We start from the raw sequence: 229576 nt of genomic DNA on the forward strand, positions 1-229576 counted from the left end.
CCGCTACTGCGCGCCCAGGGTGTCGGCCGGGTGTACACGAACCCGCGGGAATCCCTCTTCCAGCGCCCGAGCCGCACGGTCGCGCTCCACCCGAGCGACCTCGTCGTCGCCCCCGGGGAGGCGGTCGGGATCATCGGGGAGTCCGGGTCGGGGAAGTCGACGCTCGTGCGACTCCTCCTCGCGCTCGACACCCCGAGCTCCGGCTCGGTCGAGTTCGACGGCCGCCCGGTGAGCGCCACGGCGAGCGCCCGCAGCCTGCACTGGTTCCGTCGGCAGACCGGTGTGGTGTTCCAGGACCCCTACGCCTCCCTCGATCCGCGGATGCGGGTGGGACGGATCGTCGCCGAACCCCTCGAGGCGCTCGGGATCGAGGGCGACCACCGTTCCCGGGTCGGCGAGGTGCTGCGCCTGGTCGGGCTCGACGCGGACGCCGCGGACCGCTTCCCGCACGAGTTCTCGGGTGGGCAACGGCAACGCATCGCCCTCTCCCGCGCCATCGTGCACCGCCCGCGGCTGCTCGTCGGCGACGAACCGCTGAGTGCGCTCGACGTCACCGTCCGCGCGCAGATCCTCGATCTGCTCGGCGGGCTCCGCCAGGAGCTCGGCCTGGCGATCGTGCTCGTCTCGCACGACATCGGCGTGGTGCAGCATCTCTGCGACCGGGTGGTCGTCATGCGCGACGGGGCGATCGTCGAGGAGGGTCCCGTGTCGCGAGTCCTCAGTCGACCCTCGCACCCCTACACGACACAGCTGCTCGCCTCGGTCCCCCGTCTCTGACGCCGTCCCGGCCCTGGACCCCGTCCCGGTCCCCGAGCCGCCGTCCCGGTCCCTGAGCCTGTCGAAGGGCGTCAGGCGGACGGGTCGGCCAGTCGACGGTGGCGGCGCAGGGCCGCGCGCTGGCTGGGTGATTCACCGTGGAGCACGAGGCCGACGACCCAGAGGACGACTCTCGTCGCGGTCACGACCGGCAGCGGGATCGGGCCGAGGTGCGCCTTCCGGAGCCCGAGGATCCGGCGGTACTCGGGCGGGAGCGTCGCCACCGCTCCGGCGAAGAGGATCGAGTACGCGGGGAGCAGCGAGCGGTCGAGCGGCGGCCGACGGAGGAACGCCAGGGTCTCATCCACCCGCGGTCCGCCGGTGAGTTCACCCCGGTCGAGATATCCGCGCAACTGTCTGGCCAGCTCGGCCTCGGAGCGCGGCGGGTCGACGACCCCCATCAGCTCGCCCGCGAGTGCCCAGTCGGCCACGTAGGCGTCCGCGCCACCCGGGATCGGGCCGCCCCAGGTCTGCCGCACGCTCAGGAACGCGTCGGTGAACGCCAGGTGCACCCACCGCAGGAGTTCCGGGTCGTTGGCCGCGTACGGGCGCGTCGCCCCGTGGGCGTCCAGGTACTCGCCGACGACGCGTTCGTGGAGCTTCAGGACGTAGTCGCTCGTCCGCCTGGCCGTGCCGCGGTCGCCGTAGGTGACGGTGAAGATCCAACGGATGGTCCCGTCGAGCCGCCCGAGCGGATCCTCCCGGTAGCGGGACCAGTCGTGCACGCCGGCCAGGGCTCCCGGATGGGCCGCCTGCAGGAGCAGGGCCCGGAGGCCGGCGACCATGGTCTCGACGCCACCGTGGACGACCCAGGCGGCGGAGCCCGGCGTGAAGTGCCCGGTGTCGGTGCCGTCCTCGAGGTCGAGCGTCCACTGCGGTGGGCGATCCTGCTCCACCGCGAAGACCGCGAGGATCCGCGAGCGGAGCCCGGCGAGCAGTCGGGTGCGTATCCGCGAGACCGGTCGTCGCCCCGTGCCGGTATCCACCACCCGATCGTCCTCCACTCGCTGTCACCACGAGCCTATGTCGGGATGCCGCCGCCCCCACCCGTAGGAGGCTCGATCACCGGACGGGCTTGCGCGCTTCGATCAGGGTCCGTGAGGAGTGTGCGACGAACGGACCGTCCTGCAGGGACCGGTGCAGTTCCTGCAGCCGGTCGAGGTACCGAGCGGAGGCGAACCCCGGCACCATCCAGATCACCTTGCGCAGGAACCAGACGATCGCCCCGATGTCGTGGAACTCGATGCGCAGGCGTTCCGTCCGCAGCTCGACGATCTCGAGACCCGCCGCTCGGGCTCCTGCGGCCTCGTCGTCAGGGTGCCGACCGCGACGCACGGCCTCGGGCTGCGGGCCGAGGAAGGCCTCGACGAGCTCGAACACGCTCGCCGGTCCGACGTGCTGAGCGAGGTAGCTTCCACCCGGCGCGATCACCCGCGCCACGTCGGTCCAGTCCACGGCGACGGGGTGCCGGCTCGACACGAGCGCGAACGAGTCGTCGGCGAACGGCAGTGGAGCGCCCTCCTCCGTGCGCACGACGACGACGCCGCGCGGGTGCAGGCGGGCGGCGGCGCGGGCGAGGTTCGGTGGCCAGGACTCGGTGGCGGCGGCGAGCGGCGGCAGCACCGGCGCCGTGTCGAGCACCTCTCCCCCGCCGGTCTCGAGGTCGAGCGAGGACGGGACACCCGCCAAGCGGCGGCCGAGCAGCTCGGCGAACCGCCACGACGGACGCTCCTCCGTGGCTCGACCGTCGAGCCAGGCGAAGTCCCACCCGTCGACCGAGGCGGCATCAGCCTCGGCGACGAGCTCGTCGAACGAACGCGACATGGTCTGCTCCACACTCCGCGTGGTGGTCGAGGCACTCACCCGACGGCTTCGAACCGGCTCGGATCGAGCCGCTCGACGTCGAACCGCGGGACCGCGTCGAGCAGCTCCCGAGTGTACGCGTGCTGCGGTCGATCGAGCACGGCGGAGGCCGGCCCCGACTCGACGACGCGTCCCTCCGAGAGCACCGTCACCTCGTCGGCGATCTGCCGGATGAGGCCGAGATCGTGCGAGATGAACAGGTAGCTGAGCGCGTGCTCGTCGCGGAGGTCGAGGAGCAGGTCGACGATCTGTGCCTGCACCGAGACGTCGAGGGCGGAGGTCGGTTCGTCCAGGACGAGCACCGAGGGCGCGAGGATGAGCGTTCGCGCGAGCGCGACCCGCTGGCGCTGACCGCCCGAGACCTCCCGGGCACGACGGCCCAGGACGCTCGCCGGCAGGCCGACCTGATCGAGGATCGACGCGACGCGACGCCGTCGTTCCACCGCACTCCGCACCCCGTGGATGCGCAGCGGCTCCTCGATGATCTGCCCCACGGTGTACCGCGGGTCGACCGCGGAGAGCGGGTTCTGGGCGACCAACTGGAGGTCCCGGGCGAAGGGGTTCGCGACGGCGTGCTCCCTCGGCAGCTCCCGGCCGGCCACCCGCACCGAGCCGTCGTCGAAGGACGTGAGCCCGGCGACGATGCGGGCGAGGGTCGACTTGCCCGACCCCGACTCACCGACGAGGGCATGGATCGATCGCGGTCGGAGGACGAGCGAGGCACCGTCGAGCGCGGGCGGCGTCCGCGGATCGCGTCCGAACCGCTTCGACACGTGCGACACCTCGACCACCGCGGCTGTCGTGCCCGTGTCGCCGCGCTGCTCCGCCTGCACCTGGTCGGCCGCAGCGCGGATGCGTTCCCGGTAGCGCAGCGGCGAGGACGCAGGCGAGTCCGAGAGCAGCCGGATCGTGTACGGGTCCCGCGGCGTGAGCAACACCTCTTCGGCAGGGCCCGACTCCCGGACGTTCCCGTCCTGCAGGACGACGATCGCATCGCTGCGCTCCTGGGCGAGGGCCAGGTCGTGGGTGATGAAGAGGATGCCGAGCCCGAGCTCCTCGCGGAGGCCGTCGAGGAGGTCGAGGATGCGCCGCTGGACGGTCACGTCGAGCGCGGACGTCGGTTCGTCGGCGATGAGCAGCCTCGGCCTCGCGGCGATGGCGATCGCGATGAGCACCCGCTGCAGCTGCCCGCCGGAGAGCTCGTGCGGGTACGAGCGCACCCGGCTCGCGGCTTGGCGGATGCCCACGTGCTCCAGGAGCTCGATCACGCGCGCCGGGACCTCCGAGCGCGGGGTGTCGCCCGTCACCTGGACCGCCTGGGCGATCTGCACGCCGATGCGCTGCAGCGGATCGAGCGACGACAGCGGGTCCTGCGGGATGAACCCGAGCGTCGAGCCCCGCAACGGCCGCCACTGCTTCCGCGAGAAGTCGGCGACCTCGTGCCCGGCGACCGCGATCCGACCGGCGGTGACCGAGCCGTTGCCTGGGAGGAGCCCCGCGACCGCCCGGGCGATCGTGCTCTTCCCCGATCCGGACTGCCCCACGAGCGACACCGTCTCACCGCGCCCGACCTGGAAGGACACCTCGCGGACGGTGTCGGCCGGAGCCCTCGAGCCACGGGTCCGGTACCCGACGGCGAGCCCGTCGACGAGCAACGGGACCGAGGCCGCGCCGACGAGGTGGAAGGTGCTGAGCTGCTGGGCTGCCTGGTTCATGCGGTGGTCCTCTCGCGGGTGAGCTGGCTGAGACGGCTGATGGCGAGCACGGTGACGGCGATCACGAGGCCCGGGACGACGACGAGCCACGGCGACGACACGACGTACTGTCGACCCTCGGAGACGAGCAGTCCCCACTCCGGGTCGGGCGGCGGCGCCCCGTACCCGAGGAAGCTGAGCGAGGAGATCCAGATGATCGCGAGGCCGAACTGGAGGGCCGTGAGCGAGAGGACGGCCGAGTAGGAGTTGGGGAAGACGTGCTTCACGAGGACGTAGGCCCGCGACCCGCCGAGGTGGTGACTCGCCTCGACGAACGGCAGGTCCTTCACCGTCAGCACCTCGGAGCGCATGATGCGGGTGAAGGCCGCGATCGAGGAGATCCCCACGGCGACGGCGGCGTTGAGGGTGCCGAACCCGAGCGCGACGACGACCACCATCGCGAGGAGCAGCCCGGGGATCGAGAGCAGCACGTCGACGATGCGGCTGATGACGGCGTCCACGACACCGCCGAACGAGGCGGCGACGAGGCCGAGGACCGTGCCGGCGCCGAGACCGATGAGGACGGCGACCGCCGAGCCGAGCAGGGTCCGTCCGGTGCCGTGGATCACCCGGGACAGCAGGTCGCGACCGAGCGAGTCGGTCCCGAACCAGTGCGCGAACGATGGAGCGGCGAGCGCGTTCGCGTCGTCGGGCTCGAGCGGGTCGTACGGCGCGAGGAGGCCGGGTGCGACGACGGATACGAGGACGAGACCGACGACGACGATCGCCAGGACATCGGCGACGCCGAGGCGGGCGCGGAGTCGCCGGAACGCGTTCGGTTCGCGGTCGGCCGCGGTGACGTCGCGGTCCGGGTGGAGTCGGAGGCTCATGCGTCCACGCTCGCTTTCGTCGGGGTACCACCGGGGGCTGCCGTCCCCGAGGCCACCGCTGTGGTGACATCCGGCCTGGCGAGGCGGGAGCGTCGGGACCGCGCGTGCCCTGGCCGGACGATGCGCGGGTCGAGGATCGGGTAGACGAGGTCGGTCACGAGGTTGATCCCGACGTAGATGGAGGAGATGAGGATGACGACGGCCAGGATCACCGGGGTGTCCTGATCGCGCACGCTCTCGAAGGTGATGAAACCGAGCCCGGTCCGGGTGAAGACGGCTTCCACGACGACGGCTCCGGCCAGCAGTTCACCGACGACGAGGGCGAGCATCGTGATCGACGGGATCGCCCCGTTCTTCAGCACGTGTCCGAGCGCGATCCGGACCTCGCTCGTCCCCTTCGCGCGGAGCACGGTGACGAAGGGTTCGTCGGCGGCGTTCCGGAGCCCCTGGATGAGCACCTGCGTCAACGGACCGTTGACGGCGAGCGCCAGGGTCAGCGCGGGCAGCAGGTAGGAGACGAAGCCTTGGTCGCGCACCGACGACACCCAGCCGAGCTGGAAGGAGAAGATCGCGAGGAGCACGAAGCCGATGAGGAAGCTCGGTGCGGAGATCGAGGCGATGGGCGCTGAGGCGGCGATGCTCCTGATCGTCCTGACGGGGGCGTAGACGGCGGTGAGCGCGGTCGCGAGCGACAGCAGGATCGTCAACACGAATGCGACGCCCGCGAGCACGATCGTGTCCGAGAAGCCCTGCGCGACGAGGTCTGACACGGCACGACCGCTCACGAGCGAGTAGCCGAGGTCCCCGTGGAGGAGTCGACCGACCGTCAGCGTGAACTGTTCGATCGGCGACAGGTCGAAGTGGTAGTACGCCCGCAGCGCTTCGCCGGCGGCCGGGGGCAGTGGATTGAGCGGGCTCGTCAGCTTGTTCTCGATCGGGTCGCCGGGCAGGACGAACAGGGTGAAGAAGACGAGCGTGTAGACGAGGGCGATGACGAGCAGCGCTTGGGCGACGCGCCTGACCACGTACTCGCGGTACTGCCGGCGTCGCGTGTCCGCCGCGCTGGCGTTCGGATGCTGAGTGGACATGTGGGCCTCCTCTCGGAAGGGACGGGATCTGAACCGGGAGGGCCATCCGGTCGACGGCCCTCCCGAACGCTCAGTCCTCGATCGAGGTGTTGTAGAACTCCGGCAGGGCGCCGTCGGTGAGGGAGAAGCCCCGCACCCGCTGCTGGGTGACGAACACCTGGCTGTCGTTCAGGATCGGGACGACGTAGGCCTGGTCGATCAGGTGGTCCTGGATCTGTCCGAGGATCGCCGCACGGGTGTCGTCGTCGGTCGCGGCGTTCTGCGCGTCGAGCAGCGACTGCAGGGTCGTGTCGGAGCCGGCGAGACCGAGGAGGTCGGAGCCGTCCTTGCCGTAGTACTCGCTGAGACCCTTCGACGGGTCGGGGTGCGGCCAACCGACACGGAGCGCCCCGACCTCCGGGTCCGCGAACGCGGTCGCCCAGTAGGTGGAGTAGTCGAGCTCGTTGAGCGACAGCTCGATCCCGACGTCCTTGAACTGGTTCTGGATCTGCTGGAAGAGGCTCTTCGCGGTGTTGTCGTACACGTCGATGTAGGTCTTCACCGTGAGCCGCTCGCCGCCCTTCGTGCGATAGCCGTCCGCGTCGCGCTCGGTCCAGCCGGCCCCGTCGAGGAGGCTGTTCGCCGCATCCGGGTCGTAGGCGAACTTCGCCGACTCGTCGACGTAGCCGAAGGTGCCTGGCGACAGGACCGAGGTCGCAGGCGTCCAGCTGTCGGTGTACTGCGTCTCGATGATCTGGTCACGGTCGATCGCGTGCAGGAGCGCTTTCCGGACGTCGACGTCGTCGAGGAACGGCGCCTGGCTGCGGAGGAACCACTGGTTGCTGAGCCCGACACCCGTCTTGGACACGATGTCGTAGCCGGCGTCGACGAGCCCCTGCTCCTCGCTCGGCTGGACGTAGCGGATGACGTCCGCCTCGCCGGACTTCAGGGTGCCGAGCCGGACGCTGTCCTCCTGCACGGGGATGACCGTGACCGAGGCGAGGTGTGCCTCGCCCTGGTTCGGCGAGGACGGCGGGGCCCAGGCGTAGCCGTCCCGACGGTCGAGCACGATCTCCTTGCCGTAGGTCTCGGACGCGACGACGAAGGGGCCGGAGCCGATGAGGTTCACGAACTTCGACTGCTCCTCCTTGCTCGCGTCGATCGTGGCGTCGGCGACGAGCCCGGATCCCCACCCGGTGAGCACGTTGAGGAAGGGCGCGTACGGTGCGGCGAGGACGACGGTGACGGTGCTGCTCGCGTCATCGGGCGTCGCGACGAGGCCGGACGGGAACTGCGCGTTCGGCGTCGTCCCCTTCGCCTCGTCGCCCGCCGACTGCCAGTTGAGGTTCTTCGCGACGCTCGTGGCGTCGACGTCGGTACCGTCGCTGTAGGTGACGCCGTCACGGATCACGAAGGTGTACGTGAGACCGTCGGGGCTGACGGTCCAGGAGTCCGCGATCCACGGTTCGAGCTCACCGGTCTCGGCGTTCCGGTAGAGCAGGCGGTCGGTCACGTTCTGCTGCAGCGCACGGGTCTGCCACGTGCCCGCCTCCTGCACCTGCGCCGAGGTGGGGATCTCCGCGTCGAGGTAGGTGAGGCTGCCACCGTCCGCGTCGGACGAGGCCGATGCCGCCGAGCAGCCGGTCAGCGCGATGCTCACGGCGACGAGGGCTGCGGCGGCGAGTCGTGCTCGCCGTCTGGTGGTTGGGGTCATGACGGGTGCTCCTGGAGGTCGGGGTGGTCCGGTGCTGTGCCGGTGTGGTTGCCCATCCTGGTCGGCACACCGGGCCACCCCGCCGCTCTGTTACGACAGGTTTCCCGCAGGTTCCCTCGATGACGCCGTGTGACCCTCGGAGGTTGTGGCACCGTGCCCGCCGAGGTTCCGTCCACCGCGGTAGCGGGCCGCCGGGTGGTCGTCCGGCAGCCGGGCGGCTCCCCCCGTCAGGCGCTCTCTGAGCGTCTCCCCCGGCAGATAGCTGTCGCGCAGCCGTCCCCGGCGACGGAGCTCCGGCACGACGAGCTCGACGAAATCGGTGAGCGTGTCGAGGCTGTGGTACTGGCGCAGGTTGATGCCGTCGATGCCGACCTCGTCGAGCCATCGCTCGATCTCGTCCGCGACGACCTCCGGGGTGCCGACGGCGAAGAAGTCCCGTTCGAGATCGCTGCCGGCTCGCGCGATGAACTCGCCGACGGTGCCGGCCGTCACCTGCGGCGGCAGGGCGTCGGCCGGGACCCCCTCCGCGGCGAGCGCCTCGGCGACCGTCCGGTCCTCCGGGTGCGCCAGCGGGTCGAAGGGCAGGCTCGCGTGCACGAACCGGCCGACGAGGCTCGCGTGTTCCCGGTACTGTGCCGCCTTCGCCTCGGCCTCCTCCTGCGTGGCCGCGACGATCACGGCCGCCTGGACCACGATCTTCAGGGCGGCACCGTCGCGGCCGTTGTCGGCCGCCGCCGCACGGAACCGCTCGAGGAGCGGCCCCGCACCGCCCGGTCCGCGCACGCCGGTGAACACCGCTTCGGCATGCCGCCCGGCGAACGCGATCCCGGCCGGCGAGGCGGTCGCGGTGTACAGCAGCGGTGTCCGTTGCGCGCTCGGCTCGGACAGGTGTGGTCCGGCGACCTGGAAGTAGCGCCCGACGTGGTCGATGTACCGGACCTTGTCGGGGTCGGAGTAGACCCCGGCCTCGCGGTCGCGGACGACGGCGTCGTCGTCCCACGAGCCCTCCCACAGCTTGTAGAGGACGTCCAGGTACTCCTCGGCGATCGCGAACCGCTCGTCGTGCGGGATCTCCTCGGCCAGGCCGAAGTTCCGTGCGGCGTTCGGCAGGTACGAGGTGACGATGTTCCAGGCGACGCGGCCGTTCGTCAGGTGGTCGAGGGTGCTCATGCGACGGGCGAAGGCGAACGGTGGTTCGTAACTCGTCGAGAAGGTGATCCCGAACCCGAGGTGCTCGGTCACGGCGGCCATCGCCGGCACGATGAGCAGCGGGTCGTTGTTCGGGATCTGCAGGCCCTCACGCAGGGCGTCCGCCGGTCCGCCGCGGAAGACGTCGTACGTCCCGACCACGTCGGCGATGAACACGGCGTCGAAGCCGCCGGCCTCCGCCGTGCGGGCGAGCTCGGTCCAGTAGCGGATGTCGGTGTACTGCTCGCGCCGATTGCCCGGCAGCCGCCAGAGGCCGTGGGTGATGTGGCTCACGCAGTTCATCTCGAACAGGTTGAGGATGAGGCGTTTGGGACTGGACTGGACGGCGATGACGGGCTCCTCTGCTGGAGCGGTCCGATCGATCCGTTCCGAACGGGCCGCCTCAGCACCCTAGGCGCGAGGGGCCGTGTCGGGCGGGGCGACCGCGTCACATCCCGTCATACCTCGCCCGGCCGGTTCACCTCGCGACGGGCGGGACCCGGTCCTGCCAGCGCAGCCGGCGCTCCAGCTGGGCGCCGAGGGCGAGGAGGGTGGTCTCGCCGCCGGGACGGCCGATCAGTTGGACGCCCATCGGCAGCCCATCGGCCGTCTGGTGCACCGGGAGGGTGATGGCCGGGAGGCCGGTCGCGTTCACGAACGAGGTGTGCGGGGCGTAGCGCACCTGCTGCTCGAAGTTCAGCTCGGGCGACGCCGCGTCGTACCAGCCGATCGGTCGCGGTGTCTGCGCGAGCGCGGGGGTGATGATCGCGTCGAACGGGGCGAACTGGGCGAGGACGCTGCGCTCGAACCGGTGGAGGCTGGCGAGCGTCTCCATGAGCCGTGTGGCCGGCAGCGCCCGACCCCGTTCGACGAGCGACCTCGTGATGGGCTCGAGGAGCGCCAGCTCCGCTTCGGAGGAGGCCGGGACACCGGCGGCGGAGGCCTGCCAGATCGTCGTGAAGTCGGCCGGGTAGCGTTCGGCGTCGCGGAGGGCGAGCTCGTCGATGCCGTGGCCCATCGCGGTGAAGGCATCGACCGCGACACCGACCGCTGCCCGGGCCTCCGGATCGTAGGCCAGCTCGTAGGCGCTGTCCCACGGGGACCCGTCGAGGACCGCCAGTTGGAACCGTCCCTCACCGCGGACGGCGTGGCCGAGCAGCGGACCGTCGTCGGCGTCGGGCGCACGGAGGGTGAAGTGGTGGTCGATCCGGCCATGGACGCGTTCGATCATCGCGTCGAGCAGGAGCGCGGCATCGGCGACGGTCCTCGCGATCGGGCCGGGGACCACGAGTCCGGCGAGCCGGTCGACGCCGGACCCGGCCGGGACGAGTCCCCTGGTCGGTTTCAGGCCGACGAGCCCGCAGGCGGCAGCCGGGATGCGGACGGACCCGCCTCCATCCGAGCCCGGCGCGAACGGCAGCAGTCGGGCGGCGACGGCAGCGGCGGCTCCACCGCTCGAACCGGCGGCCCCGCGGTCGAGGGCCCACGGGTTGCGCGTCGGCTCGGCGCCGATCGGCTCCGTGTAGCCGTAGAGTCCGAACTCCGGCGTCGCGGTCTTGCCGAGACTCACCGCACCGGCGCGATCGAGCACGGAGACCAGCTCGTCGTCACTCGTCGCGACGAACTCAGCGGTGAGCCGGGACCCGAAGCGGACGGGCTGCCCCGCGCGGGACACGAGGTCCTTGTCGCCGATCGGCAGTCCCCAGAGCGGTGCGGTCCTCGACAGCTGTTCGACGGCCTCCACCCGCCCGGCGAGCGATCCGGCGGCGACCGAGGTGAACGCCCCGATCGCGTCGTCGAGTCGCTCGATGCGATCGAGGTAGTGCCGTGCCAACTCCGTCGGTGACACCTCGTCGCGTTGCAACGCCTGCCACTGCTCGAGCGCCGTCAGCTCGTGGAGTTCCGCCATGGGATCAGCCTAGGCCGCGACCCCGGTCTCGGAGCCGCCCTCTGCTCAGCGCTTGAGTGACTTCTGCAGGAGGACCGTGCCGATCCACCGGTCGAACTTGAACCCGACGCGGCCCATGCGCCCCACCTCGGTGAAGCCGAACTTCTCGTGGAGCTTGATCGACGCCTCGGCACCCTTGTCGGCGATCACCGCGAGCATCTCCTTGAGGCCCGCGGCCTTCGCCCGCTCGATGAGTTCGCCGAGGAGGTCGGTGCCGAGCCCCTTGCCCGTCGCCGCCGCTCCGAGGTAGATCGAACTCTCCACCGTGAACCGGTACGCGCGCTTCTGTTTCCACGGCGCGCACAGGGCGTACCCGAGGATCTGTCCGGTCGGGTTGACCGCGACGATGAACGGCAGCTGGAGCCGCTGCAGGTAGGCGAACTTGGAACGCCACTCCGCGAGCGTCATCGCGTCCTCGTCGAAGGTCACCATGCTGTTGGCGACGTAGTGGTTGTAGATCGCACGGATGTCGGGCAGGTCGGCCGCGGTCGCGTCCCGCATGGTGAAGGCGAACGGCGTCTCCGGCGTCGGCGGCTTCCGCAGGTGCGGTGGCAGTCGGCGCTTCGGCTCGTACTCCTCTTCCAGCATCCCCCCAGCCTAGCCAGGGGGCGCGGCCACGGACAGGCCTTGCGGCCCGCGCGGTGGCGGGCTGCTCAGTCGAGGGACCAGTCGATGGGGTCCGCCCCGCGCGAGGCGAGGAAGTCGTTCGTGCGGCTGAACGGTCTCGATCCGAAGAACCCGCGCGAGGCGGAGAGCGGACTCGGGTGGGCGGAGACGATCACGTGGCGGTCCGGGTCGTCCGGGGACGCGAGGAGCGGGGCCAACCGTTCGGCGTCCTTCCCCCAGAGGATGGACGCGAGCGGCACAGGACGCTCGGCGAGCGCGCGGATGGCCCGCTCGGTGACCGCCTCCCAGCCTCGCCGGCGGTGGGAACCGGCGGCGCCGGCCTCGACCGTGAGGACGCGGTTGAGGAGCATGACGCCCTGTCCGGTCCACTGGCTGAGGTCGCCGTGCTCCGGAGTCGGGACGCCGAGGTCGTCGCGGAGTTCGCGATGGATGTTCACGAGACTGCGCGGCAGCGGGCGCACCCCGCGGTCCGCGGCGAACGACAGCCCGATCGGGTGACCGGGCGTCGGGTACGGGTCCTGGCCGACGATGAGGACGCGGACCGCGGTGAACGGGGTCCGGAAGGCCCGCAGGACGAGCTCCGGTGCCGGGAGCCAGGGGGTTCCTGCAGCCGTCTCCGAAGCGAGCCAGGCATCGATCCCGGCCAGGCGGTCGGTGACCGGTTCGAGCGCTGCCGCCCAACCGTCGTCGATCAGTCCGGCCGCGGCGAGTTCCGCCGGGCTCCCACCCAGCACACCGTCCGTCATCGCCTACTGCTGCTGCTCGGCGCCGATCGTGCGCACGACCACACCGTGCTCGGCGGTGAAGACCTGCCACACGCTGCCGCCGCCCAGCACGGTCAACGCACCCTGCCCGACCACGAGGGCCGTGTTCTCGTCGATCGCGACACCGCCGTCGACGACCCCGGCCTCGGTCGCGGCCACGAGGCGCCCGAGGGTGCCCCACTGCGCGGCGTGCGCCTCGACCGCGATGTCCACGAGCCCCAGGCCATCGCCGATGGTGACCTCGTCGAGTTCCTCGGACGCGGCCTCCGGACTCACCGGGACCTCGCCGACACGCCAACCACCGATGATCGCGTGCTCGGCGGCGATCATCGCGCCGGCCGAGATGCCGAGGTAGGGCAGGCCGGCGGCGACCAGGCGACGGATGTCCGTCGCGACGGGAGCCACGGCCTCCGCGTAGGCGGACGGCAGACCGCCGCCGACGATGACGCCGTCGATCTCGGCGAGCTGTGCCTGCGCGACGACGCCGCCCTCGCGGACCACGACGCGCACGGCCTCGATCTCACCAGCGCGCGCCACGGCGCGCTCCAGCGCAGCGGACTGCTCGAGCCCGTCCCCGTCGTGGACGACGACGATCGCGATCCGCGGGGCGAGCCGGCCGGCGACGACCGCGAGGGCGGCCGCCTCGGCGATGAACGCTGCGTAGACGGTCGACTCGGTCTCTGGGGCGGCCGGACCGCCGAGGAGGAAAACACTCACCCTGCGACCCTACCCGGCGCCCGGGCCGCGAGGGGTCCGGTCAGGCCGTGATCGTCGGCAGGGTCGACCAGGGGAAGGAGATCCACCGGTCGACGCGCTTCCACACGTAGTCCGGGCGCAGCACCGTCTGCGGCTTCTCGTACAGGGTGACCGTCCGCACCTCCGCCCCGCTGGCCTGCATGAGTTCCAGCACCATCGCGAGGGTGCGTCCGGAGTCCGAGACGTCGTCCACGAGGAGCACCCGGCTGCCAGGCAGTCCGGCCATGTCCAGCAGCGGGGGCAGGACGACGGGCTCGGGGAGCCGCGCGTCGACGCCGGTGTAGAACTCCACGTTCAACGCGCCGCACGCCTTGACGTCGAGGGCGTAGGCGATGGCACCGGCCAGGAGGAGGCCACCGCGGGCGATGGCGACGACCGAGTCGGGCCGGAACCCGCTCGCGACGATCTGGCTGGACAACTCACGGGACGCGTCACCGAACGTGGGCCAGTCGAGGACCTCTCGCTCCGGGGACGCTGCGCTGGGGTTCTCGGTCGACATCCTCCAACGCTATCCTGCCGGACCGGGCGCCTGTACCATCCCCCTCATGACGCAAGATCGGCAGGCCAACGGGGCGGCGGCCGGCGGGTGGCGGACGTCCCTCCGCGGTTCGACGGCGGGCATCACAGCGGGACTCATCGGCTGGTTGTTCCTCGTCGAGATCACGAGCGGGGTGCTGCAGGGGTACTACGTGCCGCTCATCCCCGACCTCGTCCGGCACCTCGGGGTCGTCGACGCGGACTTCAACTGGTTCGAGGCCGCCCAGCTGCTGCTGTCGGCGCTCGTGGTCCCGATCCTCGCCAAGCTCGGCGACCTGTACGGGCACAAGCGGATCCTGCTCGTCTCGACGGTCCTGACGGCCGGCGCGAGCTGGTGGCTCGTCGTCGCCGGCGACTTCTGGTCCTTCCTCGCGGCGTGGGCGCTCCAGGGGTTCTACGTCGTGTGGCTGCCCCTCGAGATCGCGCTGATCTTCGAACGCGGCCGGCGTTCCGGCACCGGGGCCTCGCAGACCCGTCGGGCCGCGGGCCTCCTCGTCGTCGCGCTCGAAGCGGGTGCCATCATCGGTGCGTTGTCCGGTGGGCGCATCCTCACGGCCCTCGGCGGCGACATCGCCGTCACGCTCATGCTCCCGGCCGTCGCCGTCACCCTCGTCTTCTTCGCCATCCTCTTCGGCGTCCCGGAGTCGGAACCGCTGCCCGGCAGGACGCTGGACCTCGCCGGCTTCGTGCTGCTCAGCCTCGCGCTCCTCCTCATCACCTCCGGCCTCACCTTCCTGCGGCTCAACGGTCCGGAGACCTGGTGGGTCTGGGCGCTCATCGGCATCGGTGTGCTGGCGTTCCTCCCCTTCGGCCGCCACGAGCTCCGGCAAGCCGACCCGGCGATCGACCTCCGCGTCCTCCGGCAGCCCACCATGTGGCCGGTGCAGCTGACCGCCGGTCTGATCGGGATCAGCCTGCTCGGCGCCCAGGCTCCGCTCAGCACCTACGCCGGCACGCCGCGCGAGAACGGCTACGGCCTCGGACTCGACGCGGGCGACATCTCCACTCTGATCGGCGCGTACCTGATCTCGATGATCGTCGGCGCCCTGCTGTTCCCACTCGTGTCACGCTGGGCCTCGCCGCGGATCGCGCTCATCGTCGCAGCGACGCTCGTCGCCGTCGGATACCTGCTGTTCCTGCCGTTCCACCTCGAGACCTGGCAGGTCTTCCTCAACATGGGGATCGCCGGACTCGGCTCGGGCGCGCTCGTGGGAGCCATGCCTGCCGCGGCAGCAGCCGCAGCGCCACGCGGCCAGACGGGTGTCGCCGCCGCGTTGACGAACACGACGAAGACGATCGGCGGGTCGTTCGCGTCGGCCGTCTTCGGTGTCGTCCTCGTGGCCGGCGCCGCCCAGGCGGTGACGGCGGGGGCGTCGAGCCTGTCCGGCTACCTGACGGTCTGGGCGATCTGCGGTGTCGGCGCGCTGGTCGCCGCCGTCCTGCTCTGCTTCGTGCCGAAGCTGGCCTTCGCCGACGCGGCTCCCGTCGACGCGGCCCTCATGCCGAGCGCCGATCCGGCCGTCGAGCGCCCGACAGGACCCTGAGCGCCGGACCGGTACCTGAGCGCCCCCTCGGTCCCTGAGCGCCCCATCGGTCCCTGAGCCTGTCGAAGGGCCTACTCCGCGACGCGCAACGGCCCCTTCGCCAGACGGTACGGGGCCGCCTGCGCGACCGGCTTGATCGTGATGTGGTCGAGGTTCACGTGGGGTGGCAGCGAGGTCGCGTGGACGATCGCCTCGGCGACGTCGTCGGCCGACAGCGGGTCGGGCACGTCCTCGTAGACGGCGTCGGCGCGCTCCTGGTCGCCGCCGAACCGGACGAGCGAGAACTCCTCCGTGTGCACCATGCCCGGGGCCACCTCGATCACGCGGATGGGTTCACCGTTGAGCTCCAGGCGGAGCACCTCGAAGAGGGCGCGCTCGGCGAACTTCGCGGCGTTGTACCCGCCGCCGCCGACGTACGCGACGTGTCCGGCGATCGACGTCACGCCGACGATGGTCGCCGCGCCGCCGTCGGGGATGCTCCGGCGGAGGATCGGCAGGAGCGCCTGCACGACCCGCTTCGTCCCGAGCACGTTGATGTCGTACATGCGCGCCCAGTCGTCGACGTCGCCGTCCTCGACGGAGGCCAGTCCGAAGGCACCGCCCGCGTTGTTGACGAGGGCGTGCGCCCCACCGAGCCCCTCGACCCGGGCCGCGAGGGCGTCGACGTCGGCCTGGACCGTCAGGTCAGCGACGACGGCCGTGCCGCCGATGTCGGCGACGAGCGTCTCGAGGCGGTCGACCCGGCGGGCCACCGCGACCACGTCCCAGCCCTCGGCCGCGAAGCGTCTCGCCGTCGCCTCGCCGATCCCTGAACTCGCACCGGTCACCACCACACGTCTCGTCGTCATGCTTCCAGGGTAGCCACGCCCCGAGGGCGTTACGTCGTGTTTCCGCGCGGTTGGACCGTCCAGGCGGGGCCGGTAGCCTCGGGGTCACGACGGACCACCGTCCTGGGACGCCCCGACGACATCGATGTCGGACCGAGCGGCCGACCGGCGGCATTCGACACCCGAGCAGCACCGACCACCCGAGCAGAGGGGACCATCCATCATGAGCGATGCCACGAACGACTGGAAGTTCGAGACGAAGCAGATCCACTCGGGAGCCGCGCCCGATCCCGTCACGAAGGCCAGGGCGACGCCGATCTACCAGACCACGAGCTACGTGTTCGACAACGCCGACCACGCGAAGAACCTCTTCGCGCTCGCCGAGTTCGGCAACATCTACACGCGTATCCAGAACCCGACGCAGGCCGTCGTCGAGGAGCGCCTCACTGCGCTCGAGGGCGGATCGGGTGCGCTCCTCCTCGCGTCCGGTCAGGCCGCCGAGGCGTCCGCCGTGCTGAACATCGCGCAGGCGGGCGACCACATCGTGTCGTCCTCCTCGATCTACGGCGGTACGTACAACCTCTTCAAGTACACGCTCGCGAAGCTCGGCATCGAGACCACCTTCGTCGAGAACCAGGACGACGCCGAGGAGTGGCGTCGCGCCGTGCGTCCGAACACGAAGCTGTTCTTCGCGGAGACCATCGGCAACCCGAAGATCAACATCCTGGACATCCGTCTCGTCGCCGACGTCGCGCACGCGGCCGGTGTGCCGCTCATCGTCGACAACACGATCGCGACGCCCTACCTCATCCGCCCCTTCGAGCACGGGGCGGACATCATCGTCCACTCGGCCACGAAGTTCCTCGGCGGCCACGGCACGGTCATCGGCGGGGTCATCGTCGACGGCGGCACCTTCTCGTGGACCGGCCACGCGGAGCGGTTCCCGGGCCTCACGACGCCGGACCCCTCGTACCACGGGGCCGTCTACACGGACGCCGTCGGAGACGCCCTCGCCTACATCATCAAGGCCCGCGTACAGTTGCTGCGCGACCTCGGTGCGGCCATCGCCCCGGCGAGCGCCTGGCAGCTCATCCAGGGCATCGAGACGCTCAGCCTGCGGATCGAGCGTCACGTGCAGAACGCCCAGCACGTCGCCGAGTGGCTCGACGCGCACCCCGACATCGCGAGCGTCAACTACTCGGGGCTGCCGTCGAGCCCCTGGTACGCCACCGCCAACCGGTACGCCCCGAAGGGGGTCGGCGCCGTGTTGTCCTTCGAGCTGAAGGGCGGCGTCGACGCCGGTCGCGCGTTCGTGAACTCGCTGAAGTTGTTCTCGCACCTCGCGAACATCGGCGACGTCCGTTCGCTCGTCATCCACCCGGCGTCGACGACGCACTCGCAGCTGTCGCCCGAGCAGCAGCTCACGGCCGGGGTCACGCCGGGTCTCGTGCGCCTCTCCGTGGGGCTCGAGAACATCGACGACATCACGGCGGACCTCCAGGCCGGTCTGACCGCCGCGAAGCAGGTCGTCGAGGCCGCCCGGGTCTGATCCCGTCCGGGGTGTGCCAGCGCGATGCGCTGACGCGAGCGCACCCCACCACCGCGAGCGCGGGTCTCCAGAGACCCGCGCTCGCGTCGTTCGCGTGTCGCACGCGCCGGTTCCGGGTCGCTCGGGCCGAGACAGAAGCGCCGAGGCCGACGGGCGTGCGCTCGCGTCAGCGCACCGCGCCGACCACCACCGAACCGGTGACGTAACACGGCCGGTCGGCGCGCCAGGGCACGCCACAATGGAGACCTATGGACTGGCAGATCCCGGAAGACAGTGTGCCCTCCCGCTTCGTGACCGAAGCCGAGGTCGGCGCCCTGCTCGCGAACCCGCCCTCGAGCGGCGCGTGGCGGGACGGCGACCGCCCGGGCGACCGGTTGTTCGCGCCGCTCGGCCGCCTCGACTTCGAGCACGGCGGCAGCATCCCGCACGCCAGGCTGGCCTACGAGACCTGGGGCACCCTCGACGACGACGGCGGGAACGCGGTCCTCGTGCTCCACGCCCTCACCGGCGACAGCCACGTGCTCGGCTCCGCAGGCAACGGGCACGCGACGGCCGGTTGGTGGGCCGGCGTCGTCGGCCCCGGCCTCGCCGTCGACACGGACCGCTGGTTCGTCGTCGCACCGAACATGATCGGCGGTTGCCAGGGCAGCACCGGCCCCTCGTCCTTCGCCCCCGACGGCGTCGAGTGGGGTTCCCGGTTCCCGTACACCTCCGTCCGCGACCAGGTGGAGGCGCAGCACCGGCTCCTCGGACACCTCGGCCTCGACCGGTGGGCCGCCGTCATCGGTGGGTCGATGGGCGGCATGCACGCCCTCGAGTGGGCCGTCACCCACCCGGACCTCGTCGAGCGCCTCGCCGTGATCGCGGCTCCCCCGGTGACGACGGCCGACCAGATCTCCTTGAACTTCGTCCAGCTCGAGGCGGTGCGGACCGACCCGAACTTCCAGGGCGGCGACTACTACGACGCGCCCGACGGCGACGGTCCGCACCGCGGGCTCGCCCTCGCCCGTCGCATGGCGCTGCTCAACTACCGCAGTCCGGGTGAGTTGAACGCGCGGTTCGAGCGCAGCTGGCAGTCGAGCGTCAGCCCGCTCGGCCGGGGCGGACGCTTCGCCGTGGAGTCCTACCTCGACTTCCACGGCAACAAGTTCACGCGTCGGTTCGACGCCGGAAGCTATGTGACGCTCGTCGAGGCGATGAACTCGCACGATGTCGGGCGCGACCGCGGTGGGGTCGGGGCCGCGTTGCGCGGCTATCCGGGGCCGTCGCTCGTCCTCGGGATCGACAGCGACCGGCTCTTTCCGGTCAGCGGGCAGGAGGAGATCGCCCTGCACCTCTCGGGCAACCTCGACGGCACCCGACCGGCGGTCTTGCGGTCCGATTTCGGACACGACGGATTCCTGATCGAGAACGCCTTGGTCGGCCCGCACCTGAGCCGACTCCTCGACGTCTGACGACCGACACCGGGCCACCCGACACTCGTTCCGTTGCGCGTGCGTCACCCGATAAGGTGACTCCTCAGAGGAGCGTGAGCATGGAACGCGAGGCGAGGACCAAGCGACGTCTACTGCGGCGCACGACCCGCTTGTTCGGGCTCTCCGGATGTGTCACCGCCGCCATGATCCTCAGTGTCCCCGGGGTCGTCTCCGGCGGGCGATACGCCGCTGTGCTCCTCCTCGTCGCCATGCTGGCGATCGCACACATCGCCGCCGAGCAGTACGACGATCCGCGCTGGCTCGCCCTGGTCTTCGTCGCCGGCGTCGTCTCGGTCGTGTTCGTCGGCCTCTCCGACGGCGGTACCGGCAGTGTCGGTCAGGCGGGCGCCATCGCCGCCATCGCCTCCCTCGGGATGGGGGCGATCGCCGCGAGACTCGTGCCGTTCCGCCGCGCCTGGCCGTTGCTGCTCGGGGCGTTCCTCCTGACCGCCGTCGCGATCGTCGTCGTCACCGGGGCGACCAACCTCACGATCCCCACGATCGGCCTTACCGCGGCCGTCTGGGTGACGATCGGAGCGTTCGGCGGGTGGCTCGACTCGAGCGTGCCCCGACTCATCCGACGCGTCGACAACATCGGCAGCGCGTACAACGCGGAACGGCTCGCGAGCCAGGCCGAGTCGCAACGGCGGCAGGACGCACGGCTCCTCCACGACACCGCGCTCGCGACCCTCACGCTCCTCGCGCACTCGGGGCGAGGGGTCGACGCCACCGCCCTCCGTTCGCAGGCACGGAACGACGCGCACCTGCTCCGGAGCCTCCGGCTCGGTGAAGAGCTCAGTCCCGTCTCCTCCGGCACCTACATCCTGCAACGGAGTGCCGACTTCACCCTCGACGAAGGCATCGAAGCCGTGACGGACCGCTTCGCCGGGCTGGGCCTCACCGTCAACGTCTACGGCGGTGGCCAGGCGAACCTCGACCCCCGGGTGCGCGAAGCCTTCCTCCTCGCCCTCGGCGAATGCCTCGAGAACGTACGGCGTCATTCCGGCGTGGATTCGGCCGACGTCACCGTCTCCATCGATGAGCAGACCGCCAGGCTCCTCATCACCGACACCGGGAGCGGGTTCGATCCGACAGCGGTACCGGACGGTCACCTCGGCGTCGCTGAATCGGTCGTCGCGCGCATCCAGGAGGTCGGCGGCCAGGCACGCGTGTTCTCCGCCCCGGGTGCCGGCACGACCGTGATCCTGGAGGTCCCGCAGGCATGAGCATCGACAGTCTCGCCGCCGCCTCCGGGCCCACCCGCCGGTACCGGCACCGGCGCGCATTGGACCGTCAGCGGTCGTCGCTCGGGACGAGACAGCTGGGGATCGGGCTGTCGGTGTCCGGTCTCATCCTCGTCGCCTACGCGGCGATCCGGTTCGTCGAGTCGTTCTGGCACTACCCACGGCCGCTCCTCACCGTGGTGGCCTGGCTCCTCCTCGCCGGCGCGGTCGCGTCCACCTTCCTCCTGCTCCGCCGTTCCGCGTTCCACCTCTCGGACCGGTTGTTCGTCGCGCTGCTGATCGAGCTGGTGGTGGTCGCCACCCTCGACCTGGCGAGCGTGTGGAGCCGCGACGCCGTCGGGGTGTATCCGACGGCCGCCGCGGCCGTCGGTGGCGTGCTGCTCGCCGTCGTGACCCTCCGGCCCGCGCGCGACGTCGCCGCGGCGACCGTGGTGCTCGGGCTCCTGCTCGTCGGGTCCATCCTCACCATCACGCGGACGCAGAGCCCGACGCTCGGGGCTGAGTTGATCTTCGCCGCGATCGCCGTCGTGCCGCCGCTCATCGCCTGCGCGATCGTCTCCCAGTACCGCCGGATCGTCCGCCTCGAACTCGACCGGGTCATGGTCGCCTCGACCGTCGCGAGCGTCCGCGACGCCCTCGGGTTCTTCGACTCCGAGGAGCTCGTCGCGCTGGACCTCGAGGCCGAGGAGTTGTTCGACGGGGTCGCCGACGGCTCCGTCGACCTCCCGCTCAGTCCCGAGCTCGCCGCCCGCGCCTCCCGCCTCGCCACGGAGCTCCGCCGCCACCTCATGTCGGAGGGCAAGGAGACCTGGCTCGAGCACGCGTTCCAGGAGTCGTCCGTGCTGTCCGAGCGCGCGACCCTGCGCGATCCCGAACGGCTGGCGACCTATCTCGCAACGGATCAGCGGGATGGCCTGCTCTCTGCAGTATGGTTGCTCCTCGGGGAAGCAGACGCGCAGACTGCCACAGCTGTGCTGACGCTCGGGCCGGTCGACCGCTCCGAACGACAGGGCCGTCCGGGAGCACTCACCCTCCCGATCGTCCTCGAAGCGAGCGGGGTGCAGCGCGCCAAGGTGGATCCCGCGGTTTGGGAAGCACTCGGACGAGTGGGCTCCTCTTCGGACACGTACCAGAAATCCCGCATCAGGATCGACATCGACAGCACCGTCGACAATCCCGCTGCGGGCCAGCGGAAAGGGGAACGTCAATGACGTCACAGGAGTCACGGATCAGGGTCGGCATCGTCGATGACCACCGGATGCTGCTCGGCGCGCTCACCGAATGGATCAGGAGCGTCGCCGACGACATCGAACTCGTCGTCGTCACCCCCTCGTGGCCGGAACTCCTGACGCACCCGGCCTTCCCCGTCGACGTCCTCCTGCTCGACGTCGACCTCAAGGACAACGTCCCGGTGGCCGTGAAGCTCGCGACGCTGAAGACCACCGGGGTCACCACCGTCCTCATGAGCACGTACAGCGACCCGGCCGTGGTGCGCGAGGCCCTGGCGGCCGGCGCGCTCGGCTACCTCGCGAAGAGCGAGGACGCGGAGACCATCGTGCACGCACTCCGCGCGGCATCCCGTGGCGAGTCGTACATCTCCCCGGAGCTCGACCTCGCGCTCGCGAGCGGCGCGTCCGGGACGGGACCCCGCCTCAGCGCGCAGGAGCGTCGGGTCATGGCCCTGTACGCCGCCGGTGAGCCGGTGAAGATGGTGGCCGAGAGCCTCGGGATCTCCGACGAGACGGCGAAGAGCTACCTCAAGCGCATCCGGGAGAAGTACCGCAACGCGGGTATCGACGTCGGCACGAAGGTCGCGCTGCGGAAGCGCGCGATCCTCGACGGCATCATCGTCGACTAGCCGCTCCGATCACGGCCCAGGCGCCCCTTCCCCGATGGCGGGAGGGGCGCCTGTTCCGTCTTCAGACGGGGATCGGCGCCGTCGGCGGATTGCGGTCCGCGACGCGTCGGTCCTCGGTCTCGTTCGCCCTGGCGAGCTCGCGTGCGAGCTGACGTCGCTCCACCCGGAAGCTCGTGATCACGATCACCAAGCCGACGCCCGTCAGCACGACACCCGTCCACACCGGGGCGAGGTAGCCGAGGCCGCCGGCGATGACGAGCCCGCCGAGGAAGGCCCCGAGGGCGTTCCCGATGTTGAGGGCGGAGTGGTTGAGCGCCGCGGCGAGCGACTGGCTGTCGCCGGCGACGTCCATGAGTCTCGTCTGGATGGCCGGCCCGAGCCCCTGCGAGGCGAAGCCGACGGCGAAGACGAACAGGAACATGGTCGGCGTCCATGACGCGGTGAGCGCGAGCGCGGTCAGCACGACGATCATCAGGCTGAAGAACACGATGAGCGCCCGCTTCACGCCGCGATCGGCGAGGTGTCCGCCCACGAGGTTGCCGATCGTCATGCCGACACCCATCGTCGCCAGGGCCCACGGCACGAGTGATGCGGACTCACCAGCCACCTCCGTCACGAGCGGGGCGAGGTAGCTGTAGACGGCGAAGAGTCCACCGAACCCGATGGATCCGAAGCCGAGCACGAACCACACCTGGCTCCGCCGGAACACCCGGAGCTCCCGTCGCATCGTCTGCTGCGGGTTCCCTGCCTGGACGGGCACGGCGAACCAGATGGTGACCGTCGCGAGCGCGAAGATCGCGGTGACGATGAGATAGGCGGATCGCCAGCCGAACTCCTGGCCGACCCAGGTGGCGAACGGCACACCGATCACGTTGGCGATCGTCAGCCCGGTCATGACGAGCGCGACGCCCTTGCCCCGCTTGCCCGGTCCCATGAGACTCGCGGCCACGAGCGCCGCCATCCCGAAGTAGGCGCCGTGCGGGAGCGCCGCGACGAAGCGGGCCAGCAGGACGAGGCCGAAGCTCGGCAGCAGCGCGGACGCGAGTGTGCCGACGGTGAACGCGACGCCGAGCCAGAGGAGCACGGTCTTGCGGCGGTAGCGGGCGACGAGTGCGGCGATCGTCGGGGCTCCGACGACCACACCGAGCGCGTAGGCGGTGATCAGCCAGGCGGCCTGGGCGTTCGCCTGCTCCTGGCTGCGCGCGGCGAGCTCCGGGAGGAGGTCGGTGGCGATGTTCGGCAGCAGCCCCATCGCGACGAACTCGGTGGTACCGATGCCGAAGGCACCCACGGCGAGCGCGAGGATGGCAAGACGAATGCGGGTCGGCGACAGCTGCGTCGACCCGTCCATGATGGTGGGCATGGATCGAGTGTACGCGAATCCTCGAATCGATTCGAGTCCCATCCGCGGACGAGCGGTGGAGGCACCCCGCAGGGATCAGCCGTCGTTGTCGAGCGCGGCGTCGAGCCGATCGAGCTTGGCCGTCAGCTCGCCCGTGTAGCCGGGCCGGATGTCGGCCTTCAGGACGAGGGAGACGCGGCTCCCGTAGGCGCCGACCGCTTCGGTGGCCTCCTTGATGACGGCGAACACCTCGTCCCACTCCCCCTCGATCGTCGTGAACATCGAGTCGGTCCGGTTCGGCAGTCCCGACTCACGGACGATCCGGACGGCCGCTGCGACGGCGTCGTGGACGGATCCGTCCGACTTGCCGGTGCCGCTGGGTGCGACGGAGAAGGCGACGAGCATGGGTCACTCCTTGAGGGTTCGAGCATGGACACGGACGGCATCCGAAGACGACACCGCGTCGTCCTCGGGGTGGGCGGGGGCGAAGAGCGCGTGGACGGCCCACCCGGCGAGGACCAGGTAGGCGAGGTTGCGGACGGTCAGCACCGTCACGAGCACCGGATCGACGTTCAACAGCCACAGGTACAGGTACGGGTACACCAGCTGTGTGAGCGCCGCGATCACCAGGGTGATCACCGCCGGTGCGATGAAGCGCCGACGCTGGAGCACGAGCCCGAGGATCACCGGTGCCGCCAACCACATCGCGAACTGCGGTGACCCCACCTTGTTGAACACGATGAGCGTGAGGACGAACAGGAGCGCGAGCGGCGCCAGCACGGTCACGAGGGGGCGCCCGGTCCGGACGGCGAGGACACCCAGCAGCACCACACCCGCGACGGCGATCGCGAGCAACGGCGTCATGACGGCGATCGCGGTGTCGACGCCGGGACCGGTCACCTGGAAGGTCAGGATGTCGCGGTCGTAGTAGACGAAGCTCTGCGGCACGCGGAGGACGGCCAGCCAGAGGTACGCGTTCCCGATGAGGGACTCGATCTGCAGGCCACGACCGGTCTGCTCCGTCACGAAGCTCACCGCGTTCGCGCCGCCGAGGAGCAGCCCCACCCCGAGCACGACCGCCGAGGTCGCCGCGGCGGCGGCCACCACCCGTCCGCGGTGCCGGTGGGCCAGGACGATCGCGCCGACGAGCGCCGCCGGCCAGATCTTCATCCAGGCGGCGATCGTAAGGAGGACCGCGGCGACGCGCGGGCGTCCGGCGACCCAGAGGAGTCCGACGATCGCGATCGGCACGGTCACCGAGTCGATCCGTGCGAGGGCGATCGGTCCGAGCAGCAGCAGGAACGCGAGCCACCACCCCGCCGCGATCAGCCGTGGCCGCGAGTGACCGTTGCCGAGCAGCACCGCGAAGGCGCCGGCGTTCAACACGCTCACCATGAGCAGCCATCCGACGCCGTACCCGGCGCTGCCGAGCAGGAGCGGGATCAGCATGGGCACGATCGCGAGGATCGGATAGACCCAGGGTTCGTCGACGGCGGGGATGGGGCCGCCCGCCGTCGCCTGCTCCACCCACGGGCGGTACACGAGGACGACGTCGCCGAGCGGGAGCCCCTCGGCCACGAGGCAGAGCCAGCCGACGAGGAGATGCACGAAGCCGAACCCGCACCAGAGGACCCAACGCCGCATCACGTGGACCATCCTAGGCTCGCGCACGGCGTCGGGGCCGATCCGCCACTCGCGCGGCGGTCGACCCCGACGGGTGCGGCCTGGTGCCGATCAATACCCGCTGAAGGCGTCGGTGTGGACCCGGCCCACGCCGATGCCGCGCAATGCGGGCTTCAGGGCGTCGACCATGGCCGGGGGTCCGGAGATGAAGACGTCGCGGGAGGCCAGGTCCGGGACGGCCTCCGCGAGGCGCTCGTGGTCGAGTCGGCCTGGGCCGAGGGTGCGCCAACCCGCGGGCAGCGCGGCGTCCGCCGGCGGCCCGACCACGAGCACCGGTGTCCCCCAGGTCTCGAGCTCTGCGGCGTAGGCGAGCTCCTGCGGATCGGACACGACGTAGACGAGGACGATGTCGCGCTTCTCGGCTCGCAGATGCAGCCGGGACAACTGGCTGGCGAACGGCGTGATCCCGATCCCGGCGGCGATCAGCAGGACGGGCTTGGCCGGATCCTTCGGCAGGACGAAGTCGCCCCACACCCCGGTGGCCGAGAGGCTCGCGCCGACGGGCAGTGCGCTCAGCGCCCGCTTGAAGCTGCTGGCCCGCTCCGGGACCCGCATCGCCACGCGGATCGTCCGATCGTCGTCGGGCGGGGACGAGATGCTGAACATGCGCCGCGAACCCCTGACGTCCGCGCCGCGGTGCGGCAGTGACAGTTCGAGGTACTGGCCGGCCGCGAAGGGCACCGGCCGCTTCGAGCTGAACCGGTACTCGACTGCCGTCGGGGTGAGCGTGCGCGTCCCCTCGAGCGTCAGCCGCATCCCACGGCGGCGGGCGACGGCGAACGCGAGCACGTTGCCCACGATGAGCGCGAGTTCCGGGGTCGACGCCACCTGACCGAGCATGAACGGGATGGAGAACAGCACCGCGACGATCGCGGCCTCGCCGAGCTGCTGCCAGCGCCGGGGCGGCAGGGTCAGCGGCTCGGTCAGCATGAACGCGGCGAGGAAGAGGATCGGGTAGGACGTGAGCGGGGCGAGCAGCGCAGGTACGACCTCCTGACCGCCGACGACGAGTCGGACGGTCACGAGCGCCCAGGAGAGCACGATGAAGACGAGCGCCATCGTGAGTCGCTTGGTGCGGACGAGGACGAGGCCGCCGAGGACGACCACCGCGGGCAGCAGCCACGGGTTGGCGACCCACCAGACCGACGGCGACACCCCGGGGAGGACGACGTAGCTCGCGATGACGCTCGACACGAGGGCGGCGAGGGCGGCCGGGTTGAAAATGTGCCGGCCGCGGATCGCGAGCAGGTACTTCGACGCGGACCCGACCGTCGCCGCCAGGGCGATCCAGGCCAGCGCGGCCGGATCGCTCGTCGGCCACAGGATGAAGAACAGCAGGAGCGAGGTGATGATCGACGACTCGCTGTGCGGGCGCACCTGGAACAGGGCGCCGAACAGACGGTTCGTCAGGTACCCGACGACGAGCAGCGTGGCCAGCGTCGCGAGCAGTTCGAGCGGTTTGTAGAACACCTGGCCGAACAGTGACAGCACGAACGCGTAGATCGCGAGGGTGCCGAGCGAGAGCGTCACGAGGCGGTACATGGTGACCCGTCCGAGGACGGTGTCGAAGAAGTAGCCGATGCGGCCGTTCATGTGCGGTCTGCTTTCTGGATGATGGTGGCACCGGGGTGGGACCCGACGGTGCGTGACTCAGGTGAAGAGCTCGCCGGGGAAGCCGGCGGACCGATCCGTGAGGCCGCTGGTGAACATGCGGACGCTCTCGCAGGCGAAGGCTCCGCTGAGCGACTCGTGATCGGTGAAGAACAGGGCGGTGGCGAGGCCGTCGGCGACCATCGCCTGCCCGGCGGTGACCCACGTCGCCGCAACCGTCGCCGTCGGTTCGCCCGTCCGGCCGTCGATGACGTGGTGGAGGCCCTCGCCCCAGGCGCGACGGTTGACGGCTGACGCGCAGAGGGCGCCGGACTCGATCGTCGCGACCCCGATGGCCTTCCGCGGGTCGTAGGGGTGCTCGAGCGCGATCCGGAGCGGTTCCGGGGCGCCGCTCCCGTGCTCGTGTCGCAGGTCGCCCGAGGCGTCGATGGTGAAGGCCTCGTGCCCGTGCTCGACGAGGACGTCGGCGACGAGGTCGACGAGTCGGCCCTTGCCCGCCGCACCGATGTCGATCACCAGCGGGCGGTCCGTCTCGAGCACCTCGCCGTCCCACCGGGCCACGTCGTCCCAGGCCGGCGCGGCGAGCGCCGGCCCCTGCGGGACGAGCGTGTACGCGGCGTCGTACCCGAGCCGTTCGAGGGACGCTCCGATGAACGGGGTCATGGCGCCACCGGTGACATCGTGCAGGCGGCGGTAGGTGTCGAACAGGGCGATCGCGTCGTCCCTGGCGTCGTCCGGGAAGGCCGTCGAGACGGGGCCCTGGGCGAACCGGGCGACGAACGCGTCGCTCCGGAACCGCGACCAGGTGCGGTCGAAGCGGTCGATGCGCGCGGCGACGGCCTCGGCGGTCTCCGGCTCGAGTGGCAGCACGGTGTCGAGTTCCCAGCCGGTGCCGATCGCGTCGAAGCGCAGCGTCGTCTCGCTCATCGTGCGGCCGACCTGGCGGCTCAGCCCTTCGCTTCGGTCTTGATCGTGTCGATGGCGGCGTTGAACCCGCCGCTCGTGAGCGAGGAGCCGGCGACCTTGGAGACCTTGAGGCCGTCGATGTCCTTGCCGACGACCTCGCCGGCGATGCCGGAGATGAACTCGGCCTGGTACCGCTTGCTGTTCGCGCTCTCGGCGTGCGAGACGACGTCGACGGCGGTGACCTTGTCCTCGGCGAGCGTCACCGTCACCGTGATCGACTCGGTGCCGTTCGGCGACTGGTAGCTGCCGTCGGCGGTGTAGGAGCCGTCCTTGTAGTCGGTGGAGCCGGTCCCCGTCGCCGCGCCGGCGTCGCTGGTGGCCTCCGGGGTGGACGAGCTCTTGGCGTCCGGCGTGGTGGTCGTGGTCGTGCTCCCGGCGTCGGCTGCCGAGCAACCGGCCAGGCTGCCGATGAGGGTGAGACCGGTGAGCGCCGCGAACGTCGTCTTCTTCGCGGCCACGGAGAGCCGTGGCGTCCGTGCGGGGAGCTGGGTGGTGGTGGGGTTGCGCATCGTTCAATCTCCTCGGGCGATGTGGAGGCCGGGTGCCGGCCGCCGCGGCGAGGTCCCTGCCGCGGTGGCTTCAGTGTCCTGAGCTTCCCTATGGGCGAGCTATGAGCGTTCTGGGAGTTGTCCGCCGTCTGTCGGGTGACACGCGCTCAGGAGAGGAGACCGTGCACGACGCCGCGGACGGCCTGGGACACGTCCAGCGCGGCGAGCGGGCCGTCGACGGCGGCTGCATCCCCGGCGGCGGCGTGGATCAGCACCCCGCTCGCGGCGATGCTCGCGAGCGAGGCCGGGTCGGCGAGGACGCGCTCCGCGTTGGTGGCCACGAGTGCCCCGATGATCCCGGCCAGCGCATCCCCGGTGCCGGCGGTCGCGAGCCAGGGCGATCCTCCGGCGACGGTGATCGCCTCGCCGTCGGGCGACACGACATGGGTGGTCCCGCCTTTCAGCACCACGACGATGCCGAGTCGAGCCGCGACGTCCGCGGCGTACGGCACCGGTTCAGCGCGGATCGCCTCGACATCGGCCGGACTCCCGAGGCCGCTCAGCATGGTCGCCAGCTCCCCGACGTGCGGCGTCGCGACGATGCGCCACGACTCGTCGACCCCGAACGCACGTTGGTGGGCCCCGGCCGTGACGCGACGGAGGGATCCAGCGTCGGCGACGACCGGTTCACCGCCGTGCAGGGCGGCGTCGAGGAGCGCGCTCTCCACCCGGGTGAGCTTGCCGGGGTCCATGCCGGAGCCGATGAGCCAGGCCTGGACCCGGCCCTCCGCCGTCACGACCTCCGGCCGTCGCTGCAGCACGAGCTCGGTCGGGCGGTCCGCGCCGAGGTAGCGGACCATGCCGACGCCGGTGCGGATCGCCGCCTCGACACCGATGACGGCTGCGCCCGGGTAGTGGTCGGATCCGGTCACGATCCCGAGCACGCCTCGGGAGTACTTGTCCGATTCGGCGTCGGGCACGGCGATCCAGTGACGTGCGTCGGCAGGGGTCCAGTGTCGGGGTTCGGCCATGCCTTCACCCTAGCCAGTCACCGCCGACCGGGACGGGAATCGCAGCGGCCCCCGCGACGTTGCGCCAGAGGCGACACCCCGTCGCCCGTCCCAGAGGAGTTCCGTGCCCGCACTGTTCGATCCGATCACCATCCGCGACCGCAGCATCCCCAACCGCCTGTGGGTCGCCCCGATGTGCCAGTACAGCGTGACCGCCGAGGACGGCGTCCCGACCGACTGGCACCTCATGCACCTCGGCCAGTTCGCGGCGGGCGGCTTCGGGCTCGTCATCTCCGAGGCGGCGGCCGTCAGCCCGGAGGGACGGATCACCCCGCAGGACGCCGGGATCTGGAACGACGAGCAGCGCGACGCCTGGCGCCGCATCACCGCGTTCATCGTCGAACAGGGCGCCGTCCCCGGCATCCAGCTCGCGCACGCCGGCCGGAAGGCCTCCACCTTCGCCCCGTGGGGCACCGACGGCACGGGCAGCGTCCCGCTCGACCAGGGTGGGTGGCCGACGGTGGCCCCGTCAGCCGAGGCCTTCCCCGGATACGACGTCCCCGCCGCGCTCGATGAGGCAGGCATCGATCGCGTCGTCGACGACTTCCGCGCTGCAGCGGTCCGATCCGTCGACGCCGGCTTCCAGGTCGTGGAACTGCACGCCGCACACGGGTACCTCCTCCACCAGTTCCTCTCCCCGCTCGTCAACCACCGCGAGGACGCCTACGGCGGGTCGCTCGAGGATCGCGCCAGGCTCCTGCTCCGCGTCGTCGAGGCCGTCCGTGCCGTGCTGCCCGACGGCATGCCGCTGTTCATCCGGTTCTCCGCGACGGACTGGGTGGACGACGGCTGGGACGAGCATCAGACCGCGACCGTCGCCGCCTGGTGCGCCGAGCGGGGTGCGGACTTCTTCGACATCTCCACCGGCGGTGCCGTCGGTGGCGTCCGGATCCCGCTCTCCCCCGGGTACCAGGTGCCGTTCGCGGCGCACATCGGTTCCACCGGTGTCGACACCAGCGCGGTCGGACTCATCACCGACGCCCAGCAGGCGGCGGCCATCGTCGCCGACGGCCAGGCGGAGGCGGTCATGGTCGCGCGCGAAGCCCTGCGCGACCCGCACTTCGCGCTGCGCGCCGCCTCGGAGCTCGGTGTGGACGTCGCCTGGCCCGGCCAGTACGAACGGGCGAAGCCGCGCGGCTGACCACGCGGTCCACGCCAGGACGGCCCGCACGCGATCGCGTGCGGGCCGTCCTGTCTGTTGCGTGGGCGATGCCGGTCAGCGGCGCCTCGTGGCGTCCTGCACCTCGCCGACCAGTTCCTCGATGATGTCCTCGAGGAAGAGCACGCCGGTCGTGGCGCCGGCCTCGTCGAACACCCGCGCCACGTGGGCGCCGGACCGACGCATGGTCGTGAGGGCGTCCTCGACGTCCGATCCCTCGAACACCGACACGAGCTGACGGATGTGCTTCGCCGGTACCGGGCGCTCTTCGTCGCCGGTGCCGTCGAGGTCGTCGTACCGCAGCACGTCCTTGAGGTGGAGGTAGCCGATCGGGACCGACTCCTCGTCCACGATGACGTACCGCGAGTACCCGTACTTCGCGACGGCGCGCTCGACGTCCGAGGGGGTGGCCTCCTCCGTCAGGGTGATGAGGCTCGTGAGTGGAAGGGCCACGTCGTGGACCTTCTTCTCGGTGAACTCGAACGCGGCGACGAGCGCACCGGTGGCGTCCGTGAGCACGCCCTCGCGCGTCGACTGGTCGACGATCGTCGCGACCTCGTCGAGTGTGAAGGCGCTGGCCGCCTCGTTCTTCGGCTCGACCCGGAACAACCGGAGGACGGCGTTCGCGATCGCGTTCAGCGAGACGATGATCGGTCGGAAGACCCGCGCGACGAACACGAGCGGCGGTGCGAGCAGCAGCACCGCGCGATCGGGGATCGAGAAGGAGAGGTTCTTCGGGACCATCTCGCCGAAGACGACGTGCAGGTACGACACGAGCAGCAGCGCGATGACGAACGCCACCGTGCCGATGGTCTCCTCCGGCCAACCGGTGAGTGCGAGCGGCACCTCGAGGAGGTGGTGGATCGCGGGCTCCGAGACGTTCAGGATGAGGAGCGAACAGACGGTGATGCCCAGCTGGCTCGTCGCCAGCATGAGCGTCGCGTGCTCCATGGCCCAGAGGGCGGTCTTGGCACTCCGGCTGCCCTGCTCCGCGAGCGGTTCGATCTGCGAACGTCGTGCGGAGATGACCGCGAACTCGGCGCCGACGAAGAAGGCGTTCGCGAGCAGCAGCACGACGAGCCAGGCGATTCCTGCCCAGTCGCTCATGCGTCACCACCTTCCTCCGTGGGGACGGGTCTCGGGGTGAATCGGATCCGGTCGATGCGGCGGCCGTCGAGTCGTTCGACGCGGAGGGTGCCGTCCTCGAGCTCGATGACGTCGCCGGAGACGGCGAGGCGTCCGAGCTCACTCATGACGAAGCCGGCCACGGTCTCGTACGGACCGTCCTCCGGTACGCGCACACCGGCGCGCTCGAGGAGTTCGTCGGGACGGAGGCTGCCGGGGAAGGTGGTGGAGTCCCGTCCGCGGACGACGCCGGCGCGCGACCGGTCGTGTTCGTCGGCGACCTCACCGACGAGCTCCTCGACGAGGTCCTCGAGCGTGGTGACGCCGGCCGTGCCGCCGTACTCGTCGACGACGACGGCCATCTGGTAGCCGCGCCCGCGCAGTTGCGAGAGCAGGACGTCGAGCTTCATCGTCTCGGGGACGCGGAGCGCCGGCGACTGCAGCGCCGAGACCGGCACCTGACCACGCCGGTCGCGGGGCACCGCGATGGCCTGTTTGACGTGCACGACACCGGTGATGTCGTCGGCGTCGGCATCGGTCACCGGGAAGCGGGAGTGCCCGGTCGCCCGTGCAAGCGCGAGCACCGCCTGAGCGGGCTCCCCCCGCTGGATCGAGGCGACGCGGGGGCGCGGCGTCATGACGTCGGAGGCGTCGAGGTTGGAGAAGCGGAGCGTGCGGTTCAGGAGGGTCGCGGTGTCGGCCTCGAGGGTGCCCTCGAGCGCGGAACGGCGCACGAGCGAGGAGAGCTCTTCGGCCGTCCGAGCTCCGGACAGCTCCTCCTTGGGCTCGATGCCCACCGACCGCAGGAGCCCGTTGGCGCTGCCGTTCAGCACGACGATGGCCGGCTTGAACACCCAGGTGAACGCGGTCTGGAACGGCACGACGAACTTGGCCGTCTGCCGTGGCAGTGCGAGCGCGAAGTTCTTCGGGACGAGCTCCCCGACGATCATGCTGAGCAGCGTGGCCACGGTGATGGCGACGATCGTCGCGACGACGGCCACGACGGCCTCGGGGATGCCGAGCGCTCCGAGCGGACCGGCGAGCATCGAGGAGAGCGCCGGCTCCATCGTGTACCCGGTGAGGAGCGTGGTGAGGGTGATGCCGAGCTGCGCGCTCGACAGGTGCGTCGACGTGATCTTGAGCGCCGCGATCGTCATCGTCAGGCGGCTCTCACCGCGATCGCGGCGGGCCTCGAGGTCCGCGCGGTCGAGGTTCACGAGGGCGAACTCGGAGGCGACGAAGAAGCCGGTGCCGATCGTCAGGACGAGGCCGACACCGAGCATGATCCACTCAGACATGCCGGTCCTGTCCGAGCTGACCGGTCGACGCCGGACGGAGGGAACGGCCGCCGGATCGAGCCGACGGCGCAGTGGGTCGGATCAGGTCGAAGCGGGGATGGTGGCCGGGGGATCTGTCTGAAGGAGGGTCGTCCATTGTGCGGACGAGTCTATCGGACTTCCGTCGCCGTGGACCCCGGATTCCCGGGGTTCTTCTCAGCTTCGTCGGTGCCGACGCGACGCCGCGCGGCGCGTGTCTGGCGGCGGCGCAGGAGGAGGAACCGGAGACCGATGAGCCCCGCCGCGAGCGCCGGCACCCCACCGGAGACGATCATGCCGACGTGCGCTCCGGCGACCTCCACGATCCACCCCATGAGCGGACCGCCGATCGACTGCCCGCCGAGCAGCACGAGGATGTAGAGCGACATGACCCGTCCGCGGATCGCCACGTTCGACGACAGCTGGACGAGTGAGTTCGCGGCGGTGATGAAGAGGAGGTTCGCGACGCCGCCGGCGACGAGCAGGAGCGCGAACGGGATGAGCACGGGCATGGCCCCTGCGGCTGCCTGCAGGACGCCGACCGACGCCGCCGCCACGATCACCATGCGGAGGTTCACCCCGCCGCGCCGTGTCGAGGCGAGGGCGCCGGTGAGCGCGCCGACCGCCACGAGGGAGTTGAGGAATCCGTAGCCGCTCGCACCGATGTCGAAGACGTCCGAGGCGTAGGCCGCCAGGAGGACGGGCAGGTTGAAGGCGAACACCGACATGAAGGCGACCATGATGACGGTCCACCGGATCGCCGGCTTCCGCATCGCGTAGCCGAGCCCCTCCTTGAGCTGCCCCTTCGCCTTGGCGAGCACGGGTGTCGGGACCAACTCGGAGACTCGCATGAGGGCGAGGGTGAGGACGACGCCCGAGCAGGCGAGCGCGTTGATCGCGAACGACCATCCGGACCCGACGGCGGTGATGAGGATGCCGCCGACCGCCGGTCCGACGAGCTGCCCCAGTTGGAACACGGCGGAGTTGAGGCTGATCGCGTTGCGCAGCCTGGCGGGTCCCACGAGCTCGTTGACGAACACCTGACGAGCCGGGTTGTCGACGACGGTGACGAGCCCCAGCATGAAGGCGATGACGTAGATGTGCCACACCTCGACGGCGCCGCTCAGCGTCAGGATCGACAGCGCCACCGCGAGTGCGGCGGCGAGCGACTGCGTGATCATGAGCAGCACGCGCTTGGAGTAGCGGTCGGCGATGACACCGCCGAGCAGGCCGAAGAGGAGCATCGGCGCGAACTGCATGGCGACGGTGATCCCGACGGCCGCGACGCTGCCGGAGAGTTCGAGGACGAGCCAGTCCTGTGCGATGCGCTGCATGCCGATCGCGGTCGTCGCCACGATGTGCCCGATCGTGAAGAGCCGGAAGTTCGGGACGCGGAGCGAGGAGAAGGTGTCCCGCCAGGCGGGACGCTCCCCCACGATCGGCATGGGTGCGGTGGGTGGTGGCGGAGCGACGGCGGTGTCGGAGGGAGGGGTCACGGAGAGAGCCAGCGTTTCGTATGTCGAGTGCGTGTCGTATGGGTGGAGCCCGGCCGGGGCCTGAGGCTCCCCTCCACGCTATTGCCGAGCCCACCATTTCCGAGCAGGATGGTCCCTATCAGTCCTATTCGATTCCCGAATGATCGGTGACCCATGTTCGACCCGGCGCTCCTCCGCACCTTCCTGGCCGTCGCCGAGACGCGGAACTTCACCAGGGCGGCCGCGCAGCTCGGGTTGAGCCAGCCGACGGTCAGCCAGCAGATCCGCCGCCTCGAGGAGGCCGCGGGGCGCTGGCTCGTGGTCCGCGACACGAGGGCCGTCCGTCTGACCGACAACGGCGATGCGATGGCCGGGTTCGCGCGGACCATCCTGGCCGCCCACGCCGCGGCCGAGAGCTACTTCACCGGTTCCGCGATGAGCGGTCGCCTCCGCTTCGGGGCGGCCGACGATCTGGCGATGACCCAGCTCCCCCGGATCCTGCGTCACTTCCGGCAGGGCCACCCGCAGCTCAACCTCGAACTGACCGTCAACCAGAGCGGGCCGCTCTACCGCCGGTTGAAGGCGGGCGCGCTCGACCTCATCTTCATCAAGATGCACCCCGGTCAGAACGAGGGGAAGCTCGTCCGGACCGACTCGATGGTCTGGGTCGGCCTCGAGAAGACGGCCATCGAGCCCGGCCAGCCGATCCCCCTCATCGCCTACCAGGACCCGAGCCTGTCGCGGCAGCTCGCGATCGACGCGCTCGAAGCGGCCGGGCGCACCTGGCGCATCACCTGCAGCACCCGCGAGGTCAACGGGGTGCTCGCCGCCGTCCGCGCCGGCCTCGGCGTCGCGGTCTTCCCCCGCAGCCTCATCCCGAGCGACCTCGTGATGCTGAGCAACCGACTCGAGCTGCCGCCCCTCGGGGGCGTCGACTTCACGCTGCTCGCCAACCCCCTGGCCGCCTCGGGCCCGGTCGAAGCGCTCTCCTCGGCGATCATGGACCGCTCGCTCGCCTGACGAGGATCGCCGTCACACGGTGACGGATGCGGACTCCTCGGTGAACGGCGCCGGGATCAGGTACGTCTCGCGGACCTCGGCCGACTCGTGCGGGCCGCTGCCGTCCGGGGCGACGAAGGGCTCGTCGAACTCGACGATCCACGTCGTCAACCGGTCGGTCCACACCGAGATGAAGGCCGCCGCGCGCTGTCGGCCCGGCGCGACGATGACGCCGGACACGCGTGCCCCGGTCGACGGGTCCGTCTCCGGGTCGACGAGCACCAACACCTGCATGCCGACGCCGAACCCGTGCTCGTGCTTGTCCACCACCATGCGTCCATCATCCCATCGCGTCCGTGGCCGTCGCACCTGGTCGTGCGCCCGCCACGTTGCTCACCAGGAGACCGGCAGCGCCTTGCCCTCCTCGTACCCGGCCGCCGACTGCACGCCGACGATCGCGCGCTCGTGGAAGCCGGGGACCGTGTCGGCACCCGCGTACGTGAACGAGGAGCGGACGCCCGCGGTGATCATGTCGAGGAGGTCCTCCACGGACGGCCGCAGCGGGTCGATCGTGATGCGCGAGGAGGAGATGCCCTCGGCGAAGAGGGTCTTGCGGGCCAGCTCGAACGGGTCGAGCCGGCCGAAGCGCTCGTGCACGGCCTTCGTCGACGCCATCCCCCAGCTCTCCTTGTAGATCGATCCGTCGGCGGCGCGCTGGAGTTCGCCCGGGGCCTCGATCGTGCCGGCGAACCAGGACCCGATCATCACGGAACTCGCACCGGCGGCGAGCGCGAGCGCGACGTCGCGCGGGTAGCGGACACCGCCGTCGGCCCAGACCGTGGCGCCGAGCGCGCGTGCTGCGGCGGCCGTCTCGAGGACGGCGGAGAACTGCGGACGCCCGACGGCGGTCATCATGCGCGTCGTACACATCGCGCCGGGGCCGACGCCGACCTTGAGGATGTCGGCACCGGCGTCGACGAGGTCCTGCACGGCGAGGGACGAGACGACGTTGCCCGCGACGATCGGGAGGCCGAGGTCGAGCGCCCGGACGGCGGCGATGGCCCGGAGCATGCCCTCCTGGTGGCCGTGCGCGGTGTCGATCACGAGGACGTCGACGCCGGCTGCGGCGAGCGCCTTCGCCTTCGCCGCGACGTCGCCGTTGATGCCGACGGCCGCGGCGACCCGGAGACGGCCGGACGCGTCGAGCGCCGGGGTGTAGATGGTCGACCGGAGCGCGCTGGTGCGGCTCAACGTGCCGACGACCGCGCCGTGGTGCAGCACCGGCGCGAACTCGACGTCCGCCGCCACCATGAGGTCGAAGGCGGCTCGGCCGCCGGTGACGTCGTCGGCGTCGATCGAGGCCAGCGGACCCCGTGCCAGGTCGCCGAGCCGCGCGTCGGGCAGCGCCGTGGCGAGTCGGGCGGCCGGGATGCAGCCGGCGAACGCGTCGTGCTCGTCGTGGAGCACGATGCCGTGGCCGGCGACCGCGGGGATGAGCCGCAGGGCCTCGGCGGCCGTCTGGTCGTCGCGCATGATCAGTGGGGTGTCGAACGCGACGGGCTGTGCCTTGACCCAGCGGATCGCCGCATCGAGGTCTTGGAGCGGCATGTCCTGGGGCAGGACGCCGAGCCCGCCGCGGCGGGCGAGTGCCGCCGCCAGACGCGGGCCGGTGACGGAGTTCATGTTGGCCGAGACGATGGGGATCGTGGCGCCGGTGCCGTCGTCCGGAGCCAGGTCGACGTCGAGCCGGCTCGTGATCCCCGAGCGGCTGGGGACGAGGAAGACGTCCGAGTAGGTCAGGTCGTGGCTGGGAATCTCACCGATGAACCGCATGAGAACACCGTATCCCGAGCGGCGTCCGAGCCGCGCCGACGGCGGAATGGGTTTAGGCTTGATGACTGGATCGTGCGGGCATGTTCCCTGCCCGCAAACAGCAAGAATTCAACGGAGAGAGTGGGCGATCGACGGTGTCGAGCCAGATGACCGGAGTGGGCGCCGATGACGGCGCAACGAACGAATTCGGAGCCAATGAGTGGCTCGTCGACGAGATGTACGAGCAGTACCTCGTCGACAAGGATTCCGTGGACCGCTCCTGGTGGCCGATCCTCGAGCACTACCGACCGGTGAACGGTGCCGCCCAGGGAACGACGGGTGAGCAGGCCGGTGCCGGTGCGGCTGCCGGCGGTGCGAGCGCCACCGCTCCGACGGCCTCCGCCGAGGACGCCGCCAACCGCGTCAACCCGCCGACGGCTCCGATCCAGGCCATTGGCGCACAGCCGGTGGCCCGCACCACCTCGGTGCAGGCGAAGCCGGCCCCGATCCCGGCCGACGCCCCCATGACGAGCCCGAACCAGGTCCAGCAGCCGAAGAGCGACCAGACCGAGCCCGCTCCCGAGGACGTCGACAAGGTCACGGTCCTGAAGGGCATGGCCAAGTCGCTCGCCACGAACATGGACGCGAGCCTCACGGTCCCGACCGCGACGAGCGTGCGCACCATCCCCGCGAAGCTGATGATCGACAACCGCATCGTCATCAACAACCACCTGAAGCGCGCCAGAGGCGGCAAGGTCAGCTTCACCCACCTCATCGGGTGGGCGCTCATCCAGGCGTTGAAGGACTTCCCGAGCCAGAACGTCTACTACGAGGAGGCCGACGGCAAGCCGACGGTCGTCGCGCCCGCGCACATCAACCTCGGCATCGCCATCGACCTGCCGAAGCCCGACGGCTCGCGCGCCCTCATGGTGCCGGGCATCAAGCGTGCCGACACCCTCACGTTCAACGAGTACCTGTCCGCCTACGAGGACCTCGTCACCCGCGCCCGCAAGGGCAAGCTGACCGGGGCCGACTTCCAGGGCGTCACGATCTCGCTCACGAACCCGGGCGGCATCGGGACGGTCCACTCGGTCCCCCGCCTCATGAAGGGCCAGGGCTGCATCATCGGCGCCGGCGCGCTCGAGTACCCGGCCGAGTTCCAGGGCGCCTCCGAGCGCACGCTCAACGAGCTCGCGATCGGCAAGACGATCACCCTCACGAGCACCTACGACCACCGCGTCATCCAGGGTGCCGGCTCGGGCGAGTTCCTGAAGGTCGTGCACGAGCTGCTCATCGGCAGCCGCAGCTTCTACCAGGACATCTTCGCGGCCCTCCGCATCCCGTACGACCCGATCCACTGGTCGCCCGACATCAGCGTCGACCTCGCCGACGCCGTCGACAAGACCGCCCGCGTCCAGGAGCTCATCAACGCGTTCCGCGTCCGCGGCCACCTCATGGCCGACATCGACCCGCTCGAGTACGTGCAGCGCTCCCACCCCGACCTCGAGATCGAGACCCACGGACTCACGTTCTGGGACCTCGACCGCGAGTTCGTGACGGGCGCCTTCGGCTCGGCCCGCACGGCCAAGCTGCGCGACATCCTCGGTGTCCTGCGCGACTCCTACTGCCGCACCACGGGCATCGAGTACATGCACATCCAGGACCCCGCGCAGCGCAAGTGGATCCAGAGCAAGGTCGAGCGCAAGTACGAGAAGCCCACGCACGACGAGCAGATGCGCATCCTCGGGAAGCTCAACGAGGCCGAGGCCTTCGAGACCTTCCTGCAGACGAAGTACGTCGGCCAGAAGCGCTTCAGCCTCGAGGGCGGCGAGTCGACCATCGCCCTCCTCGACACCATCCTCCAGGGTGCCTCCCAGGCCCAGCTCGACGAGGTCGCCATCGGCATGGCCCACCGCGGCCGCCTCAACGTCCTCACGAACATCGCCGGCAAGACGTACGGTCAGATCTTCCGCGAGTTCGAGGGCACGCAGGACCCGGCGAGCCACGGTTCCGGCGACGTGAAGTACCACCTCGGCACCGAGGGCACGTTCAAGGCCGAGGACGGCCGCGAGATCCCGGTCTACCTGGCCGCGAACCCCTCGCACCTCGAGGCCGTGAACGGCGTGCTCGAGGGCATCGTCCGCGCGAAGCAGGACCGCGGGCCGATCGGCGCGTTCGGCACCCTCCCGATCCTCATCCACGGCGACGCGGCGATGGCCGGTCAGGGCGTCGTCCTCGAGACGATGCAGCTGTCCCAGCTCCGCGGCTACCGCACGGGTGGAACGGTCCACGTCGTCATCAACAACCAGGTCGGCTTCACGACGCCTCCCGGCGAGGGCCGTTCCTCCATCTACAACACCGACGTCGCGAAGACCATCCAGGCACCGATCTTCCACGTGAACGGCGACGACCCCGAGGCCGTCGTCCGGGTCGCGGAGCTCGCCTTCGAGTACCGCCAGGAGTTCAAGCGCGACGTCGTCATCGACCTCGTGTGCTACCGCCGACGCGGCCACAACGAGGGCGACGACCCGTCGATGACGCAGCCGCTCATGTACAGCCTCATCGAGGCGAAGCGCTCGGTCCGGAAGCTGTACACCGAGGCGCTCGTCGGTCGTGGCGACATCACCGAGGAGGAGTACGAGGCCGCTCACCGCGACTTCCAGGACCGCCTCGAGCGCGCCTTCATGGAGACGCACGCCGAGCAGACCTCGCCGACGCCGGTCCCGACGGAGGTCCTCGACGAGGACGGCTACTCCGGCGAGCTCGAGACGACCGGGGTCTCGGAGGGCGTCGTCCAGCTGATCGGCGACGCGTTCAACAACAAGCCGGCCGGCTTCACGGTGCACCCGAAGGTGCAGCAGCTGCTCGAGAAGCGCCTCGACATGAGCCGCAACGGCAACATCGACTGGGGCTTCGGCGAGCTGCTGGCCCTCGGGTCCGTCCTCATCGAGGGCACCCCGGTGCGCATGTCCGGTCAGGACTCCCGACGCGGCACCTTCGTGCAGCGTCACGCGGTCCTCCACGACCGGGTCAACGGCCAGGAGTGGCTGCCGCTCGCGAACCTCAGCGACAACCAGGCACGGTTCTGGATCTACGACTCGCTCCTCAGCGAGTACGCGGTCATGGGCTTCGAGTACGGCTACTCGGTCGAGCGGGCCGACGCCCTCGTGCTGTGGGAGGCGCAGTTCGGTGACTTCACCAACGGCGCGCAGACCATCATCGACGAGTTCATCTCCTCCGCGGAGCAGAAGTGGTCGCAGCGGTCGAGTGTCACGCTCCTCCTCCCCCACGGCTACGAGGGACAGGGGCCCGACCACTCGTCCGCACGGATCGAGCGGTTCCTCCAGCTCTGCGCCGAGGACAACATGACCGTCGCTCGCCCGTCGACCCCGGCGTCGTACTTCCACCTGCTCCGCCGTCAGGCGTACGCACGCCCGCGCCGCCCGCTCGTCGTCTTCACCCCGAAGGCGATGCTGCGACTGCGCGGTGCGACCAGTCCGGTGGCGGACTTCACCTCGGGTCGCTTCGAGCCGGTGATCGACGACGCCAGGATCACCGACAAGGCGGCGGTCAAGCGGGTGCTGCTGCACTCCGGCAAGATCCACTACGACCTGCTGAGCGAACTGCAGAAGCAGCCGAACGAGGAGATCGCCCTCGTCCGCGTCGAGCAGTTCTACCCGGTCCCCGCGGCGGAGCTGAACGCGGTCGTCGCCCAGTACCCGGACGCCGAGCTCGTCTGGGTGCAGGACGAACCCGAGAACCAGGGTGCGTGGCCGTTCATCTGTCTCGAGGCCGCCAAGCACCTCGAAGGCCGGACGGTCCGCAACGTGTCGCGGACCGCGTCCGCGTCGCCCGCGACCGGTTCCGCGAAGCGTCACGCCGCTGAGCAGGCCGAGCTGCTGCGCACCGCGCTCGCGCTCTGACGCGACAGCTGACGACGAAGGCCGCCCGTTTCGACGGGCGGCCTTCGTCGTCAGCGGGACGACAGCGATCCGTGGGCGGTCGGTGAGCGTGCGCCAATAGGCTGACGCCATGGACTTCGCATTCCTCGCCGTCGTCGCGGTGGTGACCATCGTCGCGGTGGCCCGCTTCGCGACCAAACTGCGCGTGGCAGCCCCACTCATCCTCGTCCTCGTCGGATTGGCGCTCAGCTACCTGCCGTTCGTGCCGGACGTCGAGGTCAAGCCGGAGTGGATCCTCGCCGGCGTGCTGCCCCCGCTGCTCTATTCGGCGGCGGTCAACGTCCCGCTCGTGGACTTCCGTCGCAACCTGAAGGCGATCTCGGGGCTGTCGGTCGTCCTCGTCGTCGTCTCGTCCGTGCTGATCGGCCTCATCCTGTCGACGATCCTGCCCGACCTCAGCCTGGCCGCCGGCATCGCCCTCGGCGCGGTCGTCAGTCCGACGGACGCCGTCGCCGCGACCTCGATCGGCAAGCGGCTCGGCATGCCGCCGCGCCTCGTCAGCGTGCTCGAGGGCGAGAGCCTCGTGAACGACGCGTCCGCGCTCGTGCTGCTCCGCTCGGCGATCGCGGCGACGGCGGGATCCGTCTCGCTCTGGGGCGTGATCGGCGACTTCGCCTACGCCGTCGCATTGGCCATCGCCATCGGGATCGTCGTGGGGTTCGTGACCGTCCGCATCCGCTCGCGGCTCGGGGATCCCGTGCTGACGACGGTCGTCTCGTTCGCCGTGCCGTTCATCGCCTACCTCCCGGCCGAGCACTTCCACGCCTCCGGGGTCCTCTCCGTCGTGGTCGCAGGGCTCTACACCGGTCACCAGAGCGCGAAGTACTTCACCGCGCAGGACCGCATCAGCGAGCGGATCAACTGGCGGACCACCCAGTTCCTCCTCGAGAACGGCGTGTTCCTGCTCATGGGACTCGAACTCGAGGCCATCGTCTCGCAGGTCGAACAGGACGATCTCGGCATCTGGCCCTCGATCGGCCTCGGACTCCTGACCGCCTGCACACTCATCGTCGTGCGGATCGTCTTCGTCGGCGGCCTCGTCTGGTCGTTGCGCCGGGACGAACGCGAAGCCCTGTCGCGGCGGCCGAAGCTCGACGAGTTCTCGGCGCGGCTCGAGGACCACCCCTCGGAGAACCCCCGGTCGGCCAGACGGAAGGCCGCCTTCACGCGGTCGATCGCCCGCCGGACCGCCGACCTCGACTTCCTCCAGCGCGAAGGCCTCGGCTGGCGGGGTGGAGCGGTCCTCGCCTGGGCAGGGATGCGCGGCGTCGTCACGATCGCGGCCGCGCAGTCTCTGCCGCTCGAGACCCCGTACCGCGCCGAGTTGGTGCTCATCGCCTTCACCGTCGCGATCGTCACCCTGCTCCTGCAGGGCGGCTCGCTGCCGCTCGTCATCCGACTGAGCCGCGTGGGCGGCACGGACCAGGAAGCGGCGACGGCGGAGCTGGCCGGCCTCGTCGAGGAGATCTCGACGGTCGGCGTCGCCGCCCTCGACGACCCGCAGCTCCGGACCGACGATGGCGAGCCGTTCGACCCCGCCGTCGTCGACCGGGTGCGCACGACCAGTCTCATCCGTGTGGAGTCGGCCGCGGAGCGGACGGACGCCGGCGTCGGGCCGCACGAGCAGTACCGCCAGCTCAGGCGACGGGTGCTCGACGCCGAACGCGACGCCCTCCTGGACGCGCGCGCGACCGGGAGTTACCCCTCAGAGGTGCTCGCGAGAGCACAACGCATGCTCGATGTCGAGGAGTCCCGCCTCGACGGCGCGGGGTGAACCGCAGCGACCGTGGTCAGGCGCTCTCGTGCGCGGCCTGGGTGGCCCGCAGGGAGGCCAGCACCTGGTTCTTGAGGTCCTCGGGGGCCGTCTCCTTGCAGGCGCGCTGCACGGCCTCCGTCAGCGTCTGGGCGACCAGCGCCTCGTTCTGACACTCGGGACAGCTCGCGAGATGCTCACGGATGTCCGCGGCCTCGGTCTTGCACACCTCGTGACGGAGGTACTCCTCGAGGTCCTTCTTGGCTTTGTCGCAGCCGCAGTCGCTCATTTCTTGCTCCCCTGCTTCGTCACGCTGAAGCCGCGTGATTCGGCGTAGTCGGCCAACAGGTCGCGAAGGAGTCGTCGGCCACGGTGCAGACGACTCATCACGGTCCCGATGGGGGTCTTCATGATGTCGGCGATCTCCTGGTAGGCGAACCCCTCCACGTCGGCGAGGTACACCGCGAGTCGGAAGTCCTCCGGGATGGCCTGCAGCGCGTCCTTGACGTCGCTGTCGGGCAGGTGATCGATCGCTTCGGCCTCGGCGGATCGGCTCGAGGTGGCGCTGATCGACTCGGCACCACCCAACTGCCAGTCCTCGAGGTCGTCGATGGTGCCCTGATACGGCTCGCGCTGCTTCTTCCGATACGTGTTGATGTACGTGTTCGTGAGGATGCGGTAGAGCCACGCCTTCAGGTTGGTGCCCTGTTCGAACTGCGCGAACGCGGCGAAGGCCTTGACGAACGTCTCCTGGACGAGGTCCTGAGCATCCGACGGGTTCTTCGTCATGCGCATGGCAGCGCCGTACAGCTGATCGATGAACGGCAGTGCCTGTGCTTCGAACAGTGATCGGGGGTCCGGCTCGGCCGGAAGGGCTTCTGGGTCGACGGAGGTCATCACCGGCCAGTCTACGGCCAGCGCCAGACGGCCGTGATCGGCCTCGACCACCGGTCGTTCCAATACCGCTGTGGACATCCGTTCCTCCTTCTACTCGTGACCCCGACTACTGTTGGAACCAATGTTGACCAATCCGTATTCCGCACCAGATTTCGACGTGTACGGCGATGCCGAACCCGAGCACGACGACGCAGCCTGGCCGGCACCCGTCGCGGGTGGCCCGGTCGACGCGTCCGTGTCGCTCCCGGGGTCCAAATCGCTCACGAACCGGGAGCTCGTCCTGGCCGCGCTGGCCGACGGCCCCTCGCTGCTGCGTGCTCCGCTCCACTCGATGGACAGCTCCAACATGGTCGAGGCGCTCCGAGCCCTCGGCACGACGATCGTCGAGCGCCCGGCGACGGGTGCGTTCGGCGCCGACTGGCTCGTCACCCCCGGTGAGCTGTTCGGGAGCACGACCGTCGAGTGCGGTCTCGCCGGCACCGTGATGCGGTTCGTCCCGCCCATCGCCGCACTCGCGCTGGGACCGACCGTGTTCGACGCCGACCCCTCGGCCAGGAACCGGCCGATGTCCACCATGATCACCTCCCTGCAGGCGCTCGGCGTCGACATCAGCGACGACGGACGGAAGGCGCTCCCCTTCACCGTGCACGGCACCGGATCGATCGCCGGCGGGAAGCTCACGATCGACGCCTCGTCGTCGAGCCAGTTCGTGTCGGGCCTGCTCCTCGCCGCTCCGCGCTTCGAACAGGGGCTCCACCTCGTCCACGAGGGTGAACGCCTGCCGAGCCTCCCCCACATCGAGATGACCATCGCCGCCCTCGCGGCACGCGGGGTCACCGTCGAGCAGCCCGCCGTCGGCGAATGGGTGGTGGCGCCGGGGACGATCGCCGGACGCGACGTCGACCTCGAGCCCGACCTCTCCAACGCCGCTCCGTTCCTCGCCGCGGCGCTCGTCACGGGCGGCAGCGTGACCCTGCGCGGCTGGCCGGCGTCCACCACGCAGGTCGGCGCCGACCTGGCCGAGTTGCTCCCCCGCTTCGGAGCGACCGTCACCCTCGTGGGCGACCGCCTGACCGTGACCGGTGGCGAGCGCATCACCGCGGTCGACCTCGACCTCACCACCGGCGGCGAGCTCGCACCGGCGCTGACCGCTCTCGCGGCACTGGCCGACGGTCCCTCCACCATCACGGGCATCGGGCACATCCGTCATCACGAGACCGACCGCCTCGCGGCCCTCGCGACCGAGATCAACAAGCTCGGTGGAGCCGTCACGGAACTGCCCGACGGCCTCCGCATCGATCCTCGCCCGCTTCACGGCGGCGAGTGGTCGAGTTACCACGACCACCGCATGGCGACCACCGGTGCGATCCTCGGCCTCGTCGTGCCCGGCATCACGGTCGAGAACGTCGCCACCACCGCCAAGACGCTCCCGCAGTTCACCGAGCTGTGGCACGCGATGCTCGGAGCCTGAGCCGATGAGCTGGTGGAGCGACGACGCCGACGATGACGACGACCGACTCGAGATCGACGAGTCGAGCATCCGGATGCGACCGAACCCGAAGGCGAACCGCCCCAGGACGAAGACCCGGCCGGAACATCTCGACGCCCTGACCGCGCGCGTCCTCGCCGTCGACCGCGGGCGGTACACCGTCCTCCTCGACGAGGGGACACCGGACGAGCGCGTGCTGACGTCCACCCGTGCCCGCGAACTCCGGAAACAGGCCATCGTGACCGGCGACCGCGTGGACGTCGTCGGCGACACCTCGGGCGCCGAGGGCACGCTGTCCCGCATCGTCCGGATCGTGCCGCGGACCACGCTCCTCCGCCGGAGCGGTGACGACACCGACGCCATGGAGCGCGTCGTCGTCGCGAACGCCGACCAGATGCTCATCGTCGTCGCTGCGGCGAACCCCGAGCCGCGGGCACGCCTCGTCGACCGCTACCTCGTCGCAGCCTACGACGCCGGGATCACCCCCATCCTCTGCATCACGAAGACCGACCTGCAGGATCCCGACGAGTTCCTCGCGAACTTCGCCGGGCTCGGGCTCCGCGTGTTCCGCAGCCGCGAGGACGACGTCCCGCTCGCGGAGATCACCGAGGCCCTCGTCGGCCACGACACGGTGTTCGTCGGCCACTCGGGTGTCGGCAAGTCGACCCTCGTCAACGCGCTCGTCCCGACGGCCGAACGCGCCACGGGTCATGTGAACGTCGTGACCGGTCGAGGGCGCCACACCTCCTCATCGACGGTGTCGTTGCGGATCGAGAGCCCCACCGGTTCCGGATGGGTCATCGACACCCCCGGCGTCCGTTCGTTCGGCCTCGGGCACGTCGACACGGCGAACATCCTGAAGTCCTTCACCGATCTCGCCGAGATCGCGCTCGAATGCCCGCGCGGCTGCACCCACCTGCCGGACGCGCCGGACTGCGCGATCATCGAGGCCGTCGCCGAGGGGCGGCTCGGGGAGAACGGTCCGGCGCGCCTCGACTCCCTCCAGCGGCTGCTCGGCACCTTCGCGACGATCAAGGCCGACCAGTACTCCTGAGTAGGCTGGTGGACATGCCAGAACCCATCCGTCTGTCCGCCGGCGACCCGGCCCCCACGTTCACCCTCACCGACCAGGACGGCTCGGCGGTGTCGCTCGCCGACTTCGCCGGCCGACGGGTCATCCTCTACTTCTACCCCGCCGCCATGACGCCCGGCTGCACGACGCAGGCCTGCGACTTCCGCGACAACCTCGCGTCGCTCGCCGGTGCCGGGTACGTGGTCCTGGGTGTCTCGAAGGACTCCGTCGAGAAGCTCAAGGCCTTCCAGGAGGAGGACGGGCTCACGTTCCCGCTCCTCAGCGACCCCGAGCTGACCGTGCACCGGGCCTACGGCGCCTACGGCGAGAAGAACTCCTACGGACGCATCGTCACCGGCGTCCTCCGCTCGACGTTCGTGATCGACGAGGCCGGCGAGATCTCCCTGGCCCGGTACAACGTGAAGGCCACCGGACACGTGAAGAGCCTCCGGAAGGCACTCGGCCTCGACGCCTGACGGGCGACCGGTGGCCCGCCGCGCTCAGAGCTCGCGGCGGGTCACTGCGGCGACCGCGGGCGTGAACAGGAGCCCGAGGACGACGAGCGACGGCACCAGCAGGCACCATCCGATGGCGGGTTGCGCGAAGACCCCCTGGAACGCGCCGACCGCCACGGCGATCTGCACGAGCTGCCACGTGACCGCGCCACCGCGGATCCAGCTCCGACCGCGCACGGCCCCGAGCGCGAGTGCGGTGACGAACGCCGTCGCGATGAGCAGGATGACGAAGATCGCGAGCGCGCTCGTGAACGATGCCGGTGTCGCCGCGACCAGCTCGAACAGGAACCACGCCGAGAGCCCGATCATGAACAGCGCCTCGACCACGAGGAGGGCCACGAAGGCCAGCACGGCGGGGTGACGGCGTTCCTGAGGGTTCGGAGCGGAAGCGGTGTTGCGGTCGGTACTCACAGGGTTCACCCAAACTTGACTATTGATTTGCTCTTACCGATATGAAACCATGTTTGAGGCCGACATGAGGTCCACGAGGGTGTGGACAGATCCCGATTCCCGGACGATCATCCCCCTCGCATTTCGGCTTTCCCTTCCCGAGACCCCTCACTCGGTTGAAGACATCTCACCATGCAATAAAAGGAGCTCCCCTATGGATTGGCGCGATAAAGCTGCCTGCCTGACCGTCGACCCGGAATTGTTCTTCCCGGTCGGGAACACCGGTCCGGCGGTCGATCAGATCGACAAGGCGAAGGCCGTGTGCGCCACCTGCAGTGTCACCGAGCTCTGCCTCCAGTACGCGCTCGAGACCGGCCAGGACTCGGGTGTCTGGGGCGGCCTCAGCGAAGACGAGCGTCGCGCGCTCAAGCGCCGCGCAGCTCGCGCCCGCCGCGCCTCCTAGTCCTGCACGAGAACCCCGGTGCCGATCACGGCACCGGGGTTCTCGCATGTCTGGGCGGCGGCGGCCCCGTTCGGTCGCCTCCGGTTCGATCTCAGCTCTTGGCGACCCAGCGCATCGGGATCGCGATCGTGACCTCGGTCCCGCTGCCCATCAGCGTGTGCCAGTCGATGGTCCCGCCGAGCTCCCCCTGGATGAGCGTGCGGACGATCTGCGTTCCGAGCCCGGAGCCGACCTTGCCCTCGGGCAGGCCGACGCCGTTGTCGCGCACCTGGACGCTCAGCAACTCGTCGGTGCGGTCCGCGGTGATCTCCACGTCGCCGTCCCGCCCGTTGAGGCCGTGCTCGACCGCGTTGGTGACGAGCTCCGTGAGGGCCAGCGCGAGCGGGGTCGCGTACTCGCTCGGGAGCACCCCGAACGAGCCGGAGGACTTGGGCCGGACGGTGGTGTTGTGCGAGCTCGCGACCTCGGCGACGAGCAGCAGCACCCGTTCGAAGACCTCGTCGAAGTCGACGTTCTGGTTGAGCCCCTCGGAGAGCGTGTCGTGGACGACCGCGATGGCCGCCACACGCCGCATGGCCTGGGTGAGGGCGTCGTGCGCGTCCTCGGAGTGCGTCCGTCGCGCCTGGATACGCAGGAGTGAGGCGACGGTCTGCAGGTTGTTCTTGACCCGGTGGTGGATCTCGCGGATGGTCGCGTCCTTGGTGATGAGCTCCTGCTCCTGGTGGCGCAGTTCGCTGACGTCGCGGCAGAGGACGATCGCGCCGACGCGCTCACCCCGGCTCCGCAACGGGATCGCCCGGAGGGACACCGTCACGCCCTTGTCCTCGATGTCGGTGCGCCACGGAGCGCGTCCGGTCACGACGAGCGGGAGGGACTCGTCGACGGTGACCGTCCCCGTGCCCGAGAGCAGGTGCGTGGTGACGTCCGCGAGCGACTCGCCCTCGAGTTCCTCGGCGAAGCCGATGCGGTTGAACGCGGAGAGTGCGTTCGGGCTGGCGAAGGTGACCGTCCCGTCGACGTCGAGTCGGATCAGTCCGTCGCTGGCGCGTGGAGCGCCCCGGCGGGGTCCGGTCGGCGCCCCGAGGTCGGGGAAGTCCCCGACCGCGATCATCTCGAACAGGTCGCTCGCGCAGTCGTTGAAGGTGAGTTCCTGACGGCTCGGGGTGCGCGCTTCGCCGAGGTTCGTGTGCCGGGTGATGACCGCGATCGGTCCGTCGGCGTTCGTCTTCTCGGTCGGTGAGATCCGACGTGCCACCGGGACCGCGCGCACGCGGGTCGGGGTCTCCTCATACCAATCGGGTGCGGACGACTCGATGATCCGCCCGCTCTCGAAACAATCGGTGACCTGCTTGCGCCATTCCTGCTTGATCGACTGACCCACGAAGTCGCGATAGAAGAGGGTGGCGGCACTGGACGGCCGGGAATGCGCGACGGCGATGAAACTCCCCGAATCCGTCGGCACCCAGATGACGATATCCGCGAATGCGAGGTCTGCGAGGAGTTGGCTGTCTGCGAGCAGCATATGCAGCCACTCGACGTCGGCCGCACTGGAGCGGCCCTGGGCGAGAACGAGATCACTGAGCGTCGACACGGTCCCAGTCTAGGCTCGGGCGGCGCGCGTCGAATGCGGACCGACTCCCGGGACGGAGCCCGCGCCGGGCTGCTCGGCAGACGACGACGGCGCCCGGGACCACGGGGGTGGACCGAGCGCCGTGTCAGGTGCGGGACGTCAGTTGGCGGCGCGGTAGGCGTCCTGGACGGCCTGCGGGATGCGTCCACGCGAGGAGACGGCGTGCCCGTTCTTCGCGGCCCACTCGCGGATCGCCGCGAGGTTCTCCGCACTGTTCCGCGTGCTCGTGCCCGAGGTGCGACGGCCACGCTTGACCGGACGTCCGGCGCCGATGAACGGCTTCAGCGATTCGCGGAGGTTCTTCGCATTGTCGGAACCGAGGTCGATCTCGTATTCGGTTCCGTCGATGGCGAACCGCACGGTCTCGCCCGCACCGGCGGCGAGTTCACTGCCGTCGAGATCATCGATGTAGGTGGTGGTGACTTTCTGAGCCATGGGGGTCCTCCTGAAACAATCCGTGGTGAATCCGACGGTTATCCAATCATAACGAACCGTTGCAGACGATTACGAATTGCCGCGCGATACCCATTGAATACATCACCCAACGGATAACCGAATCGACTCCCGAAACAATGCAGATGAATATATCGGGGTGCGCTGCATATTCGGGTGTTCACCTGGATATGTATTCGGCGACACTCCCGCTATTCACGGCGCCGTGTCCGCTCGATCGCACGGCGGCGACCGCGGGTGCGTCGGAGCGACCGCCGACCCCGGCCACGGTCGCGGCCTCGCGGCGTCGCCGGATGGTCCTCCAGCTCCGCTGAGACGAAGCGGCGCAGCGCTGTGGGGAGCGCGCCACGCGGCGCCTGGTCGCGGAGGCACTGCCCGGCGATGACAGCGGCGTCCACCACCCGCTGATCCTCGGGGAGGAGTGCCGCCGCCTCGATCCCGCCGAAGCGGGAGAGCGTCGAGGCCAGCTGACCGGCCGGCCCGGTGCCGAGCGCGACGCTGCGCAGCCGGTTCACCACGACGGAGATCCTGGTCGGATCGACGAGTTCGACGAGTTCCGCGTGCCCGCGGAGGAGTCGCGTGATCCCGACGGGGTCCGCGGCCCCGACCTCGACCACGCGGTCGGCGGACCCGAGCACCGCGAACGCCGCACCGTTCCGACGCGGAGCGAAGAGGTCGCTCGAGATCTCCTCGTCCGCCTCCAGACAGAACGCCGTGTCGACGACGACGTCGTCCATCCACTCGCGGCACCGCTCCAGGGTCGTCGCGACGCGCTCGGTCGAGAGTTCGGGCCAGCGCGCTGCACGCGAGATGCCGGTGAGCACGCGGAACGCACCGGACGGCGACGGATGCACCACCGCGATGCGCTCGAGCTGTTCGATGTCGAGCGCACCACTGCCGGCCAGGCGACAGGCGGCAGCGAACCCTGGTGCCTCGTCGAGGAGCCCCAACATGGTCGCGACGGACGAGCCGTAGGTGTCGGCATCGACGAGCAGGACGCGTCGACCGCGCGCCGCGAGCTCGCTCGCGATGCCGGCGGCCACCGTCGTCGTGCCCGGCGAACCCGCCGAGCCCCACACGGCGATCACCCGACCCGCTGCCGGTTCCGGCACACGACGGTCGGCGTCACCGAGCTCGATCGGAGCGATGCTCCGCTCGAGCTCCTCCGCATCCACCGGCAGGAGCACGACGTCCACGAGCCCGAGCCCGGTGGCGTGGCGACGCTCCGCTTCACCCGAGGCGAGCGCCACGACTCGGGTTCCGACCCGGTCGGCGGTGTCGATGAGTTCCGCCCGGAGGCCAGCGGCGGCGGGTGAGACCAGGAGCACGTCGACGGGCGACCCCGTCGCCAGACGGTCCTCGAGTTCGGCCGCGTCGTGGCAGCGCCACGCGACCCGGTGTCCGAGATCGAGCATCGTCGCGAGGATCTCGCCCTCGACGCGCGGGTCGAGGGCGAGGCCGACCCGCAGCATCAGTGGCCGCCGGGTTCGGTCGGGACCACCGAGAGCAGGTGCGCCGCCGCGGTGGCGGCGAGGACCGTCGCCACCGCGGATCTGGGGACCGCGAGTTCGAGGGCGACCGAGCCACCCCTGGCCAGGAACCCCTCGTCCTCGCTCGCGCGGACGACGGTCGCCGCCGATACCAGCACTTCGGGGACCCCGTACCCGTCGCCCTCGGGTGCCGCAGCCCAGAGGTCGACCACCGTCCCCCGGACGATGTCGGCGCTGAGCCTGCCCGCCGGTTCGACCACCAGGGTGGTCACGCCCACGGCGTCCGCCTCACCCAGGGCCGCGAGCGGTACGAGCTCCCCGGCCGCGATGGTCCGGGTGACGACGGCGTCGTCCGGCGGAGCCCCCTGCGCGCCCAGGTAGCCCTCCTCGACCGCGCCGAGCCGGGTGTCGATGACGCGCAGGGACGAGCGGTCGAGCGGGGTCCCCGGGGTCAACGTCTCGGACGCCGCGTAGACCGGCACCGTGCGACTGGAGGTCGTCACGAGCCACCACACACCGACGATCGACGCCACGACGAGCATCACGCCGACGAGGAACCGCGGGTCCACCCAGACCCGCGAGCGCGACCAGCTCCGACTGCGCATCGGATCCGTACTGCCGGGACCCCCACCGGGACGCGGTCTCCCGTCGGCCCTCGTGCCCACCGGCTCCCCGCCCGGGCCTCGTTCGATTCCCCGCACCGTCTCCTCCTTCGTCGGCACACCGTGCGCCGTCTCCGCCCCATGCTGCCGAGTGCGCGCTGGGTGCCGTCGAAGTTATCCACAGACCTTCGGGTGCCGATCGCACGAGAGGATAATCGAGGAATGGAACTGCAGCGCGACCCGGCCCCGCTCGGCCGCTTCCTCACCGTCAGCGACGCGGCGGAGGTGCTGAACGTGTCGGCGGCGGAGATCGCCGGGCTCATCGAGACCGGCGAACTGCCCGCGATCCGGGTCGGCCGCAGCGGTCCATGGCGGATCGAGTTCTCGGCACTCGAGGCCTTCATCTCGGGTCGGTACGAGGAGGCCCGTCGTGCAGGGCTCTGGCACGAGGCCCAGTTCACCGAGCTGTCGGAGTTCTCCGGCGCCCCGACGCTCCGGCCGGTCCTTCCCTTCAGCTGACGCCGGCCCTGGCGGACGACCGGCTGCGATCGCGTCAGTCCGCCCGCTCGACGACGACGAGTTCCGAGAACGCGATGAGACGGATCTGCTCGACGTCACGCGTGCGCCTGACGGAGCCGGGCTCGTGCACGGCGAGGTCGAGATGGTCGCGTCCGACGCGGTCGATCGTCCCGGCCCATCGACCGGAGCGCGTGCGCACGAAGACGCCGGAGCGTCGGCGAGCCAGGTCGCGCAGGAGGAAGGCGATCGTGAGGCGGTCGAGCAGCCGCGGCTCGTGGGAGGCGACCTCGTCGAGACTCCAGTCGACCTGCGTCTGGGTCAACGCGACCGCCGCGACGGCCGAGAGCGGCACGATGACCTCCTGCCGATCCCGCGTTCCGACACTGGCCTGTAACCAGTCCTTGCCCACGCTCCGCACGCGGAGCCGCCACGTACTCCCGTCGACGAGCTCGACGACCAGCGCTTCGTCGGTGCCGAGATCGGTCTGCAGGGCGAGGACGCGGTCTCGGACCGTGAGCCGACCGCGTCGGAGCCGCTCCGCCTCCAGCCGCACACCGGCGTCGTCGGCCTCGAGCTCGTCGTCGAGCTGGCCGGCGAGATCGTCGAACAGGCTGTCCCAACGCATACGCCGACGCTAGTGCGCCGACCGCCCAGGCGTCGCGAGTTCTCCACAGCGAGGAACCACTCGGGGAAGTGCTGGACATCGGATCTCTGGCATGGTTAGTTTAACATTCCACATACGGTCGCCCCACTCCGGTCGGCCGTTCGACCCCTCGGAGGCCCCATGACCATCGCTGCACGGCATGACGACGACGAGTCCGCGGCGCGCCCGGCGCGCCTCCGGCCGACCGGTCCGCTCCCGGAGCGTCGCACCAGGGAGCCTCGCTCCGTCATCCGCCCGGGGAGCGACGAGTTCTTCGGACACCAGCCCGCACCCCGGGCCGAGCTCCCCGACCCACGGCCGCTCCTCGAGAACCTCACCCGCAGCGTCATCGAGGTCATCGCCGGAGCGCGCGATCTCACGCAGCTCGCTCGCTGGATCACGGCCGACGTCCACACCGTCCTGCTGAAGCGGGTCATCCTCGCCGAACGAGCCCGACGCGTCCGCGGCGTCCCGGGGAGCGTCCCCCTCATCTCGATCGGCACCGTCACCGTCACGGAACCGCGGGACGGCGTCGTCGAATCCGTCGTCATGGTGCACGGGCGCGCCAGATCCCGCGCCGTCGCCATCCGACTCGAGGGCCTCGACGGCCGGTGGCGAGCCACCTCCGTCAGCGTCCTCTGAGCCCAGGCGACCGCTCCGCTCACGACGAAGCCCTCCGGACCGATGACTCCTGGTCCGGAGGGCTTCGTCGTGAGCGGAGCGACTACTTCTTCTTGCCCTGCTTGCGTCGGTCGGAACGGTTGCTTGGGGCCGCGGGCGCCGCGTCGGACTGCTGCCCGAACGCCCCGCGCGTCGCCTTCGCCGACGGCGTGGACTTCGCCGACGGCGTGGACTTCGCCGACGGCGTGGACTTCGTCGCCGGAGCGCCCTCACCGGCGGTGCCACCGGCCTGCTGCAGGCGTTGAGCGCGCTCGGTGGCCGCCTTCTCGATCTGCCCGCGCTGGTTGCGCACCTCGACGCCGCCCTGCTCGCTCGGCGCGGAGTAGCTCAGCTTCTCGGTGTCGGGCGTCTCCTGCGTCAGGCCCTTGGCCGTGATCGCCGGTGCTGCGGCACCCGAATCGACCTCGCCGTTCACCTCGACCTCGAGGTTGAACAGGAATCCGACGCTCTCCTCGCGGATCTGCCCCATCATCTGCTGGAACATCGCGTATCCCTCGCGCTGGTACTCGACGAGCGGGTCACGCTGCGCCATGGCACGGAGGCCGATGCCGTCCTTCAGGTAGTCCATCTCGTAGAGGTGGTCGCGCCAACGGCGGTCGATCACCTGGAGCACGACCCGACGCTCGAGTTCGCGCATCGCGGGGGCCCCGAGGGACTCCTCACGGTTGGTGTACGCCAGCTTCGCGTCGGACAGGATCTCGCGGCGCATGAAGTCGCGGTTGATCCGCCCCTTCGCCCCGGCCTCCTGGACCACCTCGTCGATCGTCAGACCGACCGGGTACAGGGTCTTGAGCTCGGCCCACAGGGCATCGAAGTCCCAGTCGTCGCCGTTCCCCTCGCCGGTGTGCTCGTCGAGCACGTCGTCCACGACGCTCTCCAGGAACTGCTGTGCGCGGTCGTGGAGGTCGTCGCCCTCCAGGATGTGGCGGCGGTCGGAGTAGATCGCCTCGCGCTGGCGGTTGAGGACGTCATCGTACTTGAGCACGTTCTTCCGGATCTCGGCGTTGCGCGCCTCGACCTGGGACTGAGCGCTGCGAATCGCGCGACTCACGATCTTCGATTCGATCGCCAGGTCGTCCGGGACGTTCTGACGGCCCATGAGGCTCTCGGCAGCGCCGGCATTGAACAGGCGCATGAGGTCGTCGGTGAGCGACAGGTAGAAGCGGCTCTCGCCGGGGTCTCCCTGACGTCCGGAACGACCACGGAGCTGGTTGTCGATGCGGCGGGACTCGTGGCGCTCGGTGCCGAGGACGTAGAGGCCACCGGCTTCGATCACCTTGTCGGCCTCGACCTTGACCGCGGCCTTGACCTCCGTGAAGACCTCGTCCCACGCCGCCTCGTACTCCTCGGGCGTCTCGATCGGGCTGAGACCCTTCGCGTTCATCTCGGCGACGGCGAGGAACTCCGCGTTGCCGCCGAGCATGATGTCGGTTCCACGTCCGGCCATGTTGGTGGCGACGGTGACCGAGCCGAGTCGACCGGCCTGGGCGATGATCGCGGCCTCACGCGCGTGGTTCTTCGCGTTGAGGACCTCGTGCTTCACACCCTTCTTGGCGAGGAGCCGAGACAGGTACTCGCTCTTCTCGACGCTCGTCGTGCCGACCAGCACCGGCTGGCCCTGCTCGTGCCGCTCGACGATGTCCTCGACGACCTGCGCGAACTTCGCCTCCTCGTTCTTGTAGACGAGGTCGGACTGGTCGATGCGCTGCATCGGACGGTTCGTCGGGATGGGTACGACGCCGAGCTTGTAGGTCGACATGAACTCCGCCGCCTCGGTCTCGGCCGTACCGGTCATGCCGGAGAGCTTCTCGTAGAGCCGGAAGTAGTTCTGGAGCGTCACCGTGGCGAGCGTCTGGTTCTCCGCCTGGACGGCGACGCCCTCCTTGGCCTCGATCGCCTGGTGGATGCCCTCGTTGTAGCGTCGGCCGACGAGGATACGACCCGTGTGTTCGTCGACGATCAGCACCTCGCCGTTCATCACGACGTAGTCCTTGTCCTTCTTGAAGAGCGCGCGGGCCTTGATCGCGTTGTTCAGGAACGAGATGAGCGGGGTGTTGGCGGACTCGTAGAGGTTGTCGATGCCGAGGTAGTCCTCGACCTTCTCGATACCGGGCTCGAGCACGCCGACGGTGCGCTTCTTCTCGTCGACCTCGAAGTCCTCGCCGGGCTCGAGTCGGACCGCGAGCCGTGCGAACTCCTGGAACCAGCGGTTGGCCTCGCCCGAGGCCTTGCCGGAGATGATGAGCGGGGTGCGTGCCTCGTCGATGAGGATGGAGTCGACCTCGTCGACCACGGCGAAGAAGTGGCCGCGCTGCACCATGTCCTTGGCCTGCCACGCCATGTTGTCGCGCAGGTAGTCGAAGCCGAACTGGTTGTTCGTGCCGTAGGTGATGTCGGCGGCGTACTGCTCGCGCCGCTGCTCCGGCGTCTGGCCCTCGACGATCACGCCGGTCGTCATGCCGAGCGCACGGAAGACGCGGCCCATGATCTCCGACTGGTACGACGCCAGGTAGTCGTTCACCGTGACGATGTGGACGCCCTTGCCGGCGATCGCGTTGAGGTACGCCGGGAGGGTCGCGACGAGCGTCTTGCCCTCACCGGTCTTCATCTCGGCGATGTTGCCGAGGTGCAGGGCGGCACCACCCATGATCTGGACGTCGAAGTGACGCATGCCGATCGTGCGACGTGCCGCCTCGCGCACCGCCGCGAACGCCTCGGGGAGGAGGTCGTCGAGGGTCTCGCCGTTCTCGAAGCGCTCACGCAACTCGACGGTCTCGCTCTTCAGCTCCTCGTCGCTCAACTCCGTGAAGTCGTCCTCGAGGGCATTGACCGCCTTCGTGAGGCTGGTCAGCTTCCGGAGGATGCGACCTTCGCCGACGCGAAGGATCTTCTCAAGTGGTGAGGCCACGAATTGCTCTCCATTACGTGTTCCTGATCTCCACCCGGGTCGACTGACCTGGACGGACGGGGTGCACCAGAACGGGGCAGTCCTCTCAACATGTTAGCGGTGAGTCGCTTGAGTGGACCCTGTGTATCGGCCGTCCGCCGATGTCCTCGGAGCGCCGCCGTCCCGCGCGACGGTCCGGTCAGTAGGCTGGTCGCACCATACGGCGTAGGTATATGTGGGAGGTTCGATGTCCGTCAAACACGGTCTCCTCGCGATCCTCGCCTCAGGCGACGACTACGGGTACCGGCTGCGTGCGGAGTTCGACCGCCGGACGACACCGACGACGGCGCTCAACGTCGGCCAGGCCTACGCGACCCTCGATCGACTGGAGCGCGACGGGCTCGTCGAACGCGCGGCGGTGAACGGGCAGGGTCACGTCTTCTACCGGATCACGACCGCGGGTCTGGCCGTCCTCGACGCCTGGTGGTCGACACCGGTCACCACGGGCGCCTCACGGGACGAGCTCCCGAACAAGGTCGCGCTCGCGGCGTCGTTGCGCGGGGTCGACGCCCACGGCGTCATCGCGGTGCAGCAGGCCTGGACCCTCGACCTCGCCCAGGACCTCGACAGCGCACTCGCCGCCCTCCCGCCGACTCCGCAGGGCGACATCGCGTGGATCGGCCTGGACGCGCGGCGCCGCCGCGCCGCCGCGGAACTCGAGTGGCTCGCGGCGACGTCGGCACGACTGCGCGCGCGCGACCCCGCCTTCGACGTCGGGACCGACACCCCACGACGCGGCCGCCCGGCGAACCGGGCGACCGCGTCGGCGGATGGAGCTGGCGTTACTTCGAGCCGTCCTCGAGGCTGATCACGCCGTAGTCCCAGCCCTTCCGGCGGTACACGACGCTCGCGCGCTCCGAGGCGGCGTCGATGAACAGGAAGAAGTCGTGACCGACGAGTTCCATGCGGTCCACCGCCTCCTCGAGGCTCATCCACTCGGCGGGGAACTCCTTCGTGCGGATCACGACGGGCGAGTAGGCCTCGGGTTCCTCGTCCTCACGGGTCAGCGTCGCGACGCTCCCGGTCGCGACCTGCTCGATGAGTTCGGGTGCCGCAGGGGTGATGTCGACCCCGCTGAAGCCCTCGCTGCTCGCCGCGTGCAGGGACGTCCGGTGCTTGCCGCGGTGTTCCTGCTTGCGGTCCTTGGACCGGCGGACGCGCTCGAGCATGCGGGCGATCGCCAGGTCGAAGGCGACGTACTTGTCGGAGCCGGTCGACTCCGCCCGGACCAGCGGCCCGGGTCCCACGAGCGTGAGTTCCACGCGATCCTCACCCTTGCGACCGTTGGCGTCGTTGTGGCGGGACACCTTGATGTCGAGCGACTGCGCCTGCTCGACCAGGTGGGCGACCTTCTCCGCCTTCTCGGTCGCGTACTCGCGGAACCGATCGGTGATGCCGAGTCCAAGTCCGACGATGTTGATATCCACGTTCGACCTCCTCATCCGGCTGACCACCCGGTCTCGGGCGGTCTTTCGCGCCGTTCTGCCACCGTAGTGCCCGATGCTGCGGAAGTCATCAGCAGAGTTCGGCGTGTGTTCACCCGACGGCCGTCCGGGACCTCGATCGTTCACCCGTCGACCCGGGCGAGCGCGACGACACCGGCGACGACCCCGCCCGCAGCGTGGACCGCGCGGACCGCCTCCGCGACGGTGGCACCGGTGGTGACGACGTCCTCGACGAGGAGGAACCGACGATCGGCGAGCGTCTCACGAGCGACCAGCGCGCCCTCCAGGTTCGCGAACCGCTCCGCGCGGCCGAAGTCGCGTTGATCGGCCGGCTCCCGGGCCCACCGGAGCGGTCGGCGCGGGCGGGCGCCGAGACGACGGACGATCCGCTCCACCGGATGGAAGCCCCGCTCCCGCGCAGCGCGTCGTCTGGCCGGGATGGTCGCGATCTCCGGGGCGACGCCGTCCGAAGCCCGCGCCGCCTCGACCATGGCGAGCCGGAACGCGGGTTCCAACGCTGCGGCCAGGGGCCGGACGAGCCCGACCCGTGCGTCCTCCTTGTACGCGAGTAGGACCGCGCCGACCAGCGCGTCGTATCGACGCGCGGCGAGCCCCGGGATGCCGCCCGGGCAGGACCAGCGCACCCCGGCGTCGGACCCGGGTCCACCCGGTGCACACAGACGGGCACGACACGGGTCGCAGAGGCCTCGGTCGGGAGACCCGCAACCGGCGCACACCACGGGCACGAGCAGCGACCAGGCGTCGAGACAGGCCGCTCGGGTCGCGACGACAGCCGCCTGTCGGTCGAAGGTGAAGGTCATCCTCCGATGATCCTGCGCCACTGCGCCGTCGCGGAGCAGGATCGATCGAGGAGGCACGCCGGAGGGTGTGGCGGCAGGGTGTGGAGCGCGGTCGCTCAGTCGGGCGAACCCAGCTGCGTCGCGATGAACCGGACGTCGCCGCCCGCTTCCTGCCAGCTCGATCCCCGTGGGAGCAGGAGCCGACCGTCGCTCGTGAGGGCCCGCAGCTGGGTGAGCCCGTTCCCGCCGACGAGCGTCGTCACGTTCGCCAACGGCGGCACCGGCGCCGAGCGCCCACCGATCTGCTGCGTGAGGATCGTCGTCTGACCGTCGCCGTCGAGCAGCACGGCGACGGTGATGTCGTCGACCCAGGTGACGGTCTTCGCCTCCGAGGACATCACGCGGAGCTCGACCGGGTCGCCGAGTCGCAGCGGCGCGTTCCGGTCGCCCCGGATGATCGCTGCGGCCACGAGCCGGGACTGGGTCCCGTCCCTGAGGAGGGCGACCAGACGGGTCCCCTCCCTGGAGATCTGGATCGAGTCGATCGTGGACGCTCCCGTCCAGCTCGTGGTGACCTGGACCGTGCCGCCGGCGGCATCGTGCGCGAGCAGAGCCGTGGGCGCGGAGGCCGGGACGGTCCAGGTGAAGCCGAACGGGTCCATCGTCGGCGGCAGCAGCCCCGGCCGGTCGTCGACGAGCCGGACGTCGCCGTCCGCCTGGACGACCGTGACGCCCGCCGCGGACCGCACCGCCGCCTGGTCGTGGTCGGCCGAGAGCACCGCAGCGTCCGCTCCGGCCGCGACGACCGCCGCCGAGATCCCGGGCACCGTCTCGATCCCGTCACCTGAGGCGAAGCCGAACTCGTCGCCGCGCTGCACGAGCGCCCTGGGATCGACGCGCGGGGCGGTGAGGGTCAGCGGCGACACCGTCTGGGTGGAGTTGCCGACCACGGTGATCGCGACGTTCGAGACCGCCGCGACACCGCCCACACTGCCGGACAGCTGCACGAGACTGCTCGTCAGCTGGAGCTGCATCCGCTGGAGGGTGACGGCGTCGGCCTGCAGGGCCGGTTTGGTCAGGTCCACGCGGGCGGTACCCGCCTCGACCGGGACCGCGTCGCTCGTGAGTGACGTCCCCTCGGGGAACGCCGTCGCGACCGCGCCCTTCAACCACTCCGCGGGCCCGTCGAGCAACGCCCCGACGATCCTCGTGGCTGTGGAGGCTCTGGACGGGAACCACCGCTGGTCCGGCACGAGTCGGCTGTAGCTCGGGTCGAAGTAGCTCAGCGAGTACGCCGCGAAGACGTCGGCGAAGGTCGAAGCCTCGAGCACGATGCCGGGTGGAGCGGACGCGATACGCCACTCCCCGCGCACCTGGATGAACCCGTACGTCCAGCTGAGCGGCGAGGAGTTCGCCGATTCGCGGTACTCGCCGCGGTCGTCCACCGCGGCCACGGGGCTGACCGTCAACTGCACCGCATCCGCGACGGGCGCGAAGGTCCGCCCACCCTGGTCGATCGTCACGCCCGCGTCGGGATCCCAGTCGGACCTGAGCTCCGGCGCGAGGAACTCGCGAGCGATCTCGTAGTTGTTCTGGGGGCTCGCGGCCGCGTCGACGAAACCGCGCAGGATCTGCTCCTGGGTCGCGCCCTCCGTCGGGCCTGGCGCGATGAAGTTGACGTCCACATCGCCATCGCTCCCCCCGACGGTGCCGCCGTCCTGCACCGAGCCGCCGCGCGGGATGCCGACGCAGGCGGAGAGGACGACGACGAGCAGTACCGGGAGGGCGGCGGCGGCGAAGCGGCGCGCGACGGATCGTCGGCGCCCAGGTCGTGCGGAGCGGTCAGGCACGTGGATCCTCCTCATCGTCGTCGGGCGAGGTCACCGTCTGGAGCGAGCGCGTCGTCGGGGCGGTCAGCTCGTCGACGATGGACTCGATCGCGTCGTCCGGGGGCAGGCTGATCGGCGATCGGACGATGTCCGTCCCCGGTTCGCGCGGGATCGTGAGGCGGAAGGACGAACCGCCCGCCGGTTCCGACCAGACCTCCAGCCAGCCCTCGTGGAGGATCGCGTCCTCGAGCGAGATGGCGAGCCCGAGGCCCGTTCCACCGATGGTCCGTTTGCGCGACGGGTCCGCGCGCCAGAAGCGGTCGAAGACCCGCTCCGTCGCCTCAGGGGTCATCCCCTGGCCGTAGTCCCGGACGGCGATGGCGACCGAGGACTCGTTGCTGTCGACCGACACCACGATCGGTTTCCCTTCACCGTGCTCGATGGCGTTGCCGATGAGGTTGCGCACGATCCGACGGATGCGGCGCGGGTCCATCGGGACCGCCGAGTATCCGCCGGGCGCGACGATGCGGAGATCCGACCCGGTCGGCTCCGCGAGGGGTCGCAGCTCGTCCACGACCTCCTCGGCGAGATGGACGAGGCTCGTCGGTTCCAGGTCGAGCTCGATGCTCCCCGCGTCGTACCGGCTGATCTCGAGCAGGTCGGCGAGCAGGATCTCGAACCGGCCCACCTGATCGTGCAGGAGCTCCGCCGTCCGCTCCGTCGCCGGGGGGAACGAGTCCCGCTGGTCGTAGAGCACGTCACCGGCGAGCCGGATCGTCGTGAGCGGCGTGCGCAGCTCATGCGAGACGTCCGAGACGAAGCGCTGCTGCACGAGCGAGAGCTCGGCCAGTTCCTTGATCTGTTTCTGCATGCTCGCGGCCATGCCGTTGAAGGACCTGGCGAGCGTGGCGAGCTCGTCCTCGCCCTTCTCCGGCATACGCACGTCGAGGTCACCACCGGCGAGGCGTTGGCTCGTCTCGGCGGCGGAGCGGATGGGCGTCGCGACGAACCGGACGATGAACCACGCGGCGCCGCCGACGAGGATCATCAGGCCGACACCGGCGAGGAACAGGGTGCGTTGGACGAATCCGAGCGTCTGCTCCGACTCGTTCAGGTCGTACCCGAGATAGATCTCGTACGACCCCGCGGTCGGCATCGACACCTCCGACCCGACGACGATGCCGGCGGTCGACGAGCCGTCCGCGGTGGTGAGGGTGACCGACTGCCACTGGAGCGTGTCCGGATCGGCTCGGACCGCTTCCGTGAGCTCGTCCGAGATCACACCGCCGGCGAGCCCCGGTGACTCGAAGCCCGGCGGCGTCACCTGGCTGAAGTCCTGGCCAGGAGCGCGGTAGGCCGCGATCAGGCTGCTGCCGGACGTGGTCTGGAGGTCGGTCCGCACCGTGCCCATCAGCTGCTGCAGGGCGACCCGCTCGCTGGCGTCCGAGGCGTCGAGGATGCTCTGCGCCGAGGCGATGGCACGACTGGAACCGGCGAGCGCCTGCTGCAGCCGGGACTGGAAGAGGTCGTTCCCGATGCTGAAGGAGAGGTAGGCGCCGGTCAGGAGGATGGCGAGTCCTGACAGCCCGACGGTGATGGCGACGGTCCGGAACTGCAGCGAGCGCCGCCACTGCGAGCGCAGTTGCTGCGGCCACGTCCGCCAGAGACGCCAGTCGGCCGCCCAGCCGGCGAGTCGGGAGGCCATGTCGGATCAGCCGGTGACGGCGCCGGCGCGGTACCCGACGCCGCGGACCGTCATGACGATCTTGGGGTTGTCCGGGTCTTCCTCGACCTTGGCGCGGAGCCGTTGCACGTGCACGTTCACCAGCCGGGTGTCGGCCTTGTAGTGGTACCCCCACACCTGCTCGAGCAGCATCTCGCGGGTGAAGACCTGCTGCGGCTTGCTCGCGAGGGCGAGCAGGAGGTCGAACTCCAACGGGGTGAGGCCGATGACCCCGTCGGCCCGACGGACCTCGTGGCCGGCGACGTCGACGGTGAGGTCGCCGATGCGGAGCGTCTCGGCGAGGTCGGCGGCCGGGGCGCGCAACCGCGTGCGGATCCTGGCCACGAGCTCCTTCGGGTTGAAGGGCTTGACCATGTAGTCGTCGGCTCCTGATTCGAGGCCTTTGACCACGTCCGCGGTGTCGGACTTCGCGGTCAGCATGATCACGGGGACGCCGGACTCCTGCCGGATGAGGCGACAGACCTCGATCCCGTCGATACCGGGCAGCATGAGGTCGAGCAGGACGAGGTCGGGCTTCGTGTCGCGGAACGCCTGGAGCGCGCCGCTGCCGTCCGCGCAGAACGACGGTTCGAAACCCTCGGTGCGCAGGACGATGCCGATCATCTCGGCGAGTGCGGTGTCGTCGTCGACGACGAGGATGCGTGCGTTCATAGCTCCGTCTCGGGTGTGACCGGCCGGCCGCGCTGCCTGACCGGTGTCCTTACGTCTCGCCTCAGCGTAGTCGAACTGTCCCCCGGAACCGCCGAAGGTCCGGTCGCGGACCGGCCCGGTGTGACAACATGGAGGGGTTCGAGACGGCGAGGGGGTGCTGCTGATGGACGGTGGACAGCGAGCCGGGGGCGAGATGGGCGATCAGAGTCAGCGCCCGTGGACGAACCCCGAGGAACCACGGCGACCGGAGGAGTCGGCACCGCCGCCACCCCGACAGCCACCGCAGCAGCCCGGGTACCCGCAACCCTCCGGATACCCGCAGCAGCAGCCCGGATACGGCCAGCAGCCGGGGTATGGGCAGCTGCAGGGGTATGGCCAACAGGCGGGTTACGGACAACAGGCTCCGTACGGACAACAGCCTCCGCACGGTCAGGCTCCGTACACGCAGCCGTCCGCCCCCTCTCACCAGCCCGGCTACGGCGCGCCTCAGGCTGCCCCGAGCGCCGGCTACGACGCGAACCCCTACGCGAACGCCGCGCAGTGGGCCCCCGGTCCCCAGCAGGGCTGGGCACCCCCGCCCAAGCCGGGACTCATCCCGCTCCGCCCGCTGTCGTTCAGCGACCTCTTCGGCGCCCCCTTCCTCGTCCTGCGCCGGAACCCGAAGGCGACGTTCGGGAGCGCATTGCTCTTCCAGGGCCTCACCGCGGTCCTCTCCCTCGTCATCGTGGGCCTCGTCGCCTGGCTCTCGTTCAGTCGGCTGTCGCAGGCGGCCCCCGGCGAAGAGGACACCATCGGTGCCGGCGGGATCACGGCGATCATCCTCTCCTCGCTCATCCCGATCGCGGGCTCGATCGCCGGGAGCGCGATCCTGCAGGGCATCATCGCCCAGGAGGTCGCCCGCGGCACCCTCGGCGAGAAGCTGCCGCTCGGGGTCCTCTGGCGTCGCACCAAGAAGCGCTTCCTCCCGCTCATCGGCTACACCTTCCTCCTCATCGGCGTCGTGACCGTCTTCATCGCCGTCGCGGTCGGCCTCGGCTTCGTCCTCACCGGACTCGGCGGCAGAGCCGGCGTGGTCCTGACCGTGGTCATGGCGATCGCGGCGCTCCTGGTACTGGTCGTCGCATCGGCCTGGTTGGGGACGAAGTTCTCCCTCACACCGAGCATCATCGTCCTGGAGAACAGTCGGGTGTTCCCCGCGCTGGCGCGCTCGTGGCGCCTGACCGACGGGTACTTCTGGCGGACGTTCGGCGTCCAGTTCCTCGTCTCCTCCGTCGTCAGCGTCGCCTCGCAGGTCGTCGCGACGCCCATCAGTCTGCTCGCGAGTTTCGTGCCCGTGATCCTCGTCGGTGTCGACTCCGAAGCGACGATGATCGTGGCCACCATCGCCGCTCAGGGCCTGTCCCTGCTCGTCTCCGTCATCATCGGCGCGATCACCGTCGTCGTCATCAGCGCCACCTCCGCCGTGATCTACATCGACCTCCGCATGCGGAAGGAGGGCCTCGACCTCGATCTGGCCCGGTTCGTGGAGGCCCGGTCCGGAGGCCGCGAGGCGGTCGACAACCCCTTCGACCTCGCAGCCGCCGGGGGTAAAGCACCCCGATGAACCCGTTGGTCCTCACCTCGCGACTCGACGTCCCGCTCGTCCCGGACGCTCCAGGCGCACGTGACCTCCTGCAACGCGAGCTGTCGAAACCCGAGTACCAGACGGCGCAACCGTCCCTGTGGGACATCATCTCGAAGGCCTTCTGGGATTGGGTCAACTCCCTCCGGGTGCCAGGAGACGGACCGTTCACCGGGCTGTTCCCGATCATCGCGATGACGGTGGTCGTCGTCGGCATCGTGATCGCGTTCATCGTGTGGGGCGTGCCGCGCATCAACCGGCGGAGCACCCGGCAGCTGGACCTGTTCGGCGAGCGCGACGACCGCACCGCCGATCAGCTGCGCCGCGATGCGAGGACGGCGGCCGGCGCCGGCGACTGGACCGTCGCACTCCAGGAGCTCTACCGAGCCATCGCCCGTGGGCTCTCCGAGCGGACGATCGTGGTGGTGTCCCCCGGCACCACGGCACACGGCTTCGCGGCCCGGGCGGCGGCGGCGTTCCCCGCCGAGGGACGCGCGCTCGAGCGGGCGGCGGACGTCTTCGACGCCGTCCGGTACCTCGCTGCGACCGGCACCGAGGAGCAGTACCGCGAGCTCGAGGCCTTGGACGCCCGACTCGCCACGGCGGCCCCCGCCTTCCTCGCCGAGCCGGAGGGCGTCCTGCGGTGACCCTCACGACGAAGCCCGCTGCCGAGCAGCAGCCCGAACCCGACGTCGCCACGCCGCGGCTCCGCACGAGACTGCGACGGAGCCGGTTCTGGATCGTCGCGGCGGTGTTCGCGATCGGTGTCGCGCTCGTGCTCATGTTCGCGACGCGCGGCGCCTCCATCGACGCCGCCCTGCTGAGCCCCGGCAACCAGACCCCGAACGGTGGTCGGGCGCTCGCCCAGGTCCTCCGCCAGGAGGGGGTCACCGTGAGTGAGACGACGACCCTCGACGCGACGCTCCAAGCCGTCGAGGACTCGGAGAGCACGGTGCTGTACTTCGATCCGACCGGTCTGCTGGACGCAGCGCAGCTCGGGCGGCTGAGCGACGCCGACGCTCGACTCGTGGTGGTCACGCCGCGCGCGTCGGTGCTCCGCGTCCTCTTCCCAGGGGTGTCGTTCGCCGGCAGCGTCGACGCCTCCGAAGTCCTCCGAGCGGATTGCGCAGACGACACCGCCGACCGCGCCGGGTCGGTCACCGGCGGTTGGACCCTGTACACGTCGACGGACGCCGACACCGAGGGGTGCTTCACCGCGGATTCTGGCGGGAGCGCGGTGATCACGCAGGACGACGGCGAACGGGTGCTGCTCGGCTCCGCGGACGCGCTCACGAACGACGCCGTCGACCGAGCCGGGAACGCGGCGCTGGCCCTCGGCCTGCTCGGCGGCACCGAGCAGCTGGTCTGGTACCTCCCGAGCCTCGCCGACGTGCCCGTCACGGGCCCGCCGAGCCTCGACGAACTGACCCCGAGCTGGGTCGCCGGGGTCACGGGCACCGTCGTCATCACCGCGATCCTCGCCATGATCTGGCGCGGACGCCGGTTCGGCCCACTCGTCATCGAGGACCTGCCGGTGGCGGTCCGGGCGAGCGAGACGATGGAGGGGCGTGCGCGGCTCTACCAGCGCTCCGCGAACCGACGGCGTGCACTCGACGCGCTCCGCATCGGCACCGTCTCCCGACTCGCCGTCGCCACGGGGCTCTCCCGTCACGCCTCGGTCGTCGAGGTCGCCGACACGGTCGCCGGCATCGCCGGCCTCGACCCCAGACACGTCCGCGCCGTCCTCCTCGACGCCGAACCGATGAGTGACGCCGACCTCGTCAGCCTGTCCGATCACCTGCTCGATCTCGAAGCCGCCGTCGCGCGCGCCACGGACCTCACCGGAAGGAACCATCCATGACCGACGCCCCAGCGCCCGGAACCACCACCCCGAGCCCCGACGACCTCCGCCGAGCACTCGCCCAGGTGCGCGTCGAGGTCGGCAAGGCCGTCGTGGGACAGGACGCCGCCGTCACCGGCCTCGTGATCGCGCTGCTCGCGAAGGGACACGCGCTCCTCGAAGGTGTGCCGGGTGTCGCAAAGACGCTGCTCGTCCGATCGCTCAGTCACGCCCTCAGCCTCGACACCAAGCGGGTGCAGTTCACCCCCGACCTGATGCCGGGCGATGTCACCGGATCGCTCGTCTACGACGCGAAGACCGGCGAGTTCGAGTTCCGCGAGGGCCCCGTCTTCACGAACATCCTCTTGGCCGACGAGATCAACCGGACGCCCCCGAAGACCCAGTCCGCGCTGCTCGAGGCCATGGAGGAACGCCAGGTCAGCGTCGACGGCCGCTCGCTGCCGCTCCCCGACCCGTTCATCGTCGCCGCCACGCAGAACCCGATCGAATACGAGGGCACCTACACGCTCCCGGAGGCCCAGCTCGACCGGTTCCTCCTGAAGCTCGTGCTCGACGTTCCGGAACGGGACGTCGAAGTCGAGGTGCTCCTCCGCCACGCCGCCGGGTTCAGTCCCCGGGACCTGGCCGCCGCGGGTGTCACCCCCGTGATGGGAGCCGCCGAGCTCCGTGCCGCACAGGTGGAGGTCGGGCGGGTCGGTGCCAGCGCCGACGTCCTCGCCTACGTCGTCGACCTCGCCCGCGCGACACGACGCAGCCCCTCCGTCCGGCTCGGCGTCAGTCCCCGCGGGACGACGGCGCTGCTGGCGTCCGCGAAGGCCTGGGCCTGGTTGAGCGGGTATCAGTCGATCACCCCGGACCACGTGCAAACCATGGTCCTGCCCGTCTGGCGCCACCGGATGCAGTTGCGACCGGAGGCGGAGCTCGAAGGCGTCTCGGTGGACGCCATCCTGCGGTCGATCATGCAGCAGGTCCAGGTCCCCATCTAGATGGCCGTCACCGGGAGGTTCGTCGCGCTCGTCGCGTTCGGCATCGTGCCGATCGTGGCGGTCGGTGTGCTCACGGGCGACGCGGCCTGGGCGTTCGCCGGATGGCTCGGTCTGGTCGCCGTCCTCGGCGTCCTCGATCTCGTCCTCGCCGGGTCGCCGCGCGAGATCATCCTGCAACGCGCACTCCCGTCGCGGATCCGCCTCGGCGAATCGGCGACGAGCACCCTCCTGCTGACCAACCGCGGTGGCCGTCGGGTGCGCGCCCTCGTCCGGGACGCCTGGCAGCCGTCCGCCGGGGCGCCGACCGCCCGCCTCAGTGTCGACCTCCCGCCCGGCGAGCGGCGGAGCGTCAGCCTCGTGCTCACGCCCTTCCGCCGCGGCGAGCGCCGGGTGTCGCAGGTGACGGTGCGCTCGTTCGGGCCGCTCGGTCTCCTCGCCCGGCAGGCGACGCTCAACAGCCCAGGACACCTCCGTGTGCTCCCGGCGTTCGCGTCTCGGAAGCACCTCCCGAGCCGCATCGCGCGCCTGCGGGAACTCGACGGTGCGACGAGTGTCATGGTGCGCGGTCAGGGCACCGAGTTCGACTCACTGCGCGAGTACGTGCGCGGCGACGACGTGCGATCGATCGACTGGCGGGCGACCGCCAGGCGTGGCGACGTCATGATCCGCACGTGGCGGCCCGAACGCGACCGCCGCGTGGTCATCGTGACCGACACCGGACGGACGTCCGCGGCGCGCATCGTCGACGAGCCGCGCATCGACACCGCGTTCGAGGCGGCGTTGCTGCTGGCGGCGTTGGCGACGAGGGCCGGCGACCGCATCGACTACCTCGCCTACGACCGCCGCGTGCGGGGTCGGGTGCAGGGTGCGACCGGGCCCGAGTTGTTGTCGCGGATGGTCGACGCGATGGCGCTCGTCGACCCGGAGCTCATCGAGACCGACTGGGAAGCGATTCCCGGCCAGGTGAGGCAGATCACGAACCAGCGTGCACTCGTCGTCCTCCAGACGTCGATCGACGCTCCAGGCGCGGCGCGAGGGTTGCTCGCGGTGCTCCCCCAGCTCACGCAGCGCCACACCGTCGTCGTGACGAGTGTCGTCGACCCGGCGACGATCGAGGCGACACGCGACCGTGGCAGCCGCGAAAGCGTCTACCGGGCGGCCTCCGCCGAACGCGCCCTCCTCGACATCGAGCGGGTGTCGGCGGCCATCAGGCAGCTCGGGGCGGATGTGGTCACCGGATCACCGGAGACCTTGCCCCCCGCTCTGGCCGACGCCTACATCGCCCTGAAAGCGTCGGGTCGGCTCTAGGCCGACCTCGCCCGACGGATCACGCGTCGTCGGCGCGGAACCATCTCGAGCTAGCGGCCCTTGCGCTTCTTGCGGCGCTCGCGGGCGAGTGCCTCCTGTTTGGCCTTCCGCGCAGCGAGTTGGGCGCCGCGGCTCGTCCCGGCTGCGGTGCCAGGTGTCGAGCCGGCCTTCGGCGCCTTCCGGCGCTTCCCGCTCGGTGGTGGAGGAGGCGTGGCCGGCGTCTCGGCCGGAGCGCTCCGGCGTGAACTGTTCGCCGTCCGACCTCGGACGATGCCGATGAACTCCTCGAGCGCCTCGTCCTCGCGGTCCCGACGCCACGCGAGCAACACCGGCACGGGCGGCAGGTCGACGATCGGGCGGTACTCCACGTCCTTCCGCTGGTGGAGCCTGGCCACCGACTGCGGGACGACGACGATGCCGACCTCGGAGGCCGCGAGCTCGATCGCCGCTTCCGGATCCGAGGTGAGCGGCGTGGCCGGTTCCGCGAACCCGAGAGCGTCCGCCTGGTCCGCCCACCCGAGCACGAGGGGCGCCATGATCAGCTGCTCCTCGGCGAGTGCGGCGGTCTCGACCTCGTCATGCTCACCGAGCGCTGCACCCTTCGCGAACACGACGACGGGGAGCTCCTCGAACAGCGCGATCGTATTGAGGCCCTCGGTGTCGATGGGCACACGCACGAGCGCGACGTCCGCCGCACCCGACCGGAGGACCTCCCGCTGCTCGTCGAGGTCGACGCGGACCAGGCGGAGTTCGTCGTCCGGCCGCCGCTCGTTCCAGATGCGGGCCCACTTCCCGGGATTGACGCCCCGGGCGAACGCGACGGTCAACGCCGGCGTCACGGCTTCGGCGTCCCGATCGACACCGTCGGCATCGATGTCGACGTGGGAATCGTCGCCCTGGTCGTCCTGCCTGTCCATCGAAGCCTCCACTGCTCGGCTTGCCACACTACTGCAGGGCGGTCGGGGGGACGGAGCGATCGGTTGGGGGCCGGCGCTCCGGGGAGGTACGCTGAGCGGATGGGCGCGAGCGAACAGATCATGAAACCGGCAACCGCGGCGAAGAAGCTCGGGGTCTACCTGCCGGCGACGCCGGCGTCGTTCCAGGAGGAGCCCATCACGCGGTCCGCCTTCCTCGAGCTGCAGGCAAACCCGGCCGACTGGTTGGTCGAACTCCGGAAGAACGGCCCGCACCCGCGGGACGTCGTCGCTCGCAAGCTGGGCGTGTCGACCTCGGGTCTCGCTCGCGCTGAGATCACCGAGGCACTGACGACCGAGCAGATCCAAGAACTCCTCCGCACCCTGCCGGCCTGGCTCGTGCAGGAGCGTGCGGTGCACGCCGAGGTCAACGCCGAGAACGCCCGGGTCAACGCCCGGAACGCCGAGCGTCGCGCACGGTCCGAAGCCGGCGAATAAGGCTCAGCCGGCGACGATGCGCTTCGCGCCGGCTTCGAACTCGGCCAGGTCGCCGCGCTCACCCGAGCGGTAGGCGATCCCGCCCAACCAGCACATGTAGAGCAGGAATGCCGCGAGCGCTCCCCCGCCGATGAGCATCTTCACGGCCCACGGCCAGGGAGCTGGGGTCACGAACCCTTCGACCAGCCCGGAGACGAACAGGACGATCACGAGCCCGATGGCGATCGTGAACAGGGACCTGCCCTCCTCGGCGAGCGCCTGCCCCCGCGTCCGCGGTCCTGGTGCGACCCACGCCCAGAAGATCCGCAAGCCGGCCGCTGCGGCGACGAACACCGCGGTGAGCTCCAGCATGCCGTGCGGGAGGATGTACTCGAAGAAGACGTCGCCCTTGCCGTAGGCGAACATGAGCCCGGCGGCCTGGCCGACACCCTGTGCGTTGGTGACGATGATGTACGGCACCCACACCCCGCTGATCCCGAACGCCACGCACTGCGCGGCGATCCAGGCGTTGTTCGTCCACACCTGACCGGCGAAACTGGCCGCCGGGTTGTTGGAGTAGTAGGCGACGAAATCGTCCTCGACGTACTGCTTGAGCTGCGCGTCCGTGCCGAGGTTCGCGAGGACCTGCGGGTTGCCCGCGATCCACACGGCGTAGAGGGTCGCGATGACGACGGTCGCGACGGCGACGGCGAGGGTCACCCAGCGGACCCGGTAGAGCGCGGCGGGCAGCGCCAGGACGAAGAAGCGCGGAACGCTCGACAGCACGTTGGCGCTCGCCCCGGTGAACCGCAGTCGTGCCCGCGACAGCGACACGGACAGGCGGTCGCCGACGAGCGTCGACCCGGCCGTGGTCTTGATAGCGGAGAGCTGCGTCGCCCCGGCTTGGTAGCGGTCGATGAGTTCGTCCGCCTCCGGTCCGCTGAAGAAGCGCTGCTTGCCGAGCGCGTCGAGGCGGTCCCATTCCTGGCGGTGGGCTGCGGAGTAGGCGTCGAGGTCCATCGGAGCCATGCTACGCGGTGGGGACGCTCCGTGACCGGTGCTCCACGCATCTGCTTGAATGGTCCACATGTCCGAACCGGCCCGGGTCCCCCTGCACGAGTCGTCGGTGGACGACGGCACCGAGCTGATCACCGGTGAGGCGGTCGCTCTGGACGTCCGGCCCACCGGGTTCATCCTGCGGGCCGCCGGCGCACTCATCGACTACGCGGTGTCGATCCTCGTCTTCGTCGGCCTCATGCTGGCGATGTTCTCGTGGCTCCTCTCCGGCGTCGCCATGGACACGGCGATGTTCACCGCGATCGTGCTCGGGCTGACGGTCCTCTGCCTCGTCGTCCTGCCCGCCGCCGTCGAGATCGCCACCCGAGGTCGTTCCCTGGGCAAACTCGCCGTCGGCGCCCGCATCGTCCGTGACGACGGCGGAGCGCCCGGGTTCCGGCACGCGTTCATCCGCGCCCTGACCGGGTACTTCGAGATCTACCTGACCGCCGGCGGGATCGCCGCACTCTCCGGCCTGCTCAGCGCCCGCTCGAAGCGGCTCGGTGACGTCCTCGCCGGGACGTACAGCCAACGCGAACGGATGCCGAGGGTGGTCGAGCCGGTGGCGATGATCCCGGCTCAGCTCGCGCCGTGGGCAGCGGGAGCGGACGTCGCCCGGTTGCCGGATCCACTCGCCCGTCGGGTGACACAGTTCCTCAAGCAGGCGGGCGCCCTCACCCCGGCGACCCGGACCCGACTCGCGGCCGAACTCGCCGCAGAGGTGTCGCGGTACGTCTCGCCGCTCCCGATCGCGCCGCCCGAGGCGTTCCTCGTCGGTGTCTCGGTCGTGCGTCGGGAGCGGGAGTACCAGGCCCAACTCGCCGCCCGCCAGCGGCTGGCCCTGCTGCAGCCGGTGCTGAGCGGACAGCCGCACCGGTTCCCCGACCGCTGAGGCGGGGAACCGGCGAGGCCATTCAGTAGCGGTAGTGGTCGACCTTGTAGGGGCCCTCGACGGACACGCCGATGTAGTCGGCCTGCTCACCCGTCAACGTCGTCAGCTGGACGCCGAGTGCGTCCAGGTGCAGTCGCGCCACCTTCTCGTCGAGGTGCTTCGGGAGCACGTACACGCCGATCGGGTACTCCTCGATCCGGGTCCAGAGCTCGAGCTGCGCGAGCACCTGGTTGGTGAAGGAGTTGCTCATGACGAAGGACGGGTGACCCGTCGCGTTGCCGAGGTTCATCAGGCGACCCTCGCTCAGCACGAGGACGCTGCGGCCCGTCGGCAGACGCCACTCGTGGACCTGCGGCTTGATCTCGATCTTCTCGGCGCCCTCGAGCGCCTCGAGCGAGGCCATGTCGATCTCGTTGTCGAAGTGTCCGACGTTCGAGACGATCGCGAGGTGCTTGAGCGCCAGGATGTGGTCGAGGGTGACGACGTTGAAGTTGCCCGTGCAGGTGACGATGATGTCGACCTCGGAGGCGACGCTCTCGAGCGTCGCGACCTGGTAGCCGTCCATCGCGGCCTGCAACGCGCAGATCGGGTCGACCTCGGAGACGATGACGCGCGCGCCCTGCCCGCGGAGGGCTTCGGCCGCACCCTTGCCGACGTCGCCGTACCCGGCGACGAAGACGACCTTGCCGCCGATGAGCACGTCGGTCGCGCGGTTCAGACCGTCGGGCAGGGAGTGGCGGATGCCGTACTTGTTGTCGAACTTGCTCTTCGTGACCGAGTCGTTGACGTTGATCGCGGGGAAGAGCAATTCCCCCTGCTTCGCCAGCTCGTACAAGCGGTGCACGCCGGTGGTGGTCTCCTCGGTCACGCCGAGGATGTCGGCGGCCACCTTCGTCCATCGATCGGTGCTCCCGGCGAGTGAGCGACGCAGGACGTCGAGCACGATGCTGTACTCGTGGCTGTCGGTCGCCGTCGTCTCAGGCACGGCACCGGCGAGCTCGAACCGACGACCCTGGTGGACGAGCATGCTCGCGTCGCCACCGTCGTCGAGGATGAGGTTCGGTCCGGTCCAGTCGGCTCCTGCCGCGGCGGCCTCCGTCGACCAGTCGAAGATCTGCTCGGTGCACCACCAGTACTCCTCGAGGGTCTCGCCCTTCCAGGCGAACACCGGCACGCCCGACGGCGCGTCGACGGTGCCGTGCGGTCCGACCGCGACGGCCGCTGCGGCCTCGTCCTGGGTGGAGAAGATGTTGCAGCTCGCCCAACGGACCTGGGCGCCGAGCGCCACGAGCGTCTCGATGAGCACGGCGGTCTGCACGGTCATGTGCAGCGAGCCGGCGATCCGGGCTCCGGCGAGGGGCTGGCTCGCGCCGAACTCCTCGCGGAGGGCCATGAGGCCGGGCATCTCGTTCTCGGCGAGGCGGAGCTGGTGGCGGCCGGCCTCGGCGAGCGACAGATCGGCCACCTTGTACGGGAGGGTGGTCGTGGGGGCGGTCGGTGCGGAAGAACTCATGCAGCCATTCTCGCAGACCGCCGGCACTCGCGGCCCTTCATGTCGACGCCGTCGACCGGTCAGGAACCGTAGCCGACGTCGCCGAGCACGCTGTGCTTCACGACGCGCCAGCCCTGCGGCACGCTCAGCCGTTCGGCGTGGATGGAGCACAGGTCGTAGCTGTGCGGGCTCTTCTCGATGCTGAGCGGGCCGAGCACCGCCATCGAGTCCCGGTAGTCGTAGGTCAGCGTCGCGACGGGCTCGCGTGAGCACCCGACCTTGGAACACATCCTGTCTACCATTTGCTCCAGCGTAACGCCCGGGTGCGGATCGGACGCTCCGGCTCGCCGTCCTCCCGGGTCGGGACGCCCCGCTGGACCACGCCTAGACTGGACGCATGGCGGACGCTGACGAGGAGACGCGAGGTGCGCTCTCGCGGCGCCGCTCGCGTCACGGCCGCAACGGACGTTCGAGCGTCGTCGGGCCTGACGTCCCGCCGATCGACACCCGGATCGACCAGTTCGACCTGACGGTCGCGACGACCGCCGACTACCTGCGCGGCGCGTGGCCTGCGGAACTCGCCGACGTGCGCTTCGAGGTCGGCGCGATGCCCGCGCAGAACTCCGGCACGGACGGCGTGGACCGCTGGTTCGTGGACCGCGCCCGCCGCCGGGTCATCCTCTACCGGCTCCCCATCCAGCGCATGAGCAAACTCCACCGGAACGACGAACCGCACCAGCGCATGATGGTCGAGAGCTGCGTCTTCCGGGCCGTCGCCGAGCTGCTCGGCAAGGACCCATGGGATCTCGGTCCCGACCGCTACCGCTTCCTCTGAGGCGCGTGCGCCGCTCAGCGCGGGTAGACGCTGATCGGGGCCGCCAGCGGGTTCGGCGGCACGACGGGCGACGAGGTCAACCGACCCGGTGCCGCGAGGCTGATCGAGGCGTGGAGTCCGTCGGCGCCTGCGAGCACGTAGCTCTGGCCCGCGGCGACCCCGATCGTCGCACCGGCGCCGGCGGCGACCTTGGCCGAGGTCTCGGTGCCGTCGGCGTCCGTCAGCGTGACCGCCGCCTCCGACCCGGTCGGGTTGAAGACGTGCAGTTTCTGCCCCGGGCCGGTGGGGACGGTGAAGGCCGCTTCGTCGTCGAGGACGGGTGTCGCCCCGAACCAGGCGAAGTCCTCGAGCGCGCCGCTCCGCGAGTTGGAGCGGGCCGCCGCGACGACGGGCTCGGTCGAGGTGATCTCGAGTGAGAACTCGCCCGCGGGCAACCCGGCCAGGGCGATCTCGCCCGGCACACCCGGCTGGATGGTCGCGTCGACCACGATCGGCTCGTCCTTGCTGTTCTCGCGCGTGGCCGTGATCACGACGTCAGCCGCTTCGGCGCCCGGAGCGAAGAGTCTGAGGGCCGTGGCCCGGTCGTCCACCGATGCGGTGTCGGAACTCGCGCCGGGCGCTGCCGGAGCCGAGACGACGAGGCCCGGGACGACGAGGTCGGTGGCCGGCGCAGCGGTCGGTCCCTGGACCTCGACACCACCGGGTGTCAGGACCCGGACGGTGCTCTGCTGCAGCGCTGCGGCGACCTGGCCACCCTCGCTGGTCACGCGGACGACCGGCGTCGGTTCGTTCGGTGCGAGCCCGGTGAGCGCGACGACCCGCTGTGTGCCCGAGGCCACGACGATCCCGGCGGCCCCTGGGGCGTCGATGCGTCCGGCGGCCCCGAAGACCTCGAGGGTGACGTTCGCGTCGACGGCGGAGGGATTGCCGAGGAGGATGAGGGTGGTGCGGCCGATGTCGCTCGAACCGCCGACGAGCCAGCTCTCCGCCGACGCCGGCGTGCACGTGGCTGCGGCGAGGCCGGCCACGTCCGCCTCGGCCGCGATCTGGGACTGCGCTCCGCTGACGGGGGTGGCGCTCCCGTCGGTCGCGCCGGGCACGGTGATGACGGCCGGTCCGCCGTCGGCCGCGCCGCTCGTGTTGTCGGGGGCGGCGAGGTCACGGGTGGTCGGGGTGACCCCCTTCGCGCCGAAGTCGACGCTCGCCGGCCCGAAGGATCCGGCGGCGGTCGCCGCGGTGGCGTCCTGCGCGAGGGCGAGCAGCGGTCCGGGGCACACGAGGGACTGGTCGCCGGCGACGGGGGTGACCCGGATGTCGCGAGGCGCGATCTCGACGGTCGGCAGCGTCAGCTGTCCGGCGGCGGCGATCGTGACCGCGGCGATCCCGATCCCGACCAGCCCGGTCACGATGCGCCCTGAGGTGATGGCGACTCCGCGCTTACTGGGCATGCGGCTGCTCCGTTCCCGGGACGTCCCGGCGGGTGGTGTCTGCGGTGGGGGACGCGTCGCTCGGGCCATTCGGCTCCGTCGCGGGGTCGTCTCGCCCGTCGGTGGTCTCCGAGGCCTCGACCGGCTCGTCTTTGACGGGCTCGCCGTCGACGGGCTCGCCGTCGACGGGCTCGCCGTCGACGGGCTCGCCGTCGACGGGCTCCGGGTGGCTGCTGGGCGCGTCAGTCGTCGGTGCCGCAGCGGCCTCGTCCGCGCTCGTCACCGCAACCGGGGCGTCGTCGATCGGGACGTCGGGGTCCGCGTCGATCTCGGAGGTCGGCGTCGGAGCGGGTGCCGCGACGGGAGCGGCTCCGCGACGCCACCAGCGTGGCTTCGCCACACCGGAGGAACCCTGTCCTGAGCTCGCCGCTGCGTCCGTGGAGGACTCGTCGTCGAGGTCGCCGGTCGGTTCCTCGTCGTCGTACGATCCGGCTGCGCCGTCGTCGAGGACGGCGACGGCGGAACCGGCGGCCGCAGCCTTCCGAGCCGAGCGACCCTTGAGCTTCGCCGGCTTCCGCGAACCCGCGCGATACCCGTCGCGGGACGCGCCGTTCGGGATGCTGAGGAGCAGGGTGATGAGGAAGACCACACCCAACCCGACACCGATGAGCATGCCGAGCACGTTCGTCTCCGGCACCTCGGGGCCGGAACCGACGTCGGCGACCGTCCGCCAGAGCGTCCCGCTCGTGGTCTCGCCGACCGCGACCAACGCGGCATTGGCGTCGAGCGCACTCGCCGCCCGTCCGGCGGTCTGTCCGGCCACCGTCTGCTCGGCGCCCTCGACGGTCGGAGCGAGGAGGACGAAGGCGATGCCGTGTTCGACGAGGGTCTCCGTCGGGTCGAGCCCGCTCTGCGACGCGAGGTTGCCGGCCAGCTCTGCGACGATCCGGTCGTCGGTGGACACACCGGGCGAGCTCTGGACGATCGTGGATCGCCCGTCGAGCGTCTCCCCCTGGCCGCGGATGACGACCGCGGTGATCGTCCCGTCGTCGCCCGGGGTGATCACGAGGGTGCCGAGACGCGGATCGGTCTGTGTCGCCGCCGTGACGTACGCCGGCAGCTGGCGACCCGAACTCTCACGGACGACGGACGTGCCGAGCGGCTGAGCGAGGGCGAGCGGGACCGCCACCACCACGGCTGCGAGCACCATCACGAGCCCCGGAACCGCGCGGAAACGCGGGATCCGGTCGAGTCCGAGCGTGGCCGCGCCGACGATGCCGAGCCAGTAGAGGCTGATCGCGGCACCGGCCCAGACCGGGACGGCGGTCCCGGCCGTGGAGGTGAGGAACAGGTGCGTAGCGAACACGGCCGAGACGAGCCCGAGGAAGGCCGCGATGAGGAGCGGGACCGCGCGCCGGGAGCCGGGCAGGAACAGGGCGAGGAGGGCGACGATCGCGAGCGGCGCGAAGAGCGCCGGGATCACGATGACCGGGGTCATGCCGGGCAGGCCGAGCGATGCGGCGACCTGACTCCAGCCGCCCAGGCTGCCGCCGGGGAACCCGAGGGACAACTGCCATCCGGAGGCTGCCGTCGCCGGCGTCACCACGCCCGGATCGGAGAGGAGCCCGAGCCAGTTGCCGCGGTGGACACCCTGCTGCCAGACGAGGGGGGCGAAGAGCGCGGCGGCGGGGATCGGGACGAGCGCCACCCGCGCGATGCCCCGGCCCGCGAAGACCATCGCGACGACCCAGATGACGAGGAGGGCCGGAGCCAGGGACGGGGCGCTCGCGACGATCGCGGCGAAGAGGAAGGCGCTCGTACCCGCAGCGGCCCAGGAACGCGCGGCCACCACGCCGGCGTAGAAGAGCCAGGGCAGCAGCACGTGGACGATGACCGCCGCCGGACGTCCGTCCGCCAGCGCGGTCAGCAGCGTCGGCGCGAGGGTCCACAGCAATGCGGCGACGGCACGGGGGCCTGCGCGCTCGGTGAGACGCGTCGCCGCGAACCAGGCGCCGAGCGCCGAGAGCGGGAGGGCGAGCAGGAAGAGCAGGACGAGGGAGAACGACGGCTCCCAGAACGTGATGGACCCGAGGACCGCGAGGACGGCGTTGAACGGGTCGGCGGCTCCGACGAACCCGAGTCCGACGTCACGCCAGCCGAACCCGATGTGCTGCCAGAGCTCGCCCACCGTCGACGACAGGGGCAGGAGCCCACCACCGGTGATGAACGAGGCGCCGAGGAGCGGGGCGAGGATCGCGGCACCGAGGACGGCGGCGGCGAGGACGACCCAGGCGCCTCCGCCGGAGAAGAAGCGCAGGTCGCGCTCCTCACCGATGAACCCGATCTGCGTCGCCTCCCTCGCGAGGGCGCGTTTCCGCCGCACTTCGTCGAGTCGCATGCGCAGGCCGGCGATGCTGGACCACCCGAGCGTCCGGTTCTTCGCGAGCTGGCGACGCGCGTTCTGGACCTTGGTCCCGGAGAAGGCGACCGCGAAGGCCGCGGACAGCTCGCCGAGCACGAGCTCGGGCTGCTTCTTCACGAAGTGGCCGATGACCCGCAGGATGGCGAGCGGCACCAGGCTGAGCCAGTGCACGGGGACCATGATCCCCGGCGCGTAGACGAGTCGGCGGTGCAGCTGGGCTGCGCGGGCCTGGCGGTGTCGGCGACGGCGAGCACCCAGTCGGTTCGACCAGGAGGGTCCGGCGATGCCCTCCCCCGCCGAAGCGACGCGTGCCGTCGGCACGACCGCGACGAGGAATCCGGCGAGACGGGTCCTGATGCAGAAGTCGAGCGCGTCGTCGGCGACGAGCGCCTGGTCGAAGCCGCCCAACTGGTCCCACAGCTGATGGCGCACGAGCATGCCGGCAGGGCCGACGGCCATGACGTCGTTCATCGTGTCGTGCTGGGCCTGGTCGAGCTCGTCCTCGACCACCGGGACCGCGGCACCGAGCGAGGTGATGGTCTCGCCGTAGCGACGGAGGAAGGAGGCGTCGTCCCAGTCGAGGATCTTCGGACCGGCGACGCCGACCGACGGTGAGACCTCGAGGGCGCCGAGCAGTGCGGCGAGCGCGGTGGGTTCCGGCGCGGTGTCCTCGGAGAGCAGCCAGAGCATCTGCTCGGCGTCCTCGGGCTGGTCGGTGACCCGGACGCCGGCCGCGACGGCCTGCGCGAAGCTGAGGTCCTCGGACGAGGTCACGAGCTTCATTCCGGGGACCCGGCTGAGTTCGGCGATCGTCGCTTCGCTACTGCGGGTGGCGACGGCGATGATCCCGTCCGCCGGACGGGTCTGGGCACTGAGGGCGTCGAGCGTGCGTGCGAGCGACGCTGAGCCGTCACGCACCACGAGGATCGCCGTTACTCGGGGAGACATCGGAATCAGACTAAGCGGGCGAGCGCGGAAGGCCGGGAACCGGACGGGCGCGCCCCGGATCGGGCAGGCTGCGCGTAGCGGACGGGCGGGTGAAGTGGGTCGGTCGACCGGTCAGACGGCGCGCTTGCGGAGCTTGCGACGCTCGCGCTCGGAGAGGCCGCCCCAGATGCCGAAGCGCTCGTCGTTGGCCAGCGCGTACTCGAGGCACTGTGACTTGACGTCGCAGCTCGTGCAGATCCGCTTGGCGTCGCGCGTGGAGCCGCCCTTCTCCGGGAAGAAGGCCTCAGGGTCGGTCTGGGCGCAGAGTGCGTCCGTCTGCCAGGAGAGCTGGGTGTCGTCCTCGCCGTCGGCAGCCGGCTGACGGACGCCGGGCACTCCCAGATTGACCGGATCGACGAACCAGTCGTCGGGTACCCCGGCACGATACTCAGGAATTGCCATACCGTCTCCCCAACTGCTCGTACCCTGCGCCACGCGGCGCGATACATAATTACACCCTTGTAGTTATGGTCGAGTCAAGTCGCACATCGTAAAGCCTCAATCACGAGGTGAGGGTTCGCGACGCGCCGCGTGTCACCTGAACTGGGTGACGGGAACGATCGCGCCCCCGATCGAGGTCAGGAGGCGGCGCGGCGCGCCCGCCACGCGCTCTCCACCATCTGCCGGAGGTCATGACGCATCCGCCAGTCCAGATCGCGAGCGGCGAGCGCTCCCGACGCGACGATCCGTGCGGGATCACCGGCACGCCGCGGCATGATCTCGGGCGTGAAGTCGATGCCCGTGACCTCGGCCATGGCGGTCATGATCTCCCCGACGCTCGACCCGTCGCCGCTGCCGAGGTTGTAGGCCGCCTCGAGGGGCTCGCCGGCGTCGAGGCGCTTCGCCGCGGCGACGTGGGCGGCGGCGAGGTCGGCGACGTGCAGGTAGTCGCGGACGCAGGTGCCGTCGGGGGTCGGGTAGTCATCCCCGTTGATCCGCGGCGTGCGACCGGCGAGCAGCGCGTCGAACACGAGGGGGAACAGGTTGTGCGGACTGGTGTCGTAGACCTCGTCCGTCCCGGAACCGACGACGTTGAAGTAGCGCAGCGAGGTGTGACGCAGCCCGGTCGCGACGCCCTGGTCACTGAGCAGCCACTCGCCGATGAGCTTCGACTCCCCGTAGGGCGACTCCGGGGCCTTGGGCGTGTCCTCCGTGACGAGGTCGACGTCCGTGGTCCCGTACACCGCAGCACTCGAGGAGAAGACGATGCGCTCCACGCCGTGCTCCTCCATGGCTCCGAGCAGCATCGCGGTCGCCGTGACGTTCTGGGCGTAGGTGTGCAGCGGGCGCTGCACGGAGACGCCCGCGTACTTGTATCCGGCGACGTGGACCACACCGCTGAGCTCGAACTCCGAGAACGCCCGCTCCAGCACCGAGCCGTCGAGCAGGGTGCCGCGGACGAACGGCACGTCCGCCGGGATGAAGCGCTCGTGCCCGCTGGAGAGGTCGTCGAGGACGACCACGTCGATCCCCTCGGCCTGGAACGCTCGAACCACATGGGCGCCGATGTACCCGGCCCCGCCCGTCACCAGCCACGTCACGATGCTTCCTCCAGGGAGTCCTCCATCTGCCGTGCTGCAGACGGAGTGACCAGACTACTGGAGGCGCGTGCGTCGGACGGCGGGGCGAGTGGGGACACGGCGATAGCCGTCGGTCAGGACGGCACGGAGGGTCGCTGCGGAGGCGACGACCGCGACGAGGACGATGATGAGGCCGACGACGAGTGCGATGATGGACATGTCTGGAACTCTATGAATGGCGAAAAACTGCCACCAGTGGCAGGATGGGCGTACAGCAGCACATTTCTGCCAAATCGATCACCCGGAGGTCCCATGCTGTCGAAGGTCGCCCTCCTCGCCATCCCGGGGCTGCAGCCGTTCGAGTTCAGCGTCGTCTGCGAGGTCTTCGGCATCGACCGATCGGACCAGGGCGGCCCTGCATTCGACCTCCGCATCGTCACGAAGGACCCCGGTCCGGTCCGGATGAACCTGAGCGACGACGGTGCGCGCGGCTTCGACATGATCGTCGACGACGACCTGTCCTTCGCGGCCGAGGCGGACCTCGTGGTAATCACCGGTCGTGGTGGATCGCGCGGCGGACCGGTCGACGAGGCCTACCTCGACGTCTTGCGAGCGGCCGAGGCGCGCGGTGCCTGGGTGCTGAGCGTGTGCAGCGGATCATTCGTCCTCGGTCACGCAGGACTGCTCGACGGTCGCCGGAGCACCACCCACTGGATGTACACGAGCGAGCAGCAGACGATGTTCCCGGGCACCACCGTCGACCCCGACGTGCTGTTCGTCGAGGACCGCAAGGTCATCACGGGCGCAGGAACCGCTGCCGGCATCGACGCGTGTCTGCACCTCGTACGACAGGAGTACGGCGCGGCGAGCGCGAACGTCATCGCCCGCCGGATGGTCGTCCCGCCGCAGCGCGACGGCGGGCAGGCGCAGTACGTCCTCTCCCCCGTCGCGGCACAGCAGTGCGAGTCCCTGGCACCGGTCGTCGACTGGATGCTCGACCACCTCGCCGAGGACCTGCCCATCGGGCGTCTCGCACGGCAGGCACACATGTCGGAGCGGACCTTCGCTCGCCGCTTCCGCTCGGAGCTCGGCAGCACGCCTGCCGCCTGGCTGAACCGGCAACGCCTGTTCCGAGCCCAGGAGATGCTCGAACGCACCGACCACGGTGTCGAACGGATCGCCGCGGACACCGGGTTCGGCACCGCGGCCGTCCTCCGTCACCACTTCGACCGCGTCCTCGGCACCACGCCCGCCGCCTACCGGCGCAGGTTCGGGGTCCGGGAGAGCGCCTGAGCCGCGTGGATCGGACCAATCGGCCGGGCGGTCAGCCCTGGGTGGTCGCCAGGAAGAGGGTCCCCGTCCCGGAGAAGCGCAGCTCCGCCTCGTCGGGCGTGATGAAGGCGTAGCCACCTCGACCGAGCTCGATGGACGAGGTCGCTCCGTCGATCGTCACCGAGCCGTCGGTGACGATCGCGATCCCGGGCCCGGGGAGTCGGAACGACGACTCCTGCTCGGCCGGCCCATCGCTCAGGTCCACCCGCAGCAGCTCGAAATCCGGCACGTCCGGCACGAAGAGGCTGAGCCCCCCGCCCAGGTCCGTCGGGGTGAGCCACGGCACCGGCCGAGGCTCGAACTCCAGGACCTCGAGGAGTTCGGGCACGTCCACGTGCTTGGGGGTGAGCCCGCCCCGTAGGACGTTGTCGCTCGCGGCCATGAGCTCGACACCGATGCCGCGGAGGTAGGCGTGGATGTTGCCCGCCGGGAGGTAGAGCGCCTCCCCCGCTCGCAACGTGACGAGGTTGAGCAGCAGCGCGACCGCGACGCCGGGATCGCCGGGATACTCCTCCGCGAGTCGTCCGACCAGGGCACGCTCCGCGTCGAACGCACCAGAACCGGGAGCCGCGGCGGACACGACGAGGGCGTCGAGCAGCCCGCCGGGGAGCTGTTCGAGCAGGACCCGGACGGTGTCGCGGAGCCCGTCGGGGGCGGCCACCATCCCCCGGAGCAGGTTGATGCGCGCCGCAGCAGCCGGATCGGGCGCCGAGGCCACCAGCTCGATGAGCAGGGCGTCGGTCGCGGCCAGCTCGCGGAACCCGCAGAGCGCCTCGAAGCCGTCCCGGAGCGCGACGATGAGCTCCGGCTTGTGCAGGGCGTCCTTGTAGTTGCGGTGCGGGGCGTCGATCGGCACGCCTCGCGCGTTCTCGGCGGCGAACCCCGCGGCGGCCCTCCCGAGATCGGGGTGGGCCTGCAACGAGAGCGGATGGGCCGCCGCGAGGACCTTGAGGAGGAACGGCAGCGAGCCTCGTCCGCCGAGCGCGGTGGGATCCGCGGCGAGCCAGCGCTCGAGGTCGGCGTGTCCTCCCACCGTCGACGGATCCGCGATCGGCGTCGGGGCCCCGGGGTGTGCACCGAGCCAGAGTTCCGCCTCCGGACGTCCTGAGGGCTCGGACCCGAGCAGCTCCGCGATCGCGGTCGGCGACCCCCACGCGTAGTCACGAGGAGTGGCACGGAGCGGCACGAACATGGTGGGGCCCTTTCGACGGACGAGATGACGCGCCAGCCGGACCCTGGGGCCGCTTGGCGTCGTCCTACAAGCCGCGCGACGCGGTCGCCCGGCACCATGGACCAAACTACCAAGCCGCTGTCGATGCCGAGCACACCTGCTTAGGCTTGCGGAGACGCCGATCCGGCGCCAGCGGACGCAATGGAGCAACGGACCATGATCTTCGAACCCCTCGCCAGCGACTTCTACGGCTTCGAGAGCCTCCTGACGGCCCCCGAGCAGGAGGCCATCGCCCGGCTCCGCGCCTGGGCCGAGACCGAGGCGAAGCCGATCGTGAACGAGTACTGGGAGCGGGCGGAGTTCCCGAAGCACCTCATCGCCCCGCTGCTCGAGCTCGACGTCGCCCGATGGGCCTGGCCCCAGACGACCCCGTTCGAGAACAGCGCCGTGTTCCGCGGCCTCGCGTCGATGGAACTGTCCAGGATCGACGCGTCCATCTCGACCTTCGTCGGGGTGCAGGACGGACTCACGATGGGATCGATCAGCGAATGCGGCTCGCAGGAGCAGCAGGACGAGTGGCTGCCCAAGCTCGCGTCGGGTGAGGTGCTCGGCGCGTTCGGGCTCACGGAACCCCAGTCCGGCTCGGACAGCGCGCAGGGGCTCCGGACCACGGCCACCCGTGACGGCGACGACTGGATCCTCTCGGGCTCGAAGCGGTGGATCGGCAACGCGACCTTCAGCGACATCACCATCATCTGGGCGAAGGACACGGCCGACGGCCAGGTGAAGGGGTTCATCGTCCCCACCGACTCCCCCGGATACTCCGCGATGAAGATCGAGGGGAAGATCAGTCTGCGCATGGTGCAGAACGCCGACATCACCCTCGACGAGGTGCGGGTGCCGGAACGCCTCCGGCTCCAACACGCGAACTCCTTCCGCGACACCGCGAAGGTCCTCCGCCTCACGCGGGCCGGCGTGGCCTGGTCGAGCGTCGGCGTCGCCGTCGGTGCCTACGAAGCGGCGGTCGCCTACGCGAAGGAGCGGGTGCAGTTCGGCAAGCCCATCGCCGGCCACCAGCTGATCCAGGACCTCCTCTCGAAGTGCCTCGGCAACATCACCGCGTCGATGGCGATGTGCGTCCGCGTCTCGCAGATGCTCGACGAGGGCACGCAACGCGACGAGCACTCGGCCCTCGCGAAGGCCTTCTGCACGGCCCGCATGCGCGAGACCGTCGCCTGGGCTCGCGAGATCATGGGCGGGAACGGCATCGTGCTCGACTACCACGCCGCCCGGTTCTTCGCGGACGCCGAAGCGCTCTACAGCTACGAGGGCACGCGCGAGATGAACGCCCTCATCGTGGGACGGGCCATCACCGGCACCGCGGCGTTCGTCTGATCGACCGTCCGGGGCAGGGCGTCGGTCCTGGCGGCAGCCGCTACCCTGGGGGCACGATGCTGCCGACCGAACCCGCCCCGCCCCGCCCGCCGGCGACGCTGACCACGCGTGCGATCGTCGTCCGACACGTGGCCGTGTTCGCGACGTTCGCGGTGCTCGCCGGAACGTTCTGGACGAACCTGTTCACGATCTGGGGCTACACGGCGGTCGCCCTCCTGGCCGGTGGGGCGGCGCTCGCCTGCATGGTCGTCGTCCGTCCCAGGTGGCAGCGCACCAGGATCCCCTGGTCGCTCGTCGGCTACGGGGCGTTGGCGGTCGTGTCCCTCGCCTGGTCCGCCTATCCGAGCGGCACCGCGGCGACGCTCCTCGGCGCGGCCCTCTGCACGATCCTCGGGCTGACCCTCGCCACCTGCTTCGCCTGGCCGGAGGTCCTCCGGGTCCTCGGACGCGCCGTGACCTGGCTGCTCGCCCTGTCCCTCCTCTTCGAGCTGTTCGTGGCTGCGGTCCTCCGTCACCCGCTGCTCCCGAACTTCTACGCGGGTGACTCGGCCGACCCGCCGCTGCTCGACTACTGGTCGCGTGAGCTCCTCTTCTCCGGTGGGCGCATCCAGGGCATCTCCGGGAACGCCAACCTGCTCGCCGTCGTCGCCCTCCTCGGGATCATCGTGTTCGGCGTCCGGCTGGCGGCGCGTCGCGAGCAGCACGCGGCGGCGGGCATCGCCGGCCCGGAGCGGCGATGGACACTGATCCTCCGACTGGCGCTCTCGGTGGCCATGTTCCTGCTGAGCTTCTCGACCACGATCCTGCTGGCGGCGGTGGTCACCGCTGTCGTCCTGGCGTCGGCCCTCGCCATCCGGCGCGCGAGTGGCCCAGCAGCCCGCACGCCCGTGTACCTCGCCATCGCCGGTGTCGCCGTCGTCGGGGCCGTGGTGGCGGTCGCCTTCCGCACGCAGCTGCTCGGCCTCCTCGGGAAGAGCCCCGACCTCACCGGTCGTCTCGACATCTGGGCCACGGTCTGGCGCCTCATCGAACAACGGCCGGTCGTCGGTTGGGGGTTCTCGAGCCCCTGGGCACCGTGGGAGCCGCTCTTCACCGATCTCGTCATCCGGCGCGGCGTCCGGCAGCTGCAGGCCCACAACGCGTGGCTCGACGTGTGGTTCCAGCTCGGGGTCGTCGGCCTCGTCCTGTTCGCCGCGGTCGTCCTGTCGATGTTGACCCGCACCTGGTTCCTCGCCGTCGACCGGCCGCGAGTGGACCTGGACGCGCACCGACCGTACACGGCACTCTCGCTGGCACCCGTCCTCATCGCGGTCTCGCTCGTCGTCCAGTCCGTCGCCGAAAGCCGACTGCTCATCGAGTCCGGGTGGGTCCTCCTCGTCCTCCTCGTCGTCAAGACCAAGCAGGAGCCGGCCTGGCCCGTGACCGACACCGGTGGCCCGGCCGAGCGAGCATCCACGCCCCGACGCGACCACCTCAGCCGGTGAGCGCGGCGTGAGACCGGCCGACTTCGACACGTTCTCCGCCGCGGCGCGCGTCCTGTCCTCCGCGCCGGTCGCCGCCGCCTTCGCGACCATCGCCATCGGGACCGCCTTCGGCGAACACCTCGTCACGAGCCTCATCGGCGGCGCCGGCTTCAGTGCCATGCTCGCCGGTCTCGCGGCCATCGGCACCGGGATCCTGCTGGCGCGGCTGCCCATCATCGAGTGGCGTGGGCTGCTGCCCATCTCGGTCCTGCTCTTCCTCGCGTGGAGCGCGCTCTCGATCGCCTGGAGCGCCACGCCACTCGCGACCTGGCCGGCGATCGGCGAGCAACTCGCCTGGGCGTTCGTCGCGATCGTGATCGCCCTCACCCGGGACACGATCCAGATCGTGCGTGCGACGGGGACCGCGTTCCGAGCGCTACTCGGTGCCTCGCTCGCGCTCGAAGTGCTGAGCGGGGTCCTCATCGACACGCCGCTCCCGTTCCTCGGGATCAGCGGCAACCTCGCCCTCGGCGGACCGCTCGAGGGCGTGTTCGGTTCGCGGAGCGCGCTCGGGATCGCGGCACTGATCGGGCTCGTCACCTTCGTCGTCGAGTGGCGGACCAGGTCGGTGCGTCACGGGGTGACGATCGGATCGATCGCGCTCGCGGCCGGCCTGATCCTCGGGACGCGCTCGCCGAGTATCGCGCTGCTCGCCGGTACCCTCGGGATCGCCACCGCCGTCCTCTACGTCTTCCGGCAGCTTCGACCGGAACTCCGTCGGATGTGGCAGTTCGTCCTGCTCGCGGTGCTGGCACTGGTGGCGGTCGTCGGCTACTTCAACCGTGCCGAGGTGTTCCGGCTCTTCGGACTGGGGCTCGAGATCGAGCAGCGGTACGCCCTGTGGCAGGAGACGATGCGGCGACCGGCCGCGAGTGAACTCAACGGGTGGGGTTGGACCGGCGGCTGGGTGGCGGACGCGGTCCCCTACCGACTCATCGACGCGAGTCTCGGCCGGGTGAACGACTCGGCGCTGAACGCCTACCTGGACGTCTCCCTGCAACTCGGACTGATCGGGCTCGTCCTCTTCCTCCTCCTCGGCGGTCTGGCGCTCGTCCGGACCTGGTTCGTGGCCACCAACCGTCGGAGTGTCGTGCACGTGTGGGCTGCGCTCATCGTCGTGACCCTGCTCGCGTCCGGGGCCGCTGAGAGCAGCCTCCTCACGAGCGGCGGTTGGCTCCTCCTCGTGGTCTGCGCGGTCCTCGGTGCCGGCGGGCTCAGTTGGCGCCACAAGCTGCCCGAGCGGTGACCGCCGGCCGTCACCGCGCGTCCGCCCCCGGGGCGACGACCGCGCGGACCGTCCGGGCCAGGATCCCGATGTCGGTGGCCGCCGACCAGTTCTCGACGTAGTACAGGTCGAGATCGACCGAGTCGTCCCAGGAGAGGCTGGACCGCCCGCTGACCTGCCAGAGGCCGCTCATGCCGGGTTTGACGAGGAGACGCCGACGGGCGAGCAGGTCGTACCGCTCGACCTCCCAGTCGCGGTGCGGTCGCGGCCCGACCAGGCTCATCGAACCGCCGAGCACGTTCAACAGCTGCGGCAGTTCGTCGAGCGAGTACTTCCGGAGGATGCGGCCGACGGGGGTCACCAGCGGGTTGTGCTCCGGCTTGGTGAGCAGCTCATCGGCACGCTGCTGCGCCGCCAAGGCGGCGCCGGTGTCGGCGCCGGAGGCCATCGAGCGGAATTTGAGGATCTGGAAGGGGCGGCCGCGGAGGCCGATGCGCTCCTGGCGGTAGAGCACGCCGCCCCGGCTCGTCGTCATGACCGCGATCGCGACGGCGAGCAGGACGGGCGAGAGCAGCAGGAGGAGACCCGCCGAGCCGACGACGTCGAACGTCCGCTTGGCCGCGGCCTTCGCGCCGGTGATCTCGGGGTAGTCGACGTGAAGCAGCGGGATGCCGTCCACCGGCTGGAGGTGCAGTCGCATCGGTGCGACCCCGGTGAGCGTCGGGGCGATGATGAGCCGCACGCCCCGCTCGCTGAGCTCCCAGCCGAGGCGACGCAACGCGGCAGGTGTGAGCTCCTCCGAACCCGCGACGATCACCGTGTCGGCCTGGACGTCGACGGCGGCCTCGAGGACCGAGGCACGCCCGGCGAGGACGGGCGCGTCGGCGATGCGTTCGTCGTCGACGATGCCCGGCGTCACGACGCCGACCACGCGGTGCCCTGCCCACTCGCCACGACGCATTCGCTCGGCGACGTGCACGGCGTGGTCGCGATCGCCGACGAGCAGCGTCCGGTAGACGAACGCACTGCTGCGCCGTCGCGCACGGAGACGCCGTCGCGCGGCCCAGCGGATCGTCACGAGCAGCACGACGCCGAGCGGCAGCGCGGTCAGGAGGAAGCTGCGCCCGATCTCGAGCTTCAACAGGTAGGAGCTCATCGCGAAGCCGCCGAAGACCGTCGTGGTCACGAGGATCACCCGCCGGTACGGCGACCATCCTCCCGCGAGGACGCGCGGGTGTCTGGACCGGGCGTCCGTCAGTGGCAACCACCAGGCGAGCGCGAGCGCGAGGGTGATCGCGGGGTACCCGACCACGAGGTGGCCGAGCGGACCGGCCACCTCGACCGCCCCCGTCCAGTAGGTGTCCCACCAGAGCAGTTGTGTCGCGCCGAGGGCCGCGCACACCGCGAGGAGGTCGAGGAGGAGGACGGCGCGGGAGAACCGGCGCTCCCAGGATCGGCGGGCTGCGATGAACGGCATGACGGGTGGGCTTCCTGACGCGCGGTCGGGTTCGCGTCGGTTGACGGGAGGGGCGAGCAGCCTGCGGCGCTCGGCGGGACCGCCGACCTTGTCGTGGACCGATCCGTGCAGTATATTAGCATACAAGATGTGGAGTGCAGTGTTCCAGTCCTCGATCCTCCCCTCTCCCGAACCCCACCCGAATGGAGCAACATGTCCTATCTCGAGACCATGCGCAGCCGCGCCGAGGCAGCGTTCGTCCACCTGCACCGAGGCGTCACCGAGCTGCACTTCACCCAGTTCCCCGACCACAAGAACGCCGGAGACTCGGCCATCGCGTTGGCGCAGGCGAAGTTCTGGCGGGATCACCGCATCGACGTGCGGACCACCTCGAGCGTCGGCACCATGCCGAGGCGCGTGCGCGACTCCGCCATCCCCGTCCTCATCCAGGGCGGCGGCAACCTCGGAGGCCTGTACCCCGTCCTCAACGAGTCGCGGTACGACCTCGCCGAGCACCTCCCGCGTGAAACGCTCCTCATCCAAGCCCCCCAGTCGGTCGTCTTCCCGGAACCGTTCGACCAGGAGGCGTTCGTCCGACGGTTCGCCTCCCGCCGCCGACTCCGGGTGGCCGTGCGCGACCAGGCCTCCTTCGACCTCGTCCGCGACCACGTCGACGACCTCACGCTCTCCCCCGACGCCGTCCACCTCCTGGGCGCCATCGTCGCCCCGGAACCGACGCAGGGCAGGATCGTGATCGCGCGGACGGACGACGAGACCGCAGGGAGACCGGTCGACTCCAGGAGCACCGACTGGCGCGCGGACCCCGTGGACCTGCGGGCCCACGAGTGGCTCGGCTGGCGGGCGGCGAAGTACCCGATGCTGAAGCCGCTCCTGGAGAGCAGCCAGGAGGCGTGGATGCGACGGGCCGAACGCCGATTCGCCGCGGCCGTCCGGACCATCGCCAGCGGCGAGACGGTCGTGACCGATCGCCTGCACGCGATGCTCATCGCACTCCAGATGGGACGCCCGGTCATCGCGATCGACAACAACAACCGGAAGCTCTCGAACTACGCGGAGACGTGGTTCGGTGACCTCCAACCCCCGCTCACCTTCGTGCGGTCCTTCACCGGCTGACCCATGCGCACGCCTATCGAGACACGTGCCAGCGCGGAGCCCCGGCCCCCTGACGCGACCCCCAGACCGAACGACGAGCACAGCCTCATCGGCGGCGGGGTGTTCGTGGTCGCCTCCCTCATCGCGCTCGCCTGGGTGGCGGCCGACCGCCCCGGGCTCCCCTCGCACTTCTCGAACGACGAGGGCACCATCATCAATGTCAATCGGGGCACCTTCGCCGACGCGGACGCGTCGTTCCAGCTCATCGCGGCGGTCTACCGATGGCTCGGACTCGCCGAGCTGCCGGCGCTCGCCGCCATGCTCGGGGTGCTGAGCTACCTGCTCGCGCTCACGCTGGCGCTTCGGAAGACCCAGGTGTCGTCAGCCGGCTGGCTGGACTGGGGGATCATCGTCAGCTGCGTCGCCCTCGCCGCGATCTATCACGGTGCCTACACGAAGGACCTCCTGACGATGGGCGTCGTGCTCGTCATCGTCCTCTGCCGTGGGAGCGGGATCCTGAGCGAGCTTGCGCCGATCCTCGCGATGCTGCTGTATGCGGAGGCCTTCCGCACCTACTGGTTCCTCGTCGCCGGCGTCTTCGTCGCCCTTCGACTCTTGCTGCGTCTGCGGCGCGGCTGGGTGACCACCCTCGTGGTGATCCTCATGCTCTACGCCGTACTCGCCGTCGTCTTCCCGCAGTTCGTCGGTGTCGACCTCGACCACTTCCGTCACACGGTGAACGAATACCGGAGCAATGCGTCCGTGAACACCCTCATCACCCAGTTCGTCCCAGGCACGGGCCCGGTCTTCGGCTTCGTCAACAGCGTGCTGACCTTCGGCTCCTTCATCGTGCCGATCCCCCTACTGTTCCGGGGCGGCGCGATCTATCTCATCGTCGCGGTCCTGCTCATCGTGATCTGGGTGTCCCTCCTCGTCGCGATCCGATCCGCCCGCCGTCGTGCTGACGCCGCCTCGCCGGCACTGACGCCGTTCCAGAACCGCCTGCTCGCCTCGCTGCTCGCCTTCCTCATCGTGCAGTCGATCTTCGAGCCCGACTACGGCTCGTTCCTCCGCCACCTCACCCCGATGCTCGTCGTCGCCGTGTGCCTCCTCCTGAGCCTCAGGCCAGGAGGCTCGGCGAGGCCGCCGAGTCTCGGGTGACCACACGAACGGCCCGCTCAGGCGTGACGCGCGAGCGGGCCGTTCCGTCGGGTCGTCCGTCCGGCCAGGCTGCCGACGGACCGGCGCTCAGCGGCGGCTGACCACCGTGGCTGCCTGACGGACATCCGCCGCGACACGAGCCCACGACATCGAACCCGATGCCGCCGCTGTCCCCGCCTCGGAGAGCGCCCTCGCGAACTCGTCGTCGGTGAGCACCGACGCCATCGCGTCCGCGAGCGCGGTCGGCGTCACGTCTGTCGCGACGATCGCTGAACCGGAGGCGGTCGCCTGCTCGGCGAGTCCACCGACCGGGGTCACGACGGCGGGGACGCCGAGCGCCATGGTGTACGCGAGGACGCCGGACTGGCTCGCCTCGGTGTAGGGCAGGAGGGCCAGGTCGAACCCGCCGACGACGCCTTCGATCTCATCCTGCGCGACCCAGCGGTTCTGGACCTCGTCGTCCTCATGCCGCAGTGCGGCGACCGATTCGTCGGCCCCGGATCCCACGACGCGGAACCGGACCCGGATCCCGCGCGACCGGAGTTCCGCGATGGCCCGGATGCCGAGGTCGAGACCCTTGTAGGCGGAGAGTCGGCCGAAGAACCCGACGACCGGAACCTCGGAGGACCCGACCGTTCGGGCGGCGCGGCCGGGGTCGACGCGGTACGCGGCGTGGACGGTCTCGTGGATCCGGTCGGTCGGGAAGGCGCCGAGCGAGGCCAGTTGTGCGGCGACGGCGTTCGAGAACACGACGGCCCCGTCCGCGACGCCGCGTTCCACGCGACGCAGCAGATGCTCGATCCCCGAGTGGTCGCCGGGGTGCATCGTCGCATCGTGGACGCAGAGCAAGGTACGCCGTCGGCCGAGCCGGAACACCGGGGCGACCACGCCCTGCCAGAGATGTTCCATCGCGATCACCACGACGTCGACCCGATGCCGCCGGAGGAAGCGGTCGAGCCCGACCGCCGCGACCAGGAGACGCGGGAGACCGAGGAGCGCGCCACGTCGGTCGCGATAGGTGCGGACCCCGAATGCGGGCACGCCGAGTCCGGTGAACCGTTCCGCGATCTCCGCGTCGAGCGAGTAGGAGACGACGATCGAGGCGCCATCCTCCTGGAGCGCCTGTGCGAGCTCCTGGGCGAAGAGCGGCCCTGCCCCGGTGCGACCCCACTGGACGACGGCGATGCGCATCAAGCGACCTGCGGGACGCGGTAGGCGTCTGCGAGGGCGAGCTGCTGGTGGGCGGGGGTGTGATCGCGCAACCGCTCCGCCCAGCCGGCCCTGTTCGCGGCAGCCCAGGCGGCGAACGCCTCGGGTCCGGCGTGTCGGCTGACGATCATCGTCTCGAGCCCGCCCTCGATGGTGAGGGCGTCCGGGAGGTCGCCGAACGCGTCGATCCGTCGTACGAGGGTCGGGACGCCGGCCTGGACGGCTTCGAGCACGGCGAGCGGGAAGCCCTCCCAGGCAGCGGTGTGCAGATAGACGTCGCTCTGGGCGAGTCGGGAGGAGACCTCGGGGTGCGGGATCCAGCCGGTGACCTGGACACCCGCGCGGCGGAGGCGGTCGGCCTCGTCGTCCGGCCCTCCGCCCATCCACACCGGCTCGACCGCCAGGCCGCGTTCGCGGATCGACGCCGCCGCGGAAGCGAAGCGCGCGGGATCCTTCTGCGGTGCAAGGCGTCCGAGACTCGTGACGCGAAGCGGACGGTGCGCCTCGACCTCGGGGCGGTGCGCGTTCCGCTCGGCGCGCTCGAGCACGTTCGGCACGAGGACGACCCGGGGCCCGAACGGGCCACGGCGATCGGACCGGGCCGCCTCGCCCTCCGAGCATGCGGCGATCGTCTCGACGTTGAAGGACAACAGCCACTCCACGCCGCGATAGACGCTGCGACCGAGCGTGGAGATGTCCGTCCGCTCGAACGCGTAGCAGTGCGGGGTGTACACGATCCGTGTCCGAGCGGAATTCCGCAGGGCGAGTCGCGCGTACGCACCCGCGAAGCTCGAGTGCGCGTGGACGATGTCCGGCCGGAGGGCCCGGCGCGCCCGACGGATCGCGACGAGCGCCGGCAGGTGCCCTCCCACCATCCGACGAACCGAGCGGAAGGTACCCGCCACGGGGACGTCGGCGGGCGCGCCGTCGGGCGCCGCGAAGAGGAGATGATGCTCGACCTCTGGCGGGGAGTTGCGGACGTAGGCCTCGATGGCGACGGGGATACCGCCGGCGTAGCAGTCGGTCACGTGCAGGACGGTCGTGGTCATAGCGGATCTCTCGGGTTCGGGACCGTCGCACCGACGGCAAACTCAGTATATGACATTTCAGTTGTTGCGGACACTTACAGATCCATCTAATATATGAACCGTTCATTCTTCACCATCACCCAAAGGGAGCCTCGTGCCCGCACCGTTCCGCCGCCTCGCCGCAAGCACCTGGCAGCTCGCCACCAACGGTGCGGGGCTCCTCCGTGCAGCGCTCCTCCTCTGGCTGCTCGCCGGGACGATGCCGACGCTCGCGATCTTCGAAGGTCGCGCCCCATCCCTTCGCATCATCGGAACGTTCCGCGCCGGACGTCGACTCAAGATGCGCTCGGTCACCGCGCGGTCGGCGCTGTCCACGGGGCCGGCCGGAGAGCTGATCCTCGGTGACCGCGTCTTCATTAACCAGGGGACGGTGATCCACGCGGAGCACTCCGTCCGGATCGGCGACCGCGTGGCGATCGGGGACGGCGTCCGCATCTACGACACCGGATTCCACCCCGTCCGACCCGGCCAGGCCACGAAGACGGAACCGGTCGTCATCGAGGACGACGTGTGGATCGCCGCCGGCGCGACGATCTTGAGCGGCGTCACCATCGGCCGCGGGGCGGTCATCGGAGCAGGTGCCGTCGTCACGCGATCCGTGCCCGCCGGCTCGCTCGTCGCCGGGCCATCGGCGACCGTCATCGATCGCTTCTCCGTCCCCGAGGGCTATCGGCGCTTCGGCACATCATCCGTCTGAAAGATATATCTCATCTTGTATTCTTCTGGTCCAGATGGAAGAGTTGGGTCCCCGCCCAGTCCCCCGGAGGCCCGTGTACTCGATCGTCATCCCCTGCCGTAACGGCGCAGACACCCTCGCCCACCAACTCGACGCCCTGCTCGCACAGCGGCACGCCTCCGACATCGAGGTCATCGTCGCCGACAACGGCTCGACCGACGACACCGCGGAACTCGTGCGGCGATACCGGGATCGCGACGCACGCGTCCACCTCGTCGAGGCAGGCCTTCACCCGGGCATCAATCACGCCCGGAACATCGGTGTCCGCGCGTCCCGCGGATCCGTCGTCCTCCTGTGCGACGCCGACGACGTCGTGCAACCCGGGTGGCTCGACGCCCACGCCCGGGCGTTCGAGGCCGGAGCCGACTGCACTGGAGGACCACTCGCCCGAACCCTGCCGGACGGAACGATCGTCGGGCGGTCCGAGGCAGTCAGTACGGTGCACGACTTCCATCCCTGGCCACCGGGAGCGAATTGCGGATTCCGGCGGTCCGTGTTCGACCACATCGGCGGATTCGACGAGACGCTGCGCGGAGGGGGCGACGAGACGGACTTCTTCTGGCGGGCCGCCGAGGCGGGCCATCTGACGACGGCCGCACCGGGCGCCCTCGTGGAGTACCGCCTCCGCGACGACCTCGGGAGCGTCGCACGCCAGTTCTTCGGCTACGGCAGGGGCACGGTGCGACTGTTCCTCCGGCATCACGCTCGGGGCATGCCGCGGTCGATCGGCTGGGAACTCCCGATCGTCATCCTCGTGGCGGTCGCAGGGCTGGTCACTTCAGGACCACGGAGCGCTCGTCGGCGCCGCAGCGTCGAGCGCCTCGCCTCCCGCGCCGGGCGGCTCACGGAGAGCCTGCGATCGAGGACGTGGTACCTCTGACGACGGCGGATCACCACGCCGCGCGGCCGACGCACGGGTGGTCACCACCACCAGATCTTGTTCCGACGGGCGTCGAGGCGGTAGGCGTCGACGCGAGGACGATCGGCGATGGGCTTCGCCGGCACCCCGCCCACCATGGTCCAGGCCGGTACGTCCTTCGTGACGACCGCACCGGCCGCGACGACCGCGCCCTCACCGATCGACACACCGGGCAGGATGATGGACCGCGCGTTGATCCACGCTCGGTCACCGATGCGCACCGGAGCCGACTCGTATGCGAACACCGGCGAGGCACTGTCGTGCTGGGCGGTCCAGATCTGCGCGCCGCTGTTGATGCTCACGTGGGAGCCCACGGCGAGACCACCACGGGCATCGAGCGTGACGTCCTCCGCGATGAAGCAGTCGGCTCCGAGCGAGAGGCGACGGGCACCCCGAACCTGGAGTCCGTGGTGGATCGCGCATCCGGCACCGATCACCGCACCCCAGGACCGCAGTGCCGCCAGACGGACGGCGTTGTTCGGAACGCCGGAGGCCAGTCGTAGGACGACCACCTCGGCGGACCCGACGATCAGCCCGAGTGGCTTTCTCAACATTTGTGCTCCCCGCTCAAACTTGTGAATAAGACATTAGAATACTAGCATACGAGTATCCATCCCGATCGGAGTCCATCGTGTTGTCCATCGTCATCCCCTGCCGGAACGGCGCGCAGACGCTCGGCGCGCAGCTCGACGCCCTCCTCGCCCAGGAGGGTGACGAGGTGTTCGAGGTCGTCGTCGCGGACAACGGCTCGACCGACGCGACGGCGGCGCTCGTCCGGGACTATCGTCGCCGCGACGCCCGCATCCGACTCATCGACGCCGGTGGCCGGCCGGGCATCAACCACGCCAGGAACACCGGCGTCGCGGCATCACGCGGGTGGGCGGTGCTGCTCTGCGACGCGGACGACGTCGTCCGGCCCGGGTGGCTCGCAGCACATGCCCGGGCCCTCACCGCCGGTGCCGAGTGCGTGGGCGGGGCGGTCGACCGACGCCTCCCGGACGGACGACTGGTCGCACACGACTCGGGCGTCTACCGCGCCCTGTGGGACATCCCCTGGCCCATCGGAGCCAATTGCGGATTCACCCGGCGGGTGTACGAGCTGGTGGGCGGGTTCGACGAGTCGTTCGCCGGTGGCGGCGATGAGACCGACTTCTTCTGGCGGGCGGCGCGGCTCGGTGCGGAGACGGTGGCCGTTCCGGACGCGGTCGTCGACTACGCCCTCCGTGGCGAGCTCCGCTCGGTCGCGAAACAGTTCTTCGCCTATGGCCGCGCGAACGTGCGGCTGTACGCGAGCCACCGCTCCGCGGGCATGCCACGATCACGCTGGTGGTCACTGCCCGCCGCCGTCGGCTCCGGTGTCCTCCTGCTCCTCACGAGCACACCGTCGAGCCTCCGGCGACGACGAGCCGTCGAGCGTCTGGCCTCCCGAGCCGGCCGGGTCGCGGAGAGTCTGCACAGCCGGACGCTCTACCTGTGAGCCGGCGATGATCCACCTCGCCTGGTCCATCCTCGAGCGCATCCTCCCCCGGGTGGCCTCCGCACTGATCATGCTCGTCCTGGCGGCGATCGTCGCGCCGTCCGTCGTCGGCATGTACGCGTGGATGGTCCTGGCGCTCACCCTGGTGCAGACCGTCGGCGACACGGCCGCGCGGCAGACCGCCGTCGTCCACGCCGGAACCGAGGGCGGGGACCGCTTCGTCCGACGATTCCGCGGGTGGTCCGCCGGGGTCGGCGGTGGGCTCCTGGCCGCGACCGTCGTCGCCCTGTCCCTGACCCAGGCCGGTCCTGACCGATGGCAGGCGATCGCGCTGGTGCCCTTCGTCCTCGTGCCGAGCTGTTCGGCGCTCGGTCTCGACGCGTTGGTCCGGCTGCAACGGGCCGGGCGGTGGAAGCACATCGCCTCATCCCAGGCCTGGTCGTCGACCGCTTCACTCCTCTGCAGCGTGCCGATCCTGGTGACGACGCACTCACTGCTCGCGAGCGCACTGCAGGCGACCCTGGCCGAGGCGGGTTTCGCGCTCCTCAACCGACGCCACGCCGCGCGCTCGGTGCCTGCCACGACCGACGACGACCGGCCGGGCACCGCCACTTCGACCGTGTTCCGCGACTACCTGCACACCGCACTGTTCGCGCTCCTCGGTTGGGGCCAGGGGCAGACCGACCGCGTCTCGATCGGCGCGTTGGCGGGCGACGCCAGGCTGGGACAGTACGCCTTCGCCATGTCCCTGTCGCGCAGCGTGGGCGACGCCGCGGCACTGGCCACGATCAACGTCATCCGTCCGGTCCTCGTCGGGGCGGCGCGCAGCGGACGCGGTTCCGAGCTCGTCGGGCTCGCCGAGCGCTCGCTCCGCCGCTCCCTCGCCGTATCCGTCCTGGCGGCGGTCCTGACGACGGTCGGCGCACAGCTCCTCGTCGCCCCGTTCCTCGCCGAAGCCTGGGATCCGGCCCTCGCCCTCGTCCCCGTCCTCGCGTTGGCGGTCGCCCCGTCCGTGGTCGCGTGGACGGTCACGGCCATCCTCCAGGCGGAGAGCCGGATGCGCTGGGCGAGTCCGATCAAGGCGATCGGCGTGCTACTGTCGCTGCCCATCGGCGTCGTCGCCGTGCACGACCTCGAACTCGCGGCGTGGCTCGTGAACGCTCGAGAACTCGTCGTGATGGGCCTCCTCCTCGTCGCCGCGCGCCACCGGGCTCCGTGGCGAGGCGGTCTCCTCGCCCTCGGCGTGGTGCTCGTCGGTGCTGCCCTCCTGCTGCTCACCGGCGCCTGACGCCGAGGCCAGCAGCCACCCGGAGGCGCCGCGCTCAGGCAGGCTGGAGCAGGTCGCGCGCGATGTCCAACACGCCCTGACTCGCGTACCGCTGGTACTCGCCGCGTGGCGCGCGGAGCAGCACGGGCAGGGTCCGTCGCCACCTGGCCGACGGCAGCTCGGCACGGAACCCTTCGAAGGCGGCCTTCGCCCCGACGGCCCCCGGATCTGCGAGCGGCACTGATCCCCCTGCGGTGGCGAGCCAGGCGGCGAGGCCGGCCATGCGATCCGCGATGTCGCGGTTCCGCTGCCGCCCGGGTTGCAGGAGACGCGAGACCTTGTACCGCAGCGTCGGCTCGACGATACCGATCTGATTCGCGCCGTGCTGGCGGTAGTCGACGAGCGGCTCGTCCAGCAGTTCGATCGGACCCCGCGACGCGGCGACGATGGACAGCCACTCGTCGTGGACCCAGGGCGATGGGAACGGAGCCGCCGCGTCGAAGACCTCCCGGCGGAACATCACCGTCGCGCCGGTCACGAGGTTGCGCCGGAGGAGGACGTCGAACGCATCGCCGGAGCGGATGCGCTGCCGCTCCTCGGAACCGATGGACAGCGACGCGAAGAGCGTCGTCCCGAGCGGCGACCCGTCCGCACCGACGAGCCGGGCGTCGGAGCACACCAGCTGGAGTTCCGGGCGCGCGTCGAAGGCGGCGAGCGCCCGCTCAATCCGGTCGGCCCGCCAGACGTCGTCCTGATCGGAGAGGACCACGAGCTCACCGACGGTCGCCCGGATGGCGCCCTCGAAGTTCCGCGTGACGCCGAGCGCCTCAGGGTTCCGCAGGAATCTGACGGGGATCGGCGACACCGCGGCGAACCGCTCGACGATCGCGGGCGTCCCGTCGGTCGACCCGTCGTCGCTGACCACGATCTCGCGTGGGAGCACCGTCTGTGCGGTGATGCCGGCCAGCTGTTCCGCGAGGAACGCCTCGCCGTTGTAGGTGCAGAGCGCCACGGAGACCCGCTCGTCGACTGGTGCTTGTGGCATGGACCCGCTCCTCACCGCTCACCGGACCGCCCACCAGCCTATCCCGCTCGTCCCGCTGCTATCCTCGTGCCTTATGCCCCGCGTAGCCGTCGACCTCCTGTCCTACACCGGCACGAAGGGCGGTATGGAGACCTACGCCCGCGAGCTGTACCGCGAGATCGGTCGGCAGGGCAGTGAATTCGAGTTCGTGGGGCTCATCAGCTCGGAGGGCTACCGGCTCGACCACTCCTGGTTCCCCGGCGAGATGGTGGACACGGGCATCAGCGGGGAGAACCGCTTCGTCTGGGCGTTCGGCGAACTGTTCCAGGTGGCCCGGCAGGCGCGACGACACGGCGCGGACCTCATGCACTCCCCCGCGACCCTCGGCCCCGCCCGGTCGTCGATGCCGTCGGTCGTCACCATGCACGACATGCTCTACTGGAGCAACCCCGAACTCATGACCACGCCGCTGTACACCGCCCCCGTCAAGGTCATGGAGCGCCTCACCTCGAGGAACGCGACCCGGGTCCTCACGATCAGCGAGGTGTCCCGCGCGGAGATCGAGAAGTACCTCCGGGTGCCCCGCGCGCGCATCGACCTGGTGCCGCTCGCCGGCACGATGCCCACCATCGACGGCGACCGCGAGCCCGACCAGGAGCGCCCCTTCGTCCTCGCGACGGGGAACCGGCGCCCGCACAAGAACTGGGCGAGCCTCATCCGCGCGCTGCCGCTCCTCGCCGAACACGAACGCCCGCGCCTCGTGATCACGGGGAGCCACGGTGAGGACCCCTTGCAGGCCGTCGTGGACGAGACCGGTATGCAGGACTGGGTGGAGCTGCAGGGCTGGCTCACGAGCGAGGAGCTCGGCGAGCTCTACCGCCGCGCCACGATCATGGCGATGCCGTCGTTCGTCGACGGGTTCAGCCTTCCCGCGCTCGAGTCGATGATGGTCGGTCTCCCGGTCATGATGAGCGACATCCCCGTCTACCACGAGGTGTGCGGCGACGCCGCGCTCTACCTCGACCCGAACTCCCTCGACAGCATCGCCGGCGTCATGCGCACCGCGGTGACCCGGCCCGACGAGATGCAGCGGCTGGCCGAGGCCGGACTCGAGCAGGCGAAGCGGTTCTCCTGGGAGCGCACCGCCACCGAGACCCTGGAGACCTTCCGCGCGGCACTCCGGGCGTAACGCCGCGACCGGCCCGGCGGACGGACCCGCCGAGGCGGTCGTCCACCGAGCCGGTCATCGGTTACTCGGACTGCGGCTGGATGATCGGGATGGACTCGGTGTCCGCGGGGCCGAGCGCGATCGTCGGCATCGACACGGTGATGAGCGATCCGTCGGCGCGACGGCTGCCCTCGATGTCGCTGGCGCTCGGCTCGCCGACGAGGTGCGGACCCTGGTTGTCGAGCGGGACCGTCACCGTGGTGCCCGCCTCGACGAGGACGTCGCCGCCGGCGACGACGAACGACGCGGAGTCGCCCTCCTCGACGGTGAAGCGCATCTCGGTGCGACGGACGGAGATCCGCACCCGCGTCTCCTTGACGGTGAGGCGGAAGGTGATCCCCTGCCAGTCCACCGGGAGCCGCGGCGAGAACGAGATGACGCCGCCGTGGTCGCGCATGCCGGCGAAGCCCAGCACGAGTGCACTCCACACGCCACCGGTCGACGCGACGTGCACGCCGTCCGGGGTGTTGCGGTGCAGGTTCGCGAGGTCGACGAAGAGCGCCGACCAGAAGTACTTCAGCGCGAGTCGCTGGTACCCGACCTCCGCGGCGATGATCGACTGCACGACCGCCGACAGGGTCGAGTCGCCCGTGGTCAGCGGGTCGTAGTAGTCGAAGTCGGCGAGCTTCTCCTCATCGGTGAAGTGGTCGCCCTGCAGGAGCAGCGCCAGCACCACGTCCGCCTGCTTGAGCACCTGGAACCGGTAGATGACGAGCGGGTGGAAGTGCAGCAGCAGCGGCAGGTGCTCCGGCGGCGTGTGGTCGAGGTCCCACAGTTCCTTCTCGAGGAACTGGGCGTCCTGCGGGTGGATGCCGAGCCGCTTGTCGAACGGGATGTGCATGTGCTCGGCGGCGCGCTGCCACTCGGCGATCTCGGCGTCGTCCAGCGACAGTCGCGAGACGAGGCGACCGAAGGACGCCGGGTCGTCGGCCCGCAGGCGCTCGACGGCTTCGACCGCCGACAGCAGGTTCGACCGCGCCATCACGTTCGTGTAGAGGTTGTCGTTCACCACCGTCGTGTACTCGTCGGGGCCCGTGACCCCGTAGATGTGGAACGAGTCCTTGCCGTTGGCCCGCCAGAAGCCGAGGTCGGCCCACATGCGCGCCGTCTCGACGAAGATGTCGACGGCGCCCCTGGCGAGGAAGTCCTCGTCGCCGGTCGCCGCGACGTACTGCCGGAGGGCATAGGAGATGTCGGCGTCGATGTGGTACTGCGCCGTACCGGCGGCGTAGTACGCGGACGACTCGAGCCCGTTGATCGTCCGCCAGGGGAACAGCGCGCCGTGCTGGTTGAGCTCGGTGGCGCGGGAGCGGGCGGCGTCCAACATGTTCTGACGGAACCGCAGGGCGTTCCTGGCCACGAGCGGTGCGGTGTAGCTGAGGAACGGGAGGACGTAGATCTCGGTGTCCCAGAAGTAGTGGCCGCCGTATCCCGAGCCGGAGACACCCTTGGCCGCGACGCCGCCACCGTCGGTGCGTGCGGTCGCCTGAGCCAGCTGGAAGAGGTTCCACCGGGTCGCCTGCTGGACGGCCGGCTGCCCGTGGACCTCGACGTCCGAGCGCGCCCAGAAGTCCTCGAGCCAGAGCTCCTGGTTGCGGATGGCGGACTCGATGCCGTTCTCGCCCGAGCGGTCGAGCGTGCGTGCGCAGCGGTCGGCGAGCTCCTTCGGCGGGACGGCGTTCGAGGTGTGGTAGCTGATGATCTTCGTGAGCTTCGTCGGGACACCGGCGCGGCCGCGGATCGTGTAGACGTGCTTCGCGAGGTCGGCCTCGATGTGCGTCGAGACCTCGTACTCGTTGTCGGTCTCGATGGTGTGGTCGGCGCCCGCGACGATCGTCATGCCGGAGTTCGTCGTCTGGTAGCCGAGCATCGCACGCGGGCCGTCGATGAGCTTGTACCGAGGCTGCAGCACACGCTCGGTGAGGGACTCGGCCTTGCGCGGGTCGCCCATGCCGGGCTCCGGGGCGTTCGTGAGGTAGTCGTCCTGGCGGTCCTGCCGGTTGATGATCTGGCTGGACAGCACGAGTGAGGCGTCGGCGTCGAGGAGCGTGACCTCGTAGTCGAGGACCGCGAGGTGGCGGTCCGTGAAGGAGACCACGCGCCGGGAACGGATGTGCACCCGCTTGCCGGAGGGCGTCCGCCACTCGAGTTCACGGCTGAGGACACCCGTCTTGAAGTCGAGGCGGCGTTCGAAGCTCAGGAGGTCGGCGTCGTTCAGGATCAGCGGCTCGTCGTCGACGTAGAGGCGGACGACCTTCGTGTCGGGCGCGTTGACGATCGTCTGACCGACGCGGGCGAAGCCGAACGCCTCCTCCGCGTGGCGGATCGGCCAGGTCTCGTGGAATCCGTTGATGAACGTGCCGTGGACGTGGCCGTCGCGGCCCTCCTCGACGTTGCCGCGGAAGCCGAGGTAGCCGTTGCCGAGCGCGAACAGGGTCTCGGTCGTGCCCTCGTCGTCCGCGTCGACGTGCGTCTCGACGAGCGCCCAGTCGTCGAGCGGGAACCGGTGGCGGTCGAGCGGGTCGCTGGTGATGTGGTTCATGCCTGGTCCTCGGAGGGGTCGTGGGGGGCCGTGGGGGTCTGGGGTGTGGTCGATGCGGCCGCGAGCAGCGGGGCGACGAGCTCGTCGAGGTCGTCGACCACGACGTCCGCACCGGCGTCGATCAGGGCCTGGTGTCCGATCCCGCGGTCGACCCCGAGCACGAGCCCGAAGTCGCCGCTGCGACCGGCCTGGACGCCGGAGTGCGCGTCCTCGACGACGACGCATTCGGCGGGCGAGCACCCGAGGAGACGACCGGCCTCGACGTAGGTGTCGGGCGCAGGCTTCCCCGCGATCCCCTCGTGCGCGGCGACGACGCCGTCCATGACCACCCCGAAGCGGTCGCGCAACCCGGCAGCCCGGAGCACGACCTCCGCGTTCTTGGAGCTGGACACGACCGCCACCTGGAGCCCCGCGCGCTCGACGGCGTCGAGGAAGGCGACGGACCCGGGATAGGGGGCGATGCCGTCCTCCTCGAGGACGGCCGTGAACACCGAGTTCTTCCGGTTGCCGAGGCCGCAGACGGTCTCGAGCTCCGGAGCGTCCGTCGGCGACCCCTCCGGGAGCACGATGCCTCGGGAGGCGAGCATCGCCCGCACCCCGTCGTAGCGCGGCTTGCCGTCGATGTACTGGAAGTAGTCGGCGTCCGTGTACGGCTCGGCGATGCCGCGCGCGACGAGCTCGGCGGAGAAGAGCTTCGCCCACGCGTGCATGTGGATCTCGGCGGTCGGGGTGATGACGCCGTCGAGATCGAACAGCACCGCCTTCACGGTGAGCAGCCGCGCGGCCGCCTCGGGAAGGCTCAGGATGTCGTTCGTGGGCGCGTCGATCGGCTGGGTCACGGTGCACAGTCCTCGTCGGTCGGGGGAAGAGGTGGACGGTGGAACGGAAGCTGCTGCGGACCGGTGGGACGACCGCGCAGACCCAGCCTAGGAGAGTTTGGCCACCGTGTCGTACACGCGGTCGATACCCGCGTGGACCGGGAAGTGGTGGTTGCCGACGAAGAGCCCGTCGTCGTGGATCTTGTCCGCCGCGGGGAGTTCGGCGGGCACCTTGGCGTCGAGGTACTTCATCACCGGGTTCTTCGTGAAGTTGCCGGCGACGATGGGGCGCGACTCGATCCCGGCTGCGGCGAAGGCCCGCACGAGTTCCGCGCGGCGGCCGGCGAGGGGGCCCTCGAGGACGAGGGAGAAGCCGAACCAGCTGCTCTCGCCCTGCTCCCGCTGGATGCGCACGGAGTCGAGGCCGGCGAACCGCTCCGTCCAGTACGCGGCGTTCTCGCGACGGCCCGCGATGAGCGACGGCACCTTCTGGATCTGTTCGATCCCGATGGCACCCGACATCTCCAGTGGACGGACGTTGTACCCGGGCAGCACGAAGCGGAAGAGGTCGTCCCACTCGTCGCCGGACTTGTCGTGGACCGCGTTGTGCTCGGGGAGACCACGCGTCCAGCCGTGCGCGCGGAGGGAGATGAGCATCTGCGCCGTGGCCTCGTCGTCGGTCAGGATCATCCCGCCCTCCATCGTGGAGATGTGGTGGGAGAAGAAGGCGCTGAACGTCCCCATCGAACCGACGGTGCCGGCGAAGCGGCCGTCGTCCTTCGCGCCGAGGGATTCGCAGTTGTCCTCGATGAGCAGCAGCCCGTGTCGCTCGGCGAATGCCGTGAGCGCGGCGAAGTCGTTGGGGTTGCCGAGCAGGTTGACCGCGAAGATGGCCTTGGTGCGCGGGGTGATCGACGCTTCGGCGAGGCTGAGGTCCATATTGAGCGTGTCGACGTCGATGTCGACGAAGCTCGGGATGAGCCCGTACTGCTGGAGCGGGTAGTAGGTCGTGGCCCACGACACCGCGGGGACGAGCACCTCGTCGCCGGCCTGGAGGTCGACGCGCTCGTCGAGGACGGCGGCGGCGATCGCGAGGAGGTTCGCGCTCGATCCGGAGTTGACCATGACACCGAACCCGGCGCCGAAGGCACTGGCGAAGTCGCGCTCGAACTGGGCGACGAGCGGCCCCATCGTGAAGCGCCCGCTGTCGACGACGCGCTGGATGGCGGCGTACTCGGCCGCGTCCCAGGAGGAGGTGGCGAGGGGGAAACCGGAGTCGAAGGTGTCGTCGGTCATGATGTCTGGGGCTCCTGAGCTGCGAGATAGGCGTGGTAGCTCGCGGCGACGCCGGCTGCGAGCGGGGTGGTGGGGTTCCAGTCGAGCGCGCGGGCCGCGGCCGAGTCGAGGAGGCGCTGATGCACGCCGGAGGGCTTGGAGGCGTCGTAGCGGAACCGGCCCGTGAACCCGGCCGCGCGGCCGGCGGCGTCGTAGTACTCGGTGATGCTGTGGTCGACGCCGGGCCCGAGGTTCAGGGTGACCGGCCATGCGGCGAGTGAACCGATCTGGCCGACGAGCCAGGCGGCGAGGTCCGGCGTGTAGGTGAACTCGCGACGGGCGGTGCCGTCGCCCCACACCTCGACCTCGTCGCTGCCGCTCGTGACGGCGGCGTGGACCTTGCCGAGGGCGGCCGCGATGAGATGCGCCTGCCCGTGCGTGTAGTCGTCGCCCGGACCGTAGAGATTGCTCGGCACAGCGGCCCGATAGGCGAAACCGTACTGACGACTCGCGTACTCGCACAGCTTCGTTCCGGCGATCTTCGCGAGCGCGTAGCCCTCGTTGGCGCCCTCGAGGGTGCCACGCAGGAGGGCGTCTTCGCCGATCGGCTGCGGGAGGCCCTCCGGGTAGATGGCGGCACTCGACACGTACAGCAGTTCCGGGACACCCGCGGCGATGGCGCCACTGATGACCGAGGTGTCGATCAGCAGGTTGTCGAGGAGGAAGTCGGTGGGGCGCTGGAGCTTCGCCTGGATGCCGGCGACCTTGGCCGCCGTGTGCACGATCGCGTCCGGTGCCGTCCGCTCGATGAGCGCCGCGACCGCCGCCCGGTCCGTGAGGTCGGCGTCCGCACGGGTCGCCACGACGAGGTCGTCGCCCGGGCGGAGCGTCGGCCAAACCTCGGCGATGCTCGAGCCGAGCATCCCGGCGCCACCGGTGAGGAGGACGCGCACCGCGCCTAGACCTCCGCGGTGTCGATGTACGGCTTGCCGGACGCGGCGAGCTCGGCGACGTCGGAGTCGACCATGATCTGGGCGAGGCGAGGCGGCAGCACCTTCGGGGTCCATCCGAGCACCGACTCCGCCTTCGCGTAGTCGCCGATCAGGGCGTCGACCTCGGTGGGGCGGAGGTAGCGCTCGTCGAACTTGACGTACTTCTCCCAGTCGAGGTCGAGGCGCTCGAAGGAGAACTGCAGGAAGTCCTTGACGGTGTACGCCGTGTTCGTGGCGAGCACGAAGTCGGCCGGCTCGTCCGCCTGCAGCATCCGCCACATACCCTCGACGTAGTCGGGCGCGTAGCCCCAGTCGCGGACGGCGTCGAGGTTGCCCATGTAGAGGAAGTCCTGCTGGCCGGCGGCGATCCGTGCGGCTGCGCGCGTGATCTTCCGGGTCACGAAGGTGCCGCCACGGCGAGGCGACTCGTGGTTGAAGAGGATGCCGTTGACGGCGAACATGCCGTAGGCCTCGCGGTAGTTGCGCGTGATCCAGTACGAGTAGACCTTCGCGACACCGTAGGGCGAACGCGGGTAGAACGGCGTCTCCTCGTTCTGCGGCGGCGGGGTCGCCCCGAACATCTCCGAGCTCGACGCCTGGTAGAAGCGGCAGTGCAGGCCGACCTGTCGGATGGCCTCGAGCAGACGCACGGTGCCGATGCCGGTCGTGTCGCCGGTGTACTCGGGCTCGTCGAAGCTCACCCGCACGTGCGACTGGGCGGCGAGGTTGTAGACCTCGTCCGGCTGGATCTCCGCCAGGAGGGTGGCGAGGCGTGAGCCGTCGGCCAGGTCGGCGAAGTGCAGCTGCAGGCGGGGCGAACCGTCGTGGGTCGCCTCGGGGTCGTAGATGTGGTCGATGCGACCCGTGTTGAAGGTCGACGCACGGCGCACGAAGCCGTGCACCTCGTAGCCCTTCGCGAGCAGCAGCTCGGCGAGGTAGCTGCCGTCCTGGCCGGTGATACCGGTGATGACGGCTTTCTTCACGGGGGTCTCAGTCATGGGGTTCCGCTCTGGATCGATGCGTCTGTTCGGGCCGGGAGATCGTCGAAGAATTCCGCACTGCCCGAGAATCGTTGCTAGCTTACCGGAGTGACGCTCGACATCATGATGCCCTTCTACGGCCGCTTCGACCACTTCCGGTCGGCGGTGGAGAGCGTCCTCGCGCAGTCCGACCCCGACTGGACGCTAACGATCGTCGACGACGTCTACCCGGACCTCGCGCCGGGTGAATGGGCCGTCGCCCTCGGCGATCCGCGCATCACCTACCTGCGCAACGAGGTGAACCTCCGACCGTCGAAGAACTACCGCAAGTGCGTGTCCCTGATGACCGGTGAGTTCTCCGTCATCATGGGCTGCGACGACGTGATGCAGCCGAACTACGTCCGCCGTGTGCGCGAGCTCATCGCGGCCTTCCCCGACGCGTCGATCATCCAGCCGGGGGTGGCCGTCATCGACGAGCACGGTGAGCCCTCCACGCCGCTGGCCGATCGGATCAAGGCGATGTACCGCTTCTCCGGCACCGGTGCCCGCGAATACCGTGGCGAGCCGCTCGCGACGAGCCTGCTGCGCGGGAACTGGACGTACTTCCCCTCGCTCGTCTGGCGGGTCGAGGCGCTCCGGAAGCACGAGTTCCGGCTCGACCTCGACGTCGTGCAGGACCTCGCCATGCTCCTCGAGATCACGAAGGACGGCGGCAGCCTCGTCCTCGACGACGAGGTCTGCTTCTCCTACCGTCGGCACTCGCAGAGCGTGTCCGCCGTCACCGGCCCCGACGGGTCGAAGTTCCGGCAGGAGCGGACCCTCTTCGGCGAGGCACGACGAGACCTCTCGGCCAGGGGCTGGAACCGCGCCGCCCGAGCTGCCGCCAACCACTGGACCTCCCGCGCCAACGCCCTCAGCGAACTGCCCGCCGCCCTCCGTGCCCGCAACGCGAGCGGACGCCGCGCGCTCCTCGAGCACGTGTTCGCGCGCGTCTGACGCGGCCCCACCTCCCGGACGCCGCACCCTCCGATTGCTAGGATTCCGCACATGACGATCTCCCTCGACGGCACCCTCATCGTCATGCCCGCGCTCAACGAGGAGGCCTCGGTCGCCGCCGTGGTCCGCGAGGTCCACGCGAAACTGCCCGGCGTCGCCGTGCTGGTCGTCAACGACGGCTCGACCGACGCGACGACGGCGGAAGCCAGGGCCGCCGGTGCGATCGTCGCCGAGCTGCCCTTCAACCTCGGTGTCGGTGGGGCCATGCGCGCCGGTTTCAAGTACGCCCTGGCCCACGGGTACCGGAACGTCGTCCAGGTCGACTCCGACGGCCAGCACGACCCCTCCGGCGTGGTCCGGCTGGTGGAGGAGCTCCAGAGCGCCGACCTCGTGCTCGGTGCCCGCTTCGCCGGGGAGGGCGACTACGCCGTGCGCGGCCCGCGCCGATGGGCGATGGTCGTGCTGTCCGGCGTCCTCAGCGGTGTGGCCAGGACGAAACTCACCGACACGACGAGCGGATTCCGGGCGACCGGCCCACGAGCCGTCCGGCTCTTCGCCGAGCACTACCCGGCCGAATACCTCGGCGACACGATCGAGTCCCTCGTCATCGCCGCGCGCTCGGGCTGCGTCATCCGACAGGTGCCCGTCGCGATGCGCCCACGCGCCGGCGGAACCCCGTCGCACAACCCCTTCAAGGCCGCGCGCTATCTCGCCCGCGCCGGACTCGCGCTCGTCTTCGCGCTGATCCGACCACCCGTCGCGCTGCACGACGGGGTGGTGACCGCGTGATCCCCCTCGGCACCTACCTCCTCGGCATCGTCGCCGCGCTCTTCACCCTCGGTCTCGTCATCGAGATGCTGCGGCGACGCCAGCTCCGCGAGCGGCACGCCATCTGGTGGCTGATCGCCGGCCTCCTCGCCCTCATCATCGGGGTGTTCCCGCAGGTCCTCGTCTGGGCGGCCGGGGTCATCGGCGTGGAGATCCCGACGAACCTCGTCTTCTTCGTGAGCATCCTCATCCTCTTCCTCGTGAGCATCCAGCACAGCTCGGAGCTCACCACCCTCGAGAACCGCAGCAGGACGCTCGCCGAGGAGAGTGCCCTGCAGGACCTCAGGATCCGGGTGCTCGAACAACGGCTCGCCGAGCTCCGCGGCGGCGACGCACCGACCGACGGCCGGGGCTGATCCGGGCCGAGGCCGGTCAGGCGCTCACGAGCGCGGCGGACGCTCCGACGACTCCGGCTGCGCGACGGTCGGACGGCGACCGAGCAGCGCGGCACCCTGGACCAACAGGCCGGCCGAGGGACCGACGGTGAGTGCCAGGATCGTGCGCTCGTGCAAGCCGATCGGGAGGAGGAGCACCCCGACGGTCACGACCGCCGCGACGATCCACCCACCGGCGAAGGCACCGTGCTGGGCACGCGACAGGGTGGCCGCTCCGGTGACGCAGAGGACGCCCACGAGCCCGGCCGTGGCGACGAGGAGCGCGATCGTACCGCCCGCGAGGACGTCCGGTCGGCCGAACAGGACGGACAGCGCCCAGGGCCCGAGCCACCAGGCGAGCAGGGCGAGGAGACCGGCCGCCACCACCACCAGGGCGGACAGGCGGGCGACCCAGCCGAGGACGGCGGCCGCATGCGATCGGAAGACCACGACGAGGTAGCTCTGCAACGCCAGCACCACGATCACGACGGGTGCCCTGGTCAGCGTGATGGCGTAGGTGAGGGAGCCGAACGCGTCGGCGGACACCGTGTCCCCCGTCGCCTGGATCATCAGGGGCAGGCCGCTGACCATGACCCCGGTCGCAGCGGCGGCCACCACCGTGCGGAGGACGTTCCAGCCGAGCTCCCGCGGCCCCACGTCGATCCCGAAGCGGCCGACCACTCCGCGCCGGACGGCGATCCAGACCACGACCGGAGTGATGACGAACGGTGCAGCCACGCCCCAGGCCAGCACCGCGGTGTCCGAGGTCACGAGCAGCATGAGGCCGACGATCCCGAACCGCAGCAGGCCGTCGACGATGGTCATGGCGGCCGCAGCGGCCCAGAACGACAGTCCGTACAGGACGCCGGAGACGGCCGCGACGACGAGGTAGGCCGAGACGCCGACGATGAGCGGCAGGACGAGCGACCAGCCGTTCGTCGGGAAGACCGCCCCCACCCAGATCCAGGCCGACGCTGCCAGCACCACGGCGACGAGCGCGGCGGCGATCACGGTGAAGTCGCGGACGACGGGGGCACGACGGCCTGTCACGTCGGCGGCGGGGTCGAGCGGGTGCGCGGCGCGAGCGATCTCCTGCTGCACGCCGGACAGCGCGCTCACCAGCAGGTAGAGCGCCGACCAGAAGACGGCGAAGGAGGCGTAGGCCGCCGTGCCGAGGGCGACACCGGTCAGGACCTGGAGCACGTACCCCGCACCGCCGCCGATCGCGGTCGCCAGCAGGATCAGGACGGCGCCGTTCGGTCGTCGGCGCGCGATCTCCTCGGGCAAGCCGTTATCCCCGGACGTCGGAGCCACGCTCGGCGGCGATCCACTCCTGGAGGGCGGCGACCCCGCGCGTGACGTCCCACGCGGGAGCCCAGTCGAGGCCTGCGAGCGAATCCTCGATGCTGCACTCGGCGTGTCGGACGTCGCCGTCGCGGTACATGCCGTTGACCACCGGTGCCGGTGCGCCGTGGTACGCCGCGATCGCCTGCGCGAGTTCGAGGATGGTGGTGCCGACGCCGGAGCCGATGTCGAAGCGGGACACGTCGGCGGAGGGTCCGGCCGTGATGACGGCGCGGAACGACTCGGCGATGTCGTCGATGAACACGAAGTCGCGGACGATCCGGCCGTCCTCGTACACCTGGATCGTTCCACCGTCCATCGCCAGCTGCGAGAACAGCGACACGATGCCCGTGTAGGAGTTGATGAGCGACTGCCCCGGACCGTAGACGTTCTGCAGCCGGAGGATGGTGAGCTTCGCGTCGTGCGCGGCGGTCCACGCGGCGAGGATGTGCTCCTGTGCGAGCTTGGTCGCGCCGTAGACGCTCGTCGGGGCCGGCATGGTGACCGCGGCCCGGCTGGGCAGCGGGGTCGCCTCCGGGAAGTCCCACTCGCCACGCTCGAACTGGGCGTGCGTCCGCTGGCCGGGCTCGAAGACGGTGCCGTCCGTCCGCTGCCACTGGCCTTCGCCGTACACGGCGCGGCTGGAGGACAGGACGAAGTGCGCGGGCACCTGCCCGGCACGCCCGAGGGCGTCGAGCATCTCCGTGGTGCCGACGACGTTCGCGTGGGCGTGGCTCGTGGCCGCGTGGAGCGACTGCGCCGTGCCGGTCTCGGCGGCGAGGTGCACGATCACGTCGGGGGCGACGTCCGCGAGCAGCGCGTCCCAGGCGGCGGCGTCGGTGACGTCGCCGACGACGAGCTCCGCGGCCTCGTGGAGGTCGGCCGGGCGCTCGGCGCTCGGGTGGACCTGCGGGTGGAGCTTGTCGATGACGACCCAGCGGTCGGCGGCCGCAGCCAGCTTGTGCGAGAGCGCGCAGCCGATGAAGCCGGCGCCTCCCGTCACCAGGACGGTTCCGAGGGTTGAAGCAGTCACGACGTGGTGTCCTTAGCTGTAGGCGATTCGACATTCGATGGTACTGGACGCCCCGGGGCGGGCTCGACGGCCGCGGACCCGCCTCGTGGGGCGAGCCAGCCGATCCCCCGACCGGGACCCCAGTCCTTCAGGGCCATGGCCCGCTTCTCGATCCCGTGCCAGCTCAACCAGGCGCACCCCGCGGTGACGAGGATGGTGAGGCCGACCCACGGCCAGTACCCGAGCGTGTTCCACCCGAGGAACGCCGTGAACTGCTGCACGAGGAAGCCGTAGACGTACATCCCGTAGGAGTAGTCGTTCTTGGCGCCGATCCACTGCACCCGCTTCGGGAGTCGGGCGGCGAGCCAGAGCACGAAGTAGGCGAACGCGGGGTACCCGATCTGCACCCAACCGACGGTCAGCAGGGTCACGACGACCACGACGCCCGCGGCGACGCCGAGCAGGTCGTTGAGGGGGATCCGCTTGGAGTAGACGGCGAACGACGCCCCGATGAGGAACACGAGCGTCAGCTTGATCTTGTTCGGATCGGCGAGCGCCGGGGCGACCATCCCGACGATCTGCGGTGCCAGGCTGTTGACGATCGACAGGACCCAGAACGCACCGGCGAGCGCGGGCACGACCCACCGCCGGTGTCGGAGCACACCGAGGACGAGGAGTGCGGCGACGAGCAGGTAGCAGCCCCATTCGAGCGCGAGCGTCCACAGCGAGCCGTTGAAGACGCTGTACCCGACCGTCCGGCCGTACGGGGTCGTCGTCTGGAAGACGTCGTACACCCCCCACTGGCGGATGCTGAGGTCGGCGTTCTGGAAGATGTACATGATCGGACCAGAGCCGATGTAGTCGCGGAGGCCGTTGCCGGACATCCGCCACGCGATGGGTCCGACGATCAATGCGCCGACGCAGAGGACCGCCCAGAACGCGGGGAAGATCCGCAGGCCCCGGCGCCAGAGGAACTGCAGGATGTCCGCCGAGGCACCGCTCTTCGCGATGAGGTAACCGCTGATCGCGAAGAAGCCGATGACGGCGAATCCGCCGATGGTCTCCTGCCCGTTCGTCCATCCCTTCGACGGGTCCTCTCCCCATCCGCCGGTGGGGAACGCGTGGGAGAAGATGACCATCGACGCGAGGATCAGGCGGAGGACGCCCAGGGCGTTCCGATGCCCGTTCAGCCCTTCCGAGAGGGAGACGCGGTCGCCGCGCAGGAAGCCACGGCGGTCGCTGCGGCGCCCCGGCTGATCGAACGGGACATTCGTCGTCGAAGTCATGCCATCCATTCGGTCGGAGCCGCCCAGGCGGGCGCGGGCGCACGATCCGCGGCCTGCAGGCCAGAATACCCCGGCAGCCCTCCTGCTGCGGCGAACGACGGCCCGTCGTCAGCGGGTCCGGGCGGCGCCCCCGGTAGGATTGCGAGCGGTCTCGACTCGGCCCGATGAGTCGCAGCATGCTCACACGCCACCGATAGGAACGACCGCAATGGCCCCGACCTTCCAGGCCCCGACCGATCTCGAGTCGACCGAGACCTCGTGGCAACGTCGGCGCTGGCTGACCTTCCTCGTCGCCTTCGTCGCCCTCCTGCTGCCGATGGCGCTGTGGGCTCTCGCCTCCCCCATCGGCTCGGTCCCGGACGAGCCCTCGCACGCCATCCGCGCCGCCGCGGTCGCCAGGGGCGAGGTCGTCGCCGTCCCGTGGTCGAAGAACCCGACCCTCACCGCTGCGACGGTGCCCGAGAACATCGCCAACGCCCACGACCTCCTGTGCTTCGCGTTCGACGCCGAGGTGACCGCGGACTGCCAGACCCCGCTCCGGGACACCGATCAGACCCTCGTGCAGACCGGGTCGTCCGCCGGCCTCAACAGTCCCGCCTTCTACGCCCTCGTGGGATGGCCGTCGCTGTTGCTCGACGGCGACGCCGCGTTCTACGGCATGCGGATGGTGAGCGCCCTGCTCTGTGCCGCCTCGCTCGCCGTCATGTTCATGCAGCTGACCCTGCTCCCCCGCTTCCGGTGGGCTGTCGTCGGGGCTGTCGTCGGCATCACGCCGATGGTCGTGTACCTCGCCGGATCGATCAATCCGAACGGTCTCGAGGTGGCGTCGGCCGGTGCCCTCTTCGCCACCCTGCTCGCCACCTTCCGGGGATCGCTGCGTGGGCGTCGACTGGTGGAGCAGGCGGGACTCGCCCTGGTCGCCGCGTCGGCACTCCTGACGACGCGGAGCATCTCCCTGCTCTGGCTGTTGGTGATCGCGGTCGTCGCCCTGCTCCTCGGCCGGCGCGAACAGGTGCTCCCGGTCCTCCGGTCTCCGACCGCCTGGGTGCTCATCGTGGCCATCGCCCTCGTCGGCGGCGTGACGGTCCTCTGGTACCTCACCCCGCCGACGCTCGCTGCTCCGTCACCGGCCAGCGCCGTGAGCCCCGTCAGTCTCGCGTTCGTGTTCTTCTTCACCGAACTGCAGACGTTCGACTTCATGTTCGGGATGATCGGCTTCTTCGGATGGGTCGACACGAGCTCACCGTCGCTCACCCTGGCCGCTTGGACGACCGGGATCGTCCTCATCCTCGCGGTCGCCTTGCTCTGGGGACGACGCAGCACGAAGTGGGCCCTGTGGGTCCTCCTCGCCGTGACCGTGCTCATCCCCGGACTGACCCAGCTGGGCGTCTACGCCCAGTACGGGTTCATCTGGCAGGGCCGGTACACCCTCGCGATGCTGCTCTGCCTGCTGATCGTGGCCGGCCTCGCCCTCGACGACGCCGGTCTCGGGGCGGACGGACGCGTCCGTCACTTCGTGACCGGCGGATACGCCTTCCTCTTCATCGGGCACCTGTTGGCCTTCGTGATGGTGCTCCGGCGCTACATCGTCGGCGCGAACGGCAGCCTCTCGGAGATGTTCTTCAACGACGGGTGGGAGCCACCGTTCGGGTGGAAGTCGCTCGCCCTCATCTACGCGATCGGTTCCGCACTCACCGTGCTGGTCCTGCGGCGGCTGTTCATCCGCTCCGCCGGGGCGGGCATCTCCCGCGACGACCTCCTCGTCACGCCCGCCGAACGGCAGGAGACGGCGGAGATCGAACGGCTCGAGGGTGCTGATCGCGCGCGACGCGGCATCGCCCGGCCGTCACGCGTCGACCCACCCCGCTGACCGTCCACGCTCGGCGGGTCGGCTCACTGCGGGATCGTGAGGACCAGGCAGTAGCAGAGGACGGCGACCACCAGGAAGGGGATCCGCATCGCGCGACGCTCCGTGAACAGCAGCCCGGCGCAGGCGAGTGCGAACGGCAGGAGCGACAGGCCGTAGCGGGGGACGAGCGCGATGTACTGGCCGGTCAGCACCGCTGACACCACGGCGAGGACCGGCGCGGAGACCGTCGCGACGAGGATGGTCGACACCGCGAGGTTGCTCTCCGTGGACAGCCCCCGCGACGAGCCCCAGAGGCCGATCAGACCGCCGGCGACCAGCAGCGTCAGCACCCCGACCGGGATGATCGCCCCACCCCCGGTGGAGGCCGGGTCGAGGGCGCCCTCGGCGAGGGCGGGGATGAAACGGAACAGTTCGTCGGCCAGCGCCGAGGGCGTGAAGCTCGCCGACGCGACGAGGGCCCCGGCGTCCCCGACGGCGATCGAGGATCGGACGACCATCCAGACGAACTGCGCGACGACCGCCGCGAGGACTCCGCCGACGGTGATGAGCACCAGTCGGTCCCTGAAGAAGCTGCTCACCGGTCGCGGGCGGCCGCGCACGGCGCTGAGGCGCTGCAGCATGAAGAACACGGCGACCGCGGCGAACGGCAACAGGAGCTGCAACTTCAGCAGCGCGGCGAGGACGGCGGCCCCGGCGAGCCACCAGACCGCGTTCCGGTGCTCCGCGGTGCGGAGCGCCAGCAGCAGGGCGACGGCACCCGCCGCCATCGCCGGTGCATCGGTGCTGATGAAGGTGTTGGACCAGAACGCCGCGGACGAGCCCACCATGAGGAGCGACAGCGAGGCGCTCAACATCATCGGGATCAGCAGGCGGCGGAGCGCGTAGAACAGCGCCACGGCCGCGAGGGCCAACCAGAACATCCCGGTGAGTCGTGCCGCGCTCACGAGGTCCACGCCCGCCATCACGAACGGCTGCGCGAGCACCCGGGTGATCGCGAAGTACGCCGGGGTGTAGATGTCAGCGCTCGTGATGCCGCGATTGGGGAACCCGTTCGGGTCGGCGATGCTCTGCGGATTGCAGTGCGTCTCGGGCCAACCGCCGACGTTCCGGACGTTGTGACAGGCGAGGTAGGCGCGGGCGAACTCGCTGACCCCCTCCCCGGTCCGCACGACCCCCTGCGACGACACCTTCGCGACGTAGTCGATGTACATGTACTCGTCGATCGGCGAGACCGCGATGTGCTTCGGGACGTGGACGCCGACGAGCACGGCGCTGGCGACCATGAGGAGGACGGCCACGGCGCGCTCCCAGAAGCGGGTGTCGCGGCGACGGAACAGCTGCGCGATGCCGCCCGATCTCCCCTTCGTGTCGGTCTGCACGGTCAGCCTCCCCCTCGATGTGCCAGGTCTTGGATCCCGCACCGGGCCCCTGGCAGGCGGATCCGGCGCGTCAGCAGCACGACGGCCTCGCCACCGCGATCATCTCGCGGCGGCGAGGCCGCTCACTCGCTCTCAGTAGGATACGGTCTTGCAGCCGAGTGAGGTGTTCGCCCCGACGTTGGACCATGCCGTGCCGATGGCGATCGCGCACACCTGGTAGGTGCCCTTCTGATCGAGCGTGATCTGTTCGGCGAAGCCGTGGTTGGCGCCGGCCCAGGGGTAGGCACGGGCGACGTCGTTCCGCGTCTCGTCGGCGACGAAGGGGAAGCCCTTGACCGTCGCGTCAGGCCGCGTCACGTAGAAGTGGACCTGGATCGGCGTGCCCGCGAGGTCGCGGTCCACCGCCCAGCCCGACACGGAGAGCGTCGCCTTGCCGTCGGTCGTCGGCGTCACCGTGGCCGAGTCGAACGCCCCGGTCGGCGGCGTCGTCCCGAAGGTCACCGTCTTGCAGGGGAACGGCGTGTTCAGTCCGACGCTCAAGGGCGAGACGGCGATCCCGTAGACGCAGACCGTGTAGGTACCCGTCGCCTTCACCGGGAACGACTCCTGGAACCCGTGCGCACCCGAGATGCCGAAGGCGCGGTTCACGTCGTCGCGAGCCTTGTCCGCCTTGCGCGAGTACCCCGTGGTCACCCCGCTCGGATCCGTGATGTAGACGTGCGCCCCGATGGATGCGGAGGGCGAGCCGGCGTCGTAGGTCCATCCGCTCACGGAGATGGCCGGAGCCGTCGGCGTCTGGTCGGCGACGATCGCGTCGACCTGACCGTTCGGGAACGCCTTCACGTAGTTCGCCGACTGGCACTCGAGCAGGCGGTTCGCGCCGATGTTCTTCCAGTACGTCGGAATGGCGTAGGAGCACACCTGGTAGACGCCGGGCGTCGTCACGGGGATCGACAACTCGAAGCCGTGGTTGGCGCCGGCACCCGGGAAGGTGGCTCCGATGTCCGCACGGGGCTTGTTCGCCACGAGAGACGTGCCGACGACCTTGCCGCCCGGCTGCGTCACGTACACGTGGACCTGCGAGGAGACCGACGAGGCGTCGGGATCGAGTGCCCAACCGCGGACCTTGATCGCGGTGGAGCTGCCGGACCCGGTCGTGACGAACTCGTCGACCTTGCCGAGCGGCGGGTTCTGCGAGACCACCGTCGTCTGGCACTGCAGGAGACGGTTGTTGCCCGACAGCCCGATGCCGTAGACACAGGCCTGATAGGTGCCGCCCTGGGTGACCTCGATGTTGGTCGAGAAGCCGTGGGCGTTGCCGGCACCCGGGTAGGCGCCCCCGACGTCCGGCCGCGACTGACTCGCGACCAACGGGGTGCCCTTGACGCTGCCGTCAGGGTAGGTCACGTACACATGCGCCTCGATCGAGCTGGACGACCGGTTCGAGTCGAGCGTCCATCCGCGGACCGACAGCGTGGCGGTCTTCGCTCCGACCGACGCCGTGAACTGGTCGACGGAACCGATGGGGTTCGGGACGTCGGTCGGCGATCCGAACCAGTCCGAGTACATCCGCCAGAAGTTGCGGTTGCCGTACGCGCCGCACCCGTCGCCGGTCCCGTACAGGTTCGCGAGCGCGGAGGCGTTGGGCTGGTAGGGCGTGTAGTTGTACAGCCCTGCGGTCGCCGCGTTCTGGATGTAGACCTGGCTGCTCCCACAGGCGGCGTTGGGGTTGAACCGCACCGTGTTCACCCGACCGGGAACGTGGTTCCACCGGGTCGGGTTGGCCTGGTAGTTCTTGAACTGGAGGGCGGCGGCGTAGACCTGGTTGAAGAAGCCGTAGTAGGTCGAGTCGCAGTCGGCGGTGTCGGGGCAGCCGTACCCGGTCGCGCTCCGGTACTGGCGCGCACTGGGCCAGTCGTCGGTGATGATCCCCTGCTCCTTCTCGAGGAGGACGATCATGGCCTTCTGGCTGAACCCGCACGCCTGACCGACCTTGGCGATGATCTGCGCGGCCGACTCGTTCGCGGCACCGGTGTACGCGGCGCACCGTCCGCTGACGGCGGCCCGCGTCGGCGTGGCCTGACGGTAGTCCTTCAGGCAGGTGTACCCGGAACGGCAGGTCGGGACGGCGCTGTTCAGGAACGTCTGCACCTCCCCCGCGGACATCGACGCGCCGTCGTAGAACAGCCCGTCCGAGATGATGTTGCCGGGGTTGAAGTTCCGGGCGTCGGCCGCGCTCGCCGGTCCGGCGGTGGGGATCACGGTGAACAACCCCGCCAGCAGGGCGATGACCGCGATCATGACGGCTGGGAATCGACGTCTCATGGGATCTCCAATGGGGAGCTGGCGGAGACGAGCTCCGAGATGGTGGCGGAGGTGTAGCTGACCGAGGCGCTCCACGGACCGGAGGTGAACTGGTCGATGGGCACCTGCACGGTGCCGCAGCTGGTGGTCGCCCGATCGGCGAGTCCTTCGGCCTCAGCGGTGACGACCGCGTCGCCCGCCGAGAAGGTGAACGTGCAGGTCCCGCCGTTCTCGATGACGCCGGCGACGTAGGCCGACGCGGACACCGCTGCCCCGTCGGCGTCGACGGTGGCGAACACGAGCACGGCCTCCGGCGGGATCGGAGTCGGGTCCTCGCCCTTCGCGGTCGACTCGTTCCCTGGGGCCAGGGTGGAGGTCGTCGGCGACGGTGACGGCGCGTCCGGTCCGGTGCACCCGACGAGCGCGGATGAGACGATCAGGAGTATCCCGACGTATTGCCAGGTCGGCCTCGTACGGTCGCTCATTGACCTGTGTCCTCTCAGCGGGTGGTTGTACCCCGAATCAGGGTAGCGGGCCCAGCGGCCGGTCTCGGACAATCGTTACCAGATCGGCGCGTCCGTCATCGCGTTGCGTCGCGCTCCTCGAGGATGCCGTTCCAGGTCGCCCGGACGCCGTCGTCGAGCGATTCGAAGCCCGGACGGCCGAATTCGGCCGCATACCGGCCGATGTCGAGGACGACACGATCGACGAAGGTCACGGGCACGGGACGCACCTGCTCCTCGAAATCCACCCCGGTGACCCGGCGGAGCGATGCCAGCACCTCGCTGACCGTCAGCCCGCGTCCACTCCCGAGGTTGTAGACCTCGTGCTCGTGCCGGCGACCGACCATGCGGGTGATCATGCGCACGACATCGTTCACGAAGATGTAGTCGCGGACCATCGAGCCGTCCCCGAACCGGACGACGGGCTCCCCGACGGCGATCTGCCGGAGCGCGATCGGAATGAGGCCCTGCTTCTTGTTGTGGTGCTGCCGCGTGCCGTACGGGTTCGAGATGCGGAGCGCCGTCGAGCGGAGGCCGCGGACCGCCTGGAAGTAGCGCAGGTAGTTCTCGATCGTCAGTTTGCCGATCGCGTAGGGCGACACCGGCAGCGTCGGGTCGGTCTCGACGTACTCGGCACGGTCCTGGGCCCCGTAGATCGCTCCGCCCGTCGAGGCGAAGTAGAAGTGACCGACGCCGGCCGCGGCACAGCTCTCGAGCATCTCGACCGTCTGGGCGACGTTCGTCCGGATGTCGAGCGTCGGGTCGTTCTGCGCCGTCGCCGGGGTCGTCGTCGAGAGGAAGTGGAACACGAGGTCCATGCCGGCGACCGCGGCGTCGAGGTCGGACCGGCTGAGGAACTCACCGCGGACGATCTCCACCCCGTCGGTGTCGAAACTGGGCTCACGCGAGCTGAACCGGTCGAACGCACGGACCCGGTGTCCGTCGGCCTTGAGTGCGTCGACCAGGTGCGAACCGATGAACCCGTTCGCACCGATGACGAGGGCGTCAGCCACGCATCGCCCGTTCGAACGCCTCGACGAACTGTCGTCCGCTGTCGTCCCAGCTCGTGTGCTCCAGGGAGTCCGCCATCGCGATCGAGCGTTCGACCGCGTCCTGCCGTGACACCACCTCGACGAGGCGTTTGGCGATCGCACCGGGTGCGGGCTGCACGTACTCGATGAAGGGGTTGTCCGAGACGAGCCGGTTGTTCGGCGCGTCGTTCACCACCGGCGCCACGCCACTCGCGATGAGTTCGAGCGGGAGCAGCGACATGTTGGAGAGGGAGAGGACGAGCCCGGCGGCGCAGCGGTTGTAGATCGGGTTCAGCTCGGAGATCGACAGCCCGGAGAGGTTCTTGTACTCGAACGGGATGTCCCAGTCCGAGACGTCCCAGCCGGCCATGTTGATCGTGTAGTCCGGTCGCTGCCTGGCGAACTCGCCGAGGGCAATCACTCCCAGCTCGAACGCACGCCGCGGGGTGACCGGGCGGGCGTAGAAGAAGATCTCCTTGCGCCGCGCGCGGTTCGTCAGGCTGTAGTGCGTCCGGTCCACCGAGAAGTCGAAGTGGTCGGTGGGCATGCCGTACTCGTCGTGCAGCTTCTTCGAGAGCCAGCCGCCCGCGGTGATGCCGTGGAAGCCGAAGTGGTAGGTGTTCTCGGCCAGGATGGCCTCCGAACCGGACGGGTAGAAGGCCGGTTCGAAGTCCTGGACGAAGTAGAAGCGACGCGCCCGCGACCGGTCGCGGAACACCGGGTAGGCGGTCTCCCAACCCGTCGCGAAGATGGCGTCGACGTCGTCGGCCACCCCGCGCTCGTCGAGGTTGTGCACCCGAGCCCGCACGTCGGGGTACGCCGGCGACTCGCGGAGCAGCTGCTTGAGGTCGGATTCCTTGACGATCACGCCGAGGCTGTTGTAGATGTACACGCTGCACGTGTGCCCGGCGCGCTCGGCGTAGTCGATGAAGCGGAACAGGTTCTGGTGTCCGCCGCTCGTGGCGCTCGGCGGCGACATCACCCAGGCGATGTGCGACTTCCGGTCGCGGACGACGACCGGGTCCGACAGCTGCGGGCCGGGCTCGGTCCAGTCGACGGCGAGGGCGTCCTCGAGTTTGACCGGGAGGATGAGCTTCTTCCCCGCGAACCTCGACTTGATGTTCAGTTCGACGCGCTTCCAGAAGAAGCGGGGACCTTCGTGCTTCAGGACGGACAGGGCGTTCCTGCAGGTGGTGATGACTGATCTCATATCGGCGGACCGACCTCTATTCCGGGAATGGCCAGTATTGCGGCTGGTGGAGTCGGTGGCGCCAACGCCGTCCGAGGGTCTCGAGCTCGTAGGCACGGACACGCGCATCGCGGGTCTTCGACTCGAAGTGGTACAGCTCCGCGCGCGGCGTCCAGTAGGCCTGGTAACCGAGCTCCGCCACCTTGAGGCAGAAGTCGACGTCGTTGAACGCACCGGGCAGCAGCGTGGTCATACCGCCGACCTCGAGGTACACCGATCGCGGGAACAGCGAGCAGGCGGCGGTCACGCCGCCGACCTCGCGCTCGACCTGGAACGCGTGCTGCGATCCGGCCGCACCGCGCGGGACCTGCAGGCCGATGTGCGTCGGGCTGCCCATCCAGTAGTGGTGTCCACCGTGCTGGATGGTGTCGTCCTCGTAGTAGAGCATGCAGCCGGCCATGCCTGCGCCGGGGAGCTGCGCGAGGCGCAGCAGCGACTCGATCCAGTCGGGCGTGATGACCTCGACGTCGTCGTTCAGCATGAGGACGTACTCGCCGACGGCGCTCAGCACGCCGCGGTTCGCCTTGGCCGCGAAGTTGAACGGCAGGTCGAAGTCGACGACGACGAGGCGGTCGCCGAGCAGTGCGCGGGCCTCGTCGATGACGGCCGGCTCGGGGTCGGTGTCGACGACGAGGACGACCTCGAGGTTCTGGTACGTCGTCCGTTCCACGAGGCCGCGGAGGGCGTGCAGGAGGTAGCTGTGCGGTTCGCCGCCGGCCCGCAGCGGCGCACTGAAGCGCGCCTGGGTGGGGATGACGACGGACACGAGCGGCTCGCCGTGGAGCGGACGCACGGTGGTGTGGACGCCGTCCGCGGCGACCGCACGCACCTCTCCACCGCCGGTGGCGGCGAGGTGTCGTTCGAGGACCGTCCGGACCTGCTCGAGCCGTGCCTCGGGGAAGGCACCGATGTCCCGGCGCGACGGTGCGTGGAACAGCACACGGGGCACGTGGAGCGTGACCGCACCGGCCTGGACGCACCGGAGTGCGGCGTCGTAGAGCTCGACGCCGTCCACGTCGTGGGCCAGCCCGCCGATCTCGGCGAGGGTGTCGCGGCGGAACAGCAGGAGGTCGCCGTAGTAGAACTGGCAGCGCAACCGCTCCGGCGCGGGCCCCTGCTTGGAGACGACCTCGATGCCGCCGTCGGGACGGACGGCGGACTCGTCGGAGTACACCACCGCTGCGTCGGGCGCGAGCGCGAGCCAGTCGACGAGGGTCTGGATCGTCTTGTCGTCCGGCACGCCGACATCCGGCAGGACGCACACGAACCGGCCGCCGGCAGCGGCGACCCCGGTCTCGATCAGTCGGCTGACCGGGGCGGACGCCTCGGCGTCAGCGCGGACGATCGACCGGTGGTCGGCGACCGTACCGACGGGAGCCACGAGCACGAGTTCCCAGTCGGCCTGACCGGTCAGCGAGGCCAGCAGGTCCTGGACGCGGGCGGCGTCGGGACGGATGACGAGGAAGGAGACGAGCGGAGCACCGGTCGTCCCGGAAGCGGAGGGGATGGCCATCGGGTCAGGCGCGTCCGCGCTTCAGGATGCGGAGCGGCGCCAGCACGGCACGGCCCGCCTTCCAGGTGCGGGTCGAGTGGACCGCGGCGAGCTGCTGGCGCAGCCCCTGCATCTCGCGCTCGAGGACGTCGAAGTCGTCCTTCGTCGGCGAGAAGTAGATCGATGCGCGGGCGAGTTCGGCCTCGAGCCCGATCACCCGGTCGACGAGTGCGAGCACTCGTTCCTCGCCTGCCAGTTCGGCCGCCGTCGGGCGTTTCGTCGTCATGGTCATTCCCTCGTTCGATTCCGTCGGGCGGGTTAACCCGACGAGTCTAACATCGGGCCGATCCCGGCCCAGTGGCGGTCGCTCAGCGTCGTCGGGCACGGTCGACGAGCCGACGGAGCGGGCTCGTCGCCCGCCACACGGTGCTGTCGGTCACCTCGGTGAAGCGGTCGCGAGCCCGCTGCAACTCGATCTCGAGCTGGGTCGCGTGCAACCGCACGGCACCGAGCTCGGCCTCCTGTCGCTCGACCGCCGCCAGGGCGTCCGACCGCTCCTGCACCAGGCCTGCCCGTGCCGAGACGACCGCGCCGAGGCGGGCGTAGTCGGCGCGCACCGCATCAGGGTCGGCCCGTCCGGCGGCGAAGAAGTCGACGAGCGGCTGCGGGAGGTCGCCCAGGCCGAGCACGCCGAGCCCGTGCCCGTGTTCGAACTGGAACGTCGAGTCCGGGTACCGCTCGCAGAGCTCGGCCCAGAGTCGATGGACACCGAAGCCGCGCTCGAACTCGAAGGTGTCGTGGAAGATGACGACGGCCGTGGCCGCGAGCTTCGGCCGGTAGGTCTCGAAGTCCTCCACGGCGTCCTCGTAGCGGTGCCGTCCGTCGATGTGCAGCAGTTCGATCGACCCGTCCTCGAACTGGTCGACGGCGTCGCTGAAGTAGGACCGGATGAGTCGTGAGAACCCGGTGTAGGAGGCCTCGTTGATCTCGGTGACCGACCGGTAGACGTCGTCGCCGTAGAACCCGGCGTGCTCGTCGCCCTCCCAGCTGTCGATCGCCGAGCAGCTCGTGTCGAGTCCCAGACGCTGCACGGCCTCGCAGACGGCGAAGTAGGAGAAGCCGTTGTGGGAGCCGAGCTCGACGAAGCTCGACGGCCGCAGCGCGTCCACGAGCCAGAAGGCGAAGGGGGCGTGTTCGTGCCAGGCCGACGGGACGACGTGCGTGGGCGACCAGTACGAGGCCTTGCCCAGCCAGGAGACCGGGGTCTCCGTCGTGATGTCACCGAGCCCGAGCGCCGAAGCACCTCTCATCATCGAACCGTTCCTCTCGTCGACCGCGGACCGTCGAAAGCCGAACGAGTCCTCGTATCCGCGATCAACCCTAGGCCACGGCGCGGAGCGGATGACGGGCGGCGCGGGCCGCGCGGGTCCCGGGCTCTCAGGATGGCTACGGTATATTGTCCGGGTTGCGCACCCGTGTCACCCGAACCCCAAATCGAGGCTCCATGCAGTATCTCAGGGATCTGGCATCCGCCAGGGAACTCCTGGCGAATCTCACTCTCCGAGACATCCGCGGCCAGTACAAGCGGACCATCCTCGGTCGCCTGTGGTCGCTCGTGAGCCCGCTGTCGTCGATGCTGGTGTACTCGTTCGTCTTCTACTTCCTGCTGCGCGCCGAGCCGGCGCCCGGCGACCCGAGCGGCCTGCACATCTTCGCCGTCTGGCTCCTCTGCGGCCTCCTCCCCTGGTCCTTCTTCTCCGGGGCACTGTCCGCGAGCATGAACTCGATCGTCGGCGGCGCGAGCCTCATCACCAAGGTCTACTTCCCGCGGGTCGTCCTCCCCATCTCCTCCGTGCTCACCATGGGGTACAACTGGCTGTTCGAGATGGGCGTCCTCGTGATCGTGCTGTGCGCGGTCGGTGGGTGGGGCGTCATCGTGTGGCTCCCGCTCGTCGCCGTGTTCATGGTGGTCCTCGCCGCCTTCGCGACCGGCGTCGGGCTCATCCTCGCGATCGCGAACGTCTACTTCCGCGACACCCAGCACCTCGTCTCGATCCTCCTGCAGATCTGGATGTACCTGACCCCGATCATCTACCCGCCGTCGCTCGTGGAGGTCCAGTCCGACAAGCTCGGCGGCCTCCTCGGCACGGACATCACGGTGATGAACATCTACGAGTCCAACCCGATGTTCCACTTCGTCTCGGTGTTCCGGAACCTCATGTACGACCAGCGTTGGCCGGACCCCGCGGATGTGCTCGCGTGCATCGCCTGGGCGCTCGTCGCACTCGTCGGCGGCTTCCTCATGTTCACCCGTAAAGAGAAAAGACTGGCCGAGATCCTATGACCGAAACCGCCGTCCACGTCGACTCCGTCAGCAAGAAGTTCCGTCTGTACCACGAGCGGAACCAGAGCCTGAAGTCCGCCATCATGCGCCGAAAGATCTCGGTGCACGAGGACTTCTGGGCCCTCCGCGACATCACCTTCGACGTCCCCGTCGGCTCCACCTTCGGGCTCATCGGCAGCAACGGTTCCGGCAAGTCGACCCTGCTGAAGTGCCTCGCGAAGATCCTCTACCCGGAACACGGGAACATCAGCGCGAACGGCAAGGTCGCCGCCCTGCTCGAGGTCGGCTCCGGCTTCCACCCCGAACTGTCCGGTCGGGAGAACGTCTTCCTCAACGGATCGATCCTCGGGATGAGCCGCAAGGAGATCCAGCGCAAGTTCGACGACATCGTGTCCTTCTCCGGCGTCGAGCAGTTCATCGACCAGCCGGTGAAGAACTACTCCTCCGGCATGTACGTCCGTCTCGGCTTCTCGGTCGCCATCAACGTGGACCCCGACATCCTCGTCGTCGACGAGGTGCTCGCCGTCGGTGACGCCGAGTTCCAGCAGAAATGCTTCCAGAAGTTCGAGGACTTCAAGGCCGCCGGCAAGACCGTGATCCTCGTCAGTCACTCGATGGGCACCGTCAAGCAGATGTGCGACCACGCCGCCTGGATCAACAAGGGGAACCTCGAGCTCGTCGGCCCGGCCGACCCGGTGATCGCCGCCTACGAGGCGACCTACCCGCACCAGGGCTGAGCAGGCTGCTCGGCCCTCGCCGAGCTACTGCGCGTTCGTCGGCTCCGGCTCGTCGCTCCCGGCGGTGACCCGCGCGCGCCGACCCCACCGGATCACCAGGGTCCCGACGACGATGAGCACCGAGAGCCCGACGCCGACGCGGGTCGCAGTGATGCCCTGGTCGAGCCCGGGCGTGCGATAGGCGAGTTCGATCCGGTGCTCGCCGGCCTCAACGCGGACCGCGGCGCCCGCCTGCTCCGCGTCGACCAGCGGACTGGCGACCCCGTCGACCGTGACCGACCAACCGGGGCGTCGGAGCGAGTCGGCGAACACGACCCATCCGGCGTCGTCGGCGTCGACGCCGACCACGGTCCGGTTGAGGTCCCATCCCTGGTCGCGCACCTCGACGTCGGCGTTGGACGCCGTCGTCGGGGCACTGTCCGCGGTGGTCGCCGACGAATCGACACCCGTCAGCTCGTCGGGATCCTCGAGCAGCACGGTCGTGGACGGCAGGAGCGGATCCTCCATGAGGGACACTCGGCGCGAGGGGTCGCGCTCGACGAGGCCGTTCGACGCCCAGCGCACCCGGTCGAGGGCGGTCCCCCGCTCGACGACGGTCGCGTCGCCGGTGTGCGCGACCGTGAGGCCGTCGTCCATCGGACGGTTGAGCGACACGGCGGCGGCCTCGGGTGCCACCGCATCGGCCGCGATCCGCCCCTGTCCGTGGTCGATGGAGATCTCCGCCCGCCAGGACGCGTCGGGGGCGATGCCACTCCCGTCGATCGCCACACTCCGCTGACCCTCGATGGTGCGGTACCACGTCGAGGTCGAGGCCAGGACCTCCTCGGTCTCCGGATCGACGAGGGTGACCTCGAGGGTGGTGCCGCCCTCGGCTCCGAGGACCGGCTCCGGCATCGGGAAGGACAGGCTGCGCACCGGTCCGGTCCGCACGGTCGAGACGGCGATCTCGCCGTCACCGATCGGGACGGCCTCCTCCGACGCCGGAGTGTCCTCGTACCGGCCTGGGACCGGGAGGTTCGGCTCCATCACGACGTACTTGACGGCCAGCCGGTCGAGAATCGGGGACTCGATCGACGAGATCAGACTCGGGTAGTTCAACGTCGAATAGGTCGCCGAGGCGAGCGACTCCGTGTCCAGGCGCAGGAGGAGGGACTTCCACTCGACGGTCTGGAACGTGTGTCCACCGAGCGAGCGGACCCGGTACATCGAGTTCGTCCCGGTGAGCATGGCGTGGTCCACCGACGCGTACCGCGACTCGCCGAGATGCTGCTGGAGGAACCTCGTCGTCGGGGTGTCGGGGTACACACTCGCGGTGTCCGACTTCGGCCACCAGGTGTCGGCGACCATGACGGCCGGCGCGGCCACGATCAGCGGCACGAAGCAGAGCGCGACGATGCGGATGCCCCCACGCCGGGTCGCGAGCACGACGATGACGAGCGCTGCGGCGACGGCGAGCAGCACCACGGTCCAGACGACCTGCGTCTCGAGCAGCGCGGTGAACCGTTCCGGCGCGGACACCACGGCGCGCTGGAGCGCGACGGCGAGGAGCGTCGCAGCGGCGATCCCCGAGCCGAGCGTCGCGAGCCCCCAGAGCCAACGACCGAGCGGTCGACGCGGCGTCGCCGGCGGCGACACCGGCGCCATGTCGCCCCGCTCCAACAGCCGCCCGAACCCGACGCCCGCGAGGACGGCGACGAAGAAGCCGAGCATGACGCGCAGCCGTCCGATCCGGTTGCTGTCGAAGATGGGGAGCTGTTGTGCGGTGCCGAGGAGCGGTCCGCCGAGGTACACCAGCAGCCCGGACAGGATCAGCGCGACCGCGAGGAACAGGCTCATGTCGCGACCACCGCCCCGCCGCTTGAGGAGGAGCGCCACGACCGCGAGGACCACCGCCGCCGCGCCGACGTATGACAAGCGCTCGACGGGCGAGCTGTTCCCCCAGGTGTCGCCCGAGCTCACCTCACCGACGAGGCTCGGAACGAAGGCCGAGAGCAGGTCGTCGATGCTCAGGTGGTTCTCCGGCCCCTGTCGCCGACCGCTGAAGTCGAGGACGGCGACGGCGTTCAGCGCGAACGGCAACAGCGTCCACGCGGAGAGCAGGAACCCGAGGACGACGCCGGCGGCGCTGACCAGGCCGGCGGTGATGACCTTCCAGAACCGGCGGTGGACGACGATCGCGCGCACCAGGACGTAAGCGGCACCCGCGTACAGGGCGTACCCGACGATGGCCGGGAACCCCCCGAGGAGCATGCCGGCGAGCACCAGCCCCAGCGGCACGATGTCGAGGAGGCGCCTGCGGACGGCCGCACGGTCGAGTGCCCAGAACAGGAGCGGGATGAACGCCGCGACCCTGGTCTGGGGCCAGTTCGTCCAGGAGATCATGAACCCCGAGGCGAGGAAGACGACACTGGCGATGGGCCATGCCTGATGGGGCACACCGAGTCGTCGCAGGAACAGCGAGCACCCGACGGTCACGACGATCATCTCGACCAGCTTCGTGAACCCGGGGGCGACGGCGACCGGCAGGAACCACCACCCGAAGGAGATCGGCGAGTACAGACCGGAGTTCGGGAGCCCGCCGAGCTCCGAGCCGCCGGCCTGATACGGCAGCCACTCGGCGAAGAAGCCGTGGCGGGCAGCCTCGACGATCGTCCACATCTGCGGGACGCCCGAGTCGATCGTGTCGCCGATCATCGCGTTGGTGCCCACCTCGGTCGATCCGCCGGCGGACGCCCACGGCGCGAACCGGAACAGGATGTCGGTGCCCATGAAGGTACCGACCCCGATGAGCGGCAGTCCGATCGACAGGACCACGAAGGCGATCAGGGACGCCCAGGCCACGATGCCGAGCACGCGGAGCGCCGTGACCGGGACGGTGGGACGCGAGGGGGCGTCCGGTGCCGTGTCCGGTTGAGCAGTCATGGGCGTCCTGGGTCTCGCATCTCGGGTGCACCGGGTCCGACCGCGCGCACCCTCGATTATGCCTGCTCACGTCCGCGACGCGAACTCGGCCGCGACGATCGGGGATAATGGACAGCTGCGAGACGGCCAGCGAGAGGACGACGTGCGACTGTTCATCCAGATCCCCTGCCTGAACGAGGAGACGACGCTCCCAGCGGTGCTCGAATCGATCCCGCGGTCGATCCCCGGCATCGACGAGATCGAGATCCTGGTGATCGACGACGGTTCGACCGATCGCACGGTCGAGGTCGCCCAGGCCCACGGCGTGACGCACATCGTCCGCCATGCGACGAACATGGGGCTCGCCAGGTCGTTCCGGGACGGCGTCGACTACGCCCTCCTCCACGGTGCCGACATCGTGGTGAACACGGACGGCGACAACCAGTACCCGCAGGACCGCATCGGCGACCTCGTCCAGCCGATCCTCGAGGGGCGGGCGGAGATCGTCGTCGCCGACCGCCAGACCGCGCTCATCGAGCACTTCTCGCCGTTCAAGAAGGCCATGCAGCGGTTCGGCAGCTTCGTCGTCAACAAGGCGGCGAAGACCACGCTCCCGGATGCGGCGAGCGGCTTCCGTGCCTACTCGAAGTACTCGCTCATCAGGCTCAACGTCGTGACGAAGTTCAGCTACTGCATGGAGACCATCATCCAGGCGGGCAACAAGCGTCTGGCCATCACGAGCATCCCCGTCCGGACGAACCCGAAGACGCGCGAGTCCCGCCTGTTCTCCTCGATCGGGGAACACATGTACCAGTCGGGTGTCGCGATCGTGCGCGCCTATCTCATGTACCGGCCGTACGTCGTGTTCGCGGGTCTGGGCCTCATCCTCCTCCTCGCGGGGATCACGCCGTTCGCGAGATACCTCGTCCTCATGCTCGTGGACGACCAGGGGAACCATCTGCAGAGCCTCCTGGTGGGCGCGACCCTGCTCATGGGCTCCCTGCTGTCGTTCGCGATCGGCGTGGTCGCCGACCTCACGAGGATCAACCGGACCCTCAACGAGGAGATGCTCGACTACCTGAAACTGCAACGGTATGGCGACTGACCCCATCGGAGCGGTCCGTCGCGTCTGGGCCGCGTTCATCGGCTCGGCCTTCGTCGCCTGGCTGCGGAACCACCGGCGAGGGATCGGCGTCACCGTCCTCGTCGCCTTCGCCGTCTTCCTGGTCGTGTACGTCTGGACGAACCCGAGCGTCATCGCCGACGCCCTCTCGATCGGCTGGGGCAACCTCTCCCTCCTGTTCGGGCTGTACGTCCTCGTGCTCGTGACCCACTTCCTGATCCTGCTCGCCACGGTGCGGCTGTGCGGCAGACGGATCGCCCTGGGACCGGGGGCCAGCCTGACGGTCTACTCGACGGTCGCCAACTTCTTCGGCCCGCTGCAGACCGGGCCGGGGGTCCGCGCCGTCTATCTGAAGACCACCGTCGGTGTGCGGCTGCGCGACTACACCCTCGCGACCCTCTTCTACCTGTTCGTGTTCGGCGCGGTGAACGCCTCGCTCCTGTTCGCGACGACCCTGCCGTGGCTGTCGGTGCTCGGTCTCACGATCGGCGCGGGCGTCGTCGTCGTGGCGACCTGGAAGCTGGGGCTCGGCGACCGGGCGGGCACGGTGGTCGCGATCGCCGGCATCACCGTCGTCCAGGCGCTCGTGATGAGCGTGATCTACTTCGTCGAGGTGAACGCCGTCGCCGGCCCCTACGACTACCTCCACTCGCTCGTCTACGCGGCGAGCGCGAACCTGTCCCTGTTCGTCTCCCTGACGCCGGGTGCGATCGGCATCCGCGAGGGCTTCCTCTATTTCGCGCAGCACCTCCACGGCATCCCGTCCGACACGATCGTCGCCGCGGGCATCGCCGACCGCGCGATCTACGCGGTCTTCCTCGGGGTGCTGTTCCTCATCTCAGGAGCGTTCCACCTGCGGTCCGCCGTCCAGCAGCAGAGCGCGAAGCGCCTCGGCGACACGGACTGACGACCAGCGTCGGTCGTACACGTCCCGGCCGCGTCGACCGATCCGTTCGAGCTCCTCGGGATGGTCGGCCGCCCAGCTGACGGCCTCGGCGAGTGCCTCCGGGTCGCGCTGCGGCACGACCAGGGCGTCGACGCGGTCCGTGAACACGCCGGTCTCCGCGTTCTCGCCGACCACCGCCGGTCGAGCGCTCGACAGGTACTGCATCGTCTTCCCGGTGATGACGAACTGCGACTGGACGGTGCCGCCGAAGGGGCCCCCGAGCAGCAGGTCGACCTCGGAGAAGAGTTCGGGGAGCTGGGCGTAGTCGACCCAGGCCCGGTGCTCGACGGCCGCTCCCCGGGAACGGGCCTCGGCGACGAGCCGTGCGGTCGCAGCTCCCCCGCCGACGAAGAGGAACCGGACTCGCGCGTCAGGTCGGAGCGACACCGCTGCGGCGATGACGGTGTCGACCCCGTGCAGTGGCAGCATCGAGCCGTAGTACAGGACGGTGAACGCCGCGTCGACGGACCGGACCGGGCCGGGTCCGTCCGGCCGGGGCGCGAAGGTCCCCTCGTCGCTCCCCACGGGCACGACACTGAACCGTTCCGGCGGGATCCCCATCCGCTGGGCGGACGAGTCGGCGTGCGAGGCGGTGTCGCTGAGGACGCCGGCACATCGACGCATCAGGGAACGGAAGACGGCGCGCAGGAGCCGCGCACGCGCCGAGGTGGCCGGGAACTTGTGGTGCTCGTCGACGAACCACTCGACGGGGTTGATGAACTCGTCGTAGTAGACCGGCCGGCGACCCGCCAGCAGCAGCACGAGCGGGAGGATCTCGTAGCCGCGGAAGGTCACCAGGAAGGCGTCCGGGGTGCCGGACACCCGGAGACGGACGAGCTGAGCGGCGACGTCGAGATACCGCAGGACACCACGGCGGGTGTTCTTCACGACGATCATCTCGTCGACCGCACCCGAGTCCACGATGCCCTGCCGCAGCGTGATCGCCCGGATGTAGTCGGGATGCCGGTAGCAGGTGACGACCGCGAGCCTCCCGATGGCCGCCCGACTCACCGTTCGATCACGCCTGCGCGAGCAGCGTCTGCAGGTAGCGGCCGTAACCGCTCTTCACGAGTGGTGCCGCGAGCGCCGCGAGCCGCTCGTCGTCGATCCACCCGGCACGCCAGGCGATCTCCTCGATGCAACCGACCTTGAAGCCCTGTCGGTCCTCGATGACCCGCACGTACTCCGAGGCCTGCATCATCGATTCGAAGGTGCCGGTGTCGAGCCAGGCGGTGCCGCGGTCGAGGACCTGCACCTGCAGCTCGCCCTGTTCGAGGTAGCGCTCGTTGACCGTGGAGATCTCGAGCTCGCCGCGAGCGGAGGGTTCGATGGTCTTCGCGATCTCGACGATGGAGTTGTCGTAGAAGTAGAGACCGGGGACGGCGTAGTTGCTCTTCGGCTGCGCGGGCTTCTCCTCGATGGAGAGCGCCTTGAAGTCGTCGTCGAACTCGACGACGCCGTAGGCCTTCGGGTCGGCGACCTGGTAGGCGAAGATGAGCGCGCCGTCGATGTCGTTGTGGCTGCGGAGGGCCGAGCCCAGCCCGGTGCCGTGGAAGATGTTGTCGCCGAGGACGAGGGCGACGCTCTCATCGCCGATGAACTCCTCACCGATGATGAACGCCTGCGCCAGGCCGTCGGGCGAGGGCTGCACGGCGTACTCGAGTCGGATGCCGAGGTCGTCACCGTTGCCGAGGAGGGCACGGAACTGCTCGTTGTACTCGGGGGTGGTGATGATGAGGATCTCCTTGATCCCCGCCATCATCAGCGTCGACAGGGGGTAGTAGATCATCGGCTTGTCGTAGATCGGCATCAGCTGCTTGGAGATGCCCTTGGTGATCGGCCAGAGCCGCGTGCCGGATCCACCGGCGAGAATGATGCCGCGCATCGGTCACTTTCCTCTGAGGTCGTCGCCGAAACGAGGTCGGCTGGTCGGATCGCATCCGAGGGCCGAGGCCAAGGGACGCCGTCCGTTCCTGAATGGTCGCCGACGAACCGGTCGAACCGGTCCGATAGCCTGTCCACCGTAGCAAAGACAAAAGGAGAACACCGTGAGCGACAGCGCTTCGGCAGCAGAGGCCGAGACGAACGACGTGCGCGAGCTTCGCGCAGAGATCCTGAGACTGCGTGATGCACTCACTGGAGCGACGGCCGAGGCGGAGCACGCCAGGCAGCGTCTGGCGGCGTCCAAGCTGGAACTCGACGGGCTGCCCCTCGCGCACGAGAACCTGAGGCTCCGCGACGAACTCGCCCAGGCGAGGGTCGGCCAGCACTATTTCGAGTCGCTCTACCTGCGGATCTCGGCTGAGCGCGAGCGCGACCACGAACGCCTGGTGCGCGAGTTCACCGGTTCGCGGACGTGGCGCATCGGCGCCGCCGTGATGAGCCCCGTCGGGGTCGTCAAGCGTCTCCGCGGAGGCCGGTCGTGACCGCTGCCGATCCGACGCCCCCGTCCGGACCGCAGTTCTCCATCGTCGTTCCGTTGTACAACACGACGCCGTTCCTCCTGCAGGAGATGGTGGCGTCCGTGCAGTTGCAGAGCTACGAGGACTGGGAGCTCGTCCTGGTGGACGACGCCTCCCCAGACCCTCGGACCCTCGAGACGGCGCGAGCGTGCGCCGCATCCGACCCCCGGATCGTGCTCATCGAACTCCCCGAGAACCGCAACATCTCGGAGGCCTCGAACGCCGGCATCGATGCGAGCCGCGGCACCTTCGTCGCCCTGCTCGATCACGACGACACCCTCGACCCTCGGGCCCTCGCCATGGTGCAGGACGCGATCGAGGCGGGCGTCGACGTCGACTACGTGTACACCGACCAGGACGTCATGACCGACAAGGGTCACTACCGGATCCCGTTCGCGAAGCCGGAGTGGTCGCCGGAGCGGTTGCTCGGCCAGATGTTCACCTCGCACCTCTCGGTGTTCCGCACCTCCCTGCTCCGCGAGGTGGGCCCCTTCAACTCCGCGTACAACGGGTCACAGGACCACGACCTCGTCCTGCGGTTCACGGAACGGGCCCGCGGCATCGCCCACGTGCCCGAAGTCCTGTACCACTGGCGGGCGGTCCCGGGCTCGACGGCGCTCAACGGCTCCGAGAAGAGCTACGCGTGGGACGCCGGTCTCGCGGCGGTCGCGGCGGCGGTCGAGCGACGCGGTATCGACGCCGAGGTCGCCTTCGGTCCGAACTTCGGTACCTACGCCGTCCGTCACCGGCTCCACCCGGATCGGACCCTGTCGATCCTCGTCGCGGCGGACGCCCCCACGCCCCGCCTCGACGCACTCCTCGCGGAACTCGACGCGTCCGAGGTCTCCTCGCAGATCGTCGAGCTCATCGTCGCGCTGCCGGCCGGCCGCGACGCCTCGCCCGTGACCCGGGCTCCCGGCCGGTTCCCGGTCTCCTTCGTCCACACCACCGCCGAGGAGCGGACGCGCCTGCTGCACGAGGCGTCCGTCGAGGCTCGCGGCGACCTCCTCGTCCTCCTCGGCGAGTCCCTCACGGAGCTGCAGCCCGAGACGCTCACACGGCTCGCCGGGGCACTCGGCGAGCCCGACGTGGCCTTCGCCGGCGGACGCATCGTCTTCTCGGACGAGACGGTCAAGCATGCCGGGTACCGCACCTCGCAGACGCACCTGCGCGACGCGTTCCGCGGGTGGCCGGCGGGGACGGACAGCACCTACGGTGCACTCACCGTCAACCGTGAGGTGACCGCCGTCTCGACGGAGTTCGCCGTCATCGACCGGCTGGTGTTCGAAGCGGTCGGCGGGTTCAACGCCGAACTCGACGGATACTGCGCCGAACTCGACCTGGCCATGAAGGTCTGGTCGCAGGGCAGCCGGGTGCTCACGCTCTGCGAACCGATCGTGACCTCGCTCGACCGGAGCATCGCCGAGGACGAACTGCCGAAGCGTCAGCGCAAGGTGATCTCGCGCCGCTGGGGTTGGAAGGGCGTCGACCGCTTCACCGCGTGAGGCTGACCCCGTGGGGCCCGCACGCAGGCTCCACGGGGTGAGGCGTCAGGAGCGCAGGCTCTGGTAGAACGCCCGCGCGTCGTCCCAGCTCGGCAGCAGGCCGGCGGCAGCGGCCTCGTCGAGCCCGGGGGCGTCGGTGTCCTTGGGCGAGAGCAGCGGCGTGCCGGCCTCGGCGGGGATGACGAGTCCGATCCGTTCGTCGAGCGGGTTGATCCCGTGCTCGCGGTCGGGGCGGTACACGTCGGTCACGAGGTAGCTGACGGTCGCGTCGTCGGTCAGGGCGACGAAGCAGTGGCCGAGACCCTCGGAGATGAAGATCGCCTTGCGGTCGGTGTCGTCGAGGAGCACCGAGTCCCACTGGCCGAAGGTGGGCGAGCCGACGCGGATGTCGATGACGTAGTCGAGGACGGCACCACGCGTGGCCGTGACGTACTTCGCCTGGCCGATCGGGATGTCGGCGAAGTGGATGCCGCGGACCGAGCCACGCTTCGACACCGAGGTGTTGGACTGCGCCAGCTTGATGGAACGGCCGGAGGCCTCTTCGAGCTTGTCGAAGCGGTACCACTCGAGGAAGACGCCTCGGTCGTCGCCGAACTGCTTCGGCGTGATCTCATAGCTGTCGGGGACGTTCAGTTCGCGGATCTGCACCCGGGGAGTCTACCAAGAGGGTGCGGGCTGGCTGCATTCCCTCAGCTTCGCTCCGGGTCGGCTCATGCATAATCGAGTGTCCTCGCACAGAACGGCCCACCATGACCACGCTGCTCCAACGCCTCTGGCACGGTGTCGCCGCCTACGCGGTGAAGTTCGGCGTCGTCGGACTCATCGGGTTCGGCTTGGACGTGCTCGTCTTCAACCTGCTGCGCGTCGGCGTCTTCGGTCACGACCATCTCGCGCAGTCCCCGATCGGCGCCAAGGTCATCAGCGTCTCGGTCGCGATCATCTTCAACTGGATCGGCAACCGGTATTGGACCTTCCGCGAGCACCGGCGGAAGAACTTCGTGCTCGAGCTCGGGGAGTACATCGTCGTCTCCCTGGGCGGGATGGCCATCGCCGTCGGTTGCCTCTACCTGAGTCACTACGTCCTCGGCTTCACCTCACTCCTCGCCGACAACCTCGCGTCCAACGTCATCGGGCTCGGCCTCGGCACCCTCTTCCGGTTCTTCCTCTACCGCTTCTGGGTCTACGGGCACCACCGTGCCGACGGCCTGGCCAACCTCGCCCGAGCCGAGGAAGCGCAGCGGACCCTGTTCGAGGAGCCGGAGGCCGAGGAGGTGCCGTCACCGTCCTCCCCGAGCGAGCCGGGTACGATGAACGGGCCACTCCCGAGAGGACCCCTATCTTGACGTACCTGATCACCGGCGCTTCCGGCATGCTCGGCCACGACCTGCAGGAGGCCCTGTCGGGTCGCGAGGTCACCGCTCTCGGACGCGCCGAGCTCGACGTGACCGACCTCGACGCCGTCCGTGCCGCCGTCGCCGACCACACCGCCGTCATCAACGCCGCCGCCTACACGAAGGTCGACGACGCCGAGTCGCACGAGGCCGACGCCGCCGCCGTGAACGCCATCGGCGCCCGCAACCTCGCCGTCGCCGCTCGCGAGGCCGGCGCGAAGCTCGTCCAGGTGTCGACCGATTACGTGTTCGACGGATCGGCCACCTCGCCGTACCAGGAGGACCACGCCCTCGCGCCGATCAGCGCCTACGGGCGCACGAAGGCCGACGGCGAGCGGGCCGTCCTCGCCGAGCACCCCACCGGCGCCTACATCGTCCGGACGGCGTGGCTCTACGGCAAGAACGGGCCCAACTTCGCGGCGACCATGGCCAAGCTCGCCGCCAACGGCGTCGACCCCGCCGTGGTGACCGACCAGCTCGGCCAGCCCACCTGGACGGCGGACCTCGCGGCGCAGATCGTGGCACTGCTCGACGCCGACGCCCCGGCCGGTGTCTACCACGGCACGAACGCCGGCGAGGCTTCGTGGTACGACTTCGCACAGGCCGTCTTCGCGGCCGTCGGCGCCGACCCCGCACGGGTCTCGCCCACCGACAGCTCGGCGTTCGTCCGGCCGGCACCCCGGCCCGCGTACTCCGTCCTCGGCCACGACGCCTGGGCCACGGCGGGTCTCTCCCCCATGCGCGACTGGCGCGAGGCCTTCGAGGCAGCGACGCAGCACGGCGTCGTCACCGCACCGTGACCACGCTCCGCGTCGTCGTCGACCAGATCGTCGCACCCGTCGCCGGCGGGGTCGGACGCTACTCCGAGGAACTCACCCGCGAGCTCATCGCGAGCGCTCCGGCCGGCTGCGAGGTCGAGGGCATCGTGTCCGCCGTCTCGAAGGAGAAGATCGACCTCATCGAGTCGAAGCTCCCCGGCCTCGCGACCCTGCACCGCACCACCCTGCCCCGGCGGGAACTGAGCGCCGCCTGGCAGCTCGGGATCGTCGCGCCGGGGACGGCCAACGGCATGGTGCACGCGCCCGGCCTCCTGGCCCCGCTCAACCGCCACGACCGCGTCAACGACGGCAACCAGATCGTCGTGACGATCCACGACACCCTCGCCTGGTCGCACCCCTCCTCACTCACCCCCATGTCGGTCGCCTGGCAGAAGGCGATGGTCAAGCGGGCACGGAAGCACGCGGACGCCATCGTCGTCCCGACGCATGCGGTCGCCGACGAGCTCCGCGACATCGTCGACCTCGGCGATCGGGTCAGGGTCATCGGTGGCGCTGCAGCGACCACGCTCACCATCCCGACCGACGCCGATGGTCGCGCCCGGACGCTCGACCTCCCGTCGGAGTACCTCGTCTCGGTCGGTTCCCTCGACCCGCGGCGCGGGATCACCGAGCTCATCACGGGCCTCGGGCGGCCAGGTGCCCCCGACCTCCCGCTCCTCATCGTGGGCACCGACAGCTGGGGCGACGTGACCCTGGCGCAGGTCGCCGACGAAGCAGGCCTGCCTGAGGGACGGGTACGTGCGCTCGGCTTCCTCGACGACGCCGACCTCGCCGTCGTCCTCGACCGTGCGACCGCGTTCGTGTACCCGAGCCTGGCCGAAGGCTTCGGCCTCCCCCTCGTCGAGGCGTTCCGCTTCGGCACGCCCGTCATCCACTCCGACGTCCCAGCCCTCGTCGAGGTCGGCGGCGGCGCCGGCGTCGTGGTCGAGTCCGGCGCGAAGGGGTACGCCGATCGGCTCATCGCCACCATCAACGACGTCATCGGCGACACCGAGCGGCTGGAGCGCCTGCGGATCCTCGGCATGGACCGCGAGCAGGCGTTCAGCTGGCAGGACTCCGCCGAGCGCGTCTGGCAGCTGCACGCGGAGCTCTGACACCCTTCGACAGGCTCAGGGACCGGGTCGCGGCTCAGGGACCAGGGTAGGTCAGCCTGCGTCAGGCTCCGGGCTCGGCGACGGCGGGAACAGCTGGTCCTGCACCATCTGGTGGATGAGCGTGTAGTCGGGCTCTGCCGGGTCGATCGTCGGCGGCACGAACTGCAGCGAGTTGATCGGCAGCTCCCGCGTTTTGAGTGCGAGGTTGACGAAGTAGCCGAGCATGCCCTGCGGGACGTCCGTCTTCACGACGTCGCCACCCGCCGCCGCGACGTCCTGGAAGCGTGCGAGGACGTTCGCCGGGTTGAACTGCTTGAGCATCGCCGTCTGCAGGATGTGCTGGCGTTCCATGCGGTCGTAGTCGCTCGTCGAGTGCCGTGAGCGGGCGTACATGAGGGCCGTCCAGCCGTCCATGTGCTGCTGCCCGGGCTCGATCCACTTGGTGACGTTCTCGAGGTCGGCGTCGCCGTCCATCGGGAGCCGCTCCTTGACGTCGATGTCGACGCCGCCGAGGGTGTCGATGAGTGTCGCGAACCCGTACATGTCGATGAGCACGTACCACTGGATGTGCAGGCCGGTGATCCCCTCGGCCGCCTGCTTCATCGCCTCGATGCCGGGCTCGCTCGCCTCCGCCGTGGCCTTCGGGAACAGCTCGGGGTTCTTCAGCTCGATCTCGGTGTAGATGGAGTTCAGCTGGCAGACGTCCACGTCGCAGGAGTCGTCGTAGCCGTCGGGGTAGATCGACGCCATCTCGCTTCCTGCGGGGAACGGGATGTCGACGAGGTCGCGCGGCATCGACATGGTCGTCGCCTGGCCAGTCTCGGCGTTGATGCTGACGACGGACATGCTGTCCGGTCGCATGCCGTCGCGGTCGGGACCGGCGTCGCCGCCGAGCAGCAGGATGTTGTAGTAGCCGTCCACCGGCGGCTCTGACGGGCCGGTGTTGCCGAAGATCGAGGAGATGGAACCGCGGGTGGCTCCGGCGACGACCGCGCCGTAGCCGGCGCCGCCGGCCACCAGGACCATCGCGAGGGTCGTGAAGAGGGCGACCCCGAGCCGGGCGTTCGGAGACGCTTTGACGAGCCGCACGAGGCGCAGGGTGTCGAGGGTGAGCACCACCCAGAGGATCGCGTAGGCGACGAGCAGGACCTGCGCGACGGTGAGGGCGATCGGGTTCGTCGCGAGGGTGAAGAGCACCTCGCGGGCGAGGAACATGAGGGCCAATCCGACGACGGCGAGGACCCAGAGGAACAGGGTGAAGCCGAGGCCGAAGCGGCCGAGCTTCCGGTTGCCGGCGAGGACCTGCGCGGACCCCGGGATGAGCAGATTGAGGAGGACGAGCCACCAGGCGCGCTTCGTCATCACCTCGCGCGAACGGGTGTCGGGATACCGCATCGGTTTCGCGGCGGTGGCTGCACTCGTCATAGCTGGGCTTTGAGGTTCCGGTTCTTCTCCTCGACGGAGTCGGCGAGGGATGCCGCATAGGCGACGAGCGCCTCGTGCAACGTGTCGTCGGCCGTGGCGAGGATCTTGACGGCGATGAGCGCCGCGTTCTTGGCGCCACCGATGGAGACGGTCGCGACGGGGACGCCGGCCGGCATCTGCACGATCGAGAGGAGCGAGTCGAGCCCGTCGAGGCGCGACAGCGGGACGGGGACACCCACGACCGGCAGGGTGGTGACGGAGGCGAGCATGCCCGGCAGGTGGGCGGCGCCGCCGGCACCCGCGATGACGACCTTGAGGCCACGGCCGTGAGCCGCCTTGCCGTAGGCGATCATCTTCTCCGGGGTGCGGTGCGCCGAGAGCACCTCGACCTCGAAGGGCACGCCGAACTCGCGCAGCAGCTGGGCCGCGTCGCTCATGACGTTCCAGTCGGAGTCCGAGCCCATGACCACTCCGACGAGCGGAGGGGCGTCAGGGGACGGGGTGGAGTTCTCGGGCATGAGCACCATCGTAGATCGCAGTGCCTGGACATCGCCTCAGGACGCACCGCAGGCGTCGGACAAGCTGCGGCCGGCCCGACCCCAGTGTGGGGAGGTCCCGATCGTCCGCGACGGGCACCGCCGGGCCGGTGTCTGGGAGAATCGGCGGATGAGCGAGTCGACCATCGACGGATCACCAGCACCCCAGGATCCGCCCAGCCCCAGCGAGCGCCGTCGTTGGCGCGGCTACCTCGCCGACGAACGCGCCGAGGCCGCCGTCTACCGCGACCTCGCCAGTCGGCGGAGCGGCGAGGAACGCGACATCCTGCTCGCCCTCGCCGACGCCGAGAAGCGGCACGAGTCGCACTGGATCGCCCTCCTCGGTGACGACGTCGGCAAGCCGCAACGCGGCGACCTGCGGACGCGGGCCCTCGGGTGGCTGGCCAGGCGCTTCGGCTCGGTCTTCGTCCTCGCCCTCGTCCAGCGCGCCGAGGCCCGCTCCCCCTACGCGACCGAACGCGCGGCCACCGAACGCATGGCCGCCGACGAGCAGATCCACGAAGAGGTCGTCCGAGGCCTCGCCGCCCGCGGACGGAACCGGCTCTCGGGCACCTTCCGGGCAGCCGTGTTCGGCGCGAACGACGGGCTCGTCTCGAACCTGGCACTCGTCATCGGCATGAGCGCGACCGGCGTCGGCAACGGGGTCGTCCTCGCGGCGGGGCTCGCCGGGCTCCTGGCGGGCGCGCTGTCGATGGGCGCCGGCGAGTACGTCTCGGTGCGGTCGCAGCGGGAGCTCCTCGAGGCGTCGAGTCCCAATCCCGCCGCCGACGACGCCCTCCCCCACCTCGACGTCGACGCGAACGAGCTCGCCCTCGTCTACCGTGCACGCGGGATGGAGGTCCGAGAGGCCGAGGCCCACGCCGCCGACGTGCTCAGCAGGGTCGGCGCCGGCACCTACCAGCGCGAGGCGCAGACCGTGCTCGACCACGAGGCCATCGGCACCGGTCTCGGTGCGGCACTCTCGAGCTTCTGCTTCTTCGCATCGGGTGCGGTCATCCCGGTCCTGCCCTACCTGTTCGGGCTGCAGGGGCTCGCCGCACTCCTGGTCGCGGCGGTCCTCGTCGGTGTCGCCCTCCTCGGGACGGGAGCCGTCGTGGGACTGCTGTCCGGAGGGCCGCCGCTCCGCCGAGCGCTGCGACAGCTCGCGATCGGCTACGGGGCCGCGGCCGCGACGTACCTCCTCGGTCTGCTGTTCGGCGCCAACGTCAGCTGATCCGGAAGGCGTCCGTGGGGCGCAAAGCCGAGCGGGTGCATCCGAGACCGAACCGGTCACCTCCCGTCCACAGGCACGTCACCCGGGCTGACTAGCCTGGGCGCGTCGTCCGCCGCACCGGCGCACGAGGCCCGCTCCGGCGGAGCGCCGACGCCGACCAGGACGGGTGGGACCGCGGGTGACGCGACTGCAGGACCACATCGGTACGCCTCCCCTGCTCGGCACGGTGCCGCGGGCCCAGTCCGACATCCAACTCCTCCGCGCGATCGCGGTGGTCTCGGTCGTGGTCTTCCATCTCGGAGCCTCCCTGCTCCCCGGCGGCTACGTCGGGGTCGACGTGTTCTTCGTCGTCAGCGGGTACCTGATCACCGGCCACCTCGTCCGGCAGGCGTCGGAGACCGGACGGATCGACCTGCCGGCGTTCTGGGCCCGGCGTCTCCGTCGACTCCTCCCGGCCGCCCTCCTGGTGCTCGCGGTGACGAGCGTCCTCATCTGGCGGTTGGCTCCCCCGAGCGCCTGGACGCAGTTCTTGACCGAGGTGGTGGCGAGTGCGACGTCCTGGGAGAACTGGTTCCTCGCGGGGAGCGCCGTCGACTACCTCGCACAGGGGAACGCCGCGTCGCCGGTCCAGCACTACTGGTCGCTCGCCGTCGAGGAGCAGTTCTACCTTCTCTGGCCGCTCGTGGTCGTGCTGTGTCTCGTCCTCGTGCGTCGGGTGTCCCGCTGGGAACTCCGCCGTACCCTCGGCACGGCCCTCGGCGTCATCGGCGCGGCGTCGCTGACCTGCTCGATCCTGCTCACCGCCCACGACCCGGCACCGGCGTACTTCGTCACCCCGACCAGGGCCTGGGAGTTCGCCGCCGGCGGTCTCCTCGCGCTCCTCGGGCCGGCGGTGGTCGTGCACCGGAGCCGATGGCGGACCCTCGCGGGGGTCGTCGGCATCGGGCTCCTGGCGACGAGCCTGCTCACCTTCACGGAGCAGACCCCGTTCCCCGGGATCGCCGCAGCCCTCCCCGTGGCCGGCACCCTTCTGGTGATCGTCGGCGGGTCGTCGCTGCATCGGTGGTCGGTGACGACGGTGGCCCGGACGCGGGTGTCGTCGTTCCTCGGCGACATCTCGTACGCGACGTACCTCTGGCACTGGCCGCTCATCGTCTTCGCCCCAATGGTGCTCGGGGTGTCCGTCGACCTCGGCACGCCGCTCGGGTGGGCGGTGGCGGCGTCGCTCCTGGCGCTGACCGTGGTGCTCGCGGTGCTCACGAAGCGGTTCGTCGAAGACCCGGTCCGACACGCGAGCCCCCTCGTCGACGCCCGCCCGCGTCGAACCGCCGTCCTGGCCGCCGTGGCGACCGCCGTCGTCCTGTGCATCCCGATCAGCGGGCTGCAGACCGTCGCCGCACAGGAGCGCGCGCTCGCGAGCACGGTCGACGCCTACGTCTCCGGTGGTGAACCGTGTTTCGGTGCCGACGCGGCCGTCTCGGGCTGCAGCAACCCGGTGCTCGCAGACGAACTCCTCCCGCCGCTGTCGGTCCGCACGGAGGACACCGGCGACACCTTCCGGTGTTCGGCAGCCGCCGACGCCCCGGACTTCCCCGGCTGCACCTTCGGTTCAGACCGACCCGACGCCACCCGCGTCGCGCTGACCGGGAACTCGCACGCGACGATGCTCATCCCCGGGCTGGTCGACCAGCTCGAGGCACGGAACTGGCGGCTCGACGTCTACGTCGGCAAGGGATGCGAGTGGCGGACGCCGGGGCCCGACGACTCGGAGGCCTGCGCGTCCAGACGCACGCTCATGCAGCGGGCGTTCACGGGCGCGCGGCCGTACGACATCATCCTCGTCACCTCGAAGAGTCCCGACGAGACCTCCGTCGCCCAGCAGGCCTCGATCCGCAGCGCGACCCTCGCCGCCTGGACGCCGGTACTCGACCTCGGCACGTCGATCGTGGTGCTGCGGGACAACCCGCGCGTTCCGACGGCGGCCGCTGCGTGCGTCGACCGCTCGAGCGCCGCCGACCTCGTCGCCGGCGCGTGTGCGTTCCCCGTGACCGACGCCTACCCGACCTTCGACCTGAACACCGCCACGGCTGCGATGACCGACGGCGCCGTTCCCGTCGTGGACCTCGGCGAGCTGTACTGCTCGGACGGGACCTGTCCGCTCGCCGTGGGGAACGTCCTCGTCTACCGGGATCAGCACCACATCACGGCCACCTGGTCGCGGACCCTCGGCCCGTTCCTCGTCGACCGGATGCTTGACGTCACCGCCCACGGTTGACGGCGCCGGGTCGACGTGATTCGCCGACCCGGAACCCGGCGGGATCAGACGGCGGTGGCCTCGTACTGCCGACGGTCGGCGACGACACCGGCGAAACGGAACGGGCCCGAGGTCTCGCGCGGGCGCTCCGAGTCGTGGACGTCGGCGGACGCCGCGTCGCCGAGCAGCTGCAGGTACCGGGCGTCGTCGACGACCGTACGAGCGTCGAGGCTCGCCCGGTTCGCGTCGCTGCGGAGCGCCGAGCGGTAGCCGGGACGGACGATGCCGCTGAAGCACTCGGCGACCGCACCCGAGCCGTAGCTCAGGAAGCCGATGCGCTGACCGGTGAGGTCGAGGTCGCCGTCGAGCAGGGCGAGCAGCGCCAGGTACACCGAGGCGGTGTAGCTGTTGCCGATGCGACGGTTGTACCCCGTCGTCGGCTCGATCTGCGCGTCGAGCTCCTCCTGGCTGCGCTCGGCCCCGACCGCCTTCGCGAGGTGACGGTGCGCCTTGATCGCCATCTTCGTGAAGGGCTGGTGGTAGCAGAAGTGGTCGACCTCGCTGAAGTCCGCTCCCCCGCGCGAGCGGTAGTCGGCCCAGGCGCCCTCGATCGCGTCCTGGTACGCGGAGATCGACAGCTTGCCGTCGACGATCGCCGTCGCGCTGTGGTTCGGCCGCCAGAAGTCCATGACGTCCTGCGTGTACACGCCGGTCGCGGTCTCGAGCTCGAGGATCGCGGGGTCGGCGGCGACGAGCATGGCGACCGCGCCGGCGCCCTGCGTCGGTTCGGCGTTGGAGTGCAGTTCGTAGCGCGCGACGTCGCTCGCGATCACGAGCACGGTCTCCTCGGGGTTCCGCGCGACGAGCGCTGCAGCGAACTGGAGGGCTGCGGTCGCCGAGTAGCAGGCCTGCTTGAGTTCGACGACGCGGACCGCCTGCGGCAAGGCGAGGAGGCGGTGCACGTAGACACCGGCGGCCTTCGACTGGTCGATCCCCGACTCGGTGGCGAAGAGGACCGTGCGCAGACGGTCGCTCCCGTGTCGCTCGATGATCTGAGCGGCCGCGGCGGCGGCCATGGTGACGATGTCCTCGTCGGCCGCCGGCACGCTCATCTCGCTCTGTCCGAGGCCGACGTAGTACTTCGCCGGCTCGACGCCGAAGCGTCCGGCGAGCTCGGCCAGGTCGATGCGGTTCGCACCGGTGGCGAAGGCGATGTCGTCGATGCCGACGACGGGGGTGGTGGTCTGGGTGTTCACGTGCGGGGTGCTCCGTTCGAGCGTCGACGATGCACCGGTGCCCCGGTGCGGTGGAGGGTCAGGCAGGCGTTCCGGCGGCGGTCTGCGCGCTGCGTTCGAGTTTGAGGTGGGCGGCCATGAGCTCGCCCGGGTTGGTCTGCGCTGCGAGCAGGGACAGCTCACCGCACCACACGGCGGCGGCGCACAGGACGGCGAGGCGCCGTGCGTTGGCGCCCGGCTCGCGGTCCTCGCGGCAGCCGAGGCGGGCGAGGTTCTCCTCGACGAACCCGAGGCCCTTGCCGTTGCCGACGGTTCCGACGATGAGGTTCGGGAGCGTGCAGGAGAAGTAGAGGTCACCGTCGTGGACCTCGGCGTGCGTGACGCCCTGCGAGCCCTCGACGATGTTCGCCGCGTCCTGACCGGTGGCCAGGTAGAACGCCAGCAGCATGTTCGCGTAGTGGGCGTTCGCGCTGCGGAGCCCGCCGGCCAGGATCGTCCCGACGAGGTTCTTCCGCACGTTGAGCTGGACGATCTGTTCCGGCGTGGTGTGCAGGAACCGCTCGACGATCGCGCGAGGGATGGTCATCTCGGTGACCACGTTCTTGCCGCGGCCCAGGATGCCGTTGACCGCCGTCGCCTTCTTGTCCGAGCAGAAGTTGCCGGAGATCGACCCGTACCGCAGCTGCGGCCACCGCTCCATGATGTACGGCATCAGCTTGTCGGCCGCGAGGGTCACCATGTTGTGCCCGGAGGCGTCGCCCGTGCGGAACTCGAGGCGGAGGAAGAGGAGGTTGCCGGCGATCTGCGAGTTGACCTCGATGAGCTCGGCGAAGTGGCTCGACTGCGCGACGACGGCCTGGAGCTCGGGCAGACTGCGCTCGATCTCGCGCAACGCCTGCAGAGCGTCTCCGGCGGAGTCGACCTCGAAGAGGACGGAACGGCTCATGCGCTCGTCGACGAGGGTGGCCCGGATCCCGCCGGGGACCATGGAGGAGATGCGCGCGCCGCGACGGACCGAGGGCCAGAGCGGGCTTTCGTACGTGGCGAGCGGCACCTCCTGCTCACCCTCCATGACGTTGCCGCTGAGGTGGAGCGGGCCGACCCACTTGAGGGGGACGGGTGCGACGCCGTCGGGTTCGTTGCTCATGCGTGGTGTTCCGTTCCGCCCCGCGGGACGTCGTGCTGCTCGGCGAAGGCGCGAGCGTAGGTGGATCTGATGGATTCGACCGCGCGGTCGTCGGTGCGGCTGATCTCCGACGGCCCCCAGGGACTGTGGGCGGCGTCGATCAGGCCGGTCGGCGGATGCACGGTGAGCGGGAGCCGTTCGATGCCATGGGCCGACCAGTCGTCCTCGAGGGCGGTCGTGCACACGGACTGACCGATGAACGCGATGCCGCAGTCGCCGCCGCCCGCGCCGGACGACTTCGCCGCCCCGCCGAGTCGTTCGGCGGCGTCGCAGAGCTCGGCGAGCGCGGCCGTCTCGATGTCGACCCCGGCGTCGCGGCCGAGACCGGCGAGCGTCGCGCGTGCCGAGCGGACGGCGCCGAGCACGAGCGCCGGGTCCTCGTCGTTCAAGCCGATGGTCAACGCGTCGACGGCGGCTCGACTGGCCGAGAGGAACGCGGTGTAGTGGGCGCTCTCCGCCCACTTGCGCGATTGCAGTTCGTCGACGAGCCGCGTGGTGGAGGCGGGCTCGCCCGTCCAGCCGACGAGCAGACGGAGGGAGGTGGGCGGCGAGAGGCGTTCGAGCCCGAGCTCAGCCCACGGGTCGCGCAGCGCGGCGAGCACCCCGGACCGGTGGCGCAGCTCGCGCAGGCGCGCGCGATCAGGAGAGGTGTAGCGGAGCCAGCCACCGAACATGCTGGCCGCGAGATCGCCCCCGGACGCCGCAGGAGCCACATCGATCGTCGCGAGGATCGCGAGCTTGAGCATCTGGGTGCGCGTGAGGTCGAGCTGGTAGAACTCGTCGAGCGCACGGATCGTCGCGGTCGTGACGGCGGCGCTCGAGCCGAGACCGAACTTCCGGCCGCTCGCGTCGTCGAGTTCGCTCGTGATGGACAGCGCGGAGAACCGCTGCGCGACACCGAGTTCGGCGACCAGGGTCTCCATGGTGCTGACGGCGGAGAGGACGTGGTCGAGCGGGCGCTCCTCGTGCTCCACGACGACACCGTTGCGGTTCCGTCGCCAGATGATCGGTGCACGACCGTACTGGTCGGAGAAGATGCGTCCCTCGTGCTCGCTCGCCTCGAGGCGCACGGTCACACACCGGTCGACGGCGACGAGGATGGAGGGGTGTCCCGGCTCCACGACGGCGTACTCACCGGCGACGAACAACTTGCCGGGCGCCTTGATCTCGATCATCGCGCTCCTTCCGTGGTCTGCTCGCCCGCCGATCCGTCGGGCTCCGAGGTGATGAGCCTCGCGCCCCGTCCGGCTCTGGCGGGGATGACGCCGATGTCCGGCTGCGCCTCGAGGATCCGAGACGCGAGCGCGTCGACCGTGTCGGCCCGGCAGAGGATCTTCACGTTCGGGCCGGCGTCCATCGTCGCATAGCATTCGAGGCCGTCGCCTCTGAGGTTTGCGACGAGGTCGAGCAGTTCCACGCTCGCCGGGCCCCAGTACCGCACCGGCGGTTCGGCACCGAGCATCGTGGCGTGCATCCGCATGGCGTTCCGCTCGGCGATCGTGCCGACGGCTGTGAAGTCGGCGCGGGCGATCGCGGCCAGCATCTCCTCGAGTTCGATCGGCGTCCGTTCGACCCATGCCGGGTAGTACGGCGAGGTGTCGACCGTGCGCCGCATGCCGTCGCGGCTCGACACCGACTTCGCCCGGGCGTCGAGGACGGTGAGGACCATGCCCAGTTCGAGCCCAGGAGGAGCCGGGACCGCCTCGGCGAAGGAACTCTCGTCGTCGTGCCCGGCGTGCCAGACGGCGAGCCCGTCGAAGATCGACCGGGAGGCGGAGCCCGAACCGCGACGGGCCAGGCGCGAGAGGCTGCGGCGGTCGAGCTCGAGTCCGAACGCGGCCGACGCGGCGAGCGCCAGGGCGGCGAACCCGGAGGCGGAGGAGGCGAGCCCGGCACCGGTGGGGATCTCGTTGTGGGAGTCCACGACGACCCGGTCGTCACGACCGGCGATCGTCCGGACGAGGTCGATGAAGCGGGTGACGCGCGCGCGAGCGGTGCCGTCGAGCGGCTGACCACCGAGGGACACGACGTCGTCGGGTCCGTCGCTCAGCCGCACCGTCGTCGTGGTGGGCGCTGCGTCCAGCGTGAGGGACAGGCTGCCGGTCCACGGGAGGATGAGGGCTTCGTCGCGCTTGCCCCAGTACTTGACGAGCGCGATGTTGGGGTTGGCGAGCGCCGTCGCCTGGTGCTGTGGGGTCGTGGTCACGCGTAGTCCTCCGCGTCGATCGTCCAGGTGCCGAGTGCTCCGGCCTCCAGGAGGGCTTGCGAGATGTGCTCCGCCGACGCGGCGTCGCGGGCGAGGGCGATGATGCAGCCGCCCTGGCCACCGCCCGTGAGCTTGGCTCCGAGGGCACCATCCGCTCGGGCGACCTCGATGAGGGCGGTGATGGCGGGGTGGCCCGCACCGAGCTCGTCGAGGACGAGCTGCGCGGCGGTCATGCGCGTACCGAGGTCGTCACGGCGGTCGGCCGCGAGGTCCGCGACGCCGGCCAGCGTCCCGTGCTCGAGCTCCGCGAGCAGCGTCCGTCCACGCTCCGGGTTCCGCTCGATGAAGGCCCGCACGTCGGCGACCGCCTTGCGGGTCGATCCGCGTGCACCGGTGTCGGCGACGACGAACCCACCACCGAAGCGGATGGGTGGGTGGTCGACGCGACCCGCCGTGAAGAGGATGGGCGCGGAGGCGCTCGTGGCCCGAGCATCGAGACCGCTCGGGGTGCCGTGGGCGACGCGCTCGCCGCGCTGCACGAGCTCGAACCGGTCGGCGTCGTCGAGGGCCACACCGTACAGATCGGCGACGGCGTCGACGATCGCGTTCGCGGCCGCAGCGCTCGAGCCGAGTCCTCGTCCGATCGGCAACGTCCCCCGGACGACGACCTCGACGCCGTCGGCCTCGCCACCGACGTGGCGGAGGGTCTCGAGGACGGTGGTCCCGAGCGGATCCGCGGGGTCCAGCGGGCCGAGCGAGATCTCGGTGTCGAGGACCGACGCGCCGGCGACGTGCCGGGCGGACGCTTCGACGCGGAGCGACGGGACCGGGAGGGCGACGGCGGGCGATCCGTAGACGACGGCGTGCTCGCCCAGCAGGATCGCCTTGGCGTGCGCGAAGCCGCGACCGGTCGCAGCCGTGTGCTCTGTCGTCATCTCACCATTCTGGTCCGAAAAACATGCAGCTGGCTGCACATCGGTGGTCCGGTCGCGATCCGGGCCAGGACGGGCCTCGGCCCGTCGCCGTCCGGCGGCGCATCCGGGCGCTCCACGATCCTCGGGCGGCGGGAGCCACCGGAGCCCTCACGGCTCGTCCCATCCGCACTGGAAGCACCCAGCCTACGCCGATCGACCGGGTTCGGCCGATTACGGTTGAGTGGGCGTGACGGCACGGTTACTATCGGTACACCTCCATTCATGCAGACGACGGCCGCCGCACCCAGCGCCCGCGTCGACACGGACCCACCCTCCAGCGACGTAGACCCGGTCCCGTCATCTCACCGTCTCCGGGCCGTCCAGCGCCCGCATTCCGAGGGGTACCCCGTCGTGATCTCTTCCTCCGTCCCACCGCGCCCGCGCGCGTCCGCAGCAGCACCCCGTCCCGACCTCGTCGATCGCGAGACCGACAAGAGCGATTGCGGCGTCGGGTTCATCACCCGGAAGGACGGCGTGCAGAGCCACGACGTCATCGCCCTGGGCGACACGGCCCTCTGCGCCATCCCGCACCGCGGCGGCATGTCCTCCGAGGGCGTCGGTGACGGCGCCGGGGTCCAGGTCGACCTCTCGGTCGACTTCTTCAGCGCGCTCGTCGGCGAGCAGCTCGTCGCCGGCCGGTTCGGCGTGGCGAACGTCTTCCTGCCGGTCGACCACGGCCGCACCGCGGACGCCGAGGCCCTCATCGAGCGGGCTCTCGGCGAGGCGGGCTTCACCGTCCTGCTGGCCCGCGCCGTCCCGACGGTCGACGCCGTCCTCCGCCCGAAGGCTGTGCCGTACCAGCTCCCGATCCGCCAGTGGGTCTTCGCGTCCACCGATGACGCGACCGTCGAGGAGCTCGACCGACGCGCCCACGCGGCCCTGCTCGCGATCGAGGCGGTCGCCTACACCGACCTCACGCTCGACGGCCTGTACCCGCTGTCGCTCAGCATGCGCACCCAGGTGCTCAAGGGACGACTGAACGCCGGCGAGGTCATCCCCTACTTCGCCGACCTCGCCGACCCGCTGCACCGCGTCCGCACCCTGGCCTTCCACACGCGCTTCTCCACCAACACCGCACCGCACCCGTCCATGGCACAGCCGTTCCGTCTCATGGCACACAACGGCGAACTCAACACCGACCGGAAGAACCGACTGTCCGAGACGGCGCTCGCGGCGTCGCGCGGGCGGAGGATCATCCGGGCCAGGGGGCAGTCGGACAGCTCACGGCTCGACCAGACGCTCCACAGCCGGGTCGTCGAGGACGGACTGGAACTCCTCGAGGCGGTCGTGTCCGTCATGCCGCCGGCGTGGGAGAACGACCGCACGCTGAGCCGCGAGGTGCGGGCGATGCTCGAGTACTTCTCCCTCGTGGAGGAGAAGAACGACGGCCCGGCGGCGCTCATCTTCAACGACGGGACGACCGTCGGCGCCCGCCTCGACCGCCTCGGACTGCGCCCCCTGCGCAGCGTCGAGACGGAGGAGTACCTCTGCGTCACCTCGGAGGCCGGACAGCTCCCGTTCCCGGACGACGAGGTCGTCCACCGCGGACGCATCGAAGCCGGCGGGATGCTCGCCTACGACCACCGCACCGGCACGCGCCTCCGCACGGGCGAGGCGCTCGAGCTGCTCGCCGCACGCAAGGACTACCCGGCGATGCTCGCCGCGGCCGCCGTCGAGCTCGACGCGCTCGAGGACCACGGCCAGACCAGCTCCGCAGCAGCGGTGGACGAGGCGTTCCCGTACCGCGGCGGCTTCGGCCAGGTGCAGCGCTACGTCGCCTACTCGCTCAACCAGGAGAGCTTCAAGTTCATGACGGACCCGATGCTGGCGTCCGGCAAGGAGCGGATCTCCGCCATGGGGTACGGCAACGCCATCAACGCGCTGTCCGACCAGGAGGGCGGTCTGGCGAAGTACTTCTCGCAGCGGTTCGCCCAGGTGACCAACCCGCCGCTCGACAGCATCCGTGAGGCCGACGGCATGACCCTCCGGGTGGCGCTCGGCGCGAAGCCCGGGAGCGGGACCGTCGGCACGAAGCAGCTCATCCTCCGCTCGCCCATCATCAGCGAGGACGAGCTTCGTCGCCTCGGGACGCAGCAGGAGTCCCCCGTCGGCTGGTTCGACATCCTCTACCGCCCCGAGGCCGACGCGCAGGCGAACGCCGACGCGCTCGAGGACGCCGTCGAGCGGGTGGCCACCGAGGTCGCCGCCTTCGCGGCGGTCAACGGCGGCATCGCCATCCTCAGCGACCGCGGCGTCGACACCGAGGCGGCCGCCCTTCCGCTGATCCTCGTCGTCGCGGCCGTCAACCAACGCTTGATCGACGACGGGCTCCGGCTCCGGGTCTCCGTCGTCGTGGACAGCGGCCAGCTGCCGTCCTCGCACCACGTCGCGTCGGCACTCGGCTTCGGCGCGTCCGCGGTGCACCCGCTCGCGGTCCGGCTGCGAGCTGAGCAGAAGCACCCCGACGAGGCCGACGCCGCGTTCCACCGCTTCGCCGCCGCGGCCGAGAAGTCGCTGTTGAAGACGATGGGCCGAGTGGGCCTGTGCACCGTCGAGAGCTACATCGGCGGAGAGTTCTTCGAGCCGAACTACCTCGACACGAGCGACCCGGTGCTCGCCCGCGCCTTCCCGCACCTGCGCGCCCCGGTCGGTGGTGTCGGCTTCGCCGGCATCGCCCGGACGGCGAGCGCCTGGCACCGGCGCGCCCTGACCACCACGGCCGAGGCCGACGTGCCGCTCCTCGGTCTGTTCAAGGAGCGCGCGGAAGGGGCCGGTCACTCCTACGGGACGACCGCCGTCCGCGGCTTCGTCGACCTCACCGAGGAGGCGGTGCAGCTCCCCCGCGTCGACACCGCGGCTGTCGACCGGGAGGGCGGCACGCTCGGGGACGACCCGCTGCGCCTCCACACCATCGGCGACCTCGAGGACGCCTTCGGGATCGACGACGACGCCTACCAGCACACCTCCTTCGACGCGCTCGACGACGACGAGATCGACGCGTTCACCATCACCCCCGGGTACCGCTCCTTCGTCCAGTCGATGACGACCGAGCGGCGCCGACGCCCGGCCGCACTCCGCGACGTGCTCGTCCTCCCGGAGGACATCACCCGCCTCACCACCCCGGAGGAGTTCGCTCGCGAGCTCGACCGGCTCGGCCCGGTGGGCAACTCCTCGATCGTCGTGCGCGGTCTGCGGGCGACGCGGACCGACCAGGGACGGCACCGCCTGCAGCTCACCGGCCCGCTGGCGGGCGACCTCGCCCGCGTCTCGGCGCTCGGCGAGTACTACGTCCGCCGGTTCGGCTCCGAAGTCACGGGCCACTGGATCTCGGGCGGCGACCTCATCGTCGAAGCGGTCGGCTCGGCCGACGATTACTTCTCCATGCTCGTCGAGGGCGAGGAGAGCATCTCCACGGACCTCGTGCAGCCCGCCAGCGAGATCACCCGCGCGCTCGCCTCCGGGGCGATGAGTCACGGTGCCCTCGTGGCGACCGCCCACGAAGCCGTCGCGCACGGCACCAACATGGTCGGCGGGATGTCGAACAGCGGCGAGGGCGGCGAGCACCTCTCGCGCTACGGGACGATCCGCGGCTCACGCATCAAGCAGTTCGCCTCCGGCCGGTTCGGGGTCTGGGCCGGCTACCTCGCCGACCCGATGCTGCAGGAGTTGGAGATCAAGATCGGACAGGGCGCGAAGCCCGGCGAGGGCGGTCAGCTCCCGGCGCCCAAGGTGACGGTGGACATCGCCGCCGCCCGCGGTGGCACCCCCGGCATCGAGCTCGTCTCCCCGCCGCCGCACCACGACACCTACTCGATCGAGGACCTCGCGCAGCTCATCCACGACTGCAAGGCGGCTCGGGTCCGCGTCGTCGTCAAGCTCGTCTCCTCCGAGGGCATCGGCACGATCGCCGTCGGCGTCGCCAAGGCCGGTGCGGACGTCATCAACGTCGCCGGCAACACCGGCGGCACGGGTGCGGCAGCGGTCACGAGCCTGAAGTACGCCGGCCGCAGCGCCGAGATCGGCATTGCGGAGGTGCACCAGGCCCTCAGCGCGAACGGCCTGCGCTCCAAGGTCACGCTGCGGTGCTCCGGGGCGCACCAGACCGGTCGCGACGTCGTCATCTCGGCGCTCCTCGGCGGCGACAGCTTCGAGTTCGGGACCACCGCGCTCATGATGCTGAAGTGCGTCATGGCGAAGAACTGCAACGTGAAGTGCCCGGCCGGTCTCACGACGAACCCGGAGACCTTCGACGGCGACCCCCGCGCGCTCGCGCAGTACCTCCTGAACATCGCGCACGACGTCCGTGAGCGGCTCGCGATCCTCGGGCTCCGCTCGCTGCGCGAGGCCCGCGGCCGCACCGACCTCCTCCACCTCGTCGACCACCCGGCCGCCGTCGCCGACCTCGACCTGCGCGCCATGCTCGCGGTCGTCCCCGAGGTCGTCGTCACCGACCCGGTGTACCTCGAGAAGGACTTCACCCTCGACGACGCGCTCATCGAGCGGGTGCGGGCCGGGCTCTTCGACGAGGGTCGGACCACGATCGACCTCGGCGCGACCGACGGCGACGGCGGGATCCGGCTCGGCAACCGCTGGCGCTCCGTCGGCGGGCAGCTCGCGATCGACCTCGAACGTCTGCTGAACCACGAGCTCGACGACGCGCAGGCGGCGGCGACCCCCTCGGTCGTCACCGACGATCGCGGCCACCGGTCGCTTGGCGCCGACACCGTCACGATCCGGACCGAGCACTCGGCCGGGCAGTCCTACGCGGCGTTCTGCGTCGACGGCCTGCACTGGCGGCACACCGGCACCTGCAACGACGGCGTCGGCAAGAGCGCCTCGGGCGGCACCATCGCGATCCTCTCCCCCGGCGGCGGCAGCACGGAGCCCGGCGGCAACGTCCTCATCGGCAACTTCGCGCTCTTCGGGGCCACCGGTGGGCGCACCTTCGTCCAGGGCGAGGCCGGCGACCGGTTCGCCGTCCGCAACTCCGGGGCGACCGCGGTCGTCGAGGGCGTCGGCGACTACGCCTGCGAGTACATGACCAACGGCGCCGTGCTGAACCTCGGCGGTTTCGGCAGCGGCTTCGGCAACGGCATGAGTGGCGGTTTCGTCTACCAGTACGACCCGCGCGGCGAACTGCCCAGCAAGGTCAGTGCCGACTCGCTCCTCCTCGGATCGATCACCGAGGGCGAGCAGGCGGCCTTCCACGAGGCGGCCGTGCTCCTCCTGCTCGACTGGCACGTCGAGGCGACCGGCTCACCGCTGGCGTCCCGGCTGCTCGCCGACTGGGCGACGGCCAGGCACCACTTCGTGTTCGGCATGCCCCGCGCGCTGCTCCTGTACCAGGACAGCGACGCCATCCTGGCGGCGAAGAGCCGGAAGGAGCTCCTCGACGAGCTCGGTGCCGCGCTCGCGGCGCAACAGCTCCGCACCTTCAAGCTCGACTACCGCGACCGCCGACCGGTCCGCGGCGGTCGCGCACCGGGTCTGGGCGAGCCCGCGGCGGACCCGCAGGACGTGTACGCGCTCCTCACCAGTTACACCGTGCTCAAGCTCGCCCAGGAGGTCGCTCTGACCAGGACCCCCGGCGTCGACGACCCCGCGCACCCGACGGTGCAGGCGGCCGTCCGCACGCTCATCCTGACCGAGGACTTCTTCGTCATGCAGCGGGTGCAACGGGCGGCCCGCGAGCTGCTCGAACGCTACGACGACACGGCCCTGGCCGCGATGATCGCCGCCAAACGACTGCACGACTACACGGAGGCGCTGCGCCTGCGGAACGTCCGGTCGATCGACCACCCGGGGACCACCGGGTGGATCATGCACCAGCACGCGAAGAACCGGGCCCGATCCGGTGCGACCGGTGGCACCGAAGCACTCCTTGCATCGGCCGCCCTGGCCGAGCTGACACTGGCGGGCCGCCGATGAGCGCGCCCGGTCTGGAAGGGATCATGAGCGAGACACGGACCCCGTCCGCCGTCGGGCCCCGCCCGGTGCTCTTCGAGGCGCTCGCGGCGCTCGGGAGCAGCACCGACGACCCGTTCATCCCCGAGGACGCACCGTTCAGCCCGGAGCAGCGGGTGTGGCTCGCCGGGTTCCTGGCCGGCGTCCGTGCGAGCACCGTCGACGGTGCCGAAGCGGCCGCACGCACCCCGCAGCTGGCCCTGCACGTCCTCGTCGGCACCCAGACGGGCACCGCGGAGGCGATCGCGGAGGACCTCGGTCGCGCGGCGTCCGGGTACGGGGTGGCGACGACGACCACCGGTCTCGACGACGTCGAGGTCGACCGGCTCCCGTCGATGGGTCACCTCGTCGTCATCACCTCGACGTACGGCGAGGGCGAGATGCCGGACAACGCCGAACTGTTCTGGGAGGCGCTCCAGGCGAGCACCGCTCCCCGACTCGACGGCCTGAAGTTCTCGGTCCTCGCCCTCGGCGACTCCGGGTACGACGGCTTCTGTCAGGCCGGGAAGCTCATCGACACGCGCCTCGAGCAGCTCGGTGCGGAGCGTGTCCTCGCCCGCGTGGACTGCGACGTCGACTACGAGGAGCCCGCCGCGGCGTGGACGACCCAGGCCCTGTCGCTCTTCGGCGCCCTCGCGCCGGCGACCGCCGACGGCGCGGCGACCCCGGCCGTCCCGGCCGCCGCCCCCGCGAAGAAACCGGGCCGCACCCGGTCGCCCTGGACCCGGAAGACGCCTTTCGGGGCGACGCTCGCGGTCAACCGGGTCCTCTCCGGCGCGGCCTCCTCGAAGGAGATCCGACACTACGAGTTCGACCTCGCCGACAGTGGTATCGAATACGCCGCCGGTGACGCCCTCGGCGTCATGCCGAGCAACGACCCGGCCCTCGTCGACGCGATCATCGCCGAACTCGATGCGGATCCCGACGACGCCGTGGACGGCTCGACGCTCGCGGAACGACTCACCAACGGATTCGAGATCCGCACCCCGTCGAAGGACCTCGTCGCGGAGCTCGCCGAGCGCTCGCCGGGCTCCGAGCTCGCCGGGATCCTGGCGCTCGCCCAGGCCGAGACGCTCGACTCGTGGTTGCGCGACCGGGACATCCTCGACCTCCTGCGGTCGACCTCCGTCCGGTTCGACGCCGCCACCCTCGTCGACGTCCTGCGCCCGCTGCAGCACCGTGCGTACTCGATCTCGTCCAGCCCGCTCGCGGCCGACGGACGGGTGCACCTCACGGTCGCGAGCGTCCGCTACGCGGTGGGCGACCGCATGCACGGCGGTGTGGCCTCGACGCACCTCGCCGACCGCGTCGCCGAGGGCGGGACGAGTGGCATCTTCGTCTCGGCGAACGCGGCGTTCCGCGTCCCGTCCGACGACGACGCCCCGCTCATCATGGTCGGTCCCGGCACGGGCATCGCCCCGTTCCGGTCCTTCTTGCAGGAGCGTCGTGAACGCGGCGCGACCGGTCGGAACTGGTTGTTCTTCGGCGACCAGCACCGGGCGCACGACTTCATCTACGAGGACGAGCTCGGTGAGCTGCTGACCGGAGGGGTCCTCGACCGCCTCGACCTCGCCTTCTCCCGCGATCAGCGCGAGAAGGTGTACGTCCAGACGCGCATGCGTGAGAACGGCAAGGAGCTGTACGCCTGGCTCGAGGAGGGCGGCCACTTCGCGGTCTGCGGAGACGCCTCACGGATGGCGAAGGACGTCGACCAGGCGCTGCACGACCTCATCGCCGAGCACGGCGGCCGGTCCATGGAGGCCGCCGCGGAGTACGTGCACACGCTGAAGCGCGAGAAGCGGTACATCCGCGACGTCTACTAGGAGCCGCGCTCCGGTCCCTGGGCTCGTCAGAGGGCGCCGATCAGGCGTTCTCGGCGCCGAGCAGGGCGGCCGCGGCGCGTGCCTCGTACACGACGTCGTCGAGTTCGTCGCCTGCGACGTTCACGTGGCCGACCTTCCGGCCGGGCCGCGGATCCTTGCCGTAGGTGTGGACCTTCGCGACCGGGTGCGCGCCGAGGACCTGCGGGTACCGGTCGTCGAGGGTGCCCTCGGTCGGTCCGCCGAGCACGTTCACCATGACGGTCCAGTCGCGGTGGCACCCCGTCGATCCGAGCGGCAGGTCGAGGACGGCGCGGAGGTGCTGCTCGAACTGGCTCGTGACGCTGCCGTCCTGCGTCCAGTGCCCGCTGTTGTGCGGACGCATGGCGAGCTCGTTGATGAGCAGGCGGTCGTCGTCGGTCTCGAACAACTCGACGGCGAGGACGCCGGTGACCCCGAGCGCGGTCGCCACGGTGACGGCGATCTCCTCGGCGGTGTCCGCGAGGCGTCCGGCGGATCCCGGCGCCGGAGCGATGACCTCGCTGCACACGCCGCCGAGCTGCACCGTCTCGACCACGCGCCACGGCACCACCTCGCCCGAGGGCCGGCGGGCGACGAGCTGGGCGAGTTCGCGTCGGAAGGACACCAGCTCCTCGACGAGGAGCGCGCCGCCGTTGGCGTCCTCCGACAGCGCCGTGAACCAGTCGTCGACCTCGTTCGGGCCGTGGACGACCCGAACACCCTTGCCGTCGTAGCCGCCGCGCGGGGTCTTCACGACGCCCTTGCCGCCGTGCTCGGCGAGGAAGGCGGCGAGTTCCTCCTGGTCGTGGACCCGCGCCCAGTCCGGGACCGGGAGCCCGAGCTCGGTGAGCCGCTCGCGCATGAGCAGCTTGTCCTGGGCGACGGCGAGCGCGTCCGGCCCGGGGTGCACCTGGACCCCGGCGTCGACGAGGGCGCGGAGGACGTGCTGCGGGACGTGCTCGTGGTCGAAGGTGATCACATCGACCGTCTCGGCGAAGGCGAGGACGGTGTCGGCGTCGCGGTAGTCGCCCACCTGCACCGTCGCCAACCGGGCGGACATGCCCTCCTGCTCGGCGAGCACGCGGATGTCGAGTCCGAGGTTGATCGCCGCAGGCACCATCATCCTGGCCAGCTGACCGCCACCGATCACTCCGACGCGAATGCTCATGGGTTCACTCCAGCTCTCCGGCGACCGGCCGGTGGGTCTCGTAACGGCAGGCGGGACGGGCGGATCCGGAGACGGATCGGTTGAGCCCCGACTCCAACATCGTACCGGCCGGGTCGGACCCGGTCAGGTCAGCGGCGGACGGGCGGCTGGGTCGGCGATTGTCCGGACGACTGGGCGGCCGGATAGGGGGCGGCGATGCTCTGGTTCTCCGCGACGAGCTCGTGGAGGGCGTTCTGGACGAGGACGGCACCCGGAACGTCCCGCAGGACGACCGGCAGCTCACCACCGGAGGTGACGCGCACGTTGCCGCTGCCGAACGCGCTCTGCACCCAGCTCTTGTGCACCGTGATCCCGTACCCACGTGCGTGGTAGAGCTCCTGGCGGGACCGGACGAAGAACCCCCGGCGGACGATGAGTCGCCGGGTGGTGATGACGTAGCGGACGGACAGCCAGGCGACGAACGGCAGCACGCAGGCGAACAGCACGATCACCCCGCCGCCGATGAGCACGGCCCAGTTCTGCCACTCGAGGTCGAACGAACCGAAGACGTACGCTCCGACACCGCTCACCGCGATGAGGAGGAGGGCGGGGAGCAGGAGCCGCCGGGCATGCGGACGCAGGCGTGCGACCACACGTTCGGTCGCCGCCGCGGGAGGGGCCGGCCGGCCCGGCCCCGTCATACCGGGATCAGCCATGTTCCCATTCTTAGCAGTCGTCGGAACCCGCCGCCTGCTCCCACCCCGCCCGTCGGCAATCCCGATCGGCGGGTGTCGGCCTCCGACTAGCATGAAGGCGTGAAACCGGCCGACAGCACCGCACCCACGGGCCGGCCTCCCGGCGTCTTCGCATCGTTCTTCGAGGGGGTCGGCGTCCTCCTCGGCGGCTTCCGACTGTGGGGCACCTCGCCGAAACGGATGCTGCTCGGCATGGTCCCAGCGGCGATCGTGGGCGTCGTCTTCGTCGCGCTGCTCGTCGTCCTCGGCCTCAACGCGGCGGCGATCGTCGACTGGGCGACACCGTTCGCGGACACCTGGGACGAGCCGTACCGCTCGTCCGTCCGGGTCGCCGCCGCGGTCGCGTTGATCGCCGTCGCCGTCGTGGTCATGCTGTACGCCTATGCCGCCGTGACCCTGCTCGTCGGCGACCCGTTCTACGAGCGGATCTGGGCGGACGTCGAACGCTCACTCGGCGACGCTCCAGCGGAGTCCGGCGAGTCGGCCTGGCGCGGGCTCCTGACCGGCATCGGGCGCTCCCTCGGCCTGTTGCTGCTCACCATCCCGACGGCGGCCGTCCTCTTCCTGCTGGGGTTCATCCCGATCATCGGTCAGACGGTGGTCCCGGTGGCGGGTGTCGTCGTGAGCGGCTGGTTCCTCACCCTGGAGCTGACCGGCTACGCCTTCGACGCGAGAGGGTTGTCGGTGCGCGAGCGGCGGCGCGCGCTCGCCAAGCGACGGTCCCGCACCCTGGGGTTCGGGACCGCCGTCGCAGTGCTCTTCCTCGTCCCCGTCCTGTCCGTCCTGGTGATGCCGGCGGCCGTGTCGGGTGCAACGGTGCTCGCCCGTCGAGCGCTCGCCGAGGCGGACGGCCCGCTCAGCGCACGTGCGTGACGTCGCCGGCGGCCACGGCCACCGGGGCGCCACCGTCGCTCGGCCGGACGACGAGCCGCCCATCGGGGTCGATGCGCTCGGCGGTACCGGTCAACGTCCCGCCGCCCGGCAACTCGACGCGGACCGAACTGTCGAGTGTCACGCAGTGTTCCGTGACCGTCGTGCGGAGACCGCTGGCCTCGGCGTCGCCTGACGCCTCGAGGTACGCGTCGTACAGCCGCCCGAACGCGCGGAGGTACCCGGCGAGGACCGTGTCGGGATCCGGGTCGGCGAGCCCCTCGAGCAGGAGCGAGGTGGACCGGTCCGTCGGCAGTTCGCCCGCTCGCTGCCGCAGGTTGATCCCGGTGCCGACGATGGCACCGTCGCCGGTCGGCAGCAGTTCGGAGAGGATACCGGACACCTTCCGACCACCGACGAGGACGTCGTTCGGCCATTTCACCCCGGCGGGCACCCCGAGATCCTGGAGCGACGACGCCAGGGCGGCTCCGGCGAGCAGCGGTAGCCATCCGTAGGCCTCGAGCCCGAGGGGTCGGCCGGACGGCGTGACCGGCCGGAGCAGGATGGACACGGCGAGCGAGGCTCCAGGAGGCGTCGTCCACACCCGACCGAGGCGGCCCCGCCCGTTGCGCTGGTCATCGGTGACGACGACCGAACGGTCCGGCCAGCCGCCGCCGTCCTCGCGGGCCCTGATCGCGAGTTCGTCGTTGGTCGAGCCCGCGTGCTCGAGGATCTCGAGGCGCGGGACGAGGGCGGCGGTGCTGGGCAGATCCATGCCGACCACCCTACTGAGGAGCGCCGTCCGAGCCCCCGACGCACGCACGTCCGCTTGGCCGATGTCGACAACGGATCTCGATGGTGCTTGTACGCGATCGTCAACGGGTTCGCCGGGGGGCCACCGGGTAAGGTGAAAGCGTGACCGACGAAACCGCCTCCGGCCCTGACCTGTACACGACGGCCGGGAAGCTCGCCGACCTCAAGAACCGCTATCACGAAGCCGTGACGGCGAGCGGCGAAGCCGCCATCGAGAAGCAGCACAAGAAGGGCAAGCTCACCGCGCGGGAGCGCATCGAGCAACTGCTCGACCACGGCAGTTTCGTCGAACTCGACGAATTCGTGCGGCACCGCACCACGGCGTTCGGCATGGACCGCTCGCGGCCGTACGGCGACGCCGTCGTCACGGGCACCGGCACCATCCACGGTCGACAGGTCGCCGTGTACTCGCAGGACTTCACCATCTTCGGCGGTTCGCTCGGCGAGGTCGCCGGCGACAAGATCATCAAGATCATGGACCTCGCCCTGAAGACCGGCGTCCCGATCATCGGCATGCTCGACTCGGGCGGCGCCCGCATCCAGGAGGGTGTCGTCGCCCTCGGCAAGTACGGCGAGATCTTCCGCCGCAACACGCAGGCGTCCGGGGTCATCCCGCAGATCTCCATCATCATGGGTCCGGCCGCCGGTGGCGCCGTCTACTCCCCCGCCCTCACCGACTTCGTCATCATGGTCGACAAGACCAGCCAGATGTTCGTGACCGGCCCCGACGTCATCAAGACGGTCACGGGCGAGGACGTCGGCATGGAGGAGCTGGGCGGCGGGTACACCCACAACACCCGCTCCGGTGTCGCGCACTATCTCGCGAGCGACGAGCCGGACGCCCTCGACTACGCCAGGACCCTCGTCGGGTTCCTGCCCGACAACAACCTCGCCGAAGCCACCGTCTTCGACGTCGAGGTGGAGCTCGAGACCACCGACGAGGACCGCCGACTCAACACCCTCATCCCCGACTCCCCGAACCAGCCGTACGACGTCAAGACGGTCATCGAGCACGTGGTCGACGACGGCGACTTCCTGGAGGTCCAGCCGCTCTTCGCCCCGAACATCGTGATCGGCTTCGCCCGCGTCGAGGGCCGCTCCGTCGGCGTCATCGCGAACCAGCCGTCCCAGATGGCCGGCACCCTGAACATCGAGGCCGGCGAGAAGGCCAGCCGCTTCGTCCGCTTCTGCGACGCGTTCAGCATCCCGATCCTGACCCTCGTCGACGTCCCCGGCTACCTGCCCGGCACCGACCAGGAGTGGACGGGTGTCATCCGGCGCGGCGCGAAGCTGCTCTACGCCTACGCCGAGGCCACCGTGCCGCTCGTGACCGTCATCCTGCGGAAGGCCTACGGCGGCGCCTACATCGTCATGGGCTCCAAGCAGCTCGGTGCCGACATCAACCTCGCCTGGCCCACCGCCGAGATCGCCGTCATGGGCGGTCAGGGCGCCGTCAACATCCTCTACCGCGGCGAGATCAAGCGGGCAGAAGAGGCCGGCGAAGACGTCGCGGCGGTGCGCACCCGCCTGGCGAACGAGTACACCTACAACGTCGCGAGCCCGTTCCTCGCCGCCGAGCGCGGCGAGCTGGACGGCGTGATCGAGCCCGCAGCCACCCGCGTCTCGGTCATCAAGGCGTTGCGAGCGCTCCGGACGAAGCGCGCGAGCCTGCCCGCCAAGAAGCACGGGAACATCCCGCTGTGAGCGACACCGGCCGGCCGGACACGACGGAACCCTCGGCGATCGACCTCCGGATCGTGCGGGGCGCCCCGAACGACGAGGAGATCGCGGCCCTGACCGCCGTCTTGAGCGTCGCGATCGCCGAGCAGGCGATGCGCGACGCCGACACCGCGCCGCCGCCGCGCATCCCGTCGACCTGGGAACGGACGCGTCGCCAGCTGCGCAGCGGGATCACCCCGGGTCCCGGTCACTGGCGCGCGTTCACGGGCTGAGCGCCCGCGACGACCTCCACGGAGCGCTCGTCTTCCCGGTCCACCGTGGGGGACGGGTATGTCCTCCATAGTGCCGACTGTCGGGGGTACCCCTGATGGGGGAAGATCATTCTCGAGAGTTGAGTCTCATCGAGACCACTTCACCAGCTTCTGCTCCATCTAGGGTAAGCGGGCAGAAGTTCGGGGGCGGGTCAGAGCGGTATTCGGGTTACCGCTCTGACCCACGAACTCCAAGGAGGGCCAGCATCGGGTGCTGGCCCTCCTTCTCGTTCACGTGGGTGTGCTGAACGGACGCCCATGCCGATCGATTGCAGCTCGCGATGGTCGTCTGAGCTTCCCGCTCGAGGATCACTCCGCTTCGGCGGCCGCCTGGCGTCCGAGGTCGGCGCGCGATCCGTCCCGCGGGATCTCGAGCCAGACGTCGAGGTCCTCGTCATCGTCGTCGGGGCCCGGCGCGACGCCGGGAACCGGGGGCACGGCACGCAGCCCGACGACCGTCACCGCGACGCGATCGTCGTCCGGCACGCTCCGCACGATGAGGCGCGTCGCGGCCGAAGCCGCGAGCGTCTCGGCGATCTGCGCATGGATCGCGTCGAGGACCTCGGCGTCCAGCTCCTCGAGACCGCCCTCGTCGAGCATGTTCACGACCGCGCCCCGACGACGAGCGGCGAGGACCTCGGCGCGCACCGCGTCGCTCAGGAGGTGGCGGCCCCGGATCTCGTCGCGGAGGCTCGCCTCCAGCGTCCGGCACTCGGTCCGATCGGCGACCGAGAGTCTGCCACCGTTCGCGATGATCGTGCGCAGCATCGGTGTGGCGAGCCGACCCGTCTGGCTGAGGCGTCGCCGTCGTTCGTGGACGTGGGCGTACTGGGCTGCCTGCCAGTCCGAGGTCGCGTGCTCCGCCTGGGTGAGTCGCTCGGCGTCGTGCTGGGCGCCGGCGATCGACCGGGTGAGCACGCTCGCGAGGACGACCCAGATGAGGCTCCCCGTCACGCCCATGCCGAGCGCCAGGCCGGGGCCGGCCCAGACCAGGGACTGCACGGTGAGGAAGATAATCCCGAGGTAGGCGATCAACTCGCGTTGCCGGACCACCGTGATCGTCATCAGGGTCCCGATCGAGGCCACATGCCAGGTGGCGTAGCCGTTGTTCCGGGTGGGGTCCAGCTGGCTCGTCACGAGGAGGGGGACGATGATGGCGGTCGCGAGGTTGAGGCTGGCGAGCCACGAGGGCATCCGGGTCGATCCCATCGGCCAGAGGCTCAGGACGCTCGCGACGGCGTAGACGAGCATCGCGATGAGCACCGGCACGGCTTCACGCGGCGTCTCGAGGGTCAAGGCGGCACGAAGCAGGTGGTAGGCCGAGAACAGGGCGGCGAGGATGACGAGCGCGTACCGCGGGGCCGGGGTCATGAGGCGTCCTCCGGAGACCACTCGATCCGGATGACGGCTCCCTCACCGGGCCGGGAGAGCACGGTCGAGCGGCCTCCGACACCGGCCATGCGCTCGACGATCGACACCTTGAGGCCGAGCCGTTCCTCGGCGACCGCGTCGGGGCAGAATCCGACCCCGTCGTCGCTGACGGTCACGCAGACCCCGCCCGACACCGTCCCCTCGATCGCCAGGCTCCGCGCGACGCCCTGGCCGGCATGCTCGACGCTGTTGACCATCGCCTGCACCGTCGCCCAGTACACCGCGTTCGCGACCGTCACGGGGAGCACCCGGCCGGACGCCCCCTCGGTCGTGACCGTGAACGGTTCGCCGAGCATCGACGCCGCACCGCGCAGGCGCTCGACGAGTTCCGCGAGGCCCGTGACCTCGTCCTCGTTGGTCATCGGCGCGCCGACCCCCTCGAGTTGCTCGATGGCGACCCTGGCCATCATCACCGCGAGCGCCTCGGACTTGGGGGTCATCGCGCGGTCTGCCGCGAGCAGCGACGCGAGGACGCTGTCGTGCACGATCGAATCGACCTCGACCCGCTCCACCTCCGTGGCGTGCTGTTTGACGGCGGCGTCGTACGTCGACAGCGCGGCGGCCCTGGCCACGTCGACCCGGCCCGCCAACACCCGGAAGAGGCCCACCAGGACGACGATGAGCCCGCCGATGATCGTGGCGTACGAGGCGTCGAGCGTCCCGATCTCCCAGGAGGCAGGCGCGAAGTCGGCGTCGATGATGCGGTTCACGCCGTACATGAACGAGGTGACCAGGAGGTACACGATCGCTCCGCGCAGTTTGAGCGGGACACAGGCGAAGGCGACCGCGATCGTGCAGAGGTACCAGATCCAGGGTTCCTGGTTGATGTCGGCCGGCGCCGGTGCGTTCACCGCGGGCCAGATGAGCAGTGCGACGAAGAACACCGCCGCGAAGACGCCGGATGCGAGCCGATGGTGCCACAGGAAGAAGCAGCAGCCGATGGCCACCCCCATGGACCCGAAGACGGCCACGACGTAGAGGACGCCGATCCAGCCGTCGATCTGGACACCCTGGCCGAGGGTGGTGAACGCGGTCTGCAGGCCGAAGACGAGCCCGATGATCGCGACCGATCGGCCGAGGAGGCGCTCGAAGTTGGCGGTGTTCAGCATCCGGCGCTGAGCCTGGGCATCCTTCGTGTCCGCGGGGATCGCGGGATGCCTGGTCGGTGCCCGGAAGCTAGGAGACATCCGTCCCGCCTTGATCGAGGCCGGGGAGGATCCCGTCCTCGACCGCGCGGCGGAGCAGGTCGACCTTCGTCGGTGCCGGACGGCCCACCTCGACGTACTTCACGCGGATGCGGTCGATGTGCTCACGGGCCGTCGAGTAGGCGATCCCGAGCTGCATGGCGACGGTCTTCAGCGGCAGGCCGGAGGCGTAGAGGTGCAGCACGTCGCGCTCGCGCCGACCGAGTTGTGCGCGGGCGAAGTCGCTGTCGGCGTCGATCGCACTGGCCCACTCGATGTTGTTGAGCGCCTCGCCGCGGGCGACGGTGGCGATGGCGGCGATGACGGTGTCCGTCGGTGACGACTTCGGGATCACCCCGGACGCCCCGGCGGCCAGCGCCTCGCGGACGAGCGCCACCCGGTCGGCGATGGAGTGGATGAGCACGTGCGCGCCCACCGCCTGCACCGCCTGGATGTTCGTCGTCGGGGTGCTGCCGTCGGAGAGGGATAGGTCGAGCACGACGACGTCGGGGACCACTCCGTTCAGCGCGGCGATGCACTCGACGGCGGTCGGGGCACTCGCCACGACCTGATACCCGGCGTGCGCACACACCGCTTCGATCCCGAGCCGGACGGACTCGTGATCATCAATGATTGCGACGGTCACCACGGCACCATCGTAGCGAGTGCCGGACCCGTCGGGCGGGACGGCTGTGGAGCGAGTCGGTCCGCCCGGGTGCTCGCCGTTCAAGCCGTGCGGGTGAAGCCGGCGACGGCCTCGAGGTGGTGGGTGTTCGGGAAGAGGTCGTAGGCGGCCAGGTGGCCCAGTTCGTACCCCTGCTCGGCCAGCAGGGCCACGTCGCGGGAGAGCGCGATGGGGTCGCAGGCGACGTAGACGATCGACGCGGGGCGCAGTTCGCCGAGCATCGCGACGATCTCCGCGCCGGCGCCCGACCGCGGCGGGTCCAGGACGACCGTCGCGGTGGCGTAGCGGGAACGCTCGATGCGGCTGCCCGAGGCGATCTCCGACCGCAGGAAGGCGTCGACCTTGGCGGTGACCGCCTGCGCGCCGACCCACTCGGACAGGTTCTCCCCCGCGTACTCGGTGGCGCGCTCGTCGCTCTCGACGGTCGTGATGCGCGTCGTGGAGCCGAAGCGGTCGGCCACGCCGGCGGCCAACAGCCCGACACCGCCGTAGAGGTCGAGGTTCGCGGCGCGGGCGTCGAAGCGCGCGTCGTCGATCGCGTCGGAGACCGCCTGCTGCAGGGTCGTCGCGGCCTGGCGGTGGACCTGCCAGAACCCGTTCGCGTCGACGATGAACTCGCGGTCGCCGACGAGCTCACGGATCGGATCGGCCGCCGGACGGACCGGCTTCGGGCCGCCGCGTCGACCACGGCCGCCGCCGCGTCGCCGGTCGCCGCCTCCGGCCTCGTCGGCGCGGGTGAGGACACGGACGGCTCCGGTCGAGGAGGCGACGATGTCGATCGACGTGGTGCCGTGCGGCAGTTCCTCGAGCCGCGCCGCGTCCGCGACGGCCTCGATCGCGAGGGGCAGGTCGTCGACGGGGACGACCTGGTGGGACCGCGCGGCGTAGGGACCGATGTTGCCGTGCTGGTCGACGTGCAGTGAGACCCTCGTGCGCCACCGCGTCCCGTCGGGCGTCTCGCCGTCCACCGCGGACACGGTGAACTCCGGTGCGACCCCGGCGAAGCGCTCGAGCCCTTCGGCCAGGACCTGGTGCTTCAGGGCACGCTGGTGGGCCAGATCGATGTGGCCGAACTCGGCACCGCCGGCCCGTTCGCCCGGCTCGCGGTCGACGGAGGCCTCGGCCCACACGTGGGGGCGGCGGTACTCGGACGGCGTGAGGACCTCCAGAGTCTCCGCGCGCCAGAAGCGCTTCTCGTTCTCGTCGACGATCCGGGCCCTGACCCGCTCACCGGGCAGGGTGTCGGGGACGAAGACCACGCGGCCCTCGTGCCGAGCGACGAACACACCCCCGTGGGCTACGTTGGTGATGTCCAGTTCCACGGTGCGTCCAGTCGTCGTGCTCATGCGTCGAGCATGTCACACGGGTGACCGGCGGGGGTCCACCGTCCTCCCGGAAGGAACCGCCGTGCGTCTCACGCTCGCCTCAACGTCCCCGGCCCGGCTCGCGCTGCTGCGGTCGAGCGGCATCGAACCGGTCGTCGTCCCGTCGTCGGTCGACGAGGACCAGGCGGTCGCGGACGCCACGCACGCCGCCGGAGCGCCGCTGACCCCGGAGGCGGTCGTGGCACTCCTCGCCCGGGCGAAAGCCGAGGCCTCACTGCGGGTGGTCGTCGATCGCGGCGACGAGGTCGGCCTCCTCCTCGGGGGCGATTCGGTCTTCGTCCTCGACGGCGTCGTCCACGGGAAGCCGCACACGGCCGAGCGGGCACGCGAGCGGTGGCGGGCACAGCGCGGGCGGACCGGGACGCTGTACTCCGGCCACTGGCTCATCGACGGCACGCGCCCCTCGCCGGTCGGGGTCGGTGCCGTCGCCTCGGCCGAGGTGTCCTTCGCCGACGACCTCGACGATGCCGAGATCGACGCGTACATCGCCTCCGGTGAGCCGCTCGAGGTCGCCGGAGCGTTCACCATCGACAGCCTCGGTGCAGCCTTCATCACCCGGATCGACGGCGATCCGTCCACCGTCGTCGGCCTGTCCCTGCCGACGCTCCGGCGTCTCGTCCGCACCCTCGGGCACGACTGGCATGCGCTCCGCAACCGCGCCGGAGCCCTCTGACGCTGATGCCCTTGTAGGAGTCGCACGTCGTTCCACCAGCTTTTCTGTGCGTGTGGTCCAAAAGCCGACCCGGCCCGCCCGGTAGGCTCGTGGACTGTGCCACGTATAACCAAGGTCCTCATCGCCAACCGTGGCGAGATCGCCGTCCGCGTCATCCGAGCCGCGAAGGACAGCGGGATCGCCTCCGTCGCCGTCTACGCCGACCAGGATCGCGACGCCATGCATGCCCGCCTCGCCGACGAGGCCTACGCCCTCGACGGGACGACGAGCGCCGAGACCTACCTGGTCATCGACAAGCTCCTCTCCATCGCCCGACGGTCCGGCGCCGACGCCGTGCACCCCGGCTACGGGTTCCTCGCCGAGAACGCCGACTTCGCGCGCGCCGTCACGGCCGCCGGCCTCATCTGGATCGGGCCGTCGCCGGAGGCCATCGAACGCCTCGGCGACAAGGTCTCCGCCCGCCACGTGGCCGAGAAGGTCGGTGCCCCGCTCGCGCCCGGCACCCTCAACCCGGTCTCGGGCGCCGAGGAGGTCCTCGACTTCGTCGACATCCACGGCCTGCCGGTCGCCATCAAGGCGGCCTTCGGTGGCGGCGGACGCGGCCTCAAGGTCGCCCGCGAACGCGAGGAGGTCGCCGAGCTCTTCGAGTCCGCGACCCGTGAGGCCATCGCCGCGTTCGGACGCGGTGAGTGCTTCGTGGAGAAGTACCTCGACCAGCCGCGGCACGTCGAGACCCAGTGCCTCGCCGACGCGCACGGCAACGTCGTCGTCGTCTCCACCCGCGACTGCTCGCTGCAGCGCCGCCACCAGAAGCTCGTCGAGGAGGCACCGGCACCCTTCCTCACCGAGGAGCAGAACACCGAGCTCTACCGGGCGTCGAAGGCGATCCTCAAGGAGGTCGGCTACCTCGGTGCGGGCACCTGCGAATTCCTCATCGGCAAGGACGGCACCGTCTCCTTCCTCGAGGTCAACACCCGACTCCAGGTCGAGCACCCGGTCTCCGAAGAGGTCACCGGCATCGACCTCGTCCGCGAGCAGTTCCGTCTCGCCGAGGGCGGCGTGCTCGACTACGACGACCCGAAGCCGACCGGCCACTCCTTCGAGTTCCGCATCAACGGTGAGGACCCGGGACGCGGCTTCCTCCCGCAGCCCGGACCCATCCACGTCTTCAAGACCTTCGGTGGCCCCGGCGTCCGCCTCGACTCCGGCGTCACCGCCGGCGACACGATCTCCGGCGCCTTCGACTCCCTGCTCGGCAAGATCATCGTCACCGGTCGTACCCGCGAGGAGGCGCTCGAGCGCAGCCGCCGCGCCCTCGACGAGTTCGAGGTCGCCGGACTCCCGACGGTGATCCCCTTCCACCGGAAGATCGTCCGCGACCCGGCGTTCACCGCGGAGGACGGCACCTTCGGCGTGTACACGCGCTGGATCGAGACCGAGTTCGTCAACGACATCGAACCGTGGGACGGCTCCATCGACGCCCAGCAGGTGCCGGCGACGCGATCCACCGTGGTGGTCGAGGTCGGTGGCAAGCGGCTCGAGGTCAGTCTCCCGGGTGGCCAGCTGGGGCTGAACGTCGGCGCACCCGTCGCCGCCCCGGCCCCGCACCGTCGCGGCGGTTCCACGGTCGTCTCCGCGGCGACCGGCGACGCGGTCTCCGCCCCGATGCAGGCGACGATCGTGAAGCTCGCGGTCGCCGAGGGCGACGTCGTGGTGAAGGGCGACCTCGTCGTCGTCCTCGAGGCGATGAAGATGGAGCAGCCCATCACCGCGCACAAGGACGGTACGGTCGGCGCGATCGACGCGACGGTCGGCACGACCGTCTCCTCAGGGCACCAACTGCTCACCATCAGCTGACCCGCCGTTCAGTCGACGGCGCCGCCCGGCTCACGGCGGCGATACGCTGAGCAGGTGTCAGCAGCCGACCTCCTCGAAGACGCGTTGGATCGTGTGGCGAACTTCGACGCCTCCGGAGCGATCGCCCTGCTCGAGTCGGTGCCGGGTGGTGGTGCCGACCCTCGACTCCTCGCGCTCCGCTCCTACGCGCGCTTCACGGCCGCGGACTTCCTCGGCTGCCAGCACGACGCGGCGGCGGCCGTCGCCGCGTCCTCGGGTGCCGACCGGACGACCAGACTCCTCGCGCTCGGCGCGGCCGGGCTCGCGCTCGGGTCCGACCGGTCACCGGACTCGATCCTCGAGGGGTGCTTCGAGGAGGCCATGTCCCTCGTCGAGGCCGGTGGCGACCTGGAGCCGTCCATCGCCTGGCTCGTCGGCTACCTGCTCGTCGAAGGCGCCGTCGTCAACGTGCTGATCCACGTGGCGCGCCGGTTTGCCGACGCGTTCAGCGAGGAGATCGCCGCAACGCCCACCCGACTCTTCCGCACGCTCGTCGACGGCGTCGTCGCTCGGCTGCTCCTCAACGAGGGCCGCGTCGCCGAGGCCGAGGCGGCGGCACTCGTCATGTTCGAACGGGCCTCCAGCGAGCCGACGACGCTCTACGCGGAGGCCGTCCAGTGTCTCGTCGCGGGGAACCGGGCCGAGCAGGGTGCGACCCGGACCCTCGCTCGGCGCGTCCGCCAGGCCATCCCCGAGCCGACGGGCGCCTTCCAGACGACCTGCTACCTCCTCGTCGGGTACGGGCTGGCCGCCCTCGCCGACGACCACGGTGCCGCCGCCCTGGCTCGGAGCGCGTCCGGGAACGACTTCAGCGGGCTGTCCGTCCAGGACCGGGCCCTCGCGATCGAACTGCTCGTCGCCAGCGCGTTCGTCGACGGTGACGTCGTCGAGCTGGAACGTCTCATCGGCTTCATCGCCGACGACGTCGACCGACGGGTGCCCGGCCCGGCGATCCTGCGCATGCAGTGCAAGCTGGAACTGCTGCGAGGCGATCCGGGCAGTGCCCTCGCCCTCGCCCGGACGGCGGCTACGCGGGCGCTCGCGGACGGTCGCATGCTCGAGGCGGGGATCGGGGAGATCCTCGCCACCCGCGCGCTCATCGCGATGTCCGACCGCACCCAGGCGGTGCGCGAGCTGTCCGCCCTCGCCGAGCAGGCCGACCGTGGCGGACACACCGCGGCCACCCGATCGGCCGCCCGCGAGTTGAAGGCCATCGGACGACGTCTCGCGCCGATCGCGGGATCCGGCTGGGACGGCCTGTCACCCCGCGAGCGCGAGGTCGCCCTGCTCTCCGCCGAGGGCAACTCGACGGCGCAGATCGCGTCGGTCCTGCAGCTCTCCTCCCGGACCGTCGACGCCCACGTGACGCGGGTGCTCGCGGCGTTCGGGATCGTGTCCCGGCGCCAGCTCCCGTCGAGACTGCCGGCGACCCTTCCGCTGAGCGCCGTCCCCGTCCCGACGGTGCCACTGACGCCGCGGCAACGGGACCTCACGGAGCTCGTCGCAGACGGACTGTCGAACGACGAGATCGCCGCGACACTCGGGATCTCCCGCAAGACCGTGGAGAAGCACCTCAGCGCGGTGTTCACCGCGTGGTCGGTGCGCTCGCGCGTCGCCGTGGCCAGGATCGTGCTCGCCAACCGCCCGGCCTGAGCCGGTGAGCGCGACCGGCCGGGCTACTCCACGATGTGCATGGCCCGCGCGGCGTCGGTGATCGACCCGGTGAGCGAGGGGTACACCGTGAACGCCCGCGCGACCTGGTCGACGTTCAACCGCTGCTCGACGGCCAACGCCAGCGGGAAGATGAGCTCACTGGCCTTCGGCGCGACGATGACCCCACCGATCACCGTGCCGCTCCCGGTGCGGGCGAACAGCTTGACGAAGCCGTCCTTGATGCCCATCATCTTCGCGCGCGGGTTCTGCGCCAGCGGCAGCTTGTAGATCTCGCCCTGCGCGATGCCGTCCTCGATCTGCTTCTGGGTCCACCCGACGGTCGCGATCTCCGGCTGCGTGAAGATGTTCGCGGCCACGTTGCGGATCTCGGTCGGGTTCACGGCGTCACCCATGGCGTGCAGCATCGAGGTGCGTCCCTGCATGGACGCGACGGAGGCGAGCGGCAGGAACGTCGTGCAGTCACCGGCGGCGTAGATGTTGGGGACGCTCGTCCGTGCCACCCGGTTGACGCGGATGTGGCCGGAGTCGGTCAGCTGGACGCCGGCCTCCTCGAGCCCGATGCCGGCGGTGTTCGGGACCGAACCGACCGCCATGAGGCAGTGCGAGCCCTCGACGGTCCGGCCGTCGGAGAGGGTCGCGACGACGCCGTGCTCGGTCCGGGTGACGGAGTCGGCCCTGGACTTCGACAGCACCGTCATGCCGTTGCGCTTGAAGACGTTCTCGATGACCGCTGCGGCGTCCGCGTCCTCGCCCGGAAGGACCTGGTCGCGGCTGGAGATGAGCGTGACCTTCGAACCGAGTGCGGTGTACGCCGAGGCGAACTCGGCCCCCGTGACCCCGGAGCCGACGACGATGAGGTGCTCGGGGACCGAGGTGAGGTTGTACAGCTGCGTCCAGGTGAGGATGCGCTCGCCGTCGGGCAACGCCGACGGCAACTGCCGCGGACTCGCGCCCACGGAGATGACCACGGTGTCGGCCTCGATGCGGTCGAAGTCGGTGCCGGCGGAGCGGTCGGTCGAGACGATGACCTCGTTCGGGCCGTCGAGGCGTCCCTGGCCGTTCACGATCCGGACGCCGGCCCGGATGAGCCCGGCCCGCATGTCCTCGGACTGTTGGCGCGCGAGCCCGAGCAGACGCTTGTTGACCGCGGCGAGGTTGACGGCGACCTCGGGACGGCTGGGCTTGCCGGTGGTCTCCGAGCGGACGAAGAACTGCACGCCGAGATCCGCCGCCTCGCCGATGGCACCGACCGCGTCGGCCGTGGCGATGAGGCTCTTGGACGGGACGACGTCGGTGATGACCGCTGCGCCGCCGACGCCCGTCCGTTCCACCAGGGTGACGTCGGCGCCGAGCTGGGCGCCCGCGAGCGCCGCCTCGTACCCGCCGGGTCCGCCTCCGATGATCGCCACTCGCTGCTTGCGTTCGAACTCGTAGGCCATGCGACCATTCTCGCGCGCGACCAGGGGCGGGACCAAACCCGTTCCGCGCTCCGGCGACGACCGCGTTGCACGGATGAGCGGGGTCCGCACGGTTGGGGTCCGGCCCCGCCCCTGTCTAGAGTGAGAGGATGTCCGAAACTGCTGCGAACCCGCTCGATCTGTCCGATGTCGATCCCTTCGAGATCGCCCGAGAAGCCGCGGGTCAGATCGCCGAGAAGACCGGCGTGGAGCGCCACGACATCGCGCTCACGCTCGGCAGCGGTTGGGGCAAGGCCGCCGACCTCATCGGTGAGACGACGGCGACGATCCCGGCCTCCGAGATCGTCGGCTTCTCGAAGCCCGCGCTCGAGGGCCATGTCGGCACCCTGCGCTCGGTCCTGCTGCCGAGCGGCAAGCGCGCCCTCGTGATCGGCGCCCGGACCCACTACTACGAGAACCACGGCGTGCGCCGCGTGGTGCACAGCGTCCGGACGGCAGCGGCCACGGGTGCCGGCATCATGATCCTCACCAACGGCGCCGGCGGCATCAAGGACCACTGGACCCCCGGGACGCCGGTCCTCATCAGCGACCACATCAACCTCACCGCGGACTCGCCGCTCGAGGGCGCGACCTTCATCGACCTCACCGACCTGTACGCGAAGCGCCTGCGCGACCTCGCGCACTCGGTCGCACCGGAGCTCGACGAGGGCGTCTACACGCAGTTCCGTGGGCCGCACTACGAGACCCCTGCCGAGGTGCAGATGGCGAAGGCGATCGGCGGCCACATCGTCGGCATGTCGACGGCGCTGGAAGCCATCGCCGCCCGTCAGGCCGGCATGGAGGTGCTCGGCATGTCCCTCATCACCAACCTCGCCGCCGGCATCCAGAAGACGCCGCTCAGCCACGCCGAGGTCATCGAGGCCGGCCAGACGGCCGAGCCGGTGATCAGCAGGCTCCTCGCGCAGATCGTCGCCGCCCTGTGAGCGCCTCGACGCTGCTCGCGACCGCGGAGGCCTGGCTCGCACAGGACCCCGACGACGAGACGAGGGCCGAACTAGCCGGCCTCGTCGAGCGCGCCAGGGTCGCCGACGAGGTCGCGGTGGCAGAACTGCACGACCGCTTCGACAGCCGCCTGCAGTTCGGCACGGCCGGGCTGCGCGGCCGCATCGAAGCCGGTTCCAACCGCATGAACCGCGTGCTCGTCTCCCAGGCGGCGGCGGGCCTCGCCGCCTACCTCCTCGAGCAGGCCGGTGACGGGGTCACCCCGAGCATCGTCATCGGGTACGACGGCCGGAAGAACTCCGCGGTCTTCGCTCAGGACACCGCCGAGCTCATGACGGGTGCCGGCGTCCGCGCCATCCTGCTCCCCCGGCTGCTGCCGACCCCGGTCCTCGCCTTCGCCGTCCGGTTCTTCGACGCCTCGGCCGGGGTCATGGTCACGGCGAGCCACAACCCGCCGGCCGACAACGGCTACAAGGTGTACCTCGGCGGCGAGCACCAGGGCTCGCAGATCGTCTCCCCCGCCGACGCGGCCATCGCCGCACACATCGAGCACATCGCCACCACGGCGTCCGTCCAGGACTTGCCACGCGGCGACGCGTTCGAGGTCGCGGGCGAGGACGTCGTCGACGCCTACGTCGCGGCGACAGCCGGTGTGGCCCCGGCTCCGGCCGGCGACCAGCTCCGTGTCGTCTACACGGCGATGCACGGCGTCGGCTGGGAGACCACCGGTCGCGTCCTCGAGACCGCAGGGTATCCGGCACCGGAACTCGTCACCGAGCAGATCGAGCCGGACCCGACGTTCCGCACCGTGAGCTTCCCGAACCCTGAGGAGCCCGGCGCCCTCGACCTGTCGTTCGCGACGGCGCGAGCGACCGGTGCCGACCTCATCATCGCCAACGACCCCGATGCCGACCGCCTGGCGATCGCCATCCCGGACGCCACGGAGGCCTCCGGCTACCGACGACTCACCGGCAACGAGGTCGGCCTGCTCCTCGGGTGGCGCGCGGCGCAGCTCGCGAGTGCGGAACTCGACGGCGATGCGGCACCGGAGGGGACCCTCGCCTGCTCGATCGTCTCCTCCCCCGCGTTGCGGACGGTCGCCGAGGCCCACGGTCTCGCGTTCCGCGAGACGCTCACCGGGTTCAAGTGGATCTCCCGCACCCCCGGCATGCGCTTCGGATTCGAGGAGGCGCTCGGATACCTCGTGAACCCCGAGACGGTGCGCGACAAGGACGGCATCTCCGCCGCAGTGGCGTTCCTCGGACTCGCGACGTCGGCTGCGCAGGCGGGCGAGAGCGTCGCCGGTCTGCTCGACCGGTTCGCGGCGACCTTCGGCTCCTTCGGCAGCGATCAGATCTCCATCCGCTACGCGGAGCTCAGCCGCATCGGCGAGGTCATGGCGGCGCTCCGAGAGCTTCCGCCCACCCGGATCGCCGGGGCGGCGGTGACGCGGATCGACGATCTTGTCGACGGCTTCGAAGGCCTCCCGCCGAGCGACGTCCTCCGGCTGTGGCTCGACGACGGGACCCGGGTGATGATCCGCCCGAGCGGGACGGAACCGAAGCTCAAGGTGTACGTCGACGTGCAGTCGAGCGAGGGCGATGCGGGCGAACGGGCGGCGACGGTCGCGGCACGCCTGGTCGCGCTGCGCAGCGAACTGACCGAGCTCGTCGCCTAGCCCGTCGGCCGGATCAGAGGACCGGACGCGGTCCGCCGACGAACGGTCCGGCCGCCGAGCCGTTCGGCGTGCCCTCAGCCGAGGGCGCGCTCGAGCTTCTCGGTGAGTTCGGCGAGGTCGAAGTAGTTGTCGATCACGACGATGTCGGCGAAGGTCTTGCCGATGCGCTCGACGAGTTCGGGAGACGTCAGGATGACCTGGGCGTCGGCAGCCGTCGTCGACAGGCTCTCGATGTCGCCGGCGATCACGTCGGCCTCGAGGTCGAGTCGCTCCAGGGCGCGTTCGGCGTTGAGTTTGAGGATCGCGGACGACCCCACTCCGGAACCACAGATCGCGACGATCTTCACGCGGGACCTCCGTGGCCGAGGAGCTCGGCACGGAACACGGCCCGCACCTCGTCCGCGTCGGCGGCGGCCGCCAGCCGTGGGATCGCCGTCGGGTCGTTGAAGACGTTGGCGATCTCCGCCACCCAGCCGACGTGCGACTCCGCCGTGGTGACCGCGAGGCCGAGGACCACCGAGACCGGGTCGTTGTGCGGGTGCCCGAACCGGACCGGCTCCGTGAGCGTGGCGACGACGAGGGAGTCCTGGTGGACGTCGGCCCCGGGGCGCGCGTGGGCGAGTGCGAGGCCGGGGGCGATGACGACGTAGGCGCCGAACTCCTCCACCACGTCGATCATGCGCTGCGTGTACGCCTCGTCCGTCGCGCCGGTCTGCGTGAGCAGTGCACCGGCCGCGCGGATCGCCTCTCGCCAGTCCGCCGCATCGACGCGGAGGGCGATTGTTGCTTCGGAGAGATCTGGGAGTGGCATCGCTTCAATCAGAGGATCGGTCAACCCGTGCGGGTCGGGACAAGCGTATCGCTCCGAGGCTGGAAGCCCGCCGCGCGTGTGCCGCTCGAGTGGTCGTCCGAGTGGCACCCGCGCCGAGGATCAGTCCTCGTCGTCGTCGAGGAATTCGTCGAACGCCTCCGAGATGCGGTCCGCCAGGGCCTCGCGGACCTCCAACGGCTGGAACGAGGCGGCGGCCGCGTTCAGCTGGAAGGTCTCGAGGTCCGTGAGGTCGTAGTCGAACACCTCCGTGAGCAGCGTGAGCTCCTTGGTGAGGCTCGTGTCGCTCATCGTCCGGTTGTCGACGTTCACCGTGACGGCGAAGTCGAGCTGGTAGAGCAGGTCGAACGGGTGGTCCTCGAGGTCGTCGCCCCAGGCCGCGATCGCGCCGGTCTGGAGGTTCGACTGCGGGCTCAGCTCGAGCGGGATCCGGCGGTCGCGGACCCACTCCGCGACCGGGCCGAGCGTGGCGTACAGGGACTCGGCGTCGTCGCGCTCGATGAAGATGTCCTCCGCGATGCGGACGCCGTGACCGAGGCGGAGCGCACGGCCGTCGAGCAGGGCGCTGCGGATCGACTCGACGCCGTCCGCCTCGCCGGCGTGCACGGTGACCGGGAACAGCTCACGGGCGAGGTAGTCGAAGGCCAGCCGGTGCTTGCTGGCCGGGAACCCGGCCTCGGCGCCGGCGATGTCGAAGCCCGCCACCCCGCGTTCGCGATGCCGGACGGCGAGTTCCGCGATCTCGAGGGCGCGGTCGGCGTGGCGCATGGCCGTGATGAGCTGCCCGATCTGGATGTCCGCACCCGTGTGGGCGGCGTCCTTGATGCCGAGCTCGATGCCCTCCTGGACGGCCTCCACGACCGCGTCGAGGCTCAGCCCGCGGGTGAGGTGCTGCTCGGGGGCCCACCGCACCTCGCCGTAGATGACGCCGTCGGCCGCGAGGTCCTGGACGAACTCGCGCGCGACGCGGACGAGCCCCTCCTCCGTCTGCATGACCGCGGTGCTGAGGTCGAAGGTCTTCAGGTACTCGACGAGCGAGCCGGCGTTGCACTGGGTGTAGAACCAGTCGGCGAGGCCGTCCGCGTCGGACACGGGGACGTCGACGCCCACCGCCTCCGCGAGTTCGATGATGGTCGCGGGGCGCACGCCGCCGTCGAGGTGGTCGTGGAGCGAGATCTTGGGCAGCGCGCTGACGTCGACGCCGGAGAGGGGGGATTCATCTGCAGAGGTCACGGGGTTCACTGTACCGCGCACGCGCGTCCGGCGACATGGCGTCCGCCGGCCCGCTCCGACCCGCCACCCGCGAGGAGCGGGAACGGGCTGACGGAGCGGACCGGAGGACGGGTCAGGCCTCGATGCGCGCCCGGACGATGGGCCCGCGCGGTGCCGCCGAGTCGGCGATCGAATACGCGCCCTCGAGCGCCTCGAGCGCCCGCGGGAACCGGGCGCCGTCGTCCGCGCTCAGGGTGAACAGCGGCTGTCCGGCTCGGACCTCGTCACCTGGCTTGGCGTGCAGGTCGATGCCCGCAGCGTGGACGACCGGATCCTGCTGGCGTGCCCGACCGGCGCCGAGACGCCAGGCGGCGATCCCGAAGGGCAGGGCCTCCTGCGTCGCCAGGACGCCGTCGCGGGAGGCGGTGACGACGTGGGTCTCCTTGGCGACCGGCAGTGGTGCATCCGGGTCGCCGTCCTGCGCGCGGATCATCCGCTTCCACACGTCCATCGCCCGGCCGTCCGCCAGCGCACCCTCGACGTCGGCGTCCGGCTGTCCGGCGAGGGTCAGCATCTCCCGCGCGAGCGCGACGGTCAGTTCCACGACGTCGGCCGGGCCCCCACCGGCGAGCACCTCGACGGACTCCCGGACCTCGTTGGCGTTGCCGATCGCGAGGCCGAGCGGGACGTTCATGTCCGTCAGGAGCGCGGTCGTCGCGACGCCCGCGTCCGTGCCGAGCGCCACCATCGTGCGCGCCAGTTCCTCAGCCCGCTCGTACTCCTGCATGAACGCACCCGAGCCGAACTTCACGTCGAGGACGAGGGCCCCCGTGCCTTCGGCGATCTTCTTGGACATGATGCTGGAAGCGATGAGCGGGATGGCCTCGACGGTGCCGGTGGTGTCGCGGAGCGCGTACAGGCGCTTGTCGGCCGGTGCGAGCCCGGAGCCGGCGGCGCAGATGACCGCGCCGACCTCGGTCAGCTGCCGCATCATCTCGTCGTTGGTGAGGGCCGCGCGCCAGCCGGGGATGCTCTCGAGCTTGTCGAGGGTTCCGCCGGTGTGCCCGAGGCCTCGGCCGGACAGCTGCGGGACCGCGACGCCGAACACGGCGACCAGCGGGGCGAGCGGCAGGGTGATCTTGTCGCCGACGCCGCCCGTCGAGTGCTTGTCCGAGGTCGGCTTGTCGAGCTCGGCGAAGCTCATACGCTCGCCGCTCGCGATCATCGCCATCGTGAGGTCGCGGATCTCGCGGCGTTCCATCCCGTTCAGGAGGATCGCCATCGCGAGCGCCGACATCTGCTCGTCGGCGACGTAGCCGCGGGTGAACGCGTCGATCAACCAGTCGATCTGCGGCGTCGTCAGCTCACCCCGGTCGCGCTTCGTGCGGATGAGGTCGACGACGTCGAAGGCTTCTACGGGACTCATGCGTGGTACTCCTCGAGTTGGCGAGGTCCGAAGGCGTCCGGGAGGACCTCGTCGATGGTGCGGATGCCGGAGACGGTGTCGAGCAGCATGCCCGCCGTCGAGTGCTCGTACAGCAACTGACGGCAGCGTCCGCACGGCATCAGGCGCTCGCCCTTGCCGTCGACGCAGGCGAAGGCGACGAGGCGTCCACCGCCCGTCATGTGCAGGGCGGACACGAGGGCGCACTCGGCGCACAGCGTCAGCCCGTAGCTGGCGTTCTCGACGTTGCAGCCGGAGATGATCCGGCCGTCGTCGACGAGTGCCGCCGCGCCCACCGGGAAGCGACTGTAGGGCACGTAGGCGTGGCCCATCGCCTCGCGGGCGGCGCCGTGGAGGGCCTCCCAGTCGATCTCGGGACCGGTCGATGTGTCGCTCACGGTCAGCCCTTCACGTAGGGTTTGCCGGCCGCGGCCGGACCCCGGGAGACGCCGACGAGGCCCGCCACCGCGAAGATCGTCACGACGTACGGCAGCATCAGCATGAACGCGCTCGGCACCGGCGAACCGATGGCGCTCAACGCGAACTGCAGGTTCTGCGTGAAGCCGAACAGCAGCGCCGCGAGCGTCGCCTTCAGCGGGTCCCATCGCCCGAAGATGACCGCCGCGAGCGCGATGTAGCCCGCACCGGCCGTCATCTCCTTGTTGAACGCACCGACCGAGCCGAGCGTGAAGTACGCGCCGCCGAGACCGACGATCGCGCCGGCGAGGGCCACGTTCCAGAAGCGTGTCCGGTTCACGTTGATGCCGACGGTGTCGGCCGCCTGCGGGTGCTCACCGACCGCGCGGAGGCGGAGACCCCAGCGGGTGGAGAAGAGGCAGTAGAAGACCACGGCGACGGCGATGTACATCAGGTAGATGATGATCGTCTGCCGGAACAGCACCGGCCCGATGAGCGGGATCTCGCTGAGGATCGGGATGTTGATGCGCGGGAACTTCGGCGGGCTGTTGAAGAGCGCCTCGTTCTTCGTGAGCACCTGTGCGTACAGGAAGCTCGTGAGCCCCACGACGAGGACGTTCAGGACGACACCCACGATGACCTGGTCGACGAGGTACTTGATCGAGAACGCCGCGAGCAGGAAGCTCACGAGCATGCCGGCGATCATCGCCGCGACCAGACCGAGCACCGCGTTGCCCGTCACCGACGCCACGAAGGCGGACGAGAACGCTCCGGCGAGGAGCTGCCCTTCGATCGCGATGTTGACGACGCCGACGCGCTCGGAGATGACGCCGCCGAGCGCTCCGAAGATGAGCGGGACGCTCAGCGCGACCGTGCCGAGCAGCAGGCCCGTGATCGGGATGGCCTTGCCCGCGGCGGCCCAGGACAGGAACCCGACCATGAAGAGCACGCCGAACACGGTGATGAGCCAGAGTGGGATGCGCTTACCGGTCGTGACGAGGTAGGCGCTCAGCGCCGTGATCGCCGCGAGGAGGATCGTGACGACGATGCCCGTGACGGTGGACGGCAGCACCACCGTCGGCAGTTGGATGACGTCGCCCTCGCTGGACAGGCGGAAGGTGCTGTTGCCGTCCCGGTGCCAGATGACGAAGAGCAGGAACGCGATGACGGTGAAGATCCCGAAGGCGATCGGAGCCTTCCAGCTCCGGACCACGACCGTCTCGAGGACGATCGGTGCGTCGGGAGCGGGCTGGGGCTGCTGCTTGTCGAGCGTGAACGCACTCATGCGGACACCTCCTTCTTGGTGGCGCGACGCGTGCGGCGCGCCGATCCGTCCGGCTTCGGCAGGAAGAAGATCGCGCGGACGAGCGGCGGGGCCGCGATGAACAGCACGATGAGGGCCTGGAGGACCAGGACGATGTCGATCGGCACGTTGACGCCCTGCGTCGCCTGCATGGAGTACCCGCCGGCCTTCAGTGCGCCGAACAGGATGCCGGCGATGAGGATGCCGCCCGGCCGACTCCGACCGAGGAGGGCGACCGTGATCGCGTCGAAGCCGATGCCCGCGTCGATCCCGTTGTCGAAGCCGGAGGTCACCGTCCCGAGCACCTGCGAGACCCCGGCGAGGCCGATGAGCCCACCGGAGAGGAGCATGGCGTACACGTAGGTGTTCTTGACGTCGATCCCGGCGACGCGCGCGGCGTTCGGGTTCTCCCCCACCGCCCGGAAGCGGAACCCGATGGAGGACCGGCTGAAGAGCCACCACACGAACACGACCGCGATGATCGCGATGAGGAATCCGGCGTGGAGGTTGTAGCGGTCGCCCAGGAGCTTCGGCAGGACGGCGTTCTCCGCCATCCCCGCGCTCTTCGGCACGTTCGATCCGGGAGCCTGCAGGAGCCCCTGGGTGGAGAGCATGAACGTGATCAGGTAGAACGCGACGTAGTTGAGCATGATCGTGATGATCACCTCGTGCGCGCCCGTCCTGGCCTTCAGGACACCGACGATGCCACCCCAGAACGCACCGCCGACGATGCCGGCTGCGACGGCGACGAGCAGGTGCACGACCGGCGGGAGGTCGAGGGTGAACCCGACCCAGCCGGCGCAGGCGGCGGCGATGAGCATCTGTCCGCGGCCGCCGATGTTGAACATCCCGACGCGGAACGCGAGCCCGACACCGAGACCCGCGAGGATCAGCGGCGTCGCGAAGGTGAGGGTCTCGGTCAGCGGACGGATGCCGTTCAGGAAGTCGGGCCGGCGGAAGTTGTAGATGGACCCCTGGAAGAGGGCTCCGTAGGCGCCGGTCGCCGACTGCCAGACCGCGGCGATCGTGTCGCCCGGCCGAGCGAGGAAGTACCCGGCGGCCGCGTGGACCTTCGGGTCGGTCAGGGCGATGAGGACGGCGCCGGCGACCATCGCCAGCACCACCGCGAGGATGGAGATGACGATGCTCGAGTTGAGGATCTCGGCCAGCACCTTGTTCGAGCGCGGCTGCGTCGTGTCGGGCTTCGCCTCGCCGGGAGCCACCGGCTGGACCGTTCCGGGCGGGGTGTGGGACGTGTCGCTCATGCTGCTGCTCCTGCCGGGAGTTCGCCGGCCATCATGAGGCCGAGGACCTCTCTGGGGGTCGAGGCCGGGACGATCCCGACGATGCCGCCGCGGTACATGACGGCGATGCGGTCGGCGAGCGCGACGACCTCGTCGAGCTCGGTCGACACGACGATGACGGGGATGCCCGCGTCGCGCGTCGCGACGATGCGCTTGTGCACGAACTCGATCGACCCGACGTCGATGCCGCGGGTGGGCTGGGCGGCGACGAAGAGCCGCAGGTCACGGCTGAGTTCGCGCGCCAGCACGACCTTCTGCTGGTTGCCGCCCGACAGCGAGCCGGCGGGCGACTCGATGCCCTGGGAGCGGACGTCGAACTCCTGCGACTTCTCGCGGGCGAAGTCGTCGCGGAAGCCGCGCTGCACGGTGCCGGCCTTCACGAAGGGCGCACCCGTCGAGCGGTCGAGCATGAGGTTCTCGGCGATCGTGAACTGCTTGACGAGCCCGTCCTCCGAGCGGTCCTCCGGCACGAACCCGACGCCGGCGTCGAGCACCTTCCGCGGGGTGGAACCGACGAGTTCGACGCCGTCGAGCTTGATGCTGCCCTTCGTGTGGGGCTGCAGACCGAGGATCGCCTCGGTGAGCTCGGTCTGACCGTTGCCCTGCACGCCCGCGATCGCGAGCACCTCACCCTCGTGCACGTCGAAGCTGACGGCGTTCACGACGAGCTGGCCCAGGTGGTCGACGACCGAGAGGTCCTGCACGCGGAACGTGGCCTCGCCGAGCTTCGGCGCCTCCTTGTGGACGGTGAGCTCGACCGGACGGCCGACCATGAGCGAAGCGAGCTCGGCGTTCGTCGCCGTGGGCGAGGCCTCGCCGACGACCTTCCCGAGACGGATGACGGTGATGCGGTCGGCGACCTCGCGGACCTCGCGCAGCTTGTGGGTGATGAAGACGATCGACGTCCCCTCGCTCTTCAGCTGCTTCATGATCGCCATGAGCTCGTCGGTCTCCTGCGGCGTGAGCACGGCGGTGGGCTCGTCGAAGACGAGGACGTTGGCGTTGCGGGAGAGCGCCTTGACGATCTCCACCCGCTGCTGCACGCCGACGGGGAGGTCGCCGACGAGGGCGTCCGGGTCGAGGCTGAAGCCGAACCGCTCGGAGATGTCGGTCACGAGCTTGCGGGCCGCTGCGACGTCGAGGCGACCACCGCCCTTGGTCTGCTCGTGGCCGAGCATCACGTTCTCGGCGACGGTGAAGACGGGGATGAGCATGAAGTGCTGGTGGACCATGCCGATGCCTGCGGCCATGGCGTCACCCGGGCCTTGGAAGTGCTGGACGACGTCGTCCAGGAGGATCTCGCCCTCGTCGGCCTGGTAGAGGCCGTACAGGACGTTCATGAGGGTGGACTTGCCTGCGCCGTTCTCACCGAGGAGGCAGTGGATCTCCCCCGGTTCGACGGTGAGGTCGATGTGGTCGTTGGCGGTGAGGGCGCCGAACCGTTTGGTGATGCCGCGGAGCTGGAGCTTCATGGGTCCCAATCTAGTCACGTGTCGGGTGTCGGCACAGACGGTCGGGATCGCCGTCGACCATGCCGCGAACAGACCGGGGGGAGGCCGCGATTCGCGACCTCCCCCCGGAGTTCCGGGCGTCTGCCCGGGGAAGAGGGACTACTTGACGGGCGAGGAGACCGAGGTCGCCTTGATGGAACCGTCGATGATGCCTGCCTTGATCGTGTCGAGCTCGTCGGCCAGGGTCGGGGAGACCTTGGACTCGAAGTCGTGGAACGGCGCGATGCCGACGCCCTCGTTCTCGAGGGTGCCGATGTAGGCCGCCGCGTCGAACTTGCCGCCGCCGGCCTCGGTCACGGTGTCGGCGACGCCGGCCTTCATGCCCTTGAGGATGGAGGTGAGGAAGAGGCCCTTGTTCTCGGCGTTCGTCTCGTAGAGGTCGGCGTCGACACCGACCATCGCGATGTCCTTGCCGGTCTCCTGGATCTCGGCGATGGCGCTGAGGAAGATCGGGCCACCGACGGGCAGGAGCACGTCAGCGTTCTGGTCGATCAGCGTGCGGGCGAGCTGCTTGGCGGTGTCGTTGGCCTCGAAGCCACCGGTGAACGAGCCGGTCTGAGCGGCGACGTCCCATCCGACGACCTGGACGCTCTTGCCCTTCTGCTCGTTGTAGTACGCGACGCCCTCGGCGAAACCGTCCATGAAGATCTGGACGGACGGGAAGGGCTGTCCACCGAAGGTGCCGACGACGCCGGTCTTCGAGTAGTCGGCCGCCGCGTAGCCGGCGAGGAACGCCGCCTGCACGGTGTCGAAGAGGATCGGCTTGATGTTCGGAGCGTCGACCTTACCGTCGAAGTCGTTGTCGGCCGCGTCGTCGATGATCGCGTAGTCGACGTCGGGGTTGGCGAGCGCCGCCTCGACCGTGTCGGCGGAGAGGGCGAAGCCGACGCTGACGATGAGCGAGCAGCCCTGGTCCGCGAGGCTCTGGAGGTTCGGCTTGTAGTCGTCGGCCTTGTCGGACTGGACGGTGATGGGCTCGACGCCGAGCTCCTTCGCCGCCTCGGTCAGACCCTCGTAGCCGAGCTGGTTGAACGACTTGTCGGTGAAGCCACCGGCGTCGGAGACCATGCAGGGAAGGAAGTCGGATGCGGCACCCGTCGCGTCGCCGCCACCGGTGCTGGGAGCCGATGCGCAGCCGGCGAGCAGTGCCATGAGACCGACGCCGGCGATTGCGCCCGCAGCGGCCTTCCGAGTTGTGATTGCCAAGGTAGCCTCCAAGATGCAGCCCCGCGGGTCACGGGGCGTATGGGGTTACGTTACCCAATGTGACGACGCCCGGATGGACGATCCCGGCTTCGCGACCGAAGCGTTACAGAACGGTGGTGTCGGCGTCATCCGCCGGAAACACGGGGCTGCGCAGACGCGCACCGTGGCCGGTCTCCGCTGCGCAGGTGAGCAGGCCGAACCACCTGTCAGCTCGGCTTGCGCTGCGGGTGCTCGCGGTTCCGAGCCGGGCACCGAGGGCGTTTCGGTGCGCGGCTCGGAACCGACCGCATTCGCGCTCACCGGCGGTGGAGCGCGAGCGTCTCGCCGTCCCACCTCCGACGCAACCACCGGTCGTGGCTCGCGATGACGACCGCGCCGGGGTACGTCCCGAGCGCCTCCTCGAGGTCGGTCGCCAGCGTGAGCGACAGGTGGTTCGTCGGCTCGTCCAGGAGGAAGAGGTGCGGCGGTCTGGCGATGATGAGCGCCAGCGCGAGTCGGCGTTGCTGCCCGACCGAGAGCACCCCGACCGGACGGTCGAGGTCGCGCGGCGAGAGCAGGCCGAGACCCGCGAGCGGGGTGCGCGCGGCTCGCGACTCCCCGAGGGTGCGCTCGTAGACCTCCCGAGGGGATCGTCCTGCTGCAGCGAACACGACGTCCTGCTCGAGCAGCCCCACCCGCAACCCCCTCCGCCGGAGGAGCGTCCCCGAGTCGAGGCGGAGCGAGCCGGCGAGCGCCGACAGGAGCGTCGACTTCCCTGAACCGTTCGCCCCCGTGACGAGCAACCGCGTCCGGGGCGCGATCCGCAGACGGTCGAGGTGCAGCCGGCCGTCGATGCGGGCGTCGGCGAGGTCGAGTAGCTGCTCACCCTCGTCGAGCACCGTCGAACCGCTCGGGATCCCCGCGAACGAGAGCGGGCGAGGCGGACGTCGTACCTGTTCGCGCTCCAGGGTCTCGAGCCGGAGCTGCGCGTTCCGCACCCGCCGACTGATCTGTTGTTCGACCCGGTCGCCGCGCATACCGAACGCCATCCGGTTGTTGTCCCGGATGCCTCGGTCGTGGTTGATCCGCGGCGCCGTGTCGTGCACGGCAGACGCGAGTCGACCGAGCTCCGCCTGTTCCTCCGTATAGCGCGCCGCCCACCGTTCGAGTTCCGCCGCCTTCCACCCCAGGTACTCGCTGAAGGGACCGCCGAACACCACGACGGGCGAGGCCTCGCCGACCGGGACCGGCCGGGACGGATCGATGTCGACGAGCCCCGTCGCCACCTCGTCGAGGAAGGCACGGTCGTGGCTGGCGAACAGCACGGGACCGGGCCAGGTCGACAGTTGGCCGCGGAGGAAGGCGACCGCCTCGTCGTCCAGGTGGTTGGTCGGCTCGTCGAGCAGCAGGGCGGTCGGTCTCCCGACCAGGAGCGCGGCGAGGGCGAAGCGGGAACGCTGCCCGCCGCTCACCTCGCCGAGGCGCCGCGACCGCTCGATTCCAGCGAGTCCGAGGCCGGCGACGACCGCGTCCAACCGGGCGTCCGCCGACCACACGTCGGCTCGTTCCGCCGCGTCGAGCGCGGCGGCGTACCGGCGATCGGCAGCGTCGGCGGACGCCCCGGTCCCGCCGAGCGCCGCTGCAGAGGTCTCGAGCTCCTCCTCGACCGCCCTGACGTCGCGCAGCGCCAGCTCGAGCAGCTCGCCGACGGAGGTCTCCTCCGACAGTTCCAACTCCTGCATGAGGATGCCGGTGCGCACCGGTCGGACGGCCTCGCCGTCGTCCGGCTCGTCGAGCCCGGCGAGGATCCGCAACAGGGTCGACTTGCCTGCGCCGTTCTCGCCGATGAGGCCGAGGCGCTCGCCTGCCGGGACGACGAGGTCGACGTCGCGCAGGACGACACGGTCACCGTAGGCGCGGGTGACACCGTCCGCGCGCAGCTGCTGGATGTCGATGGAACGACCGAACGTCTGGGCCGAACCGGAGACGACGGATGATGCGTGGGTGATGGGTGCTCGCATGGAGGCCCCTTTCGAGATGGGGCACACCTCGCGCGATCGTCGTCCGAAGCGTCGGCAGCGAGCGCAGGGCTCGAACAGACGGCGGGACGTGAAGCGACTGGCGTACCTCGATGGATTCCCGCCGGGCACATCACGGACGTGATGCTCGGGCCGCAGGCGCGGGACGTCGATTCGCTCAGTTCTTCACAGTGCGACCAGGCTATCCGGCGTGTGTCGACGCTCGCAAGCCCTCCGCGTCACCCGCCCCGATTAGGCTGGTGATCATGCGTGCTCCGTCGATCCCTTCGCTCGTGCGGCGTCGATCGGCGCGTCGATCGATCGTGACGGCGTTGGTCGCGGCGGTAGGCGTCTCCGCGCTCCTGTTCGGCGGAGTCCCCGGCTCGAGCGCCGCAGCGGCCACGCGCGATCAGGCGGCGGCCACGGCGACGCCCACCCCGACGCCGAAGCCGACCGGCAGCACCCCGGCGACGCCCAAGCCGACGGCCAAGCCTTCGACCCCGGCCCCTGCAGCGCCGGCACCGCCCACGGTCCGCGGCACGGATTTCGATCCCGGCGAGATCATCAGCGACGAGAACTTCTACGACGCCAACGCGATGAGCGAGGCGGACGTCCAGGCGTTCTTCGCCTCCCAGCCCTGCACGCCGAAGGACGGCGTACCGTGCCTGGCGGACTTCCGCGACAGCACGGAGTCGGTCCCGGCCGCCGAACCCGGCCACTGCGAGGCCTACCGGGGCGCTGTCAACGAATCGGCCGCCCGGATCGTCACCAAGGTCGCGCACGCGTGCGGGATCAACCCGAAGGTGCTGCTCGTCCTCATGCAGAAGGAGCAGTCGCTCATCACCGGACCGAGCGAGTACGGCTACGCCCGGGCGATGGGCTGGGGCTGCCCCGACACCGGGCCGAACTTCAGCGCCAGTTGCGACGCCGACTACTTCGGCTTCCAGAACCAGGTCTACCGGTCCGCGTGGCAGTTCCGGCAGTACACGCTCTACCCCCTGAACGTGCCGGGCGAGTCGTACCAGCGCGCGTACCACCTCGGGTCGGTGTACATCCAGTACAGCCCTGATGCCGCGTGCGGGGGCACCCAGGTGGACATCCGCAACCAGGCCACGGCGAACCTGTACCTCTACACCCCGTACCAGCCGAACGCCGCGGCGCTCGCCAACGTGTCCGGCACGGGCGACGCCTGCAGCGCCTACGGCAACCGCAACTTCTGGCGGCTCTACACCGAATGGTTCGGCCCGGCCGTCTGACGCCTCACTCCCCGATGAGGAGCGAGACCCGGTCGTCGAGGTAGGCGTCGAGCGGCGTGAGACCGAGGTCGTGACCGGCCCAGCGGAGCATGATCGTGTCGTCGACGATGGAGAGCGGGCCGGAGCCCGCCCGGAGCGACGCCTCGTCCAGCGCCAGTTCGACGACCTCGAAGTTCACGACATCCCCCTCGGCGAACGGGCCACGGTGCGCCGCCTGCTGGGCGATCCGCCGGTGCTCGACCTCGGAGGATCGGTGGTTGAACCACTTCGGCTCGACGGCGCGGGTGGACTCCGCCGCGGTGAAGAGGCGGCCGTCGACGGACACGAGCACCACGCCGAGGCGCCACGCCCGGCCGATGGGCCGGAGCGCGGGCGCCCGTTTGACCAGTGGGATCCCGCGCGGCGTGTAGACCTCCGCGAGCGCCTCGTCGTGAACCCCTGCCGCCTGCAGACGCGCCGCCGCCTGCACCAGCAGCTCGTGCAGCGCGGTCACCGTCGGCGGCCGATCAGAGGACGTCGTCGCGGCCGGACAGCTTGAGGGCGTCGACGACGCTCTTCACCCGCTGCGCGTTCGCGCTCGTGGTGACGAGCAGGGCGTCCGGGGTGTCGACGACGACGATGTCCTGCACGCCGATGAGGCTGATGACCCGGCCGGTCTGACTGACCACGATGCCGCTGGAGGCGTCGGACAGCACCCGTGCGTTCTCGCCGAGGATGGCGAGGTCGGACTTGCGTCCACCGGAGTTGAGCTTCGCGAGCGAGGCGAAGTCCCCCACGTCGTCCCAGTCGAAGTGCGCCGGCACGACGGCCATGCGACCGGCGGCCGCAGCGGGCTCGGCCACCGAGTAGTCGATCGCGATCTTCTCGAGGGCCGGCCAGACGCGGTCGACGACCGGACCGCGCGCTGCGGCGTCGTCCCAGACCTCGGCGAGTTCGAGGAGTCCCGCGAGGAGCTCCGGCTTCTGCCGACCGATCTCCTCGAGCAGGACGTCGGCGCGGGAGATGAACATGCCGGCGTTCCAGAGGTGTTCGCCGCTCGAGACGTAGCGCTTGGCCGTGGCGAGGTCGGGCTTCTCGACGAAGGAGTCGACGAGCATGACGCCCTCCGCCCCACGGATGCCCAGATCGTGCGCGCTCTTGATGTAGCCGAAGCCGATCGCCGGCTCCGTCGGCTGGATGCCGATCGTGACGATGTACCGCTCCTCGGCAGCCGTGACCGCCTGCGCCACCGCGGCCCGGAACAGCCGGTCGCCGCGGATGACGTGGTCGGCGGCGAAGGAACCGACGATGACGTCGGGCTCGCGGCGCACGAGGATCGCCGCGGCGAGGCCGATCGCCGCCGTGGAGTCACGCGGTTCGCTCTCGAGGACGACGTTCGCGTCGGCGAGGTCTGGCAGCTGCTGTTCGACGGCCGCCCGGTGCGCGCGTCCCGTGACGACCATGATGCGCTGGTCGCCGGCGATGGGGGCGAGGCGGTCCCAGGTGGCGCGGAGCAGCGTGCTGCCGGACCCGGTGAGGTCGTGGAGGAACTTGGGTGCGTCGGCGCGAGAGAGCGGCCAGAGCCGGCTGCCGATGCCGCCGGCCGGGATCACCGCGTAGAAGCGTTCGAGGGGCGTGGTCATCGCCCCAGCGTACCGGCAGGGTCCCGCCGTGCGATGACGGCACGGAACCGTCATCTGACGGGTTTACGATGAGCGCCAGTTCGAGCACGAGAAAGATCGGTACGCGCATGGCTGGACGCAACGTCCTCGGGATCCCGATCCCGTCCTTCGGCAGCAAGCAGACTCCCCCACCGCCCGTCGGCCCGCCCGACCCCGCCGACCTCGACGGCCGGAACAGCATCGTCAACGCCTGCATCTACCGTCACGGATCCCGCAGCTCCACCCTCACGTCCTTGGAGGACACCTTCCGGGCACTCCACGAGACGCCGGAGGGTGTCGCGTGGATCGGGCTCTACCGACCCGACGCAGGCGAGCTCGGCATCCTGGCGGCGGAGTTCGGGCTCCACCCGCTCGCCGTGGAGGACGCGATCACGGCCCATCAGCGGCCGAAGATCGAGCGGTACGACGACGTCCTCTTCGTCGTCCTCCGAGCCGCCAACTACATCGACGAGACCGAGTCCGTCGAGTTCGGCGAGTTGCACGTCTTCGTCGGCCCGAACTTCGTGATCACCCTCCGGCACGCGGAGTCCCCCGACCTCTCTCATGTACGCGCCCGCATGGAGCAGGAGCATGAGCTCCTCGCCTACGGACCGCAGGCGATCCTCTACGCCATCATCGACGCCGTCGTGGACGGGTACGGCCCGGTCGTGGCCGGACTCTCCAACGACATCGACGAGATCGAGGAGCAGGTGTTCGTCGGCGAGTCGCAGGTGTCGCGACGCATCTACCAACTCTCCCGGGAGGTCATCGCCTTCGAACGCGCCACCCACCCGCTGAGCGACGTCATGCAGTCGCTCGAGCAGGGCAGTGCGAAGTACGGCGTCGCCGACGAGCTGCAGCGCGGTCTCCGCGACGTCGCCGACCACCTGACGAGCGTGAACCAGCGCATCGACGCCTACCGAGAGCTCCTCCGCGACATCCTGACCGTCAACAGCACGCTCGTCGGACAGCGCCAGAACGAGGAGATGGCCAAGATGACGGAGGCGAGCCTCAAGCAGGGGGACGAGGTGAAGAAGATCTCCTCCTGGGCGGCCATCCTCTTCGGCCCGAGCCTCATCGCGGGCATCTACGGCATGAACTTCACCCACATGCCCGAGCTGTCGTGGTGGTTCGGATACCCGATGGCGCTCGCGCTCATGGCCACGACCAGCGTGATCCTCTACAAGGTCTTCAAACGACGGAACTGGTTGTGAACGGCAGCCGTCCGTCGGGTGTCGAGCGGGTGGCGCGACTCTCTCGTCATCGAGACAGTTAGGCCAGCCTTAGCGGCGGAACGACGCGTCTCGCGCCTACACTTGGGGTCAGCGCGCCGATTCGACGCACGGCAGGCAACAACCCCCGCACGGCAGAACGATCTGCCGCAGATAGCGAATATCAGGGAGGACCTCGTGACCGCGAGTCTCACGCGAACGTCACCGTTGGAATCCACGACATCCAAACGCCCGGCCGGCACCCTGTATCGGGGCCGTGAAGGCATGTGGTCGTGGGTGCTCCACCGGATCACCGGCGTCGCCATCTTCTTCTTCCTCCTCGTGCACGTCCTCGACACCGCGCTGGTGCGGGTCTCGCCTGAGGCGTACAACGCCGTCATCGGCACGTACAAGAACCCGATCATGGGCCTCGGCGAAGTCGCCCTGGTCGCGGCGATCACGTACCACGCGTACAACGGCATCCGGATCATCCTCATCGACTTCTGGTCGAAGGGCACGAGGTTCCAGCGCCCGATGTTCTGGATCGTCATCGGCCTCTGGGTCGTCACGATGCTGGGCTTCACGCCGCGCCACCTGATCAACGTGTTCAGCGAGATGGGCCACTGATGACGACGATCGCCGCTCCCCGCACCCCCGCACGTCCCGCGCGCCGCAAGGGCGTCAACTGGGAGAAGTGGGGCTGGATCTACATGCGCGTCTCCGGCGTGATCCTCCTGGTCCTCATCTTCGGACACCTGTTCGTCAACCTCATGGTCGGCGACGGCATCAAGGCCATCGACTTCGCGTTCGTCGGCGGCAAGCTGTCGAACCCGTTCTGGCAGTGGTGGGACGTCGCCATGCTGTGGCTGGCGCTCATCCACGGCGGCAACGGCATGCGCACGATCGTGAACGACTACGCGACGGGTCGCACGATCCGCGGCGTGCTCAAGGTCGCGATCCTCGCCGCCGTCAGCATCCTCATCATCCTCGGGACCCTGGTCGTCTTCACCTTCGACCCGTGCCCCGCCGGCGCACCGGCAGACCTGCTCGCGTCGTTCTGCCCCGCCAACTGAGCAACCGAGACCGAGCAACGGAAACCGTGACTACAGAAACCACCGAGTCCACCGTCATCGACGGCATCCACTACCACCAGTTCGACATCGTGATCGTGGGTGCCGGCGGTGCCGGCATGCGCGCAGCGATCGAGGCCGGTCCAGGGGCGAAGACCGCGGTCATCTCCAAGCTGTACCCGACGCGTTCCCACACGGGTGCCGCGCAGGGCGGCATGGCGGCGGCGTTGGCCAACGTCGAGGAGGACAGCTGGGAGTGGCACACCTTCGACACGATCAAGGGTGGCGACTACCTCGTCGACCAGGACGCCGCTGAGATCCTCGCGAAGGAGGCCATCGACGCGGTCATCGACCTCGAGAACATGGGCCTGCCCTTCAACCGCACGCCGGAGGGCAAGATCGACCAGCGCCGCTTCGGCGGGCACACGCGCGACCACGGCAAGGCTCCGGTCCGCCGTGCCTGTTACGCGGCCGACCGCACCGGCCACATGATCCTGCAGACGCTGTTCCAGAACTGCGTCAAGCTCGGCATCAACTTCTTCAACGAGTACTACGCGCTCGACCTCATCATGACCAACGTCGACGGCGTCGACAAGCCGTCCGGCATCGTCGCGTACGAGCTCTCCACCGGCGAGATCCACGTCTTCCAGGCGAAGGCGATCATCTTCGCGACCGGCGGCTTCGGCAAGATCTACAAGACGACCTCGAACGCGCACACCCTCACGGGCGACGGCGTCGGGATCATCTGGCGCAAGGGCCTCCCGCTCGAGGACATGGAGTTCTTCCAGTTCCACCCCACCGGCCTGGCCGGTCTCGGCATCCTCCTCACCGAGGGTGCCCGAGGCGAGGGTGCGATCCTCCGCAACGCGAGCGGCGAACGCTTCATGGAGCGCTACGCCCCCACCATCAAGGACCTCGCACCCCGCGACATCGTCGCGCGATGCATGGTCCAGGAGGTCGCGGAGGGCCGCGGCGCCGGGCCCAACAAGGACTACGTCTACCTCGACTGCACGCACCTCGGTGCCGAGGTCCTCGAGACCAAGCTCCCCGACATCACCGAGTTCGCCCGCACCTACCTCGGTGTCGACCCGGTGACCGAGCCGGTGCCGGTCATGCCGACCGCGCACTACGCGATGGGCGGCATCCCGACGAACGTCAAGGCCGAGGTGCTGAGCGACAACAACACCGTCGTCCCCGGCCTCTACGCCGCCGGCGAGTGCGCCTGCGTGTCCGTTCACGGCTCCAACCGCCTCGGCACGAACTCGCTGCTCGACATCAACGTGTTCGGGAAGCGCGCCGGCAACAACGCGGTCGAGTACGTCCAGAACATCGACTTCACCCCGCTGCCCGAGAACCCGGCCGGCTTCGTCGCCGGTCTCGTCGAGCAGATGCGGAACTCCAACGGCACCGAGCGGATCTCGACGATCCGCAAGGAGCTCCAGGAGGAGATGGACCGCAACGCGCAGGTGTTCCGCACCGACGAGTCGCTCGCCGGGGTCACCGCGACCATCCACAACCTGCGCGAGCGGTACCAGAACATCGCCGTCCAGGACAAGGGCAAGCGGTTCAACACCGACCTCCTCGAGGCGATCGAGCTCGGCTTCCTGCTCGACCTCGCCGAGGTCGTCGTGTACTCCGCGCGGAACCGCAAGGAGAGTCGCGGCGGCCACATGCGCGACGACTTCCCGAAGCGCGACGACGAGAACTACATGCAGCACACGATGGCGTACCTGTCGGGCGACCCGCACTCGTCCGACGCCGCCGACCACATCCGGCTCGACTGGAAGCCTGTGGTCATCACGCGGTACCAGCCGATGGAGAGGAAGTACTAGCGATGAGCACTGCAACGCTCGAGAACCCGCCGGCCGCGGCCCCCGAGGAGATCCAGTCCTTCACGGTCACCCTGATCATCCGTCGGTTCGACCCGGACGTGGACGCCGAGCCGCGCTGGGAGGACTTCGACGTCGAGATGTTCCCGACGGACCGGATCCTGGACGCGCTGCACAAGATCAAGTGGGAGCAGGACGGCACGCTCACCTTCCGTCGTTCGTGCGCCCACGGCATCTGCGGCTCCGACGCCATGCGGATCAACGGCCGCAACCGACTCGCCTGCAAGACGCTGATCAAGGACCTCGACATCTCGAAGCCGATCTACGTCGAGGCGATCAAGGGACTGCCGCTCGAGAAGGACCTCGTCGTCGACATGGACCCCTTCTTCGCGTCGTTCCGCGAGGTGCAGCCGTTCCTCATCCCGGGCAAGCCCGCGGAGAAGAACAAGGAGCGGGTGCAGTCGGTCGCCGAGCGTGCCCGGTTCGACGACACCACCAAGTGCATCCTCTGCGCCGCCTGCACCTCGTCGTGCCCGGTGTTCTGGACCGACGGCCAGTACTTCGGCCCGGCGGCGATCGTCAACGCGCACCGCTTCATCTTCGACTCGCGCGACGACGCCTCGCAGGTGCGCCTCGACATCCTCAACGACCAGGAGGGGGTGTGGCGTTGCCGCACCACCTTCAACTGCACCGAGGCCTGCCCTCGTGGCATCCAGGTGACCCAGGCGATCGCCGAGGTCAAGCAGGCCATGATCTCGGGCAAGGTCTCCTAGCCCGCACCCCGTTCGTCCGTCCGGCCCAGCGCATCGCGCTGGGCCGGACGTGTTCGTGCATGGCGACGTGTCGTCGAGCGAGTCAGGCCAGCGCGGCGGCTCTGGCTTCGGCCGGTGACGCGGCGCTCAACGCGTCCACGGCCATGGCGCGTGCGGCCTCGAGCGTGTAGCGCCGCAGTTCGGTGCGCACCTCGCCGAGCGCTGCAGGCGCGACCGACAGGCTCGTCGCCCCCAGCCCGACGAGCACGACCGCGAGCAGGGGGTCCGCAGCGGCCTCGCCGCACACCCCGATGGAGCGCCCCGAGGCGAGTCCGGCGTCGCCGACGAGTTTGACGAGACGCAGCACCGCCGGATGCCACGGGTCCTGGTACGAGCCGAGTGGTGCGGACAGGCGGTCGGCCGCGAGCGTGTACTGCGTGAGGTCGTTGGTCCCGATGCTCACGAAGTCGGCGACGCCGAGGATCTGCGCCGCCAGCAGCGCGCTCGACGGGACCTCGATCATCACCCCGACCGTCCGCAGCCCGAGACGCTTCGCGAGCGTGACGAACGCGGCCGCCTCGGGAAGGTCGGCCACCATCGGCGCCATCACCCAGAGCTCCGCATCCGAGGCGTCCTGCGCGAGGGCGAGCGCCGTCAACTGATCGCGGAGCACCCCCTCGCGGGCGCGCAGGGCCCGCAGCCCTCGGACGCCGAGCGCCGGGTTCGGTTCGACGCCGTCCGGGCCGAGGAAGGCGAGCGGTTTGTCGGCACCGGCGTCGAAGACCCGCACGATCACGCGCCTGCCGGGGAACGCGGCGAGCAGTTCGCCGTACCGCTGCGCCTGCTCGGCGACGCCCGGCGCCTCGGAACGGTCGAGGAAGAGGAGTTCGGTGCGGAACAGCCCGACCCCTTCGGCACCGAGGGCCAGCGCACCGGCCGCCGCGTCGACCGAGCCGAGGTTCGCGAGCAGCGGCACCGGTGTCCCGTCGGCGAGTTCTCCCGGTGACCGCGGCGAGACGCGCACCCGCGCCGCCGCGGTGGACCTGGCCGACCGCACCTCACGCGTGGTCGGCGAGCCGGTGACGACGCCCGCTCCGGCGTCGACGAGGAGGATCTCACCGTCCTCGAACTGTTCCGCCCCGGCGACGCCCACCACGGCGATGAGGGACTGCTCCCGCGCCAGGATGGCCGTGTGCGAGGTGGCCGATCCGCCACTGGTGACGAGCGCGAGGACCAGGTCGAGGTCGAGGAGCGCGGCATCGGCCGGCGCGAGGTCCGCCGCGACGAGGACGAACGGCTCGTCCGAATCCGGCGGGCCGGGGACGGGGCGACCGAGCAGCCGCGCGATGACGCGCTGCGACACGTCTCCGACATCGGTCGCCCGCGCCGCCATCGGCTCACCGAGGTTGAAAAGGACCTGCTGCACGGTCGCCAAGGCTTCGAAGACCGCGCGTTCGGCGGTCCGCCCGGCGGCGATCCGGGCCGCCACCTCCTCGGCGAGCGCCGGGTCGTCGGCCATGACCGCCTGCGCCTCGAGGACGTCCTGGGCGTGGCCCCCGGCCCGACGGGCTCTCGCTTCGAGCTCGGCCCGCGTGTCGATGAGCGCCTGGGCAGCCCTGGCCTGTTCCCGCCCGATGTCGCCGTGGAAGGGATCGGCGGACGGCTCGGCGAGTGGCTCCGGCATACGGAGCACCGGTCCGGCGACGACGCCGCGTCCGACTCCGGTCCCGGTGAAGGTGCGTCGCCCCTCCGCCTCGCGCATGGTTCGACCCTAGTGCACCGCCCGACGGCGACCAGGAGGCCGTCGGTGCCTGCCGACGGGCCGTCGTGCGGGCAGCCGACGAGGCGGTGCGGCCGCTTGTAGGCTGGCAGGGTGACCAGTCCGCGCGCCTCCACGAAGGACGCCACCGACGCTGACGGTCACGACGACGACGAGCGGACGCCACTCCCCCGCCGCACGCTCCAACAGACCCCGCCGCCACTCGTGTTCCAGTGGATCCAGCGGAGCGAGAACCCCCTCGTCCGCCGGCTGGCCCCGCCGGCGGCGCGCGCGGAACGCGCCACGACCTGGGTGATGCGGCTGAAACCGTACCGGGTCGTCCAGCGCTACCTCGACATGGACGGGAACCTGCTCGCCGCGGGCATCAGCTTCCAGGCCGTGTTCGCCGTGTTCGCCGCCGTGTACGTCGGCTTCGCGATCACCGGCATCTGGCTCGGGAACAACGCCGAGGTCTTCCAAGCCCTCGTGGAGATCATCAACCGCGCGGTCCCCGGACTCATCGGCAGGGACGGCGAGGGGATCATCGCCGAGGAACAGCTCTCGAGCGCCTCCCTCCTCGGCTGGACGGGCGTCATCGCCGCGGTCGGTCTCATCTGGACGGCGATCGGGTGGCTGTACTACACGCGGCAGGCCGTCAGATCGATCTTCGCGCTGCCGAAGGTCGCGGCGAGCTTCTTCCTGTTGAAGGTCGTCGACCTCGTCCTCGCCCTCGCCTTCGGCGTCCTGCTCCTCGTGTCGGCGACCCTTTCGGTGGCCAGCACCCAGGCACTGAGCTGGCTGCTGTCGCTCGTCGGACTCGACGGCACCTTCTGGCTGACGGCCGGGAGTCGCATGGTGGGCCTCGTCGTCGCGGTGGTCGTCAACCTCGTCACGCTCGGCGCGATGTACCGGGTGCTCAGCCGCATCAGGATCCCGTGGCGGAACCTCTTCGGGGGCGCGCTCCTCGGCAGTCTCGTCCTCTCGCTCCTGAGCGTCGCGAGCAGCGCGGTGATCGCCGGCGCCTCCCGGAACCCGCTCCTCGCGACCTTCGCGGTCTTCATCGGTCTGATGCTGTGGTTCAACCTCGTGAGCCGCGTGATCCTCCTCTCCGCGTCGTGGATCGCCGTCGGCCTCGAGGACCAGGGCGTCAACGTCCGGACGACGACGCCCGAGGAACAGGCAGCCGAGGAGGCCGCCGCCAGACGCCTCCTCGCCGAGGTCGAACTGCGCGAGGCACGGGACGCCCGCCGACGTGCGAAGGGCCCGGCGGTCTGGTTCGCCCGACGGCGCCTGCACCGCGCCGAGGAGGCCGTGGCCGAGGTCGACCGACAGCAGGGAGCAGGCTCCGGCGGCCCCGTGACGGACGGCCCCGTCCCGCCCCACCGCCGTCGCTCCTGACGGTCTCCGGGCCGGAGCGTTGTCAGCCCTCGCGACTAAGCTGGAGGCATGTCTGCACCCCTCCGCATCGCCAGTGTCAACGTCAACGGAGTCCGCGCGGCCTTCCGGAAGGGCATGGGCGACTGGCTCGAGCACCGCGGGGTCGACATCCTCGCCCTGCAGGAGGTCCGCGCCGCGACGAGCGACCTCGAAGGCCTGTTCGGCCCCGAGTGGAACATCCTCCACGACGCCGCGACCGCCAAGGGACGCGCCGGCGTCGCCATCGTCAGCCGCCGTTCGGCCGGGATCCACCGCGTCACCCTCGGCGACGACGACTTCGACAGCGCCGGTCGCTGGATCGAGGCCGACTTCGACGTCGACGGCACCCTCGTCACCGTCGTGAGCACCTACGTGCACTCCGGCGAGGTCGACACCCCCAAGCAGGTCGAGAAGTTCCGCTTCCTCGAGGCGATGCTCGAGCGGCTGCCAGCGTTGCGCGAGCACAACCCGCTGTCGCTCGTCGTCGGCGACCTCAACGTCGGCCACACCGAACTCGACATCAAGAACTGGAAGGGCAACGTGAAGCGTGCCGGCTTCCTGCCCGCCGAACGCTCCTACTTCGACCGCTACCTCGGCCCGGACGGCGAGACGGTCACGGGTGTCGACGGCGTGACCGGGACCGGCCTCGGCTGGGTCGACGTCGGGCGCCAGGCCGCGGGCCAGGTCCCCGGGCCCTACACCTGGTGGTCGCAGCGCGGCCAGGCCTTCGACACCGACACCGGCTGGCGCATCGACTACCAGCTCGCCACCCCGGAGCTCGCCGCCCGGGCGTCCGGCTACACGATCGACCGTGCGGCGGCGTACGACCAGCGATGGTCCGACCACGCCCCCGTCGTCGTCGACTACTCCCTCTGACCACCGGCACCGCGCCACCCATCACCCCGTGCCACCGGCTCCGGCCGCTCACCCCTCTGCGAGAATCCACATGACCAAGCCACGCCTCTACTCCGGTATGCAGCCCTCCGCCGACTCCCTCCACCTCGGCAACTACATCGGTGCCCTGCTGCAGTGGAAGCAGATGCAGCAGGAACACGACGCCTTCTTCAGCATCGTCGACCTCCACGCCATCACGGTGCCGCAGGACCCCGCCGAGCTGCGCGAGAAGACCCGCCGGACGGCCGCCCAGTACATCGCCGCGGGCATCGACCCCTCGGTCTCGACGCTGTACGTGCAGTCGCACGTGCCCGCGCACGCCCAGCTGGCCTGGGTGCTCAACACCATCACCGGCATGGGTGAAGCCGCGCGCATGACGCAGTTCAAGGACAAGTCGGCCAAGCACGGCCGCGACGCCTCCTCGGTCGGGCTCTTCGCGTACCCGATCCTCATGGCCGCCGACATCCTGCTCTACCAGACGGACATCGTGCCGGTCGGCGACGACCAGCGGCAGCACATCGAACTCACGCGCGACCTCGCCGAGCGCTTCAACAGTCGGTTCGGTGAGACCTTCGTCGTGCCGAAGGCGCAGATCCAGAAGGAGTCCGCGCGCATCTACGACCTCCAGAACCCGACGTCGAAGATGTCGAAGTCGGCGGAGACCCCGGCCGGGATCGTCTGGTTGCTCGACGAGCCGAAGGTCACGCAGAAGAAGATCATGCGCGCCGTGACCGACACCGACGGCGTCATCGCCTTCGACGCCCAGGAGAAGCCCGGGGTCTCGAACCTGCTGAGCATCTACTCCGCGATCACCGGCTCCCCCATCGAGTCCGTCGTCGGCGAGTTCGAGGGCCGCGGCTACGGCGATCTCAAGAAGGGCCTGGCCGAGGTGGTCGTCGGCGAACTGGAACCGGTGCGCGCGCGGGCACTGGAACTCCTCGACGACCCGGCCGAACTCGACCGCCTGCTCGCCGTCAACGCGGCTCGCGCCTCCGAGGTGGCCGAGCAGACCCTCGCCGAGGTCTACGACCGCGTCGGACTCCTCCGCCGCGCCTGACCCCGCTCCGTTCGCTTCTGTTCGGGCGAACGACCAACGACGGAACGGCCCGTCCTCCACGAGGAGGACGGGCCGTTCCGGTCGGTCGGGACTACTGCACGTCGTCGTCGACCCAGTCGAAGGTCTTCGTGACGGCCTTCTTCCAGTTGCGGTAGAGGCGGTCGCGCTCCTCGGAGTCCATGTTGGGCTCCCAGCGCTTGTCCTCCTGCCAGTTCTTCGCGAGGTCGTCGAGGTCGGACCAGAAGCCGACGGCGAGGCCTGCGGCGTATGCGGCACCGAGGGCGGTGGTCTCGGCGACCACCGGACGGATGACCGGCACGCCGAGGATGTCGGCCTGGAACTGCATGAGCGTGTCGTTGGCGGTCATGCCGCCGTCGACCTTGAGCTCCGTCAGCGGGACACCCGAGTCGGCGTTGACGGCGTCGATGACCTCGGCCGTCTGGAACGCGGTCGACTCGAGGGCGGCACGAGCGATGTGGCCCTTGTTGACGTAGCGGGTGAGCCCGACGAGCGCACCGCGGGCGTCCGGGCGCCAGTACGGCGCGAACAGCCCGGAGAACGCCGGCACGAAGTAGGCGCCACCGTTGTCCTCGACGGTCTTGGCGAGCGCCTCGACCTCGGGAGCGGAAGAGAACATGCCGAGGTTGTCGCGCAGCCACTGCACGAGCGAACCGGTCACCGCGATCGACCCCTCGAGCGCGTAGTGCGGCTTCGCGTCGCCGAGCTTGTAGCCGAGCGTCGTCAACAGACCGTTCTCGGAGTGGACGATCTCCTCACCGGTGTTGAAGATGATGAAGTTACCGGTGCCGTAGGTGTTCTTGGCCTCGCCCTGCTGGAAGGCGGCCTGACCGAAGGTCGCCGCCTGCTGGTCGCCGAGGATGCCGGCGATCGGCGTCTCGCGGAGGAGGCTGTCGTCGGATGCGTGGCCGTAGATCTCGGAGGAGCTCTTGATCTCCGGGAGCATCGACTTCGGGACGCCGAACGCCTTGAGGATATCGTCGTCCCACTGCAGGGTCTCGAGGTCCATGAAGAGCGTGCGCGAGGCGTTGGTGACGTCGGTGACGTGCACGCCGCCGTTCACACCGCCGGTGAGGTTCCAGATGACCCAGCTGTCGGTCGTGCCGAAGAGGAGGTCGCCCGCCTCGGCCTTCTCGCGCGCACCCTCGACGTTCTCGAGGATCCAGACGATCTTCGTGCCGGAGAAGTAGGTCGCCAGCGGCAGGCCGACGGTCTTCTTGAACCGCTCGACCCCGCCGTCCTTCGCGAGGCGGTTGACGATGTCCTGCGTGCGGGTGTCCTGCCAGACGATCGCGTTGTAGACGGGCTGACCGGTGGTCTTGTCCCACACGACCGCGGTCTCGCGCTGGTTCGTGATGCCGATCGCCGCGATGGCGTGCCGGGTGATGTTGGCCTTGCTGAGCGCCTGGCCGATGACCTCGCGGGTGTTGTTCCAGATCTGGTTCGGGTTGTGCTCGACCCAGCCGGCCTTCGGGAAGATCTGCTCGTGCTCGAGCTGGCCCGTCGAGACGATCGATCCGCTCTTGTCGAAGATGATGGCCCGGGAACTCGTCGTCCCCTGGTCGATTGCGATGACGTAGTCCGCCATTGGATACTCCTTCGTTGCATGCGTTACGAGGTGAGGCACCGGAACCGGTACCCCGGGGTGCCGCGACGGCCGCGTCAGCGCACCGTCGCGGCGTCAGGTCAGACGGCCGGGAGGAGCACCATCGAGGCGAGCGCGGCGAGGACACCACCGAGGAGGGGGCCGACGACCGGCACCCAGGCGTACGACCAGTCGCTCTTGCCCTTGCCCTTGATGGGGAGGAGGGCGTGGGCGATGCGCGGGCCGAGGTCACGGGCGGGGTTGATCGCGTAGCCGGTCGGGCCACCGAGTGAGGCACCGATACCGACGACGAGCAGGGCCACCGGCAGGGCGCCCAAGGCGGCGAGTCCTCCAGGGACGCCCTCGATGACCACGGCGTCGGGTCCGGTCTTGCCGAAGGACATCACGACGAAGACGAGGACGAAGGTCGCGATGACCTCGGTGACGAGGTTCCAGCCGTAGCTGCGGATCTCGGGGCCGGTGGAGAAGACACCGAGCTTCTTGCCCGGGTCCTCCTCCTGGTCGAAGTGCTGCTTGAAGGCGAAGTAGGTGAGCACGGCACCGATGAAGGCACCGACCATCTGCGCCGCCCAGTAGACGAGCGCCGTGACGAAGTCGATCGACCCGGTGGTGAGGAAGCCGATGGTGACGGCGGGGTTCAGGTGTCCGCCCGAGGCGTAGGACACCGTGACACCGGCGAACACCGCGAGGCCCCAACCGAAGTTGATGAGCAGCCAGCCGCCACCCAGACCTTTGGATTTCGTGAGGATCGCCGTGGCGACCACACCGGTACCGAGGAGGACGAGCATCGCCGTCCCCACGGTCTCGGAGAGGAAGATGGTTCCGAGGTTCATGTCTTCATTGACCTTTCATAGGTGTGGTCCCCGACGGGGGCTGCGCCTGCGCGCGAGCCCCCACCGGGCGAGGGTTTCACTGACCAGTTGTTTGTAAGGTAGTCAGCTGGCCTTGCACAGGACAAGGCCCTTGCCTGCACGTTCGTGCATTATGAGAACGCCGGGGCCTCCTGGCTCGTGCCGAGGCGCAGGTCGACCTGGTGCGCGTCGCGCAGCCGGTCGAGCGCCGCCTCGATCTCGGCCGTGCGCTCGGCGTCGTCCCAACCGAGGACGCCGCCCACGACGCGGGCCAGTTCGTCGACGAGCGCGGCCGTCAGCGAGCCGGTGAACGCGAGGCTCGTCCGGCGGTGCAGCACGTCCGACAGGTGCACGACCTGCTCCTGCTCGACGAGGTACTCGAGCTCCTGCACGCTGTAGTCGGCCGCGCCCTGCAGTCGGTCGTCTCCGTGCTCGGCCAGGTGCTCCAGGAGCGCTGCGGCCTTCGTGCCGTAACGGTGCAGGAGATGCTCGGCGCGCTGCACGCCGACACCGTCCTCGTGTGCCGCCACCCAGGTGCGCGTCGCGGAGTCGGTGCGGGGGAACCCGGCGCCGCCACCGATCGCGAGCCCGAGGGTCTCGACCGGACGCGGGGCGCCGATGACCTGCAGCACGTCGCCCGCGAGGTGCTCGGCGAGCGCCCGGAAGGTGGTCCACTTGCCGCCGACGAGGCTGAAGACGGTCGTGGACGGACGTGCAGCGGCCGTGCGTCGCTCGATCCGGTAGTCGCGCGACACGAAACCGGGGGCCTCGTCGTCGTGCTTCGGCAGCGGGCGGATGCCGGAGAACCGGTAGACGATCTGCTCGCGCGAGGTCGCGATGGTCGGGAAGACGTGCTTGACGAGGTCGAAGAAGTAGTCGACCTCCTCCTCCGTGCAGACGCTCGGCGTGCTCGGGTCGGCCTCGATGTCGGTCGTTCCGACCATGACCTTGCCCTTGAGCGGGTAGATGAGGACGATCCGGCCGTCCTCGTGCTCGAAGAAGATCTCGCGGCCCTTGGTGGCGGCGTAGAGCTCCGGGTTGTCGAGCACGATGTGCGAGCCCTTGGTGCCGCCCATGTACGTGGTCGGCTCGCCGAGGCCGGCGTTCGTCAGGTCGGTCCAGGGACCGGAGGTGTTGACGACGACGTCGCTCGCGACGGTGAAGGTCTGGCCGGTGACGGTGTCGCGCAGCTCGACGCCATCCGCTCCCATGCCGACCGCTTCGACGTAGTTGACGGCGCGGGCGTGCGGTCCGGCGGCGAGACCGTCCATGAGCACGTCGAGCGCGAGGCGCTCCGGGTCGTGCATGGAGGCGTCGTAGTAGGTCGCCGTGTACTTGAGACCCGGGTTCATCTTCGGCAGGTCGGCGAGCGACTTCTTCCGGCCGTGGAAGCGGTGGCGCGGGACGCTGCCGCCGTCGCGAGAGAAGGAGTCGTAGGCGGTGAGGCCCACCTTGATGAGCAGCGCACCACGCTCCTGGGGCTTGCCCTGCTTGTGCGTGAGGAAGCGCAGCGGCGCGGAGAGGATGCCGGAGAAGGTCGAGAAGATCGGGACCGTGGTCTCGAGCGGCTTCACGTAGTGCGGGGCGATCTTGATCAGCCCGTTGCGCTCCTGCACCGACTCCTGGACGAGACGGAACTCGCCGTTCTCCAGGTAGCGGATGCCGCCGTGGATCATGTGGCTCGACGCGGCCGAGGCACCGGAGGCCCAGTCGTTGCGCTCCACGAGCGTGACGTCGACGCCCTGGAGGGCGAGGTCGCGGAAGGTCGCGATGCCGTTGATGCCGCCGCCGACGATGAGGACCGACGCCTGCGGGCGGTCGATGACGGACTGGACGGTCGGACGGGGAGCTGACGACTTGAGGGACATGAGATGCCTCGCTTCTTCGCGGTTGGAACGCGACGCCGCCGGGTTTGCGCGCCGCTGAATGATGTGACTGAATACATCGTGACAGCACCTGCAACTCTGAACAGCCCTAGTGAACAAACGTGCAAGGAGACCCGATGTCGCTCGCAGACGCGCTCAGCCAGCCGGACCGGACGGCTGAGGCGCTCCGCGCGGCACAGCTGTACTACGTGCAGGACCTGACCATGGAGGCCATCGCCCAGGAGCTCCACACCTCGCGGTCGTCGGTGTCGCGCCTGCTCGGATACGCGCGGGAGAGCGGGCTCGTCGACATCCAGGTCCGGTCGCCGCACGACATGCCCTCGCGGCTCGAGGCGGAGTTCCGCGACCGGTTCGGGGTGACCGCCCACATCGTCCCCGTCCCCGACCACACGAGCGACATCGACCGCCTGGAACGCGTCGCCCTCTCGGCTGCACGTTTTCTCGGCTCCGTGTTCGACTCGAACATGACGCTCGGTCTGGCATGGGGGTCGACCGTGAGCGCCGTCGCGCGCCACCTCACACCGAAGCGGACCCACAACTCGCAGATCGTCCAGCTGAACGGCGCGGCCAACACCCGGACCTCCGGCATCCTCTACGCGAGCGAGATCCTCCACCGCTACGCGGACGCGTACGGCGCCTATGCGCAGCAGTTCGCCGTGCCCGCGTTCTTCGACGACCCGGCGACGAAGCTCGCGCTCTGGCGGGAGCGCAGCATCCGCCGGGTGCTCGAGATCCAGCGGCGGATGGACGTCGCGCTCTTCGGGCTCGGATCGCAGCTCTCGGGGGTGCCGAGCCACGTGTACGTCGGCGGCTACCTCGACGACAGCGACTTCGAGGCGCTCGCGAGCGCCGGCGCGGTCGGTGACGTCGCCACGGTGTTCTTCCGCGCCGACGGCTCGTGGCGGGACATCCCCTTCAACAACCGCGCGTCCGGACCGGACCTCGACGTGTTGCGCGGCGTCTCCCGCCGGATCTGCGTGGTCGCCGGAGCGGCCAAGGTCCCGCCGCTCCTCGGCGCACTGGCCGGCGGGCTCATCTCCGACCTCGTGGTCGACGAGGGCACCGCGCGTGCGGCCATCGACCAGCACGACGCCCAGCGCTGAGGGCGACCACCCCGCAGGACGGAGCCCGGCAACAGGGCGTCATCCGAGCCGGGAATAGGGCGGCCACTCAGCCCGTTGACCTAGACTCGACAACACGTAACGTGCTCCGGGGTCGGTGAGAGTCCGAACCGGCGGTGATAGTCCGCGACCCGTGCAACGCGCAAGCGATGCCCGGTTGACCTGGTGGAACTCCAGGACCGACGGTTATGAACGCGTCTGCTCGCAGGCGGCGTTCGAGTCCGGATGGAAGGAGGCACGGGCGTCGGCCGATGGTCGACGCCTGCGAGCACCTGCCCGCGACCCCGGATTCCGTGTCAGTACCGACCGAGAAGACGGACCGATGGACGCAGGACCCGCGACACCCACGGCGACGAGCCGCGAACAGCAGGCGATGCTGCGCGCGCTCGAACTCGCCGCGAACGGGCCGGCCCGCGGCGTGAACCCACGCGTCGGATGCGTCATCCTCGACGCCGACGGAACCGTCCTCGCCGAGGGCTGGCACCGCGGTGCCGGCACCGCTCACGCGGAGGTCGACGCACTCTCCCGGCTCGCGCCGGGGGCGGCTCGCGGCACCACCGCCGTCATCACGCTGGAACCCTGCAACCACACCGGACGGACCGGCCCCTGCGCCGTCGCGCTGATCGAGGCCGGCGTCGACCGCGTCGTGTTCGCCGTCGACGACCCCGGCCATCATTCCGGCGGGGGCGCCGAACGGCTGAGGGCCGCGGGCGTGGCGGTCGTCTCCGGTGTACTCGCCGACGAGGCCGAGGCCTTCCTCGACGACTGGCTCACCGTGGCCCGTCTCGGACGCCCGCTGGTCACCGTGAAGTGGGCCTCGACCCTCGACGGCCGGATCGCGGCGAACGACGGCACCAGCCGGTGGATCACCGGCGAGGCCGCACGGATCGACGTGCACCGACGCCGTGCGGCGCACGACGCGATCCTCGTCGGCACCGGCACCGTCCTCGCGGACGACCCGAGCCTCACCGCACGGCACGCGGACGGGACCCTCCTCCCGGAACAACCGGTCCCCGTCGTCATGGGCGACCGCGCCATCCCCGCCGGCGCAGCGGTGCACCGCCACCCCCGAGCGGCGATCCTGCACCACGGACACGACCCGGCGGCGCTCCTCACCGAGCTCCGCAGCACGGGAGTCCGCAGCGTGTTCGTCGAGGGCGGTCCGACCGTCGCCACCGCCTTCCTCCGGGCAGGGCTCGTCGACACCGTCCTGACCTACCTCGCGCCGGTCCTCCTCGGCGGCCCTCGACTCGCGATCGGCGACCTCGGCGTGGAGACCATCCGAGACGCGATCCGCCTCGAACCCGTCGGTGTCGAACACCTCGGTGACGACCTCCTCATCATCACGACCCCCACCCTCCACTCGGTCGAGTCGGTTCCAGCCGGCCACACCGTGTCGCACCCAGAGAACGGACCAAGCCATGTTCACGGGCATCGTTGAAGCACGCGGCACCATCGTCGCCATCGACCACGGCGAGGCGTCCGCCCGGTTCACCGTCCAGGGTCCGGTCGTCCTCGAGGGCACCCGCCACGGCGACTCGATCGCGGTGAGCGGGGTGTGTCTCACCGTCGTCGAGCAGACCGCCGACACCTTCACCGCCGACGTCATGGCGCAGACCCTCGCCATGAGCATGCTCGACGGCGCCACCGTCGGCAGCGCCGTCAACCTCGAGCGCGCCGCACGCGTCGGCGACCGCCTGGGCGGCCACATCGTGCAGGGCCACGTCGACGGCACCGGCACCATCGTCAGCACCGTCCCGGGAGACGCGTGGCGGATCGTCCGGATCTCCCTGCCGGACGACCTCGCTCCGCTCGTGGTCGACAAGGGGTCCATCACCGTCGACGGCGTCTCCCTCACCGTCAGCGCGGTCAGCGGACCCGACGCCGCCGAGCAGTGGTTCGAGGTCTCGCTCATCCCCGAGACGCTCACGGCGACGACCCTCGGTGACCGCATCCCCGGCGACCACGTGAACCTCGAGACCGACATCCTGGCGCGCCACGTCGAGCGGATGCTCGCCTACCGTCACCGTGCCGGAATCGACCTCCCCAGCAGTGCCGACGCGGAGCCGCGCACCGCGGACCCGCTCGCCACGACCGCCACCGAAAGGGGCAACGCATGAGCATCGCCAGCATCCCTGAGGCCCTCGAGGCGCTCCGTCAGGGTCGACCCGTCATCGTGGCCGACGACGAGGGGCGCGAGAACGAGGGCGACGTCATCCTGGCCGCCGAATCCGCGACGCAGGAGTGGATCGCCTGGACGGTCAAGCACTCCTCCGGCTTCATCTGCGCCCCGATGACGAACGAGATCGCGGACCGACTCGCCCTTCCGCCCATGGTGGCCGTGAACGAGGACGCCAGAGGCACCGCCTACACGGTCACGGTCGACGCCGCCGACCGCCTCAGCACCGGCATCAGCGCCGCCGACCGCGCCCACACCCTCCGGGTGCTCGCGGACCCGGCCTCCGTGCCGGCGAACCTCTCGCGGCCCGGACACATCGTCCCGCTCCGTGCCGTCGACGGCGGCGTGCGCGAGCGCGACGGACACACCGAAGCCGCCGTCGACCTGCTGAAGCTCGCCGGTCTCGTCCCCGTCGGTGCGATCTCCGAGATCGTCGCGGACGACGGCGAGATGATGCGGTTGCCCGGCCTCATCGCGCTCGGTGAGCAGGAGGGCGTGCTGGTCACCACGATCGCGGCGCTCGTCGCCTTCCTCGAGGGCAACCCCGACGCGGCCGCCGTGTGCGCCGAGGAACGCGCGAACCAGGCGACCATCCCCGAGTCCTCGAACGTGTCGTTCGAAGTGGAGACGACCGTCCCGACGACGCACGGCTCCTTCCGGCTCCGCGCCTACCGCGACCGCCGCACCGGTGCCGACCACCTCGCCATCATCGCCGGCGACCCGCAGGCCACCGGCGCGCTCGTCCGCGTCCACTCGGAGTGCCTCACGGGTGAGGCGTTCGGCTCGCTCAAGTGCGAGTGCGGACCCCAGCTCGACAGCGCCCTCGACACCATCCAGCGTCACGGCGGTGTCGTGGTCTACCTGCGCGGACACGAGGGTCGCGGGATCGGACTCATCAACAAGCTGCGCGCCTACCGACTCCAGGAGGACGGCCTCGACACGCTCGACGCCAACCTGGCACTCGGGCTGCCTGCCGACGCCCGCGACTACACCGCGGCGAGCGCCATCCTGACGGACCTCGGGATCACCTCCGTCCGCCTGCTCTCGAACAACCCCGAGAAGGAGCGGCAGCTCACCAACCACGGCATCGCCGTGAGCGAGCGCGTCCCGCTCGTGGTCGGCGTCGGTCTGTACAACGAGGGCTACCTCGAGACGAAGCGCGACCGCATGGGACACAGCATCGGGTTCGACCTCGAACCGGAACCGCACCAGTAGCCCGACCAGCCCCTCGACAGCCTCGGGGAACACCACACCAGCAGCCCCGATCCGTTCGGGAACGACGACAGGAGCCCGCATGAGCGGCGAAGGATCACCCACCATCAGCGTCGACGGCACCGGCCTCGACATCGTCATCGTGGCCGGCACCTGGCACGAGACCATCACGGACGGGCTCATCGCCGGCGCCGTGAAAGCGCTCGACGCCAGCGGCGCCGGCCACCGACTCGTCCGCGTCCCCGGCAGCTTCGAACTCCCGGTGGTCGCCAAGGCGGCCCTCGAGGGTGGTGCCGACGCGGTCGTCGCGCTCGGCGTCATCATCCGTGGCGGCACCCCGCACTTCGAGTACGTCTCCGACGCCGCCACGAGCGGTCTCACCCAGGTCAGTGTCCAGACCGGCAAGCCCATCGGTTTCGGACTCCTCACCCTCGACGACGAGAAGCAGGGGCTCGACCGCGCCGGCCTCCCCGGTTCGAAGGAGGACAAGGGCGCTGAGGCCGCGGACGCCGCCGTGGCGACCGCCGTCATCCTCCGCGAGCTCCGCGGCTGACCCCTCAGCACCGCCGAACGGCGGCGTCCCCGTACCACGGCACCCGGTCAGCGGGATCCTAGTACCGGAACGCCGCCGTTCGGCGTACAGTGTCATGGTCCTGCCACAAGCGGGACATCCTCTGATCCTGCCGTCGTCGGCGGGCGTGCGCGACCGGTGCTGATGCTTCGACGGCACCCATCCCCGAACCGAAAACGCGCACGCATGTCTCTCGAAGCAACACCAGTCACCAAGGCCCCGGTCAATCCGCGATCCCGAGTCGTCCTCGCCAGCCTCATCGGCACGACGATCGAGTTCTACGACTTCTACGTCTACGCGACGGCCGCCGTCCTCGTCTTCCCCCACCTCTTCTTCCCGAGTGAGGACCCCACGGCGGGTCTCCTCGCCTCGTTCGCCGTGTTCGGCGCGGCCATGGTCGCCCGCCCGGTCGGTGCCGTCATCTTCGGCCACCTCGGCGACAAGCGCGGCCGGAAGGCGACCCTCGTCGGAGCGCTGCTCACCATGGGCATCGCGACCTTCCTCATCGGGCTCCTCCCGACGTACCAGCTCGTCGGCTGGGTCGCACCACTGCTCCTCGTGATCCTCCGCATCGGCCAGGGCTTCGCCCTCGGCGGCGAGTGGTCCGGCGCGGCGCTCGTCGCGACCGAGAACGCCCCGAAGGGCAAGCGGGCCCTGTTCGGCACGTTCCCCCAGCTGGGGGCGCCGATCGGCTTCATCATCGCGAACGGCCTCTTCCTCATCATCGCGGCGATCCTGCCGAGTGACGACCCGTCGATGCCGTCCGAGGCCTTCCTCGAGTGGGGCTGGCGGATCCCGTTCCTCTTCTCCGTCGTCATGGTGATCGTCGGCCTGTGGGTGCGCCTGCGACTCGTCGAGAGCAACGCGTTCACGACCGCGAAGGAACAGGGCAAGGTCCAGCGGTCACCGCTCGCCAGCGTCGTCAAGCTCCACTGGCGCAAGCTCCTCCTCGGCACGTTCTTCATGCTCGCCACCTACGTGCTCTTCTACCTGATGACGACGTTCTCCCTGAGCTACGGCCGGGCCCCGGTCGACGCCCCCGTCGCCGGTCTCGGCTACAGCTACACGACGTTCGTGCTCATGCTCATCGCCGGCGTCGTGTTCTTCGGGATCTTCACCCTCGTCTCGGGCCCGTTCGCCGACAAGTACGGCCGACGCAAGACGCTCATCGTGGTGACCAGCGCGATCCTCGTGTTCGGGCTCGTGTGGGTGCCGCTCCTCGACGCCGGGTTCACCGGGGTGATGATCTGGCTGATCATCGGCTTCAGCCTCATGGGCTTCACCTTCGGTCCGATGGGCGCGCTCCTCCCCGAGCTGTTCCCCACGAACGTCCGGTACACGGGCTCCGGCATCTCGTACAACGTGTCGTCCATCCTCGGTGCGGCCGTCGCACCGTTCATCGCGGTCGCGCTCTGGAGCGCCGGTGGCGGGAGCCCCTTCTGGGTCGGCGTCTACCTGTCGGTCATGGCCGCCATCACCCTCACGGCGCTGATCGTCTCGAAGGAGACGAAGGACGTCGACATCGACGCCTGACCCCGGTCGCCTCACCGTGGGCCGGTGCACGGAGCAGTCCTCCGCGCACCGGCCCTCGGTGCATCGGTTGCGGCCCGGGCATCGGCGGCGGTCGCTTAGAGTTGGAGGACGGTGCGCCGTCGCCATGGACGTCTCCGAGCCCGCGCACCGCACCTCAGAGGAAGAGCACCATGAGCACCCCAGCGCGCCCCGCACGCAGCCGCAGTCCGTTCAGCCGGCCGAAGGACGACGGTCCGCGCGCGAGCCTCAAGCAGCTCATGCCGTACATCTTCGAGCACCGCTCGATCCTCGTCGTGGTCATCATCTTGAGCGTCATCGGGGCTGCGGCCTCCCTGGCCCAACCGCTCATCGTGAGCCAGGTCATCGGCGTCGTCGAGGCCGGCAGGTCGCTCGGCAACCTCGCCTGGCTGCTCGTCGGGCTCGTCGTGGTCTCCGGCGTCATCAGCGGGTACCAGCACTACCTCCTGCAGCGGGCCGGCACCGGGGTCGTCTACTCGTCCCGCCGCCAGCTCATCGCCCGCATCTTCCGACTCCCGATCAGCCAGTTCGACACGCGCCGCACCGGCGACCTCGTCTCCCGCGTCGGCAGCGACACGACGATGCTCTACGCCGTGCTCACCCAGGGCTTCGTCGACGCCGTCGGCGGCGCCATCACCTTCCTCGGGGCGCTCATCGCGATGGCGATCATCGATCCCGTCCTCCTCGGGCTCACCCTGCTCGTCGTGATCGTCTCGGTCGTCGTCGTCGTCGCCCTCAGCGGTCGGATCCGCGTGGCGAGCCGCGAACAGCAGACGAAGGTGGGCGACCTCGCCGCCGCCGTCGAGCGCGGGATCAGCTCCATCCGCACCATCCGCGCGTCCAACGCCACCGACCGTGAGATCCATGCGGTGGACGGCGTCGCGAAGGAGGCCTACGGCGTCGGTGTCCGGATCGCGAAGATCTCCTCGCTGGTGGTCCCGGTCGCGGGCATCGCCATGCAGACCTCGTTCCTCGTGGTGCTCGGGGTCGGCGGTTTCCGGGTCGCGTCGGGCACGATCACGATCGCGAGCCTCGTCGCATTCATCCTGTTCCTGTTCATGATGATCATGCCGCTCGGTCAGGCCTTCGGCGCGATCACCAGCGTCAACCAGGCCCTCGGCGCCCTCGGCCGGATCCAGGAGATCCTCGACCTCCCCGACGAGGGCGACGACGACGCGGCGATCGCCGCGCGCGTCACCCGTGCCGGTTCCGCCACCGCCGACGCCCCCGCCATCGCGTTCGACGAGGTGGTGTTCGCCTACCCGGATGCCGCAGTCATCGAGCGGGAACGTGCGGCTGCGGAGGCGCTGGCAGCCACGGTCTCGGATGACGCTTCGGCGCCCTCGGAGACCGTCGCCGCCGACGCCGCCCGGCTCACGGAGGCGCAGTCCGCCCTCGGCCGCCAGGTGCTCCGCGGCGTCTCCTTCGAGGTGCCGCAGGGCAGACGGACCGCGCTCGTCGGGCCCTCCGGTGCCGGCAAGAGCACCATCCTCGGCCTCATCGAGCGTTTCTACGACCCGACCGCGGGCGCCATCCGCCTCGGTGGTGTCGACATCCGCATCATCCCCCGGACCGAGCTCCGGCACCAGATCGGCTACGTGGAGCAGGACGCCCCGGTGCTCGCCGGCACGCTGCGCGACAACCTGCTGTTGTCCTCGCCGGACGCCGACGACGCCGACTGCGTCCGGGTGCTGCACGCGGTCAACCTGGGTGCCGTGCTCGACCGCAACCCGCTCGGCCTGTCGGCTCCCGTCGGCGAGGACGGCATCATGCTCTCCGGTGGCGAGCGTCAGCGGCTCGCGATCGCACGGGCCATCCTCGCGGCCCCTCCCATCCTGCTGCTGGACGAGTCGACGTCCAGTCTCGACGGCGTGAACGAGCAGATGATGCGCGAGGCCATCGACGCGGTCGCCACGGGGCGCACGCTCATCGTGATCGCCCACCGCCTCTCGACGGTCGTCGACAGCGACCAGATCGTCGTCCTCGACGAGGGTCGCGTCGTCGGGGTCGGCACGCACAGTGAGCTCGTCACCGAGGTGCCGCTCTACCGGGAGCTCGCGAAGCACCAGCTCCTCGTCTGACCCCGGTCCGTTCGCCCATCTTTGGGCGAACGAACCTTCATTCGCCCAAAGATGGGCGAATGAACGGGATCACGGACGCCATCCTGCCGCGATGAGGCGCTCGCGGGCTCGCTCGACCGCGACGGCGGCACCCGCCTGCAGATGATGTGCGAGGAAGCGGTCGTGGGACCAGCCGAGTCTGGTGACGGCATGGATCCGGTCGACGTCCTTCGCGAACTGCCCCGCATCGGTGGCGTGCTGGCGCCCGTCGTACTCGAACGCTGCACGATACGCCGGGTAGGCGAGGTCGAGACGCGCAATGAACCGCCCCCAGCGATCACGGAGTTCGTGGTTGAGCACCGGCTCCGGGAGACCGGCGCGAACGAAGGCGAGTCGGAGTTCCGTCTCCTTCGGCGATTCGGAACCACCGCGGATCTGCGGGAGCGCGGCACGGAGGGGCCCGGCGCCGAGGTGCCGGGAGCTGCTCAGCGCCGCTGCGAGGTCGTCGATGGAGCAGAGCCCTGGAATGCGCTCATGCCGCCACCGGCCCGAGGCACCTCGCTCACGGACCAGGTGATCGCCGACCGCGACCAGCTCGTCGATGGTGAGACTCGGTCCGAGCTGACACCACATGTCGGCGGGACTCACGACCGCGAGCCCCTCGATGAGGATCGGATCGCCGACGAGGCCGGTCAGGCGATGGCCGACGACCCCGGCGACCCTGGGCGCCCGGTCCGGCGGCCGGACGCCGACGTGGACCTCGTCCCAGCACAGCCGCGCCGGGAGCGGAGCATTCAGGAGGTGTGCGGCCGACAGGTGCGAGAAGAACTGCGTCGGCGCCATTCGCTGCGCGTACGCCCGACACAGCTCCAGGTGCGCGAGATGCCGCTGCCCGGGAGGCAGGTCAGCGCCCCTGCGTGGTGCAGCGAAGCTCCGAACCCCCGGGAACGGTGCTGGAACACGCGTCGTGCGGAGGCGCTCCGGCGAGACGCCATGCTCCAGCGCCGAGCGGACGGAGAACGCGTCGTGATCGGGCAGATCGGTTGGCGTCATGCTTCGATCGTCGCGCGATCCAGCGGCGGGCTGAGCAGCGCAGCTACCTCACGACGACCTCTGCCCTCGTTCGCGAGCTGTGGAGCACCCTCGTCGCCGGTTCGTTCGCCCATCTTTGGGCGAACGAACCTTCATTCGCCCAAAGATGGGCGAATGCATGACGAGGATCAGGCCCGGAGGCGGTAGCGGAGGGCGGCGAGTTCGGCCCGGAGGGCGGCCGGGACGCGGTTCCCGAAGGTGTCGAAGAAGGCCTCGGTGAGGTCGCATTCCGCGAGCCAGGAGTCGCGGTCCACGGCGAACAGGGCGTCGAGGGCGTCCTCCGGCAGGTCGATGCCGTCGAGGTTCAGCTCGTCGACGAGCGGTAGCCCACCGATGGCCGACGCACGTGACCCGGCCTCGTGCTCCAGACGGCGGACGATCCACTCGATGACCCGGGCGTTCTCACCGAAGCCCGGCCAGAGGAACGAGCCGTCGGCGTCTTTGCGGAACCAGTTGACCTGGAAGATCCGCGGTGCCATGCCGTGATCGAGCGCTCCACCGACGCGCAGCCAATGACCCCAGTAGTCGGCCATGTTGTAGCCGCAGAACGGCAGCATCGCGAAGGGGTCGCGGCGGAGCTCGCCGACGGTGCCCTCCGCTGCCGCCGTCTGTTCGGAGGAGATCGTGGCGCCCATGAACACGCCGTGCTCCCAGCTGCTCGCCTCCACCACGAGCGGCACGTTCGTGGCCCGGCGTCCGCCGAAGAGGATCGCGTCGAGCGGCACACCGTCGGCCGCGTCCCAGTCCGGGGCGATCGACGGGCACTGCGCCGCTGCGACGGTGAACCGTGAGTTCGGGTGCGCCGCCGGGCGGCCGGAGTCCGGCGTCCAGTCCTGCCCCTGCCAGTCGATGAGGTGCGCCGGCGGCTCGGGGGTGAGCCCCTCCCACCACACGTCCCCGTCGTCGCGGAGGGCCACGTTCGTGAAGATCGTGTTGCCCCACAGGGTGTCCACGGCCGTCGCGTTGGTCGTCGCTCCCGTGCCGGGCGCCACGCCGAAGAAACCGGCCTCCGGGTTGATCGCGTACAGGCGGCCGTCCTCGCCGGGACGGATCCAGGCGATGTCGTCGCCGAGGGTCTCGACCCGCCATCCCGGGATCGTGGGCCGCAGCATCGCGAGGTTCGTCTTGCCGCAGGCCGAGGGGAAGGCTGCGGCGAGGTGGAAGGCACGGCCTTCGGGCGAGGTCACCCGGACGAGGAGCATGTGTTCGGCCAGCCAGCCCTCATCCCGCCCGATGACCGAGGCGATCCGCAGGGCGAAGCACTTCTTCGCGAGGAGGGCGTTGCCGCCGTACCCCGAGCCGAAGGACCACACCTCGCGGGTCTCGGGGAACTGCACGATGTACTTCGTGTCGTTGCACGGCCAGACGACGTCGGCCTGCCCCGCCTCGAGCGGGGCACCGACCGAATGGACGGTGCGCACCCAGGGCGCACCGTCGGCGATGAGCTCGAGGACGCGGTCGCCCATCCGGGTCATGATCCCCATGCTGAGCACGGCGTAGGCCGAGTCGGTGATCTGCACCCCGAGCTGCGACAGCGGCCCGCCGACGGCACCCATCGAGAACGGGACGACGTACATCGTCCGGCCGCGCATGCTGCCGGTGAAGACCCCGCGCAATTCCGCCCGCATGGCGGCCGGTTCGCGCCAGTTGTTCGTCGGCCCGGCGTCCTCCTCCGACTCGGAGCAGATGAAGGTGCGGTCCTCCACCCGCGCGACGTCGCTCGGGTCGCTGCGGGCGAGGAAGCTGTTCGGCCGCCATTCGGGGTTCAGCTTGATCAGCTTCCCCTCGGCGACGAGCTGGTGGGTGAGCCGGTGCGACTCACTCGCCGAGCCGTCGACCCAGTGGATGGCGGACGGTTCGAGGAGGGTGGCGAGTTCGTCCACCCACGCGTGCAGTTCGGCGAGCCCCGAGGAGGTCGGCGGCTGCACCGCTCGGAGCAGCCGCCGCGTCGTGGGGGCGGGGGTCGGATCGGAGAGCAGCTCGGCGATGGACATGTGTTCCTCCGGCGTTGGTGGGACAGTCAAGAAGTGGGCGTGGACCCACTCTGCGCCCGAATCCGGGATTCTTATCGGGGTGAACGACGACAAGAATCCCAGATCTTTCGATATCGTGAAGGAATGACCCCGAACCCCTCCGGCAACGCCGCCGCAGACCTGCTCACTCTTGGGCGCCGGATCCGTCACTTCCGGGCGCGTCGTGGACTCACCCTCGACGATCTCGGCGAGCGGGTCGGTCTGGCCGCGAGTCAGCTCTCGCTCATCGAGAACGGCAAACGGGAGCCGAAACTGTCGGTCCTGCAGGAACTCACCGCCGCCCTCGGCGTCGAGTTGAACGACCTGCTCTCGACCGAGGCGCCCAATCCCCGCGCTGCGCTGGAGATCGAACTGGACCGGCTGCAACGGAGCGCCCTGTACAGCGAGTTGACCCTCCCCCAGGTGAAGCCGTCGAAGGGCATCCCGGACGACGCCCTCCGCGCACTCGTCGGACTGCACCGGGAACTGCAACGGCACGCGAACGAGGCGATCGCGACGCCGGAGGAGGCCCGACGCGCCAACACCGAACTGCGGGAGTGGATGCGTGAGCGCGACAACCACCTCCCGGAGATCGAGGAACTCGCCGAGTCCCGCGTCCTGCGGGCGGGTCACAGCACCGGCGCCCTCACACACCGCACGGTGAGCGTCATGGCGGAGCAACTCGGCTTCGACCTCATCTACGTCAACGACCTCCCGCACTCGGCTCGGAGCGTCACCGATCTCGAGAACGGTCGGATCTACCTGCCGCCGGCGTCGATCCCCGGCGGACACGGCCTGCGATCCATGGCGCTGCAGGCGATGGCCCACCGACTGCTCGGACACCAGCGCCCCACGAGTTATGCGGAGTTCCTCCGACAGCGGCTCGAGATCAACTACTTCGCGGCGGCGGCGCTCATGCCGCAGACAGCTGCGGTGTCCTTCCTGCAGCAGGCCAAGCGAGACCGCAACCTGGCCGTGGAGGACTTCCGGGACGCCTTCGGGGTCACCCACGAGGCGGCGGCGCTCCGACTGACGAACCTCGCGACCGCGCGACTCGACATGCGCCTGCACTTCCTGCGGGTCTCGGAGGACGGCGCGATCTCGAAGGCCTACGAGAACGACGCGCTCCCGCTCCCGGTCGACGTGACGGGCGCCGTGGAAGGCCAGATCGTGTGCCGGAAGTGGAGTGCACGCAACGCCTTCGCCCGGACCAACCGCACCACCGAGCTCTACCAGTACACCGACACCCCGGCCGGGACCTTCTGGTGCGCGACGCAGACCGGTACCACCGAGGCGGGTGAGTTCTCGATCTCGGTCGGCGTGCCCTGGGGCGAGGCGAAGTGGTTCCGTGGGCGGGAGACGACGACCCGCGCAGTGTCGACGTGCCCCGACCCGACCTGCTGCCGACGGCCTCCCTCCGTCCTCGCCGACAAGTGGCGCGAGCAGGCCTGGCCCAGTGCCCGCCTGCACACGCACATCCTGTCGCCACTGCCGAGCGGTACGTTCCCGGGCGTGGACGACTCCGAGGTCTACGACTTCCTCGAGCGTCACGCGGCGGGCTGACCGTTCGCGGCGACAACGGATCCCCCGGGCTCGGCCGACGGCCGGAAGGCCCAGGCCGGCAGGTGCCCCTGGCGGATCAGCGACGCGACGGTCGACGCCAGCGGATGGTCCAACTCGGTGGCGTCGAGCTCGTCGAGGAAGGCGGCAGCACGGCTGCTCTGACCGAGCGCCCAGGCCAGCCAGGCGAGCATCGCGAGCGGTGCAACGCGCGCCGACTCGGATGCGCGCGCCGTGACGCCGAGGAGCAGGCTGCTCGCCGCCCGGATGCGCTGGACGTCGGGATGCGGTCCGTCGCCGACCAGCAGGTGGGCGACCCGGTGGAACACCTCCGGGTCGTCCATCCCGACCGGGAGATGCCCGTACGCGCGTTCGGCGTCGTCGAGTTCCTCCCCCAGGTCTCGCCCGAACGCCCACTGCATGAGCGCGAGATCGCTCGCCCAGGGGCGCCCCAGGCTGAGTAACAGGAAAGCGACCTCCCGAGGGGTCATCGCCTCGACGCCTCGGGCGAGGGCGTCCTCGAAGACCTCGGGGAGGCCGTCGAGTCGTTCCACGGTGTCGCCGACATCGATCCGCCAGCTCGTGCGGGCGTGATCGGTGGCCGCGTCGAGCATGGAGGCCAGCCGTGCACTGAGCACCCGGTACTCGAGGTCGACGGCGGCGAACGTCGCCGCGTCCACCGACGGCACCTGGGTGGTGACGAGCTCGGTCGGGAGCGGTGGGACGGGCGGGACCGCCGCCGAGGCCACGATCGCCGGCGACCGCCCTCCGGAGGGGAGTCCAGGATCGAGGTAGGAGCCCCAACCGTCGGTGGCCGAGCACAGCGCATCCTTGACCGCGAACCCGTGCGCGCTCGCCAAGCCGAGGATCGCATCCGCGATGACGCGGCCCGGCGGCTCCGCCGCGGCTCCGAAGGCGTCGTCCGTGTAGACCACCGGCACGATGGCGTCGACACCCGGCGCCCGGCAGGCGAACCCGAGAGCGTGCTCCGCAGCCGCCTCCGCCACCCGCCGGTCGACGTCCGTCCCGGCCGGCAGATGCACCTGGAGGGCGCCGCGACTGCGGGAACCCGCGAACAGGACGACGACGAGACTCGATCTCGGGGTGCTTCCGATGAGTCCGGGGACGAGGGCGAGGAGGTCTTCGGCCGCATTGGCCTGCACGATGTGGGTCATGAGGACAGCCTCCAGCGGACGTCGCCGGGCTGTCCGGCGGGTGTCGCGGATGTCGAGTGGATGACGCGAAGACCGCACTGTGCAGCGGGGTCCCCGCGGAGTAGAGTGTGCTCGTCAGACTCCGCGACACCGGAGTCGTTGCTCGAAAAAAGGGCGATAGCGCGGTCAGCACCGGCGAGACACACACGGAATCCCATCCGTCCACGTTCTCGAAGGTCACGCCATGTCCGAACACGCTCCGTCGACCGTTCCCGCGGTCACCCCGTCAACCGTCTCCGCCCGTGTGGCCCAAGCCCTCAGCCGCCACGTCTCCGACGTGTTCGGGGTCATGGGGAACGGCAACGCGCACTTCCTCGACGCCCTCGCCGCCACCGGCACGCGCATCACGGCCATGCGGCACGAAGCCGGCGGGGTCGCAGCAGCCGACGCCTACTTCCGCGCCGGTGGCGCCCTGGCCGCCGCCACGGCCACGTATGGCGCCGGATTCACCAATACGCTGACCCCGCTCGCCGAAGCGGTCATGGCGCGCATCCCCCTCGTCCTCGTCGTCGGGGACGCGCCCACGACCGGCACGAGGCCCTGGGACGTCGACCAGTTCCAGATCGCCGCCGGGCTCGGAGCGCCCACCTTCACCGTCGGCCGCGACGACGCCACCGCGACCACCCTGCGGGCCATCGAACACGCCGTCCACCGTCGGACGGCCGTCGTGCTCGCGATCCCGTACGACCTCGCCGCCGTGGCGTCCGACGAACCACTGCGAGCCGACGGCACGCCGCATCACCCCGCCCTCGTCCGACCGTCACGCGTGGAACCGGTCGCCCGGCGTCTGGACACCGCGGCAGCCGCCCTGCGCTCCGCGCGTCGACCGCTCATCCTCGCCGGCCGTGGCGCCTGGCTGGCCGACGCCGGGCCCGTCCTCGGAGCACTCGCGGAACGTCTGGACGCCTACACCGCGACCACGGCGCTCGGGCTCGGACTGTTCGGGGGGAGCGACCGCGACCTCGGTGTCGCCGGAGGCTTCGCCACGGAACGCGCGGCGCGGACCATCGCCGATGCGGACGTCGTCCTCGTCGTGGGCGCCGGTCTCAACCAGTTCACGATGCGGTTCGGTGAGGCCTTCTCCCCCGAGGCGCACGTGATCCAGGTGGACCTCGCCGACGCCCCGACGAACGCCAGGGTCGACGAGCTCGTCCGCGGCGACGCGGCACTCGCCGCCGCCGGCCTGCTCGATCGCCTGGACGGTGCGGCCGGTTCCGGCTGGTTCACCGCCGGAGGCGCCGTCCGGCCGGCACCCCACCTCGACCGCGATCCCGGCGTCGGCGTGTGCGCCGACGGCCGACTCGACCCCCGCAGCCTCGCGCACCGACTGAACGAGTTGCTGCCGCAGGACCGCACGGTCGTCCAGGACGGCGGCCACTTCATCGGTTGGGCACCGAGCTATCTCGACATCCCCTCCCCCGACCGCCTCGTCATGGTCGGCACCGCCTACCAGACCATCGGGCTCGGCTTCCCGAGCGCCGTCGGTGCCGCAGCGGTCGGGCACCCCGGCACGACCGTCCTCTGCACGGGCGACGGGGGCGGGCTCATGGCGCTCCCCGACCTCGACACCGTCATCCGCACCGTCCGGAGCGGTGTGGTCGTGGTGTTCAACGACGCCGCGTACGGCGCCGAGGTCCACCAGTACGGCTCACGCGGGCTCGACCAGGCCCCCATGCTCATCGACGAGGTGGACTTCGCTGCGCTCGCCCGTGCGCTCGGCGGTCAGGGCCTCACGATCGACACCCTCGCCGACCTCGACGGCCTCACCGCCTGGGTCCACGCCGGGGCGGACGGCGTCCTCCTGCTCGACTGCCGCATCTCCACGAGCGTCGTCGCACCGTACCTGTCGGAGATGATGCACCAGGGGCCTCGCCCGATCGCCGTCGACTGAGCCACGCCGCGACGGCGCCTTCGACGCGTGCCGAACCGCTCCCCGCGGCGAGTATCGTGGTCGGGTGCTTCCCCAGCCTGAGCCGATCGCGCCCACCTACGTCATGTCGTCGGACGGGTTCCGGATCGCCACCTACGTGCACGAGCCGGCGGCCGACACCGACCGCGCGGAGACGGTCGTCGCCGTCCACGGCTTCGCCTCGAGCGCTGGACTCAACTGGGACCTCGCGGGGTGGACCAGGACCCTCAACCGAGCCGGGTATCGGCTGGTGACGATCGACCAGCGCGGACACGGGGCCTCGGACAAGCCGATGGATCCGAGCGCCTACCGACTCGACGGCCTCGTCGACGACGTCCTCACCGTGCTCGACGGCTACAGCGTCGACGAGCCGCACTACCTCGGCTACTCGCTCGGCTCACGGGTGGGCTGGCGGTTGGGTGTCCGGCATCCCGACCGCGTCCGCTCGCTCAGTCTCGGTGGCCTCCCCGAGGGCGACTCGCTCCGCGGCTTCGACCTCGACGAGGCCCGACTCCGGGTCAGGACCGGCGCGACGATCACGCACCGGCTCACCGAGACGTACGTGTCGATGGCGGAGGGGGTCCCCGGCAACGACGTCGAGGCCCTGATCGCCCTGGTGGAGGGCCTCCGCGGCGGTCCGCAGCCGACCACGGCCGAGGTGCCGCCCCTCCCGATGCTCCTCGTGACCGGGGACGACGACGCGGTCGCGGACGGCAGTCGGCGCCTGGCCGAGGCGGCCGGAGCGCGGTATGTCGGACTGCCCGGCCGCGAGCACTTCAACGCCGTGTCCTCCCGCGTGTTCAAGGACGCGGTCCTGGCGTTCCTCGCCGAGCAGGGGTAGGACGACCGGGCGACCCCCGCTCAGGCGGCGTGTCGGTGCTCGACGCGACCCTTCGCGAGCTTCGACGGCCACCAGATGGCGCTGCCGATGTCATGGCTGAGGGCCGGGACGAGCAGCGTGCGCACGATGATCGTGTCGAGGAGGACGCCGAACGCGACGATGAACGCGATCTGCGCGAGGAACAGGATCGGGATCACGCCGAGCGCCGCGAAGGTGGCCGCGAGCACGAGGCCGGCCGAGGTGATCACCCCACCCGTGATCGCGAGACCGCGCAACACCCCGGCTCTCGTGCCGACCCGGAGCGACTCCTCGCGCACCCGCGTCATGAGGAAGATGTTGTAGTCGATCCCGAGCGCGACGAGGAAGACGAAGCCGTAGAGCGGCACGCTCGGATCCGCGCCGGGGAAGCCGAGGACGTGCGTGAACACGAGGGCGGAGACCCCGAGCGCCGCTCCGAAGGACACCACCACGCTGAGGATGAGCAGGACCGGCGCGAGGACCGACCGCAGGAGCAGCATGAGGATGAGGAGGATGACGACGAGCACCACGGGGATGATGAGGTTCCGGTCGTGAATGGCGGCGTCGTTCGAGTCGATCGCGGTCGCGGTGACCCCGCCGACCGGCGTGTGGGTGCCGACGGCGGCGTCGATGGTGGTGCGCAGCTGTCGCACGGTCTCCTCCGCGGCTGCGGAGTCGGGTGCCGTGTCGAGGGTCGCCTGGAGCACGATCCGGCCGTCGTCGACGGTCGGCTCGGCCGGCGACGCGGGGGTCCCCGGAGGACCGGTCGGCGGCGCGGTGAACACCGCCTCCCCGTCGCGCACCGTCGCGTCCGCGGTGCCGGTCGCCGTGCCGCTCGCCAGCACCTGGACGCCGTCGAGCCCGTCGGTGTCCTCCAAGATGGCGATGACCTCGGCGGCGTCGTCCTCCCCGGTGAGGACGGAGACCGGACTCGCCGACCCGGCCGGGAAGTGCTCACCGAGCGCGAGCTGCCCGTCGCGCGCCTCGGAGGTCCCGAGGATGAGGTCGCTCTGCGCGACGCCGTCCGCCTGGAGTTGGACGACACCGAGACTCGCGACCAGGAGGAGGAGGGTGCTCCCGATCCAGACGACGCGGGCGCGGCGCGAGATGAGGCGGGCGATCCCGCCCCACAGCCCGGTGGTCGGCACCGCGTCGTCGTCGGCCGTCGCGGCCTGCACCCGGTGCTCGCTGCCGACCTTCGGGCGCAGGGGCCAGAAGGAGCTGCGACCGCAGGCGAGGAGGAGCGCCGGGAGGAAGGTGAGTGCGGCGAGCACGGAGAAGACGATGCCGATCGCGGCCACCGGTCCGAGTGCCTTGTTCGAGTTCAGGTCGCTGAGCAGCAGGCAGAGCAGCCCGGCGATCACGGTGCCTCCGGAGGCGACGATCGGCTCGAGGGAGCCGCGGAGCGCCGCCCACGTCGCATCCCATCGTCGCTCGTGGTCGCGGAGCGCCTCCCGGTACCGCGAGACGTACAGCAGCGAGTAGTCCGTCGCCGCGCCGATCACGAGGATGAACAGGATGCCCTGCACCTGACCGTTCAGGAGCACGACGCCGGTCTTGGCGAGCCACCACACGGTGAGGAGCGCGGTGCAGAGCGCGAAGAGCGAGGTGCCGAGCACGAGGAACGGCAGCACGGGCGACCGGTACACGACGATCAGGATGAGGAAGACGGCACCGAGGGCCGTCAGGAGCAGGATGCCGTCGATGCCGGCGAAGGCGGCGGTCAGGTCGGCCGTGAACCCGGCGGGACCCGTGACGAAGACCTCCACCCCCGACGGCATCGCGTCGCCGAGCTGGGCGCGCAAGGCCTCGACGACGTCGCCGACCTCCGCGTCGCCGCTGATCGGCACGAAGGCCTCGAGCGCCTCGCCGTCCTCGGAGGGGATGGCCGGTGAGACCCCGTCGGCGACGCCCTCGGTCGAAGCGATCGACGCGAGTTCGTCGTCGATGGCGGAGCGGTCGTCGTCGGTGATCCCGCCCTCCCGCACGAACAGGACGAGGGCCGGGATGTCGTCTCCGTCACGGAACCCGTCGAGCGCGGCCTGCACCTCCGTGGCGTCGGCGCTCGCGGGGAGGAAGCTCGTCTGGTCGTTGGTCGCGACCTCGCTGACCTTGCCGAAGTACGGGCCGCCGACGCCGGCAGCGGTGAGCCACAGGAGGATGAGGACCGCGGGCAGCAGGATGCGCAGCCAGCGCGGCGCCCCGTTCCGATCGCGCCGCCGCGCCGTGGTCGTCGATGCATCACCGTGTCGCCCGTGCGTCATGCGCGTGCCCCGTCCTCGCCCTGTCCCGAATATTATGCAGCTAGCTTACTATCTGCGACGGTTGGCGTGTGCGAGTCCGATCCGGCGGGGTCTCAGCGCGTGACGAGCACGCCCCCGGCCTCGACGATCTCGGCGAGCGCCGCCGCTCCGGCGGCCTCGTCGACCGGCGCCACGAGGTCGGTGAGCACCCGGACCTGCAGGCCGTGCCCGATGGCGTCGAGCGCACTCCGGCGGACGCAGTAGTCGGTCGCCAGGCCGACGACGTCGACCTCCGTGATCTGGGCGTCCGCGAGGACCTCCTCCAGGCGCCGGCCCTCCGGGGTGACGCCCTCGAAGATCGAGTACCCGTGGGCTCCCTGCCCCTTCCGGATGTGGGTGTCGACCGCCTTGGTGTCGAGCGCGTGGTGGTACTCGGCCCCCTCGCTCCCGGCGACACAGTGCACGGGCCAGGTGGTCGTGTAGTCGGGCTCGCCCGCGGCGAAGTGGCCGCCGTTGTCGCCCTCGGCGTCGTGCCAGTCGCGGGAGGCGAACACGTGCGCGTAGTCGTCGCCGTGCTCCGCGAGGAGCTGCGTGATCCCTCCGGCGACGTTCTCGCCACCGGTCACCCCGAGCGCACCGCCCTCGGTGAAGTCGTTCTGTACGTCGATGATGAAGAGCGCGCGCGCCACGAAGCCTCCCGGTTGTCGTCCCGCCTCGGCCGAAGCGGGTGGCTTCGAGGGTAACGCGCGGGATCGGGCGGCGTCAGGTGCTTGCGCCGGCGGGCGTCAGAGGCGGCGGGCCCGCTCGCGGCGGCGGTCGAAGAACTGCAGGCCGACGTTCACGCCCATGACCACGGTGCCGAGCAGCATGGCGACGAGCCCGGCGATCCGGAACCCGACGGGCAGCTCCAGGAGCAGCGCGAAGACGATCCCGAGGAGGATGAGCGCGGCACCCGCGGCGAACAGCACCAGATACTTCATGCCCCCAACGGTACCCGCTCCGTGGACGTGTGGTCGGCCCCTCCGGCGTGCCCGGGCCCGGGACCTAGGCTGGTCGCATGCCGTTCCCCCACCTCCGTGCCCGCACGGCCCTCGCGGCCGCCGGCGTCCTCGCCGTCGTGCTCGTCGCCGCCGGGTGCTCCTCCGCCCAGAGCGAGGCCGCCTCCAGCACCGGATCGGCCACCGCGGCCGGCGGGTTCCCGACCGACATCGTGTTCGACTACCAGCTCGGCGGCGGATACGAACCGGCCGCCGGCGTGGGTGGCGTCGTCCGCGACAGCACGGACACCCCGGACCCGGACCGGTACTCGATCTGTTACGTGAACGGGTTCCAGAGTCAGCCGGCCGATCGTGACGCGTGGCTCGCCGAGCCCGACCTCGTGCTCACCGACGAGGCGGGAAAGCCGATCATCGACGAGAACTGGCCCGACGAGCTGATCTTCGACCTCTCCACCGACGACCGCCGCGCCCGCATCGCCGAGCGGGTCGGCACGAGCATCACCCGTTGCGCGGACGCCGGCTTCGACGCCGTCGAGATCGACAACCTCGACTCGTACACCCGGTCCGACGGCCGACTCACCGTGGACGACGCGATGGCCCTCGCCACCCGCTACGCCGACCTCGCCCACGACGCCGGGCTCCTCATCGGGCAGAAGAACGCCAGCGACCTCGGCACGCGGGGGCGGGACGACGTCGGCTTCGACTTCGCCGTGGCCGAGGAGTGCCACCGCTTCGACGAGTGCGGCACCTACACCGAGGTGTACGGCGGGGCCGTGCTCGACATCGAGTACACCGACGATCTGCGCGGCACCTTCGACGAGGTCTGCGCCGACCCACAGGTCCCGTTCTCGACGATCCTGCGCGACCGCGACCTCGCTCCGGCCGACGCCGCCGACCACGTGTACGAAGCCTGCCGGTGAACCTCGAGCAGCTCGAAGCCGTCGTCGCCGTCGTGGACTACGGCTCGTACGCGGCCGCCGCCGACGTCCTGCGGATCTCCCAGCCCTCGCTCACGAGACGCATCCAACGCTGCGAGGCCGAGCTCGGGCTCGCGCTCTTCACCCGGGTCGGACGCCGGATGCAGGTCACCGAGGCCGGACGGTCGGTGCTCGGCCCGGCGAGGCGAATGCTCCAGGAGGCGAACGGGCTCCGCGCACTCGCCGACGCCCAGCACGCGCTCACCGCCGGCACGCTCCGGATCGGGGCACTCCCCTCGCTCGTCGCGACCCACGTCCCGGAACTCGTCGCCCGGTTCCACGCCGCGCACCCCGACGTCCGCATCGAGGTCACGGGCGCCGTCGACTCCGCCGAATTGCTCGAGGCCATCGACCTCGGGCGCATCGACCTGGGCGTGGCCGATGTGGCCGCCGTCGGGCCCGGCGTCGAGGTGCGGCTCCTGGAGGAACAGCGGTTCGCGATCGTCCTCCCCGGCCTCGGGACCGCCGACGAGCGCGAGGCCGACCACACCCCGCCGACCATCACCGCCGACGAGCTGGCTGCGCACACCCTCGTGACCCTCCCGCGCGGGACGTCGATGCGCGCCGTGACCGACGAGGCCTACGCCAGCTTCGGCGTGCAACCACCGCGCATCGTCGTGACGACCCAACGCGACGCGCTCACCCGCTTCGCGACCGCGGGAGTCGGCCTGACGGTGGTGCCGGAGCGATTGGCGGACTGGGCCGCGGCGAACGGTGCGCGCGTCCGCCGGTTCCCGACCCCGGTCACCCGGAGCATCGGGCTCCTCGTCCGTCACGACACCGTCGGGACGCCCGCTGTGAGCGCGTTCCTGCGACTGACGGAGCAGGTCTCGCCCGGGCGGTGAGGCGCTCCCGCGTCAGCCGCAGAGGTCCGCGGCGGCGTTGCGGGACTCGACCTCGACCGGCGCCGGCGCGGGCGCCGCAACAGCGGCCTCGGTCAGTGCGGCGAAGTCGTCTCCGATGACGAGCACGACGTCCTCGTCGTCCGGTCCCGGTTCGCCGCTCACGACGACCGTGATCCCCAACTCCTGGGCGAGGGAGGCGGCTGTCGCCCGGGCCGCGTCCGAATCGCGCGCGAGGAGGACGGTGACCGGGGTGTCCGTCTCCGCGTCGCCGATCGTCGCGACGACGTAGCCGAGGGCGGTCAATCGGTCGGCCGTCGCCGTCGCGACCCCGTTCGTCTGCGAACCGTTGAGGACGCTGACCGCCTCGACCCGCACCGGTTCGACCGGGGTGACCGGCTCGGCGGGTGACGCGTCGGCGGCTCCCGCGATCGGCACCGGGACATCCGTGGCGAGGCTCGCGAACACCGTTGCGGCGTCATCGCTCGGCACCACCCGGTTCGCGTCCGACGGCGCCTCGGTCCACGGCATCGTCAGGAAGGTGATGGCCGTGGCGGGCACCTGTGAGACCCGGTGCGCGAGGGAGGTCAGGCTCGCGAGGTCGCCGAGTGCCGTGTCGACCGTGAGCGAGGACGTGACCGCGTCCAGGAAGCGGATGAGTCGGTCCGGCCGGGTGAGCACCTCGGCGCTCAGCGCCCGCTGCACGATCGCGGACATCACCATCTGCTGGTTGCCGAGGCGCGAGATGTCGCTGCCGTCGCCCACCGCGTGCCGGGTGCGGGCGAGCGCGAGCGCCTGCGTCCCGTCGATGACCTGTGCCCCGGCGGGCAGGGCGAGGTTCGAATAGGGGTCCTCCATGTCCGTCGGCAGGCACACCGCCAAGCCGTCCATGCCGTTGACGATCGCTTGGAAGCCGCTGAAGTCGAGCTCGACGAAGTGGTCGATCGGCACACCGGTCATCGCCTGCACCGCGGCGACCGAACAGGCGGCCCCGGAGTTCAGGGCGGCGTTCACCATGCCGTAGTCGTCGGGTGTCCCCCGCCCGGTGTCCGTGCACATCGACAGGTCGGTCAGCGTGTCACGTGGGATCTGCATCGCGTCGATCCGGGTGTTGCCCGCGGACACGTGCACGAGCACCATCGCGTCGCTGCGCTTGGTGCCGGTGTCCTCGCCGTAGTCGCCGAGCGCGAGGTCACGACTGTCGGAGCCGAGGAGGAGGACGTTGACCGCCGGGTCCGGCGCGCCAGGCTCCGCCGGCTGCGTCGCACGGCCGGTCGGAGCGGCGATCGCCTCGGAGCTGAGGTTCCCCTGCAGCCGGAGCGCGAGGGCACCGAGACCGCCGAGCAACGCGAGCACGAGGCCGCCGGCGATCCCGACGACGAGGCGGCGCCGACGGACCCGCTGGCTCGCGTCACCACCGCGGCGGCGAGCATGGGAGGCGTGCGGGCGGCTGGGAGCCTCGGGGAGGTCGGGTCTGCGCATCGGACCAGTGCACCAAGTGCCTGCTCGGAGGACAAGCACCCTCCGCGGCACGACGCATGCACGACGCGCATGCGGCCGTCCGAACCGCGCTAGGCGGGCGTCCGCTCCGCTACCTCGGCGGCCCGGAGCCCCGGAACCGCACGCCGACGGAACTGCCCCGTCACCACGAGGAGGAGGGCGGTCATGGCGAGGAGGATCCAGCCCGGCCAGCCGAGCAGGGTGCCGAACACACTCCCGGTGTCCTGCATGGACGTGGGGCTGGCGAACAGCAGGAGCGCCCCGACGGCGGCGTTCACGGCACCGTGCGCGATCACCGCCGGCCAGACCGAGGCCGAGCGCAGTCGCAACCACCCGATGACGACGCCGAGGAGCATGCACCAGCCGACCATCAGGAGGAGGCCCACGCCGTCCGTCCGCTGGTAGTTGTAGCCGAGGAGGATGAGCGGCGCGTGCCACACGCCCCAGACGGCCCCCGAGATGAGGAGGGCGGGCCAGGTGCCGAGCGGCAGGAGGTTCGGCAACAACCAGCCCCGCCACCCGAGCTCCTCACCGAACGCGGACAGTGAGGCCACGAGCACGCTGATCGGCAGAGTGAGGATCTGCACGAGCGCGACGGTGGTGAGCTGGTCACGCGTCGGCTCCCCGGCACCGGACGCGGCCATGATGGCGGCGAGACCGGAGAGGTCGACGAGGTCGAGGGAGATGAGCCCCATGGCCTGCCCGAGCAGCATGGCGCCGAACGCGAGCACCGGGAAGCCGACGAGGGCGGCCGCGCACAGCCCGAGGGTGCGGGCGAGCGGACGCAGGGGCGCGAGGCCGAGCAGCCGCGGGATGCTCCGCGGTCGGGCGACGAAGCAGACCACGACGACCGCCGCGACCGTCGGCGTGTACATCATGCCGAGCGCGATGAGCTGGAACCACGGGTTCGCGAGGCCCTCGCCGGACAACCACAGCGGGGACGCGACGAGCCAGGCGAGCCCGATCGCCAGGACCGTGAAGACGGTCACCGCGACCCACGGGACCCGCGACGGCAGGATCGGCGCCGCCTCCCGGTTGCGGCGCCGTTGGCGGTCGGCGGCCGACTCGGGTTGCTGGGCGAGCGCCACGTGTCCGGCGGCGCCGAGCACCGGCGCTCCGGCCGGTTCCGCTGCTCCGGCGCCACTCGGCGGTGCGACGGGCGGTCCGACCGGCGCCCAGCCTCCCCCGTTCGCCGTGTTGTCCGAACCCTGCATCATGTCTCCCCCGACCGTCGCGTGCAGCCTCCAACGCTACGGACCGAGCGGCACGGCCGCATCCGTCGGGCGGGGGATCAGCCGTCGAGGTGGCAGCCGCAGGACTCCCGCAGCAGCAGCCCGACGGGCACGACGGTGCTCCGCTCGTGCGAGGCGTCCGCGTCGCCGAAGCGGGCGAGCGCCCGGGTGGCGGCCAGCCGCCCCAGCCGGGCGGGGTCCTGCTCGATGACGCTGACCGCGGGGTCGAGCTGGTCGGCCATCGGGAAGTCGCCGAAGCCGAGCGAGGCGATCCCCCGCGAACGGAGCGCCGGGACGAGCGCCATCGTCACGCGCGCGTTCGCCGAGAACAGGGCCGTCGGCGGGTCGGCGAGGGCGAGCAGACCGTCGAGGACGGTGGCGGCCGGCGCGCGGTCCGT

The 229576-nt window shown here is 70.3% G+C and carries 197 protein-coding genes (2 of these 197 running past the window's edge); 83 read left to right on the top strand and 114 right to left on the bottom strand.

All coding sequences use genetic code 11. The annotated features are described in order from the left end of the window. Nucleotides 1-777 carry the 3' portion of an ABC transporter ATP-binding protein gene (locus tag ASF68_RS14320; RefSeq protein ID WP_082498693.1) on the top strand. 9 nt of this gene lie to the left of the window's left edge, so the window shows 777 of its 786 coding nt (coding positions 10-786); the start codon falls outside the window, past its left edge; its stop codon occupies nt 775-777. A 71-nt stretch (nt 778-848) separates the two neighbouring features. On the opposite strand, the gene ASF68_RS14325 is transcribed toward ASF68_RS14320, so the two are convergent. The 12 genes from ASF68_RS14325 to ASF68_RS14380 all read right to left on the bottom strand — a co-directional run bounded on the left by ASF68_RS14325 (nt 849) and on the right by ASF68_RS14380 (nt 13826). After that, entirely contained in the window at nt 849-1802 is a 954-nt protein-coding gene (locus ASF68_RS14325; protein WP_235526835.1) for an oxygenase MpaB family protein, read from the bottom strand. 76 nt (nt 1803-1878) lie between these two features. After that, nucleotides 1879-2640, bottom strand: a complete 762-nt coding sequence (locus ASF68_RS14330) for a hypothetical protein (RefSeq protein WP_056013409.1) — start codon at nt 2638-2640, stop codon at nt 1879-1881. 35 nt (nt 2641-2675) lie between these two features. Continuing rightward, nucleotides 2676-4394, bottom strand: coding sequence for an ABC transporter ATP-binding protein (locus ASF68_RS14335; RefSeq protein WP_056012535.1), 1719 nt, complete (start codon nt 4392-4394; stop codon nt 2676-2678). Further along, nucleotides 4391-5263: an ABC transporter permease gene (locus ASF68_RS14340; RefSeq protein WP_056012538.1), complete on the bottom strand. Its 873-nt coding sequence runs from the start codon at nt 5261-5263 to the stop codon at nt 4391-4393. Before ASF68_RS14340 ends, ASF68_RS14335 begins: the two co-directional genes overlap by 4 nt. Next, nucleotides 5260-6351 carry an ABC transporter permease gene (locus ASF68_RS14345; RefSeq protein WP_200936451.1) on the bottom strand — a complete coding sequence of 364 codons (1092 nt, stop codon included), beginning with the start codon at nt 6349-6351 and terminating at the stop codon, nt 5260-5262. The genes ASF68_RS14340 and ASF68_RS14345 overlap by 4 nt, the downstream gene beginning before the upstream one ends. 70 nt (nt 6352-6421) lie before the next feature. Then, nucleotides 6422-8044, bottom strand: a complete 1623-nt coding sequence (locus ASF68_RS14350; protein WP_056012541.1) for an ABC transporter substrate-binding protein — start codon at nt 8042-8044, stop codon at nt 6422-6424. 90 nt (nt 8045-8134) lie between these two features. Next, complete coding sequence (locus ASF68_RS14355; RefSeq protein WP_082498694.1) at nt 8135-9535, bottom strand: NtaA/DmoA family FMN-dependent monooxygenase; 1401 nt, start codon at nt 9533-9535, stop codon at nt 8135-8137. A 175-nt stretch (nt 9536-9710) separates the two neighbouring features. Then, nucleotides 9711-11141, bottom strand: coding sequence for an amidase (locus ASF68_RS14360; protein WP_056012544.1), 1431 nt, complete (start codon nt 11139-11141; stop codon nt 9711-9713). Nucleotides 11142-11186: 45 nt separating this feature from the next. Beyond that, nucleotides 11187-11768: a GNAT family N-acetyltransferase gene (locus ASF68_RS14365; RefSeq protein ID WP_056012546.1), complete on the bottom strand. Its 582-nt coding sequence runs from the start codon at nt 11766-11768 to the stop codon at nt 11187-11189. 65 nt (nt 11769-11833) lie between these two features. Continuing rightward, on the bottom strand, nt 11834-12553 hold the full coding sequence (locus ASF68_RS14370; RefSeq protein ID WP_056012554.1) for a uracil-DNA glycosylase: 720 nt from the start codon (nt 12551-12553) through the stop codon (nt 11834-11836). 3 nt (nt 12554-12556) lie between these two features. Then, the gene (locus tag ASF68_RS14375) at nt 12557-13288 is read right to left on the bottom strand and encodes a Type 1 glutamine amidotransferase-like domain-containing protein (RefSeq protein ID WP_056012556.1); all 732 of its coding nucleotides are present in this window, start codon (nt 13286-13288) and stop codon (nt 12557-12559) included. Nucleotides 13289-13328: 40 nt separating this feature from the next. Further along, nucleotides 13329-13826 carry a phosphoribosyltransferase gene (locus ASF68_RS14380; protein ID WP_056012559.1) on the bottom strand — a complete coding sequence of 166 codons (498 nt, stop codon included), beginning with the start codon at nt 13824-13826 and terminating at the stop codon, nt 13329-13331. A gap of 46 nt (nt 13827-13872) precedes the next feature. Here ASF68_RS14380 and ASF68_RS14385 point away from each other — a divergent pair, with 46 nt between their 5' ends. Beyond that, nucleotides 13873-15408, top strand: a complete 1536-nt coding sequence (locus tag ASF68_RS14385; RefSeq protein WP_056012562.1) for an MFS transporter — start codon at nt 13873-13875, stop codon at nt 15406-15408. A 71-nt stretch (nt 15409-15479) separates the two neighbouring features. Here ASF68_RS14385 and ASF68_RS14390 read toward each other — a convergent pair whose 3' ends face one another. Next, nucleotides 15480-16256 (bottom strand): SDR family oxidoreductase, encoded by a 777-nt coding sequence (locus ASF68_RS14390; protein ID WP_200936452.1) that lies wholly within the window; start codon nt 16254-16256, stop codon nt 15480-15482. A 202-nt stretch (nt 16257-16458) separates the two neighbouring features. On the opposite strand from ASF68_RS14390, the gene ASF68_RS14395 reads away from it, so the two are divergent. The 5 genes from ASF68_RS14395 (at nt 16459) to ASF68_RS14415 (ending at nt 22361) form a co-directional block, all read left to right on the top strand. Then, nucleotides 16459-17784 (top strand): bifunctional o-acetylhomoserine/o-acetylserine sulfhydrylase, encoded by a 1326-nt coding sequence (locus tag ASF68_RS14395; protein ID WP_056012565.1) that lies wholly within the window; start codon nt 16459-16461, stop codon nt 17782-17784. A 248-nt stretch (nt 17785-18032) separates the two neighbouring features. Then, a complete protein-coding gene (locus ASF68_RS14400) occupies nt 18033-19238 on the top strand; it encodes a homoserine O-acetyltransferase (RefSeq protein ID WP_056012568.1) in 1206 nt (401 codons plus the stop codon). A gap of 80 nt (nt 19239-19318) precedes the next feature. After that, nucleotides 19319-20485 carry a sensor histidine kinase gene (locus tag ASF68_RS14405; RefSeq protein ID WP_056012571.1) on the top strand — a complete coding sequence of 389 codons (1167 nt, stop codon included), beginning with the start codon at nt 19319-19321 and terminating at the stop codon, nt 20483-20485. Next, nucleotides 20482-21714: a hypothetical protein gene (locus ASF68_RS14410; protein ID WP_056012574.1), complete on the top strand. Its 1233-nt coding sequence runs from the start codon at nt 20482-20484 to the stop codon at nt 21712-21714. The genes ASF68_RS14405 and ASF68_RS14410 overlap by 4 nt, the downstream gene beginning before the upstream one ends. Then, nucleotides 21711-22361, top strand: a complete 651-nt coding sequence (locus ASF68_RS14415; RefSeq protein WP_056012577.1) for a response regulator transcription factor — start codon at nt 21711-21713, stop codon at nt 22359-22361. Before ASF68_RS14410 ends, ASF68_RS14415 begins: the two co-directional genes overlap by 4 nt. 61 nt (nt 22362-22422) lie before the next feature. On the opposite strand, the gene ASF68_RS14420 is transcribed toward ASF68_RS14415, so the two are convergent. The 7 genes from ASF68_RS14420 to ASF68_RS14450 all read right to left on the bottom strand — a co-directional run bounded on the left by ASF68_RS14420 (nt 22423) and on the right by ASF68_RS14450 (nt 29482). After that, nucleotides 22423-23724, bottom strand: a complete 1302-nt coding sequence (locus tag ASF68_RS14420) for an MFS transporter (RefSeq protein ID WP_157580026.1) — start codon at nt 23722-23724, stop codon at nt 22423-22425. 75 nt (nt 23725-23799) lie between these two features. Beyond that, nucleotides 23800-24108, bottom strand: coding sequence for a thiamine-binding protein (locus ASF68_RS14425; protein WP_056012580.1), 309 nt, complete (start codon nt 24106-24108; stop codon nt 23800-23802). Nucleotides 24109-24111: 3 nt separating this feature from the next. Then, nucleotides 24112-25347 carry a glycosyltransferase 87 family protein gene (locus ASF68_RS14430; RefSeq protein WP_082498737.1) on the bottom strand — a complete coding sequence of 412 codons (1236 nt, stop codon included), beginning with the start codon at nt 25345-25347 and terminating at the stop codon, nt 24112-24114. Nucleotides 25348-25437: 90 nt separating this feature from the next. Beyond that, on the bottom strand, nt 25438-26979 hold the full coding sequence (locus tag ASF68_RS14435; RefSeq protein WP_056012583.1) for an FAD-dependent oxidoreductase: 1542 nt from the start codon (nt 26977-26979) through the stop codon (nt 25438-25440). A gap of 57 nt (nt 26980-27036) precedes the next feature. Continuing rightward, entirely contained in the window at nt 27037-27924 is an 888-nt protein-coding gene (locus tag ASF68_RS14440; RefSeq protein ID WP_056012586.1) for an FAD:protein FMN transferase, read from the bottom strand. A gap of 20 nt (nt 27925-27944) precedes the next feature. Next, the gene (locus ASF68_RS14445; RefSeq protein ID WP_157580024.1) at nt 27945-28472 is read right to left on the bottom strand and encodes an FMN-binding protein; all 528 of its coding nucleotides are present in this window, start codon (nt 28470-28472) and stop codon (nt 27945-27947) included. A gap of 146 nt (nt 28473-28618) precedes the next feature. Continuing rightward, nucleotides 28619-29482 carry an ADP/ATP-dependent (S)-NAD(P)H-hydrate dehydratase gene (locus ASF68_RS14450; RefSeq protein WP_056012589.1) on the bottom strand — a complete coding sequence of 288 codons (864 nt, stop codon included), beginning with the start codon at nt 29480-29482 and terminating at the stop codon, nt 28619-28621. Nucleotides 29483-29585: 103 nt separating this feature from the next. On the opposite strand from ASF68_RS14450, the gene ASF68_RS14455 reads away from it, so the two are divergent. Next, a complete protein-coding gene (locus ASF68_RS14455; protein WP_056012592.1) occupies nt 29586-30662 on the top strand; it encodes an NADH:flavin oxidoreductase/NADH oxidase in 1077 nt (358 codons plus the stop codon). A gap of 75 nt (nt 30663-30737) precedes the next feature. On the opposite strand, the gene ASF68_RS14460 is transcribed toward ASF68_RS14455, so the two are convergent. From ASF68_RS14460 to ASF68_RS14470, 3 genes are all read right to left on the bottom strand, one after another. Then, entirely contained in the window at nt 30738-31787 is a 1050-nt protein-coding gene (locus ASF68_RS14460) for a hemolysin family protein (protein WP_056012595.1), read from the bottom strand. Then, on the bottom strand, nt 31784-33103 hold the full coding sequence (locus ASF68_RS14465; RefSeq protein WP_056012599.1) for a hemolysin family protein: 1320 nt from the start codon (nt 33101-33103) through the stop codon (nt 31784-31786). Before ASF68_RS14465 ends, ASF68_RS14460 begins: the two co-directional genes overlap by 4 nt. A gap of 149 nt (nt 33104-33252) precedes the next feature. Further along, entirely contained in the window at nt 33253-34566 is a 1314-nt protein-coding gene (locus ASF68_RS14470; RefSeq protein WP_056012602.1) for an MFS transporter, read from the bottom strand. A 204-nt stretch (nt 34567-34770) separates the two neighbouring features. On the opposite strand from ASF68_RS14470, the gene ASF68_RS14475 reads away from it, so the two are divergent. Continuing rightward, nucleotides 34771-35616, top strand: a complete 846-nt coding sequence (locus ASF68_RS14475; RefSeq protein ID WP_056012604.1) for a LysR substrate-binding domain-containing protein — start codon at nt 34771-34773, stop codon at nt 35614-35616. Nucleotides 35617-35628: 12 nt separating this feature from the next. On the opposite strand, the gene ASF68_RS14480 is transcribed toward ASF68_RS14475, so the two are convergent. Together ASF68_RS14480 and ASF68_RS14485 are read right to left on the bottom strand one after the other, a co-directional pair. Next, complete coding sequence (locus ASF68_RS14480; RefSeq protein ID WP_056012606.1) at nt 35629-35928, bottom strand: hypothetical protein; 300 nt, start codon at nt 35926-35928, stop codon at nt 35629-35631. 60 nt (nt 35929-35988) lie between these two features. Then, entirely contained in the window at nt 35989-37428 is a 1440-nt protein-coding gene (locus tag ASF68_RS14485; protein WP_056012609.1) for a GuaB1 family IMP dehydrogenase-related protein, read from the bottom strand. Nucleotides 37429-37562: 134 nt separating this feature from the next. Between ASF68_RS14485 and ASF68_RS14490 the strand changes: the two genes are divergently transcribed. Both ASF68_RS14490 and ASF68_RS14495 read left to right on the top strand, forming a co-directional pair. Next, nucleotides 37563-41330, top strand: a complete 3768-nt coding sequence (locus ASF68_RS14490; RefSeq protein ID WP_200936453.1) for a multifunctional oxoglutarate decarboxylase/oxoglutarate dehydrogenase thiamine pyrophosphate-binding subunit/dihydrolipoyllysine-residue succinyltransferase subunit — start codon at nt 37563-37565, stop codon at nt 41328-41330. 109 nt (nt 41331-41439) lie between these two features. After that, nucleotides 41440-43143, top strand: a complete 1704-nt coding sequence (locus tag ASF68_RS14495; protein ID WP_056012615.1) for a sodium:proton antiporter — start codon at nt 41440-41442, stop codon at nt 43141-43143. Nucleotides 43144-43159: 16 nt separating this feature from the next. Here ASF68_RS14495 and ASF68_RS14500 read toward each other — a convergent pair whose 3' ends face one another. Together ASF68_RS14500 and ASF68_RS14505 are read right to left on the bottom strand one after the other, a co-directional pair. Continuing rightward, nucleotides 43160-43411 (bottom strand): zf-HC2 domain-containing protein, encoded by a 252-nt coding sequence (locus ASF68_RS14500; protein ID WP_056012616.1) that lies wholly within the window; start codon nt 43409-43411, stop codon nt 43160-43162. After that, on the bottom strand, nt 43408-44097 hold the full coding sequence (locus ASF68_RS14505; RefSeq protein WP_082456145.1) for a sigma-70 family RNA polymerase sigma factor: 690 nt from the start codon (nt 44095-44097) through the stop codon (nt 43408-43410). Before ASF68_RS14505 ends, ASF68_RS14500 begins: the two co-directional genes overlap by 4 nt. Before the next feature lie 43 nt (nt 44098-44140). On the opposite strand from ASF68_RS14505, the gene aroA reads away from it, so the two are divergent. The 3 genes from aroA to bcp are packed head-to-tail and all read left to right on the top strand — an operon-like array spanning nt 44141 to nt 47056. Then, a complete protein-coding gene (gene aroA, locus ASF68_RS14510) occupies nt 44141-45490 on the top strand; it encodes a 3-phosphoshikimate 1-carboxyvinyltransferase (protein ID WP_056012619.1) in 1350 nt (449 codons plus the stop codon). Nucleotides 45491-45494: 4 nt separating this feature from the next. Next, nucleotides 45495-46562: a ribosome small subunit-dependent GTPase A gene (gene rsgA / locus ASF68_RS14515; RefSeq protein ID WP_056012622.1), complete on the top strand. Its 1068-nt coding sequence runs from the start codon at nt 45495-45497 to the stop codon at nt 46560-46562. Nucleotides 46563-46576: 14 nt separating this feature from the next. Further along, entirely contained in the window at nt 46577-47056 is a 480-nt protein-coding gene (gene bcp / locus ASF68_RS14520) for a thioredoxin-dependent thiol peroxidase (RefSeq protein WP_056013423.1), read from the top strand. Nucleotides 47057-47080: 24 nt separating this feature from the next. Here bcp and ASF68_RS14525 read toward each other — a convergent pair whose 3' ends face one another. After that, complete coding sequence (locus ASF68_RS14525) at nt 47081-47515, bottom strand: hypothetical protein (protein ID WP_157580464.1); 435 nt, start codon at nt 47513-47515, stop codon at nt 47081-47083. 184 nt (nt 47516-47699) lie between these two features. Between ASF68_RS14525 and ASF68_RS14530 the strand changes: the two genes are divergently transcribed. After that, a complete protein-coding gene (locus ASF68_RS14530; protein ID WP_056012627.1) occupies nt 47700-47948 on the top strand; it encodes a WhiB family transcriptional regulator in 249 nt (82 codons plus the stop codon). Between the two features lie 91 nt (nt 47949-48039). Here ASF68_RS14530 and ASF68_RS14535 read toward each other — a convergent pair whose 3' ends face one another. The 4 genes from ASF68_RS14535 to ASF68_RS14550 all read right to left on the bottom strand — a co-directional run bounded on the left by ASF68_RS14535 (nt 48040) and on the right by ASF68_RS14550 (nt 52126). Next, a complete protein-coding gene (locus tag ASF68_RS14535) occupies nt 48040-49539 on the bottom strand; it encodes a sensor histidine kinase (RefSeq protein ID WP_056012629.1) in 1500 nt (499 codons plus the stop codon). A 138-nt stretch (nt 49540-49677) separates the two neighbouring features. Further along, the gene (locus ASF68_RS14540; protein ID WP_056012632.1) at nt 49678-50013 is read right to left on the bottom strand and encodes an Lsr2 family protein; all 336 of its coding nucleotides are present in this window, start codon (nt 50011-50013) and stop codon (nt 49678-49680) included. Between the two features lie 209 nt (nt 50014-50222). Continuing rightward, the gene (locus ASF68_RS14545) at nt 50223-51503 is read right to left on the bottom strand and encodes a ParA family protein (protein WP_056012635.1); all 1281 of its coding nucleotides are present in this window, start codon (nt 51501-51503) and stop codon (nt 50223-50225) included. Beyond that, on the bottom strand, nt 51503-52126 hold the full coding sequence (locus ASF68_RS14550) for a hypothetical protein (RefSeq protein ID WP_056012638.1): 624 nt from the start codon (nt 52124-52126) through the stop codon (nt 51503-51505). The genes ASF68_RS14545 and ASF68_RS14550 overlap by 1 nt, the downstream gene beginning before the upstream one ends. 219 nt (nt 52127-52345) lie before the next feature. Here ASF68_RS14550 and ASF68_RS14555 point away from each other — a divergent pair, with 219 nt between their 5' ends. Beyond that, complete coding sequence (locus ASF68_RS14555; RefSeq protein ID WP_056012641.1) at nt 52346-52642, top strand: helix-turn-helix domain-containing protein; 297 nt, start codon at nt 52346-52348, stop codon at nt 52640-52642. Nucleotides 52643-52676: 34 nt separating this feature from the next. On the opposite strand, the gene ASF68_RS14560 is transcribed toward ASF68_RS14555, so the two are convergent. After that, the gene (locus tag ASF68_RS14560) at nt 52677-53267 is read right to left on the bottom strand and encodes a hypothetical protein (protein ID WP_056012644.1); all 591 of its coding nucleotides are present in this window, start codon (nt 53265-53267) and stop codon (nt 52677-52679) included. A 159-nt stretch (nt 53268-53426) separates the two neighbouring features. Here ASF68_RS14560 and ASF68_RS14565 point away from each other — a divergent pair, with 159 nt between their 5' ends. After that, nucleotides 53427-53927: an Rv3235 family protein gene (locus ASF68_RS14565; RefSeq protein WP_082456144.1), complete on the top strand. Its 501-nt coding sequence runs from the start codon at nt 53427-53429 to the stop codon at nt 53925-53927. Between the two features lie 82 nt (nt 53928-54009). Here the strand turns inward: ASF68_RS14565 and secA are convergent, their stop codons facing one another. Then, nucleotides 54010-56874 carry a preprotein translocase subunit SecA gene (secA, locus tag ASF68_RS14570; protein ID WP_056012647.1) on the bottom strand — a complete coding sequence of 955 codons (2865 nt, stop codon included), beginning with the start codon at nt 56872-56874 and terminating at the stop codon, nt 54010-54012. Nucleotides 56875-57100: 226 nt separating this feature from the next. On the opposite strand from secA, the gene ASF68_RS14575 reads away from it, so the two are divergent. Beyond that, nucleotides 57101-57721 (top strand): PadR family transcriptional regulator, encoded by a 621-nt coding sequence (locus ASF68_RS14575; RefSeq protein WP_056012650.1) that lies wholly within the window; start codon nt 57101-57103, stop codon nt 57719-57721. On the opposite strand, the gene hpf is transcribed toward ASF68_RS14575, so the two are convergent. The 5 genes from hpf to mtrA form a co-directional block, all read right to left on the bottom strand. Next, on the bottom strand, nt 57696-58340 hold the full coding sequence (hpf, locus tag ASF68_RS14580; RefSeq protein ID WP_056012652.1) for a ribosome hibernation-promoting factor, HPF/YfiA family: 645 nt from the start codon (nt 58338-58340) through the stop codon (nt 57696-57698). The genes ASF68_RS14575 and hpf overlap by 26 nt on opposite strands. A 140-nt stretch (nt 58341-58480) precedes the next feature. Beyond that, entirely contained in the window at nt 58481-59179 is a 699-nt protein-coding gene (locus tag ASF68_RS14585; protein ID WP_056012654.1) for a ComF family protein, read from the bottom strand. 95 nt (nt 59180-59274) lie between these two features. Continuing rightward, a complete protein-coding gene (locus ASF68_RS14590; RefSeq protein WP_056012656.1) occupies nt 59275-61008 on the bottom strand; it encodes an LpqB family beta-propeller domain-containing protein in 1734 nt (577 codons plus the stop codon). Further along, complete coding sequence (gene mtrB / locus ASF68_RS14595; protein ID WP_056012659.1) at nt 61001-62692, bottom strand: MtrAB system histidine kinase MtrB; 1692 nt, start codon at nt 62690-62692, stop codon at nt 61001-61003. The genes ASF68_RS14590 and mtrB overlap by 8 nt, the downstream gene beginning before the upstream one ends. 6 nt (nt 62693-62698) lie before the next feature. Then, nucleotides 62699-63382: an MtrAB system response regulator MtrA gene (gene mtrA / locus ASF68_RS14600; RefSeq protein WP_056012662.1), complete on the bottom strand. Its 684-nt coding sequence runs from the start codon at nt 63380-63382 to the stop codon at nt 62699-62701. A gap of 193 nt (nt 63383-63575) precedes the next feature. On the opposite strand from mtrA, the gene ASF68_RS14605 reads away from it, so the two are divergent. Genes ASF68_RS14605 through ASF68_RS14625 form a run of 5 tightly spaced genes read left to right on the top strand, consistent with a single transcriptional unit; the run spans nt 63576 to nt 69158 of the window. After that, entirely contained in the window at nt 63576-64985 is a 1410-nt protein-coding gene (locus ASF68_RS14605; protein ID WP_157580467.1) for a hypothetical protein, read from the top strand. Beyond that, nucleotides 64982-65650, top strand: coding sequence for a DUF4129 domain-containing protein (locus ASF68_RS14610; RefSeq protein WP_056012667.1), 669 nt, complete (start codon nt 64982-64984; stop codon nt 65648-65650). The genes ASF68_RS14605 and ASF68_RS14610 overlap by 4 nt, the downstream gene beginning before the upstream one ends. Continuing rightward, nucleotides 65647-66864, top strand: coding sequence for a DUF4350 domain-containing protein (locus ASF68_RS14615; RefSeq protein WP_056012670.1), 1218 nt, complete (start codon nt 65647-65649; stop codon nt 66862-66864). Before ASF68_RS14610 ends, ASF68_RS14615 begins: the two co-directional genes overlap by 4 nt. After that, a complete protein-coding gene (locus ASF68_RS14620) occupies nt 66861-67850 on the top strand; it encodes a MoxR family ATPase (protein ID WP_056012673.1) in 990 nt (329 codons plus the stop codon). The genes ASF68_RS14615 and ASF68_RS14620 overlap by 4 nt, the downstream gene beginning before the upstream one ends. Next, a complete protein-coding gene (locus tag ASF68_RS14625; protein ID WP_056012675.1) occupies nt 67851-69158 on the top strand; it encodes a DUF58 domain-containing protein in 1308 nt (435 codons plus the stop codon). Between the two features lie 50 nt (nt 69159-69208). Here ASF68_RS14625 and ASF68_RS14630 read toward each other — a convergent pair whose 3' ends face one another. After that, nucleotides 69209-70075 carry a LysR family substrate-binding domain-containing protein gene (locus tag ASF68_RS14630; RefSeq protein WP_056012679.1) on the bottom strand — a complete coding sequence of 289 codons (867 nt, stop codon included), beginning with the start codon at nt 70073-70075 and terminating at the stop codon, nt 69209-69211. Nucleotides 70076-70174: 99 nt separating this feature from the next. Between ASF68_RS14630 and ASF68_RS14635 the strand changes: the two genes are divergently transcribed. Next, nucleotides 70175-70570, top strand: a complete 396-nt coding sequence (locus ASF68_RS14635) for a DUF5997 family protein (RefSeq protein WP_056012681.1) — start codon at nt 70175-70177, stop codon at nt 70568-70570. Between the two features lie 3 nt (nt 70571-70573). Here ASF68_RS14635 and ASF68_RS14640 read toward each other — a convergent pair whose 3' ends face one another. Further along, on the bottom strand, nt 70574-71569 hold the full coding sequence (locus tag ASF68_RS14640) for a stage II sporulation protein M (RefSeq protein WP_056013428.1): 996 nt from the start codon (nt 71567-71569) through the stop codon (nt 70574-70576). 67 nt (nt 71570-71636) lie between these two features. On the opposite strand from ASF68_RS14640, the gene ASF68_RS14645 reads away from it, so the two are divergent. After that, the gene (locus ASF68_RS14645) at nt 71637-72497 is read left to right on the top strand and encodes an RDD family protein (protein ID WP_056012684.1); all 861 of its coding nucleotides are present in this window, start codon (nt 71637-71639) and stop codon (nt 72495-72497) included. 22 nt (nt 72498-72519) lie between these two features. Here ASF68_RS14645 and ahcY read toward each other — a convergent pair whose 3' ends face one another. Both ahcY and ASF68_RS14655 read right to left on the bottom strand, forming a co-directional pair. Next, entirely contained in the window at nt 72520-74010 is a 1491-nt protein-coding gene (gene ahcY / locus ASF68_RS14650; protein ID WP_056012687.1) for an adenosylhomocysteinase, read from the bottom strand. Between the two features lie 59 nt (nt 74011-74069). Next, nucleotides 74070-74279, bottom strand: coding sequence for a DUF3499 family protein (locus ASF68_RS14655; protein ID WP_369796492.1), 210 nt, complete (start codon nt 74277-74279; stop codon nt 74070-74072). A 107-nt stretch (nt 74280-74386) separates the two neighbouring features. Between ASF68_RS14655 and ASF68_RS14660 the strand changes: the two genes are divergently transcribed. Next, entirely contained in the window at nt 74387-74824 is a 438-nt protein-coding gene (locus ASF68_RS14660) for a metallopeptidase family protein (RefSeq protein ID WP_056012693.1), read from the top strand. A gap of 14 nt (nt 74825-74838) precedes the next feature. Here ASF68_RS14660 and ASF68_RS14665 read toward each other — a convergent pair whose 3' ends face one another. From ASF68_RS14665 to ASF68_RS18820, 5 genes are all read right to left on the bottom strand, one after another. Then, entirely contained in the window at nt 74839-76272 is a 1434-nt protein-coding gene (locus ASF68_RS14665; protein WP_056012696.1) for a DUF5719 family protein, read from the bottom strand. After that, entirely contained in the window at nt 76262-79621 is a 3360-nt protein-coding gene (locus tag ASF68_RS14670) for a glycosyltransferase (RefSeq protein WP_082498696.1), read from the bottom strand. The genes ASF68_RS14665 and ASF68_RS14670 overlap by 11 nt, the downstream gene beginning before the upstream one ends. A gap of 111 nt (nt 79622-79732) precedes the next feature. Next, nucleotides 79733-80062: a WhiB family transcriptional regulator gene (locus ASF68_RS14675; RefSeq protein WP_082456139.1), complete on the bottom strand. Its 330-nt coding sequence runs from the start codon at nt 80060-80062 to the stop codon at nt 79733-79735. A gap of 176 nt (nt 80063-80238) precedes the next feature. Next, nucleotides 80239-81201 carry a UDP-glucose 4-epimerase GalE gene (gene galE / locus ASF68_RS14680; protein ID WP_056012705.1) on the bottom strand — a complete coding sequence of 321 codons (963 nt, stop codon included), beginning with the start codon at nt 81199-81201 and terminating at the stop codon, nt 80239-80241. Nucleotides 81202-81255: 54 nt separating this feature from the next. Next, a complete protein-coding gene (locus ASF68_RS18820) occupies nt 81256-81399 on the bottom strand; it encodes a hypothetical protein (RefSeq protein ID WP_157580021.1) in 144 nt (47 codons plus the stop codon). Nucleotides 81400-81492: 93 nt separating this feature from the next. Between ASF68_RS18820 and ASF68_RS14685 the strand changes: the two genes are divergently transcribed. Beyond that, complete coding sequence (locus ASF68_RS14685; protein WP_056012708.1) at nt 81493-82473, top strand: GlxA family transcriptional regulator; 981 nt, start codon at nt 81493-81495, stop codon at nt 82471-82473. Nucleotides 82474-82504: 31 nt separating this feature from the next. Here the strand turns inward: ASF68_RS14685 and manA are convergent, their stop codons facing one another. After that, entirely contained in the window at nt 82505-83704 is a 1200-nt protein-coding gene (manA, locus tag ASF68_RS14690) for a mannose-6-phosphate isomerase, class I (protein WP_056012711.1), read from the bottom strand. A gap of 195 nt (nt 83705-83899) precedes the next feature. Here manA and ASF68_RS14695 point away from each other — a divergent pair, with 195 nt between their 5' ends. Genes ASF68_RS14695 through ASF68_RS14705 form a run of 3 tightly spaced genes read left to right on the top strand, consistent with a single transcriptional unit; the run spans nt 83900 to nt 87847 of the window. After that, nucleotides 83900-85078: an acyl-CoA dehydrogenase family protein gene (locus ASF68_RS14695; RefSeq protein WP_056012714.1), complete on the top strand. Its 1179-nt coding sequence runs from the start codon at nt 83900-83902 to the stop codon at nt 85076-85078. Between the two features lie 56 nt (nt 85079-85134). After that, entirely contained in the window at nt 85135-86562 is a 1428-nt protein-coding gene (locus ASF68_RS14700; protein WP_056012716.1) for an O-antigen ligase, read from the top strand. A gap of 7 nt (nt 86563-86569) precedes the next feature. After that, a complete protein-coding gene (locus ASF68_RS14705) occupies nt 86570-87847 on the top strand; it encodes an O-antigen ligase family protein (RefSeq protein WP_157580020.1) in 1278 nt (425 codons plus the stop codon). 10 nt (nt 87848-87857) lie between these two features. On the opposite strand, the gene ASF68_RS14710 is transcribed toward ASF68_RS14705, so the two are convergent. Beyond that, the gene (locus ASF68_RS14710; protein WP_056012718.1) at nt 87858-89303 is read right to left on the bottom strand and encodes a sugar transferase; all 1446 of its coding nucleotides are present in this window, start codon (nt 89301-89303) and stop codon (nt 87858-87860) included. A 192-nt stretch (nt 89304-89495) separates the two neighbouring features. Here ASF68_RS14710 and ASF68_RS14715 point away from each other — a divergent pair, with 192 nt between their 5' ends. Then, nucleotides 89496-90416: a polysaccharide pyruvyl transferase family protein gene (locus ASF68_RS14715; protein ID WP_056012721.1), complete on the top strand. Its 921-nt coding sequence runs from the start codon at nt 89496-89498 to the stop codon at nt 90414-90416. Between the two features lie 3 nt (nt 90417-90419). Beyond that, entirely contained in the window at nt 90420-91556 is a 1137-nt protein-coding gene (locus ASF68_RS14720; protein WP_157580470.1) for a hypothetical protein, read from the top strand. An 87-nt stretch (nt 91557-91643) separates the two neighbouring features. On the opposite strand, the gene ASF68_RS14725 is transcribed toward ASF68_RS14720, so the two are convergent. Together ASF68_RS14725 and ASF68_RS14730 are read right to left on the bottom strand one after the other, a co-directional pair. Next, nucleotides 91644-92747, bottom strand: coding sequence for a glycosyltransferase family 4 protein (locus tag ASF68_RS14725; protein WP_056012727.1), 1104 nt, complete (start codon nt 92745-92747; stop codon nt 91644-91646). After that, a complete protein-coding gene (locus tag ASF68_RS14730) occupies nt 92747-93814 on the bottom strand; it encodes a glycosyltransferase (RefSeq protein ID WP_056012730.1) in 1068 nt (355 codons plus the stop codon). The genes ASF68_RS14725 and ASF68_RS14730 overlap by 1 nt, the downstream gene beginning before the upstream one ends. Nucleotides 93815-93947: 133 nt before the next feature. Here ASF68_RS14730 and ASF68_RS19365 point away from each other — a divergent pair, with 133 nt between their 5' ends. Together ASF68_RS19365 and ASF68_RS14740 are read left to right on the top strand one after the other, a co-directional pair. Further along, on the top strand, nt 93948-94550 hold the full coding sequence (locus tag ASF68_RS19365) for an acyltransferase (protein ID WP_056012733.1): 603 nt from the start codon (nt 93948-93950) through the stop codon (nt 94548-94550). Between the two features lie 73 nt (nt 94551-94623). Next, nucleotides 94624-95469 carry a glycosyltransferase family 2 protein gene (locus ASF68_RS14740; RefSeq protein ID WP_056012736.1) on the top strand — a complete coding sequence of 282 codons (846 nt, stop codon included), beginning with the start codon at nt 94624-94626 and terminating at the stop codon, nt 95467-95469. Between the two features lie 41 nt (nt 95470-95510). Here the strand turns inward: ASF68_RS14740 and ASF68_RS19370 are convergent, their stop codons facing one another. Then, entirely contained in the window at nt 95511-96062 is a 552-nt protein-coding gene (locus ASF68_RS19370) for a DapH/DapD/GlmU-related protein (protein ID WP_056012739.1), read from the bottom strand. Between the two features lie 77 nt (nt 96063-96139). Here ASF68_RS19370 and ASF68_RS14750 point away from each other — a divergent pair, with 77 nt between their 5' ends. Together ASF68_RS14750 and ASF68_RS14755 are read left to right on the top strand one after the other, a co-directional pair. Further along, on the top strand, nt 96140-96985 hold the full coding sequence (locus ASF68_RS14750; RefSeq protein WP_056012742.1) for a glycosyltransferase family 2 protein: 846 nt from the start codon (nt 96140-96142) through the stop codon (nt 96983-96985). A 7-nt stretch (nt 96986-96992) separates the two neighbouring features. Next, a complete protein-coding gene (locus tag ASF68_RS14755; protein WP_056012743.1) occupies nt 96993-98273 on the top strand; it encodes a lipopolysaccharide biosynthesis protein in 1281 nt (426 codons plus the stop codon). Between the two features lie 34 nt (nt 98274-98307). Here the strand turns inward: ASF68_RS14755 and ASF68_RS14760 are convergent, their stop codons facing one another. Then, nucleotides 98308-99297 (bottom strand): glycosyltransferase family 2 protein, encoded by a 990-nt coding sequence (locus tag ASF68_RS14760; protein ID WP_056012746.1) that lies wholly within the window; start codon nt 99295-99297, stop codon nt 98308-98310. A gap of 73 nt (nt 99298-99370) precedes the next feature. On the opposite strand from ASF68_RS14760, the gene ASF68_RS14765 reads away from it, so the two are divergent. Then, nucleotides 99371-100465, top strand: a complete 1095-nt coding sequence (locus tag ASF68_RS14765) for a glycosyltransferase family 1 protein (RefSeq protein WP_056012749.1) — start codon at nt 99371-99373, stop codon at nt 100463-100465. 61 nt (nt 100466-100526) lie between these two features. Here the strand turns inward: ASF68_RS14765 and ASF68_RS14770 are convergent, their stop codons facing one another. From ASF68_RS14770 to gmd, 5 genes are all read right to left on the bottom strand, one after another. Next, nucleotides 100527-103046, bottom strand: coding sequence for a glycoside hydrolase family 65 protein (locus ASF68_RS14770; protein ID WP_056012753.1), 2520 nt, complete (start codon nt 103044-103046; stop codon nt 100527-100529). Next, nucleotides 103043-103885, bottom strand: coding sequence for an HAD family hydrolase (locus tag ASF68_RS14775; protein WP_369796495.1), 843 nt, complete (start codon nt 103883-103885; stop codon nt 103043-103045). The genes ASF68_RS14770 and ASF68_RS14775 overlap by 4 nt, the downstream gene beginning before the upstream one ends. Nucleotides 103886-103972: 87 nt before the next feature. Beyond that, a complete protein-coding gene (locus ASF68_RS14780; protein ID WP_056012756.1) occupies nt 103973-105160 on the bottom strand; it encodes a DegT/DnrJ/EryC1/StrS aminotransferase family protein in 1188 nt (395 codons plus the stop codon). Then, nucleotides 105157-106092, bottom strand: coding sequence for an NAD-dependent epimerase/dehydratase family protein (locus ASF68_RS14785; protein ID WP_056012760.1), 936 nt, complete (start codon nt 106090-106092; stop codon nt 105157-105159). Before ASF68_RS14785 ends, ASF68_RS14780 begins: the two co-directional genes overlap by 4 nt. A gap of 5 nt (nt 106093-106097) precedes the next feature. Further along, on the bottom strand, nt 106098-107129 hold the full coding sequence (gene gmd / locus ASF68_RS14790) for a GDP-mannose 4,6-dehydratase (protein WP_056012762.1): 1032 nt from the start codon (nt 107127-107129) through the stop codon (nt 106098-106100). A 90-nt stretch (nt 107130-107219) separates the two neighbouring features. Here gmd and ASF68_RS14795 point away from each other — a divergent pair, with 90 nt between their 5' ends. From ASF68_RS14795 to ASF68_RS14805, 3 genes are read left to right on the top strand one after another with little or no spacing between them, the layout of a single operon-like run. Next, entirely contained in the window at nt 107220-108107 is an 888-nt protein-coding gene (locus ASF68_RS14795) for a glycosyltransferase (protein ID WP_056012764.1), read from the top strand. Between the two features lie 51 nt (nt 108108-108158). After that, nucleotides 108159-108896, top strand: coding sequence for a glycosyltransferase family 2 protein (locus tag ASF68_RS14800; protein WP_056012766.1), 738 nt, complete (start codon nt 108159-108161; stop codon nt 108894-108896). Beyond that, the gene (locus ASF68_RS14805; protein ID WP_235526837.1) at nt 108893-109291 is read left to right on the top strand and encodes a DUF2304 domain-containing protein; all 399 of its coding nucleotides are present in this window, start codon (nt 108893-108895) and stop codon (nt 109289-109291) included. The genes ASF68_RS14800 and ASF68_RS14805 overlap by 4 nt, the downstream gene beginning before the upstream one ends. Nucleotides 109292-109315: 24 nt before the next feature. Here the strand turns inward: ASF68_RS14805 and ASF68_RS14810 are convergent, their stop codons facing one another. Genes ASF68_RS14810 through ASF68_RS14820 form a run of 3 tightly spaced genes read right to left on the bottom strand, consistent with a single transcriptional unit; the run spans nt 109316 to nt 112951 of the window. Continuing rightward, nucleotides 109316-110596, bottom strand: a complete 1281-nt coding sequence (locus ASF68_RS14810) for a hypothetical protein (RefSeq protein WP_157580472.1) — start codon at nt 110594-110596, stop codon at nt 109316-109318. Between the two features lie 4 nt (nt 110597-110600). Continuing rightward, entirely contained in the window at nt 110601-111686 is a 1086-nt protein-coding gene (locus tag ASF68_RS14815) for an NAD(P)-dependent oxidoreductase (RefSeq protein ID WP_056012771.1), read from the bottom strand. Then, on the bottom strand, nt 111683-112951 hold the full coding sequence (locus tag ASF68_RS14820; protein ID WP_056012774.1) for an acyltransferase: 1269 nt from the start codon (nt 112949-112951) through the stop codon (nt 111683-111685). The genes ASF68_RS14815 and ASF68_RS14820 overlap by 4 nt, the downstream gene beginning before the upstream one ends. Before the next feature lie 208 nt (nt 112952-113159). Here ASF68_RS14820 and ASF68_RS14825 point away from each other — a divergent pair, with 208 nt between their 5' ends. Further along, nucleotides 113160-114821: a DUF2142 domain-containing protein gene (locus ASF68_RS14825; protein WP_056012777.1), complete on the top strand. Its 1662-nt coding sequence runs from the start codon at nt 113160-113162 to the stop codon at nt 114819-114821. Nucleotides 114822-114844: 23 nt separating this feature from the next. On the opposite strand, the gene ASF68_RS14830 is transcribed toward ASF68_RS14825, so the two are convergent. The 8 genes from ASF68_RS14830 to ASF68_RS14865 all read right to left on the bottom strand — a co-directional run bounded on the left by ASF68_RS14830 (nt 114845) and on the right by ASF68_RS14865 (nt 124092). Then, nucleotides 114845-116200, bottom strand: coding sequence for a hypothetical protein (locus tag ASF68_RS14830; protein WP_056012780.1), 1356 nt, complete (start codon nt 116198-116200; stop codon nt 114845-114847). A gap of 132 nt (nt 116201-116332) precedes the next feature. Next, entirely contained in the window at nt 116333-118525 is a 2193-nt protein-coding gene (locus tag ASF68_RS14835) for a hypothetical protein (protein WP_157580476.1), read from the bottom strand. Continuing rightward, on the bottom strand, nt 118522-118989 hold the full coding sequence (locus ASF68_RS14840; protein WP_056012786.1) for a hypothetical protein: 468 nt from the start codon (nt 118987-118989) through the stop codon (nt 118522-118524). Before ASF68_RS14840 ends, ASF68_RS14835 begins: the two co-directional genes overlap by 4 nt. 95 nt (nt 118990-119084) lie before the next feature. Beyond that, nucleotides 119085-120020, bottom strand: a complete 936-nt coding sequence (locus ASF68_RS14845) for an NAD-dependent epimerase/dehydratase family protein (RefSeq protein ID WP_056012788.1) — start codon at nt 120018-120020, stop codon at nt 119085-119087. After that, entirely contained in the window at nt 120013-121248 is a 1236-nt protein-coding gene (locus ASF68_RS14850; RefSeq protein WP_056012790.1) for a hypothetical protein, read from the bottom strand. Before ASF68_RS14850 ends, ASF68_RS14845 begins: the two co-directional genes overlap by 8 nt. A 16-nt stretch (nt 121249-121264) precedes the next feature. After that, the gene (locus tag ASF68_RS14855; RefSeq protein ID WP_056012792.1) at nt 121265-122800 is read right to left on the bottom strand and encodes a glycosyltransferase; all 1536 of its coding nucleotides are present in this window, start codon (nt 122798-122800) and stop codon (nt 121265-121267) included. Between the two features lie 4 nt (nt 122801-122804). Next, entirely contained in the window at nt 122805-123065 is a 261-nt protein-coding gene (locus ASF68_RS14860; protein ID WP_157580017.1) for a hypothetical protein, read from the bottom strand. Nucleotides 123066-123147: 82 nt separating this feature from the next. After that, nucleotides 123148-124092 (bottom strand): class I SAM-dependent methyltransferase, encoded by a 945-nt coding sequence (locus tag ASF68_RS14865; RefSeq protein WP_056012798.1) that lies wholly within the window; start codon nt 124090-124092, stop codon nt 123148-123150. Nucleotides 124093-124283: 191 nt separating this feature from the next. Here ASF68_RS14865 and ASF68_RS14870 point away from each other — a divergent pair, with 191 nt between their 5' ends. Next, a complete protein-coding gene (locus ASF68_RS14870) occupies nt 124284-125123 on the top strand; it encodes an ABC transporter permease (RefSeq protein WP_056012801.1) in 840 nt (279 codons plus the stop codon). Beyond that, nucleotides 125120-125860 carry an ABC transporter ATP-binding protein gene (locus ASF68_RS14875; RefSeq protein ID WP_082456132.1) on the top strand — a complete coding sequence of 247 codons (741 nt, stop codon included), beginning with the start codon at nt 125120-125122 and terminating at the stop codon, nt 125858-125860. The genes ASF68_RS14870 and ASF68_RS14875 overlap by 4 nt, the downstream gene beginning before the upstream one ends. A gap of 24 nt (nt 125861-125884) precedes the next feature. On the opposite strand, the gene ASF68_RS14880 is transcribed toward ASF68_RS14875, so the two are convergent. Next, the gene (locus tag ASF68_RS14880; RefSeq protein WP_056012804.1) at nt 125885-128782 is read right to left on the bottom strand and encodes a hypothetical protein; all 2898 of its coding nucleotides are present in this window, start codon (nt 128780-128782) and stop codon (nt 125885-125887) included. A 142-nt stretch (nt 128783-128924) separates the two neighbouring features. Here ASF68_RS14880 and ASF68_RS14885 point away from each other — a divergent pair, with 142 nt between their 5' ends. Beyond that, nucleotides 128925-129866, top strand: a complete 942-nt coding sequence (locus tag ASF68_RS14885; protein ID WP_056013436.1) for a glycosyltransferase family 2 protein — start codon at nt 128925-128927, stop codon at nt 129864-129866. Continuing rightward, nucleotides 129856-130791 (top strand): lysylphosphatidylglycerol synthase domain-containing protein, encoded by a 936-nt coding sequence (locus ASF68_RS14890; RefSeq protein WP_056012807.1) that lies wholly within the window; start codon nt 129856-129858, stop codon nt 130789-130791. Before ASF68_RS14885 ends, ASF68_RS14890 begins: the two co-directional genes overlap by 11 nt. Here the strand turns inward: ASF68_RS14890 and ASF68_RS14895 are convergent. Both ASF68_RS14895 and rfbA read right to left on the bottom strand, forming a co-directional pair. Further along, nucleotides 130723-131841: a glycosyltransferase gene (locus ASF68_RS14895; protein ID WP_056012810.1), complete on the bottom strand. Its 1119-nt coding sequence runs from the start codon at nt 131839-131841 to the stop codon at nt 130723-130725. The genes ASF68_RS14890 and ASF68_RS14895 overlap by 69 nt on opposite strands. Before the next feature lie 7 nt (nt 131842-131848). Continuing rightward, entirely contained in the window at nt 131849-132715 is an 867-nt protein-coding gene (gene rfbA, locus ASF68_RS14900; protein WP_056012813.1) for a glucose-1-phosphate thymidylyltransferase RfbA, read from the bottom strand. Nucleotides 132716-132878: 163 nt separating this feature from the next. On the opposite strand from rfbA, the gene ASF68_RS14905 reads away from it, so the two are divergent. Further along, nucleotides 132879-133256: a hypothetical protein gene (locus tag ASF68_RS14905; protein ID WP_056012816.1), complete on the top strand. Its 378-nt coding sequence runs from the start codon at nt 132879-132881 to the stop codon at nt 133254-133256. Then, nucleotides 133253-134797 (top strand): glycosyltransferase, encoded by a 1545-nt coding sequence (locus ASF68_RS14910; protein WP_056012818.1) that lies wholly within the window; start codon nt 133253-133255, stop codon nt 134795-134797. The genes ASF68_RS14905 and ASF68_RS14910 overlap by 4 nt, the downstream gene beginning before the upstream one ends. A 45-nt stretch (nt 134798-134842) precedes the next feature. Here the strand turns inward: ASF68_RS14910 and ASF68_RS14915 are convergent, their stop codons facing one another. After that, nucleotides 134843-135445, bottom strand: coding sequence for a dTDP-4-dehydrorhamnose 3,5-epimerase family protein (locus ASF68_RS14915; RefSeq protein WP_056012821.1), 603 nt, complete (start codon nt 135443-135445; stop codon nt 134843-134845). A 101-nt stretch (nt 135446-135546) separates the two neighbouring features. On the opposite strand from ASF68_RS14915, the gene ASF68_RS14920 reads away from it, so the two are divergent. Genes ASF68_RS14920 through ASF68_RS14930 form a run of 3 tightly spaced genes read left to right on the top strand, consistent with a single transcriptional unit; the run spans nt 135547 to nt 138121 of the window. Then, nucleotides 135547-136140: a GtrA family protein gene (locus ASF68_RS14920; RefSeq protein ID WP_082456130.1), complete on the top strand. Its 594-nt coding sequence runs from the start codon at nt 135547-135549 to the stop codon at nt 136138-136140. After that, entirely contained in the window at nt 136137-136988 is an 852-nt protein-coding gene (gene rfbD, locus ASF68_RS14925; protein WP_082498703.1) for a dTDP-4-dehydrorhamnose reductase, read from the top strand. The genes ASF68_RS14920 and rfbD overlap by 4 nt, the downstream gene beginning before the upstream one ends. After that, complete coding sequence (locus ASF68_RS14930; protein ID WP_056012824.1) at nt 136985-138121, top strand: glycosyltransferase family 1 protein; 1137 nt, start codon at nt 136985-136987, stop codon at nt 138119-138121. Before rfbD ends, ASF68_RS14930 begins: the two co-directional genes overlap by 4 nt. A gap of 51 nt (nt 138122-138172) precedes the next feature. On the opposite strand, the gene ASF68_RS14935 is transcribed toward ASF68_RS14930, so the two are convergent. Together ASF68_RS14935 and purE are read right to left on the bottom strand one after the other, a co-directional pair. After that, the gene (locus ASF68_RS14935; RefSeq protein WP_056012827.1) at nt 138173-139546 is read right to left on the bottom strand and encodes an LCP family protein; all 1374 of its coding nucleotides are present in this window, start codon (nt 139544-139546) and stop codon (nt 138173-138175) included. Next, nucleotides 139543-140064 carry a 5-(carboxyamino)imidazole ribonucleotide mutase gene (gene purE, locus ASF68_RS14940; protein WP_056012830.1) on the bottom strand — a complete coding sequence of 174 codons (522 nt, stop codon included), beginning with the start codon at nt 140062-140064 and terminating at the stop codon, nt 139543-139545. The genes ASF68_RS14935 and purE overlap by 4 nt, the downstream gene beginning before the upstream one ends. Before the next feature lie 148 nt (nt 140065-140212). Between purE and ASF68_RS14945 the strand changes: the two genes are divergently transcribed. Together ASF68_RS14945 and ASF68_RS14950 are read left to right on the top strand one after the other, a co-directional pair. Further along, nucleotides 140213-141316 (top strand): VIT1/CCC1 family protein, encoded by a 1104-nt coding sequence (locus tag ASF68_RS14945; protein WP_056013443.1) that lies wholly within the window; start codon nt 140213-140215, stop codon nt 141314-141316. Between the two features lie 178 nt (nt 141317-141494). After that, the gene (locus ASF68_RS14950) at nt 141495-143591 is read left to right on the top strand and encodes an acyltransferase family protein (RefSeq protein WP_056012833.1); all 2097 of its coding nucleotides are present in this window, start codon (nt 141495-141497) and stop codon (nt 143589-143591) included. A 44-nt stretch (nt 143592-143635) separates the two neighbouring features. Here the strand turns inward: ASF68_RS14950 and ASF68_RS14955 are convergent, their stop codons facing one another. From ASF68_RS14955 to mvk, 5 genes are read right to left on the bottom strand one after another with little or no spacing between them, the layout of a single operon-like run. Continuing rightward, a complete protein-coding gene (locus tag ASF68_RS14955; RefSeq protein WP_056012836.1) occupies nt 143636-144826 on the bottom strand; it encodes a hydroxymethylglutaryl-CoA synthase in 1191 nt (396 codons plus the stop codon). Between the two features lie 58 nt (nt 144827-144884). Next, nucleotides 144885-145952, bottom strand: coding sequence for a hydroxymethylglutaryl-CoA reductase (locus tag ASF68_RS14960; RefSeq protein ID WP_056012839.1), 1068 nt, complete (start codon nt 145950-145952; stop codon nt 144885-144887). Next, nucleotides 145949-147166, bottom strand: a complete 1218-nt coding sequence (locus ASF68_RS14965; protein WP_082456127.1) for a phosphomevalonate kinase — start codon at nt 147164-147166, stop codon at nt 145949-145951. The genes ASF68_RS14960 and ASF68_RS14965 overlap by 4 nt, the downstream gene beginning before the upstream one ends. Further along, nucleotides 147163-148197 carry a diphosphomevalonate decarboxylase gene (gene mvaD, locus ASF68_RS14970; protein ID WP_056012843.1) on the bottom strand — a complete coding sequence of 345 codons (1035 nt, stop codon included), beginning with the start codon at nt 148195-148197 and terminating at the stop codon, nt 147163-147165. The genes ASF68_RS14965 and mvaD overlap by 4 nt, the downstream gene beginning before the upstream one ends. Continuing rightward, nucleotides 148194-149132, bottom strand: a complete 939-nt coding sequence (gene mvk / locus ASF68_RS14975; RefSeq protein WP_056012846.1) for a mevalonate kinase — start codon at nt 149130-149132, stop codon at nt 148194-148196. The genes mvaD and mvk overlap by 4 nt, the downstream gene beginning before the upstream one ends. Before the next feature lie 390 nt (nt 149133-149522). Between mvk and ASF68_RS14980 the strand changes: the two genes are divergently transcribed. Together ASF68_RS14980 and ASF68_RS14985 are read left to right on the top strand one after the other, a co-directional pair. Next, nucleotides 149523-155099, top strand: a complete 5577-nt coding sequence (locus ASF68_RS14980; protein WP_235526838.1) for a glutamate synthase-related protein — start codon at nt 149523-149525, stop codon at nt 155097-155099. Nucleotides 155100-155122: 23 nt separating this feature from the next. After that, nucleotides 155123-156958 (top strand): sulfite reductase subunit alpha, encoded by a 1836-nt coding sequence (locus tag ASF68_RS14985; RefSeq protein ID WP_082498706.1) that lies wholly within the window; start codon nt 155123-155125, stop codon nt 156956-156958. A gap of 40 nt (nt 156959-156998) precedes the next feature. Here ASF68_RS14985 and ASF68_RS14990 read toward each other — a convergent pair whose 3' ends face one another. Together ASF68_RS14990 and ASF68_RS14995 are read right to left on the bottom strand one after the other, a co-directional pair. Beyond that, entirely contained in the window at nt 156999-158144 is a 1146-nt protein-coding gene (locus ASF68_RS14990) for a 5-(carboxyamino)imidazole ribonucleotide synthase (protein ID WP_056012849.1), read from the bottom strand. Between the two features lie 128 nt (nt 158145-158272). Beyond that, entirely contained in the window at nt 158273-158839 is a 567-nt protein-coding gene (locus ASF68_RS14995; protein ID WP_162235762.1) for a PH domain-containing protein, read from the bottom strand. A 99-nt stretch (nt 158840-158938) separates the two neighbouring features. Between ASF68_RS14995 and ASF68_RS15000 the strand changes: the two genes are divergently transcribed. Then, nucleotides 158939-159751, top strand: coding sequence for an EI24 domain-containing protein (locus ASF68_RS15000; protein WP_056012853.1), 813 nt, complete (start codon nt 158939-158941; stop codon nt 159749-159751). Here ASF68_RS15000 and ASF68_RS15005 read toward each other — a convergent pair. Continuing rightward, nucleotides 159735-160523: a biotin--[acetyl-CoA-carboxylase] ligase gene (locus ASF68_RS15005; RefSeq protein WP_056013450.1), complete on the bottom strand. Its 789-nt coding sequence runs from the start codon at nt 160521-160523 to the stop codon at nt 159735-159737. The genes ASF68_RS15000 and ASF68_RS15005 overlap by 17 nt on opposite strands. A gap of 140 nt (nt 160524-160663) precedes the next feature. Between ASF68_RS15005 and ASF68_RS15010 the strand changes: the two genes are divergently transcribed. Next, on the top strand, nt 160664-162265 hold the full coding sequence (locus ASF68_RS15010) for an acyl-CoA carboxylase subunit beta (RefSeq protein ID WP_056012855.1): 1602 nt from the start codon (nt 160664-160666) through the stop codon (nt 162263-162265). Then, the gene (locus ASF68_RS15015) at nt 162262-162513 is read left to right on the top strand and encodes an acyl-CoA carboxylase subunit epsilon (protein ID WP_056012857.1); all 252 of its coding nucleotides are present in this window, start codon (nt 162262-162264) and stop codon (nt 162511-162513) included. The genes ASF68_RS15010 and ASF68_RS15015 overlap by 4 nt, the downstream gene beginning before the upstream one ends. Nucleotides 162514-162861: 348 nt before the next feature. Here the strand turns inward: ASF68_RS15015 and ASF68_RS15020 are convergent, their stop codons facing one another. The 4 genes from ASF68_RS15020 to ASF68_RS15035 form a co-directional block, all read right to left on the bottom strand. Further along, nucleotides 162862-163923, bottom strand: coding sequence for a hypothetical protein (locus tag ASF68_RS15020; RefSeq protein ID WP_056012859.1), 1062 nt, complete (start codon nt 163921-163923; stop codon nt 162862-162864). Next, a complete protein-coding gene (locus tag ASF68_RS15025; protein WP_157580016.1) occupies nt 163920-165170 on the bottom strand; it encodes a sensor histidine kinase in 1251 nt (416 codons plus the stop codon). The genes ASF68_RS15020 and ASF68_RS15025 overlap by 4 nt, the downstream gene beginning before the upstream one ends. Further along, a complete protein-coding gene (locus tag ASF68_RS15030) occupies nt 165160-165816 on the bottom strand; it encodes a response regulator transcription factor (protein WP_056012862.1) in 657 nt (218 codons plus the stop codon). Before ASF68_RS15030 ends, ASF68_RS15025 begins: the two co-directional genes overlap by 11 nt. A 77-nt stretch (nt 165817-165893) precedes the next feature. Next, nucleotides 165894-167198, bottom strand: coding sequence for a class I SAM-dependent RNA methyltransferase (locus ASF68_RS15035; RefSeq protein ID WP_056012866.1), 1305 nt, complete (start codon nt 167196-167198; stop codon nt 165894-165896). Nucleotides 167199-167259: 61 nt separating this feature from the next. Here ASF68_RS15035 and ASF68_RS15040 point away from each other — a divergent pair, with 61 nt between their 5' ends. The 3 genes from ASF68_RS15040 (at nt 167260) to ASF68_RS19240 (ending at nt 171459) form a co-directional block, all read left to right on the top strand. Further along, nucleotides 167260-167910 (top strand): nucleoside triphosphate pyrophosphatase, encoded by a 651-nt coding sequence (locus ASF68_RS15040; RefSeq protein ID WP_056012868.1) that lies wholly within the window; start codon nt 167260-167262, stop codon nt 167908-167910. A 96-nt stretch (nt 167911-168006) separates the two neighbouring features. Next, nucleotides 168007-169767, top strand: a complete 1761-nt coding sequence (locus tag ASF68_RS15045; protein WP_056012871.1) for a biotin carboxylase N-terminal domain-containing protein — start codon at nt 168007-168009, stop codon at nt 169765-169767. A gap of 54 nt (nt 169768-169821) precedes the next feature. Then, entirely contained in the window at nt 169822-171459 is a 1638-nt protein-coding gene (locus tag ASF68_RS19240) for a LuxR C-terminal-related transcriptional regulator (RefSeq protein WP_157580479.1), read from the top strand. A gap of 23 nt (nt 171460-171482) precedes the next feature. Here the strand turns inward: ASF68_RS19240 and ASF68_RS15055 are convergent, their stop codons facing one another. Beyond that, nucleotides 171483-172919, bottom strand: a complete 1437-nt coding sequence (locus ASF68_RS15055) for an NAD(P)H-quinone dehydrogenase (protein ID WP_056012877.1) — start codon at nt 172917-172919, stop codon at nt 171483-171485. 128 nt (nt 172920-173047) lie between these two features. On the opposite strand from ASF68_RS15055, the gene ASF68_RS15060 reads away from it, so the two are divergent. Then, nucleotides 173048-173881: a purine-nucleoside phosphorylase gene (locus tag ASF68_RS15060; RefSeq protein WP_056012880.1), complete on the top strand. Its 834-nt coding sequence runs from the start codon at nt 173048-173050 to the stop codon at nt 173879-173881. Continuing rightward, entirely contained in the window at nt 173878-175578 is a 1701-nt protein-coding gene (locus ASF68_RS15065) for a phospho-sugar mutase (protein WP_056012883.1), read from the top strand. The genes ASF68_RS15060 and ASF68_RS15065 overlap by 4 nt, the downstream gene beginning before the upstream one ends. A gap of 74 nt (nt 175579-175652) precedes the next feature. On the opposite strand, the gene ASF68_RS15070 is transcribed toward ASF68_RS15065, so the two are convergent. From ASF68_RS15070 to ASF68_RS15115, 10 genes are all read right to left on the bottom strand, one after another. Then, nucleotides 175653-175925 (bottom strand): PTS sugar transporter subunit IIB, encoded by a 273-nt coding sequence (locus ASF68_RS15070; RefSeq protein WP_056012886.1) that lies wholly within the window; start codon nt 175923-175925, stop codon nt 175653-175655. Beyond that, entirely contained in the window at nt 175922-176389 is a 468-nt protein-coding gene (locus tag ASF68_RS15075) for a PTS sugar transporter subunit IIA (RefSeq protein ID WP_056012889.1), read from the bottom strand. The genes ASF68_RS15070 and ASF68_RS15075 overlap by 4 nt, the downstream gene beginning before the upstream one ends. A gap of 120 nt (nt 176390-176509) precedes the next feature. After that, nucleotides 176510-177640: an adenosine deaminase gene (locus tag ASF68_RS15080; protein ID WP_056013454.1), complete on the bottom strand. Its 1131-nt coding sequence runs from the start codon at nt 177638-177640 to the stop codon at nt 176510-176512. Nucleotides 177641-177752: 112 nt separating this feature from the next. Further along, on the bottom strand, nt 177753-179045 hold the full coding sequence (locus ASF68_RS15085) for a thymidine phosphorylase (protein WP_056012892.1): 1293 nt from the start codon (nt 179043-179045) through the stop codon (nt 177753-177755). Next, the gene (locus tag ASF68_RS15090; RefSeq protein ID WP_056012895.1) at nt 179042-179461 is read right to left on the bottom strand and encodes a cytidine deaminase; all 420 of its coding nucleotides are present in this window, start codon (nt 179459-179461) and stop codon (nt 179042-179044) included. The genes ASF68_RS15085 and ASF68_RS15090 overlap by 4 nt, the downstream gene beginning before the upstream one ends. Before the next feature lie 2 nt (nt 179462-179463). Continuing rightward, nucleotides 179464-180765 (bottom strand): ABC transporter permease, encoded by a 1302-nt coding sequence (locus ASF68_RS15095; protein WP_056012898.1) that lies wholly within the window; start codon nt 180763-180765, stop codon nt 179464-179466. Further along, complete coding sequence (locus tag ASF68_RS15100) at nt 180762-182048, bottom strand: ABC transporter permease (protein ID WP_082456121.1); 1287 nt, start codon at nt 182046-182048, stop codon at nt 180762-180764. Before ASF68_RS15100 ends, ASF68_RS15095 begins: the two co-directional genes overlap by 4 nt. Beyond that, a complete protein-coding gene (locus ASF68_RS15105; protein ID WP_056012902.1) occupies nt 182045-183559 on the bottom strand; it encodes an ABC transporter ATP-binding protein in 1515 nt (504 codons plus the stop codon). The genes ASF68_RS15100 and ASF68_RS15105 overlap by 4 nt, the downstream gene beginning before the upstream one ends. A 138-nt stretch (nt 183560-183697) precedes the next feature. After that, nucleotides 183698-184804, bottom strand: a complete 1107-nt coding sequence (locus ASF68_RS15110; RefSeq protein WP_056012905.1) for a BMP family protein — start codon at nt 184802-184804, stop codon at nt 183698-183700. A 296-nt stretch (nt 184805-185100) separates the two neighbouring features. Continuing rightward, nucleotides 185101-186804 (bottom strand): ABC-F family ATP-binding cassette domain-containing protein, encoded by a 1704-nt coding sequence (locus tag ASF68_RS15115; protein ID WP_082498709.1) that lies wholly within the window; start codon nt 186802-186804, stop codon nt 185101-185103. 263 nt (nt 186805-187067) lie between these two features. Here ASF68_RS15115 and ASF68_RS15120 point away from each other — a divergent pair, with 263 nt between their 5' ends. Next, complete coding sequence (locus ASF68_RS15120; protein ID WP_157580015.1) at nt 187068-188057, top strand: hypothetical protein; 990 nt, start codon at nt 187068-187070, stop codon at nt 188055-188057. A 4-nt stretch (nt 188058-188061) separates the two neighbouring features. Here the strand turns inward: ASF68_RS15120 and ASF68_RS15125 are convergent, their stop codons facing one another. After that, a complete protein-coding gene (locus ASF68_RS15125; protein ID WP_056012912.1) occupies nt 188062-188550 on the bottom strand; it encodes a hypothetical protein in 489 nt (162 codons plus the stop codon). 13 nt (nt 188551-188563) lie between these two features. Continuing rightward, a complete protein-coding gene (locus tag ASF68_RS15130) occupies nt 188564-189679 on the bottom strand; it encodes a mannose-1-phosphate guanylyltransferase (protein ID WP_056012915.1) in 1116 nt (371 codons plus the stop codon). Between the two features lie 107 nt (nt 189680-189786). Here ASF68_RS15130 and corA point away from each other — a divergent pair, with 107 nt between their 5' ends. The 5 genes from corA (at nt 189787) to ASF68_RS15155 (ending at nt 194580) form a co-directional block, all read left to right on the top strand. Then, the gene (gene corA / locus ASF68_RS15135) at nt 189787-190911 is read left to right on the top strand and encodes a magnesium/cobalt transporter CorA (protein WP_056012918.1); all 1125 of its coding nucleotides are present in this window, start codon (nt 189787-189789) and stop codon (nt 190909-190911) included. Between the two features lie 195 nt (nt 190912-191106). Next, nucleotides 191107-191535 (top strand): succinate dehydrogenase, cytochrome b556 subunit, encoded by a 429-nt coding sequence (sdhC, locus tag ASF68_RS15140; protein ID WP_255353633.1) that lies wholly within the window; start codon nt 191107-191109, stop codon nt 191533-191535. Continuing rightward, nucleotides 191535-191981 (top strand): succinate dehydrogenase hydrophobic membrane anchor subunit, encoded by a 447-nt coding sequence (locus tag ASF68_RS15145; protein ID WP_056012923.1) that lies wholly within the window; start codon nt 191535-191537, stop codon nt 191979-191981. Before sdhC ends, ASF68_RS15145 begins: the two co-directional genes overlap by 1 nt. Nucleotides 191982-192007: 26 nt before the next feature. Continuing rightward, on the top strand, nt 192008-193810 hold the full coding sequence (gene sdhA, locus ASF68_RS15150; RefSeq protein ID WP_056012926.1) for a succinate dehydrogenase flavoprotein subunit: 1803 nt from the start codon (nt 192008-192010) through the stop codon (nt 193808-193810). A 2-nt stretch (nt 193811-193812) separates the two neighbouring features. Next, nucleotides 193813-194580 (top strand): succinate dehydrogenase iron-sulfur subunit, encoded by a 768-nt coding sequence (locus ASF68_RS15155; protein ID WP_056012929.1) that lies wholly within the window; start codon nt 193813-193815, stop codon nt 194578-194580. A gap of 82 nt (nt 194581-194662) precedes the next feature. On the opposite strand, the gene ptsP is transcribed toward ASF68_RS15155, so the two are convergent. Continuing rightward, nucleotides 194663-196321, bottom strand: coding sequence for a phosphoenolpyruvate--protein phosphotransferase (gene ptsP / locus ASF68_RS15160; RefSeq protein ID WP_056012934.1), 1659 nt, complete (start codon nt 196319-196321; stop codon nt 194663-194665). Between the two features lie 111 nt (nt 196322-196432). Between ptsP and ASF68_RS15165 the strand changes: the two genes are divergently transcribed. From ASF68_RS15165 to trpS, 3 genes are all read left to right on the top strand, one after another. Continuing rightward, on the top strand, nt 196433-197716 hold the full coding sequence (locus ASF68_RS15165; protein ID WP_056012937.1) for a YihY/virulence factor BrkB family protein: 1284 nt from the start codon (nt 196433-196435) through the stop codon (nt 197714-197716). Between the two features lie 48 nt (nt 197717-197764). Then, complete coding sequence (locus ASF68_RS15170) at nt 197765-198610, top strand: exodeoxyribonuclease III (RefSeq protein ID WP_056012940.1); 846 nt, start codon at nt 197765-197767, stop codon at nt 198608-198610. A gap of 70 nt (nt 198611-198680) precedes the next feature. Further along, a complete protein-coding gene (gene trpS, locus ASF68_RS15175; protein ID WP_082456119.1) occupies nt 198681-199685 on the top strand; it encodes a tryptophan--tRNA ligase in 1005 nt (334 codons plus the stop codon). Between the two features lie 91 nt (nt 199686-199776). On the opposite strand, the gene glpK is transcribed toward trpS, so the two are convergent. The 3 genes from glpK to ASF68_RS15190 all read right to left on the bottom strand — a co-directional run bounded on the left by glpK (nt 199777) and on the right by ASF68_RS15190 (nt 204028). Further along, nucleotides 199777-201291: a glycerol kinase GlpK gene (glpK, locus tag ASF68_RS15180; RefSeq protein ID WP_056012944.1), complete on the bottom strand. Its 1515-nt coding sequence runs from the start codon at nt 201289-201291 to the stop codon at nt 199777-199779. A 98-nt stretch (nt 201292-201389) separates the two neighbouring features. After that, entirely contained in the window at nt 201390-202142 is a 753-nt protein-coding gene (locus ASF68_RS15185; RefSeq protein WP_082456118.1) for an MIP/aquaporin family protein, read from the bottom strand. Between the two features lie 149 nt (nt 202143-202291). After that, nucleotides 202292-204028: a glycerol-3-phosphate dehydrogenase/oxidase gene (locus ASF68_RS15190; protein WP_056012946.1), complete on the bottom strand. Its 1737-nt coding sequence runs from the start codon at nt 204026-204028 to the stop codon at nt 202292-202294. Nucleotides 204029-204162: 134 nt separating this feature from the next. Between ASF68_RS15190 and ASF68_RS15195 the strand changes: the two genes are divergently transcribed. The 7 genes from ASF68_RS15195 to ASF68_RS15225 all read left to right on the top strand — a co-directional run bounded on the left by ASF68_RS15195 (nt 204163) and on the right by ASF68_RS15225 (nt 212761). Further along, a complete protein-coding gene (locus ASF68_RS15195) occupies nt 204163-205149 on the top strand; it encodes a sugar-binding transcriptional regulator (RefSeq protein ID WP_056012949.1) in 987 nt (328 codons plus the stop codon). Between the two features lie 340 nt (nt 205150-205489). Further along, on the top strand, nt 205490-206608 hold the full coding sequence (gene ribD / locus ASF68_RS15200) for a bifunctional diaminohydroxyphosphoribosylaminopyrimidine deaminase/5-amino-6-(5-phosphoribosylamino)uracil reductase RibD (RefSeq protein WP_235526839.1): 1119 nt from the start codon (nt 205490-205492) through the stop codon (nt 206606-206608). After that, a complete protein-coding gene (locus tag ASF68_RS15205) occupies nt 206589-207287 on the top strand; it encodes a riboflavin synthase (RefSeq protein ID WP_056012952.1) in 699 nt (232 codons plus the stop codon). The genes ribD and ASF68_RS15205 overlap by 20 nt, the downstream gene beginning before the upstream one ends. Further along, nucleotides 207284-208561: a bifunctional 3,4-dihydroxy-2-butanone-4-phosphate synthase/GTP cyclohydrolase II gene (locus ASF68_RS15210; RefSeq protein WP_056012955.1), complete on the top strand. Its 1278-nt coding sequence runs from the start codon at nt 207284-207286 to the stop codon at nt 208559-208561. The genes ASF68_RS15205 and ASF68_RS15210 overlap by 4 nt, the downstream gene beginning before the upstream one ends. Before the next feature lie 79 nt (nt 208562-208640). Beyond that, nucleotides 208641-209111: a 6,7-dimethyl-8-ribityllumazine synthase gene (ribH, locus tag ASF68_RS15215; protein ID WP_056012958.1), complete on the top strand. Its 471-nt coding sequence runs from the start codon at nt 208641-208643 to the stop codon at nt 209109-209111. 204 nt (nt 209112-209315) lie between these two features. Beyond that, nucleotides 209316-210662: an MFS transporter gene (locus ASF68_RS15220; protein ID WP_056012961.1), complete on the top strand. Its 1347-nt coding sequence runs from the start codon at nt 209316-209318 to the stop codon at nt 210660-210662. 170 nt (nt 210663-210832) lie between these two features. Next, nucleotides 210833-212761 (top strand): ABC transporter ATP-binding protein, encoded by a 1929-nt coding sequence (locus ASF68_RS15225; protein WP_056012962.1) that lies wholly within the window; start codon nt 210833-210835, stop codon nt 212759-212761. Between the two features lie 69 nt (nt 212762-212830). Here ASF68_RS15225 and ASF68_RS15230 read toward each other — a convergent pair whose 3' ends face one another. Continuing rightward, on the bottom strand, nt 212831-213583 hold the full coding sequence (locus tag ASF68_RS15230) for a hypothetical protein (RefSeq protein ID WP_056012965.1): 753 nt from the start codon (nt 213581-213583) through the stop codon (nt 212831-212833). 377 nt (nt 213584-213960) lie between these two features. Then, a complete protein-coding gene (locus ASF68_RS15235) occupies nt 213961-215826 on the bottom strand; it encodes a phosphoenolpyruvate carboxykinase (GTP) (protein WP_056012969.1) in 1866 nt (621 codons plus the stop codon). 123 nt (nt 215827-215949) lie between these two features. On the opposite strand from ASF68_RS15235, the gene ASF68_RS15240 reads away from it, so the two are divergent. Further along, nucleotides 215950-217407: a helix-turn-helix domain-containing protein gene (locus tag ASF68_RS15240; protein WP_056012972.1), complete on the top strand. Its 1458-nt coding sequence runs from the start codon at nt 215950-215952 to the stop codon at nt 217405-217407. Here ASF68_RS15240 and ASF68_RS15245 read toward each other — a convergent pair. Next, nucleotides 217392-218579 (bottom strand): DUF4192 family protein, encoded by a 1188-nt coding sequence (locus ASF68_RS15245; protein WP_056012975.1) that lies wholly within the window; start codon nt 218577-218579, stop codon nt 217392-217394. The two genes, ASF68_RS15240 and ASF68_RS15245, sit on opposite strands and share 16 nt — an antisense overlap. Before the next feature lie 223 nt (nt 218580-218802). Here ASF68_RS15245 and ASF68_RS15250 point away from each other — a divergent pair, with 223 nt between their 5' ends. After that, a complete protein-coding gene (locus ASF68_RS15250; protein WP_056012978.1) occupies nt 218803-220509 on the top strand; it encodes a thiamine pyrophosphate-binding protein in 1707 nt (568 codons plus the stop codon). Nucleotides 220510-220573: 64 nt separating this feature from the next. Further along, nucleotides 220574-221368, top strand: a complete 795-nt coding sequence (locus ASF68_RS15255) for an alpha/beta fold hydrolase (protein WP_235526840.1) — start codon at nt 220574-220576, stop codon at nt 221366-221368. A gap of 20 nt (nt 221369-221388) precedes the next feature. Here ASF68_RS15255 and ASF68_RS15260 read toward each other — a convergent pair whose 3' ends face one another. The 3 genes from ASF68_RS15260 to ASF68_RS15270 form a co-directional block, all read right to left on the bottom strand. Further along, nucleotides 221389-223650: an efflux RND transporter permease subunit gene (locus tag ASF68_RS15260; protein ID WP_056012980.1), complete on the bottom strand. Its 2262-nt coding sequence runs from the start codon at nt 223648-223650 to the stop codon at nt 221389-221391. Between the two features lie 92 nt (nt 223651-223742). After that, the gene (locus ASF68_RS15265) at nt 223743-224318 is read right to left on the bottom strand and encodes an isochorismatase family protein (RefSeq protein WP_056012981.1); all 576 of its coding nucleotides are present in this window, start codon (nt 224316-224318) and stop codon (nt 223743-223745) included. 96 nt (nt 224319-224414) lie between these two features. Beyond that, entirely contained in the window at nt 224415-224609 is a 195-nt protein-coding gene (locus ASF68_RS15270) for a hypothetical protein (RefSeq protein WP_056012984.1), read from the bottom strand. Between the two features lie 77 nt (nt 224610-224686). On the opposite strand from ASF68_RS15270, the gene ASF68_RS15275 reads away from it, so the two are divergent. Continuing rightward, nucleotides 224687-225547, top strand: a complete 861-nt coding sequence (locus ASF68_RS15275) for an endo alpha-1,4 polygalactosaminidase (protein ID WP_056012987.1) — start codon at nt 224687-224689, stop codon at nt 225545-225547. Continuing rightward, entirely contained in the window at nt 225544-226449 is a 906-nt protein-coding gene (locus ASF68_RS15280) for a LysR family transcriptional regulator (RefSeq protein ID WP_056012990.1), read from the top strand. Before ASF68_RS15275 ends, ASF68_RS15280 begins: the two co-directional genes overlap by 4 nt. Before the next feature lie 12 nt (nt 226450-226461). Here ASF68_RS15280 and ASF68_RS15285 read toward each other — a convergent pair whose 3' ends face one another. The 3 genes from ASF68_RS15285 to ASF68_RS15295 all read right to left on the bottom strand — a co-directional run. Beyond that, nucleotides 226462-227928 carry an LCP family protein gene (locus ASF68_RS15285; protein WP_082498711.1) on the bottom strand — a complete coding sequence of 489 codons (1467 nt, stop codon included), beginning with the start codon at nt 227926-227928 and terminating at the stop codon, nt 226462-226464. 89 nt (nt 227929-228017) lie between these two features. Next, entirely contained in the window at nt 228018-229163 is a 1146-nt protein-coding gene (locus ASF68_RS15290; protein WP_235526841.1) for a CPBP family intramembrane glutamic endopeptidase, read from the bottom strand. 74 nt (nt 229164-229237) lie between these two features. Then, nucleotides 229238-229576, bottom strand: partial view of a LacI family DNA-binding transcriptional regulator gene (locus ASF68_RS15295; RefSeq protein ID WP_056012993.1) — the final stretch only. The gene runs 651 nt beyond the window's last position; the window shows 339 of its 990 coding nt (coding positions 652-990); the start codon falls outside the window, past its right edge — the gene reads right to left on this strand; its stop codon occupies nt 229238-229240.

The organism is Plantibacter sp. Leaf314 (assembly GCF_001423185.1).
Lineage (GTDB): Bacteria > Actinomycetota > Actinomycetes > Actinomycetales > Microbacteriaceae > Plantibacter.

Excerpts from the sequence above, each read along its gene's own strand:
- ASF68_RS15205 (WP_056012952.1), top strand. The coding sequence starts at position 206,589 with ATGTTCACGGGCATCGTTGAAGCACGCGGCACCATCGTCGCCATCGAC.
- ASF68_RS14675 (WP_082456139.1), bottom strand. The coding sequence starts at position 80,062 with ATGGCAATTCCTGAGTATCGTGCCGGGGTACCCGACGACTGGTTCGTC.
- ASF68_RS14365 (WP_056012546.1), bottom strand. The coding sequence starts at position 11,768 with ATGCTGGAAGAGGAGTACGAGCCGAAGCGCCGACTGCCACCGCACCTG.
- rsgA (WP_056012622.1), top strand. The coding sequence starts at position 45,495 with ATGAGCTGGTGGAGCGACGACGCCGACGATGACGACGACCGACTCGAG.
- ASF68_RS15105 (WP_056012902.1), bottom strand. The coding sequence starts at position 183,559 with ATGAAGCTCCAGCTCCGCGGCATCACCAAACGGTTCGGCGCCCTCACC.
- ASF68_RS14530 (WP_056012627.1), top strand. The coding sequence starts at position 47,700 with ATGGATTGGCGCGATAAAGCTGCCTGCCTGACCGTCGACCCGGAATTG.
- ASF68_RS14860 (WP_157580017.1), bottom strand. The coding sequence starts at position 123,065 with ATGACGACGAAACGCCCGACGGCGGCCGAACTGGCAGGCGAGGAACGA.
- ASF68_RS14585 (WP_056012654.1), bottom strand. The coding sequence starts at position 59,179 with ATGACCTTCACCTTCGACCGACAGGCGGCTGTCGTCGCGACCCGAGCG.
- ASF68_RS14575 (WP_056012650.1), top strand. The coding sequence starts at position 57,101 with ATGTCCGTCAAACACGGTCTCCTCGCGATCCTCGCCTCAGGCGACGAC.
- ASF68_RS14445 (WP_157580024.1), bottom strand. The coding sequence starts at position 28,472 with ATGCGCAACCCCACCACCACCCAGCTCCCCGCACGGACGCCACGGCTC.
- ASF68_RS14645 (WP_056012684.1), top strand. The coding sequence starts at position 71,637 with ATGTCCGAACCGGCCCGGGTCCCCCTGCACGAGTCGTCGGTGGACGAC.
- ASF68_RS14385 (WP_056012562.1), top strand. The coding sequence starts at position 13,873 with ATGACGCAAGATCGGCAGGCCAACGGGGCGGCGGCCGGCGGGTGGCGG.
- ASF68_RS14475 (WP_056012604.1), top strand. The coding sequence starts at position 34,771 with ATGTTCGACCCGGCGCTCCTCCGCACCTTCCTGGCCGTCGCCGAGACG.
- ASF68_RS14605 (WP_157580467.1), top strand. The coding sequence starts at position 63,576 with ATGGGCGATCAGAGTCAGCGCCCGTGGACGAACCCCGAGGAACCACGG.
- ASF68_RS15260 (WP_056012980.1), bottom strand. The coding sequence starts at position 223,650 with ATGACGCACGGGCGACACGGTGATGCATCGACGACCACGGCGCGGCGG.
- ASF68_RS14985 (WP_082498706.1), top strand. The coding sequence starts at position 155,123 with ATGAGCGAGACACGGACCCCGTCCGCCGTCGGGCCCCGCCCGGTGCTC.
- ASF68_RS14350 (WP_056012541.1), bottom strand. The coding sequence starts at position 8,044 with ATGACCCCAACCACCAGACGGCGAGCACGACTCGCCGCCGCAGCCCTC.
- ASF68_RS14935 (WP_056012827.1), bottom strand. The coding sequence starts at position 139,546 with ATGACGAGTGCAGCCACCGCCGCGAAACCGATGCGGTATCCCGACACC.
- ASF68_RS14695 (WP_056012714.1), top strand. The coding sequence starts at position 83,900 with ATGATCTTCGAACCCCTCGCCAGCGACTTCTACGGCTTCGAGAGCCTC.
- mvk (WP_056012846.1), bottom strand. The coding sequence starts at position 149,132 with ATGACGACAGAGCACACGGCTGCGACCGGTCGCGGCTTCGCGCACGCC.
- ASF68_RS14555 (WP_056012641.1), top strand. The coding sequence starts at position 52,346 with ATGGAACTGCAGCGCGACCCGGCCCCGCTCGGCCGCTTCCTCACCGTC.
- ASF68_RS15130 (WP_056012915.1), bottom strand. The coding sequence starts at position 189,679 with ATGACCACGCCCCTCGAACGCTTCTACGCGGTGATCCCGGCCGGCGGC.
- ASF68_RS18820 (WP_157580021.1), bottom strand. The coding sequence starts at position 81,399 with ATGTCCATCATCGCACTCGTCGTCGGCCTCATCATCGTCCTCGTCGCG.
- ASF68_RS15270 (WP_056012984.1), bottom strand. The coding sequence starts at position 224,609 with ATGAAGTATCTGGTGCTGTTCGCCGCGGGTGCCGCGCTCATCCTCCTC.
- ASF68_RS14420 (WP_157580026.1), bottom strand. The coding sequence starts at position 23,724 with ATGCCCACCATCATGGACGGGTCGACGCAGCTGTCGCCGACCCGCATT.
- ASF68_RS14460 (WP_056012595.1), bottom strand. The coding sequence starts at position 31,787 with ATGAGCGACTGGGCAGGAATCGCCTGGCTCGTCGTGCTGCTGCTCGCG.
- ASF68_RS14715 (WP_056012721.1), top strand. The coding sequence starts at position 89,496 with ATGTCCTATCTCGAGACCATGCGCAGCCGCGCCGAGGCAGCGTTCGTC.
- ASF68_RS15145 (WP_056012923.1), top strand. The coding sequence starts at position 191,535 with ATGACGACGATCGCCGCTCCCCGCACCCCCGCACGTCCCGCGCGCCGC.
- ASF68_RS14875 (WP_082456132.1), top strand. The coding sequence starts at position 125,120 with ATGACCGAAACCGCCGTCCACGTCGACTCCGTCAGCAAGAAGTTCCGT.
- ASF68_RS19370 (WP_056012739.1), bottom strand. The coding sequence starts at position 96,062 with ATGTTGAGAAAGCCACTCGGGCTGATCGTCGGGTCCGCCGAGGTGGTC.
- bcp (WP_056013423.1), top strand. The coding sequence starts at position 46,577 with ATGCCAGAACCCATCCGTCTGTCCGCCGGCGACCCGGCCCCCACGTTC.
- ASF68_RS14565 (WP_082456144.1), top strand. The coding sequence starts at position 53,427 with ATGACCATCGCTGCACGGCATGACGACGACGAGTCCGCGGCGCGCCCG.
- ASF68_RS15075 (WP_056012889.1), bottom strand. The coding sequence starts at position 176,389 with ATGCCACTCCCAGATCTCTCCGAAGCAACAATCGCCCTCCGCGTCGAT.
- ASF68_RS14630 (WP_056012679.1), bottom strand. The coding sequence starts at position 70,075 with ATGGACAGGCAGGACGACCAGGGCGACGATTCCCACGTCGACATCGAT.
- ASF68_RS15245 (WP_056012975.1), bottom strand. The coding sequence starts at position 218,579 with ATGACCCACATCGTGCAGGCCAATGCGGCCGAAGACCTCCTCGCCCTC.
- ASF68_RS15020 (WP_056012859.1), bottom strand. The coding sequence starts at position 163,923 with ATGACCCCGGCCCCGCGGTACGCGCTCGTCATCCTCGCCGCCCTGTTC.
- ASF68_RS15185 (WP_082456118.1), bottom strand. The coding sequence starts at position 202,142 with ATGAACCTCGGAACCATCTTCCTCTCCGAGACCGTGGGGACGGCGATG.
- ASF68_RS14505 (WP_082456145.1), bottom strand. The coding sequence starts at position 44,097 with ATGTCCACAGCGGTATTGGAACGACCGGTGGTCGAGGCCGATCACGGC.
- ASF68_RS14880 (WP_056012804.1), bottom strand. The coding sequence starts at position 128,782 with ATGACTGCTCAACCGGACACGGCACCGGACGCCCCCTCGCGTCCCACC.
- ASF68_RS14820 (WP_056012774.1), bottom strand. The coding sequence starts at position 112,951 with ATGACTTCGACGACGAATGTCCCGTTCGATCAGCCGGGGCGCCGCAGC.
- ASF68_RS15190 (WP_056012946.1), bottom strand. The coding sequence starts at position 204,028 with ATGTCCCTCAAGTCGTCAGCTCCCCGTCCGACCGTCCAGTCCGTCATC.
- ASF68_RS14545 (WP_056012635.1), bottom strand. The coding sequence starts at position 51,503 with ATGCTGCGGGTCGGCCTCGCCCTCGACCCGCGCGTCGAGGGCGAGATC.
- ASF68_RS15115 (WP_082498709.1), bottom strand. The coding sequence starts at position 186,804 with ATGCGAGCACCCATCACCCACGCATCATCCGTCGTCTCCGGTTCGGCC.
- ASF68_RS14335 (WP_056012535.1), bottom strand. The coding sequence starts at position 4,394 with ATGAACCAGGCAGCCCAGCAGCTCAGCACCTTCCACCTCGTCGGCGCG.
- ASF68_RS14640 (WP_056013428.1), bottom strand. The coding sequence starts at position 71,569 with ATGGACCTCGACGCCTACTCCGCAGCCCACCGCCAGGAATGGGACCGC.
- ribD (WP_235526839.1), top strand. The coding sequence starts at position 205,490 with ATGGACGCAGGACCCGCGACACCCACGGCGACGAGCCGCGAACAGCAG.
- ASF68_RS14440 (WP_056012586.1), bottom strand. The coding sequence starts at position 27,924 with ATGAGCGAGACGACGCTGCGCTTCGACGCGATCGGCACCGGCTGGGAA.
- mtrA (WP_056012662.1), bottom strand. The coding sequence starts at position 63,382 with ATGAACGCACGCATCCTCGTCGTCGACGACGACACCGCACTCGCCGAG.
- ASF68_RS15095 (WP_056012898.1), bottom strand. The coding sequence starts at position 180,765 with ATGAGTGCGTTCACGCTCGACAAGCAGCAGCCCCAGCCCGCTCCCGAC.
- gmd (WP_056012762.1), bottom strand. The coding sequence starts at position 107,129 with ATGACTGAGACCCCCGTGAAGAAAGCCGTCATCACCGGTATCACCGGC.
- ASF68_RS14720 (WP_157580470.1), top strand. The coding sequence starts at position 90,420 with ATGCGCACGCCTATCGAGACACGTGCCAGCGCGGAGCCCCGGCCCCCT.
- ASF68_RS14725 (WP_056012727.1), bottom strand. The coding sequence starts at position 92,747 with ATGCGCATCGCCGTCGTCCAGTGGGGTCGCACCGGGGCAGGGCCGCTC.
- ASF68_RS14665 (WP_056012696.1), bottom strand. The coding sequence starts at position 76,272 with ATGCCCAGTAAGCGCGGAGTCGCCATCACCTCAGGGCGCATCGTGACC.
- ASF68_RS14435 (WP_056012583.1), bottom strand. The coding sequence starts at position 26,979 with ATGAACGGCCGCATCGGCTACTTCTTCGACACCGTCCTCGGACGGGTC.
- ASF68_RS14485 (WP_056012609.1), bottom strand. The coding sequence starts at position 37,428 with ATGCGGTTCATCGGTGAGATTCCCAGCCACGACCTGACCTACTCGGAC.
- manA (WP_056012711.1), bottom strand. The coding sequence starts at position 83,704 with ATGTTCGTGCCGCTCCGTGCCACTCCTCGTGACTACGCGTGGGGGTCG.
- ASF68_RS14770 (WP_056012753.1), bottom strand. The coding sequence starts at position 103,046 with ATGAACCACATCACCAGCGACCCGCTCGACCGCCACCGGTTCCCGCTC.
- ASF68_RS14755 (WP_056012743.1), top strand. The coding sequence starts at position 96,993 with ATGATCCACCTCGCCTGGTCCATCCTCGAGCGCATCCTCCCCCGGGTG.
- ASF68_RS15085 (WP_056012892.1), bottom strand. The coding sequence starts at position 179,045 with ATGAGTCCCGTAGAAGCCTTCGACGTCGTCGACCTCATCCGCACGAAG.
- ASF68_RS15155 (WP_056012929.1), top strand. The coding sequence starts at position 193,813 with ATGAGCACTGCAACGCTCGAGAACCCGCCGGCCGCGGCCCCCGAGGAG.
- ASF68_RS15290 (WP_235526841.1), bottom strand. The coding sequence starts at position 229,163 with ATGATGCAGGGTTCGGACAACACGGCGAACGGGGGAGGCTGGGCGCCG.
- ribH (WP_056012958.1), top strand. The coding sequence starts at position 208,641 with ATGAGCGGCGAAGGATCACCCACCATCAGCGTCGACGGCACCGGCCTC.
- ASF68_RS14550 (WP_056012638.1), bottom strand. The coding sequence starts at position 52,126 with ATGCGCAGTCGGAGCTGGTCGCGCTCGCGGGTCTGGGTGGACCCGCGG.
- ASF68_RS14495 (WP_056012615.1), top strand. The coding sequence starts at position 41,440 with ATGGACTTCGCATTCCTCGCCGTCGTCGCGGTGGTGACCATCGTCGCG.
- ASF68_RS14835 (WP_157580476.1), bottom strand. The coding sequence starts at position 118,525 with ATGAGACGTCGATTCCCAGCCGTCATGATCGCGGTCATCGCCCTGCTG.
- ASF68_RS15250 (WP_056012978.1), top strand. The coding sequence starts at position 218,803 with ATGTCCGAACACGCTCCGTCGACCGTTCCCGCGGTCACCCCGTCAACC.
- ASF68_RS15170 (WP_056012940.1), top strand. The coding sequence starts at position 197,765 with ATGTCTGCACCCCTCCGCATCGCCAGTGTCAACGTCAACGGAGTCCGC.
- ASF68_RS14430 (WP_082498737.1), bottom strand. The coding sequence starts at position 25,347 with ATGCGGCGTTGGGTCCTCTGGTGCGGGTTCGGCTTCGTGCATCTCCTC.
- ASF68_RS15285 (WP_082498711.1), bottom strand. The coding sequence starts at position 227,928 with ATGCGCAGACCCGACCTCCCCGAGGCTCCCAGCCGCCCGCACGCCTCC.
- ASF68_RS14660 (WP_056012693.1), top strand. The coding sequence starts at position 74,387 with ATGGCGGACGCTGACGAGGAGACGCGAGGTGCGCTCTCGCGGCGCCGC.
- ASF68_RS14890 (WP_056012807.1), top strand. The coding sequence starts at position 129,856 with ATGGCGACTGACCCCATCGGAGCGGTCCGTCGCGTCTGGGCCGCGTTC.
- ASF68_RS15275 (WP_056012987.1), top strand. The coding sequence starts at position 224,687 with ATGCCGTTCCCCCACCTCCGTGCCCGCACGGCCCTCGCGGCCGCCGGC.
- ASF68_RS15035 (WP_056012866.1), bottom strand. The coding sequence starts at position 167,198 with ATGAGCACGACGACTGGACGCACCGTGGAACTGGACATCACCAACGTA.
- rfbA (WP_056012813.1), bottom strand. The coding sequence starts at position 132,715 with ATGCGCGGCATCATTCTCGCCGGTGGATCCGGCACGCGGCTCTGGCCG.
- ASF68_RS14395 (WP_056012565.1), top strand. The coding sequence starts at position 16,459 with ATGAGCGATGCCACGAACGACTGGAAGTTCGAGACGAAGCAGATCCAC.
- ASF68_RS14540 (WP_056012632.1), bottom strand. The coding sequence starts at position 50,013 with ATGGCTCAGAAAGTCACCACCACCTACATCGATGATCTCGACGGCAGT.
- ASF68_RS15235 (WP_056012969.1), bottom strand. The coding sequence starts at position 215,826 with ATGTCCATCGCCGAGCTGCTCTCCGATCCGACCCCCGCCCCCACGACG.
- ASF68_RS14330 (WP_056013409.1), bottom strand. The coding sequence starts at position 2,640 with ATGTCGCGTTCGTTCGACGAGCTCGTCGCCGAGGCTGATGCCGCCTCG.
- ASF68_RS14865 (WP_056012798.1), bottom strand. The coding sequence starts at position 124,092 with ATGATGAGAGGTGCTTCGGCGCTCGGGCTCGGTGACATCACGACGGAG.
- ASF68_RS14780 (WP_056012756.1), bottom strand. The coding sequence starts at position 105,160 with ATGACCGACGACACCTTCGACTCCGGTTTCCCCCTCGCCACCTCCTCC.
- ASF68_RS14390 (WP_200936452.1), bottom strand. The coding sequence starts at position 16,256 with ATGACGACGAGACGTGTGGTGGTGACCGGTGCGAGTTCAGGGATCGGC.
- mtrB (WP_056012659.1), bottom strand. The coding sequence starts at position 62,692 with ATGGCCTCCCGACTCGCCGGCTGGGCGGCCGACTGGCGTCTCTGGCGG.
- ASF68_RS15240 (WP_056012972.1), top strand. The coding sequence starts at position 215,950 with ATGACCCCGAACCCCTCCGGCAACGCCGCCGCAGACCTGCTCACTCTT.
- ASF68_RS14480 (WP_056012606.1), bottom strand. The coding sequence starts at position 35,928 with ATGGTGGTGGACAAGCACGAGCACGGGTTCGGCGTCGGCATGCAGGTG.
- ASF68_RS15005 (WP_056013450.1), bottom strand. The coding sequence starts at position 160,523 with ATGGATCTGCCCAGCACCGCCGCCCTCGTCCCGCGCCTCGAGATCCTC.
- ASF68_RS15195 (WP_056012949.1), top strand. The coding sequence starts at position 204,163 with ATGTCGCTCGCAGACGCGCTCAGCCAGCCGGACCGGACGGCTGAGGCG.
- ASF68_RS14355 (WP_082498694.1), bottom strand. The coding sequence starts at position 9,535 with ATGAACTGCGTGAGCCACATCACCCACGGCCTCTGGCGGCTGCCGGGC.
- ASF68_RS15230 (WP_056012965.1), bottom strand. The coding sequence starts at position 213,583 with ATGGCGCCGACGCAGTTCTTCTCGCACCTGTCGGCCGCACACCTCCTG.
- ASF68_RS14405 (WP_056012571.1), top strand. The coding sequence starts at position 19,319 with ATGGAACGCGAGGCGAGGACCAAGCGACGTCTACTGCGGCGCACGACC.
- ASF68_RS14730 (WP_056012730.1), bottom strand. The coding sequence starts at position 93,814 with ATGACCACGACCGTCCTGCACGTGACCGACTGCTACGCCGGCGGTATC.
- ASF68_RS14800 (WP_056012766.1), top strand. The coding sequence starts at position 108,159 with ATGACGATCTCCCTCGACGGCACCCTCATCGTCATGCCCGCGCTCAAC.
- ASF68_RS14415 (WP_056012577.1), top strand. The coding sequence starts at position 21,711 with ATGACGTCACAGGAGTCACGGATCAGGGTCGGCATCGTCGATGACCAC.
- ASF68_RS14655 (WP_369796492.1), bottom strand. The coding sequence starts at position 74,279 with ATGTGTTCCAAGGTCGGGTGCTCACGCGAGCCCGTCGCGACGCTGACC.
- ahcY (WP_056012687.1), bottom strand. The coding sequence starts at position 74,010 with ATGAGTTCTTCCGCACCGACCGCCCCCACGACCACCCTCCCGTACAAG.
- ASF68_RS14855 (WP_056012792.1), bottom strand. The coding sequence starts at position 122,800 with ATGGCCATCCCCTCCGCTTCCGGGACGACCGGTGCTCCGCTCGTCTCC.
- ASF68_RS14825 (WP_056012777.1), top strand. The coding sequence starts at position 113,160 with ATGGCCCCGACCTTCCAGGCCCCGACCGATCTCGAGTCGACCGAGACC.
- ASF68_RS14840 (WP_056012786.1), bottom strand. The coding sequence starts at position 118,989 with ATGAGCGACCGTACGAGGCCGACCTGGCAATACGTCGGGATACTCCTG.
- ASF68_RS14965 (WP_082456127.1), bottom strand. The coding sequence starts at position 147,166 with ATGATCGAGATCAAGGCGCCCGGCAAGTTGTTCGTCGCCGGTGAGTAC.
- ASF68_RS14945 (WP_056013443.1), top strand. The coding sequence starts at position 140,213 with ATGAGCGAGTCGACCATCGACGGATCACCAGCACCCCAGGATCCGCCC.
- aroA (WP_056012619.1), top strand. The coding sequence starts at position 44,141 with ATGTTGACCAATCCGTATTCCGCACCAGATTTCGACGTGTACGGCGAT.
- ASF68_RS14995 (WP_162235762.1), bottom strand. The coding sequence starts at position 158,839 with ATGGCTGATCCCGGTATGACGGGGCCGGGCCGGCCGGCCCCTCCCGCG.
- ptsP (WP_056012934.1), bottom strand. The coding sequence starts at position 196,321 with ATGCGCGAGGCGGAGGGGCGACGCACCTTCACCGGGACCGGAGTCGGA.
- ASF68_RS14960 (WP_056012839.1), bottom strand. The coding sequence starts at position 145,952 with ATGAGCAACGAACCCGACGGCGTCGCACCCGTCCCCCTCAAGTGGGTC.
- ASF68_RS14370 (WP_056012554.1), bottom strand. The coding sequence starts at position 12,553 with ATGACGGACGGTGTGCTGGGTGGGAGCCCGGCGGAACTCGCCGCGGCC.
- ASF68_RS14700 (WP_056012716.1), top strand. The coding sequence starts at position 85,135 with ATGCTGCCGACCGAACCCGCCCCGCCCCGCCCGCCGGCGACGCTGACC.
- ASF68_RS14345 (WP_200936451.1), bottom strand. The coding sequence starts at position 6,351 with ATGTCCACTCAGCATCCGAACGCCAGCGCGGCGGACACGCGACGCCGG.
- corA (WP_056012918.1), top strand. The coding sequence starts at position 189,787 with ATGGCTGGACGCAACGTCCTCGGGATCCCGATCCCGTCCTTCGGCAGC.
- ASF68_RS14340 (WP_056012538.1), bottom strand. The coding sequence starts at position 5,263 with ATGAGCCTCCGACTCCACCCGGACCGCGACGTCACCGCGGCCGACCGC.
- ASF68_RS14470 (WP_056012602.1), bottom strand. The coding sequence starts at position 34,566 with ATGCCGATCGTGGGGGAGCGTCCCGCCTGGCGGGACACCTTCTCCTCG.
- ASF68_RS14670 (WP_082498696.1), bottom strand. The coding sequence starts at position 79,621 with ATGTCTCCCCGAGTAACGGCGATCCTCGTGGTGCGTGACGGCTCAGCG.
- ASF68_RS15120 (WP_157580015.1), top strand. The coding sequence starts at position 187,068 with ATGCGTGCTCCGTCGATCCCTTCGCTCGTGCGGCGTCGATCGGCGCGT.
- ASF68_RS15060 (WP_056012880.1), top strand. The coding sequence starts at position 173,048 with ATGTCCGAAACTGCTGCGAACCCGCTCGATCTGTCCGATGTCGATCCC.
- ASF68_RS14635 (WP_056012681.1), top strand. The coding sequence starts at position 70,175 with ATGGGCGCGAGCGAACAGATCATGAAACCGGCAACCGCGGCGAAGAAG.
- ASF68_RS14500 (WP_056012616.1), bottom strand. The coding sequence starts at position 43,411 with ATGAGCGACTGCGGCTGCGACAAAGCCAAGAAGGACCTCGAGGAGTAC.
- ASF68_RS14380 (WP_056012559.1), bottom strand. The coding sequence starts at position 13,826 with ATGTCGACCGAGAACCCCAGCGCAGCGTCCCCGGAGCGAGAGGTCCTC.
- glpK (WP_056012944.1), bottom strand. The coding sequence starts at position 201,291 with ATGGCGGACTACGTCATCGCAATCGACCAGGGGACGACGAGTTCCCGG.
- purE (WP_056012830.1), bottom strand. The coding sequence starts at position 140,064 with ATGCCCGAGAACTCCACCCCGTCCCCTGACGCCCCTCCGCTCGTCGGA.
- ASF68_RS14560 (WP_056012644.1), bottom strand. The coding sequence starts at position 53,267 with ATGCGTTGGGACAGCCTGTTCGACGATCTCGCCGGCCAGCTCGACGAC.
- ASF68_RS14685 (WP_056012708.1), top strand. The coding sequence starts at position 81,493 with ATGCTGTCGAAGGTCGCCCTCCTCGCCATCCCGGGGCTGCAGCCGTTC.
- ASF68_RS14450 (WP_056012589.1), bottom strand. The coding sequence starts at position 29,482 with ATGGCCGAACCCCGACACTGGACCCCTGCCGACGCACGTCACTGGATC.
- ASF68_RS14360 (WP_056012544.1), bottom strand. The coding sequence starts at position 11,141 with ATGGCGGAACTCCACGAGCTGACGGCGCTCGAGCAGTGGCAGGCGTTG.
- ASF68_RS15100 (WP_082456121.1), bottom strand. The coding sequence starts at position 182,048 with ATGAGCGACACGTCCCACACCCCGCCCGGAACGGTCCAGCCGGTGGCT.
- ASF68_RS14610 (WP_056012667.1), top strand. The coding sequence starts at position 64,982 with ATGAACCCGTTGGTCCTCACCTCGCGACTCGACGTCCCGCTCGTCCCG.
- ASF68_RS14425 (WP_056012580.1), bottom strand. The coding sequence starts at position 24,108 with ATGCTCGTCGCCTTCTCCGTCGCACCCAGCGGCACCGGCAAGTCGGAC.
- ASF68_RS14765 (WP_056012749.1), top strand. The coding sequence starts at position 99,371 with ATGCCCCGCGTAGCCGTCGACCTCCTGTCCTACACCGGCACGAAGGGC.
- ASF68_RS14625 (WP_056012675.1), top strand. The coding sequence starts at position 67,851 with ATGGCCGTCACCGGGAGGTTCGTCGCGCTCGTCGCGTTCGGCATCGTG.
- ASF68_RS15225 (WP_056012962.1), top strand. The coding sequence starts at position 210,833 with ATGAGCACCCCAGCGCGCCCCGCACGCAGCCGCAGTCCGTTCAGCCGG.
- ASF68_RS15210 (WP_056012955.1), top strand. The coding sequence starts at position 207,284 with ATGAGCATCGCCAGCATCCCTGAGGCCCTCGAGGCGCTCCGTCAGGGT.
- ASF68_RS14400 (WP_056012568.1), top strand. The coding sequence starts at position 18,033 with ATGGACTGGCAGATCCCGGAAGACAGTGTGCCCTCCCGCTTCGTGACC.
- ASF68_RS15055 (WP_056012877.1), bottom strand. The coding sequence starts at position 172,919 with ATGGCCTACGAGTTCGAACGCAAGCAGCGAGTGGCGATCATCGGAGGC.
- ASF68_RS15220 (WP_056012961.1), top strand. The coding sequence starts at position 209,316 with ATGTCTCTCGAAGCAACACCAGTCACCAAGGCCCCGGTCAATCCGCGA.
- ASF68_RS15025 (WP_157580016.1), bottom strand. The coding sequence starts at position 165,170 with ATGTCTCCTAGCTTCCGGGCACCGACCAGGCATCCCGCGATCCCCGCG.
- ASF68_RS14870 (WP_056012801.1), top strand. The coding sequence starts at position 124,284 with ATGCAGTATCTCAGGGATCTGGCATCCGCCAGGGAACTCCTGGCGAAT.
- ASF68_RS14760 (WP_056012746.1), bottom strand. The coding sequence starts at position 99,297 with ATGCCACAAGCACCAGTCGACGAGCGGGTCTCCGTGGCGCTCTGCACC.
- ASF68_RS14990 (WP_056012849.1), bottom strand. The coding sequence starts at position 158,144 with ATGAGCATTCGCGTCGGAGTGATCGGTGGCGGTCAGCTGGCCAGGATG.
- ASF68_RS14465 (WP_056012599.1), bottom strand. The coding sequence starts at position 33,103 with ATGTCTGAGTGGATCATGCTCGGTGTCGGCCTCGTCCTGACGATCGGC.
- ASF68_RS14850 (WP_056012790.1), bottom strand. The coding sequence starts at position 121,248 with ATGAGATCAGTCATCACCACCTGCAGGAACGCCCTGTCCGTCCTGAAG.
- trpS (WP_082456119.1), top strand. The coding sequence starts at position 198,681 with ATGACCAAGCCACGCCTCTACTCCGGTATGCAGCCCTCCGCCGACTCC.
- ASF68_RS14710 (WP_056012718.1), bottom strand. The coding sequence starts at position 89,303 with ATGCCGTTCATCGCAGCCCGCCGATCCTGGGAGCGCCGGTTCTCCCGC.
- ASF68_RS14620 (WP_056012673.1), top strand. The coding sequence starts at position 66,861 with ATGACCGACGCCCCAGCGCCCGGAACCACCACCCCGAGCCCCGACGAC.
- ASF68_RS14410 (WP_056012574.1), top strand. The coding sequence starts at position 20,482 with ATGAGCATCGACAGTCTCGCCGCCGCCTCCGGGCCCACCCGCCGGTAC.
- ASF68_RS14920 (WP_082456130.1), top strand. The coding sequence starts at position 135,547 with ATGACCACGCTGCTCCAACGCCTCTGGCACGGTGTCGCCGCCTACGCG.